Source organism: Streptomyces sp. NPDC052109 (assembly GCF_040680195.1).
Classification (GTDB): domain Bacteria; phylum Actinomycetota; class Actinomycetes; order Streptomycetales; family Streptomycetaceae; genus Streptomyces.
Map to the genome: position 1 here is coordinate 111,559 of NZ_JBFAWF010000008.1, position 197,166 is coordinate 308,724.

General features: G+C 72.1%; 173 protein-coding genes and 9 pseudogenes (1 of these 182 only partly in view). 77 read left to right on the forward strand and 105 right to left on the reverse strand.

Translation table 11 applies throughout. The annotated features are described in order from the left end of the window. Window positions 1-2,593, forward strand: the 3' portion of a protein-coding gene (locus AB0L59_RS18725; RefSeq protein ID WP_365584636.1) for a sugar-binding domain-containing protein. It extends 185 nt beyond the left edge of the window; the window shows 2,593 of its 2,778 coding nt (coding positions 186-2,778); the start codon falls outside the window, past its left edge; it ends in the stop codon at window positions 2,591-2,593. Here AB0L59_RS18725 and AB0L59_RS18730 read toward each other — a convergent pair. After that, window positions 2,580-4,040: a hydrolase gene (locus AB0L59_RS18730; RefSeq protein ID WP_365584639.1), complete on the reverse strand. Its 1,461-nt coding sequence runs from the start codon at window positions 4,038-4,040 to the stop codon at window positions 2,580-2,582. The genes AB0L59_RS18725 and AB0L59_RS18730 overlap by 14 nt on opposite strands. Window positions 4,041-4,250: 210 nt before the next feature. Between AB0L59_RS18730 and AB0L59_RS18735 the strand changes: the two genes are divergently transcribed. Further along, window positions 4,251-4,514, forward strand: coding sequence for a GlsB/YeaQ/YmgE family stress response membrane protein (locus tag AB0L59_RS18735; RefSeq protein WP_365584642.1), 264 nt, complete (start codon window positions 4,251-4,253; stop codon window positions 4,512-4,514). Between the two features lie 7 nt (window positions 4,515-4,521). On the opposite strand, the gene AB0L59_RS18740 is transcribed toward AB0L59_RS18735, so the two are convergent. Beyond that, complete coding sequence (locus AB0L59_RS18740) at window positions 4,522-5,298, reverse strand: GNAT family N-acetyltransferase (RefSeq protein ID WP_365584644.1); 777 nt, start codon at window positions 5,296-5,298, stop codon at window positions 4,522-4,524. A 261-nt stretch (window positions 5,299-5,559) separates the two neighbouring features. Here AB0L59_RS18740 and AB0L59_RS18745 point away from each other — a divergent pair. Beyond that, window positions 5,560-5,949: pseudogene (locus tag AB0L59_RS18745) on the forward strand (nucleoside deaminase); the annotation flags it as partial. Window positions 5,950-5,973: 24 nt separating this feature from the next. Here the strand turns inward: AB0L59_RS18745 and AB0L59_RS18750 are convergent. The 3 genes from AB0L59_RS18750 to AB0L59_RS18760 all read right to left on the reverse strand — a co-directional run bounded on the left by AB0L59_RS18750 (window position 5,974) and on the right by AB0L59_RS18760 (window position 8,120). After that, a complete protein-coding gene (locus AB0L59_RS18750; RefSeq protein WP_365584645.1) occupies window positions 5,974-6,828 on the reverse strand; it encodes a GNAT family N-acetyltransferase in 855 nt (284 codons plus the stop codon). Further along, the gene (locus tag AB0L59_RS18755) at window positions 6,825-7,346 is read right to left on the reverse strand and encodes a hypothetical protein (RefSeq protein ID WP_365584647.1); all 522 of its coding nucleotides are present in this window, start codon (window positions 7,344-7,346) and stop codon (window positions 6,825-6,827) included. The genes AB0L59_RS18750 and AB0L59_RS18755 overlap by 4 nt, the downstream gene beginning before the upstream one ends. Before the next feature lie 93 nt (window positions 7,347-7,439). Beyond that, on the reverse strand, window positions 7,440-8,120 hold the full coding sequence (locus AB0L59_RS18760) for a chaplin family protein (protein ID WP_365584650.1): 681 nt from the start codon (window positions 8,118-8,120) through the stop codon (window positions 7,440-7,442). A gap of 274 nt (window positions 8,121-8,394) precedes the next feature. Between AB0L59_RS18760 and AB0L59_RS18765 the strand changes: the two genes are divergently transcribed. Both AB0L59_RS18765 and AB0L59_RS18770 read left to right on the forward strand, forming a co-directional pair. Next, window positions 8,395-9,999, forward strand: coding sequence for an alpha/beta hydrolase (locus AB0L59_RS18765; RefSeq protein ID WP_365584652.1), 1,605 nt, complete (start codon window positions 8,395-8,397; stop codon window positions 9,997-9,999). A 130-nt stretch (window positions 10,000-10,129) separates the two neighbouring features. Further along, on the forward strand, window positions 10,130-10,654 hold the full coding sequence (locus AB0L59_RS18770; protein ID WP_365584654.1) for a DUF4232 domain-containing protein: 525 nt from the start codon (window positions 10,130-10,132) through the stop codon (window positions 10,652-10,654). On the opposite strand, the gene asnB is transcribed toward AB0L59_RS18770, so the two are convergent. Next, entirely contained in the window at window positions 10,647-12,488 is a 1,842-nt protein-coding gene (gene asnB / locus AB0L59_RS18775; RefSeq protein WP_365584657.1) for an asparagine synthase (glutamine-hydrolyzing), read from the reverse strand. The genes AB0L59_RS18770 and asnB overlap by 8 nt on opposite strands. 279 nt (window positions 12,489-12,767) lie before the next feature. Then, a complete protein-coding gene (locus tag AB0L59_RS18780) occupies window positions 12,768-13,547 on the reverse strand; it encodes an alpha/beta fold hydrolase (protein WP_365584659.1) in 780 nt (259 codons plus the stop codon). A gap of 157 nt (window positions 13,548-13,704) precedes the next feature. Here AB0L59_RS18780 and AB0L59_RS18785 point away from each other — a divergent pair, with 157 nt between their 5' ends. Further along, window positions 13,705-14,799: a chemotaxis protein gene (locus AB0L59_RS18785; RefSeq protein WP_365584662.1), complete on the forward strand. Its 1,095-nt coding sequence runs from the start codon at window positions 13,705-13,707 to the stop codon at window positions 14,797-14,799. 96 nt (window positions 14,800-14,895) lie between these two features. Then, window positions 14,896-15,921, forward strand: a complete 1,026-nt coding sequence (locus AB0L59_RS18790) for a Gfo/Idh/MocA family oxidoreductase (RefSeq protein WP_365584664.1) — start codon at window positions 14,896-14,898, stop codon at window positions 15,919-15,921. Here the strand turns inward: AB0L59_RS18790 and AB0L59_RS18795 are convergent. Both AB0L59_RS18795 and AB0L59_RS18800 read right to left on the reverse strand, forming a co-directional pair. Then, entirely contained in the window at window positions 15,911-17,935 is a 2,025-nt protein-coding gene (locus tag AB0L59_RS18795) for a phosphocholine-specific phospholipase C (RefSeq protein ID WP_365584666.1), read from the reverse strand. The genes AB0L59_RS18790 and AB0L59_RS18795 overlap by 11 nt on opposite strands. A gap of 130 nt (window positions 17,936-18,065) precedes the next feature. Beyond that, entirely contained in the window at window positions 18,066-18,482 is a 417-nt protein-coding gene (locus AB0L59_RS18800) for an SsgA family sporulation/cell division regulator (RefSeq protein ID WP_365584669.1), read from the reverse strand. Window positions 18,483-18,829: 347 nt separating this feature from the next. On the opposite strand from AB0L59_RS18800, the gene AB0L59_RS18805 reads away from it, so the two are divergent. Beyond that, on the forward strand, window positions 18,830-20,260 hold the full coding sequence (locus tag AB0L59_RS18805; RefSeq protein WP_365584671.1) for a SpoIIE family protein phosphatase: 1,431 nt from the start codon (window positions 18,830-18,832) through the stop codon (window positions 20,258-20,260). 48 nt (window positions 20,261-20,308) lie between these two features. Here AB0L59_RS18805 and AB0L59_RS18810 read toward each other — a convergent pair whose 3' ends face one another. Further along, on the reverse strand, window positions 20,309-21,802 hold the full coding sequence (locus tag AB0L59_RS18810) for a hypothetical protein (protein ID WP_365584674.1): 1,494 nt from the start codon (window positions 21,800-21,802) through the stop codon (window positions 20,309-20,311). 334 nt (window positions 21,803-22,136) lie between these two features. Here AB0L59_RS18810 and AB0L59_RS18815 point away from each other — a divergent pair, with 334 nt between their 5' ends. Both AB0L59_RS18815 and AB0L59_RS18820 read left to right on the forward strand, forming a co-directional pair. Next, entirely contained in the window at window positions 22,137-23,282 is a 1,146-nt protein-coding gene (locus AB0L59_RS18815) for an aminoglycoside phosphotransferase family protein (RefSeq protein WP_365584677.1), read from the forward strand. Window positions 23,283-23,541: 259 nt separating this feature from the next. Further along, window positions 23,542-25,512: a peptidoglycan recognition family protein gene (locus tag AB0L59_RS18820; protein ID WP_365584679.1), complete on the forward strand. Its 1,971-nt coding sequence runs from the start codon at window positions 23,542-23,544 to the stop codon at window positions 25,510-25,512. 14 nt (window positions 25,513-25,526) lie between these two features. Here the strand turns inward: AB0L59_RS18820 and AB0L59_RS18825 are convergent, their stop codons facing one another. From AB0L59_RS18825 to AB0L59_RS18865, 9 genes are all read right to left on the reverse strand, one after another. Next, entirely contained in the window at window positions 25,527-26,024 is a 498-nt protein-coding gene (locus tag AB0L59_RS18825; protein ID WP_351249089.1) for a hypothetical protein, read from the reverse strand. A 160-nt stretch (window positions 26,025-26,184) separates the two neighbouring features. Continuing rightward, window positions 26,185-27,600 (reverse strand): 3-hydroxybutyrate oligomer hydrolase family protein, encoded by a 1,416-nt coding sequence (locus AB0L59_RS18830; RefSeq protein ID WP_365584682.1) that lies wholly within the window; start codon window positions 27,598-27,600, stop codon window positions 26,185-26,187. A 136-nt stretch (window positions 27,601-27,736) separates the two neighbouring features. After that, on the reverse strand, window positions 27,737-28,978 hold the full coding sequence (locus AB0L59_RS18835; protein ID WP_365584686.1) for a PHB depolymerase family esterase: 1,242 nt from the start codon (window positions 28,976-28,978) through the stop codon (window positions 27,737-27,739). Between the two features lie 197 nt (window positions 28,979-29,175). Beyond that, a complete protein-coding gene (locus tag AB0L59_RS18840; RefSeq protein ID WP_365584688.1) occupies window positions 29,176-30,078 on the reverse strand; it encodes a universal stress protein in 903 nt (300 codons plus the stop codon). A 140-nt stretch (window positions 30,079-30,218) separates the two neighbouring features. Further along, a complete protein-coding gene (locus AB0L59_RS18845) occupies window positions 30,219-30,461 on the reverse strand; it encodes a DUF397 domain-containing protein (protein ID WP_365584691.1) in 243 nt (80 codons plus the stop codon). Window positions 30,462-30,544: 83 nt separating this feature from the next. Then, window positions 30,545-31,711, reverse strand: coding sequence for a thiolase domain-containing protein (locus tag AB0L59_RS18850; protein ID WP_365584693.1), 1,167 nt, complete (start codon window positions 31,709-31,711; stop codon window positions 30,545-30,547). After that, window positions 31,708-32,757: a thiolase domain-containing protein gene (locus AB0L59_RS18855; RefSeq protein WP_365584695.1), complete on the reverse strand. Its 1,050-nt coding sequence runs from the start codon at window positions 32,755-32,757 to the stop codon at window positions 31,708-31,710. The genes AB0L59_RS18850 and AB0L59_RS18855 overlap by 4 nt, the downstream gene beginning before the upstream one ends. Further along, on the reverse strand, window positions 32,754-33,695 hold the full coding sequence (locus AB0L59_RS18860; protein WP_365584698.1) for an OB-fold domain-containing protein: 942 nt from the start codon (window positions 33,693-33,695) through the stop codon (window positions 32,754-32,756). The genes AB0L59_RS18855 and AB0L59_RS18860 overlap by 4 nt, the downstream gene beginning before the upstream one ends. Window positions 33,696-33,715: 20 nt before the next feature. After that, on the reverse strand, window positions 33,716-34,516 hold the full coding sequence (locus tag AB0L59_RS18865; protein WP_365584700.1) for a crotonase/enoyl-CoA hydratase family protein: 801 nt from the start codon (window positions 34,514-34,516) through the stop codon (window positions 33,716-33,718). Window positions 34,517-34,699: 183 nt separating this feature from the next. Here AB0L59_RS18865 and AB0L59_RS18870 point away from each other — a divergent pair, with 183 nt between their 5' ends. Both AB0L59_RS18870 and AB0L59_RS18875 read left to right on the forward strand, forming a co-directional pair. Next, window positions 34,700-36,340 (forward strand): acyl-CoA synthetase, encoded by a 1,641-nt coding sequence (locus AB0L59_RS18870; protein WP_365584702.1) that lies wholly within the window; start codon window positions 34,700-34,702, stop codon window positions 36,338-36,340. 157 nt (window positions 36,341-36,497) lie between these two features. After that, window positions 36,498-38,396, forward strand: coding sequence for a sulfatase (locus AB0L59_RS18875; protein ID WP_365584703.1), 1,899 nt, complete (start codon window positions 36,498-36,500; stop codon window positions 38,394-38,396). Between the two features lie 21 nt (window positions 38,397-38,417). On the opposite strand, the gene AB0L59_RS18880 is transcribed toward AB0L59_RS18875, so the two are convergent. The 3 genes and pseudogenes from AB0L59_RS18880 to AB0L59_RS18890 form a co-directional block, all read right to left on the reverse strand. Next, window positions 38,418-38,960, reverse strand: coding sequence for an alpha/beta hydrolase (locus AB0L59_RS18880; RefSeq protein ID WP_365584706.1), 543 nt, complete (start codon window positions 38,958-38,960; stop codon window positions 38,418-38,420). A 211-nt stretch (window positions 38,961-39,171) separates the two neighbouring features. Further along, on the reverse strand, window positions 39,172-40,038 hold the full coding sequence (locus AB0L59_RS18885) for an alpha/beta hydrolase (protein WP_365584709.1): 867 nt from the start codon (window positions 40,036-40,038) through the stop codon (window positions 39,172-39,174). Between the two features lie 383 nt (window positions 40,039-40,421). Next, window positions 40,422-41,655 (reverse strand): annotated as a pseudogene (locus AB0L59_RS18890) (MFS transporter). Window positions 41,656-41,733: 78 nt separating this feature from the next. Between AB0L59_RS18890 and AB0L59_RS18895 the strand changes: the two are divergent. From AB0L59_RS18895 to AB0L59_RS18905, 3 genes are all read left to right on the forward strand, one after another. Beyond that, a complete protein-coding gene (locus AB0L59_RS18895; protein WP_365584711.1) occupies window positions 41,734-42,297 on the forward strand; it encodes an ABATE domain-containing protein in 564 nt (187 codons plus the stop codon). Between the two features lie 54 nt (window positions 42,298-42,351). Continuing rightward, window positions 42,352-42,684, forward strand: coding sequence for a metalloregulator ArsR/SmtB family transcription factor (locus AB0L59_RS18900; RefSeq protein ID WP_365584713.1), 333 nt, complete (start codon window positions 42,352-42,354; stop codon window positions 42,682-42,684). Between the two features lie 127 nt (window positions 42,685-42,811). Continuing rightward, a complete protein-coding gene (locus AB0L59_RS18905; protein WP_365584716.1) occupies window positions 42,812-43,696 on the forward strand; it encodes a TIGR03620 family F420-dependent LLM class oxidoreductase in 885 nt (294 codons plus the stop codon). Here AB0L59_RS18905 and AB0L59_RS18910 read toward each other — a convergent pair. Then, entirely contained in the window at window positions 43,693-45,189 is a 1,497-nt protein-coding gene (locus AB0L59_RS18910; RefSeq protein WP_365584719.1) for an acyl-CoA synthetase, read from the reverse strand. The two genes, AB0L59_RS18905 and AB0L59_RS18910, sit on opposite strands and share 4 nt — an antisense overlap. A 258-nt stretch (window positions 45,190-45,447) precedes the next feature. Between AB0L59_RS18910 and AB0L59_RS18915 the strand changes: the two genes are divergently transcribed. The 3 genes from AB0L59_RS18915 (at window position 45,448) to AB0L59_RS18925 (ending at window position 50,969) form a co-directional block, all read left to right on the forward strand. Next, window positions 45,448-46,881, forward strand: a complete 1,434-nt coding sequence (locus tag AB0L59_RS18915; RefSeq protein WP_365584722.1) for a cytochrome P450 — start codon at window positions 45,448-45,450, stop codon at window positions 46,879-46,881. Further along, window positions 46,856-47,872, forward strand: a complete 1,017-nt coding sequence (locus AB0L59_RS18920) for a (-)-alpha-amorphene synthase (RefSeq protein ID WP_365584725.1) — start codon at window positions 46,856-46,858, stop codon at window positions 47,870-47,872. Before AB0L59_RS18915 ends, AB0L59_RS18920 begins: the two co-directional genes overlap by 26 nt. A gap of 187 nt (window positions 47,873-48,059) precedes the next feature. Beyond that, entirely contained in the window at window positions 48,060-50,969 is a 2,910-nt protein-coding gene (locus tag AB0L59_RS18925; RefSeq protein WP_365584728.1) for an AAA family ATPase, read from the forward strand. A 51-nt stretch (window positions 50,970-51,020) separates the two neighbouring features. Here AB0L59_RS18925 and AB0L59_RS18930 read toward each other — a convergent pair whose 3' ends face one another. The 6 genes from AB0L59_RS18930 to AB0L59_RS18955 form a co-directional block, all read right to left on the reverse strand. Continuing rightward, on the reverse strand, window positions 51,021-52,571 hold the full coding sequence (locus AB0L59_RS18930) for an acyl-CoA synthetase (RefSeq protein WP_365584730.1): 1,551 nt from the start codon (window positions 52,569-52,571) through the stop codon (window positions 51,021-51,023). Continuing rightward, window positions 52,568-53,680: a nitronate monooxygenase family protein gene (locus tag AB0L59_RS18935; protein WP_365584732.1), complete on the reverse strand. Its 1,113-nt coding sequence runs from the start codon at window positions 53,678-53,680 to the stop codon at window positions 52,568-52,570. The genes AB0L59_RS18930 and AB0L59_RS18935 overlap by 4 nt, the downstream gene beginning before the upstream one ends. A gap of 78 nt (window positions 53,681-53,758) precedes the next feature. After that, window positions 53,759-55,324 carry an NAD(P)/FAD-dependent oxidoreductase gene (locus AB0L59_RS18940; RefSeq protein ID WP_365584735.1) on the reverse strand — a complete coding sequence of 522 codons (1,566 nt, stop codon included), beginning with the start codon at window positions 55,322-55,324 and terminating at the stop codon, window positions 53,759-53,761. A 55-nt stretch (window positions 55,325-55,379) separates the two neighbouring features. Further along, a complete protein-coding gene (locus AB0L59_RS18945; protein WP_365584737.1) occupies window positions 55,380-57,647 on the reverse strand; it encodes a serine/threonine-protein kinase in 2,268 nt (755 codons plus the stop codon). A 120-nt stretch (window positions 57,648-57,767) separates the two neighbouring features. After that, on the reverse strand, window positions 57,768-58,634 hold the full coding sequence (locus tag AB0L59_RS18950; RefSeq protein ID WP_365584739.1) for an oxygenase MpaB family protein: 867 nt from the start codon (window positions 58,632-58,634) through the stop codon (window positions 57,768-57,770). 193 nt (window positions 58,635-58,827) lie between these two features. Further along, window positions 58,828-59,358 (reverse strand): hypothetical protein, encoded by a 531-nt coding sequence (locus tag AB0L59_RS18955; protein ID WP_365584741.1) that lies wholly within the window; start codon window positions 59,356-59,358, stop codon window positions 58,828-58,830. A 136-nt stretch (window positions 59,359-59,494) separates the two neighbouring features. On the opposite strand from AB0L59_RS18955, the gene AB0L59_RS18960 reads away from it, so the two are divergent. Further along, a complete protein-coding gene (locus tag AB0L59_RS18960) occupies window positions 59,495-60,739 on the forward strand; it encodes a low temperature requirement protein A (RefSeq protein WP_365584744.1) in 1,245 nt (414 codons plus the stop codon). 591 nt (window positions 60,740-61,330) lie between these two features. On the opposite strand, the gene AB0L59_RS18965 is transcribed toward AB0L59_RS18960, so the two are convergent. After that, window positions 61,331-61,897 (reverse strand): TetR/AcrR family transcriptional regulator, encoded by a 567-nt coding sequence (locus AB0L59_RS18965; RefSeq protein WP_365584747.1) that lies wholly within the window; start codon window positions 61,895-61,897, stop codon window positions 61,331-61,333. Window positions 61,898-61,983: 86 nt separating this feature from the next. Here AB0L59_RS18965 and AB0L59_RS18970 point away from each other — a divergent pair, with 86 nt between their 5' ends. Continuing rightward, a complete protein-coding gene (locus AB0L59_RS18970) occupies window positions 61,984-62,745 on the forward strand; it encodes an SDR family NAD(P)-dependent oxidoreductase (RefSeq protein WP_365584750.1) in 762 nt (253 codons plus the stop codon). A 690-nt stretch (window positions 62,746-63,435) separates the two neighbouring features. Here the strand turns inward: AB0L59_RS18970 and AB0L59_RS18975 are convergent. Continuing rightward, on the reverse strand, window positions 63,436-64,614 hold the full coding sequence (locus AB0L59_RS18975) for an acyl-CoA dehydrogenase family protein (RefSeq protein ID WP_365584752.1): 1,179 nt from the start codon (window positions 64,612-64,614) through the stop codon (window positions 63,436-63,438). A 176-nt stretch (window positions 64,615-64,790) separates the two neighbouring features. Further along, the gene (locus tag AB0L59_RS18980; protein ID WP_365584753.1) at window positions 64,791-65,162 is read right to left on the reverse strand and encodes a ferredoxin; all 372 of its coding nucleotides are present in this window, start codon (window positions 65,160-65,162) and stop codon (window positions 64,791-64,793) included. 166 nt (window positions 65,163-65,328) lie between these two features. Between AB0L59_RS18980 and AB0L59_RS18985 the strand changes: the two genes are divergently transcribed. Next, window positions 65,329-65,694, forward strand: coding sequence for a DUF6479 family protein (locus tag AB0L59_RS18985; protein WP_365584756.1), 366 nt, complete (start codon window positions 65,329-65,331; stop codon window positions 65,692-65,694). A 57-nt stretch (window positions 65,695-65,751) separates the two neighbouring features. Here AB0L59_RS18985 and AB0L59_RS18990 read toward each other — a convergent pair whose 3' ends face one another. The 3 genes from AB0L59_RS18990 to AB0L59_RS19000 form a co-directional block, all read right to left on the reverse strand. Further along, window positions 65,752-66,207, reverse strand: coding sequence for an RpiB/LacA/LacB family sugar-phosphate isomerase (locus AB0L59_RS18990; RefSeq protein WP_365584759.1), 456 nt, complete (start codon window positions 66,205-66,207; stop codon window positions 65,752-65,754). 97 nt (window positions 66,208-66,304) lie between these two features. Beyond that, entirely contained in the window at window positions 66,305-67,798 is a 1,494-nt protein-coding gene (locus AB0L59_RS18995) for an ANTAR domain-containing protein (protein ID WP_365584761.1), read from the reverse strand. A gap of 121 nt (window positions 67,799-67,919) precedes the next feature. Beyond that, entirely contained in the window at window positions 67,920-68,372 is a 453-nt protein-coding gene (locus AB0L59_RS19000) for an STAS domain-containing protein (protein WP_365584764.1), read from the reverse strand. Window positions 68,373-68,709: 337 nt separating this feature from the next. Here AB0L59_RS19000 and AB0L59_RS19005 point away from each other — a divergent pair, with 337 nt between their 5' ends. Continuing rightward, a complete protein-coding gene (locus AB0L59_RS19005) occupies window positions 68,710-69,273 on the forward strand; it encodes a hemerythrin domain-containing protein (protein WP_365584767.1) in 564 nt (187 codons plus the stop codon). A 168-nt stretch (window positions 69,274-69,441) separates the two neighbouring features. Here the strand turns inward: AB0L59_RS19005 and AB0L59_RS19010 are convergent, their stop codons facing one another. Next, on the reverse strand, window positions 69,442-69,780 hold the full coding sequence (locus AB0L59_RS19010; RefSeq protein ID WP_365584768.1) for a DUF3040 domain-containing protein: 339 nt from the start codon (window positions 69,778-69,780) through the stop codon (window positions 69,442-69,444). Between the two features lie 486 nt (window positions 69,781-70,266). Between AB0L59_RS19010 and AB0L59_RS19015 the strand changes: the two genes are divergently transcribed. Continuing rightward, window positions 70,267-71,367 carry a PP2C family protein-serine/threonine phosphatase gene (locus AB0L59_RS19015; protein WP_365584770.1) on the forward strand — a complete coding sequence of 367 codons (1,101 nt, stop codon included), beginning with the start codon at window positions 70,267-70,269 and terminating at the stop codon, window positions 71,365-71,367. A gap of 193 nt (window positions 71,368-71,560) precedes the next feature. On the opposite strand, the gene AB0L59_RS19020 is transcribed toward AB0L59_RS19015, so the two are convergent. From AB0L59_RS19020 to AB0L59_RS19055, 8 genes are all read right to left on the reverse strand, one after another. Further along, window positions 71,561-72,208, reverse strand: a complete 648-nt coding sequence (locus AB0L59_RS19020; protein WP_365584773.1) for a hypothetical protein — start codon at window positions 72,206-72,208, stop codon at window positions 71,561-71,563. Window positions 72,209-72,315: 107 nt separating this feature from the next. Then, window positions 72,316-72,558 (reverse strand): ferredoxin, encoded by a 243-nt coding sequence (locus AB0L59_RS19025; protein WP_365584774.1) that lies wholly within the window; start codon window positions 72,556-72,558, stop codon window positions 72,316-72,318. A gap of 5 nt (window positions 72,559-72,563) precedes the next feature. Then, on the reverse strand, window positions 72,564-73,907 hold the full coding sequence (locus AB0L59_RS19030; protein ID WP_365584777.1) for an NADH-ubiquinone oxidoreductase-F iron-sulfur binding region domain-containing protein: 1,344 nt from the start codon (window positions 73,905-73,907) through the stop codon (window positions 72,564-72,566). Continuing rightward, window positions 73,904-74,641: a ferric reductase-like transmembrane domain-containing protein gene (locus AB0L59_RS19035; RefSeq protein WP_365584780.1), complete on the reverse strand. Its 738-nt coding sequence runs from the start codon at window positions 74,639-74,641 to the stop codon at window positions 73,904-73,906. The genes AB0L59_RS19030 and AB0L59_RS19035 overlap by 4 nt, the downstream gene beginning before the upstream one ends. Continuing rightward, entirely contained in the window at window positions 74,638-75,582 is a 945-nt protein-coding gene (locus AB0L59_RS19040; protein ID WP_365584782.1) for an FAD:protein FMN transferase, read from the reverse strand. Before AB0L59_RS19040 ends, AB0L59_RS19035 begins: the two co-directional genes overlap by 4 nt. Next, the gene (locus AB0L59_RS19045; RefSeq protein WP_365584784.1) at window positions 75,579-75,956 is read right to left on the reverse strand and encodes a hypothetical protein; all 378 of its coding nucleotides are present in this window, start codon (window positions 75,954-75,956) and stop codon (window positions 75,579-75,581) included. Before AB0L59_RS19045 ends, AB0L59_RS19040 begins: the two co-directional genes overlap by 4 nt. Before the next feature lie 220 nt (window positions 75,957-76,176). Then, window positions 76,177-77,574 carry a HAMP domain-containing sensor histidine kinase gene (locus AB0L59_RS19050; RefSeq protein ID WP_365584787.1) on the reverse strand — a complete coding sequence of 466 codons (1,398 nt, stop codon included), beginning with the start codon at window positions 77,572-77,574 and terminating at the stop codon, window positions 76,177-76,179. A 6-nt stretch (window positions 77,575-77,580) separates the two neighbouring features. Next, window positions 77,581-78,276 (reverse strand): response regulator transcription factor, encoded by a 696-nt coding sequence (locus AB0L59_RS19055; protein WP_365584790.1) that lies wholly within the window; start codon window positions 78,274-78,276, stop codon window positions 77,581-77,583. Between the two features lie 213 nt (window positions 78,277-78,489). On the opposite strand from AB0L59_RS19055, the gene AB0L59_RS19060 reads away from it, so the two are divergent. Then, complete coding sequence (locus AB0L59_RS19060) at window positions 78,490-78,753, forward strand: hypothetical protein (protein ID WP_365584792.1); 264 nt, start codon at window positions 78,490-78,492, stop codon at window positions 78,751-78,753. 318 nt (window positions 78,754-79,071) lie between these two features. Here AB0L59_RS19060 and AB0L59_RS19065 read toward each other — a convergent pair whose 3' ends face one another. After that, complete coding sequence (locus AB0L59_RS19065) at window positions 79,072-79,530, reverse strand: DoxX family protein (protein WP_365584794.1); 459 nt, start codon at window positions 79,528-79,530, stop codon at window positions 79,072-79,074. A 615-nt stretch (window positions 79,531-80,145) separates the two neighbouring features. Between AB0L59_RS19065 and dhaK the strand changes: the two genes are divergently transcribed. The 3 genes from dhaK (at window position 80,146) to AB0L59_RS19080 (ending at window position 82,227) form a co-directional block, all read left to right on the forward strand. Beyond that, window positions 80,146-81,138 carry a dihydroxyacetone kinase subunit DhaK gene (dhaK, locus tag AB0L59_RS19070; RefSeq protein ID WP_365584796.1) on the forward strand — a complete coding sequence of 331 codons (993 nt, stop codon included), beginning with the start codon at window positions 80,146-80,148 and terminating at the stop codon, window positions 81,136-81,138. Window positions 81,139-81,205: 67 nt separating this feature from the next. Then, the gene (dhaL, locus tag AB0L59_RS19075) at window positions 81,206-81,814 is read left to right on the forward strand and encodes a dihydroxyacetone kinase subunit DhaL (protein WP_365584799.1); all 609 of its coding nucleotides are present in this window, start codon (window positions 81,206-81,208) and stop codon (window positions 81,812-81,814) included. Window positions 81,815-81,816: 2 nt separating this feature from the next. Next, window positions 81,817-82,227, forward strand: coding sequence for a PTS fructose transporter subunit IIA (locus tag AB0L59_RS19080; protein ID WP_365584801.1), 411 nt, complete (start codon window positions 81,817-81,819; stop codon window positions 82,225-82,227). A 21-nt stretch (window positions 82,228-82,248) separates the two neighbouring features. On the opposite strand, the gene AB0L59_RS19085 is transcribed toward AB0L59_RS19080, so the two are convergent. Further along, window positions 82,249-82,950 (reverse strand): glycoside hydrolase family 75 protein, encoded by a 702-nt coding sequence (locus tag AB0L59_RS19085; protein ID WP_365585068.1) that lies wholly within the window; start codon window positions 82,948-82,950, stop codon window positions 82,249-82,251. Window positions 82,951-83,425: 475 nt separating this feature from the next. Here AB0L59_RS19085 and AB0L59_RS19090 point away from each other — a divergent pair, with 475 nt between their 5' ends. Both AB0L59_RS19090 and AB0L59_RS19095 read left to right on the forward strand, forming a co-directional pair. Further along, a complete protein-coding gene (locus tag AB0L59_RS19090) occupies window positions 83,426-84,403 on the forward strand; it encodes a fibronectin type III domain-containing protein (protein WP_365584804.1) in 978 nt (325 codons plus the stop codon). 171 nt (window positions 84,404-84,574) lie between these two features. Continuing rightward, window positions 84,575-85,165: a hypothetical protein gene (locus AB0L59_RS19095; protein ID WP_365584806.1), complete on the forward strand. Its 591-nt coding sequence runs from the start codon at window positions 84,575-84,577 to the stop codon at window positions 85,163-85,165. Between the two features lie 64 nt (window positions 85,166-85,229). Here the strand turns inward: AB0L59_RS19095 and AB0L59_RS19100 are convergent, their stop codons facing one another. Both AB0L59_RS19100 and AB0L59_RS19105 read right to left on the reverse strand, forming a co-directional pair. Continuing rightward, window positions 85,230-85,775 (reverse strand): PadR family transcriptional regulator, encoded by a 546-nt coding sequence (locus AB0L59_RS19100; protein WP_365584807.1) that lies wholly within the window; start codon window positions 85,773-85,775, stop codon window positions 85,230-85,232. A 31-nt stretch (window positions 85,776-85,806) separates the two neighbouring features. Beyond that, window positions 85,807-87,822, reverse strand: coding sequence for an NADPH-dependent 2,4-dienoyl-CoA reductase (locus tag AB0L59_RS19105; RefSeq protein WP_365584809.1), 2,016 nt, complete (start codon window positions 87,820-87,822; stop codon window positions 85,807-85,809). 156 nt (window positions 87,823-87,978) lie between these two features. Here AB0L59_RS19105 and AB0L59_RS19110 point away from each other — a divergent pair, with 156 nt between their 5' ends. Beyond that, complete coding sequence (locus AB0L59_RS19110) at window positions 87,979-88,392, forward strand: tautomerase family protein (RefSeq protein WP_365584812.1); 414 nt, start codon at window positions 87,979-87,981, stop codon at window positions 88,390-88,392. Between the two features lie 12 nt (window positions 88,393-88,404). Here AB0L59_RS19110 and AB0L59_RS19115 read toward each other — a convergent pair whose 3' ends face one another. Beyond that, on the reverse strand, window positions 88,405-88,776 hold the full coding sequence (locus AB0L59_RS19115; protein WP_365584813.1) for a hypothetical protein: 372 nt from the start codon (window positions 88,774-88,776) through the stop codon (window positions 88,405-88,407). A 95-nt stretch (window positions 88,777-88,871) separates the two neighbouring features. Then, entirely contained in the window at window positions 88,872-89,753 is an 882-nt protein-coding gene (locus AB0L59_RS19120; RefSeq protein WP_365584816.1) for a hypothetical protein, read from the reverse strand. A gap of 310 nt (window positions 89,754-90,063) precedes the next feature. On the opposite strand from AB0L59_RS19120, the gene AB0L59_RS19125 reads away from it, so the two are divergent. Further along, complete coding sequence (locus tag AB0L59_RS19125) at window positions 90,064-92,142, forward strand: SpoIIE family protein phosphatase (RefSeq protein ID WP_365584819.1); 2,079 nt, start codon at window positions 90,064-90,066, stop codon at window positions 92,140-92,142. Between the two features lie 12 nt (window positions 92,143-92,154). Here AB0L59_RS19125 and AB0L59_RS19130 read toward each other — a convergent pair whose 3' ends face one another. Then, entirely contained in the window at window positions 92,155-92,934 is a 780-nt protein-coding gene (locus AB0L59_RS19130) for a putative protein N(5)-glutamine methyltransferase (protein WP_365584821.1), read from the reverse strand. A 321-nt stretch (window positions 92,935-93,255) separates the two neighbouring features. On the opposite strand from AB0L59_RS19130, the pseudogene AB0L59_RS19135 reads away from it, so the two are divergent. Then, window positions 93,256-93,651: pseudogene (locus AB0L59_RS19135) on the forward strand (hypothetical protein); the annotation flags it as partial. 33 nt (window positions 93,652-93,684) lie between these two features. Here the strand turns inward: AB0L59_RS19135 and AB0L59_RS19140 are convergent. Continuing rightward, complete coding sequence (locus AB0L59_RS19140) at window positions 93,685-94,785, reverse strand: hypothetical protein (protein WP_365584823.1); 1,101 nt, start codon at window positions 94,783-94,785, stop codon at window positions 93,685-93,687. 83 nt (window positions 94,786-94,868) lie between these two features. Between AB0L59_RS19140 and AB0L59_RS19145 the strand changes: the two genes are divergently transcribed. Next, window positions 94,869-95,309 (forward strand): MarR family winged helix-turn-helix transcriptional regulator, encoded by a 441-nt coding sequence (locus tag AB0L59_RS19145; protein WP_365584825.1) that lies wholly within the window; start codon window positions 94,869-94,871, stop codon window positions 95,307-95,309. Window positions 95,310-95,332: 23 nt separating this feature from the next. Here AB0L59_RS19145 and AB0L59_RS19150 read toward each other — a convergent pair whose 3' ends face one another. Both AB0L59_RS19150 and AB0L59_RS19155 read right to left on the reverse strand, forming a co-directional pair. Further along, the gene (locus AB0L59_RS19150) at window positions 95,333-96,058 is read right to left on the reverse strand and encodes a GNAT family N-acetyltransferase (protein WP_365585071.1); all 726 of its coding nucleotides are present in this window, start codon (window positions 96,056-96,058) and stop codon (window positions 95,333-95,335) included. A 32-nt stretch (window positions 96,059-96,090) separates the two neighbouring features. Beyond that, window positions 96,091-97,014 carry an NADP-dependent oxidoreductase gene (locus tag AB0L59_RS19155; protein ID WP_365584828.1) on the reverse strand — a complete coding sequence of 308 codons (924 nt, stop codon included), beginning with the start codon at window positions 97,012-97,014 and terminating at the stop codon, window positions 96,091-96,093. Between the two features lie 170 nt (window positions 97,015-97,184). Between AB0L59_RS19155 and AB0L59_RS19160 the strand changes: the two genes are divergently transcribed. The 6 genes from AB0L59_RS19160 (at window position 97,185) to AB0L59_RS19185 (ending at window position 102,751) form a co-directional block, all read left to right on the forward strand. Continuing rightward, window positions 97,185-97,790, forward strand: a complete 606-nt coding sequence (locus AB0L59_RS19160) for a sulfite oxidase-like oxidoreductase (RefSeq protein ID WP_365584831.1) — start codon at window positions 97,185-97,187, stop codon at window positions 97,788-97,790. Window positions 97,791-97,827: 37 nt separating this feature from the next. After that, window positions 97,828-98,592 (forward strand): ferredoxin reductase, encoded by a 765-nt coding sequence (locus AB0L59_RS19165; protein WP_365585074.1) that lies wholly within the window; start codon window positions 97,828-97,830, stop codon window positions 98,590-98,592. Window positions 98,593-98,811: 219 nt separating this feature from the next. Then, window positions 98,812-99,396 carry a DUF3592 domain-containing protein gene (locus tag AB0L59_RS19170; protein ID WP_365584833.1) on the forward strand — a complete coding sequence of 195 codons (585 nt, stop codon included), beginning with the start codon at window positions 98,812-98,814 and terminating at the stop codon, window positions 99,394-99,396. 237 nt (window positions 99,397-99,633) lie between these two features. Next, a complete protein-coding gene (locus AB0L59_RS19175) occupies window positions 99,634-100,602 on the forward strand; it encodes an acetylxylan esterase (RefSeq protein WP_365584834.1) in 969 nt (322 codons plus the stop codon). A 108-nt stretch (window positions 100,603-100,710) separates the two neighbouring features. Then, on the forward strand, window positions 100,711-101,877 hold the full coding sequence (locus AB0L59_RS19180) for a serine hydrolase domain-containing protein (RefSeq protein ID WP_365584837.1): 1,167 nt from the start codon (window positions 100,711-100,713) through the stop codon (window positions 101,875-101,877). Between the two features lie 130 nt (window positions 101,878-102,007). Next, window positions 102,008-102,751: a GntR family transcriptional regulator gene (locus AB0L59_RS19185; protein WP_365584839.1), complete on the forward strand. Its 744-nt coding sequence runs from the start codon at window positions 102,008-102,010 to the stop codon at window positions 102,749-102,751. Here AB0L59_RS19185 and AB0L59_RS19190 read toward each other — a convergent pair. Together AB0L59_RS19190 and AB0L59_RS19195 are read right to left on the reverse strand one after the other, a co-directional pair. Further along, window positions 102,721-103,473, reverse strand: a complete 753-nt coding sequence (locus AB0L59_RS19190; protein ID WP_365584842.1) for a class I SAM-dependent methyltransferase — start codon at window positions 103,471-103,473, stop codon at window positions 102,721-102,723. The genes AB0L59_RS19185 and AB0L59_RS19190 overlap by 31 nt on opposite strands. A 4-nt stretch (window positions 103,474-103,477) precedes the next feature. Next, window positions 103,478-104,041, reverse strand: coding sequence for a PadR family transcriptional regulator (locus AB0L59_RS19195; protein WP_365584844.1), 564 nt, complete (start codon window positions 104,039-104,041; stop codon window positions 103,478-103,480). A 72-nt stretch (window positions 104,042-104,113) separates the two neighbouring features. Between AB0L59_RS19195 and AB0L59_RS19200 the strand changes: the two genes are divergently transcribed. Beyond that, window positions 104,114-104,512, forward strand: coding sequence for a nuclear transport factor 2 family protein (locus AB0L59_RS19200; RefSeq protein ID WP_365584847.1), 399 nt, complete (start codon window positions 104,114-104,116; stop codon window positions 104,510-104,512). Here AB0L59_RS19200 and AB0L59_RS19205 read toward each other — a convergent pair. The 4 genes from AB0L59_RS19205 to AB0L59_RS19220 all read right to left on the reverse strand — a co-directional run bounded on the left by AB0L59_RS19205 (window position 104,415) and on the right by AB0L59_RS19220 (window position 107,689). Then, window positions 104,415-104,861, reverse strand: a complete 447-nt coding sequence (locus AB0L59_RS19205) for a hypothetical protein (protein WP_365584850.1) — start codon at window positions 104,859-104,861, stop codon at window positions 104,415-104,417. The genes AB0L59_RS19200 and AB0L59_RS19205 overlap by 98 nt on opposite strands. Before the next feature lie 63 nt (window positions 104,862-104,924). Further along, a complete protein-coding gene (locus tag AB0L59_RS19210) occupies window positions 104,925-105,839 on the reverse strand; it encodes a hypothetical protein (protein WP_365584853.1) in 915 nt (304 codons plus the stop codon). A 52-nt stretch (window positions 105,840-105,891) separates the two neighbouring features. Next, window positions 105,892-106,341, reverse strand: coding sequence for a hypothetical protein (locus tag AB0L59_RS19215; RefSeq protein ID WP_365584856.1), 450 nt, complete (start codon window positions 106,339-106,341; stop codon window positions 105,892-105,894). A gap of 82 nt (window positions 106,342-106,423) precedes the next feature. Beyond that, complete coding sequence (locus AB0L59_RS19220) at window positions 106,424-107,689, reverse strand: cytochrome P450 (RefSeq protein ID WP_365584859.1); 1,266 nt, start codon at window positions 107,687-107,689, stop codon at window positions 106,424-106,426. A gap of 339 nt (window positions 107,690-108,028) precedes the next feature. Between AB0L59_RS19220 and rho the strand changes: the two genes are divergently transcribed. Then, window positions 108,029-109,177, forward strand: a complete 1,149-nt coding sequence (rho, locus tag AB0L59_RS19225; protein ID WP_365584861.1) for a transcription termination factor Rho — start codon at window positions 108,029-108,031, stop codon at window positions 109,175-109,177. Between the two features lie 101 nt (window positions 109,178-109,278). Further along, a pseudogene (locus tag AB0L59_RS19230) lies at window positions 109,279-110,112 on the forward strand (D-alanyl-D-alanine carboxypeptidase); the annotation flags it as partial. A gap of 59 nt (window positions 110,113-110,171) precedes the next feature. Here the strand turns inward: AB0L59_RS19230 and AB0L59_RS19235 are convergent. The 14 genes and pseudogenes from AB0L59_RS19235 to AB0L59_RS19300 form a co-directional block, all read right to left on the reverse strand. Further along, complete coding sequence (locus tag AB0L59_RS19235; protein ID WP_365585077.1) at window positions 110,172-111,551, reverse strand: glycosyltransferase 87 family protein; 1,380 nt, start codon at window positions 111,549-111,551, stop codon at window positions 110,172-110,174. An 8-nt stretch (window positions 111,552-111,559) separates the two neighbouring features. Beyond that, complete coding sequence (gene mptB, locus AB0L59_RS19240) at window positions 111,560-112,963, reverse strand: polyprenol phosphomannose-dependent alpha 1,6 mannosyltransferase MptB (RefSeq protein ID WP_365584864.1); 1,404 nt, start codon at window positions 112,961-112,963, stop codon at window positions 111,560-111,562. A 321-nt stretch (window positions 112,964-113,284) separates the two neighbouring features. Continuing rightward, a complete protein-coding gene (locus AB0L59_RS19245) occupies window positions 113,285-114,223 on the reverse strand; it encodes a glutaminase (protein ID WP_365584867.1) in 939 nt (312 codons plus the stop codon). Window positions 114,224-114,273: 50 nt separating this feature from the next. After that, window positions 114,274-115,683, reverse strand: a complete 1,410-nt coding sequence (gene aspA / locus AB0L59_RS19250; protein ID WP_365584870.1) for an aspartate ammonia-lyase — start codon at window positions 115,681-115,683, stop codon at window positions 114,274-114,276. A 130-nt stretch (window positions 115,684-115,813) separates the two neighbouring features. Then, window positions 115,814-116,830 carry an asparaginase gene (locus AB0L59_RS19255; protein ID WP_365584873.1) on the reverse strand — a complete coding sequence of 339 codons (1,017 nt, stop codon included), beginning with the start codon at window positions 116,828-116,830 and terminating at the stop codon, window positions 115,814-115,816. 41 nt (window positions 116,831-116,871) lie between these two features. After that, window positions 116,872-118,311 carry an amino acid permease gene (locus AB0L59_RS19260; protein ID WP_365584876.1) on the reverse strand — a complete coding sequence of 480 codons (1,440 nt, stop codon included), beginning with the start codon at window positions 118,309-118,311 and terminating at the stop codon, window positions 116,872-116,874. Next, on the reverse strand, window positions 118,308-119,042 hold the full coding sequence (locus AB0L59_RS19265; RefSeq protein WP_365584879.1) for a FadR/GntR family transcriptional regulator: 735 nt from the start codon (window positions 119,040-119,042) through the stop codon (window positions 118,308-118,310). The genes AB0L59_RS19260 and AB0L59_RS19265 overlap by 4 nt, the downstream gene beginning before the upstream one ends. Window positions 119,043-119,160: 118 nt before the next feature. Continuing rightward, entirely contained in the window at window positions 119,161-119,997 is an 837-nt protein-coding gene (locus AB0L59_RS19270; protein ID WP_365584882.1) for an undecaprenyl-diphosphate phosphatase, read from the reverse strand. 74 nt (window positions 119,998-120,071) lie between these two features. Beyond that, window positions 120,072-120,446: a fluoride efflux transporter CrcB gene (gene crcB / locus AB0L59_RS19275; RefSeq protein WP_365584884.1), complete on the reverse strand. Its 375-nt coding sequence runs from the start codon at window positions 120,444-120,446 to the stop codon at window positions 120,072-120,074. Next, window positions 120,443-120,823 carry a DUF190 domain-containing protein gene (locus AB0L59_RS19280; protein WP_365584886.1) on the reverse strand — a complete coding sequence of 127 codons (381 nt, stop codon included), beginning with the start codon at window positions 120,821-120,823 and terminating at the stop codon, window positions 120,443-120,445. Before AB0L59_RS19280 ends, crcB (AB0L59_RS19275) begins: the two co-directional genes overlap by 4 nt. Continuing rightward, the gene (gene crcB / locus AB0L59_RS19285; protein WP_365584889.1) at window positions 120,820-121,281 is read right to left on the reverse strand and encodes a fluoride efflux transporter CrcB; all 462 of its coding nucleotides are present in this window, start codon (window positions 121,279-121,281) and stop codon (window positions 120,820-120,822) included. The genes AB0L59_RS19280 and crcB (AB0L59_RS19285) overlap by 4 nt, the downstream gene beginning before the upstream one ends. Before the next feature lie 89 nt (window positions 121,282-121,370). Further along, window positions 121,371-122,339, reverse strand: coding sequence for an SMP-30/gluconolactonase/LRE family protein (locus AB0L59_RS19290; RefSeq protein WP_365584892.1), 969 nt, complete (start codon window positions 122,337-122,339; stop codon window positions 121,371-121,373). A 67-nt stretch (window positions 122,340-122,406) separates the two neighbouring features. After that, complete coding sequence (locus tag AB0L59_RS19295; protein WP_365584894.1) at window positions 122,407-122,694, reverse strand: ArsR family transcriptional regulator; 288 nt, start codon at window positions 122,692-122,694, stop codon at window positions 122,407-122,409. Window positions 122,695-122,957: 263 nt separating this feature from the next. Continuing rightward, window positions 122,958-123,172: pseudogene (locus AB0L59_RS19300) on the reverse strand (glycosyl hydrolase 53 family protein); the annotation flags it as partial. A gap of 233 nt (window positions 123,173-123,405) precedes the next feature. Between AB0L59_RS19300 and AB0L59_RS19305 the strand changes: the two are divergent. Next, a complete protein-coding gene (locus AB0L59_RS19305) occupies window positions 123,406-123,756 on the forward strand; it encodes a VOC family protein (RefSeq protein WP_365584897.1) in 351 nt (116 codons plus the stop codon). Window positions 123,757-123,832: 76 nt separating this feature from the next. Beyond that, complete coding sequence (locus AB0L59_RS19310; protein WP_365584899.1) at window positions 123,833-124,231, forward strand: MarR family transcriptional regulator; 399 nt, start codon at window positions 123,833-123,835, stop codon at window positions 124,229-124,231. Here AB0L59_RS19310 and pqqB read toward each other — a convergent pair. The 8 genes from pqqB to AB0L59_RS19350 form a co-directional block, all read right to left on the reverse strand. Beyond that, complete coding sequence (pqqB, locus tag AB0L59_RS19315; RefSeq protein WP_365584901.1) at window positions 124,228-125,124, reverse strand: pyrroloquinoline quinone biosynthesis protein PqqB; 897 nt, start codon at window positions 125,122-125,124, stop codon at window positions 124,228-124,230. The two genes, AB0L59_RS19310 and pqqB, sit on opposite strands and share 4 nt — an antisense overlap. A 61-nt stretch (window positions 125,125-125,185) precedes the next feature. Continuing rightward, the gene (locus AB0L59_RS19320; RefSeq protein WP_365584903.1) at window positions 125,186-126,298 is read right to left on the reverse strand and encodes a hypothetical protein; all 1,113 of its coding nucleotides are present in this window, start codon (window positions 126,296-126,298) and stop codon (window positions 125,186-125,188) included. Window positions 126,299-126,443: 145 nt separating this feature from the next. Continuing rightward, window positions 126,444-126,842 carry an SseB family protein gene (locus AB0L59_RS19325; RefSeq protein ID WP_365584905.1) on the reverse strand — a complete coding sequence of 133 codons (399 nt, stop codon included), beginning with the start codon at window positions 126,840-126,842 and terminating at the stop codon, window positions 126,444-126,446. A gap of 288 nt (window positions 126,843-127,130) precedes the next feature. Continuing rightward, entirely contained in the window at window positions 127,131-127,838 is a 708-nt protein-coding gene (locus AB0L59_RS19330; RefSeq protein ID WP_365584908.1) for a GntR family transcriptional regulator, read from the reverse strand. Continuing rightward, the gene (locus tag AB0L59_RS19335) at window positions 127,835-128,386 is read right to left on the reverse strand and encodes a cysteine hydrolase (RefSeq protein ID WP_365584910.1); all 552 of its coding nucleotides are present in this window, start codon (window positions 128,384-128,386) and stop codon (window positions 127,835-127,837) included. Before AB0L59_RS19335 ends, AB0L59_RS19330 begins: the two co-directional genes overlap by 4 nt. After that, window positions 128,383-129,897, reverse strand: coding sequence for a cytosine permease (locus AB0L59_RS19340; protein ID WP_365584912.1), 1,515 nt, complete (start codon window positions 129,895-129,897; stop codon window positions 128,383-128,385). Before AB0L59_RS19340 ends, AB0L59_RS19335 begins: the two co-directional genes overlap by 4 nt. Before the next feature lie 115 nt (window positions 129,898-130,012). Next, on the reverse strand, window positions 130,013-130,336 hold the full coding sequence (locus AB0L59_RS19345; protein WP_365584914.1) for a DUF2795 domain-containing protein: 324 nt from the start codon (window positions 130,334-130,336) through the stop codon (window positions 130,013-130,015). Window positions 130,337-130,345: 9 nt separating this feature from the next. Next, on the reverse strand, window positions 130,346-130,486 hold the full coding sequence (locus AB0L59_RS19350) for a hypothetical protein (protein ID WP_365584917.1): 141 nt from the start codon (window positions 130,484-130,486) through the stop codon (window positions 130,346-130,348). 176 nt (window positions 130,487-130,662) lie between these two features. On the opposite strand from AB0L59_RS19350, the gene AB0L59_RS19355 reads away from it, so the two are divergent. Both AB0L59_RS19355 and AB0L59_RS19360 read left to right on the forward strand, forming a co-directional pair. Continuing rightward, entirely contained in the window at window positions 130,663-130,857 is a 195-nt protein-coding gene (locus tag AB0L59_RS19355; RefSeq protein ID WP_365584919.1) for a DUF2795 domain-containing protein, read from the forward strand. Window positions 130,858-131,108: 251 nt separating this feature from the next. Further along, window positions 131,109-132,182: an NAD(+)/NADH kinase gene (locus tag AB0L59_RS19360; protein WP_365584922.1), complete on the forward strand. Its 1,074-nt coding sequence runs from the start codon at window positions 131,109-131,111 to the stop codon at window positions 132,180-132,182. 625 nt (window positions 132,183-132,807) lie between these two features. Here the strand turns inward: AB0L59_RS19360 and msrA are convergent. Beyond that, complete coding sequence (gene msrA / locus AB0L59_RS19365) at window positions 132,808-133,329, reverse strand: peptide-methionine (S)-S-oxide reductase MsrA (RefSeq protein WP_365584924.1); 522 nt, start codon at window positions 133,327-133,329, stop codon at window positions 132,808-132,810. A 464-nt stretch (window positions 133,330-133,793) separates the two neighbouring features. On the opposite strand from msrA, the gene AB0L59_RS19370 reads away from it, so the two are divergent. Next, window positions 133,794-135,506: a carbohydrate binding domain-containing protein gene (locus tag AB0L59_RS19370; protein WP_365584927.1), complete on the forward strand. Its 1,713-nt coding sequence runs from the start codon at window positions 133,794-133,796 to the stop codon at window positions 135,504-135,506. A gap of 357 nt (window positions 135,507-135,863) precedes the next feature. On the opposite strand, the gene AB0L59_RS19375 is transcribed toward AB0L59_RS19370, so the two are convergent. From AB0L59_RS19375 to betA, 9 genes and pseudogenes are all read right to left on the reverse strand, one after another. Continuing rightward, window positions 135,864-137,066: a permease gene (locus AB0L59_RS19375; RefSeq protein WP_365584929.1), complete on the reverse strand. Its 1,203-nt coding sequence runs from the start codon at window positions 137,064-137,066 to the stop codon at window positions 135,864-135,866. A 325-nt stretch (window positions 137,067-137,391) separates the two neighbouring features. Next, on the reverse strand, window positions 137,392-138,162 hold the full coding sequence (locus AB0L59_RS19380) for an isoprenyl transferase (protein ID WP_365585080.1): 771 nt from the start codon (window positions 138,160-138,162) through the stop codon (window positions 137,392-137,394). 307 nt (window positions 138,163-138,469) lie between these two features. Beyond that, window positions 138,470-140,908 carry an FAD-dependent oxidoreductase gene (locus tag AB0L59_RS19385; RefSeq protein WP_365584930.1) on the reverse strand — a complete coding sequence of 813 codons (2,439 nt, stop codon included), beginning with the start codon at window positions 140,906-140,908 and terminating at the stop codon, window positions 138,470-138,472. A 211-nt stretch (window positions 140,909-141,119) separates the two neighbouring features. Beyond that, a complete protein-coding gene (locus AB0L59_RS19390) occupies window positions 141,120-142,085 on the reverse strand; it encodes an ABC transporter substrate-binding protein (protein ID WP_365584933.1) in 966 nt (321 codons plus the stop codon). A 13-nt stretch (window positions 142,086-142,098) separates the two neighbouring features. Continuing rightward, entirely contained in the window at window positions 142,099-144,075 is a 1,977-nt protein-coding gene (locus AB0L59_RS19395) for an ABC transporter permease subunit (RefSeq protein WP_365584935.1), read from the reverse strand. Next, a complete protein-coding gene (locus AB0L59_RS19400) occupies window positions 144,075-145,166 on the reverse strand; it encodes a glycine betaine/L-proline ABC transporter ATP-binding protein (protein WP_365584938.1) in 1,092 nt (363 codons plus the stop codon). The genes AB0L59_RS19395 and AB0L59_RS19400 overlap by 1 nt, the downstream gene beginning before the upstream one ends. Window positions 145,167-145,187: 21 nt before the next feature. Beyond that, window positions 145,188-146,657, reverse strand: a complete 1,470-nt coding sequence (locus AB0L59_RS19405) for an aldehyde dehydrogenase family protein (RefSeq protein ID WP_365585082.1) — start codon at window positions 146,655-146,657, stop codon at window positions 145,188-145,190. Window positions 146,658-146,943: 286 nt separating this feature from the next. Beyond that, window positions 146,944-147,096: pseudogene (locus AB0L59_RS19410) on the reverse strand (5,10-methylenetetrahydrofolate reductase); the annotation flags it as partial. A gap of 4 nt (window positions 147,097-147,100) precedes the next feature. Next, complete coding sequence (gene betA, locus AB0L59_RS19415; protein WP_365584939.1) at window positions 147,101-148,771, reverse strand: choline dehydrogenase; 1,671 nt, start codon at window positions 148,769-148,771, stop codon at window positions 147,101-147,103. A 151-nt stretch (window positions 148,772-148,922) separates the two neighbouring features. Here betA and AB0L59_RS19420 point away from each other — a divergent pair, with 151 nt between their 5' ends. Then, window positions 148,923-149,720, forward strand: a complete 798-nt coding sequence (locus AB0L59_RS19420) for an IclR family transcriptional regulator (RefSeq protein WP_365584941.1) — start codon at window positions 148,923-148,925, stop codon at window positions 149,718-149,720. A 70-nt stretch (window positions 149,721-149,790) separates the two neighbouring features. Here AB0L59_RS19420 and AB0L59_RS19425 read toward each other — a convergent pair whose 3' ends face one another. The 7 genes and pseudogenes from AB0L59_RS19425 to AB0L59_RS19455 all read right to left on the reverse strand — a co-directional run. After that, window positions 149,791-150,924, reverse strand: coding sequence for an aromatic ring-hydroxylating dioxygenase subunit alpha (locus AB0L59_RS19425; protein ID WP_365584944.1), 1,134 nt, complete (start codon window positions 150,922-150,924; stop codon window positions 149,791-149,793). Between the two features lie 128 nt (window positions 150,925-151,052). After that, on the reverse strand, window positions 151,053-152,219 hold the full coding sequence (locus AB0L59_RS19430) for an FAD-dependent oxidoreductase (protein WP_365584947.1): 1,167 nt from the start codon (window positions 152,217-152,219) through the stop codon (window positions 151,053-151,055). Next, window positions 152,216-152,578, reverse strand: coding sequence for a bifunctional 3-phenylpropionate/cinnamic acid dioxygenase ferredoxin subunit (locus tag AB0L59_RS19435; protein ID WP_365584950.1), 363 nt, complete (start codon window positions 152,576-152,578; stop codon window positions 152,216-152,218). The genes AB0L59_RS19430 and AB0L59_RS19435 overlap by 4 nt, the downstream gene beginning before the upstream one ends. A gap of 255 nt (window positions 152,579-152,833) precedes the next feature. Next, a complete protein-coding gene (locus AB0L59_RS19440; protein WP_365584953.1) occupies window positions 152,834-153,469 on the reverse strand; it encodes an MBL fold metallo-hydrolase in 636 nt (211 codons plus the stop codon). Further along, on the reverse strand, window positions 153,466-154,551 hold the full coding sequence (locus tag AB0L59_RS19445; RefSeq protein WP_365584956.1) for an S-(hydroxymethyl)mycothiol dehydrogenase: 1,086 nt from the start codon (window positions 154,549-154,551) through the stop codon (window positions 153,466-153,468). Before AB0L59_RS19445 ends, AB0L59_RS19440 begins: the two co-directional genes overlap by 4 nt. Window positions 154,552-154,701: 150 nt before the next feature. Beyond that, a complete protein-coding gene (locus tag AB0L59_RS19450; RefSeq protein WP_365585088.1) occupies window positions 154,702-155,073 on the reverse strand; it encodes a hypothetical protein in 372 nt (123 codons plus the stop codon). Between the two features lie 61 nt (window positions 155,074-155,134). After that, a pseudogene (locus tag AB0L59_RS19455) lies at window positions 155,135-155,791 on the reverse strand (substrate-binding domain-containing protein); the annotation flags it as partial. A gap of 50 nt (window positions 155,792-155,841) precedes the next feature. Here AB0L59_RS19455 and AB0L59_RS19460 point away from each other — a divergent pair. The 5 genes and pseudogenes from AB0L59_RS19460 to AB0L59_RS19480 all read left to right on the forward strand — a co-directional run. Continuing rightward, window positions 155,842-155,979 (forward strand): annotated as a pseudogene (locus AB0L59_RS19460) (transcriptional regulator); the annotation flags it as partial. A 291-nt stretch (window positions 155,980-156,270) separates the two neighbouring features. Beyond that, window positions 156,271-156,498, forward strand: coding sequence for a ferredoxin (locus AB0L59_RS19465; protein ID WP_365584959.1), 228 nt, complete (start codon window positions 156,271-156,273; stop codon window positions 156,496-156,498). Continuing rightward, the gene (locus AB0L59_RS19470) at window positions 156,488-157,882 is read left to right on the forward strand and encodes an FAD-dependent oxidoreductase (protein WP_365584962.1); all 1,395 of its coding nucleotides are present in this window, start codon (window positions 156,488-156,490) and stop codon (window positions 157,880-157,882) included. The genes AB0L59_RS19465 and AB0L59_RS19470 overlap by 11 nt, the downstream gene beginning before the upstream one ends. Window positions 157,883-157,922: 40 nt before the next feature. Beyond that, window positions 157,923-159,125 carry a cytochrome P450 gene (locus AB0L59_RS19475; RefSeq protein ID WP_365584965.1) on the forward strand — a complete coding sequence of 401 codons (1,203 nt, stop codon included), beginning with the start codon at window positions 157,923-157,925 and terminating at the stop codon, window positions 159,123-159,125. 681 nt (window positions 159,126-159,806) lie between these two features. Beyond that, window positions 159,807-159,911, forward strand: a pseudogene (locus tag AB0L59_RS19480) (GntR family transcriptional regulator); the annotation flags it as partial. A 412-nt stretch (window positions 159,912-160,323) separates the two neighbouring features. On the opposite strand, the gene AB0L59_RS19485 reads toward AB0L59_RS19480, so the two are convergent. Continuing rightward, complete coding sequence (locus AB0L59_RS19485; protein ID WP_365584968.1) at window positions 160,324-160,989, reverse strand: GntR family transcriptional regulator; 666 nt, start codon at window positions 160,987-160,989, stop codon at window positions 160,324-160,326. Window positions 160,990-161,083: 94 nt separating this feature from the next. On the opposite strand from AB0L59_RS19485, the gene glyA reads away from it, so the two are divergent. The 10 genes from glyA (at window position 161,084) to AB0L59_RS19535 (ending at window position 173,894) form a co-directional block, all read left to right on the forward strand. After that, the gene (gene glyA, locus AB0L59_RS19490; protein WP_365584970.1) at window positions 161,084-162,400 is read left to right on the forward strand and encodes a serine hydroxymethyltransferase; all 1,317 of its coding nucleotides are present in this window, start codon (window positions 161,084-161,086) and stop codon (window positions 162,398-162,400) included. Continuing rightward, complete coding sequence (locus AB0L59_RS19495) at window positions 162,397-163,617, forward strand: sarcosine oxidase subunit beta family protein (protein WP_365584973.1); 1,221 nt, start codon at window positions 162,397-162,399, stop codon at window positions 163,615-163,617. Before glyA ends, AB0L59_RS19495 begins: the two co-directional genes overlap by 4 nt. 10 nt (window positions 163,618-163,627) lie before the next feature. Then, complete coding sequence (locus tag AB0L59_RS19500) at window positions 163,628-163,924, forward strand: sarcosine oxidase subunit delta (protein WP_365584975.1); 297 nt, start codon at window positions 163,628-163,630, stop codon at window positions 163,922-163,924. After that, window positions 163,921-166,794, forward strand: coding sequence for a sarcosine oxidase subunit alpha family protein (locus tag AB0L59_RS19505; RefSeq protein WP_365584976.1), 2,874 nt, complete (start codon window positions 163,921-163,923; stop codon window positions 166,792-166,794). Before AB0L59_RS19500 ends, AB0L59_RS19505 begins: the two co-directional genes overlap by 4 nt. After that, window positions 166,787-167,407, forward strand: coding sequence for a sarcosine oxidase subunit gamma family protein (locus AB0L59_RS19510; protein WP_365584977.1), 621 nt, complete (start codon window positions 166,787-166,789; stop codon window positions 167,405-167,407). The genes AB0L59_RS19505 and AB0L59_RS19510 overlap by 8 nt, the downstream gene beginning before the upstream one ends. Before the next feature lie 169 nt (window positions 167,408-167,576). Further along, window positions 167,577-169,505, forward strand: a complete 1,929-nt coding sequence (locus AB0L59_RS19515; protein WP_365584980.1) for a maleylacetate reductase and hydroxyquinol 1,2-dioxygenase domain-containing protein — start codon at window positions 167,577-167,579, stop codon at window positions 169,503-169,505. A 17-nt stretch (window positions 169,506-169,522) separates the two neighbouring features. Further along, window positions 169,523-171,295 (forward strand): FAD-dependent monooxygenase, encoded by a 1,773-nt coding sequence (locus AB0L59_RS19520; RefSeq protein WP_365584982.1) that lies wholly within the window; start codon window positions 169,523-169,525, stop codon window positions 171,293-171,295. 12 nt (window positions 171,296-171,307) lie between these two features. Beyond that, window positions 171,308-172,066: a CoA transferase subunit A gene (locus AB0L59_RS19525; RefSeq protein ID WP_365584985.1), complete on the forward strand. Its 759-nt coding sequence runs from the start codon at window positions 171,308-171,310 to the stop codon at window positions 172,064-172,066. Next, on the forward strand, window positions 172,063-172,707 hold the full coding sequence (locus AB0L59_RS19530; protein ID WP_365584987.1) for a CoA transferase subunit B: 645 nt from the start codon (window positions 172,063-172,065) through the stop codon (window positions 172,705-172,707). Before AB0L59_RS19525 ends, AB0L59_RS19530 begins: the two co-directional genes overlap by 4 nt. Then, entirely contained in the window at window positions 172,704-173,894 is a 1,191-nt protein-coding gene (locus tag AB0L59_RS19535) for an acetyl-CoA C-acyltransferase (RefSeq protein ID WP_365584990.1), read from the forward strand. Before AB0L59_RS19530 ends, AB0L59_RS19535 begins: the two co-directional genes overlap by 4 nt. Window positions 173,895-173,986: 92 nt before the next feature. Here AB0L59_RS19535 and AB0L59_RS19540 read toward each other — a convergent pair whose 3' ends face one another. Together AB0L59_RS19540 and AB0L59_RS19545 are read right to left on the reverse strand one after the other, a co-directional pair. Next, on the reverse strand, window positions 173,987-174,856 hold the full coding sequence (locus AB0L59_RS19540; RefSeq protein ID WP_365584993.1) for a helix-turn-helix domain-containing protein: 870 nt from the start codon (window positions 174,854-174,856) through the stop codon (window positions 173,987-173,989). Window positions 174,857-175,224: 368 nt separating this feature from the next. Then, complete coding sequence (locus tag AB0L59_RS19545) at window positions 175,225-177,609, reverse strand: phosphoketolase family protein (protein ID WP_365584996.1); 2,385 nt, start codon at window positions 177,607-177,609, stop codon at window positions 175,225-175,227. 803 nt (window positions 177,610-178,412) lie between these two features. On the opposite strand from AB0L59_RS19545, the gene AB0L59_RS19550 reads away from it, so the two are divergent. The 13 genes from AB0L59_RS19550 to AB0L59_RS19610 all read left to right on the forward strand — a co-directional run bounded on the left by AB0L59_RS19550 (window position 178,413) and on the right by AB0L59_RS19610 (window position 192,313). Then, on the forward strand, window positions 178,413-179,951 hold the full coding sequence (locus AB0L59_RS19550; protein WP_365584998.1) for a hypothetical protein: 1,539 nt from the start codon (window positions 178,413-178,415) through the stop codon (window positions 179,949-179,951). 135 nt (window positions 179,952-180,086) lie between these two features. Next, window positions 180,087-181,154: a glucose-1-phosphate thymidylyltransferase gene (locus tag AB0L59_RS19555; protein WP_365585000.1), complete on the forward strand. Its 1,068-nt coding sequence runs from the start codon at window positions 180,087-180,089 to the stop codon at window positions 181,152-181,154. After that, window positions 181,151-182,140 carry a dTDP-glucose 4,6-dehydratase gene (rfbB, locus tag AB0L59_RS19560; protein ID WP_365585002.1) on the forward strand — a complete coding sequence of 330 codons (990 nt, stop codon included), beginning with the start codon at window positions 181,151-181,153 and terminating at the stop codon, window positions 182,138-182,140. The genes AB0L59_RS19555 and rfbB overlap by 4 nt, the downstream gene beginning before the upstream one ends. A 32-nt stretch (window positions 182,141-182,172) precedes the next feature. Further along, window positions 182,173-183,030, forward strand: a complete 858-nt coding sequence (gene rfbD / locus AB0L59_RS19565; RefSeq protein ID WP_365585085.1) for a dTDP-4-dehydrorhamnose reductase — start codon at window positions 182,173-182,175, stop codon at window positions 183,028-183,030. Beyond that, entirely contained in the window at window positions 183,027-183,626 is a 600-nt protein-coding gene (locus tag AB0L59_RS19570) for an acyltransferase (protein ID WP_365585005.1), read from the forward strand. Before rfbD ends, AB0L59_RS19570 begins: the two co-directional genes overlap by 4 nt. A gap of 262 nt (window positions 183,627-183,888) precedes the next feature. Further along, window positions 183,889-185,061: a hypothetical protein gene (locus AB0L59_RS19575; RefSeq protein ID WP_365585008.1), complete on the forward strand. Its 1,173-nt coding sequence runs from the start codon at window positions 183,889-183,891 to the stop codon at window positions 185,059-185,061. Then, on the forward strand, window positions 185,058-185,828 hold the full coding sequence (locus tag AB0L59_RS19580) for a WecB/TagA/CpsF family glycosyltransferase (protein ID WP_365585011.1): 771 nt from the start codon (window positions 185,058-185,060) through the stop codon (window positions 185,826-185,828). The genes AB0L59_RS19575 and AB0L59_RS19580 overlap by 4 nt, the downstream gene beginning before the upstream one ends. After that, window positions 185,828-187,087: a nucleotide sugar dehydrogenase gene (locus tag AB0L59_RS19585; protein ID WP_365585014.1), complete on the forward strand. Its 1,260-nt coding sequence runs from the start codon at window positions 185,828-185,830 to the stop codon at window positions 187,085-187,087. The genes AB0L59_RS19580 and AB0L59_RS19585 overlap by 1 nt, the downstream gene beginning before the upstream one ends. A 3-nt stretch (window positions 187,088-187,090) precedes the next feature. Continuing rightward, window positions 187,091-188,206, forward strand: a complete 1,116-nt coding sequence (gene wecB, locus AB0L59_RS19590) for a UDP-N-acetylglucosamine 2-epimerase (non-hydrolyzing) (protein ID WP_365585017.1) — start codon at window positions 187,091-187,093, stop codon at window positions 188,204-188,206. A 49-nt stretch (window positions 188,207-188,255) separates the two neighbouring features. Then, complete coding sequence (locus AB0L59_RS19595; RefSeq protein ID WP_365585020.1) at window positions 188,256-189,101, forward strand: Wzz/FepE/Etk N-terminal domain-containing protein; 846 nt, start codon at window positions 188,256-188,258, stop codon at window positions 189,099-189,101. Next, complete coding sequence (locus AB0L59_RS19600; protein ID WP_365585023.1) at window positions 189,064-190,551, forward strand: oligosaccharide flippase family protein; 1,488 nt, start codon at window positions 189,064-189,066, stop codon at window positions 190,549-190,551. The genes AB0L59_RS19595 and AB0L59_RS19600 overlap by 38 nt, the downstream gene beginning before the upstream one ends. After that, a complete protein-coding gene (locus tag AB0L59_RS19605; RefSeq protein WP_365585026.1) occupies window positions 190,548-191,510 on the forward strand; it encodes a hypothetical protein in 963 nt (320 codons plus the stop codon). Before AB0L59_RS19600 ends, AB0L59_RS19605 begins: the two co-directional genes overlap by 4 nt. A gap of 11 nt (window positions 191,511-191,521) precedes the next feature. Continuing rightward, entirely contained in the window at window positions 191,522-192,313 is a 792-nt protein-coding gene (locus tag AB0L59_RS19610; protein WP_365585029.1) for a glycosyltransferase family 2 protein, read from the forward strand. Window positions 192,314-192,331: 18 nt separating this feature from the next. Here the strand turns inward: AB0L59_RS19610 and AB0L59_RS19615 are convergent, their stop codons facing one another. Together AB0L59_RS19615 and AB0L59_RS19620 are read right to left on the reverse strand one after the other, a co-directional pair. Then, window positions 192,332-193,243, reverse strand: coding sequence for a glycosyltransferase family 2 protein (locus tag AB0L59_RS19615; RefSeq protein ID WP_365585031.1), 912 nt, complete (start codon window positions 193,241-193,243; stop codon window positions 192,332-192,334). Continuing rightward, window positions 193,240-195,216, reverse strand: coding sequence for an O-antigen ligase family protein (locus AB0L59_RS19620; protein ID WP_365585033.1), 1,977 nt, complete (start codon window positions 195,214-195,216; stop codon window positions 193,240-193,242). Before AB0L59_RS19620 ends, AB0L59_RS19615 begins: the two co-directional genes overlap by 4 nt. Window positions 195,217-195,335: 119 nt before the next feature. On the opposite strand from AB0L59_RS19620, the gene AB0L59_RS19625 reads away from it, so the two are divergent. Beyond that, on the forward strand, window positions 195,336-195,998 hold the full coding sequence (locus AB0L59_RS19625; protein ID WP_365585036.1) for a hypothetical protein: 663 nt from the start codon (window positions 195,336-195,338) through the stop codon (window positions 195,996-195,998). A gap of 17 nt (window positions 195,999-196,015) precedes the next feature. Here AB0L59_RS19625 and AB0L59_RS19630 read toward each other — a convergent pair. Continuing rightward, the coding region (locus AB0L59_RS19630; RefSeq protein ID WP_365585039.1) for a glycosyltransferase at window positions 196,016-197,166 on the reverse strand (1,151 nt) is incomplete at its 5' end.

Below are 197,166 nucleotides of genomic sequence, written 5' to 3' on the forward strand. Positions count from 1 at the left end.
CCAGTCCTCCGCGAAGGTGAGCGACTCCCCGGCGGCCGTCTCCTCCCCCGGCTATCCGGCGAAGGGCTGGTATCCGACGGGACCTCGGTCCACGGTCCTGGCCGCCCTGCTCGCCGACGGGGTGTACGCCGATCCGTTCTTCTCCGCCAACCAGCGGAAGATCCCGTCGGCCGACTTCCAGGTGCCCTGGTGGTACCGCTCCGACTTCACCGTCGAGGACACCGCGCGGCGCACCTCCCTCGACTTCAGCGGAGTGATCTCGGCGGCCGACGTCTATGTGAACGGCCACCAGGTGGCGCGGGCCGCCGACGTCACGGGCGCCTACACGCACCACGAGCTGGACGTCACCTCGCTCGTCAGGCCCGGCACCAACACGGTCGCCTTCCGCGTCCGGCCCAACGACCCGAACAAGGACCTCACCATGGGCTGGATCGACTGGCTCCAGCCGCCGCCCGACCGGAACATGGGCCTCGTCCGGGACGTCCTGGTGCGCAGGGGCGGCCCGGTGGCGCTGCGCGACACCCATGTCGTCACCAAGCCGGCCGTGCCGTCGCTCGCCTCCGCCGACCTGACAGTGAAGGCCGAGGCCCGCAACGACACCGGCAGCCCGGTCACCGCCGAGGTCACCGGGCGCATCGGCGCGACCATCTTCACCCGGCGGGTGCGGCTCGCCGCCCATGAGAAGAGGACCGTCGCCTTCTCCCCCGCCGACACGCCGGGCCTGCACCTCACCTCGCCGAGGGTGTGGTGGCCCGCGGGGATGGGCGGACAGCCGCTGTACGACCTGGATCTGACCGCGTCCGTCGCCCGTACGACGTCCGACACCGCGCACGAGACCTTCGGCATCCGCGATGTGCGGGCCCCGCTGAACGCGGACGGGGCGCGCCAGTACCGGATCAACGGCCGCCGTCTGCTGATCAAGGGCGGCGGCTGGTCGCCCGACGAGTTCCTGCGCTGGGACCGCACCTATGTCGAGGACCGGCTGACGTACGCCCGCGACCTGGGTCTGAACACGATCCGCCTGGAGGGGCACCTGGAGCCGGACGAGTTCTTCGACCTGGCCGACCGGTACGGCATCCTCACCCTGCCGGGCTGGGAGTGCTGCGACAAGTGGGAGGGCAACGTCAACGGTGCCGGCGAGCCCGGCGAGCCGTGGACCGGCGCCGACTATCCGGTGGCCAAGGCCTCCATGGCCGCCGAGGCCGCCCGGCTGCGCGACCACCCGAGCGTGATCTCCTTCCTGATCGGCAGCGACTTCGCCCCCGACGCCACGATCGAGAAGACGTACCTGGACGCACTGAAGTCCGCCGACTGGCCCGATCCGGTCGTCTCCGCCGCCTCGGACAACTCCTCCGCGCGGCTGGGCGGTTCGGGCCTGAAGATGACCGGGCCGTACGACTGGGTGCCGCCCGGCTACTGGTACGCCAAACGGGAGGGCGGGGCCACCGGCTTCAATTCCGAGACCAGCGCGGGCCCGAGCATCCCCACGCTCGACACCCTGCGCCGGATGCTGGCCCCGGCCGAACTGGACACCCTCTGGAGGGACCCGGAGGCGAAGCAGTACCACCGCTCGCCGTCCCCGGTCTTCGGCACGCTCAAGATCTACGACGCCGCCCTCACCGGCCGCTACGGCGCCCCCACCGGTCTCGCCGACTACGTGCGCAAGGCCCAGCTGGCGCAGTACGAGAACGTACGCGCCCAGTTCGAGGCCTACGGGCGCAACGCCACGGACTCCGCCGCACCCTCCACCGGAGTGATCCACTGGATGTTCAACAGCGGCTGGACGTCCCTGCACTGGCAGCTGACGGACCGGTACCTCGACCAGGGCGGCGCCTACTTCGGCGCCAAGAAGGCGAACGAGCCGCTGCACGTCCAGTACTCGTACGACAACCGCTCGGTCGTCGTCGTCAACCACCGGCACGCCCAGGTGAGCGGACTCACCGCCCGCGCCACGCTCTTCGACCCCGACGGCACGCAGAAGTACGACAAGAGGGTGAGCGGGGTGTCGGTGGACGGCGACGGCGCGCACACCACCGCCCTCACCCTGCCGTCCGCGGTGAGCGGACTGTCGTCGACGTATCTGCTCCGCCTGGACCTGACGGACGCGCACGGCAAGCAGGTGAGCCGGAACGTGTACTGGCTCTCCACCCGGCCCGACACCCTCGACTGGTCCGGTACCACCTGGTACTACACGCCGACGACCGGCTACGCCGATCTCAAGGGGCTGACCTCGATGGCACGGGTGCCGGTGTCGGCGACGGCGAGCACGGAGTCGTCGGACGGCACGTCGACCACGACCGTCACCCTGCGCAACACCGGCCGCGGCAGGACCCCTGCGCTGCTGACGGACGTCCACCTCGTGGGGGCGCAGGGGTCGCCGGTGCTGCCGGTGCACTGGTCGGACGACGAGGTGAGCCTGTGGCCGGGCGAGTCGGTGACGCTGACCGCGACCTGCCGGACGGACGATCTGCACGGCTCGGTTCCGGCTGTGCGGGTCTCCGGCTGGAACACCCCGGAACGGACGGTGCCGGCGACCCGACTCGGCGGGGGTGGGCCGCTCGGGCCCACCCCCGGCCGGTTCAGCCGACGTTGAGCGCGGTGTCGTCCACGACGAACGACGTCTGGTACTGGGCGCCCTCGGTGCCGGTGAACTTCAGCGTGACGGTCTGCCCGGCGTAGCTGCTGAGGTCGAAGCTGCGCTGGGTGTATCCGGAGGCCGCGTTGAGGTTCGAGTAGGTGGCCAGGGTGCCGAGGACCGTGCCGGAGCTGCCCAGCACCTGGACCTTCAGGGTGTCGTAGGCCGTGCTGGTCGAGGTCTCGGCCGTGTCTACGTGCAGGTAGAAGCTGAGCGTCGCCTTCGAGCAGCCGGACGGGATGCTCACCGACTGGGAGAGGGTGTCGGTGGTGGCGGTGCCGTAGCCGTCGAGCCAGGCGTAGTACGAGCCCGCATGGGCCGGCTCACCGGTCGAGTTGGTGATGACCCCGCTGGACGCGCTCCAGGTGCTGTTGCCGGACTCGAAGCCGTTGTTGCCGAGGAGCTGGGCGGCGGTGCAGGTGCCGGTGCCGCCGCCCCCGCCTCCTCCGCCGCCGCCGCTGGTGCCCGAACCGGCCAGCCAGGCGGTGGCGTTGAGGGCGAGGGCCGCGTTGGTGGCGCCGGAGTCGTTCCAGCCGTCGTACAGGGTGTTGCCGGACTGGCCGGTGCCGTCGTCGATCGGGGAGCTGTCGCCCCAGAAGGCGACGCGGCCGCTGCCGAAGGTGCTGGTGAGGAAGAAGGCGCCGGTGTTGCCGGAGTAGCCGCTGCGGTAGACCAGGCCCTTGACGGACGAGTTGTCGGACGGCTTGAGGGTGGCCGTGGTGCCGTCGGCGATCAGGCTCTTGGTGACGGTGCCGAACGAGCCGTGCAACACCGGATCGGTGCTGTCGCTGATCGCGGCCGGGTAGCCGGAGCTGATGTCCAGCGAGTCGATGGAGAAGCCGAACGGGTCGGTGGAGTCGACGCTGTTGTTGGTCATCAGGTCGTTGAGGATCTGGACCGCGTCGTAGCCGTCGTTGTTGCGGTCGGCCCCGGTGTGGTCTGAGATCATGAACAGACCGCCGCCGTTCTTGACGAAGTTCATGATCGCCGTCTTCTCGGCGGTGGTGAACTTCGTGTTGGGTTCCGGCAGGACGAGCGTGTCGAAGTTCGACAGGTCGGTCGAGGACGAGCCGCCGTAGCTGAGGCTGGAACCCGACGGCAGCGTCTTCAGGCTGTAGTCGCCGGTCTTCTGCAGCGCCACCCCCCAGGAGGAGAGGGCGCCGGTCCAGTCGGTCTCCGAGGAGGGCGAGGAGTCCTGACCGAGCGGGTCGGGCTGGCTGGTGGAGATGATCCAGTCGGCGTTCCCGGCCGTCTCGGCGTGGGCGTTGTCGAACAGGATGCGGTGCGGGGTCGCCGCGTGGGCGGCGGTGCCGCTGCCGACCTGGACGGCGGCCCCGGTGAGGAGCAGCCCGAATCCGGCCAGGGCGGTGGTGAGTCTGCGGCGGGATCTCCTGGATCCAAGCATCCGACGAACCTCCATGAGGGGTGGGGAGAGGCGGTGCGGCGCCAAGTCTGCGCGCGTAGAGCCCGCTTGAGGGTTCTACACGCGTCAAATGCTTGAAAGGTACATGGCATGAAGGTCCGATGAACAGAGAACTGCCGCGACAACCGAAGTGGAGTGCCTCCGCTTACAGCGGGCAGATGGTGGACGGGAGGCAAGACCAAAGGGGTGGACATGGAGATCTCGGGCATCATCAGCGCCATTGTCATCGGGCTCGTCATCGGCGTCCTGGGACGCCTGGTCGTCCCAGGACGACAGCACGTCGGCATCCTGTGGACCATCGTCGTCGGCATCGTGGCCGCGCTGCTGGGCTCGGCCATCGCCGCCGGGTTCGGCGTCGCCGACACCAAGGGGCCCGACTGGATCGAGTGGTTCATCCAGATCGCCCTGGCCGCCGTGGGCATCGCGGCGCTGGACCGGGCGCGGGTGCGCCGCTGACCCGGGCTCACGTCCCGTAGAGGTAGGGGGTCGTGGTGCTCAGCGCGTGGAAGCCGAGGCCCTCGAGGATCGGGCGGCTCATCGGCGAGGCGTCGATCTGGAGGTAGCGGTAGCCGCAGGCGGCGGCGACGCGGGCGCGGTGGGCGACCAGGGCGCGGTAGACGCCCCGGCCCCGCCAGGCCTCGACGGTGCCGCCGCCCCAGAGCCCGGCGAACCCGGTGCCGGGCACCAGCTCCGTCCGGGCCGCACCGACGGGTTCGTCCCCGGCGAGCGCGACCACGGCGACGACCGTCCCCGGGTCGGCGGCGAGCCGGGCGAGCAGCCGGTGCCGCAGCCGGGTGCCGTCGGTGCCGAACGCCTTCTCGTGCACGTCCACGACCAGGTCGACGCCGGCCGGGTCGGTGGCCCGCACGAGACGGACGCCCGCGGGCGGTTCGGTGTGTGAGGCGAGCCGATCGGTCTCGGCGATCAGCAGCGTCTCGTCGGGCTCGGCCCGGAATCCGGCGGCGCGCAGCCGCGCCCCGAGGTCGTCCGGCCGGTCGTGGCCGTAGAGCTTCCATTCGAAGTCACGCCCGAGACCGGTGAAGTAGGCGATCTGCTCCTGGATCGCGCGGTCCGCGCCCGCCGGTTCCAGACCGGACCAGAGCACACCGTTCCAGCCCTGCGCGTCCGCGACCTGACGCACCACCGCGCCGGCCCGTTCGATCCGGGCACCGGGGCCGTCGGGACGCGCGTGTTCGCGCATCTCCCGGTCGTAGCGGGCCAGCATCGTCGTGTGATCCATGCCCGCCACTCGACCATGAGAGTTCGGCCCGGTCAACGGGATCAGCCTTCCCGGACCGCCGGCCGTACGGCGGCCAGGCAGGCGCTGAGCCGGGCTCGGTGGTGGGCCGTGCAGTCGACGCTGGACTGGATGTGCGCGATGTGCCCCTGGACGAGGGCGGCGGTCTCGGGCCACGCACTCGGCGGGCGGAGGGAGCCTGCCGGGGGCGGAGAAGCACGGCAGGCTGGCGCGGATCATCTCGGTGGTCGGTCCGGAGTCCGGCAGGCCGCGGATCCGCCGGCCTTCGGGTCCGTGCTCGTGGCCGCGGACGGCCGGGGACCGCAACCCGGTGGCCGGCGGCGATCACACCCGCCTTCCGGAGTTCGAGCCGGCCCGCCGGCCGGCCTCCCGCCCGGCACCGAAGAGCGTGCGGCGGCCACCGTCTGCACGTCCGGCGAGCACTGCCCGATGTGCGCGGCCGCGCACGCCTGGACGAGGCTCGGCCGCATCGTGTACGCCGCTTCGTCCGCCCAGTCGACGAAGTGGCCGGCCGAGTCGGGCGCGCCGGAGGCGCCGGTGCCGCCGCTGCCCGGCCACGAGGTCGCGCCCGGCGTCGCCGTCGAGGGCCCCGTGCCGGCGCCGGCGCCTGCGGTGCGGGAGCTGCACCGCCGCTTGCAGGGGCAACGCTCCCGAGAATCAGCCGAGTTCGAGCGTGGTGACGCCGAACACGCGGTGCCGGGCGTACTCGCGGACCGCCCCGGTGTACATGCGGGCGGTCTCGAACGAGGCCCGCAATCCGGCCCCTTCGGCGAGCGCGACCCCGGCCGCGTTCGGCTCGGGCACGTCGATGGCGACCTCGCGTCCGTCGGCGTCGGCCGTGAGCGCCGCGAACAGGGCGCGGGCGTCGTCGGCGGTGTCCGCGAAGAGCGGGCCGATGCGCAGGCTGTCGTGGCCGGGGCGCAGCACGCCGTATCCGGTGACGCGGGTGCCGTCGTGGCGGACGAAGGCGTGGTGGCCGGGGCCGGTGAGCCACTCGGCGAGGAAGCGCGGACGGTCGGCCGGGGAGCAGGCGCTGTCGTAGGCCGTGATCGCGGCGAGGTCGGCGGAACCGGCCGGACGGACGCCCGCGGGCTTCCCGGACCGCGAGGCGGTGCCGGTGAACCGGATGGTGCGGTGGGCGAGTTCGAAGCCGGACTGGCGGTAGTTGTCCTGCTGGGCGACCACGCCGTCCAGGCCGACGGTGCGTTCGCCGGCATGGGCGAGGGCGGTCTTCCACGTGGTGAGGCCGTGGCCGTGACCGCGCAGGTCGGCGCGGACGAGGTAGCAGCCCAGGAAGGCGTAGTCCGAGCCGTGGTTCACCACGGAGATGGCCGACACCGGCTCCCCGTCGATCCGGCCGAGGAAGAACCCGTCGGGATCCTGGGCGAAGAAGGCGGGCCCGTCGGACAGTCCGGGATTCCAGCCCTCCGCCGCCGCCCATCCGGCGATCACGGGCCAGTCGTCGAGGGTGGCCTGTGTGACGACGAGGTCGTGGGGGGCCGCAGAGGTCATAGGTGCGCTCCATTTCCGTCGGGACCGGACTGCCGTGCCGCATCCTTCCGGATCAACGGGGGCCGCGCCACGGCAGGATCAGCCGTCGCGCGCCGCGCGCCCCGGCCGTTCAGGGCACGCAGCAGCGGCAACAGCGAGGCGACGACGAACATCCCGAAGAGGGTGATGGGCAGCAGCCCTACCGGGCGCAGCAGGCCCGCCGGATCCGCTTTCACCCAGGGCCAGTTGACGTACCAGTTGGCGAGGGCGTCCAGCGGCGCCACGACACCCGCCAGCCGGGCGCCCCCGGACCCCGCCCGGAGCGCCAGGACGACGATCAGTGGGTCGAGGAGGACCAGGGCGAGGAAGAAGACCTGCAACGGAAGCGGGCCGAAGGCCGCATAGGCGTGGAGCCCGCCCCGCGCCAGGTCGAGGACGTGGGAGCAGGTTCCCTCCAGGAAACCGCCGGCGTAGACCACGAGGGTCCAGCGCGCCCGGCGTGGCAGCGCCCGCCATCGTCCCCGTATGCCGTCCGTCACCGGGTCAACGTACTGCATCCCGCCGCGCCGCCGGCTCGCACCCGCGCGAAGCCCCACCGGGCCGGCGTCCGGTGGGGCTGGGGAGGGGACGGGTCAGCGGGTGCGGCCCGGGCGGAACCGCCGGTAGAGGACCGAGCCCGTGAGGAGGAGCGCCGCGCTGCCGGCGACGGCCGGTGCGGTGACGTCCGTGCCGGTGTGGGCCAGCGTGGCCATCGGCGGCTGCGGGGCCGGCCGCGGGTGGGAGCGGTGCCTCGGGGCCGGCGGCTTCGGGGCCGGACTCTGGGGGTGGCGCGGGGTGCGGGGGTGGCGCGGGGTCTGCGGCTGGTCACCCGGGCCGTTGACCGACTGGTTGCCCAGGGCCGGGTTGAGCAGGCCGACCACGTTGACGCTGTTGCCGCTGACGTTCACCGGCAGGTCGACGGGGAGTTGGATGCCGTTGCCGGAGAGCACGCCGGGCGAGTCCTTCGCGCCGCCGTGTGCCGAGGCACCGCCGGACGCCGCGGACCCGGCCTTTCCGGCACCGCGGTTCGCGCACGCGTTGCCGGCGGCCGGGTTGAGCAGCCCGACCACGTTCACGGTGTTGCCGCACACGTTCACCGGCACGTGCACCGGGAGCTGGATGCCGTTGCCGGAGATCAGCCCCGGCGAGTCGGCCGCGGAGCCGTCGGCGGTGGCGCCGTCGGCCGCGAAGGCGGCGGACACCGGCAGCGCCACGGCCATCGCGCCGGTGGCGGCGACGACGGCGATCACACCGTTACGGGTAGCCCGTCTCATAGGTTCCCTGCCTTCCAGACTTCGTCGCGGGCACTCACCCGCCCCCCTTAAAACGCATGAGAACCATCCGAGTTATGGCTTATCGGCATTTCACTCGCACGAGTGACGCAGTTATCGAACTGCTCGTAAAGCCGAACAACGACCACGAAAAGGAGCGAAGCCTACGGCACCGGGTGCCACCCCGGCTCGCCGGGAGGCGGGCCGGCCGGGCCCCGCTTATGGTGAACCGAGGGCGCCGTCCCCGGTCCGCGACAGGCGTCCCGGGAGGCGATCGATGCAGGCCAAGCCGTCCACACGGCCCGCCGTGCGGCGCTGCGCGGCTACCGGAGCCCTCGCCCTGGCACTGCTCGGGGCGGGACTGCCCGCGGCCGCGGGCGACCGGCCGCAGCCCGACCTGTCCCACTTCTACCGGCAGAAGGTGACCTGGGCGGCCTGCAAGGGCCCCGACATGCCGAAGGACCTCCAGTGCGCGAAGGTCACCGTCCCGCTCGACTACGCCCGGCCCGGCGCGGGCACGCTCGACGTGGCGCTGGCCCGCTACCAGGCCACCGGCAAGAAGCAGGGCTCGGTACTGCTGAACTTCGGCGGCCCCGGTGGCGCCGGCATATCCGGACTGGCCACCGACAGCAAGGAGTTCATGGACCTGACCAACGGCTATGACGTGGTCACCTTCGATCCGCGCGGCGTCGGCCGGTCCTCCCCCGTCAGCTGCGGCGAGGGCGGCGCGGACGCCTCGGCCGCGACGGGCGGCGACGACGGCCTCGCGCACCCGCAGGCGCTGCTCGCGAACTTGCGGAAGGCCGCCGTCGAGTGCGCCCGGCACTCCGGCCCGGTGCTGGCCCACATAGGCACCGTGAACGCCTCCCGCGACCTGGACGTCATCCGCCAGGCGCTGGGCGACAAGAAGCTCAACTACCTCGGTTTCTCGTATGGAACGCGGCTCGGCGCGGTGTACGCGGCGCAGTTCCCGCACAAGGTCGGCCGGCTCGCCCTCGACGGGGTGGACACCCTGACCGAGCCCCTGACCGAGCAGGGGCTGGCCGGAGCCGAGGGCCAGCAGACCGCGCTGGACGACTTCCTGGACTGGTGTACGACGGACGTCGCCTGCCCGTTCGGTCAGGACCGGCGTGCGGCCGGGGACCAGGTGGTCCGGCTCGTGCACTCCCTGGACGGGAAACCGGTCCCGACGGACTTCGGCGGCTCGTTCTCCGGACAGGACCTGGTGGGCACCATCGGGCAGGGCCTCTACAGCAAGCAGCTGTGGCCCTCGCTGGAGCGCGCCCTCTCCTCGCTGGTCCAGGACGGCGACACGCGCGGCGTACTGGCCTTCGCCTCCGGGGGCTCCGGCCTGCCCCTCGGCGGAGACCGCGAGAACAGGCGTCTGGTCGACCCGCAGGACGTCCCGGTGGACAACCTCGACGCCGCGCTGATGGCGATCGACTGCGCCGACGACCCCGACCGGCCCGACGCGGCCCAGCTCACCAAAGAGCTCAGGGCCATGCAGGCCGAGTACGAGCAGGCCTCGCCGGTCTTCGGCCGCTACCGGCTCACCCAGCTGCTCATGTGCTACGGCCGCCCCAAGGGCACTGACTTCATCCGCGAGCGGGTGAAGAACGTCGACTCGGCGAAGATGCTGCTCGTGGGCACGCGCGGCGACCCGGCGACGCCGTACCGGTGGACGGTGGAGACGGCCGCACGGCTCGGCTCGTCGGCGGTGGTGCTCGACAACAAGGGCGATGGCCACACCGGCTACTCGTCCTCCTCGTGCGTGCACCAGAAGATCAACGACTTCCTGCTCTACGACACCCTGCCGCCGAACGGCAGCTCCTGCCCGGCGGACGGCGCTGACTGGAGCGCCACCACGAACACCACCTCCTGACGAGGGCTGGGGACGCAAGCGGGTGACAGCCGCGGATGCGGCGCAACCCTCCGCTCCGTCCGGCCGTCACACCGAGCAGGCGTGCTCCGGCCGCCGCAGCCCGTACGTGCCCACGACAGGGGGGACGCCCATGCGCATCCGCGCCGCCATCGCCGTACCCGCCGCCTCGGCCGCCACGGCGGTCCTGCTGCTGACCGCGCCGCAGAGTCGGGCCGCCGCGGCCCATGCCCAGCCCGTCCGCTGTGCCGAGAAGTCGCTGACGGTCCGGGCGAAGGCCGCGGCCGGCGAGCCCACCGTGCTGCGCGTCGGTGTCACCAACCAGGGCGCCCGCGCGTGCGTCGTCGACCGCGTGCCCACGGTGACCTTCGGGAACCTGGACGGCGCCGCGCTGCCGACACCGCACGGCGGCGCCGGAAGCCACCGGCTCGCCCCCGGCCGCACCGCCTACGCCGACGTCCGCACCATCGCCGACCCGGCGGACCCCGAGGCCCGCCGGGTGGGCGCTGTGACCGTGGCCGCCTCGGCCGCCCACCGGGGCCGCTCCTTCACCGCCGCGCAGCTCGGCACCGGGAGGCGGGTCCTGGTGTGGGAGCCGGTGACGACGTGGTGGCAGCCCACGCGAGCGGCCGCGGACCGGGCCGTCGGCCTCAGCTGAGGACCACCTCGGGGTCGTACACGTCCAGCCACCGCGCGAGGTCCAGGGTGCGCTCCAGGCCGCGCCGGGCCGCCTGGGTGCTGACCGGCGCCTCGCGTTCGGCGGCCTGCCGGAGCCGCTCGCGGTCGACGAGGTCGAAGACCCGGTGGGAGGGCCGCGAGAGCAGCTCCTTGGCCTGCTCCTGGAGGGCCCGGGCGTACCGCGGGTCCTGCGTGGACGGGTAGGGGCTCTTGACCCGCTCGTACACCGAGCGTGGCAGGACGTCCGCGGCCGCCTCCCGCAGCAGGCTCTTCTCCCGGCCGTCGAAGGACTTCAGCGCCCAGGGGGCGTTGTAGACGTACTCGACGAGCCGGTGGTCGCAGAACGGCACCCGGACCTCCAGGCCGACGGCCATGCTCATCCGGTCCTTGCGGTCGAGCAGGGCGCGTACGAAGCGGGTCAGGTGCAGGTGGCTCATCCGCCGCATCCGGTACTCGAAGTCGCTCTCGCCGTCCAGCCGCTCGATGCCGGCGACGGCGGTGCGGTACCCGTCGGCGACGTAGCCCTCCAGGTCCAGGGACTTGGTGAGGTCGGCGCGCAGCACCTCGGCGTCGTCGCCCATGAGCCGGCCCATGCTGACCAGCCACGGAAAGGTGTCGGCGCGGCGCGCCTGCTCGTCGAAGAACTGCAGGTAGCCGCCGAAGACCTCGTCGGCGGACTCGCCGGACAGGGCCACCGTCGACTTCTCGCGGATGGCGCGGAAGAGCAGCAGCAGAGAGGCGTCCATGTCGCCGAAGCCGGCCGGCAGGTCGCGGGCACGGATCACCTGCTCGCGCACGGCGGGATCGGCGAGGGACTGCGCGTCGAGGACGATGTCCTGGTGATCGGTGCCGGCGAGCTTGGCCACGTCGTGCACGAACGGCGTGTCGGGGGTGCCGCGCAGTTCGTCCGCGACGAAGTTGTCGGCCTGGCCGACGAAGTCGACGGCGAAGCTGCGCACCTGCTCGCCCTGCTCGGCGAGTTGCCGCGCCGCGATGGCGGTCATCGCGGAGGAGTCGAGGCCACCGGAGAGCAGGGTGCAGCGGGGCACGTCGGCGACCAGCTGCCGGCGCACGATGTCGTCGAGGAGCGAGCGCACGGTGGCGATGGTGGTGTCGCGGTCGTCGGTGTGCGGACGGGTCTCGAGGCGCCAGTAGACGCGCGTGGACAGGCCGGAGCGGTCGACGGTGACGACCGTGCCGGGCTCGACCTCTCGCATGCCGTCCCAGATGCCGTGTCCGGGTGTCTTGATCATGACGAGCAGCTCCCGCAGCCCGTCCAGCGCGACCCGGCGGCGGGCCAGCGGATTGGCGAGGATCGCCTTGGGCTCGGAACCGAACAGGACGCCGTCGGAGGTGGGGTGGTAGTAGAACGGCTTGATGCCCATGCGGTCGCGGATCATCACGAGCTTGTCGTGACGGCCGTCCCACACGGCGAACGCGTACATCCCGTTGAGCCGTTCGGCGACCGCGTCACCCCATTCGAGGTAGCCGTGCAGCACGACCTCGGTGTCGGAGTCGGTGGTGAACCGGTGACCGCGGCCCTCCAGTTCACGGCGCAGTTCGGTGAAGTTGTACGCCTCCCCGGAGTACACCATCGCCAGGGTTCCCTCGGGGGTGTCGAGGGACATCGGCTGACGGCCGCCGGGAAGGTCGATGATCGCGAGCCGGCGGTGGCCCAAGGCGGCCGGGCCCTCGCTCCAGGTGCCGCGGTCGTCCGGGCCGCGACAGGCCATCGTCTCGGTCATCGCATGCAGTGTGGGGGCCTCCGTGGCCAGGTCACGGTCGAAGGAGACCCATCCGGTGATGCCGCACATGCGCTGCCTCCTGCCTCCGGCTCGCCGCCGCATCCCGCGCTCACCTGGGCGTTCCCGGGTGAACCAGGGACCGGGCGGCAAACCAGTTGTATCGAGCACCTATACGACGAGCCTCCGTCGGTTGCCTCAGGCAGTCAACTCGGGGGTAACACGGACGACCCACAGCCCTCATGGTTTCAGCCGTGTTTTGCTCGCGCGAAATCCCGCGAAACCCGTGCCGCCGGACCCATGCCGCCACGAACAGGCCACAGGCAAAAACTTGTCCAAGCTGCGCGTGTGTCAGGGCTTCTCGCTCACGAACCGGTCCAGTACGGCGGTCAGCTCGGCCGGCTTCTCCAGCGGCAGCTCATGGCCCGCGTCGAGGATGCGGACGACCGCGTCCGGATAGGCCTTGGCCATCCGGAGCATCTGCCGCACGGGCAGCTGCACGTCGTGGTAGCCGTGCACCATCAGGGTGGGCGTGCGGATCTCGGCGGCCCGGTCGAGGACGTCGAAGGCGCGCATCGCCCCGTACAGCGTCATCACGACCTCGCGCGGCGTCGCGGCGGAGGCGCGGATGTGCGCGCGGATCTCCTCGCGCGGATGACCGGGCGCGAAGGCGCGCTGGATGTTCGCGGCCACGAACAGGCGATACGGCACCAGGGTGGAGGCGGCCATGAGCAGGCCCCGGCCACGGCTGTACGTCATCCGCCCGATGGAGCCCACCAGCACCATGCGCTCCACCCGCTCGGGGTGGGCCAGCGCGATGGTCTGCGCGATCATCCCGCCCATCGAGTGGCCGACCGGCACGAACCGTTCGACGTCCAGGTGGTCGAGCAGGGCCAGGACGTCCTGCGCCAGCTCCGCGATGGTGCGCACCCCGGCCCCGGTGCTCTCCCCGTGGCCGCGCAGGTCCAGCCGGATCACCCGGCGTCTTTCGGAGAAGTGCGCGATCTGGTGGTCCCATCGGTGCCGGTCGGCGGTCCAGCCGTGGACGAACACCAGGGGCACCTCCCGTGCGTCACGGGGACCCTCGTCGTCGTACGTCAGGGCCGCTCCGTCGACTTCGAGCTGTGGCATTGAGGCCTCCTGGGGTGCGCCGCGGTCCGGTTACTGGCCGGTACGGTAGCCGCCCGCAGGGCACCGCGTCACCGTTGTCGGGCACGGGATTCCGTGACCCCTTCCGGCGCGGATCACCCCGAATGCCGGACCCGTCGCGAGGACCTATCGTGCTGTCATGGAGCACGCACTGAGTCCCGCGACCCTCGCCGAACTGCGGCGACCGCGTCCGTATCCGGCGGTGTCCGTGCTGACCCCCACGCACCGCCGCGAACCCCAGAACGGGCAGGATCCCGTCCGGCTGCGCAATGTGGTCACCGAGGCGCGCAGGCGCCTGGAGTCCGATCCCGCCGTCACCCGCGAGCGGCGCAACGACGTCGTGGCGCAGCTCGACCGGGCATTGGCGGAGGTGGATCTGGCGCATGCCGAGGACGGCCTGGTGATCTTCGCCGCCCCGGGCGAGCACCAGGTGTGGTCCCTGGCCCGTCCCGTCCCCGAGCGGGTGGTGCTCTCGGACACCTTCCTCACCCGCAACCTGGTCGCCGCACAGGCCGCCGAGCGCCCGTTCTGGGTGCTGTCCGTCTCCGCTGACCGCGTCACCCTGTGGAGCGGCGGCGAGGATCGTGTGGTGGAGGACCGCTCGGGCGGCTTCCCGCTCGAGCGCAGGCAGGAGAACTTCGACCCCGAGCGCCAGATGCGCACGGGTGGCCTGCCGAGCACCTTCAGCGACGAGGGCACCCGGCAGTTCCTGCGCGAGGCGGACACCGCCATGAGCACGGTCCTGCGCGAGCAGCCACGGCCGCTCTACGTCACCGGCGAGCAGGCGGCGCTGTCCCTGCTGGACGAGGTCGGCAGCGCCGCCAAGGTGGCCGTCCACGTCCCGCACGGCGGCCTCGCGCACGCCGGTCCCGACGCGGTGTGGCAGGCGCTGCGGCCGGTGCTGGAGGCCGAGGCCCGCAAAGGCACCACGGCCGTGGTCCGGGAGCTGACCTCGGCACGCGGTCACCGCACCTTCGCCGCCGGTCTCGACGAGCTGTGGCAGAGCGCCCGGGAAGGCCGGGTGCGGCTGCTCGCCGTGGAGGAGAACTACCGCGCGACCGTCAGTGACCTCGGTGAACACCTGGTGCCGGCCGAGCGCGGCGATCTGGACGCCCGCGAGGACATCGTGGACGAGATCGTCGAGCAGTGCCTGGAGACCGGCGCCGAGGTCCGCTTCGTGCCCGACGGCACACTGGGCGACGCCAACGGGATGGCGGGCGTACTGAGGTACTGAGGCCCGGGCGGTCCCCCGCGCTCCCCGGCGCCCCGAAGCAGCGCTCCCTGCGCGGCGTACGCTACGGCGTGATCGTCGGGGTTAGGGAGCGCACGCATGGGTGACCTGCTGGGAGTGGCGGTACTGGGAGCCGGACACATGGGAGCCGACCACATACGTCGTCTCGACCAAGTGGTCAGCGGAGCCAGGGTCGCGGCGGTGGCCGACCCCGATGTCGAGCGGGCCGGGGATGCGGTGGCCGGCCTCGAGGGAGTGACCGTGCACGCCGACCCGGCGGCCGCGCTCGACGCGCCCGGGGTCGGGGCCGTGCTGATCGCCTCCCCCGGCCCCGCCCACGAGGAGGCCCTGCTCGCCTCGTTCGCCCGCGGGCTGCCGGTGCTGTGCGAGAAGCCCATGGTGCCGGACTCCAGCGGTGCGCTGCGGGTCGTGGAGGCCGAGGCACGGCTGGGCCGCCGGCTGGCGCAGATCGGGTTCATGCGCCGCTACGACGCCGAGTACCGGCGGCTGAAGGCGCTGCTGGACGGCGGCGGTCTGGGCCGGCCCCTGATGCTGCACTGCACCCACCGGAATGTCTCCTCCCCCGGCCACTTCACCAGCGCCATGCTGATCAACAGCTCCGTCTCGCACGAAATCGACGCGGCCCGCTGGCTGCTCGGGCAGGAGCTGACGGCGGTGACCGTGCTGCGTCCCGCGCCGTCCGCGGAGGCCCCCGAGGGCCTGCTCGATCCGCAGTTCGTGCTGTTCGAGACCGCAGGCGGCGCTCTGGTCGACGTCGAGGTCTTCGTGAACTGCGGTTTCGGCTACCAGGTGCGCTGCGAGGCCGTGTGCGAGAAGGGCAGCGCGCGGATCGGCGACGCGCACACCATGGTGGTCACGACGGCGGACGGCGCCCGCGAGGAGGTGGCGCAGGACTATCTCGTCCGCTTCGCCGACGCCTACGACCGCGAGGTGCAGGCCTGGGTCGACGCCACCCGGCGGGGCGAGGTCACCGGCCCGAGCGCCTGGGACGGATACGCGGCATCCGCCGTCGCCGAGGCGGGGGTCCGGGCGCTGGAGACCGGCGGCCGTACTGCCGTCCACCTGGCCCCGCGCCCGGACCTGTACGCCGAGGTCAGCCGCTGACGCTCGTGGCACCCGTCTCCAGGTGTCCGGTGAAGCGTCGCGACCAGGTCGCGTCGGAGTCGACGGTCACCGTGAAGTCGTACCAGCCGTTCTGATAGGCGACCGCGTTGAAGTAGTCCTCCGTCGAGGCACCGGCGGCGACGGTGTAGGTCCAGGGCCCGTCGCCGCGGTAGTGGTTGGAGGTGATGGTGAACTTCACCGACGACGAGCCGGAGTTGGCCATCTTGAAGTAGACGGCCAGTCTGCCCGTGCCCGGTTCGACCGCGTACCGGGTGCTCACCTCGGCCGTCTTGCCCGCCCTGGTCGCGTCGCCCTGGAAGCGACGCAGGAAGCGGTTCGGACCGACCATGGTCAGGTCGTACTTGCCGCCGCCGAAGCCGGTGCCGATGTTGAAGTAGTCCGAGGCGGTGCCGCCCGCGTCGACCGTGTACTGGTAGGGCGTGGTGTCTCGGTAGGCGTTCGGATGGATGGAGAAGTGGGCCGCCCGGGACGCCGGCGCGCCCTGGTTGGTCATGGTGAACCAGGCCAGGATCTTGCCGGCCGCGCCGAACTCCAGGTGGTCCAGGTAGCCGCCCGGCTGGTACGGCAGCGCGCGGGCCGGGCGGGTGCCGGGCTCCTGGGCGGGCAGGGCGTTGTCGGTCGGCACCGGGTTGGGCAGCGGGCCGCAGGTGCTGAGGCCGATGACGCTGGTGGCGGGCAGGGAGACCGGGCCGTGGACCGGGTTGGCGAAGTCGAAGACCCCGGTGAGGTCACCGCTGACCTTGCGGCGCCAGTCGCTGATGTTGGCGCACTTGGCCGGCTTGCCCAGGGCCGCCGTCCAGGTCTCCAGGAAGCGGAGCACCGAGGTGTGCTCGAAGACCTCCGAGGAGACCCAGCCGCCGCGCGTCCAGGGCGAGATGACGAGCAGGGGGACGCGGAAGCCGAAGCCGTACGGCACACCGTTGAGGAACTCGCCGGCCGTTCCGGCGGGCGGCGCGGGCGGGGGCACGTGGTCGAAGAAGCCGTCGTTCTCGTCGTAGTTGAGGAACAGGACGGTCGAGTCGAAGACGTCCTGGTCGGCGGCAAGGGCCTGGTAGACGAGGTTCACGAAGTGGGCGCCGTCGCCGGGCGGGGCGTAGGGGTGCTCGGAGAAGGCCTGGTTGGGGACGACCCAGGAGACCTGCGGCAGCGTGCCCGCCAGCACGTCGGCCTTGATGGCGGCGGCGATGTCGTCGGGGGTCGAGCCGGTCGCCTTGGGCACCGAGGACATGCCCCGGTCGTACAGCGGGTCGCCCGCCTTGGCGTTCGCGAAGTTCCTGAAGTAGGCGCAGCCGTTGTCGCCGTAGTTGTCGGCGGCGTTCTGGTAGACCTTCCAGCTCACGCCCGCGGCCTGCAGCGCCTCGGCGTAGTTCTGCCAGGTCAGGCCGGACTCGTCGCCGCCGTCGTAGCTGGAGGAGTCGACCTTGCCGCTCCACAGATAGGTGCGGTTGGGGCCGGTGGCGCTGAGTGTGGAGCAGAAGTAGGCGTCGCAGATGGTGTAGTTGTCGGCGAGCGCGTAGTGGAAGGGGATGTCGGAGCGGTCGAGGTAGCCGAGCGAGCGGACGTTGCCGACGCCCGCGACCCAGTTGTCCATGCGGCCCTTGTTCCAGGCGGAGTGCTGCGAGGACCAGGAGTGGGGCAGGTCGCCGTCGCACTGCGCCAGGGTCTCGCCGTCCTTGCCGCCCGCGGACGGGGTCGCGCTGAGCTTCCACGGGTACTGGCGGCCCGTGCCGTTCGGCTGGTTGAAGACCGGGTAGCCGCCGCTGAGGGTGATGCCGCTGCGGTCGTCGAAGCCGCGCACGCCCTTCAGCCGGCCGAAGTAGTGGTCGAAGCTTCGGTTCTCCTGCATGAGGATCACCACGTGTTCGACGTCCTGGATCGTGCCCGTCGCCGCGGTCGCTGCCGCTGCCGTGCGGGTGCCGGCGCCGCCCAGAGCGACACCCGCCGCCACGGATGCGCCGAGCCCCACGAAGCCTCTTCGGCTGATCGGTGTCATTCGCCCCGTCCTCGTCGTCGTCGGTGCCCCTGCGGCACACCGCGCGCCAGCGTGCCCGCGGTGATCGTCAGGGTCCATACCGATGCGGTGAGGCGAAGGTGAACAGGAGTCAAAGTCGGCAGGGCCCCCGTCACACCCCGCCGAACAGGGCGCTCAGTCCCTGTTCCACCACCCCGCCCACGTCCTCCTGTCCCGCCGCCACCACCGCGTAGGTGCGCAGCAGGAAGCGGCGCAGCGCCGACGCGGGGAACTGCAGCAGGGCGAGTCCGTGCGGGGAGTGGAACTCCAGGACCGTGCGGGTGCGGCCGTACGGCCATATCTGCACGTCCCCGTGGCCGGCCGGAGCGCGCAGCCCCTGGTCGAGCAGGGACCGCGCGAAGACCCAGGTGACCTCCTCGCCGTCGAGGGCGGCCTCGGCGGGGAAGTCGACGAAGACGGCCAGGGGGTCCCCCGTGGTGTAGCGCAGCGTGGCCGGCACGGGGAGCTCCTGGTCCTCGGCGGTGATGAGCCGCGCCTGGGCGGACTGTTCGACAGTGATGGCATCCATGCCCTAATGGACTCCGCGGGGCGGCCTCACATGCCGCCAAATCCGGTCAGAATTCGGCAGGTACAAGACGACCGCGGTATATGGGAACACTGGAGTGACGAACATATGAGTGAGCACCGGGCAGACGCGACCCGCTTGCAGCAACTCCCGTAGCGTCGCTACGACTTGGACTGCCGAGCGGGTACGTCATTCGTGCGTCGGGATCACTCCGGGAAGACTCTGGCATATGCCGGAAGCACCACCGTATCGTGTGTTGCCAAATCCCTTACGGGGCGTCGCGGGCTGTGCGACAGTCGTAACGGTCCCCCGCCCCTCCCTGGCCGTATCGTCCCCCAACGGAGTGCGTCATGCCGTCCCCAGTCTCCGCGGACCGACCAGCCGCCCAGCCCCCCGGACGCGGCTCGGTCGAGGCGTTGATCACGCAGGCGAGGCGGCTCAGGGGCGACGTGGATGCCGTGCGGCGGGACACCCGGAACGACGGTTCGGACCCGGAGGAACGCTGGCAGCGGGCCCTGTACGACCTCGCGCTGCACCAACTGGAGGATCTGGACGCCCACTTGGCCCAGCTCCGGGACGGCCCGGACGACGCGCCGGCCGAGCCCGCCGGGGCGCCCGCCGCCCGTCCGGTACCGGACGCCGGCCCGGGCGGGTCGCTGCTCAGCCGCGTCGGCAGCGCCGACTGGAACCTGCTGACCGACGAGGCGACCTGGTCCGGGGAGCTGTACCAGATCCTCGGGCTCGATTCGGCCTCCCCGGCCCTCACCCTGGACGAACTGCCCTCGGTGGTCTTCGAGGACGACCGGCCGGGACTCACCGCGATGGTGACGGACTGCCTGGTCGACGGCAAGCCCATCGACGGGGAGTTCCGTGTCGTACGGCCCGACGGCTCGGTACGGGCGGTGCACATGATGGGCGAACCGGTGCTCGGCGCCGACGGCGGCACGGCCTCGATGTGGGCCGTGCTGCGGGACGTCAGCGAACTGCGCCGCTGCCGGCGCACCGTGCGCGAGACCCGTGACTCGCTGCAGCACCATCGCCGGCAGGAGCAGACCGAACACCGGATCGCGGCCGAGCTGCAGGAAGCCGTGCTACCGCCCTGGCGCGGCTCCCTGCGGCTCCCGCACCAGGGACCGCGGACCCTCGACCTCTCCGCCCGCCGCCTCACCGCGGCGACCACCGCAGCGCTCGGCGGCGACTGGTACGACGTGCTGGAACTGTCCGACGGCGAGACCCTGCTCAGCGTCGGTGATCTCACCGGGCACGGGGTGGCCGTCGCCTCCGGCATGGCGATGCTGCTCGGCGCCGTACGCGGCATGGCCGTGGCCGGGACCCGGCCGGGCGAACTCCTCGGCATGCTCAACCAGTTGCTGGACGCCACCGTTGAGCCCGCCCTCGGCAGCGCCGTCTGCTGCCGCTACCGGCCCGAGACCCACACACTCGTCTGGGCGCAGGCAGGACACCCCGCCCCGCTGCTGTACCGCGACGGGACGGGGCGCATGCTGAAGGCACCCGACGGCGTCCTGCTCGGCGCCACCTCCGGAGCCGTCTACGGACAGGCCGTCGAGACCCTGCGACCGGGCGACCTCCTGCTGCTGTACACCGACGGGCTGGTGCCGGGGCACAGCCCGACCGCGGCCGTGGACCGCCTGCTCGACCTCGCCCCACGGTTCGGCGCGACACGCACCGCTCAGGACTGCGTGCGCACGGTGGCCGAGGAGTTCGGCGGAGCCGGACGCGAGGACGACGCCTGTGTGCTCGTCGCCAGGGTCACCGCATGAGGTGACGTCACCGATGCGGTCCGGCGCACAGGCCCGGTGCCTGTGCGCTCAGGCCTGTGCGCTGCCCGTGCCCTTGGTCCTCGGCTTGGGCAGGGCGAGCCGGATCTGCTCCCGCAGTTCGTGGATCTTCGGATAGCCGGCGTACTCCGCGGTCAGCCGGTACATCTGGCGCAGCCGGTCCCAGGTGCGACGCGAGGAGTTCGAACCCATCGACATCAGGGCCAGCCGTGCGTAGCGGTCGGCCTGTTCGGGGTCGTCGGCGATGAAGCAGGCCGACGCCATGGACAGATGGTCGAAGATCTTCGACCGCTCTCGCCCGTCGATCCGCAGGGCCAGGGCCTTCTCCGCGTAGTGCTGGGCGTGCGCGGCCGCGCTCGGGTCGAACTCGGCCAGCGTGCGGTAGGCGAGGGCCTGCATGCCGTACAGGTCCTCGTCCTTGAAGGTCTGCATCCAGTCCGGCGGTTCGGCGTCCTGCCGGTCGGAGACGAAGAGGTCCTCCGCCTGCCCCAGAGTGCGGCGCATCGCCTGGCCCTTGCCCATCGACGCCTGCGCCCAGGCCTCGATGGTGTGGAACATCGCCTTCGTGCGCGACTGCAGGCGGTCGCCGGCGCCGGACTGGGCGAGCTTCATCAGGTCCAGGGCGTCGTCCGGCCGGCCGAGGTGCACCATCTGCCGGGCCGCCCGCGACAGGGCCTCGCCGGCGCGCGGCCGGTCTCCGCCCTCTCTCGCGGCATGGGCGGCGATGACGAAGTACTTCTGCGCCGTGGGCTCCAGGCCGACGTCGTGCGACATCCAGCCCGCGAGGACGGCGAGGTTGGCGGCGACGCCCCACAGGCGCCGCTGGAGATGGGGAGGATGGTGGTAGGCGAGCATGCCGCCCACCTCGTTGAGCTGGCCCACGACCGCCTTGCGCTGGAGCCCGCCGCCGCGGGCCGCGTCCCAGGCGCGGAACACCTCGACCGAGCGCTCCAGTTCCTCGATCTCCTGCGACCCGATGGGGGCGGCCTCATAACGGTCGAACCCAGCGGGGTCGGCGTGCAGGGGGTCGTCGAGGACGGGGGCGTCGGCCTTCAGTGTCGGGTCGGTGTGCAACCAGTCGTACATGGCGCTGCTGAGTGTGGATCCCGCGGCGAGCGCGGCACCCGCGCCCACCAAGCCGCGTCGGTTGAGCATGAGGTCCATTCCCGTGAATTCGGTGAGGACCGCGGCGGTCCGTTCGGGCGCCCACGGCACACCGTCGGGATGTTCTTCGATCCCGTCGCCCTGCCGCTTTCCCGTACGCCCGTGCCGCACCAGACCGAGGTCCTCGATGGTCACGACACGGCCGAGACGCTCGGTGAACAGAGCCGCCAGCACCCGCGGTACGGGATCGCGCGGGATCTCTCCCGTGTCGATCCACCGCCGAACCCGGGAGGTGTCGGTCGACAACTGGGGGTGGCCCATGGCCGCCGCCTGCTTGTTGACCAGCCTCGCGAGTTCCCCTTTGGACCAGCCGGCCAGGCCGAACAGGTCCGCAAGGCGGGTGTTGGGTTGTCCGCTCACGTCAAGCCCCCAGGTTCTCGGCTGAGTTGACAGTAGCCCGGTGGAGGTTGCCGGGCGACTATTCGCCAGGGTTCGCCAGGGTGCGCCAGATGGTGTGCCACTGGGCATCGGGTGTCGAGTAGGAACGCGCCACCCCGACCCGGTCGCCGCTCGCCTCTTGTGGAGCCTGCGGGTGCATTCCCCAGGGTGCACCCCTGCGGCCGGGCCGGGCAGGCGCACGCTCGCGGTACATGCGATCGGAGTACGGGCTCCCCGGAGCACCGGCCCCGCGCATGTGCGCCGAGCAGGCAACACAGGCAGGCACCGCAGGCACACGAAGGGATCTGTATCTCCCATGTACGCAGCATCGTCCTCCGTGTCCGCCCCGCCCCGGCCGCTGCGTCCCCGCCCCGCGGGTGGCGGGCCGTACCTCGACCCGGTGGCGCGTCCGGGTGGACCCGTCCCGGTCGCGGGCCGGCCCCGGCGCGTCCCGGGCCAGCCCGGCAGCCAACCGCTCAGCGGAAGACTCGACCTGTCCGGCCCCCAGGGCGCGCAGCTGCGCACCGCGATCGCCTCGGTGCACCGGATCTGTCCGGAGTTCGCTCCGGTGCAGGTGCTGCGGCGCAGCGGACGGTCCGTCCTCCTCGTCGGGACGACAGGGCGCAGCACGGCCGTGGCCAAGTGTCTGTTGGACCACTCGCCCGCCTGGGCCGAGCGGTTCCGTCATGAAATAGCCGCATACCGCTCGTTCGTCCGGCACCGGCCCCCGGTCCGTGCGCCGAGGCTGATCGCGGCGGATCCGGACAACTGCACGCTGGTGATCGAGCGGATGCCGGGCCGCGTGGCGGCACTGCAACGGCATCCGGCGGAGGCGCCGCCGCGCGCGGACATCCGGGCCGCGCTGGGCGCGATCTGCCGGGTCAACGCGTGGCGGCCGCCCGCGGGCATCTTCGACAGGCCGCTGGACTACGGCGCCCGGATCTCCCGGTACCACGAGCTGGGTCTGCTCACCGACCGGGACCTCGGCGACCTCCAGAAGCTGCTGCTCGGCATCGCCCACGAGGTGGGCCGCCAGGGGATGCTGCAGTTCTGCCACGGCGACGCCCTGCTGTCGAACATCCTTCTGTCACCGGCCGGTCCAGTGCTGGTGGACTGGGAGCACGCGGGCTGGTATCTGCCGGGGTACGACCTGGCGACGCTGTGGCTGGTCCTCGGGGACGCGCCGGGCGCCCGGCGCCAGATCAGCCAGATCGCCCAGGCGGCGGGCCCAGCCTCCCGGGACGCCTTCCTGGTGAACCTGATGCTGGTGCTGACCCGGGAGATCCGTACCTACGAAACGGCCGTGCAGCGTTCGATGCACGAAGTGGCCCCGGCGGCACCGGGCATGGCCCACCCGGGTGCTGCGCCGTCCGGCGAGGAACAGCGGCTGCTGCTCAGGCGGCTGCACGACGACTGCCAGATGGCCCGCAAGGCCGTCCGAGCGGCGGTCGGCACTCGCTGACGGGGACGACGGCTCCGCGGTGCGCCAGAGCGGCGGCGCACCGCGGACCTTCGTACGTCCGGGCCGGCTGTGACCAGTGGTGTACGCCAGTGACGCCCCGCAGGCCCGCGCACCACCACGGCGAAACTCGCCGCATACCTCCGTGACGTGGGAAATCGCCTTCAGCAAGGCATCATTGACGGATCGTCGGCAAGCCGGTACCACTGACCCAGCTCGCGCCCGCACGCCCCGCCACGCCCGCCCGTCACAGGAGGCCGCATTGCGAGGTTCCGCCACCGATCCCACGTCCACCCCCGGCCACAGACAACTGCGACGGGCCGCCGGCCCCCTGGCCTCGGCGGCCCTGCTGCTGCCGCTGCTCGGCGCGGCCCCCGCCCACGGCGCCGCGGACTCCTCCGCGGGCCGGCTGCAGCGCGCCTTCGCCACCGCCGCGGCCGAGTACCACGTGCCGCAGAGCGTCCTCCTGGCCGTCTCCTACCTCCAGTCCCGCTGGGACTGGCACGCCGGCGCGCCCAGCGTGTCCGGCGGCTACGGCCCGATGCACCTCACGGACGCACGGACCGCGATCGCCACCACGGAGCACCTCGCCGAGGGTGCCGAGGACGCCCGTGGCGACAGCGCCCGCGCCGCCGTGCACCCCGACATCAAGGTGCCGGCCGAGTCCACGCTCCCGGCCCGCCTGAAGACCCTTCCGAAGGCGGCGGAACTGACCGGCCTGACCGCCGAGCGGCTGCGCACCGACCCGGCGGCGAACGTGGCCGGCGGCGCCGCCCTGCTCGCCGACGCCCAGAAGCGGCTGGGCGAGCCGCTGAGCGCCGACCCGGCCGACTGGTACGGCGCGGTGGCCCGCTTCTCCGGCGCCGACGACTCGGCGACCGCGGCGGCGTACGCGAACGACGTGTACGACGTCCTGCGCACCGGAGAGGAGCGCACCACGGACGACGGCCAGCTGGTCGCACTCACGGCCGAGCCGGGGCTGACCGCCGACACCGCCCAGCTGGACCGGGCCGGCCTGCACACGCTGCCCACGGACGACGTCGAGTGCCCGAGGTCGGTGTCCTGCGAGGCGGTCTGGGCGCCGTACGCGCAGTTCGGGAACGACGACTACGGCAACCACGACCTGGGCGACCGACCGGTGTCGCAGAGCATCAAGTACATCGTCATCCATGACACGGAGGGCGCCTGGGACGGTGTGCTGAACCTGATCCAGGACCCCACCTATGTGTCGTGGAACTACACCATCCGCTCCACGGACGGTCTGATCGCCCAGCACGTCAAGGCGAAGGACGTGGCGTGGCACGCGGGCAACTGGGACATCAACGCCCGGTCCGTCGGCATCGAGCACGAGGGCTTCCTCGCTGCTCCGGACGCCTGGTACACGGAGGCGATGTACCGCTCCTCGGCCCGGCTGGTGAAGTACCTGAGCCGGAAGTACGACATCCCGCTGGACCGGCAGCACATCCTGGGTCACGACAACGTGCCCGGTCCGACCGCGTCCACGATCCCCGGTATGCACACGGACCCGGGCCCGTACTGGGACTGGCGGCACTACTTCCAGTTGCTGGGCCACCCCTTCGAGCGCACCGCGGGCAAGCACGCGGGACTGGTCACGATCCTGCCGGACTACGCCTCGAACCAGCCGGCCTACACGGGCTGCACCACCGGCGGCGAGCCGTGCACGGCGCACGGCTCCGGCGAGGTGCGGCTGTACTCGGACCACGACGTGAACGCGCCGCTGATCAAGGACATCGGGCTGAAGAAGGACCCGACCATCGACGTGAACGACCTGTCCTCCCGGGCCTCCACCGGTCAGCAGTACGCGGTGGCGGACCACTGGGGCGACTGGACCGCGATCTGGTACCTGGGCCAGAAGGCCTGGTTCGAGAATCCGCGCAAGGCGCCGACGGCGGTGCCCGCCAAGGGGCTGGTGATCACCCCGAAGGACGGCCTGGCGAGCATCCCGGTGTACGGCAGGGCCTACCCGGAGAAGGAGGCCTATCCGGCGGGAGTCCCCGTGCAGTCGGTCGTCCCGCTGCCGTACACGATCCCGGCGGGACAGAAGTACGTGGTCGGTGACGAGGTACCGGGCGAGTACTACTACTCGGTCACCTTCACCACCGACTCGCACCGGGTCGTGGTGGGCAAGGACCTGTACTACGAGATCCAGTACGGCCACCGGGTCGGCTTCGTCCGCGCCGCGGACGTGACCCTCGAGGGCGCGGCCCGCTAACCGCGCTAGGCGGCCTAGCCCTGCTGGAAAAGCTCCGCCGGGAGCGGCTTCAGCAGGGCGTACAGGTCGTCGGTGATGGGGCGGTCCCAGGCGGCGATGGTGACGAGGACGCCGTCGCTGCGGTCGAACTGCACGCAGGAGATCCGGGACTCGGACAGCTTCAGCCGCCGCACGATGAGGAGGTTGTCGCCCTGCAGGACCGGGGTGTCCTCGACGCCCACGACGGTGACGTCCTCGTCGTTCTCCAGCGCGAGCAGCAGCTGGCCCACCTCGAAGGGGATCTCGCCCTCGGCGACCTCGCGGGCCGGGGAGCCCTCGGGGAGGTTGCCGATGATCATGGCGGGGCCGCGGCCGCCGAAGAGGTCGTAGCGCAGGAAGACACCCTGGCAGGTGCCGTCGGGGGCGGGCAGCAGGCCCGCGCCGAGGTTGCCCGGCCAGTCGCCCGGGTCCATGGCCAGCACGTCGAAGTCGGGTCCCGCAGGGGTGGCGCTGCGGCGGCGGAGGAACGACATGCGGCCATGGTACGTGGGCTCCGCCGGATGTGCGGAACGGCTCCCCCGCAGCGCCGAGATGGCCGGTCGGTCGTCCGCTGCCGCGTTGTGGCTGGTCGCGCCGCGCGGCGGTGCCGAACGTCGGACGCGGCCCGCGCCCCCTCGGGGCGCGGGCCGCGGCTCAGCTCAGGGGGCAGCTGGTCAGGAGCGTGGCCGGCGCTGCGCCGGGCGGGCGTGGGACCGTGCGGTCGGCGGGTGGGAGGGCGGTGCCGGAGAGCCAGCGTTCCAGAGCCTCGAAGGCCGCGTGGTGGCAGGGCACCATCGGGCGCAGCTTGTCGGGGAAGGCGTCGACGAGTGAGTCGGTGTGGGTGCCGTCCTGGATGCGGTAGTAGCGCAGCAGGGAGCCGCGTCCGGCCGCGTGGACCATGCGCGCGTAGACGTCGGAGTCCTGGCTGATGGGCAGCAGCACGTCGAGGGTGCCCTGGATGGTGATCAGGGGCTTTCCGATGCGGCCGGTGAGGGCGATCCGGTCGACGGCGCGGTGGACGGCAGCGGGGCGGGCCGCGTAGTCGTAGTCGGCGTCGCAGGCGGGTGTGCCGGAGGCGCAGAAGGGGGTGCCGGCCTCGGTTGCGCCGTCGTAGCCGGGGTCGAGTTCCTCCCGGTAGATGCGCTGGGTGAGGTCCCAGTAGACCTGGTAGTGGTACGGCCACAGGAATTCCGAGCCGGCCGGGAAGCCGGCCCGGTGCAGGGCGTCCGCGGCCTCGGCGGCTCCGGGGCCCCCGGCGGCGTAGGCGGGGTAGTGGCGCAGGGCCTGCGGCAGGAAGGTGAGCAGGTTGGGGCCGTCGGTGCGCCATAGGGTGCCTTCCCAGTCGACTCCGCCGTCGTAGAGCTCGGGGTGGTTCTCCAATTGCCAGCGGACGAGGTAGCCGCCGTTGGAGAGCCCCGTGGCGAGGGTGCGGACGGGCGGGCGCTGGTAGCGCTGGGTGACCACCGCCCGGGCGGCGCGGGTGAGCTGGGTGAGGCGGGCGTTCCATTCGGCGATGGCGTCGCCGGGGCGCCGGCCGTCGCGGTAGAAGGCGGTGCCGGTGTTGCCCTTGTCGGTCGCGGCGTAGGCGTAGCCGCGGGCGAGCACCCAGTCGGAGATGGCCTTGTCGTTCGCGTACTGCTCCCGGTTGCCCGGCGTCCCGGCGACGACCAGGCCGCCGTTCCAGTGGTCGGGCAGGCGCATGACGAACTGGGAGTCGTGGTTCCAGCCGTGGTTCGTGTTGGTGGTGGAGGTGTCCGGGAAGTAGCCGTCGATCTGGATGCCGGGGACGCCGCTGGGCGTGGGGAGGTCCTTGGGGGTGAGACCGGCGTAGTCGGCGGGGTCGGTGTGGCCGGAGGCCACGGTGCCGGCGGTGGTCAGCTCGTCCAGGCAGTCGGCCTGCTGGCGGGCGGCGCCGGGCACCCGGAGGTGGGTGCGGCCGGCGCAGTGGCCGTCGGCCGTGCCGGTGGGTGCCGCCGTGGCCGGCGTGGTCAGGAGCAGACAGGCCGCGGTGAGGGCCAGGGTGGGGAGGACGGCTCGTCGGGTGGGTCGTCTGTGCGGTGTGGTGGGCATAGGGGTTCCCTCCGGCTGCGGGTGGACGCGCTGGAGGCTAAGGGCGCGGTAGGCGCGCCGGACATGTGTGGGGCCGCCATGAAGGCGGCCCCAGAAGCGTCGTCGGCCACCATGACCGAGGCCGGCTGACGGCGTGTCAGGGGCAGCCGTTATCGGCGATGGTGTAGTAGCCCGTGGGCGACTCCTTCAGGGTGTGGGTGACGAACGTGTTGTACAGGCCCATGTTCTGCTGGGATCCCTTGGCGTAGGTGTAGCCGCCGCTGGTGGTGGCTCGTCCGGCCTGTACCTGTGCGTAGTTGCTCGCCGTCCAGCAGGCGGCGTCGCTGCCACCGCCTCCGCTGCCGCCGCCCGGATCGGAGGTGTCCAGTCCGAAGAACCGGGCGATCCAGTAGCTGGAGCAGATCGAGGCGGGGAAGTAGGGCGCGCCGGTGCTGCCGCACTGGTCGGTGCCGGTGCCGGGGTCCACGGGGGTCCCATGGCCGATGCCGGGGACCCGGTCGACCTCGACGGCGACCGTGCCGTCGGCGGCGAGGTACTGGTCCTGTCGAGTGGCGTCGGGGCCGATGTTCGTGGACCGGCTCGGGGTCTGGGAGAGGCCGTGCAGGGCCGTCCACTGGTCGCGCAGCTCCGTGGCGTTGCGCGGGGCGACGGTGGTGTCCTGGTCGCCGTACCAGATGGCCGTGCGCGGCCACGGCCCGTTGTACGACGGGTAGGCGTCCCGCACCCGCTGGGCCCATGCGTCGGGGCTCAGGTCGACGCCCGGGTTCATGCAGGTGTAGGGGCTGTTGTCCTTGGTGCAGTCGTAGGGCAGGCCCGCGACGACCGCGCCGGCGGAGAAGACGTCGGGGTAGGTGGCGAGCATGACAGCGGTCATGGCGCCGCCCGCGGACAGACCGGTGACGTAGACCCTCTCGGGGTCGGCGCCGTAGGCGCTCACGGCCTGGCTCACCATCTGCCGGACCGAGAGGGCCTCGCCCTGGCCGCGCCGGTTGTCCGTGGTCTGGAACCAGTTGAAGCACTGGCTCGGGTTGTTGGCGGAACTGGTCTCGGCGAACACCAGCAGGAAGCCGTCCCGGTCGGCGAGCCGGGGCAGGCCTGAGTTGTCGGCGTAGACCTGGGCGTTCTGGGTGCAGCCGTGCAGGGCCACGACGACCGGTGGGTGCGCGGGCAGGGACGCGGGCCGGTACACGTACATGGTGAGCGCGCCCGGGTTGGATCCGAAGTCGCTCACCCTGGTGAGCGCCACGGAGGCCTGGGCGGCGGGCGCCGGACCGGCCAGCGCGGTGCCGAGGACGACGGCCAGGACGGCGAGCAGGCGGCACAGCAGGCGGGCGCGGGGCGGCTCGCCGGGCGCCTTCGTGAACGGGGGCAGTGGCATGGGCGGCTCCTTCGCAGGACACGGGTCCCGGCCGCTCGTGCGCGGGGACGGCGCACTCAGCGCCGGGCGTGGCGGAACCGTACGTGCGGGTGCGGGCCGTCGCCATGGGGCGGGACACCACAGCCGGGTCCGTGCCGCTCGGCACCGGACGGGTTGCGGGGGCCGGCGCGGTCTGGTACGCCGACCGGCCGCCCGGCTCAGTCCTCCGGCGGCCCCGGGGGCACCACCGCGATCGGGCTCGCCGCGTGCAGCAGGACGGCCTGGGTGACCGAGCCCATCATGCGGGAAGGTGCGAGCAAGCGCCGCCGGTGCCGGCCGACGACGACCAGTTCCGCGCCCTTGGAGGCGGCGACGAGGTGGCCGGCCGCGTCGCCGGGCAGCGCCTCCGCGTCGGCGCGGACCTCGGGGTGCCGCTTGCGGTGGGGGGCGAGAAAGCCCTCGGCCAGGGCGCGGGTCTCGTTCTCGACGGCGGCCTGGTCGATCTGGGGCGGCAGCATCTGGCCGGGCGCGGACCAGGTCTGCACCGGCCACGGGTAGGCCGCGACGACCTGGACGCGGGCGCCGCGCAGGGCGGCCTCGGCGAAGGCCAGGTCGAGCGTGTCCTCGTCGGGGCTGTCGACGTGCAGGCCGACGACCACCCTGGGCCCGGGCTCGGCCGGTCCGTCCCCGTGCACCTGACGGCCGGGGCGGGGTACGACGACCACCGGGCACTGGGCGTCCCGGGCGGCGGCGAGCCCGTTGGAGCCGAGCAGCAGGCTGGCGAAGCCGCCGCGGCCCCGGGAGCCGAGAACCAACAGCTGGGCGTCCGCGCCCAGTTCCGGCAGCACGGCGCCCGGTACGCCCTCCAGGGCGACGTACTCCACGACGGGCTGCTCGCCACGGCCCGCGAGCCGTGCGTGCACGTCGTCCAGCACGGGATCGCCCTCCGCGTCGGGCGGCCCGGCGACCAGCACGTCGGCCTGGCCCCAGGCGGCGTACTGCCGTACGTGCACCACCCGTAGCGGCGCGGCGCGCCGGCGGGCGGCGTCGAAGGCCCACTCCAGTGCGCGCAGGCTGTCGTCCGAACCGTCGACCGCGGCGATGACCGGCGCAGTGCTCATCGTCCCTCACCTTCCGGAACACGACCGTCTCCCCTTGCTGGGGCCAGCCTGACGCAGGCACCGGTCCCAGCGCGGTCCTGCCGGTCGCGTGTCCGGAAATCGGCTCGGAACACCCCCGGTTCAGGTCAGGTGGTCCCTGTTCAGGTGAGGTCGAACTCCCCTTCCCGGGCTCCGGAGACGAAGGCACCCCATTCCGCCGGCGTGAAGATCAGGGATGGGCTCTCCGGACGGTCGCCGTTGCGCATCGCGATGAAGCCCTCGACAAAGGCGATCTGGACATCGCCCAGCCCTCGGCTGCTGGACTGCCACTCGGCCTCGCTGAGGTCCAGCTCCGGCTTGTCCCAGCCCACGAGCGGCTGCTGCTGGGTCGTGCTCTCGGCCACGTCCGTGCTCCTCCCGGTCACATCGTCCGCGGGTCAGCCTAGCGACCGCTCACGATGCCCAACAGGCCACGTGGGGAGGACTTTCAGCGGTCCGGGGGCTCCGCTCCCACGAGCCACATGGAGAAGAACTGGGAGCCACCGCCATAGGCGTGCCCGAGCACCTTCCGGGCCCCGTCCACCTGGTGTTCTCCGGCCTGACCGCGCACCTGGAGGGCGGCCTCGGCGAAGCGGATCATGCCGGAGGCGCCGATGGGGTTGGTGGACAGCACACCGCCGGACATGTTGACGGGCAGGTCGCCGTCGAGTTCGGTCACCCCGGACTCGGTGAGCTTCCAGCCCTCGCCCTCGGTGGCGAAGCCCAGGTTCTCCAGCCACATGGGCTCGTACCAGGAGAACGGCACGTACATCTCGACGGCGTCGATGTCACGGCGCGGGTCGGCGATGCCGGCCTGGCGGTAGACGTCGGCGGCGCAGTCCTTGCCGGCCCGCGGGGAGACGAAGTCCTTGCCCGCGAACAGGGTGGGCTCGCTGCGCATCGCGCCGCCGAGCATCCAGGCGGGCGGCCGTGGCGCGCGGGCGGCTCCGGCGCGGTCGGTGAGGATCATGGCGCAGGCGCCGTCGGAGGAGGGGCAGGTCTCGGAGTAGCGGATGGGGTCCCACAGCATGGGTGAGGCCTGGACCTTCTCCAGGCTGATGTCGTGCTCGTGGAGATGGGCGTAGGGGTTCTTCAGGGCGTTGCGCCGGTCCTTGTAGGCGACGAGGGAGCCGATGGCGTCGGGGGCCCCGCTGCGCCTCATGTACGCGCGGACGTGCGGGGCGAAGAACCCGCCGGCGCCGGCGAGCAGGGGCTGCTGGAAGGGGATCGGAAGGGACAGGCCCCACATGGCGTTCGACTCGGACTGTTTCTCGAAGGCGGCGGTGAGGACTGTGCCGTGGACGCGGGCGGCGACCAGGTTCGCGGCCACCAGCGCGGTGGACCCGCCGACGGATCCGGCGGTGTGCACCCGCAGCATGGGCTTGCCGACGGCACCGAGCGCGTCGGCCAGGTACAGCTCCGGCATCATCACGCCCTCGAAGAAGTCGGGCGCCTTGCCGATGACCACGGCATCGATGTCGGCCCACGTCAACTCGGCGTCGGCGAGGGCACGTCGGGCCGCCTCGCGGACGAGTCCGGCGATCGACACGTCCCGGCGGGCGGCCACGTGCTTGGTCTGGCCGATGCCTACGACGGCCACGGGCTCCTTGCTCATCGTGGATCCCCTTCGAGTACGGCGACCAGGTTCTGCTGCAGGCAGGGGCCGGAGGTGGCGTGGGCGAGGGCGCGGTCGGAGTCGCCCCGGTGGATGCGGGCGGCGGCCTCGCCGATGCGGATCAGGCCGGCGGCCATGACGGGGTTGGCGGCCAGCGCCCCGCCGGAGGGGTTGACGCGCACGTCGTCGCCGAGGTGGAGCGCCTTGCGCAGGACCACCTCCTGGGCGGTGAACGGCGCGTGCAACTCGGCCGTGTCCACGGGCCGTTCGAAGGCCCCGGCCTTCTCGGCGGCGAGCCGGGCGGACGGCGAGTCGGTGAGGTCGCGGACGCCGAGTCCGTGCGCCTCGATCCGGTGGTCGATGCCCCGGATCCAGGCGGGCCGCGCGCACAGCTCCCGAGCCCGCTCCCCCGCCGCGAGGATCACCGCGGCGGCGCCGTCGGAGACGGGTGGGCAGTCGCCGGTGCGCAGCGGCCGTACGGCGTAGTCGCCGTGCGGCAGCCGGCCCTTGAGCTGGGCGTGCGGGTTGGCCTCCGCGTCCGTCCTGCTGCGGGCGCCGACGGCGGCGAGCGCCGGTTCGTCGGTGTCGCCCGCGTCGATGAGGGCCTGCGCCTGGAGGGCGGCGAGGGCGATGGCGTCGGGCCACAGGGGGGCGACGTAGTACGGGTCGAGCTGGCGCGTGAGCACGTCCCGGACCGAGCCGGGCGAGCACTTGCCGTAGGAGTAGACGAGCGCGGTGTCGGCGTCACCGGTGAGCAGCTTGGTCCAGGCCTCGTACAGCGCCCAGGCGCCGTCCATCTCGACGTGCGACTCGGAGATCGGGGGCCAGGCGCCGACGCCGTCGAGGGCGAGGGTGAAGGAGAAGGCGCGGCCGGCGAGGTAGTCGCTGGAGCCGGAGCAGGTGAAGCCGATGTCGGCGGTCCTGAGGCCGGTCCGGGCCAGGACCTCGTGGAGGACCGGCATGAGCATCTCGACCTCGGAGGACTCCTCGGTGGAGCGCCGGTGGTCGGTCTGGGCGAAGGCGACGACCGCGATCTCCCGGGTCACAGCAGCTCCTTGTAGGTGTCGTAGTCGGCGTCGGGCTCGCCGGTGGGCCGGTAGTGGTCGGGGTAGCGGGCGCCCTCGGTCCACACGGGCTCGACGCGCATGCCCATGCGCACCCGGTCGTAGGGGATGCCGCCGATCCGGGCGTGCAGGGCGAGGTCGGCGCCGTCGAGGGCGATGTGCGCGTAGACGTAGGGGACCTCGATGTCGAGGTTCTTCGCCTTGATGTTGACGATGCAGAAGGTGGTGACTGTGCCGCGGGGACCCACTTCGACCTGTTCCGCCGTGGCCACGCCACATGTGGGGCACGCACCCCTCGGCGGGACGTACACCTTGTGGCAGGAGGGGCAGCGTTCGCCGACGGTCCGCTGTGCGGAGAGGGCGTGGATGTAGGCGGACTGGGCGCGGCCGGGCGAGTAGGTGTAGTCGAGGCGGGCCGGGGCGACGATGCCGGTCAGCGGGTTCTCGAACTCGCCCGCGTGGCCGGAGGGTGGGGCCGGTTCGCCGTCGTACGGCTCGAAGCAGGCGATGTCGGTGATGGCGCCGGTGCGCTCCTCGGCCCAGCGGACGCGCACCCGCATGCCGGTGCGGACGGCCTCGGGGCCGTGGGCGTCGAGGGCGTGCAGCAGGCCGGTCTCGGCTCCGTCGAGCCGGACCAGGACCCAGGCGAAGGGGGTGGCGAGGGGCTGGCCCCGGCGCGGCCGGTGGTTCCACGCCCAGGTGGTGACCGTGCCCGTGGCGGAGACCTCCACCAGGTCGCGGATCTCCTCGGCTGTGACGGGGTCGTACTCGACGGGCGGCACGAGGGTGCGTCCGTCGGTGGTCCGCACGCCCAGGACGACGCGTTCGCGCAGGCCGGTGAGGAAGGCGCTCTGGACGGGGCCGAGGGAACGGGTGAAGGGGAACTCGACGACGAGGGGTGCGTGGAGGACTTCGGACATCCTGAGGCTCCTTCGGCGGTTCAGGCGCGCTTGTAGACGGGGGGCCGTTTCTCCGCGAAGGCGCGGGCGCCTTCCTTGGCATCGGCGGTGTCGAAGACCGGCCAGCCGCGGGTGAGTTCGGCAGCCAGCCCGTCGGTCTCCGTCATCTCGGCGGTCTCGTACACCGACGCCTTGACGGCCTCGACCGCGAGCGGGCCGCAGGCGTTGATCTGCTCGGCGATCTCCAGGGCCGCCTCGAGCGCGGTGCCGTCGGGGACGACATGGCCGATCAGGCCGATGTCCGCGGCCTCCCGGGCGCTGTACGGCCGTCCGGTGAGCAGCATCTCCAGGGCGTGGGTGCGCGGGATCTGGCGTTGCAGCCGGACGGTGGAGCCGCCGATCGGGAACAGTCCGCGTGCGACCTCGAAGAGGCCGAAGGTCGCGGACTCGCCCGCGACCCGGATGTCGGTGCCCTGCAGGATCTCGGTGCCGCCTGCGACGCAGTAACCCTCGACGGCGGCGATCACGGGTTTGCGGGGGCGATGGTGGCGCAGCATCGCCTTCCAGTGCAGGTCGCGATCGGCCTCGAGCCGGTCGCGGTACTGCTCGCCCTGCATGCCGTTCCCGGCCAGCGCCTTCAGGTCCATTCCGGCGCAGAAGGAGCCGCCCGCCCCGGTGAGCACGATCGAGCGGATCTCGTCGTCCGCGTCGGCCTCGAGCCAGCCGTCGTAGAGGCCGACGAGCATCGCGAGCGAGAGCGCGTTCCTGGCGTCGGGCCTGTTGAGCGTGAGCACCAGTGTGGCGCCCGCACGCCGCACGGTGAGGTGTTCCGTCCCGCCCATGGGCTTTCTCCCCTCGGTGAGAACGAGAACAGGTTGCAGTAGCCGGGAAGCCACTTCAAGGGTTTTCTGACAGTCAGTCAGATTTATTCGCGTGGGGCCTTCACAGTTGCGGCGCCCTTTGCTCTGATGACCGGCGAACCGACCGATGCGCCTTCACCAGGACTGCCGGGGTCAGGAGGAACGGTGGAGTACAACCTTGCCGACCTGTTCGAGTCGGTCGTCGACGTGGTGCCCGACCGCGAGGCGCTCGTCTACGTCGACCACCCCGGCACCGGCACCGAGCGCCGGCTGACCTACGCGGAACTGGACGCGGCCGCCAACCGCATCGCCCACCACCTCTCCGACAGCGGCATCCGGCCCGGTGAACACCTCGGTCTCCACCTGTACAACGGCGTCGAGTACCTCCAGACCGTACTGGCCTGCCTGAAGGCACGTGTCGTCCCGGTGAACGTCAACTACCGGTACGTCGAAGAGGAGTTGGTCTACCTCTATCGGGACGCCGACCTGGTCGCGCTCGTCTTCGACACCGAGTTCGCGGACCGGGTGGCGGCGGCGCTGCCGCGTGCGCCGCAGCTGCGGCATCTGTTGCGGGTCGGCCCGGAGACGGCCGCGGGGCCCGGGGCGGTGCCGGTCGCCGTGCCGGGGGCGGTGCCGTTCGCCGACGCGGAGGCCGCCGGGTCGCCCGGGCGGGGCTTTCCGGCCCGCTCCGGGGACGACCAGTTCATCATCTACACCGGCGGCACGACCGGTATGCCCAAGGGGGTGATGTGGCGCCAGGAAGACCTCTTCTTCGCGGGGCTGGGCGGCGGTGCGCCGACCGGGGAGCCGGTGAAGACCCCGGAGGAGCTGGCCGAGCGAGTCGCGGCCGGGGGTTCCGGGATCACCTTCTTCCCCACTCCCCCGCTGATGCACGGCACCTCCACCCTCACCGCCTTCATCGGCTTCAACTTCGGCCAACGCGTGGTCCTGCACCGCAGGTTCGTGCCGGAGGAGGTGCTGCGGACGGTCGAGAGAGAGAAGGTCACCAGCATGTCGCTGGTCGGCGACGCGATGCTGCGGCCGCTGATCGACGCGCTGAGCGGGCCGCTCAAGGGCACGGACTGCTCGGCCCTGTTCAGCGTGTCCTCGTCGGGCGCGATCATGTCGGAGACGGTGCGCCGGCAGTTCCGGGAACTGGTCCCGAACGCCCTGCTGCTCAACAACTTCGGCTCCTCCGAGTCCGGCTTCAACGGCACCGCGACGGAGGACTCCGGCCCCGAGCGGGGTTTCCGCCTGCGAGTCAACTCCCGTACGCGCGTGGTGGATCCGGCGACGTACGAACCAGTCGGCGCGGGCGAGATCGGCCGGGTCGCCCAGTGCGGCCATGTGCCGCTCGGCTACTACAACGACCCGGCGAAAACCGCCGAGACCTTCTTCGTGAAGGACGGCCGGCGCTGGGTCCTGCTCGGCGACATGGCGACGGTCGACGAGGACGGCGTGGTAACCGTGCTCGGCCGGGGCTCGCAGTGCATCAACACCGGCGGCGAGAAAGTCTATCCGGAGGAGGTCGAGCAGGCACTCAAGGCACATCCGGACGTCTACGACGCGCTGGTCGCCGGGGTGCCGGACGCCACCTGGGGCAACCACGTGGCGGCCGTGGTGCAGCTGCGCCAGGGAGCGGCGCACCCCTCGCTGACCGACATCCAGACCCACTGCCGTGCCCGGCTGGCCGGCTACAAGATCCCCCGGCAGCTGGTGATCACGGACTCCATCCGGCGGTCCCCGAGCGGCAAAGCCGACTACCGCTGGGCCCGGGAGGTGGCGGTGGCGGCCGACCGGCGATAGCGCCTGGGGTGTGCCTGCCACACCCCACCAGCCCGTAGGACTACTCTGTGCGCACGATCGACCCCACACGACTACTTTGGGTGATCACCGGTCGGACGGGGGGTGCCGGTCCCGCCGTTCCGGACCGGCACCGGGCCACGCACGGAAGGATCTCCGGGTGTCTCACCACACGCCACGTCACCTGCCCGGGAGCGCGGACGACACGGACAGCCCTCCGGCGAAGGCCTGGGGCCCCGTGGCCGGGGAGGCGCAGGCGCCCGCAGTGCCCGTCCGGACCGGTCGGCGCGCCCGGACCGGTCGGCGCGTCCGTGCCGGGCGGGGGCTGGTCGCGAAGGCGGCGCGGCTCGGCCGGGGCGGCGGTGCGGGGGCCGGAAGGGTCGACGGGCGTGGCGTACAGGAGGCGGCCGCGCCGACCGGGCCGCCCGGCAGGCGGGCCCGCATCGGCCGGGGCCTGACCGTGGGCTCCGGCGTCCTCGCCGTCGTCCTTCTGCTGGCCGCGCTGTCGCTGCCGGACCAGCCCGACCGTCTCACCCCGGTGGCGTTCGTGCGTCTGCCGGCCGAGGGCATCCTGCTGGCCGTGGTGCTGCTGGTGCTGCCGCCCCGGGCGAGGCGTGCCGGAGCGGCGGCCGCCGGCGTGCTGATCGGGCTGGTCACCCTCCTCAAATGCCTCGACATCGGCTTCTATTCGGTGCTGTACCGCCCCTTCGACCTGGTGCTGGACTGGGGCCTGCTGGGCAACGCGGCGGACTATCTGCGCGAGACCTCCGGCCGCACCGGCGAGTGGGTCGCCATCGCCGGTGCCCTGCTCCTCGCGGTCGCCGTCCCCGTCCTGACCGCGGGCGCGACGGTCCGGCTGGCCACGCTGACGGCCCGCCACCGCGCCCGGTCCGTCCGCGCCGTCCTGGTACTGACCACCGCCTGGATCACCTGTGTCGTAGTAGGCCTGCAGACGGGTGGCGCACCCGTCGCCTCGACGCTCGACGCCGCGCTCCTCGGCGACCGTGCCAGACAGGTCCGCGTCTCCCTCGCCGATGCGCGGCTGTTCCGGCGCCAGGCCTCCGTCGACGCCTTCGCCCACACGCCGTCGAACCAGCTGCTGACCGGCCTGCGCGGCAAGGACGTCCTGTTCACGTTCGTCGAGAGCTACGGCCGCTCGGCGATCGAGGACCCGGCGATGGCGCCGCGGATCGGCGCGGTCCTCGAGAAGAGCGACGACTCCCTACGGGCCGCCGGGTTCCGGGCCCGCAGCGGCTGGCTGCGCTCGCCGGTGACCGGTGGCGGGAGCTGGCTGGCGCACTCGACCTTCCTGTCCGGCCTGTGGATCAGCAACCAGCAGCGGTTCCGCAGCCTCACCTCCAGTGACCGGACCACCCTCACCGGCGCCTTCCGCAGGACCGGCGCCTGGCGCACGGTCGGCGTGGTGCCGGGAGTGCTGGTGGCCTGGCCGGAGGGCCGGTTCTTCGGCCTGGACCACATCTACGACGGCCATCATCTCGGCTACCGCGGCCCGGACTTCGGTTGGTCGCAGGTACCGGACCAGTTCACCCTGCAGACGTTCCAGCGGCGGGAGTTCGGCAAGCGCGGCCGCGGCCCGATCATGGCGGAGATCATCCTCACCTCCAGCCACTATCCCTGGGCGCCCGTGCCCCGCATGGTCGACTGGGCGAAGCTGGGCGACGGCTCGGTCTTCCAGCGGATCAGGAGCGAGGGCAAGTCCCAGGAGGAGGTCTGGAGGAACCCGGCGAGCGTGCGCGCCGAATACCGCACCTCGATCGAGTACTCCCTGGACAGCCTCGTCGGATTCCTGCGGCGCTACGGCAACGAGCACACGGTCCTGGTCTTCCTGGGTGACCACCAGCCCGTGCCGACCGTCACCGGGAACAGCCCCCGTCAGGACGTGCCGGTCACCATCGTGGCCCGCGATCCCGGGGTGCTGGACCGGATCTCCGGCTGGGGCTGGACGGCGGGCCTCAAGCCCGCCGCCGACACCCCCGTCTGGGCGATGAACAGCTTCCGCGACCGGTTCCTGAAGGCGTTCGGTCCGCAACCTGGCTGACCCGGCCGACGGCGGCGGCTCTCACCGGTCGGGCCGGTCGAGGAACTCCCGGACCAGGGCGAGAAACTCCTCCGGACGGGACGCGTGCACCAGGTGCCCGGCGTCCACGGTCACGAGCGAGGCGCCCGGGATCAGGCCGGTGAGCTGCGCCACCTGGTCCTGCGGGATGTGGCTGGTGGGGCCACCCCCGATGAGGAGCGTCGGCATGCTCTTCCGGTCCATGTGGTCCCACCACACTGGATCGGGTGTGTTGCGCTGCTCGTCGGTCGCCCGCACCATCGCCCAGTCGAACGGCAGGTCTCCCGCGGGCCGTTCGGCGGGCGGCCGGGGCGGGTCGAGGGGCACGGGTGCGCAGACGCCCTCCAGCACCAGGCGCCGTACGAGCCGGTGGTGGCGCTGGGCCAGGAGGTAGGCGACGATGCCGCCCGGCGAGTGGCCCACGACATCGACGCTGTCCAGGCCGAGGGCGGCCGGCAGAGCCTGGACGTCCTCGCTCGTCGCCTCGGCCCGATAGTCCCCCGGCCGGTGGCTGCGCCCGTGGCCGCGCAGGTCGGGGGCGTACACCCGGCGTGGACGCGGGGGGCGCCGCGAGCCGTTCGGCGATGTGCGTCCAGTCCGTGCCGCCGGCGCCCCGGCAGTGCAGCAGCACGACGAGGGGGGGCGCCGGTGCGGCCCCAGGTCCGGCAGGCCAGGGTGATGCCGTTCGCCTCGATGGTGTGCAGCGTGGCGGTGTCCATGCGGGGCACGGTAGCCGGGCCGTACCGGGCCTGGCCGTCTACTCTGCCGAGGGCGGAGCGGCGCCGGCCGGGCCGTCGAGGAAGGCCAGGACGCGGTTCAGGAACCACTCCGGGTCGTCCAGCCAGGGGTAGTGACCGGCACCGGGCTGGACGGCCACCTCTGCCTTCGGGAAGGCCCCGGCGGCACGGCGGGCAAGGTCGGGGCGGGGGCCGCCGTCGAGTTCCCCGGCGTGCACGAGCACCGGAGCGGTAAGCGCGGCGAGGGCGGTCCGGGTCACGTCCGGCGTGAACGCGCCGTCGCCGAAGTAGCGCTCCGCCGCCTCGTCGTTGGTCTGCTGCGGTTCGGCGTCCGTGTGCGCCCGGGCGACGCCGTCCCAGCGGCCGTAGAAGAACGGCAGGAACACCTCGTCGAAGTCCGCCTCGCCCGCCAGCCAGGCCCGGAACGCGGGGAAGGCCTCCGCGAACCACGGCTCGCCGGCGCGCAGCCGGGCCGCGGCCAGCCGGTCCTCGGAGGTCGCCCGAATGCCCAGGGGGGACGGGTTGGGCGTGATCAGCAGCAGCCGTCGTATCCGCTCGGGGTGGCGGGCCGCGTAGAGCACGGCCAGGGCCGCGCCCGCCGAGTGGCCGAGGAGATCCATGTGTTCCAGACCCATATGTGCGCGCCACGCCTCCACGTCCTCGACCATCCGGTCGCACCGGTAGGTGGCCGGGTCCGCCGGCAGCGCGGAGTCCCCGGTGCCGCGCAGGTCCAGCAGGGCCAGGCGACGGTGCGCGGTCAGCCCGCCGAGGTCTCCGAGGTAGGCGGAGGCACGCATGGGGCCGCCGGGCAGGACGACGAGGGGTTCGCCCTCGCCCCGCAGGTGGTAGGCGAGCCGGGTGCCGTCGGGCGCGGTGAAGGTCGACATGAGCATGATCATGCCGGTCCGTCCCGGAACGGTGCAAGCGCCGGCGCTCCCCCGGGAGTAGCGCGGCGGGCGGTCAGTCGTCCGCTGGTGCGTCGCGCCTGGTCGCGCGGTTCCCCCGCCCCTTCGAGGCGCGCTTCGCCCCCCCCGAAGCGGCGTTCAGCTCCCGGCTCCGGCCGGCCAGGGGGCCGGCTCGACCGGCTCACCGTCCCGGCCCGGGGGCACGCGCGGACGCCGGCCCGGAGTCGCTGGAGCCTTCGTCGGCGAGCACCGCCGAAACGTGGAGCTGCGGGCCGGGCCGGAGAACCGGGCGGCCCAGGCCGTACAGCGGGACGACGGCACGACGACGTCGCAGCACACCCGACGGGGGCGCCTGACGGCCTTCGTCACGGCACCCGGCTCGGCGTCACGGCCTCCCCGGCCGCAACGGCCGCCCCGCGCCCCCTGGTCAGATGCCGGGTCAGTGCGATCAGCGCGGTCAGGGCCACCAACCCCGCCACCCCGGGCCAGCCGAGCCCGTCGTACGCCCGCACCCCGAGCCATGACCCGGCGCTGCCGCCGAGGAACGCGCACGTCATGTAGGCGGTGTTGATCCGGGCCCGCGCATCGGGACGGAGCGCGAAGTTGCGGGCTTGGTTGGCGACTTGGCCACTCTGCACGGCGACGTCGAGCAGCAGCATGCCGGCTGCCAGCGCGACGAGACCGGCGGGGCCGCCGATGCCGCCGAGAACCAGCACCCCGGCCGAGCCGATCACCCCGAGCAGGCACCACAGGGTCACGGTGTCGGGCCCCAGGCGGTCGGCGGCGCGGCCGGCGAGCGGTGTGCAGAACATGCTCGCGGCGCCGACCAGCCCGAGCACGCCGACGGCCTGGGCGCCCATCCCGTACGTGGGCCCGGTCACCAGCAGGGTGAGCGCCGTCCAGGCGGCGCTGAAGCCGGCGAAGACGGTGGCCTGGTAGAGGCAGGAACGGCGCAGGTCGGGTTCCTCGCGCAGGAGGCGCAGCGGGGCGGCCGTCAGGCCGGGGTACCGGTGTCCGGACGAGGGTGTGGTGTCCGGCACCACACGGGCGAGTGTGACCGCGAGGGCGAGCACGAGCGCCACCGCGACGAAGTAGGGGGCGCGCCAGCCCAGCCACTCGCCCAGGGAGCCGCTGAAGGTCCGGGCCAGGAGGATTCCGCCGATGAGACCGCTGAGCAAGGTGTCGGTGACGGCTCCGCGCCGATCGGCGGGGACGAGGCCCGCCGTCATCGGGATGATGATCTGCGGGACGACCGTGGTGACGCCCGTGACCGCGCTCGCCGCGACGAGGACGGGCAGCGTCGGAGCGGCACCGGCGACGAGCAGACCGGCGCCGGTCAGCGCGAGCAGGGTGACGATCAGCCGGCGGGACGGTAGCCGGTCGCCGAGCGGGAACGAGCAGGAAGATGCCGGCCGCGTATCCGAACTGGGCCGCGGTCACGACGAGGGCCGCCGAGCCCGCCGGGATGTGCAGGTCGGCCGCGATCAGCGAACTGATCGCCTGCGGGAAGTAGATGGTCGAGACACCCACTCCGCAGGCGAGCGCCAGGAGGAGGATCACCCGGCGGGGCAGGGTCGGTAACGCGGGGGACGCGGACATGGGGACACCTCTCGGAGAACCGTTCAGAACGGTTCACGCACGGTACCAGTCAAACCGGTTCTCCCGTAGAGTGAACGCGTGCCGACGACCATCCGCTTCCGCCAGGGCGCGGGCCGCCCGTGCCTGGACTTCGTCCGGACCCTGCGTCACCGGGGCACGGCCGACGCCGTGGAGGAACTCCCCGACGAGGAGGCCCTGGCCGCCTGGGTACGGCAGTGCGGCCCCTGCCCCGCCCGGACCCGCGACGCGACGGCCGGTCTGATGCGCACGGCACAGGAGTTGCGCGAGGCGATCCACCGGCTGATCAGCGCGGCCCGGGCCGGCCGGGCACCCGACGCCGAGACGCGGACGCAGGTCAACGAGGCCGCGGCCCACGCCGTTCCGGTCCCCGCCCTCACCACCTCCGGGCACCTGAGCTGGCATGCCGAGGACCCGGTGCGCGCCACCCTCGCCCTCGTCGCCCGGGACGCGCTGGACCTGGTCACCGGCCCGGACCTGGGCCGGGTCCGCGACTGCGCGGGAACCGGGTGCGGGGCACTCTTCCTGGACACCTCGCGCCCGGGCACCCGGCGCTGGTGCTCGATGGACACCTGCGGCAACCGCGCCAAGAAGGAGGCGCTGCGCCGCAGGGCCCGCACCTGAGCAGGGTCGTATCGACGTACCCCGAAACGTCGTCGCGCCCTATACTCCGAAGCCATGACGGACACCGCCCTCACCCCGGAACCGGACCTGGTCAACGCGCTGCGGGCGCTGTCCAATCCGATGCGGCTGCAGATGCTGCGCTGGCTGCGCGAGCCCGAGCGGCACTTCCCGATGGAGACGGCCATCGCCGATCCGGCCGAGGTCGGCGTGTGCGTGAGCCACATCCAGGCCAAGGCGGGTCTGGCCCAGTCGACCGTGTCGGCCTATATGGCCGAGCTCCAGCGCGCCGGCCTGGTCCGGGCCACCCGTGTGGGCAAGTGGACCCACTACAAACGGGACGAGCGGCGCATCGCCGAACTGGTCACGGAGCTGGGGCGGACACTCTAGGGCACCACGCCCGGGCGCCTCCCGGGTGAGCGACCGCGCGTTTCCCCCGGGGCACCCCCTTGCGGTTCATATCGAGATTCTGCGATATTCCGATTGAACGATCGGAATATCTGCGAGGAGTACGCCCATGGACCTCGGCACGTTCGGGATCTACACCTTCGACTTCGAGCACCAGCCGGCCGCTCTGATCCGGGACTCGGTCCAGGAACTGGAGGACCTGGGCTGGCGGGCGGTCTGGATCCCGGAGCTGCTCGGGCGGGACGCGTTCACGCACGCGGCCGTGCTGCTCGCTTCCACACGGCGGCTCAACGTCGTGAACGGCATCGCCCGGATCTGGTCCCGGGAAGCCCGCTGGACGCACGGGGCCGCCCTGCTGCTCGCGGACGCCCATCCCGGACGGCACGTGCTCGGCCTGGGCTTCGGCGGGCAGCCGCGCCCCGGGGTCAAGCCGCTCGCCGCGATGACCGCGTACCTCGACGAGCTGGACGCCATGGAGACGCCCAGCCCCCGCCCGGCACAGCCCGTCCGGCGCCTGCTGGCCGCGTACGGCCCCAGGATGCTGGAGCTGGCCCGCGACCGTGCCGACGGGGCACAGACGTACCACGTGAACACGGCGCACACCGCGCAGGCGCGGGAGATCCTCGGACCGGACGCCTTCCTGGGCGTCGAGCACGCCGTGCTGTTCGAGACCGACCCGGACCGGGCCCGCGCCCTCGCGCGCGATCACCTGCACGGCTACCTCGAAACCCCTTACAACGTCGCCAAGTTCCGCCGCCTGGGATACACGGACGACGAACTCGCCGACGGCGGCAGCGACCGGTTCGTGGACGACCTGGTGTTCTGGGGCGACGCCGACACGATCACGCGGAAGCTGCACGGGCACGTGGAGGCGGGCGCCGATCATGTCGCCGTGCAGGTGATCGGAGTGGAGCCGGGCACGTCGGCCCTGCCGCGGTGGCGTTCGCTGGCCGACGCCCTGCTGCCGTCGAAGGCCGCCGACGGCCTCGGCTAACCGCTGAAGCGGTCCCGCAGTTCACGTTTGAGGATCTTGCCGCTGGCGTTGCGCGGCAACTCGGCCACGAACAGCACCCGTTTGGGCGCCTTGAAGGGCGCCAGCTTCTCCTTCACATGGGCGATGAGCTGATCCTCCGACACCTCGCAGCGCGCCACCACCACCGCCGTGACGGCCTCGATCCACCGCTCGTCGGGCAGGCCGATCACGGCGGCCTCGGCCACGGCCTCGTGGGTGTACAGGGCGTCCTCGACCTGGCGTGAAGCCACCAGGACACCGCCGGAGTTGATGACGTCCTTCACCCGGTCCACGATCGTGAAGTAGCCGTCGGGGTCACGCACCGCGAGGTCGCCGGAGTGGAACCAGCCGTCCCGGAAGGCCTCGGCGGTCTCCTCCGGCTTGTCCCAGTAGCCCTCGCACAACTGCGGCGAGCGGTAGACGATCTCGCCGGGCGTCCCGTCGGGCACGTCCTCGCCCTTGTCGTCCACGACGCGCGCGTCCACGAACAGCACGGGCCGGCCACAGGAATCGAGCCGGCCCTCGTGCTCGTCGGGGCCGAGCACCGTGGCCAGCGGGCCGATCTCGCTCTGCCCGAAGCAGTTGTGGAAGGCGAGCCTCGGCAGGCGTTCCCGCAGCCGCTCCAGCACCGGGACGGGCATGATCGACGCGCCGTAGTAGGCCTTGCGCAGGCCGTCGAGGTCACGGGTGGCGAAGTCGGGCCGGCCCGCCAGAGCGATCCACACGGTGGGCGGCGCGAACAGGCTGTCCACGCGGCCCTCCTCGATCAGGTCGAAGAGGCGGTCCCCGTCGGGGGCGTCCAGGATGATGTTGGTCGCGCCGACCGCGAGGTAGGGCAGCAGGAAGACGTGCATCTGCGCCGAGTGGTACAGCGGCAGCGCGTGCACCGGCCGGTCACCCGCGCTCAGATCCAGGGCGGTGATCGCGCTGAGGTACTCGTGCACGAGGGCCCGGTGGGTCATCATCGCGCCCTTGGGCAGGGCGGTCGTACCGGAGGTGTACAGCAACTGCACCAGGTCCTCGGCGCGGGGCTCGGGCCCGGCGTATCGGGGCGCGTCCGCCAGCCGGGCGAGGAGCGAACCCTCGGCGTCCCTGAGCGGCAGCACCCGAACGTCGTGCGGGAGCCGGTCCGCGAGGTCGGGGTCGGCGAGGACGAGGGTGCTGCCGGACTGGCCGACCAGGTACGCCAGGTCGTCCCCGGTCAGGCTCTGGTTGACGGGCACGTGGACCAGTCCGGCGCGGGCGCAGGCGAGGAAGGCGATCAGGTAGGCGTCGGAGTTGTGGCCGAAAGCGCCGACCCGGTCGCCGGGGGTGAGGCCCTCCGCGAGCAGCACCGAGGCCGCGCGGGAGACGGCGTCGTCGAGTTCCTCGTACGTCCAGCGGCGCTCGCCGTACTCCACCGCGAGGCGCGCCGGGGTGCGCCGGGCACTGCGCCGCAGCACCCCGTCGACCGTGCTGCCGTGTCCCTGCGTCATGGCTCCTGATCCTCGGCCCGTCGCAGAGCCAGGTCAAGCACCCCGTGGTCGGCGGAAAAGCGGACATCGCGTTCGATGCACACACCATCAACGATCGTCCACCGAAAGCGACTTTTTGCTTCTGCGTGCTCCCGTGCGCCCCTTTGGAGAAAGGATTCCGGAAACCGGCCACCGTTGAACCTGGGCAGGACATGTCTCAAGCGCCAAGTCCGTAGCGGCTTCACCCATTTCGCGTGTCACGTTGGGCAGGAGGTATCCATGAGCTCTGCTGTGCCGGAACGAAAACGAACGTGGAGGACAGGTACTGCTCCCGGCATATTCCCGCTCCTCGGCCACGGTATCGCCCTATACCGGCGGCCGTTGGCGTTTCTGAATTCTTTACCGGCGCACGGGGATCTGGTCGAGATACGGCTGGGCCCCCAGCGCGCCTGGATGGTGTGCCACCCGGAGCTGACCCACGAGGTGCTCACGGACCCGCACACCTTCGACAAGGGGGGCCCGCTGTACGACAGGCTCGGGAAGCTGATGGGGGACGGTCTCGTCACCTGCCGTCAGCCGACGCACCGGGACAAGCGCAGGCTGCTGCAGCCCGGATTCCGTCCCTCCCACGTGGCCGCCTACACGGATCTCGTCACCGAAGAGGCCGAGTCGGTGTGCGACGCCTGGCCGACGGCTCGGGCGGTTCCCGTCACCGAGGCGATGATGACCCTGACGACGCGCGTGATCAGCCGGGTCCTCCTCTCCGACTCGCTCGACGACTCGACGACCGCCGAGGTGCGGGACTGCCTCAGCGACGTCGTCCGCGGCCTCTTCGTCCGCACGGTCGTACCGATCGATGCCCTGTTCCGTCTTCCCACCCCCGCCAACCGCCGCTACCGGCACGCGCTCGCCCGCCTGCACGCGATCATCGACTCCGCGATCGCACAGCGCCGCCGGGGCACCGACCGCGACGACGTGCTGGGCACTCTGCTGGCGGCCACGCACCGCGACGGGGAAGCGGCGCCCATCACCGACCAGGACGTCCACGATCACCTGATCACGCTGCTGCTCACGGGCGTCGAGGCGCCGGCACTGTGCCTGGCCGACGCCTTCAGCCTGCTGGCCCGCCATCCGGAGGCGGAGCGCCGCCTGCACGCCGAGCTCGACGCCGTCCTCCCCGGAGGCCGCCGGCCCGGCCCCGACGATCTCCCACACCTCGTCCAGACCCGGTGCGTCGTCTCCGAGACGCTGCGCCACTCGTCGCCCGGCTGGCTCTTCACGCGCGTCGCCACCAGGGAGACGGAACTCGCCGGGTGCCGGCTGCCCCAGGGAGCCACCGTTCTCTACAGCCCCTACCTGCTGCACCACGATCCCGCGTCGTTCCCCGAGCCCGAGCGTTTCGAACCCGGCCGCTGGTTGCCGGGGAAGCCCACCGCGGCGCAGCGCCGCGCGATGATGCCGTTCTCCGCGGGCAACCGCAAATGCCTCGGCGACGAGTTCGCCATGGTGGAGGCCACGCTGGCACTCGCGACGATCGCCGGGCGGCGGCGGCTGCGGCATGGGCCCGGGCACGTCGAACGGACACCGCGCCCCGGAATCACGCTGGGCGAGCGTGCTCTGGTCATGGTCTGCGAGGCCCGTTCCCAGGCAGTGACCGCCCCTCGTGCATCGGATTCCCGAACGGCAGGTGACCACGTTGTCGGCAACGCATGAGGACATCACGGTCGGCGTACCGGAAGCACTTCCGGTCTCCACCCTCAGGGACCTGATCGACGCCCACCTCCACATGCCCTTCCCGTTCCTGCGCCACCGGCACGAATCCGAAGCCGCGGCCGGCGTCGACACATGGCTCGGTGCATGGGGCCTCATCGACGAACCAGGTGTGGCGGCGATGATCGCCCGCACTCGGCCCGCCGAGCTCGCGTCCTTCACCAGCCCGACTGTGGATGCCGGCCTCCTCCAGGTGATCGCCCATCAGATCGCCTATCAGTTCGTCTTCGACGACCGCGCGGAGGACGTCGGCCGGCGCTCGCCAGGCGGGCTGCTGCCCATGCTGGGCGAGAGCGTCGCGATCCTGCGGGACGGCCGGCCGCCCAGCACGCCCCTCGGGGCGGCCCTGGCCGATCTCCACCGGCAGGTCCGGGAGCGGTGCACTCCCGCACAGGCCGCGCGGTGGGCCTGGAAGAGCCGTGAATACGTGCACGGCCTGTTGTACGAAGCGGTGGCCCAGGCCCATCCGCTCACCGTGCGGACCGGAGACTGCACCTCCATACGGTCGCTGACCGCCGGCGTGGAGCCCTTCTACCCGTTGTACGAGGCCGCCCAGCCAGACGAAGTGCCCCCTGCCGAACTCCATCATCCCGTCGTACGACGGCTCAGCCGGCTGTCCGCCGACGCCGCGGTCTGGACGGCCGACCTGTTCTCCGCGGTGAAGGAGCAGCGCTCGGGTGAAATGATCAATCTGGCCCTGGCCCATCAGCGCGCGCACGGGTGCTCCCTGCAGGCCGCCGTGCTCCTGGCCATCGAGGAGATCAACGGCGCGATCGAGGAGTTCCAGAAGCTCTACGAGGGGGTCCAACCGCTCTTGAGCCCAGCGGGCAACGGCTACGTGGACGGCATGATCGGCTGGATCCGCGGGTGTTACCACTGGTCCCGCACGGTGCCCCGCTACGCGGACACGGCGTCCGTGCCCGCGGTGCCGTAGCCGCGCCGGTCACGACCCTGGCGACAATGCCACCGGGAGGTGTCCATCTACGTCCCATACCCCTCGGGCGGACATCATCCCACCGGCGGCCAATGATTCACCTCATGGAGTCCAATCCGGCCGGCCGCGCCTTCGCGAGGCGTAACCTCGGCTCTCCCGGGCCGAATGACAGAAGGCGGTACGGCACATGGCGACGGCGCCTCGGCAACCGATCATCGAGCAGCGGACGTTGATCGAACGCCGACGGGAGATCCAGGCTCTCGATGCCGCGTTCCGGGAACTGCGGCGCACCGCGGACGGCGTGCCGCGAGCCAGGCGCAGGGGGCTGCTCGCCTACACCGGACCGGCCGGACTGGGCAAGACGGCGCTCATCACGGAAGCACGCGCCCGGGCCCTGGCACTCGGATTCACCGTGCTGTCGGGCCGGGGCGGGGAGACGGAGCAGGGCTCGGCGTTCCGTGTCGTGCGCCAGTTGCTGCAGCCCTCTCTGGCGCGGCTGGACGAGGCGGAACTGCGCGCCTTCCTGGGAAGCTGGTACGACATCGTCGCCGCCGTGCTCGGTCTCGAGGCGAGTGGTCCCGGTCCCGCTCCGGACAGGACCGGGGTCCGCGAGGGTCTCGACTGGGTGATGACGCGCCTCGCGGTGCGGAAGGCGCCCGTCGTCCTGCTCCTGGACGATCTTCACTGGGCGGACGCCGAGTCTCTGAGCTGGCTCGACTCCTTCGCGTCACGGGTCGAGGATCTTCCGCTGCTCATCGTGGTCGCCTACCGCCCCGACGAGCTGCCGTCCGAGGCGGGCGAACTCCGTACGCTCGTGGGGCACCACGCAGACCATCCCCATGACCTGGCGCTGCTCACGGCCGACGGTGTGGCGCGGATCGTCAGGAACGAACTCGGGGAGGAGGCCGAGGACCGGTTCTGCAAGGAATGCTGGTCGGCCACCGGCGGGAGCCCCTTCGAAGCGGTGGAGCTCGCCATCGGGCTCGGCAAGCGGAGACTGGGCGGGACCGAGGACGATCTGCCCGCGATGCGTGAGCTCGCCGCGGCGATCAAGGGCCCGGGACTGATCGAGCGTCTGGAAGGGCTCGACACGGCGACCGTCCGCTTCGCGCACACCGCTGCCGTTCTGGGTTCGCCCTTCTCACCGCAGCTCGCCGCGACCATCGCGGTGCTCGGCGAGGAGGCGGCGGCCGAGGCGACCCTGAAGCTGCGCACGGCGCGGATCCTGGCCGACGGCCATGGCCCCGAGGGCGAGCTGGAGTTCATTCACCCTCTGATCGCCACGACGATCTACCGGTCCATCCGCACGGGGTTCCGGGCCGGACTGCACAACGCCGCCGCGCAAGCCGTCCTGGCCGCGGGATACGGGCCCACCGCGGCAGCCCGGCATCTGCTGGAGGTCCCCTGCGAGGGCAGTCCCGAGGCGGTCGAGTGTCTGCGCGAGGCCGCTCGCGCATACCTTCGCGCAGGGGCGACCGAGGCCGCCCGGCGGCTGCTGACCCGCGCTCTGCAGGAGCCTCCCCTGCCCGAGGACCGTGCCGCGGTCCTTCACGAACTCGCCTGTGCCACGTTCCTGATCGAGCCAACGGCCACGGTGAGGTATCTGCACCAGGCCCTGGCGGAGCCGGACGTCGATCCCGACCTGCGCGCCTCCATCGTCTATCGGCTGACGACTGCTCTGGCACACACCGATCAGCTGGCCGAGGCCGTGACGGTGGCCGCCGAGGAGGCGAAGCAGGCCGCGAATCCCCGCGTCAGACTGCGCATGCAGGCCGATCAGTTCGTCTGGAGCATGGTCCGCACCGACGACCCCGACTCACCCGCCCGCTCACGGACCCTGGCACGGCTGGCCGAGCAGCTCCCCGGTCGCAGCCCGGAGGAGCGCTACATCCTGGGACTGCGCGCCTGGGATGCGGCCAAGCGGGGTGAACCCCGGGAGATCGCCCTCGCGCATGCCGAGCGGGCCCTGGACGGCGGCATGAGCTGGACCGACGAAGTCCGAGGGTTCGAGGTGCCCCTGTCGGTCGCCCTGGTGTTCATGTACGGCGATCAGCCGCGACGGGCCGAGGAGTTGTTCAGCAAGGGCATCGCCGAATGTGTGGCCAAGGGCTGGCACGGCTCTCATCTGGCCTTCGGCCAGACCATCGCCGGTTACGTCCGCTATCGCCGCGGCTGCCTGGCCGAAGCCGAGGACCTCGTACGGGAGGGTCTGCGCATCGCCTCCAAGGTGGAGGGGGTCGTGGCCGCCCAGTTGTTCGGCGTCAGCATCCTCATCGAGACACTGCTCGGCCGGGGGCGCGTCAGCGAGGCGCGCGCACTGGCCGACGAGCACCACTTCGCCGACATGACTCCGAACGCCGTCATCTATCCCGACCCCCGTACCGTGTACGCGGAGCTGCTCCTGGCGGAGGGACGCCACGCCGAGGCGGCCTCGCTGCTGTCCTCGGTGGGTGACTGGCTGGACCAACGTGCCTGGCGGAACCCGGCCTGGTGTCCGTGGCAGCTGCGGCTCGCCTCCGCGCTCGCCCCCACCGCGCCGGACGAGGCGGTCGGCCACGCCCGGGACGCCGTGCGGCGCGCCCGGAAGTTCGGTGCCGCCTCCACCATCGGCCAGGCCCTGCACACCCTCGCCGAGGTGACCGGCGGGCCGGCGGCACTCGACCTGTACGCCGAGGCGGCCGATCATCTGGAGCAGTCGCCCGCCGCCTACGAGCTCGCCCGCGCCCAGGTCGGCCATGGCGCCGCACTGTCCCGCAACGGGCGGCTGCAGGAGGCCGCCGACCGGCTCTACCAAGGTCTGGAAGGCGCCGTCCACTGCGGGGCCGAGGCACTCGCGGCCCGGGCCAGGGCGGAACTCTCGGCGGCCGGACTGCGCCCACTGCCCCTGCGTTACGCGCAGGCGGACACGCTGACCGCGCAGGAGCGCCGCACCGCCGAACTGACCGTGCGAGGGCACTCCGTGGAAGTGGTCGCCAAGGAACTGCGACTCACCGGGCAGGGCGTGCGTCAGCTGCTCTCCAGCGTCTACCGCAAGATCGGCACCGACGCCGCGGGCCTCGCCAGGTCCCTGGAGCGCCTTCCCCGCCTTCGCCCGTGACACCGTTGAAGCCGTGCGGCCGTCGATCGCCGACTCCCCGGCCCGCCGCGATCACACCGCCCGCCCACGTCCCTCCCAGTACGGATCACGCAGCCGCCGTTTGTAGAGCTTCCCGTTGGGATCCCGTGGCATCTCGGTGATGAAGTCGACGCTCTTGGGCCGCTTGTAGCCGGCGAGCCGCTCCGCGCAGTGGTCGAGCAGGGCGGCGGCGAGGGCCGGGCCCTGCTCGTGGCCGGGGGCCGGTTCGACCACGGCCTTGACCTCCTCGCCCCAGTCGTCGTGCGGGATGCCGAAGGCGGCCGCGTCGGCGACGGCCGGGTGGGAGAGGAGGACGGACTCGATCTCGGCCGGGTAGATGTTGACCCCGCCGGAGATGATCATGTCGATCTTGCGGTCGCGCAGGAAGAGGTAGCCGTCCTCGTCCAGGAAGCCGAGGTCGCCGACGGTGAAGAAGTCGCCGATGCGGTTCTTGCGGGTCTTGGCCTCGTCCTTGTGGTACGAGAATCCGCCGGTGGTCATCTTCATGTAGACGGTGCCGAGGTGACCGGGCGGGAGGCGGATGCCGTCGTCGTCGAACACCGCCAGCTCGCTGATCGGCCAGGCCCTGCCGACCGTGCCGGGCTTCTTCAGCCAGTCCTCGGCGGTGGCGAAGGCGCCGCCGCCCTCGCTGGCCGCGTAGTACTCCTCCACACAGTGCCCCCACCAGTCGATCATGGCCCGCTTGACGTGGTCAGGGCACGGGGCGGCACCGTGGATGGCGTGCCGCATGGACGAGACGTCGTAGCGGGCCTTGACCTCGTCCGGGAGGGCCAGCAGGCGATGGAACTGGGTGGGGACCATGTGGGTGTGCGTGCACCGGTGGGTGTCGATGCGGCGGAGCATCTCCTCGGGGGTCCATCTGTCCATCAGGACCAGGCGGTGGCCCAGGTGCAGGGACGCGCCCGCGAACTGCAGGACGGCCGTGTGGTAGAGCGGTGAGCAGACCAGGTGGACGTTCTCGTCGAACGGCTTGATGCCGAAGATCCCGAGGAAGCCGCCCAGGTAGGACTCCTCCGGCGCCTTGCCGGGCAGCGGGCGGCGGATGCCGCGCGGGCGTCCGGTCGTACCGGAGGTGTAGTTCATGACCCAGCCGAGCTCCCGGCCCTCGGGCGCCGACTCAGGCTGCCCGTCGAGGAGGTGGTCGTACGGCCGGAAGCCGTCGGCCTCACCGGCCGCGTATCGGTGGCTCGTCGGCAGCCCCGCCTCGTCGGCGGCGGCGCGTGCGGCCTCGGCGAACCGCTCGTGGGCGATGAGGACCTTGGCGCCGGAGTCGGCGACGATCCAGGCGATCTCGGGGCCGACGAGGTGGTGGTTGACCGGGACGAGATAGAGGCCGGCCTGGGTGGCGGCCAGGTAGGCGGTGATGAACTCGACGCCGTTGGGCAGGACGACGGCGAAGGCGTCGCCGCGTTCCAGGCCGGCCGCGCGCAGCCCGTGCACGAGCCGGTTGGCGGCGCTGTGCAGACGGCCGGCGGTCCACACCTCGCCGTCGGGTGCGACGAGGACCGGGCGGTCGGGGTGCTGGGCGGCTTCGGCCCAGAAACCGGCGGGGGGTGTGCTCACGACTGGCCGCTCCTTCCGGCGATGCGGTTGATGCGGTCCGCGGCCTTCTCGAAGCCGCGGGTGAGGTCGTCGAAGACGGCCTGGACGCTGCGTTCGCCGCTCATCCGGCCGACGATCTGCCCGACCGGCGTGCCGAGCAGCGGTTCGACCTCGTACTTCTGGATCCGGGAGACCGCCTCGGCCACCAGCAGGCCCTGCAGCGGCATGGGCAGGGTGCCGGGCCCGGCCGGGTCGTCCCAGGCGTCGGTCCACTCGGTACGGAGCTGGCGTGCGGGCTTGCCCGTGAGGGAGCGGGAGCGGACGGTGTCGCCGGATCCGGCGGCGAGGAGCTTGCGGGTCAGGGCGGGTGCGTGCAGATCGGCCTCTGTGGTGGTCAGCCATAGGGAGCCCAGCCACACGCCTTGGGCGCCGAGCGCCAGGGCGGCGGCCACCTGCTGTCCGCTGCCGATCCCGCCGGCGGCCAGGACGGGCAGGGGGTCGACGGCCTCCACGACCTCGGGCGTGAGCACCATCGTGGCGATCTCGCCGGTGTGGCCGCCGGCCTCGTAGCCCTGGGCGACGACGATGTCGATGCCGGCCTGCTGGTGCTTGCGGGCGTGCCGGGCGCTGCCGGCGAGCGCGGCGACCTGCACGCCCCGGTCGTGGGCGCGGGCGACGACATCGGCGGGCGGGGAGCCGAGGGCGTTGGCGAGCAGCTTGATCGGGTACTCGAAGGCGACGTCGAGCTGGGTTCGGGCGACCTGTTCCATCCAGCCGGTGATGCGCCACCCTGACACCTCGCCGTCCGCCAGCTCGGGGACGCCGTACTTGGCGAGGGTCTCCCGCACGAACTGCCGGTGCGCCTCGGGGATCATCGCCTCGACGTCCGCCTCGGTCACCCCCTCGACCTTCTTCGCGGGCATGACGACGTCCAGCCCGTAGGGCCGGGTGCCGACGTGTGCGTCGAGCCAGTCGAGGTCGCGTCTGAGGTCGTCGGGGGCGGTGTAACGGACCGCGCCGAGCACACCGAATCCGCCGGCCCGGCTGATGGCCGCGGCGACGGCCGGGAACGGCGTGAAGCCGAAGACGGCGTGCTCGACTCCCAGTTTCCTGCTCAGCTCCGTCTGCATGGGCGCAGGATGCCGCAGCCGACCGGACGACGGAAGAGACTTTCTGACGTTCCATCAGATCTTTTTGGGCAGGCGGTGTCAGGCGGTGGTTTCCAGCACCGCCATCGCCGCGTTGTGCCCCGGCACCCCGCTCACCCCTCCCCCGCGCACCGCGCCCGCCCCGCACAGCAGGACGTTCGGGTGGCGGGTCTCCACTCCCCAAGGGCCCGTCTCCTCCTGGGCGTAGGGCCAGGACAGGGCGCGGTGGAAGATGTTGCCGCCGGGCAGCCGCAGGTCCCTCTCCAGGTCGAGCGGCGTCTTCGCCTCGATGCAGGGGCGGCCGTCGGCGTCGGTCGCCAGGCAGTCGGTGAGGGGTTCGGCGAGGTGGGCGTCGAGCTGGGCCAGGGTGGCCTTCAGCAGTTCCTCGCGCACCGCGTCGTTGTCCCGGTCGAAGAGCCGCGCCGGGGTGTGCAGGCCGAACAGGGTCAGGGTCTGGTAGCCCCGCTCGGCGAGATCGGGGCCGAGGATGGTGGGGTCGGTCAGGGAGTGGCAGTAGATCTCCGAGGGCGGGACGACGGGGAGTTCACCTGCGGCGGCCTGGGTGTGGGCGGTGGCGAGCTGCCGGTAGCCCTCGGCGATGTGGAAGGTGCCGGCGAAGGCCTCGCGCGGGTCGACGGCCGGGTCTCGGAGCTTGGGCAGCCGGGTGAGGAGCATGTTGACCTTGAGCTGGGCGCCCTCGGCCGGCTCGGGTGCCGGGTCCCCCGTCAGCGAGGCCAGCTCGTGCGGGGAGGCGTTCACCAGGACGTGCCGGGCGGCGGCGACGCCCTCGCCGTCGGCCGTGCGGTAGGTGACCTCGGCAGTGTGTCCGTCGGTGTCGATCCGGACCGCCTCGTGCCCGGTCGCGACGACCGCGCCCGCCGAGCTTGCCGCCGTGGCCAGGGCGTCGGTGAGCGCGCCCATGCCACCGACGGGCACGTCCCAGGCGCCGGTTCCGCCGCCGATGACGTGGTAGAGGAAGCAGCGGTTCTGTACCAGGGACGGGTCGTGGGCGTCGGCGAAGGTGCCGATCAGGGCGTCGGTGAGGACCACGCCGCGGACCAGGTCGTCCGTGAAGTTCTCCTCGACGGCGGCGCCGATCGGGTCCTCGAACAGCGCCCGCCAGGCGGTCTCGTCGTCGATGCGGCGGCGCAGTTCGTCGCGGGTGGGCAGGGGCTCGGTGAGGGTGGGGAAGACGCGTTCGGCGACGCGCGTGGTCATGCCGTAGAAGCGCTGCCAGGCCGCGTACTCGCGCTCGCCGCCGGTCAGCCGGGCGAACGCCTCCCGGGTGCGCTGCTCGCCACCGCCGACGAGGAGGCCGGTGGGCCGGCCGTCCCGCTCGGCCGGGGTGTACGAGGAGATGGTGCGCGAGCGGACGCGGAAGTCCAGGGCGAGGTCGCGCACGATCTTCCGCGGCAGCAGGCTGACCAGGTAGGAGTAGCGCGACAGCCGGGCGTCGACGCCGGCGAAGGGGCGGGTCGAGACGGCGGCGCCGCCGGTGTGGTCCAGCCGTTCCAGCACCAGCACCGAACGGCCGGCCCGGGCCAGGTAGGCGGCGGCGACGAGGCCGTTGTGTCCACCGCCGACGATGACGGCGTCGTATGTGCGGGTGTGCTCGTTGGCAGGCATGGTTCTTCGTAACACGTGATGATCCACGGCGGCCAGAGGTGTGCCCCGACCGGGGTCAGGCTCCGCCGGCCGCCTGCCGGCGCACCACCGCGAGCCTGCGGTACAGCTCGCCGGCCTCGGTGCCCCGGCCGAGCCGCTCCAGACAGTGGGCCTCGTCGCTGCGGGCGGCGAGGGTGTCGGGATGGTCCGGGCCGAGGATCTGCTCGCGGGTGGCGGCGACCCGCCGGTACTCCGTGAGGGCCTCCGCCCAGCGGCCCAGCCAGCCCAGGGCGACGGCGACCTCCCGGCGGCTGACGAGCGTGTCGGGGTGCGCGGGCCCCAGGGTCTGCTCGCGGAGCAGGCAGACCTCCCGGGCCTCGCCCAGGGCGTCCCCCCAGCGCCCCAGCCGGCCGAGGTTGACCCCGAGGCCGTGCCGGGCGCGCAGGGTCTCGGGATGCGCGGGGCCCTGGACGCGGGTGCGGTCCACTATCAGCTCCCGGTACCGGCGCAGGGCGTCCGCGCTGCGCCCCAGCCGGCCGAGGCTGAGGGCGGTCTCGTAGCGGGCGGCGAGGGTGTCGGGATGGTCGGCGCCGAGGACCCGCGCTCTGGCCTCGGCGACCTCACCGTAGACGCGCAGCGCCTCCTCCCAGCGGCCCGACTGGCCCTGGGTGTAGGCGACTTCGCAGCGCGAGACCAGGGTCTCGGGGTGGTCGGGGCCGAGGACCCGGGCCCGGGCCGCGGCCACCTCCAGAGCCGTACGGCGGGCATCGTCCAGGCGGCCGAGCCGGCCGAGGGTGCGGGCGAGGTTGTGCCGGCAGCGCAGGGTGTCGGGGTGCTCTGCGCCCATGACGCGCACCCGCGCGGCGAGTACCTCCGCGTACATCTGGTGGGCCTCGAAGTGGCGGCCGAGCCGACCGAGCGCATAGGCCGTCTCCTGGCGGGCGGCAAGGGTGTCGGGGTGATCGGGGCCGAGGACCCGCGCTCTGGCCTCGGCGAGCTCCGTGTAGGCGTCCAGTGCCTCGGCGAGCCGGCCGGCGCGGACCAGGGCGAAGGCTGCCTCGTAGCGGGCGGCAAAGGTCTCGGGGTGGTCGGGGCCGAGGAGGGCGGCACGCTCGGCGGCCTCCGCCCGGTGCGCCTCGCCCGCCTCGGCCCACCGGCCGAGCCCGGCCAGGCGGACACCCTCGCGGTGCCGTGCGGTGCGCTCCGCGGGTGGTGCCGCGCGCTCCGCGGGTGGCGCCGGTACGGGCCGTCGAGCGTGCGCGGGGGCGTCGTGGCCGGGTGCGTCCGCGCGGCGGTAGCCGCATGCCTGATACGGCTCCGCGCCGCTTCGGGGCGCGTCCCAACGGGACGACAGCGCCGCCCCCGGGTCCGGGGGCGGCATGCCGGGCCCGGTGCCCATCGCCTTGTGGCCGGTGGTCATGCCCCAGGTCCAGGACGGCAGCCGGGCCGCGCCTGTCGCCTCCGGGATCTGAAGGGCCGCGACCGAGGCGGCCGCCCCGTGTTCGCGCCGGAGCCGGCGGACCAACTCGCCCGCGTCATGGGGTCGTTCCTCGGGCCGCTTGGCCAGCAGGTCGAGGATGACGGCCTCGAGGCGGCCGGGCAGCTCCGGGCGCAGCTCGCGCGGAGGCCGGGGCGGGGTGTCCCGGTGGCCGATCAGGATCGCCCAGGCGTCCTCCAGGTCGAACGGCGGTGCGCCGGTGGCGATTTCGTACAGCACGCAGCCCAGCGAGTAGAGGTCGCTGCGCTGGTCCACCTCGCCGCCGCCGATCTGTTCGGGGGACATGTAGTGCGGGGTGCCCAGTGCGACGCCGGTGCCGGTCAGCCGGGCGGTGAAGCCGATGTCGTGGCCGAGACGGGCGATGCCGAAGTCGCAGATCTTGACCGTGCCGTCGGTCAGTCGCACGATGTTGCCCGGTTTCAAGTCGCGGTGGACCACGCCCTGTCGATGGGTGTACACGAGGGCGGCGGCTACCTGGGCGGCGATGTCCGCCACGTCGTCCACGGGCAGCGGATGGCCCTTGTTGTCCTCCAGCAGCCGACTCAGGTCACGCCCCTCCAGCAGCTCCATCACCAGGTACGGAACCCCGTCGGACTCCCCGAAGTCGTGGACGACGGTCACCCCGCGGTGCGAGAGGGCGGCGGCCACCCGGGCCTCACGCCGGAACCGTTCCCGCAGGACGCCGGCGAGGGAGGGATCGTGGTACGGGCCGAGCGGCTTGAGGCACTTCACCGCGACCTGCCGGCCCAGGGACTCGTCCCGGGCCCGCCACACCTCGCCCATCCCGCCCCGCCCGATCAGGTCGAGCAGTCGGTACCGGCCCTGAACCAGCTCGTGTTCCCCCATAGCGATCCGCCGCCCCCGTCGCCGTCCGCCCCGCCGCCGGGAGGCCGCCACCGGAGCGCGCCCGGCCGCGTCGCGCCGGCCCGATCCACGCCAGACCCCCTGCTCGTCCAGTATGGCGGCCTATCGCCCGACTTTGTATGGTGCCGGACGTGCTTGCGGGCCGAGCCTCGCCATGGCGCGCAGGATGTGTTTGGGCGGCAGCTGCCAGCGCACACGTGCGGGAACGCGCCGGAGCAGCGCGCCCGTGGCCCGCAGCCGACGGGTGACGACGGCGGGTGTGGGGGCCGGTCTGCCGTACAACTCGTGGGCGTACGGCGGCAGAGCGGCGTACGCCAGCTGCGCCACGCGCCGCCACAGCACCTCCCGCGCCGGTACGAGAAGGGGATGCGTCGGCGGACGGAGCAGGAAGTCGTCCACCTCGCGCGCCTCGGGTCCCGCCGCCAGCGTCGGCCGCACCCGGCCGAAGTACCCCGCGAGTTCCGCCCGGTTCCCCGGTACGGTCGCCGGGTCGAGGCCCACCAGGCGTGCGCTGACCCGGTGTTCGGCTATGTACCGGTCGGCCTGGGCGTCGGTGAGCGGGAATCCGGAGCGGCGCAGCACGTGCAGATAGGAGTCGATCTCCGCGCAGTGCACCCAGAGCAGCAGCCCGGGTTCGTCGACGCCGTACCGCTCGCCGGTCTCCGGGTCGGTCGCCGTCAGCATGCTGTGGATCTTCCGTACGCGGGCGCCGGCGCGCTCGGCGGCCTCGGACGTGCCGTACGTCGTCGTACCGACGAAGTTCGCGGTGCGCATCAACCGGCCCCACGCGTCGCGCCGGAAGTCGGAGTTCTGCATGACTCCCCGGACCGCGCGCGGGTGCAGCGCCTGAAGGTACAGCGCGCGGACGCCGGCGACCCACATCATGGGGTCGCCGTGCATCTGCCAGGTCACGGAGTTCGGGGTGAACAGTCCGGGGTCGCCCATGCCCGCAGGTGTGACCACAGTCATTGGTTGTCACCTCGCATCGCCGCTGACCTGTGCTTTCGCAACCAGCGGCGGCATCCGGCCGCGTCGGCTGCCGACTTTTCCCGGCACATCGGTGCACACCGGCTCCCGCGCACGGCGTCCTCCGCACCGACGGCCCCCGCCGCGCGCACGAGGCGCCGCTCCGTGGTGAGTGCCTGCCCAGATCATCAGTGGATCATTCACTCGACAGGGTAGTCGTCCCTCTAGTACGCCGTGCGTCGCACAGACGGGCGGAGCACAGGATCGGTTCTCCTGGGCAGCGAGTGCCGGGGGACGACGCCTGACCCCACACACGGGGCTGGGCGACGACGGCTTGCGCGAGTGCTCGCTGCGGGCTACGCGCCGCACACGACGACCACGGGCCACACATGACGACAGCGTGACGGTGCAGGGCGCGTCTCTCCGGCGTCCAGGACGTGCCGACCTCACTCGGGTCATAGTCCTCGGCGGCCAGGAACCATGCCTGGGCCCCGGCGAGGACCATGGTCAGAAGATCGTCCGGCCGCATCCCGGAAGCGAGGTCTCCGCGCTGCTGAGCTTCGGCCACGTCGGCGGCCCTGCGCTGGGAGGCACCCGGTTCGAGCGCCGTGGCAGTGGGTCGCTCCAGAAGCTTCCACAGGCGCAGCCGCACGATGTCCGGCCGGGCGACGAGGTGGTCGAACATCGCACCCGCGTATCCGGGCAGGTCGTCGACGTCGAACGGCACCGACTCGGCGCCCTCCGACGGTAGATCACCGGGCCGCGATCCGCAGCCGGACACTGGGGTTGATCACGGAGGCCGGGCCAGACGGTCCCCGATCTCCGCCGCTCGTGACCGACCGGGGCCTCATTAGGCTTCCGGCATGGTCTCGCAAGACGAACGCCGGGCCCGGCTGCGTCGGCTGCTGTGGCAGCCACCGCGTGCGCACGGCGAACAACCCCTCGAACGAGTCGTGGGCCCTCTCGAGCTTTTCTACGACCTGGTCGTGGTCGTGCTGGTGGCCCAGGCGTCCCACCATTTCGCCGGGCACCTCACCTGGGGCGGCCTGGCCGAGTTCGCCGCGGTGTTCGCCCTGGTGTGGATCGCGTGGTTCAACGGCACCCTCCATCACGAACTGCACGGCTACGACGACGCCCGGGGCCGGGTCATGTTCCTGCTCCAGATCCTGGTCCTCGTGCCCCTGGCCGCGTACATCCCCGGGGCCGGCGGCGCACGCGGAGCCGCATTCGCTGTCGACGCGAGCGTGCTGTTCGCGGTCTTGGCGGTGCTCTGGCGGCTCGCCGCACGCGGCGACAGCCCCGATTTCCGGCGCCCGAGTCGGCTGTTCGTGACCGGCACAGCCGTGTTCGCGGTTCTCCTGGCCGTGACCGCTGCCCTGGCTGCCGAGGACCGTGTGCTTGCCTGGGGGCTCATGGCCTTGGCGTATCTGGCAGGGTTCGCCACGATGATCGCTACGGCCACCCCGTCCCAGGCGACCGTACTCTCCGTCACCGCGGCACTCACGGAGCGGTTCGGGCTGCTCATCATCATCGTGCTCGGCGAAACCGTGACCGGGGTTGTCGACGGACTCGCTGCCGGGCCGAACACCGCGCTGACCCTCGCGGTGGCGCTGCTTGCCGTCGTCGTCGGTTTCGGTGCCTGGTGGACGTACTTCGACTTCGCGGGGCACCGCAGTCCGAGACGCACGAGGGCGGCCACCGTTCAGTGGATGCTCACGCACCTGCCGCTCACAGCCGCGGTGGCCGCCATGGGGGCCGCGATGGTCGGACTTGTCGAGCATGCGCAAGACGGACGCACTCCAGCCACCACGGCCTGGGTGCTCTGCGCCGGTTCCGCCGTCGTCCTGTGCACGACCATGGGGGTCGCGGCCTCGCCGGAGGCCTGGCGCCGCGAGCGGGGCCTCTACCGGCTGCTCGCCCCCGCCTGTGCCGGTGCGGGTCTCGCGTGCCTGGGTGTCGGCGCGGCGCGCCCAGCCCCCCTCGTCCTCGGCCTGGCGCTCGTCCTCCTGCTCGGCGTCCCCTGGATGCTCGCCGTGGCCTACCGCCTGATCCACGACGACGAAGCCGCCACGGAACCCGTGCCCGGCACGGAAGGGCCGACCACGTGAGCGGGGCGGCGCTTGTGCCGCTGCCGGACTGTTCGAGCCCGGCAGCAGGCATGTGACGCTTCGATGCCGTCCACGCCGCAGAACCGGCTACCGCACACCGCAGATCTTCCAGGCCCGTACGCCGGACCAGAAGGGCGGCGTCGCGGAAGGCCGGCAGCCAGCCCTTGCGGCCCCTCCAACTCGGGCTTGGTGAACGCCCGGCCTTCCGGCTCCCCCTCGGTCTCGTCCGCAAGCACCGCCGCGTTCCAGTCGTGGACCACCTGGACCGGGGGCGTGCCGAACAGGCGCAGGCACTCCTCCGCCCAGCCGTAGGCCGGGTTGGTCAGGAAGTCGCAGAACTGCCGCACCGCACCTGGGTAGTTGCGCAGGGTGGAGCGGACGCAGCCGCGGACCGAGCGGAGATCCGCCGACCACCCGTCGACGTGCTGCGGCGTGCTCTCCGCCGACCGCAGCCGGCCCTGCACCGGCTTCGCGTCCCGTCCTGCTCATCGGCCTTGCGTCGCATCAGAGCCCGTGGCCCCTGCCGGCCTCCCGGACCAACCGGCCTGTGCGCCGGAGATCGTTCTTGGGGCGGCTGACGGGTCGCAACGCCTATTGCGACGGCAATACGACTTCGACGGCCAGGTTGAGCTTGTTCACGAAGTCCGGACGGTTGGTGATGCGGTGCTTCCATCCCTCCCCGGCGGCCGCCAGGACCTCGGCGATCTGCCGCGGTGTGGAGGTACCGGTCCGCAGGCCGGAGGCGGCGATGGCCTCGGCGAGCGCGTCCTGGAAAGCGCCGCGGTAGTCGTCGTACATGCTGTCGAGCTTTGACGTGCCCTGCTCGAGTAGATCGTCGACGCCCTCGCTCAGGTGCGTGCCGACATAGCGGCCCAGATTTGCGTCGAGTGCGGCCACCAGACGTGCCCGGAGGTCTACGTCGGTTGCGGCCAGGGCCGCGCGAACGTCGTCCAGGGCCCTGTCCAGCTCCTGCCGCATGGTCGCACGGAACAGGTCCTCCTTGTTGGAGAAGAGGAAATACAGACCTGGGCGGGAAATGTCCGCGGCTCGGGCCACTGCGTCCATGGACGTCTTGCGGTAGCCGAACGTGGCGAAAACGGTCAGCGCCGCTGCGAGCACCTGTTCACGGCGCTGGGCGTCTCCTCGGGGTGTTGACATAGGCGCACTGTACAGACTATGCATGCTATACAGCATTTGTTGTTTCTGTTTAGTGCGCGGTGTCGCGCCACCCGAGAGAGAGCATCATGAGCAAGACTGTCCTGATCACCGGCGCTTCGACCGGCATGGGCGAGGCGCTCGTCTTCCAGTACGCCGAGCGCGGCTGGAATGTCGTGGCCACCATGCGCGACACGGCCAAGGCCAACGCCGCCTTCGCCGACCTCCCCGCCGTCGTGGTCACCACCCTCGATGTCACCGATCCCGCCGGCATCGAGCTGGCCGTCAAGGAGACACTCGATCGCTTCGGCGCCCTCGACGCCGTGGTCAACGCCGCTGGATACGGACAGGTCGGCGCGGTCGAGGAGGTCACCCCCGAGCAGCTGCGCGACCAGTTCGAGACCAACGTGGTGGGCGTCGTCCAGGTGGTCCAGGCTGTTCTCCCGCACATGCGGGAGCGCGGCTCCGGCCACATCCTCAACATCGGCTCCATGGGCGGCCATGTCAGCCTGCCCGAGGGACTGGCCGCGGAGGTCGGTCCGCTGGGCATCCACGTCACCCTCGTCGAGCCGGCCGGCTTCAACACCCGGTTCGCGACCAACTCCAAGTTGCCTGCGACGTCGATCCCTGACTACGAGCCCGCCTACGCCGCCATGGCCGAGTTCGACAGGCAGGCGGTCAGGGGTGACCTCGTCAAGTCGATGGCGGCCGTTGCCGATGTCACGGGCATCGACGAGCCCCCGCTTCACCTGGCCGTGGCCACCGCCGGCCTGGACATGGTGCGAGGCCGCTTCCAGGAACTGATGGACGAGTACGCCCGTTGGGAGCGGGTCACCGCCGGCACCGACTGACGGCATCCCACGCCGGCGGCATCCAGTGGTCCGACGCCACCGGACCGCCTTCGTCCGGGAGCGTCGGCCCAGGCATGCGCATCGGACGCCGCCGCCGAGGGCCGAGGCCTGACTGACCCTTCGGCCTCTACCTGTAGCGGGTGCCGTCGGCCCGTACGGTGATCGGATGGGCCCACCAGGCCTGACCGCTCGCCCGCCCCCTCACGGACCGCGGGCCGCCTGGCCTCGGTCTGCGGCCCCTTCGCCGACGAAAGGCTTCTCGGCAAGGCGCCGACCGGTCGCCGGGAGTCGGTCGTCAGCCGCTCGACCTCAACGGTCGCCCTGAACACGTGCGCCGCGCCCTCGATCGCTCGCCGCGTCACCCGGGCACCGATCATGTCGACCTGTACCACCGGCACGGCATCGCCCCAAGGTGCCGATCGAGACCGTCGGCGCGCCGGCCGAGCCGGTCGCCGAGGGCAGGGCCCACCGCATCGGCGTGTGCGAGGCGTCCGCGCAATCCGTCCGGCGCGCCCCCGCCGGACGCTGCACCCCTGGTGAGGTTCACGCAGTCGTCGAAACGGGGCGACTGAGGCGGGAGCGCGGAGTCCTTCGCGCGGCGCAGTAATACCTTGCCCCAGGAGGACAACCGGTGATCTTGGTGCCAACCGCCCCTGTCCTGTGCCGGCTGGAGACGGTGGTCGCAGCAGGCTAGCGCCGCACCCTGGGCATCCCCAGGCCGATCCAGGAGATGATCTCGCGCTGGATCTCGTTGTTGCCGCCGCCGAAGGTGAAGATGACCGCCGAGCGATAGCCGCGCTCCAGCTCGCCGTGCAGGACGGCGCCCGCCGAGCCCTCCTTCAGGGGGCCGGCGGCTCCGACGATCTCCATGAGCCAGGCGTAGGCGTCGCGGCGGGCCTCGGAGCCGTAGACCTTGACGGCGGAGGCGTCCTGCGGGCTGAGGGTGCCGTTCTCGACGGCGCTGACCATCTGCCAGTTGAGGAGCTTCATCGCGTCGAGCCGGGTGTGGGTGCGGGCGAGCAGCCGGCGCACCCAGGGCAGGTCGGCGACCCGGCGGCCGTCGGCGAGCTTGGTCTCCATGGCCCAGCGCTGCACGTCGTACAGGGCGCGGATGGCCATGGTGCCGTGCGCGGCGAGGGTGACACGTTCGTGGTTGAGCTGGTTGGTGATCAGCCGCCAGCCCTGGTTCTCCTCGCCGACACGGCGGGAGACGGGGACCCGGATGTTCTCGTAGTAGCTGGCGGTGGTGTCGTGTGAGGCGAGGGTGTTGATGACCGTGCAGGAGTAGCCGGGGTCGGAGGTCGGCACCAGCAGCATGGTGATGCCCTTGTGCGGCGGGGCGGCGGGGTCGGTGCGGGTGGCCAGCCAGACCCAGTCGGCGGTGTCGCCGTTGGTCGTCCAGATCTTCTGCCCGTTGACGACGTAGTCCTCCCCGTCCCGTACGGCCCTGGTCTTCAGGGCGGCCAGGTCGGTGCCGGCGTCGGGCTCGCTGTAGCCGATCGCGAAGTCGATCTCGCCGGAGAGGACGCGCGGCAGGAAGTACGCCTTCTGTTCCTCGGTGCCGTAGCGCATGAGCGTCGGGCCGACCGTGTTCAGCGCCATCAGCGGCAGCGGTACGCCGGCCTGCGCCGCCTCGTCGAAGAAGATGAACTGCTCCATCGCCGTCAGGCCCCGCCCGCCGTACTCCTCGGGCCAGCCGACGCCGAGCCAGCCGTCCGCGCCGAGACGGCGGATGGTCTCGCGGTAGAACCGCTTCTGCGCGGCGGAGTCGGCATACCGGGTGTAGGCGTGGTCCGGGACCAGCTGTGCGAAGTAGGCGCGCAGTTCGGCGCGCAGTCGCTGCTGCTCGGGCGTGTGGTCGAGATGCACGGCGGCGCCTCCAGGCTCCCCAAGGGCGGTCCTGACGGCGCACACCGTAGAACGTGTTTCAGAAATAGGGAATGACAGGCCCCGGGGGAATTCCGCGGGAGCGCGCGGTGCGTTCGGCGGGCGCCGCCGTCACCCCCGAGTCCGCCGGGAGGCTCCGGCTCGCCCCCGCGGGAATGTCATGCGAGAGTCCGCAGGAACTCGGAGCAGGCGTCGGCGCAGGTCCGGCAGGTGGCCGCGGCCGACTCGGCACCGGGCTGGGCGTCGAAGGCGCGGGCGCACTCCAGGCAGACGGAACGGCACCACTCCAGCCGGACGCGGATCTCCCCCTCGTCCTGCCGGCACTCCTCACCCAGCACACGGCACGTGGCGTCACACACCTCCGCGCACATGATGCCCAGCCTGCGCACCCGCTCGTGGCATTCGGTGCCGTCCGGGTCGGTCAGACTCGCGCGCACCGCACAGGCCCGGGCGCACTCGGTGCACGCCTGAGCACACGCGAAGCGGTCCTCCAGGAACCGGTAGAGCTGTTGCGAAGTCGGCGTTGTCACCCCGTGCGGGTAGCCGGGCCACGGGGCCGCAAACCAGTGAGCGGGCGGATCCGGGCGCCCGGACCGGGCAGGGACGCGCCGTCGGCGGAGGAAGGTCGCCGCGGGCGAAGGCCCCACCGCCTATTATGTCCGGTTCGTACCATTCTGGACGGGGTATGCCTGTCCTATGAATACCGCATCGATGCAGCTGGCCGCGGCGAGCGGCCTGATGAGCCTCGTCCTGTTCATCGTGGCCATCGGCCTCCTGGCGATGCTCGCCGGCGGCTTCTGGTTGACTTCCCGCGTCAAATACCGCGAGTCCCCTCGGCCGCGGCCCGAAGAACAGCCCAAGCTGCCGCCGGGGGGTCCGGTGGGCGAAGTCCGGCAGAACAGGGAATCGCAGGAGGTCCCCCAGGTCCACAAGGGCGAACGTCCGCTCACCCCGTACGAACTGACCAACATGGACTCCAAGCCGAGCGCGTCGAAGGACCGCCCGCGCTGGAGCCGTGGTTCCAGCGGCTCCTTCGGCGGCGGCGGACTCGGCGCCCACTGAGGCCCGGACCAGCGGCTCCCCCACCGGCTCCGGCCCGCGCCGGACCGTCGTACGCGCTCAGGGATCCGTCCGGACGGCGTCCAGGCGGTCGACGCGGGCCACGTTCCGCCGGTCCTCGGGATCCTGGCTGGGTTCGGCGGCGAACCAGGCGTCGAGGATCTCCCTCAGCAGCGGCTCCGAGGTCAGGCGCAGACTCAGGGCGAGGACGTTGGCGTCGTTCCAGCGGCGCGCGCCGTCCGCGGTGACGGCGTCCGTGCACAGCGCCGCGCGTACGCCTGGCACCTTGTTGGCCGCGATGGAGGCACCCGTGCCGGTCCAGCAGCACACCACCGCCTGATCCGCGGACCCCTCGGCCACATCCCGGGCGGCCGCCTCGGAGCAGGCCGCCCACTGCGCGTCGGCGCCGGGCCGCAGCGCGCCGTAGGCCCGTATCCCGTGGCCGCGGCGTTGCAACTCGGCGAGGAGGAACCGGGCCACGGGTTCGTCCATGTCGGAGGAGACGGAGATCCGCATACCCGGGAGCGTAGTGCCTGCGGTGCGCCGAGGCGTGAGGCGGACTGCCGCCCCGGGGCGCCTCGTGCCCCGGGCGGGTGGCGTGGGCCGGGCCGGGTCAGGGGTGGTCGGGGCGCTGCGCCGGGGGGACGCCGCCGCCCTCGCCGCCGCCCTTCTCTCCCTTGTCCGAGCCGTGCGCGCGGTCGTCGGCGCGACGGGCGGCCGCCTGGCGGGCCTTGAGCTCGCCGCTGTCCTGCGGGGTGGCGCCTCCCTTGTCACTGCGCCGCTGTTCGGGCTGCTGCGGATTCGACATGCGCCGGACTCCCTCCGGGTGGTGCATGGTGCGTGCGGGGTTCGGGTTCCCAGCGACCGCCCCGGTCAGCGTCCGGTGCACGTGTTCGAGGGCGTCGAGCAGCACCGAGCGGTGGTACCAGCTGAGCCAGGCCGCCGTCTCGGAGGCAAGCAGACCGAGGGCCTCGGCCTGGCCTGCCGTGGGGCGGTACCCGGCGTCGGGCCAGTGCAGGGTGATCACGCCGGTGCAGGCGCCGGCCTGGGACAGCACCGGGATGCTCTGCAGAGCGCGGGTGCCCGTGGTGAGCAGGACGCGCCGCGCCTCCTCCGAGAGCAGGGCGTCCGAGGCCACGTCGGGCAGGCTCACCCGGCGGCCGCGCAGCCGGGCCACCGCGTCGGCCGTTCCCTCGTCGCGGCCGCGCACGAGATGGTCGACCAGCACGTCCGCGCAGCCGTAGTGGGTCTCCGGCACCAGGGCGTTCATGGCGGGGTCGACGAACAGCACGTACCCGGCCTCCGCCCGCGCGACGGCCAGCGCCTCGTGCAGCACGGCGTCGACCATCTGCCGCCGGTAGCGGGGGTCGCGGCCCTCGCGGGCCAGGATCCGCAACGGGGGCAGGGGCAGGGGACGACGGCCCGGGAACCACACCTCGCCGTCCGGGGGCCGGGCCACCACGACGGCGGAGACGAGGACCCGCAACGGCACGTTGTAGCGCTGCGAGGCCTCGCGCAACGCCCGGAAGGCGCTGCCGGAGTCCGACAGGCCGTAGCGGACCATGAGGACGCCCTGTGCCATGCCGATCACCGGGGCCGTCCGCACCCGGGCGCGCAGCGCGCGGACCTCCTTGCGCAGATCCTCGTAACTGGGCCGCAGCGGATCCGCCATCTGCGACCGCCAGGCGGGCAGGTCCTCCACGCGGGAGGCGGCGCGGGCCAGCTCCCGCAGCGCCTCGTCGAGGGTGGCGTAGAGCTGGACGCCGTCCAGGCGGGCCAGGTGCACCGCCTCGCGCACTCCGGGCCGGGCGCGGACGATGATCAGGTCCGGGCGGCCGGTGCGCGAGCGGCTGGTCTCGCTGAGCGTGTGCAGCACGGCGGCGCCGCCGAGCTGCACATGGGCCATGTCGAGAACCGGCCGCAGGCCCGCACGGTCCGCCTGTTCGAGGTGGCCGCGCAGCTCCGCCGACCAGGCCTGGGCTCCGGCGGCGTCGAGGCTGCCGGAGATACGCAGCAGCAGCGCTCCCTCGGCGGGCAGGCCCTCGACGACGGACGACTCGATGACGAGCGGGGCCGTGGCGGCGGACGGGTCGGAGGAGGGATTCATGGCATCACCCGGACAGGACGTCGCGACGGACTCGGGCGGCCTCTTCCCGACCACCGTGCACGGTAGGCGCCCGACCCCCGGCCGCGCCATCCACCGCGCCGGGCGGGGCGGGCCCACCGGCTCACCAACCGCGGCCGCCGGGCCGTGGGCTCACCGGTCTGCGGGGCTCCAGGGAGCTCAAAGCGGATGCCATGGTGGCGTGCACCCGGACACCCGGCAGTCCCGCCGCGCGCAGCGCCTCCCGCACATGCGGCCGCGGCTGTACGACGGGCAGGGCGCGGCCGGAGAAAGCGAGGATCCCGGTCGCCCGGTCCACGGAGCGCACCGCCGCCGCGCAGGCGAGATACACCTCGGTCATGTCCAGCACGGGGTGTTCGCCGAGCTGGTCGGCCCGCGCGATGTGCTGGGCGAGCGCCTCGGAGAACTCCAGGGCATTGGAGGCGTCGACCGTGCCCCGCGCCTTCAGGACGCTGACGGCGCCGGCCTCGGGGCGGTGCTCGGGCACGGTCTGCAGGAGCAGCGGGGTCGGACCACCGGGGCGGGGGCGGGCACGGAACAGCTGATCGTTTTCCATGAGGATCGGACTTCCTGAGTGGGGAAGGATCAGCCAGCCGCGTCTTGACCGGGAGTTCACTGTGCCTCCGGCCCCGCGCCGAAGCAACGATTCTGCCCGGGCGTGTCGCACCTCGGCCGGTTCAGCCGTGCGAGTGAGCTTCGGCGGACTCGTCGCGGCGCCGCGACCGGGCCTTCGGGCCATCGGGTGCGGGGCCGGACGTCCGCGGCCTGTGCCTGCCGTGCGGGCGCTCACCCGGCGGAGTGAGCCGCCGTGTAGCGCGCCGCGCGCGGGGCACTCGGCGCGGCGACGGCAGGCCGTTCATGGGCCGCCGCGATGTCTTGCAGGAGGTGACGACATGGGTCACGGCGGAAACGTCATTCAGGAGCTGACGACCGATCACCGTGAGGTCGAGGAGATCTTCGGCCGTATCGAGGCACTGCCGCCCGGCTCGGGGAACCGCAAGGACCTCGCCGACCAGGCCACCATCGAGCTGGTACGGCACTCGGTCGCGGAGGAGGCCTATCTGTATCCGGCGGTGCGCGAGCACCTGACGGGCGGGGACGCCCTGGCGGACAAGGAGATCGAGGATCACGCCAAGGCCGAGCGGATCATGAAGGATCTGGAGAGCTGCCAGGCGGACGATCCGCAGTTCGACATGCTCATGGCACAGCTGATGAGCGAGATCCGGTCGCATGTGGCCGACGAGGAGCAGAACCTCTTCCCGCAACTGGAGGCCGCCTGTCCCGCGGACATGCTGATGGAACTCGGTGACAAGGTGCGCCGCGCGAAGAAGATGGCCCCCACCCGGCCGCACCCGTCCGCCCCGGACACTCCGCCGGCGAACAAGCTGCTGGCACCGGGCGCGGGTCTGGTCGACCGGATGCGCGACGCGCTGTCGGGACGGGGCAAGGAAAGCTGAGGTGCAGGACTGAGGACCGGACCGCGGCCCGGGCGGGCCGCGGTCCGGCTCGGGCGGGCGCTCACGCCGGTGACCGGGCGCCACCAGGGCGGCCCGGGCGCCGGCGTTCGGCGGCACCCGGCGTTCACATCACCGGCGCCCCTTCGTTCACATCACCGGCAGGCCCCCTCAGAGCCACGACCGCACCTGCGCCCCGGAACCGGACCGGCGCCGGACCGCGCGGCACAGAAGGCGGAACGCCTGGAAGAGGGTCACAGGCCACAGGAGGGCGAAGCACCACAGCAGCGCGGGGTCCGAGGTGCGGACCCCCATGACGGCGACGAACGCCGAGGCGATCCCGAGCAGCAGCACCGCCACCGGCAGCCAGAACCTGCCGTGCCCGTCGCCCATGCGGCGCGCGAACCGGCGGTCCTGCCGCAGGCCCGTCTCGATCCGCAGCAGCTCGAGCCGTTCGCGGGGCGACAGCCGTACCTCGTCGTGCATCTCCCACATCTCTCCGTCGTCCACGGCAACGGCACCTCCTCCGCCGCTCGGCGGTCTCCGTCTCCCGGCACCCCGAGTTCCCCGGACGACCCGGCCGATGCGAAGTCACGGCCCCCTTCAGAGCCGCTTCGAGCACCGTCGGCGCAGGGAGCGCCACGCACCGTGAGGGCAGGTGGTCGCGGGTGAGCTTCGCCCGGGGCAAGGCCGATACCGCAGCCAGCCGGTCCGGACGGTGCCCTGGTCCGGCGGCCGCCGGAACCTGACGCTCCGTCACCGAGCCCGCACCGCCTTGGTCCGGCGCGGCCGCGGCTCCCGGCTCAGCGTTGTCGAGCGACTACGCAGCTGCGCCTCCCCCGCACGACGGACGCCGAACAGCGCGGAGGCGTGGAAGAGCTGCTGGAGGGGGCGACGGTGGCGCCGGGGGCGTCGCGGGTTTCCGCCGTCCTTTCAGGCGCCCGGCTCTGATCCACCGGAGCGCCGTGCCGCATATGCGTAGATATTCTGTGAAGTGTGATCGAGTCTGGACGGCTGCGGCTCCGGCGTCGCCACGGCCGGGGCAGGCTGGTGCGGCTGTCGCCGGTCATCCTGACCGTCGTCATCGCCGGCCTGGCATACGCCACTCCCCCCAACATGGCCTTCAGCCGTCTCCTGCCCGCGGCGCCGGCCCTCGCCGCCGCCATGTGGCCGGTGCTCCCGACCGTCCTGCTGGGGACGGTCTGCCTGTTTCTGATGATCGGCCTCAGCCTCGTGTTCCCCGGTCTGGGGACCTGGTGGACGGCTGCGGGGATCATCGCGGTCACCGTCGCAGCCGCGTACGGCAGCCATGTCCGGCTCCAGCGGGAGCGGACCCTCTTCCAGGTGCGGCTCGTCGCCGACGCGGCCCAGCAGGTGGTGCTGAGCCCTATGCCGCGCCGCTTCGCAAGGGTCGAGATCGAGTCGCTGTATCTCGCGGCGGCGGCGGAGGCCCGTATCGGCGGGGACTTCTACGAGGTGGTCGACACGCCGTACGGGGTCAGGCTGCTCATCGGTGACGTGCGGGGCAAGGGCCTGCCGGCGGTGGGGGCGGCCGCGGCGATCGTCAACGCCTTCCGGGAGGCGGCCTACGGCGAGGCCGACATCGTCAGCGTCGCGCGCCGGCTGGACGCCAGCAGCACCCGGTACAACGCCGCCTTCCCCCCCGAGGGGCCGATGGAACGCTTCGCCACCGCACTCCTGGTCGAGATCCCGCATGAGGGCAGGAGCATCCAGATCCTCAACTGCGGACATCCCCCGCCGCTGCTCCTGAACCACGGGGAACTCCGTACCCTCGAGCCCACCACCCCCTCGCCACTGCTCAACCTCGCGGACCTGATCGGTGATCAATACAGCGTCGACACCTTCGACTTCACCCCCGGCGCCCTACTGCTTCTCTATACCGACGGGGTGGCCGAGACCCGCGCCGGCGACGGCGAGTTCTTCCCGCTGACGGCCTGGATGCGACGACAGCCCCCGACGCCACCCCACGAGCTGCTCACGGCTCTTCACCGCGACCTCCTCCACTACAGCAGAGGCCACCTCGACGACGACATCGCCGCCCTCGCCGTGCGTCTGCGCGAACCCTCGGACGGCTGACACTCCCGCCGCAGGTGCGCTGCGCAGCGCACGCATGGCCGACGGGGTGCCCGGGCTGGGCCTGCGCCGCGCCGGCGACGGCAGGGACCCGGTACCCACCCCGGCCGACACCGGCTTCCTGACCCTGACCCGTCGCAGGCCACCGGTGCAGCGATCGGCCGGGTGCTCTGCGACGGCCCGACGACCGCCTCCATCAGCGCTGTCCGCCCCAGCCGGAGACCAGGTGGAAGCCGGCGAGCGCGACGGCCAGTCCCCCGCCGAGCGCGAGCACGAGCAGCGACCAGCGTGCGGTGCGCCGCGGTGCGGCGATGCCGTGGCGTGCCGGGCGGCGGCGCAGGTCGGCGCCGATGAGGCGGGGCAACCGCCACAGGTAGGCGAGGACGTGCACGGTCATCACGGCGGCCCAGCAGACGAAGCTGGCCTTGTGCAGCAGCAGTACCGGAACCGGACCGGCGGTGCCGCGTCCGAGCAGCGCCAGCGTCACTCCCGTACCGAGGACCGCGACGGTCGTGGCGACGACCAGCGGGCCGAGCAGGCGCAGCAGCGGTGCCGGCGGGCCCTTGCGGCGGTACGCGGGCGATCCGGTGTAGTAGCGGTAGAAGCGGTAGCCGGTCGATCCGATCTTGAGGCAGACCGGGCCCGTGAGCAGCAGTCCGATGAAGAAGTGCAGGGTGAGCAGTCGTCCGAGGAAGAGGATGGTGACGCCCTCGACGGCGAACAGGACCAGCAGCACCGCACCTGTCACGGCGGTAAGCCGCTCGTTGCCCTCCGGCCCGCCGGCCGGCGCACCGGGCCGCTCGGGCCCGGTGGCTGCCGGTGTCCTGCCGCCGATCATGGTCACTCGCCCGTCCTCCTGGTGATCCAGCCCCGCCCGGCACGGGTGACAGTGCTCCCACGCCGTGCGCTGGAGCGGGCTGCAGTATGCCTGACGTGGGGTTAAGAACTCGTTCACGTCCGCTGAGGCGGCTGCCGGCCCGCTGCCCGGTCGAGGCGCAGCGCCAACGCAGGGCATCCGGCGACCGCGCGCCGCGCGTGCCCGAGGGCTTCGTCCGAGAGCGTGGACGATCCCACGATCGGATAGCCCCACTCGTCGAGCTCGATGAGTTCGGGCAACAGCTCGGCGCACAGTCCGTAGCCGTCGCAGGCAATGCGGTCGATGCCGAGGGAGTGTGCCCGGTTCGTGCCGTTCACGCTGTTCACCTCCATTCCCGCTCCCCTGGCACCAAAGTCGGAGGAAGCGGCAGTACGGGCTCGTGTCCGGCCGCAGCGCACGGCCCGAGGTCCAGGTGGTGGCGTACGTCGTCGGCGAAGACGCTCAGGGCGGTCGCCGCGAAGCGTGACGCGCCGTCAGGGTGCCGGCACGCGCCGCGCCCGGTGAGCAGGCCCACACGGCCCTCCAACCGCCGTAGCAAGGGAATGTCGGGACGGCCCCAGGCGAGGTCGGCGAAGTCCGCGGCCACGGCCGGGAGCCCGAGTCGGCAGGGTCCGCACTGCCGTGCGCTCTGCGCCGCGAGGTAGCCGAGCACCCTGGCCGCCTCGGCCAGACCGCAGGCGCGGTCGGGAAGAGCCACGAGCACTCCGGCACCGGGTCCCGCGCCGAGGGCCGCCAGGTCCTGCTTGGCGAACGGGACGCGCAGTGCCTGACCCACCGGGAGCCAGCTGCCGAAGAAGCCGCCGAGCAGGAGGGCGCCGAGCGGTTCCGCGGGCCCCCCGGCGGCGTCCAGTACCTCACCAAGCCGTAGACCCATCGGCACTTCGTAGACGCCTGGGGTGCGCAGCGCGCCGGAGAGGGTCACCAGTGTGGTGCCCGGGGCGTCGGGGAGTCCCGCACTGCGGAACCAACCGGGGCCGTAGCGCGCGATGAGTGCGACGTTGGCGAGCGTCTCGACGTTGTCGATCAAGGTCGGGCGCCCGCCGGCTCCCTTCTCGAAGGGGCGCGGCGGGGTCGCCATCGGGCGGGCGTCACCGCCGTTCAGCCAACGCACCAGCGACGTCTCCTCGCTGGAGACATAGTGGTGGGGCAGTTCGTGCACCTCCACCGGGACCGATTCGAGGCCGCGCCGCCGGCGTTCCCCGACGGCTTCGCGGAGGGCGTCCGCCTGGTCCTGCCTGGTCCGTGGCAGGCACAGGTGTGCCACGTCTGCGCCCACCGCGGCGGCGGCCAGTACGGCGCCGTCCAGCACCAGGTGCGGGGCGAGGTCCAGCAGCGTCTCGTCCTTACGGCTGGCCGGTTCGCTCTCCATGCCGTTGGCGACCACCACGGCGGTGCCCTTGCCACCGGCGACGGTGCGCAGCTTGCGGCCGGTGGGAAAGGCGGCGCCGCCCCTGCCGGTCAGCCCCGCGTCCTCCACCGCGCGCACCAGCCGTTCGGCCGCGTCCGCCGAGCGGGGATACGGGGGTGGGCCGTATCGGCCGAGGTGCTCGTCCAGGTCGGACGCGCCACCGGTGGCGTACCAGCCGTGCAGCAGCCGGGAGCCGTACGGGCCCATCATGCCGTCAAGCCCGCCGCTGTTCAGCAGGGTTGTGTGTCCCTCGGTCACTCGGTTCCTCCCTCGTCGTCAGCCGGCGCGGGCGCCTGGTCTACGGCGACCTCGGCCGTGGGTGCGGCGCCGCCCGCGCGGTGCGCCCAACCCGGTTGCAGCGGACCGGAGCCGAGGAACGCGGTCAGCATCACGGGCACCGCGGCCGCGGTGCCCCCCGCCCAGAGGCGCGCCGCGATCCGGCCCGGGCCCGCCCGGTACAACCGCCACCAGACAGCGGCGACGACGAGGGCGAGGCATGCGCCGTACAGGGCGAGTTGCGGCGTGAGCCGTGTGTCGGTGCCGGTCCCGGCGGCGTGGAAGAGCGCGACGGGCCAGGACGCGTACGCCAGCCAGTGCACGGCCTTCCACCGACGCTGTCCCAGGCGCAGCCGCACCGCGCTGGTGGCCGCGACCGCGAGCAGCAGGTCGAACGCGACCGTGCCAAGGCCCAGCCACAAAGGCCGGTACGAGGCGGTGAACGGCACCACCGTCACCCACCAGCTCAGGTGGACGAAGGTGTCGAGGACGGCGGTGACGATGTGCAGGGCCAGGAAGGCCAGGGTCAGCACCGACAGGTTGCGGTGGAGCGCGCTCACCTCGAAGCGCGCGAGTCGCCGTGGCCTGTACCGGCCGCCCACGGCGATGCCGAGCGCGACGGTCGCGGTGAGCAGCACCAGGGCGACGGTGCCGCCGGCCCGGGTCGCGTACCACAGCGGGCTGGGACCGGCCGCGAGGGGGACGAGCCCGGTCACCGGGCACCTCCCGCGGTGTCCTCGGGCCAGCCGCAGACCCGCTCGACGGTCCCGTCCACGCGGACCAGCCGCGCGGGCAGTCCCGCCCGGCGCAGTCGGCCCAGGGCGTGTTCGCCGAGGACGACGGCCTCGGTGCCGGCGGTGTTGGCGGCCACGCAACTGACGGCGGCGACGCTGACGGTCCGCCAGACCGGAGCGGGCACGTCGCCGGTGGCGGGATCGACGATGTGGTGCAGTCGCCGTCCCCCGCGGCACCAGCTCCGCACGGTGGTGCCGGAGGTGGCGAGTCCGCCCTCGGTGATGCTCACCGTGGGCTGGCCCGCAGCGCCGGGCGCCGCGTGGTCGTCGGCGATGGCGACCCGCCAGCCTCCCGGCGGCGCCTCACCCGCGACGGAGAGATCCCCGCCGAGGTTGACCAGGACGCCGCAGCCCGCCACCTCGGCGGCGCGACGAGCGGCCCGGTCCGCCGCGAGAGCCTTCGCGGTCGCGCCGAGGTCGAGTGCCATGCCCGACGGCAGCCGCAGCCGCCGGGCGGCTCGGTCCCACTGCACCGCCCGCCAGCCCGGGGACGGCCCGGCGGGACGCACGGGGCGCGCGTCCTGCGGTCGCACCGCGGCGAAGGTGACGTCGTAGCCGAGTGCGGTCACGGCGGTTCCGACGGTGGGGTCGACGACGCCGCCGGTCGCGTCCGCCGCGTGCAGCGCCACCTCCAGCGCCTCGGCGAACAGCGCGGTCACGTGGAAGACGGCGCCTCCGGCCGCGTTGACACGCGACAGTTCCGAGTCGGGCCGGAAGCGGCTGCACGCCACGTCGATGGCGGCGAGTTCGGCGTCGAGCACGTGCCGTGCCGCGTCCATCGCGCCCGGGTCGGCGACGAGCAGCGAGGCCGTGGTGCCCAGGGCGGGGAAGGAGACCGCCGCCGGGTGGGTGACGGCGGTCATGACGCACCCGAGGTGGTGTGCGACGCCTGCGGAGTCGCTGCCGGGGGCTTCGTGGCGCTGGGTGCGGGGGTGGCCGTGTGTGTGGCGGGCGGCACGACCGGAGCCTTGCGTTGCTTCGGCACGGTCGCGTGCGGCGCCGAGGGGACGGTGGGGGTGGAGGTCCTGGACGGGGCCGCCGGGTGCGACGGAATCTTCGCAGTGGCGGGCTCGGGCGAGGACTTCCCGGGCAGAGCGTTGGCGTATCCGGCGGCGAGCGCCACGGAACCGGCTGCAGCCGTGGCGGCCAGCCAGCGGGTCGTGCGTCCGACCCGGCGCAGGCCGCGCTCTCGTCGACGCACGGCACCGGCCGGCATGGGCTGGTCGGGGTGGGACATGGTTCCTCCTCGGCCGTCGGTGTGCCGTCGCGAAGCGGTCGGCACCTCGCGGCCACACCTGCGGGTATCCATCCACCAGCCTGCGCAGGCGACTGTCGGGATCCGGTTCAGGAATCCTTCAGAACCCGCAAAGATGGGCGAACATGCTGGTCAGAGCGGGAAAAGAGGTCTCCGGGACGTGCCGGGCGGATGGCCGGGACGGCCGAGCGCGGTAACGGGCTCAGGCATCGCCCGTCCGCGTAGCGCCGGACTCGCTCTCTGCTCCGCGTTCGCGTCTGCGGCGGGACGCTGACAGCGACAGCGCCACGGTCAGGCCGCCTCCCGGCGAGTCCAGCAGCTCGGCGGTGCCACCGTTGGCGGTGACCAGCCGATGGACGATGGCCAGGCCCAGACCGGTGCCACTCGCCTCGGGGTTGCCGAATCTGCGGAACGCGCTGTCCTTCGCGGCCTGGGACATTCCGGGGCCGTTGTCGACGATCCGCAGCTGAACCGTTCCGCCCTGCCGCCTGCCCCTGATCAGCACGCGGCCGTCTTCCTGGACCGCGTCGAGGGCGTTGGCGATCAGGTTGTCGAGCACCTGCTCCAGGTCGCCCTCGCCGAGGAAGGCGGTGAGCCCGGGGCGGCAGTCAGCGGTGAGCCTGACGTGTCCCGCGTTCGCGACGGGCTCCCAGGCGGCGGCCCTTTCGGCCACGACGTGGTCCACCCGGACCGGCACCGGCCGGGGCACCACGTTCTCGGCGCGGGCCACCGCGAGCAAGCCGTCCACCAGCCGGGACAGGCGGGCGATCTCGTCCTGCGCGTCGGCCAGTTCCTCCGCGGTCTCCCCTTCGGCGTCGACGGCGAGCAGGTCGAGCCGCAGCCGGAGCGCCGCGAGCGGGGTGCGCAGCTGGTGCGAGACATCGGCGACCACGGCACGGTGCCCGTGCACCAGGGCCTCGGTGCGCCCGGCCATCGTGTTGAACGTCGCCGCGAGGCGGCGCACCTCCGGTGGTCCCGCCCCGGCCGGCGCCCGTGCTTCCAGCGCCCCTGCGCCCAGCCGCTGCGCCGCCTCGTCCAGCGTTCTGAGCGGACGACCGACCCAGCGGGCCAGCAGCATCGACATCAGCACGGCGGCGCCGAGGCCGCCGACGCCGATCAACGCGAGCCAGCCCCACATCACCAGGATCCGGTCGTGCAGCGGATCGGCGGACCGGCTCAGGACCGCGACCCCGACGGGGTCCGTGGCGTCCCCGATCGGTACGGCGGTGGTCAGCCACTGATCGTCCTGGCGCACCCGGGCGCCGGGGTGGGCGAGCACGGAGGAGACCAATCGCGCGGAGTCGTCCCCGGCCACATCGGTACACGGAGTCGACAGCAGCACATGGCCCGTCCTGTCGTAGACGGTCGCGCAGTCACCTCTCTCGTGGGCCTCCGCGACAAGGCTTCGGGCCGGTGCGTCCGGCTTGTGGTCGGAGAGGTACTCCTCGGCCGCGGAGGCGAGCGACCTCACCTTCGCGGCCGCCTCGTCCCGGAACGAGGTCTCCTCGCGCTGCGTCATGAGCAGCCCGAGCGGCACCACCGCCAGCACCAGGACGGCGGTGATCAGGGCGAGGACGCTGAGGGCGATGCGGCGGGTCATGGCGCGTCAGCCGCCTTCACCGAGGCGGAAGCCGCGCCCGTAGACCGTTTCGACCAGTCCGGGCACACCCAGCTTGCGCCGCAGCGCGGCCATATGGACGTCCAGCACCTTCGTGGGCCCGTACCAGTGGGCGTCCCAGGCGCGTTCCAGGATCTCCTGGCGCGTCACGACCCGGCCGGGATCGGCGGCCAGGCACTCGAGGATGTCGAACTCCTTCGGAGTCAGCGCGATTTCCCGTCCCCGGACCGTCACCTTGCGGGTGCGCGGGTCCACGACGAGCGGGCCGTGGCTCAGAAGTTCAGGCCCGGACGGGCGGATGCGGCGCAGCACGGCCCTGATCCGCGCCAGCAGCTCAGCAAGCCCGAAGGGCTTGACCAGGTAGTCGTCGGCGCCTTCGTCGAGGGCGGCGACCCGGTCGCCCTCCTCGCCGCGTGCGGTCACCACGATGATCGCCAGGTCCGACTGGCGGCGCAGCTTGCGGCAGACATCGATACCGTCCATGTCCGGCAGGCCGAGGTCGAGCAGGACGACGTCCGGCGCCGGGACGCGGGTGAGCGCACCGCGTCCGGTGTCGACGCTGGTCGCCCGGTACCCCGCTCGGTCCAGTCCGCGCACCAGTGAACCGGCGAGCCCCGGGTCGTCCTCGACGACCAGCACAGTCAGCGCGTCGGGATCGTCCCCTCGACCGTTTTTCTGTTCCACGGCACCCAGCGTAGGACGACGGGGACGGCTCTCCGGTCGGCGGCGGAGGGGGAGGCACGCACGGCAGCCGCTGCCGCGTTCGCCCGGCTTTGCCACATCTGAAACTTTCCTGAACGGCCTTCCGACGCGACGCGACGCACGCTGATGACATGGCGTCCGCGAGCCGACCTGGTCGCCTCGCGGCACCGCGTTCGCCCGAAGGAGGACTTGCCCATGCCCGACCCCATAGAAGACGCCGACCCGGTACGGCGGCGCGAACGCGGCCTTCGACGGGTGGGCACCGCGACCCGCCGGACCGCCGGTGCCGCGACGGCCGCAGCCCTTCTGCTCGGAGCGGGCTACGCCTACATGCTGCCGGGCGTCTCCGGACCGTCTTCCGACACAGCCGGGCACCCCGCCCCCAATCGCCCGCATGCCCCGGTCAACGCTCCGGCCTCCACCACTCAGCCGGCACAGACAACGACCGGAGCGTCGTGATCCTTGATCCGGCGGACGGGGGCGGGTGGGCAGCGCGGCCTCGTAGGGCGTCGGCTCCCAGTCCCGCGAGCAGGCTCCGCCTCAGCCCGCTTCGGTCCCGTGCGGCTCGTGCGGCTCGTGCGGCTCGTGCGCGGGCAGCGTGCAGCGGGCAGCGCGCCCTCGCTCGCCCGATCCCCGAACCGATGACGGCACCTGTCCTCCTCGAAACCCCAGCAAGCGCCCTGACCTGCGACAACGCCCGCAACAGACGCACAACGGCCCCTCGGGGCACCAAGGGGCCGTTGGCCTGTCAACCGCCGCGTCGGCGGCAGGGACGAGCTACGAAGTGGGCACGGGGGCCGCACCTTCGCCTGCGGTCAGGGTCCTCCCTCCCTTCAAGAGCGTCCCCAGGGCGTAGGTCCCGGGGCCGAAGCAGGCGATCAGCAGGAACGCCCAGCAGAACATGACAGCCGGCTCGCCACCGTTGTCGATCGGGAACAGCGCGTGCGACTGATGCACGCTGAAGTACGCGTAGGCCATGGACCCGGAGCAGAGGAGGGCCGCCGTCCGCGTGAACAGGCCGAGTGCCACCAGGGTCCCGCCTGCCAGCTCGATGACTGCGGCCCACCATCCGGGCCACTGCAGGGCGGGGACCGTACCGCCACCGTGGGCGCCGCCCAGAACCCCGAACAGGGACGCGGCGCCGTGACAGGCGAAGAGGAAACCGGTCAACAGGCGGAAGACCGCCTGCACGACGGGCCGCATGCTGCGTAACGTCGGGGCTGGTGAGAAGTTCATGGGGGTTACTCCTCGGTCTCGGAAACCTGGCGGCGGCAGATTTCAGACATGAACATGTCATAGCCGGTCTAGCGCAGGACACAAGCTCGCACCAGTCGCCCAACGCTCTGCGTTTCCTCTGAGTCTGCGGCCCGGCCCCTGAGTTCTTCCGGAGCCCTCGGCGGCGGATCACCGTCGGCTTGCGCTCGTAGCGGCGGTGGAGACGCCGGCAGCCCCACAACCAGGACCCGGTTCGTTCCAGTAGCGCACCACGGAACGGTTCACCGACCGGGGGCATCCGTTCACCGACAAGGGCGGCCGCACGGGGCATCCGTCCCGCACCACAGCAGCGAGGACCGTCGGCCGACCGGACACTACGAATCGCAAAGCCACCGTCGCAGGTGACCTTCGCTGCCGCAAGGTCGATACTGCCAAGTGACGGGCGGGCGGCCACCTCCGCCTGGGGGCCGCCGGCTCCTGACGCCCCGTCACCGAAGTCGGCATTGAGTCGGCGACAGACCCGCCACAACCGCCTCGGACCGCAACGCACCGCAAGATCAAATACCGCTCCCACCGCCGGTGACCTGCGGAAACGCAGATCCTGAGCCCTAGTGTTAAGCTCGCGAGGAGACGCCCATGAAGATGTTGATCAATGTGCCGGAGACCGTGGTGGCGGACGCGCTGCGGGGGATGGCGGCCGCGTATCCCGACCTCACCGTGGACGTGGAGAACCGGGTGATCGTGCGCCGGGACGCTCCGGTGGCGGGGCAGGTCGCGCTGGTCTCCGGCGGCGGGTCGGGGCACGAGCCGCTGCACGGTGGGTTCGTGGGGCCCGGCATGCTGTCCGCCGCGTGCCCCGGAGAGGTGTTCACCTCCCCGGTGCCGGACCAGATGGCGCGTGCCGCGGCCGCCGTGGACAGCGGGGCCGGAGTGCTGTTCATCGTGAAGAACTACACCGGTGACGTGCTCAACTTCGACATGGCGGCCGAACTGGCCGAGGACGAGGGCATCCAGGTCGCCAAGGTGCTGGTGAACGACGACGTGGCGGTCACCGACAGCCTCTACACGGCGGGCCGGCGCGGCACCGGCGCGACCCTGTTCGTGGAGAAGATCGCCGGCGCGGCGGCGGCCGAGGGGCAGCCTCTGGAGCGGGTGGAGTCCATCGGTCGCCAGGTCAACGAGAACTCCCGCAGTTTCGGCGTGGCCCTCGGCGCCTGCACGACCCCGGCCAAGGGCAGCCCCACCTTCGACCTGCCCGACGGGGAACTGGAGTTGGGCGTCGGCATCCACGGCGAGCCGGGCCGGGAGCGGCGGCCGATGATGACCTCCGGGGAGATCGCCGACTTCGCGGTGAACGCGGTCCTGGAGGACATGCCGCCGCACAACCCCGTGCTGGTGCTGGTCAACGGCATGGGCGCCACGCCGCTGCTGGAGCTGTTCGGTTTCAACGCCGAGGTGCAGCGGGTGCTGCGCGAGCGCGGAGTGGCCGTGGCCCGCACGCTCGTCGGCAACTACGTCACCTCCCTGGACATGGCGGGTGCCTCGGTGACGCTCTGCCAGGTCGACGAGGAGTTGCTGCGGCTGTGGGACGCGCCGGTGAAGACCCCCGCGCTGCGCTGGGGGATGTGATACGGCGGACGAGGCGACCATCACCCGTACCGCGCCGGTCATCACCCCTCTCACACAAGGAGATCCAGTGCTCGACGCCGACTTCTTCCGCCGCTGGATGGCGGCGGCCGCCGCGTCCGTCCACCGCGAGGCGGAGCGGCTCACCGCCCTCGACTCGGCCATCGGGGACGCCGACCACGGCAGCAATCTGCAGCGCGGCTTCACGGCCGTGACGGCCGCCCTGGAGAAGGAGGCACCCGACACCCCGGGCGCGATCATGGTCCTCGCCGGGCGGCAGCTCATCTCGACGGTGGGCGGCGCGTCCGGGCCGCTGTACGGCACGCTGCTGCGCCGCACCGGCAAGGCCCTCGGCGACGCAGCCGAGGTCGGCGAGGACCAACTGGCCGAGGCGCTGCGCGCGGGAGTGGACGGGGTGATGGCGCTCGGCGGGGCGGCCCCTGGGGACAAGACCATGATCGATGCCCTGGTGCCGGCCGTGGACGCGCTCGGCGACGGCTTCGCCGCCGCACGGGCCGCCGCCGAGGAGGGTGCGGTGGCCACCACCCCGCTGCAGGCCCGCAAGGGCCGGGCGAGTTATCTCGGTGAGCGCAGCATCGGCCACCAGGATCCCGGGGCGACCTCGTCGGCGCTGCTGATCGCCGCGCTGGAAGAAGCGGCCGCGGCGGCGGAGGGCTGACGGTGAGCGACGAGAAGGTGGTCGGGATCGTGCTGGTGTCGCACAGCGCGGCGGTGGCCGCCTCGGTCGCCGAGCTGGCGAAGGGCCTGGCGGGCGGGGCCCCGGCCGTGCCGGTGGCCCCGGCTGGCGGCACCGAGGGCGGCGGGCTCGGCACCAGCGCCGAGCTGATCCGCGCCGCCGCGGCCTCGGTGGACCGCGGCTTCGGGGTCGCGGTGCTCACCGACCTCGGCAGTGCCGTACTCACCGTGAAGGCACTGATCGCCGAGGGCGACGAACTGCCGGACGGCACGCGGCTGGTGGACGCGCCGTTCGTCGAGGGGGCGGTGGCCGCCGTGGTCACCGCCGCCGCGGGGGCCGGCCTGGACGCGGTGGAGGCCGCGGCGGCGGAGGCGTACGGCTACCGCAAGGTGTGACACGGCCCGGGGCGCGGCCGGTCATCTGGTCACGGAGAACAGCCTGGCCAGCCGCTGCCCCGCGGCCACCGCGGCCGCGTGGTTCTCGATGGGGTCCACGCTGGAGTTCCTGAAGACGATGTAGGTGACACCGGAGGGCACTCCGCCGCGCCTCGGGTCGGCCCGGATGCCGAGGCCGCGGGCGGTCGCCCAGGAGGCCTCGCCGATGATGTCGCGCGGACCGGTGTCGCCGACCACGGCGTACTGCACACGGCCCCGGTAGACGACGGCGGCCACGGATCCGCCCTGCACGCCGTACTTGCGGGGGTTCCAGAGGTGGCTCGCGGCCGGGATCACGATGTAGGGCAGGGCCGCCGCGTTCAGATGGCGGCCGTCCGACTGCTGGAAGGCGGTCATGGCGGCGAACTGCGGGTCGGTGCGGCGATTGCAGCGGGCGGTGGACTGCCCGTCGCAGTCGATGTCCAGGTCGGCCTTCCAGTACACCGCGTGGCGCGTGGCACAGACGGGCACCGTCGCGCGGCGACCGGCGTCGGTTCGGTACCGGCCGCGGGAGATCTGGTGGCACTTGCCCAGGCCGGCCAGCAGGTGCGCGGCGGCCACGGCGCCCTCGCCGCGGGCCACGGGCTGCTCCCGGGGCGGGTCGGCGGCTGCCGGGACGGGCAGCGCGGCCGGGGCGAGCAGGGCGGCGCCGGCCGCAGCCAGCGTCAGCGACGGGACACGCACGATCAGGGACCCTCTCGTCGGGGACGGGGCTGACATCCAGCCCACTGTGGTGCGGGTCCGCGCCCCCGGCCGTCCCGACCGCTCCGAAGGGGCCGGATGGAGCACGCTTCTGACACCTCGTGAGGGACAACGGGTGCAGCAGCGGTACGAGGAAGAATGCGGAAACGGTGACAACAGGGGCCGGGGATCCGGCCCGAAACCGGTCCGGATCCCCAGGCCGCCCGCGTCGGCGCGGGTTCGGCGACGACAGCGTGTCCGCGCCACAGGCCTGAACTTCCCTGCTCTCTCGGGCAGTTCAGCCGTAGGGAGCCCCAGCATACGTAACTTCCCCGGATGGTCACCAACGCGGGCCACGCTGCGGTCACTCACCTGGCCGCTCGTCGGTCACCCGGGTGGCCCCCTTGCCGCGGCCGCGCCCACCGCGTCATATTGGTCCGGACCTTTGCGATGCCGCCGACCCCGGGGAGGCAGAGCCGTGCGACGCGTTCCCTGGCCGCTCGTCCTGGTCTGTGGAGGCCTGCTGCTGGGCGTGTCCTGCGACTGGAGCCAGGCCGACGAGAGCGACGAGGGCCGGGCACCCGGAGCTCCGACCGGGGTCACCGCGCAGGCGGGCAGCGCCACCAGCGTGCACGTGATGTGGAACGCGGTGCCGGACGAGCCGGGGATCCGCACCTACGAGGTATACCGCGGCACCACGAAGGTCGAGGACGTCCCCGGTTCACAGCACATGGTGGACGTCACCAGGCTCAAGCCGTCCACCGTGTATGCCTTCTCCGTGCGGGCCCGGGACACCGAGGGGCGGCTGGGACCGCCGAGCCGGGCGGTACGGGCGCGGACACCGGCCGCGGTGGCGGCGGACCACTCGGCGCCGACCCGGCCGTCGCATCCCGCCGGGCGGGCCGTCGGCAGCCGGGAGGTCCAGCTGTCGTGGGGCGCGTCGCGGGACGACCGCGGTGTGGTGTCGTACGACGTGTACCAGGGCGACGCGAAGATCCACAGCGTCGGCGGGAGCCAGACCGCCACGGTGGTCACCGGACTGCGCCCCGCCACCGGCTACGTCTTCACGGTGCGGGCCCGCGACGCCGCCGACAACCTCTCCCCCGCGAGCGCCCCGGTCCGCCTCACCACTCCGGGCACCGACGACGGCCGCAGCACCGCGCCCACCGGCTTCACCGCGTCGAGCCACCGGTCCGGCGGGGCGTACTACCTCGACCTCGCCTGGGACCCGCCGCGCGTGGACGGAGTGATCACCGAGTACCGGATCGGACTCGACGGCAGCGCGGCCACCTCGCTGGTGTGGGGCGGCACTCCCCCGCGCGGGCGGGCGAGCTACAGCTTCTACGTCGGCCGGACCGCGGGCGAGGAACACCGGGTGCGGCTGCGGGCGCGACTGCCGGACGGCACCTGGGGCGGCTGGTCGGCGGAGCGGACGGTGACGACGGGCATGTCCTGACGCCGGCCACGACCGCTCTCCGCCGCACGGAGGAAACCGTCACCTGATCGGCTGCCTCCCGGGTGCGGGCGCACCGGAGGCCACGTTGGCTGCTGCCAGACAGCACGGACGTTTTCCGACCCCCGGCGGCGCATGGGACGTACCGCCGACCGTGCCGCCGGAGGCCAGCCCATGCACACCTCGCGACTCCTCGTCCGTTCCGGTCTGGCCCTGGGGGCCGCCGCGACCCTCCCCACCGCCCTCGCCGGACCGTCCGCCGCGGCCTCGGGCGTCTCCGTCAGCACCAGCGGGTCCACCGTCTCGGTGGTCACCAGCGCGTGCTCCGAGATCAACGGCAGCTGGGGCAACGCGGCCCTGCTCACCAGCAATCAGGCGAACTTCGCCCAGGGCCGGCAGTCGGCCCTGTCGGGCACGTCCGTCAGCCAGTCCGCGGCCTGGCGGGGAGTGAGCCCGGGGACGTACACCGTGGTCGTGGTCTGCTCCAGCGGCAGCACGGCGGGCACCCAGTCGGTGGCCGTCTCGTCCGGTTCGGGACCGACGACCTCGTCGACGGCCTCCTCGCCGGCCTCGTCGACGGCGTCCTCGGCAGCCGCCGCGTCGACGGCCTCGCCGGCGCCCTCCCGGGGTGTGCTGGGCGGCCTTGGCGGAGCGGCCCGGGACTACGGCCCGCTGACGCTCGGCGTGGGCGCGGCCCTGGTGGGCACCGGGGCCATCGCCACGGGCTGGTATCTGCGCCGCCGCTCGAAGCCGTACCGACTCTGAGCGGCCGCACCGGCTCTGAGCGAACACACCGGCTCGGAGCGGCCGCACCGGTTCCGAGGGCGGGTCAGTCGGCGTCGGGCAGGTCGGCGAACTCCGTCAGGGCGTGGCCGAGCCACTGGGTCCAGAAGGTCTCCAGGTCGATGCCGGCCCGCAGCACGAGGTGGCGCAGCCGGTCCTCGGGGGCGTCCCGGCCCGGCGGGAAGTCGCGCTCCTCGATCTCCCGGTACTCGGCCAACTGCCGCTCATGCAGCTCCAGATGGCGGCGCAGATCCGCCTCCAGGCCCGCCCTGCCGACCACCGCCGCGGCCCGCAGCCGCAGCAGGAGCACGTCCCGCTGGGGCTTGGGGTCCTGTGCGGCGGCGGTCCAGCGGGCCAGTTCGGCGCGGCCCGCGGGCAGGACCTCGTAGCTCTTCTTCTGCCCGCGGGCGGGCTGCTCGGCCGGCAGCGCGCGGATGAGTCCCTCGGCCTCCAGCTTCCCCAGCTCGCGATAGATCTGCTGGTGCGTCGCGGACCAGAAGTAGCCGATCGACTTGTCGAACCGGCGGGTCAGCTCCAGTCCCGACGACGGCTTTTCCAGCAGGGCGGTGAGGATCGCGTGCGGGAGTGACATGGGCTCATCCTAGGGAGGTGCGCCAGGCGCCCTACAGGGCCGCCGCCAGCTCCGTGCCCTGCTTGACGGCCCGCTTGGCGTCCAGCTCGGCCGCGACGTCCGCGCCGCCGATCAGATGGACGCTGCGCCCGGCGGCGGCCAGCTCCTCGTACAGGTCGCGGCGCGGCTCCTGCCCGGTGCACAGGACGACCGTGTCGACCTCCAGGACCGTGCTCTCCTCGCCGACGGTGATGTGCAGGCCGGCGTCGTCGATCCGGTCGTAGCGCACGCCGGGGACCATGGTCACGCCGCGGTGCTTGAGCTCGGTGCGGTGGATCCAGCCGGTGGTCTTGCCGAGGCCGGCGCCGACCTTGGTGGGCTTGCGCTGCAGCAGGTGGACCTGGCGCGGCGGGGCGGGCCGCGCGGGCACGGCGAGACCGCCCGGCACCCGGTAGGCCATGTCGACGCCCCAGCTCCGGAAGTACGTCTCCGGGTCCTCGCTCGCCTTGTCGCCGCCGTCCGTCAGGTACTCGGCGACGTCGAATCCGATGCCGCCGGCACCGAGGATCGCGACCCGGTCACCGACGGGCGCCCCGTCGCGCAGCACGTCCAGATAGCCCACGACGCGGGGGTGGTCCACGCCGGGGATGTCGGGGGTGCGCGGGGTGACACCGGTGGCGACGACGACCTCGTCGTAGCCGGCCACGGTCTCGGCGGTGACCCAGGTGTCGAGGCGTACGTCGACGCCGTGCGCGTCGAGCTGGTGGCGGAAGTAGCGCAGGGTCTCGTCGAACTCCTGCTTGCCGGGGACCTTGCGGGCGACGTTGAGCTGGCCGCCGATCTCGCTCGCGGCGTCGAAGAGCGTGACCTCGTGGCCGCGTTCGGCGGCGCTCACCGCGCAGGCCAGACCCGCCGGTCCGGCGCCGACGACGGCGACGCGCTTCTTCAGTCGGGTCGGGGAGAGCACCAGCTCGGTCTCGTGGCAGGCGCGCGGGTTGACCAGACAGGAGGTGATCTTCCCGCTGAAGGTGTGGTCGAGGCAGGCCTGGTTGCAGCCGATGCAGGTGTTGATGGCCTCCGGCGTGCCGGCGGCCGCCTTGGCGACGAAGTCGGGGTCGGCGAGCATCGGGCGGGCCATCGAGACCATGTCCGCGAAGCCGCCGGCCAGCAACTCCTCGGCGAGTTCGGGGGTGTTGATGCGGTTGGTGGTCACCAGCGGCACCGAGACCTGACCCATGAGCTTCTTGGTGACCCAGGTGTAGGCGCCGCGCGGGACGGAGGTGGCGATGGTCGGGATGCGGGCCTCGTGCCAGCCGATGCCGGTGTTGATGATCGTGGCCCCGGCGGCCTCGACCGCCTTGCCGAGGGTGATCACCTCGTCCAGGGAGGAGCCCCCCGGGACCAGGTCCAGCATGGACAGCCGGTAGACGACGATGAAGTCCTCGCCGACGGCCTCGCGCACCCGCTTGACGATCTCGACCGGGAAACGCATCCGGTTCTCGTACGACCCGCCCCAGCGGTCGGTGCGCTGGTTGGTCTGCGCGGCGGTGAACTCGTTGATGAGGTAGCCCTCGGAGCCCATGATCTCCACGCCGTCGTAGCCGGCCTGCCGGGCGAGGCGGGCAGCGCGGGCGTAGTCGTCGATGGTCCGCTCGACGTCGGCGTCGGTCAGTTCGCGGGGCACGAAGGGGCTGATGGGGGCCTGCAGCGCGCTGGGCGCGACGAGGTCACGGTGGTAGGCGTACCTCCCGAAGTGCAGGATCTGCATGGCGATCCGGCCGCCCTCGCGGTGCACGGCCTCGGTGACGACCTTGTGCCGCTCGGCCTCCTCGTCGGTGGTGAGCCTGGCGCCGCCCTCGTACGGCCGGCCCTCGTCGTTGGGGGCGATGCCGCCGGTGACGATGAGGCCGACTCCACCGCGGGCGCGGGCCGCGTAGAACGCAGCCATCCGCTCGAAGCCGCGCTCGGCCTCCTCCAGGCCGACGTGCATGGAGCCCATGAGCACGCGGTTGGGCAGCGTGGTGAAGCCCAGGTCGAGCGGGGTCATCAGATGCGGGTAACGGCTCATCGGGGCCCTCCGTGCGCGGTGTCGTCGCCTCCTGTTGTAGAGGAGGCCCGCCCCATTATGCAACTAGTTGCACAACCACCTTGGAGTGACACCAGCCACTCTGTAACTACTAGTATGTACAGTCGACGCGGACCCACTCCGAAAGGACCTCTCACCATGCCCTTCGTCCGGATCGACACCCTCGGCACCGACCCCGGCCGGCTCGACGCGCTCGGCCAGGCCGTCCAGGACGCCCTGGTGGAGACGCTCGGCGTCCCGCCTGAGGACCGCTTCCAGGTGCTGACCGGTCACGACGGCACCACCGGCACCCTGCGGTACGGCGACCATCTCGGCCTGCGCAAGGACGACTCGGTGGTGTTCGTGGCGATCACCATGCGCGCGGGACGCACCCCGGAGCTGAAGCGCGCGCTGTACCGACGGATCGCCGGGTTGGTGCACGAGCGCACCGGCACCGAGCCGCGCAACGTCGTCGTCACCGTCACCGAGAACACGCTCGTCGACTGGTCCTTCGGCGACGGCGAGGCGCAGTACGCCCCGGCCGGCGCGGAGCCGGCCGGGGCGCTGCCGTAGTGCGGGAGAGGGTCAGCGGCTCTGCAGCCGCAGATGGAGGTCCCTCTCCTGGTCTCCGGAGGCCGTGCAGGTCTCCTCGACGGTGAACATCGCGTCCAGGGTGTGCCGGAACCGGTCCACGGCCCAGTAGCCGCCCTGGACGTCCGCCTGGACGGACGCGGCGAGGTGGACCGGCGGGCAGCCCGTCCCCCGGGGGTCCGCCACGTCGTACGTGCCGAGCCACACCATCGGCCGGACCTCGTGGAGCTGCTGCGGGATCTCGTCCGCGCCCCGGTCGGACGCGAAGCAGGAGCTCAGCGCGTCGAAGACGAGGCGGGCGTCCTCCTTGGTACCGCTGATCTCCACCGTGACGGTTTCCGGATGCGACCGCTCCGTGTGTGCCATTGATCGCCCCTTTCGTGGCCGTGCTGCGGTGGAAGGGGGTACCCCGCCGAACCGCGTCCACCCCCAGGAAAGCACCACCCGTCGGCCGGCACACCTCAGCCGCGGGAGAACTTGTACGTCTTGCTGTCGGTCAGGATGCAGATGCCGGGCGACATCACGATCACGCGCAGGGTGCCGGTGCGGCGGTCGTAGTCGATGCCCTCCACCTCGAAGGTGCCGGAGCAGGAGCTGCGCAGGGGCAGCTGGCGCAGGGCGGTGACATGGCCGGTGACGTCTCCGGAGCCGGTCGGCGGGGCCGACAGGTCGATCTGGAGCAGCGGCTTGGTCATGCCGAAGAGGCTGCCGTCCGGGTCGTCGGAGGAGCACAGCAGGGTGGTGGGGCCGGAGAAGTCGCAGCCCTGGACGTCGCGGACGGGGTGGTCCAGGTTGACGTCGGCGACCCGCGGCAGGTCGGCCGAGGGCGAGGTGGACGGGTTGACGCCCGGGGTGGGGAAGACCAGCAGGCGGTTCATCGTGCCCCACTCGCCCGAGAGCATCCACTGGCCGTCGGGTGAGATCGCGTCCCAGGAGTTGTTCAGGGCCTCGCCGGGGCTCAGCGTGTGCACGTACTCCGACCAGGTGCCGTCGGGCGCCTGGACGCGGTACATCTTCGAGTTGCCGGAGTCCTGCTGATAGGGCTCGATGTAGTAGCCGTTGTAGGAGGCGTCGGGGTCGCCGACGTGGTTCCAGCCGCGACTGGAGACGCTGATGGGAATGGTGCCGATACCGGTGTACCGGTTGGGGCTGTTCGCCGGGACCTCGACGGAGGTGAGCCCCTGGCTCTCGTCCAGCGGACGGGCGCGGTCGGACCCCGTCTCGGTCCAGGTGTCGGCCGCGGAGGCGGGCGCCGGTGCGGCGAGGGACACGACGGCGGCGGTGGCGAGGGTGATGAGTCCGGCGAGAACAGGGTGACAACGTTGCCGGGCGGACGCGGGCATGGCCGACTCCTCGGGCGGGGGGTGGGGACACTCGAACGGCGGACAGTCTGGCGTGGCGAGAAAGTCATGTACAGACCAAAACAGCAACATGAGCGTGAACTCTCCCGGTCCGCCGATGAGGAGTGCAGGATGTCCGGGAAAGGAGTCAGGCCCCGGCGTGGGACGGCTTCGGCGGACGTGCACCGCTGTGGTGAGAGATGGTGGAGGTGACCGGCGAAGGCGTCGGAGAGTCGAGTGTGAGAGCGGTGGACCAAGGGGAGTCGGCACGGGGGACGGTGTGCCGTGCGGACGGGCGAAGGCGGTGCGTGGCATGAGTCCAGCCGAGGCTCCGGTGACGGACGGCGGCGAGCCCGTCCGTGGGCCGGTGCGGCCCGGTGGGCTGCTCGACGTGCTGGGCGTGGCGTCGGTGGTGCTGGACACCACCGGCCGGATCGTGCTGTGGAGCCCGCAGGCGGAGGAGCTGTTCGGATACAGCGCGCGGGAGGCGCTCGGCCAGTACGCCGCCCGGCTCATGGTCCACGAGCGGCACTTCGAGCTGGTCGGCAAGCTCTTCGCCGATGTGATGCGCACCGGGCAGAGCTGGGCGGGCGGCTTCCCGGTCCGGCACAAGGACGGCAGCACCCGTGTGGTGGAGTTCCGCAACATGCGGCTCCTGGACGACCGCGGTGACGTGTACGCGCTCGGTCTCGCCGCCGACCAGTCGACCGTACGGCGGCTGGAGCAGGACGTGGCGCTGTCCGAGCGCATGGTGAAGCAGTCGCCGATCGGATACGCCGTGCTGGACACCCGCCTGCGGTTCGTCTCGGTCAACCCGGCCCTGGAGAAGATCAACGGTGTGCCGGCCGCCCAGCACCTGGGCCGGACGCTGCGCGAAGTCCTTCCCCTGCTGGACTCCGAGGGCATGCTGGCCGACGCCCGGCGGGTGCTGGACACCGGCGTACCGGTGATCGACAACACCATCGTCGGCCGGACCCCCGCCGACCCGGACGCGGACCACACCTGGGCGCACTCGCTGTACCGGCTCGAGGACGCCATGGGCAATGTGCTCGGTGTGGCGGTGACGGTGGTCGACATCACCGAGCAGCACCGGGCCTCCCTGGAGGCGGAGGCCGCCCGGCGCCGGCTCGCGGTCATCGCCGACGCCTCCGCCCGGATCGGTACGACGCTCGAACTGGACCGCACCGCCTGCGAGCTGGCCGAGGTCGCCGTGCCGGAACTCGCCGACGTGGCCGCGGTCGATCTGCTGGACGCGGTGGTCGAGGGCCGGCCCAGCACACTGGGCCCGTCGGAGTGCGCGCTGATCCGGGCCCTCGCGGTGCGCCCGGCGGACGGCTCGGACGCCGTGCGGGCCGCCGATCCCCCCGGCCGGGTCGCCCGGTACGAACCCGACCGTCTGGTCACCGAGTGCGTGCGCACGGGCGAGGCGGTCCTGGTGCCGCGGGTGAAGGACGAGGACCTGCCGCGCATCGCCCGCTGCCCCGAGGCGGCCGAACTGCTGGGCCGGGCCGGGCTGCACTCGTATCTCGCGGTGCCGCTGATCGCGCGCGGCGAGGTGCTCGGCGCCCTGGACCTCAAGCGCACGCGCAATCCTGCGCCCTTCGACGAGGACGACGTGCTCCTCGCCCGGGAACTGGCCGCCCGCGCGGCCGTGCAGATCGACAACGCGCGCTGGTACCAGAACGCCCGCAACACCGCCCTGACCCTGCAGCGCAGCCTGCTGCCCGGTCACCCGCCGGTCATGACCGGCCTGGAGGTGGCCTCCCGCTATCAGCCGGCCGGGGCCACCAGCGAGGTGGGCGGCGACTGGTTCGACGTCATCCCGCTGGGCGGCGGCAAGACCGCGCTCGTGGTGGGCGATGTGATGGGCAGCGGCATCAGCGCCGCCGCGACCATGGGCCGGCTGCGCACGGCGACCACCACCCTGGCAGCCCTCGACCTCGATCCGGCGATGCTGCTGCAGCACCTGGACAAGACGACCTCGGCCCTGGACCACTCCATCGCGACCTGCGTGTACGCCGTGCACGATCCGCACCAGCGGCAGTGCCGGATCGCCAACGCCGGCCATCTGCCGCCGGCGCATCTGCGCCCGGGCCGGCCACCGGTCCTGCTCGACCTGCCGACCGGCGTGCCGCTGGGGGTGGGCGGCGTCGAGTTCTCCACCGTCACCGTCGACTTCGAGCCCGGCGACGAGCTGGTGTTCTACACCGACGGGCTGGTGGAGACCCGCTCCCACTCACTGGACGAACGCCTGGACTTCCTGCTGTCCCTGCTCGACGACCCCGCCCGCCCGTTGGAGGAGACCTGCGACCTCCTCCTGTGGACCCTGCACCACCCGGACAACCACGACGACGTCGCGCTGCTCATCGCCCGGGCGCGGGAACTGCCGTAGACGCGACCCGGCTCAGGGACGCACACCGATCACCACGTGCGCGGCGAGCTCCGCCGACTCCGCCAGAGTGGTCGTCAGACCCCCGTCGGCGAAGGCCCGTACGGCCTCCGGTGCCTGGCGTGCGCTGGTCTCGGTCAGCAGGCAGCCGCCCGGTGCCAGCCACTCGGGCGCCCCCGCGGCCACCCGGCGCAGCACGTCCAGGCCGTCCGCGCCGCCGTCCAGGGCTACGCGCGGCTCGTGGTCGCGGGCCTCCGCGGGCAGCAGGGGCAGTTCGGCGGTGGGGACGTAGGGCACGTTGGCGGTGAGGATGCCGACGCGGCCCCGCAGGGCGGCGGGCAGCGCGTCGTACAGGTCGCCCTCGTGGGCCCGGCCGCCGAACGCGGCGAGATTGCGGCGGGCACACCGGACGGCGGCCGGGTCGATGTCGGCGGCGTGCACCTCGACGCCGTCCAACGCCGCGGCGAGGGCCGCGCCCAGTGCGCCGGTGCCGCAGCACAGGTCCACGACCACGGTCGCGTGCGGCACCCGGGCCAGCGCCTGGTCGACCAGGAACTCGGTACGTCGGCGGGGGACGAACACCCCCGGTTCCACCACGACGCGCAGTCCGTGGAACCGGGCCCAGCCGAGGACCTGTTCGAGCGGGAGCCCGGCGACGCGCCGGTCCACCATCGAGGACACTTCCGCCTCGGTGCGGGCGGTGGCGAGGATCAACTCCGCCTCGTCCTCGGCGAAGACGCACCCGGCGGCGCGCAGCGCGGAGACGACGGCTGAAGGGACGGAAGAAGCAGGCATGGAGGCCGAAAGCCTTTCGGAGCGCGGGACTTGAGGGCGCTCCGCGGTCACCGCTGCCGGTGCACCGCGCCGTCCTGGGGAGGGAGCACCCCGGCTGACACAGCGGTGATGGGTCCCACCTCCTCGGCACTCGGGGCCGCGACGTCCGCGACCGGAGGGCCACCATACCCCACGGGGCGTGCGCGGTTGCGAGCGGGAAGAAGCCTGGCACGGTGGCGGTCGGACGGGGACGACCGCCGCGATGACGGCTCACGCTCTCAGAGACCGGGGGTCCCGTCCGCACAAGGTGAGCGCCGATTCTCCCGTCCACCGCGCACGGGGATTCCCGTGGCTGGGGACCGGACCGACGCCTGTGCCGCCGCCCGGGTCGACGGCGACCTCGATCCGCGTTCCGCCGCCCGCGCCCACGGCCGGGAGATCGCGGCCCGGCTCCGCGCCGGCCTCCGCCATCTCGCCCCCGGCCTGCTGCGCCGTGCCGAGGATCGCGCCCGACGGGCTGATGCGCCCGGGCCTGGCCCTCGAGCCGGCCCGGTACGAACGGCCCGGCCGGGCCGGCCCGTTGCACCTCGTGGCCCGCACCCCGGCCGCCTGGGAGGACTCCGGCCGGCGGATCGTCATCGCCCCGTGGGATCCGTCCGCGCCCACCGGCCGTCATCCGCACCCGCGCCCCACCGCCGCTACCGGCTCGGTCTGCACCGGCATCTACGGGACGCGCGGGACCGGCGAACGCCGCGGCCGACGCCGGGTCGGTCAGACGCCGACCGTCTCCTGGACCTCTTCCTCGGCCTCCGCATCGGCGACGGCCCGCTCCTCGGCGGGCCACTCGGCCCGGGCCGGAGCGGGTACGGCCGCCCCCTCGGTCGCCGTCCCGGTGTGGCCGGCCGCGTGCCGGGCCCGCCGGGGCCGCTCGTACAGGGCCGCGATCCCGGTCACCACCAGGCCCACCAGCAACCACACCACGAGAGTCCATACGTTCCGGGCCAGACCGTCGTCGCCGAAGTAGAGCAGGCTGCGGACGCCCTCGACGAAGCCGGCGCCGTTCCAGAAGGCGTGCAGGGCGCCGAAGAAGCCGTTCTGCAGCTCGGGCCGGAACAACCCCCCGGAGCTGGTGAAGTTGAGCATGACGAACAGCACCATCATGGTGAGCGTGGTCCACCGCTTGAGGAAGGTGTGCAGGCCGACGCCGACGAAGAGGATGCCGGCCGAGTACAGCCAGGCCATGCCCCACACGCCCGCGAGGTCGTGGTGCGCGAGGTGGAACACCGGCCCGGCGAGCAGCGTTCCGATGCCGCCGACCACGGCGGAGACCCCGAGCGTGAGCAGGGCGCGTACCCGCATCGACAGGGCGGCGCCCGCCGCACCGAGGGCGGCGACCGAGGCGTAGGAGCCGATGCTGAGGGCGATCAGCAGGAAGAACAGGCCCTGGCCGGTGGGGTCGTCGGCGACCGGCTCGGCCACGTCGGTGACCTTCAGCGGGACGCCCTCCTTGGCGGCGACCGGCGTGAAGACCTTCTCGACGGCCGTCGCGCCCATGTCGGAGGCGGCGCTCGCCACCAGGAGCTCCGGCGCCTTGGCACTTGGCACATAGGCGCCGGTCACCTCGCGGGACTTGAGCAGGTCGACGGCGTCGGCGCGAGTGGCGACCGTGCGGACGTCGAGCTTGTCCCCGGCGGTGTCCTTGACCGTCTGCGCGAAGACCTTGGCCTGCGGGGCGCTGCCGACGACGGCGACGGGCAGGTGGTGCGGTTCGGGGGTGACGAAGGCACCCATGTACGCGAGCCCCATGCCCAGGCACATCAGCAGCGGGGTGATCAGGTGCGTGAGCACATGGCGCAGCGCCGGTGACCTCATCGCGGGCGACCTCCAAAGGTTGGGTTATACAACTCTATGGCCAAGTTGTACTATACAACTAGAACGCCGGAGGAGGTATTCCCGTGAGCGCAGCGGAGTCGGCCGTGGAGACGATCCAGCGCGAAATGACGATCTTCGCCCGCCGGGCCCGCGCCTCGGCGGGCCGCATGCACCCCGAGCTGTCGCTGGTGTCGTACACCCTGCTCGGCCATCTGGAGGAGCAGGGCGGCTGCCGGGCGACGGACCTGGCGGCGCATTACGCGCTGGACAAGTCCACGGTCAGTCGCCAGGTCGCCGCGCTGGAGCGGGCCGGGCTCATCGAGCGCCGCCTGGACCCGGAGGACCACCGGGTCCAGGTGCTGGACCTGACCGAGGCCGGCCGGGAGATCCTCGCCCAGGTCACCCGCAACCGCCGGGCCGCCTTCCGCGAGCGGCTCGCGGACTGGCCGGAGGAGGACCTGGTGCGGTTCGCGGCCTACCTGGAGCGGTACAACGCGGGTCCGGGCGAGACCGGATCCGACTGACCGGCGTCCGGGGGCGGCGGAGGTCAGACCACCGGCACGGCCGCGCGGTCGTCCGCCGACCGCTCCGGGACGCGGGCCGCGAGGAACGCGGTGCGGCGACGCAGCCGGAAGCCCAGGGACTCGTAGAGGCGGATCGCGTCGGTGTTCTGGGCGCCCGTGTGCAGGAACGGCGTCTCACCGCGCTCGCGGATGCCGTGCGCGACCGCGAGGATCAGCCGGGTGGCGAGGCCCTCGCCGCGGAAGGCGGGGTCGGTGCACACCGCGCTGATCTCGGTCCAGCCCGGCGGGTGCAGCCGCTCCCCCGCCATCGCGATCAGCGCGCCGTCGCGCCGGATGCCGAGGTAGGTGCCGAGTTCGATGGTCCGCGGCAGGAAGGGGCCCGGCTGGGTGCGGGCCACGAGGTCGAGCATCTCGGGTACGTCCGCCGGGCCGAGGCGGACGGCCTCCGCGTCCGGCGCCGCGGCGAGGCCGTCGTCCACGAACTGGACACCGTCGACCTGGAAGGTGATCTCCCAGTCCTCCGGCACCTCGCCACGGTAGCCCAGCAGGGGGACCTCCGTGCCGGGACCGGCCAGCGCGGCCAGGTCCGCCCAGTCCCGTGCGTCCGGTTCGTCGGGCAGCGCCAGCCACGGGGAGACGTCGACGGGGTAGCGCAGCACCCGGCCGCGCCGCTCGGCGAAATGGGAGTGCGGGCCGGTCAGCGCGGCGAAGGCGGGGTGGTCGAGGACGTGCGGGGCGTCGGCGGGGATCGTTTCACCGACGCCCGCACCGGCTATGAGGCTCACGCGGCCACCTCGATCACGATCTTGCCGAGGGTGTGGCCCTCCTCGACGGCACGCAGCGCCTGACCCGCCTCCTCCAGCGGGAAGGTGCGGGTGACGCGCGGGCTCAGGGCACCGCGTACGACGAGGTCGGCCACCGCCTCGAAGACCGCGGCGGTGCGGACCCGCTCGACCGGGGCGCCGCCGAGGGCAGCGACGGCCACCTGCGGCGAGCCCGCGGTGACCAGCTTGCTCCGGTCCTTGAGCAGTTCCGCGGCCTCCGCGAGCACCGGGCCTCCCACCAGGTCGTACACGCCGTCGATCCCGTCCGGCGCGGCGGCCCGCACCCGCTCCGCCAGGTCGGGCCCGGAGGCCACGTGCGTGGCGCCCAGCGACTCCACGAAGTCCCTCTTGCCCGCGCTCGCCACGCCCACGACCCGCAGCTCGAAGGCGCGCGCGATCTGCACGGCCGCGCTGCCGACCCCGCCACCGGCGCCCGTCACCAGCAGCGTCGACCCGCCGGGCAGGTCGAGCTGGCGGATGCCGTCGTAGGCGGTGGCGGCGGCGACCGGAAGGGTGGCGGCGTCGCGGAAGGAGAGCGCTGCCGGCTTGTGGGCGGTCACGTCGGCGGTCAGCAGGGCGTACTCGGCGTATCCGCCGTGGGCAGTACTGCCGAAGACCTCGTCACCGACGGCGAAACCGGTGACCCCCGGCCCGACCTCCTCGACCACGCCGGCCGCTTCGCTGCCGAAGACCGTGGGAAAGGCGCTCTCGCTCTCGCCGGGCCGCCGGAAGCCCTGGCGCAGCTTCCAGTCCACGGGATTGACCCCCGCCGCGCGGACCGTGACCAGGATCTCGCCGCGCCCCGGGGTCGGGCGGTCCAGGTCGATCAGCGCCTCGGTCTCCGGTCCTCCGTGCCGCGTGTACACATACGCCTTGGGCATGCACTTTCCTCACTTCTCTCGCGCTGTCACCGGTGTACCGGTGCCGGCATCGAGCGCAAAGGAGAAGCGCCGCAGAGCTATTCCCCTGGCTCGAAAGAGTTCACACCGCCGCAATCATCCGGCGGTGACCAGGGGACGGAGCACCCACGACGACCACGTACGGTTGAAGGATGAACGTTACGCGAGGCTTCACGGGCCGCCCGCGCGCGCACAACCCGGGCCTGCCACCCGGGCAGTACGACGCCGGTGAGGACTGGCCCGTCCTGTCCGCCGAGGTCACCCCCGACCTCGCTCCGGCCCACTGGTCCTTCCGCGTCGACGGTCTCGTGGAACGGCCGCACACCTGGGACTGGGACGCCGCACACGCCCTGCCGGCATCGGCCTACGACGGCGACATCCACTGTGTCACCGGCTGGTCGAAGTTCGGCGTGCGTTTCGGTGGCGTCTCCCTGGACGCGTTCTTCGACGTGGTGCGGCCCCATCGGTCCGCCACCCATGTGCTCGCCCGCTCCCACACGGGCTACACCGCCAACCTGCCGCTCGCCGACCTCAGCGGCGGCCGGGCCTGGATCGCCTGGGAGTACGGGGGCGAGCCGCTGCCGGCCGAGCACGGCGGCCCGGCGCGACTCCTCGTGCCCCACCTCTACTTCTGGAAGAGCGCCAAGTGGATCGCGGGTCTCACGCTCCTGGACCACGACGAGCCGGGCTTCTGGGAGGCCAACGGCTACCACGAACGCGGCAACCCCTGGGAGGAGCAGCGGTACTCCGGTGACTGAGACGGTGACGACGGCCGACACGGCGGCGACGGATCCGATGGCCCCTGCCTCCGGCTCGGGCGCACCCGCGCCACGGTTCGCGGTGCCCGGACGCATCGCGGTGGGCAACCAGGTGGCGGCCCTGTGGCAGACCGCCACACTGACGGAGATCCGGCGCGAGACGCCGTACGCGGCCACCTTCCGGCTGGCGGTGCCGCGGTGGGCGGGGCATCTGCCTGGCCAGCACCTGATGCTCCGGCTGACCGCCCCGGACGGTTATGCCGCCCAGCGCCACTACTCGATCGCCTCGGCGCCGGACGACTCCGGGCACATCGAGCTGACCCTGGACCGGGTGCCCGACGGCGAGGTCTCCGGCTGGTTCCACACCGTCGCCCGGCCCGGTGACACCGTCGAGGTGCGCGGGCCACTGAGCGGTTTCTTCGCGTGGCCGGGCGACCGGCCCGCGCTGCTGCTCGGCGCGGGCTCCGGGATCGTCCCGCTGATGTCGATGGTGCGGCACCACCGCAGGCACGGTCTCACCGTGCCGCTGCGCATGCTCGTGTCCGCGCGCAGCCCCGAGGAGCTGATCTACGCGTCGGAGCTGGGCGCGGAGACGACGCCGGTCTTCACCCGCAGCGCCCCACAAGGGGCGCCTGTGGGACGTATGGCGGCCGCACATGTGGGGCCCCTCCTGGCCGCCCAGCCCTCCGGTGGGTGGGAGGCCTATGTGTGCGGGTCCAACGGGTTCGCCGAGCACGCCTCCCGGCTGCTGGTGGCGGCGGGCCAGCCGGTGGACCGGATCCGTATCGAGCGCTTCGGCTGACCCCGCGGGTCGCACGCCGGGGCCGGTCGCGCGATCGTGGGGCGCATGGCGTGTTTCCGCGCTCCAGGTGGGCTGGAACTCGCGGTTCGCGGAATGAGCGAGGTGCTCCGTACGGGGTACGAGACGTGTGTGGGCGCTCTTGTGCGTGAGCGGCGGGGGTGACGGGCCTCGTGGACGGGCCCGTCGGCTCTGCGGCTCCGACGGTGCGAGGAGGTGGACATGCGTACCGGGGTGCGGAGCTGGCGCTGGCGGCGCAATCCGCTGCGGCGCCGCTCGGACGTCGTGGAGGCCTGGACGCTGCTGGTCGTCGCCGTCCTGCTGTTCCTCGTCACGCCTCTGGTCGGCGTCGCCGCGGGACTGCGCGCGCATGAGCAGGCCCGGACCCTCGCGGCCGCACAGCGGGCCGAGCGCCATCAGGTCCGCGCGAAGGTGGTCGGAGACCGGCCCGAGCAGTTGTCCTCCGTGGAGGGCGACCGGGCACACCCGTACCGCGCCGAGGTCCGCTGGACCGAGCCCGGCCAGAGGGCCCGCACGGCGTGGGCCCGGGTGCCGGCGGGGACCCGGACCGGCGACGTGGTCTCCGTGTGGTTCGACGCCCGGGGCCGCAGCGTGGCGCCGCCGCCGGACGCGGCGGCAGTCCTGCAGCACGCGGTGACCGTGGGGCTGTGCGCGGCGGGCGGTACGGCGGCCGTGGTGTGCCTCGGGCACGCCGTCGAGCGCCGGATCGCGCTGCGCCACCGGCTGGCCGAGTGGGAACGGGAGTGGGCGCGGACGGGACCGAGGTGGACCCAGCCACTGACCTGAGGGCGCGCAATCGGTGACGGCGACCACTGCTCCGCGGGCGACCGCTGCTCCGCCGGGCGACCCGATCACTGCGGCGAGACGGCCCGGCTCGGAGCAGCGGGGAGCAAGGGCTTGCTCATCCCTGACCAGTGGGGAATCCGCCGGGACGGGCCGCGAGTCACCGTCTGGGCCTGGCCGGTCCTCCGATCACCCACGTACCGTGAGCTGACGCTGTTTCCTTCACAAAGGCGGTTGTTGATGGCCCTGTTCGACCTTCCCCTCGACGAGCTCCGCGCACACCGCAGCGAGTCGGCCGAGCCCGAGGACTTCGACGCCTTCTGGGACAAGACCCTCGAAGAGGCACGCGAGCACGAGCTGGACGCCCGCTTCGAACCGGTGGACACCGGGCTGTCCACGGTCCGGGTGTACGACGTCACGTTCGCGGGGTTCGGCGGCCACCCGGTCAAGGGCTGGCTGCGGCTGCCGGCCGACGCGACCGAACCCCTGCCGCTGGTGGTGGAGTTCATCGGCTACGGAGGCGGGCGGGGGCTGCCGCACGAGAACCTCCTGTGGGCGTCGACCGGCCGGGCGCACTTCGTGATGGACACCCGGGGCCAGGGCAGCGCCTGGGGAGCCGGTGGCGGCACGGCGGACCCCGTCGGCGCGGCACCGGCGTACCCCGGCTTCATGACCCGGGGCATCGACGCGCCCGAGAACTACTACTACCGCCGGGTTTTCACGGACGCCGTGCGCGCCGTCGAGGCGGCCCGCTCCCACCCGCTGACCGACGCGGCGCGGACAGTGGCGGTCGGCGCCAGCCAGGGCGGCGGCATCAGCCTGGCCGTCGGGGGTCTGGTCCCCGACCTGGTCGCGGTGGCCCCGGACGTGCCGTTCCTGTGCGACTTCCCGCGCGCCACGACCCTGACGGACCGCCATCCCTACCGGGAGATAGGTCTGTTCCTCAAGACCCACCGGGGTCGCTCGGCGGAGGTGCGGCGCACGCTCTCCTACTTCGACGGGGTGCACTTCGCGAGCCGGGGGCGGGCGCCGGCGTTGTTCTCGGCGGCGCTGGAGGACCAGACCTGCCCCCCGTCGACGGTGTTCGCCGCGTTCAACGCCTGGGCGCACGAGGACAAGGCGATCGAGGTCTACGACTTCAACGACCACGAGGGCGGCGGTCCCTTCCACGAGGCGGAGAAGCTGCGCTGGCTGCGGTCGTACGCCTGACTCGAGGGACGGCCGCGAGGACACTTCCCTCCAGTCCGACCAGTCGGTACGTTCGGGAGCCCGGGCCGCGCCGTCGCGGCCCGGGTTTCCGGCGGCGACGGAGGCCCCATGCCCGCGCACGAGACTCAGATCCATGGCCACTGCGACCCCCGCTTCACGGCGGTGCGCGAGGCGTTCGAGGAGAACTTCCGGACGGGGGGCGAGCTGGGCGCCGCCGTGGCGGTGACCGTCGACGGCACCACGGTGGTGGACCTGTGGGGCGGCTGGGCGGACGCGGCCGGCACCCGGCCGTGGGAGCGGGACACGCTGGTCAACGTGTGGTCGACCACCAAGGGCCCGGTGGCACTGTGCGCGCATCTGCTCGCCGACCGGGGACTGCTCGACCTCGACGCCCCCGTGGCCGTCTACTGGCCCGAGTTCGCGGCGGCCGGCAAGGAGAAGGTGCTCGTACGCCATCTGCTGTCGCACCGCGCCGGGCTGTCCGGGCTGCGGGAGCCGCACTCCCTGGCGGAGCTGTACGACTGGGAGCTGACGACCGCCCGGCTGGCGGCGACCGAGCCGTGGTGGGAGCCGGGCACCCGGTCCGGGTACCACGCGCTGACGTACGGCTTCCTGGTCGGCGAGGTCGTGCGGCGGATCTCCGGGCTGCGGCCGGGGGCCTTCCTGGAGCGGGAGGTGACCGGGCCCCTCGGGGCCGACTTCGCGGTCGGGCTGCCGGCGAAGGAGGCGGGCCGGGTTGCCGAGCTGGTGCCGCCGGCAGCGGTGGCCGGCAGCGAAAGGGCGGCGATCTTCAGCCAGTTGACGCCCGCCGCGCTTGCGGCGCTGACGAATCCGGTGGTCGGCGCGGCCGAGGCGAACACGCCCGAGTGGCGGGCGGCGGAGATCCCGGCGGCGAACGGGCACGGCACGGCCCGCGCGGTCGCGGCGCTGTACGGCATCTTCTCCGGGCGGGGTGCACACGGCGGGCGGCGCTTTCTGTCGCCGGAGGCGGCGGAGCGGGTGCGCGAGGGGCAGGGCAGCTGCCGCGATCTGGTGCTGGGCGCGGGCCTCGAGGCGAAGACCGAGGCGGGGCTCGGTCTGTGGCTGAGCGGCCCGCAGGGATCGTACGGCCCCAATCCCCGGGCTTTCGGTCATGACGGCTTCGGCGGTTCGTGCGGGCTCGCCGACCCGGAGGCGAGTGTGTCGCTGGGGTACGTCATGAACCGGATGGGGCCGCGCATCGCCGACGACCCACGGAAGATGGCGCTGATCGGCGCCCTGTACAGCGCCCTGTGACAGTAGGGGTCGAGCGGGTGTGTTTCGGCCGAACCGGCAGGCCGGTCTTCCCTTGTGGTTTAGACCAATGCTAATTGTGGTCGCGCAATGAGCCCGCACGGCTACGTCTTGTCACAACAGGAGGCGCGGCATGGCCCGCACCACCCCGCACGAACCCGCACAGAGCGACGACCGGCCCCTGTACGGGCGGATCGCGGCGCTGCTGCTCGACGAACTGCGCGACGGCACCATTCCACCGGGTGAGCGGCTGCCGGGGGAACGGCACTTGGCCGCACACTTCCAGGTCAGCCGGGAGACCGTCCGGCAGGCGCTGGAGGTGCTGCGGCGCGGCGGCCTGGTCGCCACCGACCGGCGGGGCAGCCACGCCACGCTGCCCGCCCGCCCGGTCGAGGCCCCGGGGACGCCGGCCTTCCCGCTGGGTGCCCGCTCGGCGGACCCGTGCGCGGTCGACCGGGCCACGGTGACCTGGGAGGCGCCGCCACCGGAGCATGCGCGGGCGCTGGGACTGGCCCCGCAGCGACCGACGCTGGTCCACCGCTATCGGTGTGCCACGCCGGACGGCCGGTCACTGCGAAGGGCGGTGACCTCGTTCTCGGCGGTGGCACTGGCGGAGGTCGCGGAGCTGGCCCGGTACCGGGGCCGGGCGGACGGCGCCACCCCCGCGCAGTTGCGGCGCGCCTACGACTGGATGCGCAAGGCGGGGCTGTCGCTGCACCACCGTGACTCCATCACCCAGGTCGGCGGCGCCTCCTCGGTGCGGGTGACCCGGCGGGTGCACGACCAGTACGCCCGGCCGCTGGAGATCACCGACCTGGTGGTGGACGCGGAAGGGGACACCTTGGTCTACGAGTTCACGCTGCCCGCCGCCGGCTGAGCCCGCCGGGCGACCACCAGCCGGGCCCGCGGACTGCCGTCGGCGCGCCGTCCGAAAGCGGGCAGGGCCAGCAGCGAGACGGTGAACCCGGTGTGCTCCAGCTCCCGGAGCACACCGCCCAGCCGGAAGGCGCGGTAGTACATGACGAACGGTGGCCGCCACAGCGCGTTGCGCGCACGCATCACCGCGTCGAACCCGAGAAGCATCCAGAACCCGGCCTCGGTCGGACGGGGCGGGGCGAGCACCGGGAAGGCGAACCGGCCGCCCGGCCGCAGGACGGAGTGGACCTGGGCGAACAGCCCCGGCAGTTCACGCGGCAGAAAGTGACCGAACGCCCCGAAGGACACGACGAGATCGAAGGCGGCCCGCAGTGGCAGGGCACGAGCGTCGCCACGCACCCAGGCGACCTCGGGCCCGCCGGCGGGCCGACCCCGGTGCCGGGCGACGTTCAGCATGCCGGCGCTGAAGTCGACCCCGGTCACGCGCCGCCGGCACAGCCCGGTCAGCGTCTCCACGCCCGCGCCCGTGCCGCAGCACAGGTCGAGCCCGTCGTCGAACGGGCCGAGCGGGGCGAGCGCCTTCGCCACGGACTCCAGCACCGCGTCGGGCGTACGGAAGGGCGTGTGGTCGAACTTGGGGGCGAGCAGGTCGTAGCCGTGCTCGACGGACGACAGCGCCTGTACGGCGAGTTCACGCACGCTGGGGCCTTGGGGACCGAACATCTCCTCAGCCTAGGGCCACCCGCTCGGCCAGCGCCGCGAGGGCCCGCTCGCACCAGCGCAGGTTCTCCTCCTCGAAGCCGATCCCGGCCATGAGGGTGAGGTAGGGGCCGACGCGGTCGGCGTCGCGGAGGTACTCGTCCTCGGTGCGGCCGTCGAGGAGGCGGGCCTGCACCCGCCGGTAGCGGTCCAGCTTTCCGCGCGCCCAGCCCCTTCGCTCCTCTATCAGCGCACGGGTGACCTCCGGGTCGCCGCCGTCCATCGCCTGGATCTTGATGAGGAGTTCGTCGCGGACGGCGGTGGGCCGCTTCGGCGGCTCGGCGGCGAAGGCGCCCAGCTCGGCCCGGCCGGCCTCGGTGAGCGTGAACATCCGCTTGTTGGGCCGCCGTTCCTGCTCCACCGTCCGGGCCTTGACGAGTCCGTCCTGCGCGAGGCGCTCCAGTTCCCGGTAGAGCTGCTGCGGGGTGGCGGGCCAGAAGTTCGCGAGCGAGACGTCGAACGACTTCGACAGCTCGTAGCCCGAGGCCTCGCCCTCCAGCAGGGCGGCCAGGACGGCGTACTTGAGCGACATATGGACAGGCTAGCAGTCGTTGATTAATCTCATCCGCACCTATTCAATTAATTGACTATGCGAGGTGATCCGATGCAGGCGTTCCGCGCGGCGGTCGAGGCCGGCGACATCGATGCGGTGGAGGCGCTGCTGGCCGAGGACGTCGTCTTCACCAGCCCGGTCGTCTTCAAGCCCTATCCGGGCAAGGCGATCACCGCGGCGATCCTGCGCGCGGTCTCCCAGGTCTTCGAGGACTTCCGGTACGTCCGCGAGATCGGCCACGCGGGTGCCTCCGACACCGCACTGGTCTTCACGGCCCGGGTGGGTGAGCGCGAACTGACCGGCTGCGACTTCCTGCATGTGAACGCGGACGGCCTGATCGACGAGCTCATGGTCATGGTCCGGCCGCTGTCCGGGGCGCACGCCCTCGCCGAGGCCATGGGCGCGCGGTTCGACGCGATCGTGAGGGAGGCGGAGGCGCGGTCGGCGTGATCGGTCCGCCGCAGGTCCTGCGGGGCGTGACGTCGGTCGCGCTGCCGTCGACGGTCATCGTCACGGACGTGCCGATGGCGCCGTTGTTCCCGGCCGCCGGCGCGGTGCCGGTCACGGTGCCCGGCTCGCAGAAGGTGGACGAGTCGACGCTGGACACACGGTGCCGGGCCTTCGTCGCCGAGAACCATGCCACGGAGCAGCCACAGGCGGTGGGCGCAGGCGAGAGGGAGTTGACGGCGACGCCGCACGGGCCGACCTCCGCGGCGAGGGTCCGCAAGGTCAGCCCGATCAGCGCCATCTTCGAGCCGGTGTACGGGGTGCGGTTCAGCAGGGGACGTTCACCGCTCACGGCGGCTACCCGGCACGCAGCGGGGTCAGGGTCCTCACCAAGGCTCTGGACCAGGTCTGACGATCAGCCCCTGAGCTGCCCCAGCGTGGCCTTGGCGTCCTTCTTCAGCCAGTCGTCCACGTCGCTGAGCGCGGGCGGGTTCTTGTCCTGGTCGTACGAGGTGAAGTAGGCGCTGTAGGTCATCGTGTAGGTCACCCAGCCGTCGCGGACGGCGAGGGTGGCGTAGCGGGAACCGCTGCTGGAGGAGCCGCTGGTGGTGTCCTGGCCGACGAGGTAGGCCTCGTCGCCGATGCCGCTGACCGGGGAGACGTCGTAACCGGTGTGGCTGTCGCCGTAGTTCCTCCACGTGGCGGTGAACTCGGGCCCCGGGTCGGTCTTCCTGTGCAGGTCCAGCTGCATGGACAGATACGCGTCGGCGTACGACGAGCCGGTCTTCTTCAGGCCGAGGCTGCAGTAACTCTCGTCCAGTGCAACGTTCTTGAGCGAGGTCTTGGTCGGTGTGGAGTCGTCCTCGGGATACTCGGTCCTGAACGACGAGTAGTCGGCGCTGGAGCACATGTTGGAGGGCGCCGAGTAGCCCCGCAGGTCCGCGCTGTCGTTCTTGCCGCCGACGAGGAAGACACCGCCCGCCCAGGCGGCGGAGGCGACGACCGCGCCGACCGCGGCCCACAGCACCGCCCTGCCGGCCCCGCCGCCACGGGACGGGGGCGCGGGCATCGCGGGCCCGAACTGGGGAGCCTGGGCATAGGGGTTCCCCGGCTCGGGCCGGCCGAACTGGCCCGGCTGTCCCGGCTGGGGCTGGGCGGCGGCCGGGCCGACCAGCGTGGGCTGGGCGTAGAAGGTGCCCGGCGGCGGGGACTGCGGGTTCGGGTAGGGATAGGCCGTCGGCTGCGGCGGGACGGCCGGCGCCTGCGCGGGCTGCTGGGGCGGCGGAGCCGGCTGGTCGCCCGGCTGCGGGGGCTGCGATGGCGTGGACATGTCTTGAACATAGTCCTCGGTTGAGGGTCAAGTCCCCTGACGTCCGGGATCGTTATGGTCTGGGGACGTCTGCTGCGGTTCCCTGACGTGACGGCACCACGGGAATCGGGCGGCCCCGCGGCGAAGGGCCCCGGCCCTGACTCCGCCCCGGTGGCTCACGCGGACACGCCGGGCACCGCCGGGCCGGGTTCCCGCGCACCAGCAGCAGGACCGGGCCGATGAAGGCCTCGAGCGCGAGCAGCAGTGGGACGAGCCGGCGGATGACGAACGGCATGCCGGCTCGCAGCGCGCTCAGGGGCATGGCGTCGAGCCGGACGGAGACGCAGTAGGCGGTGCCGATGAACCCGAACATACCGGTGAGAGCGGCCACGGCGGCCGCGGCGATCAGGTGCGGCCACGCGGCGCGGGTGCAGAAGTAGGGGATGTCCAGCCCGTCGCCGAGCGTGAGATACCGGTCGTCGGCGGGCTGTGACGCGAAAGGGCCATCGCGGGGCCGAGGCATTGGACACCGCGCATCTCGGCCGCGAACACCTGTGCGACGGCCCGCCCCATTTCCGGCTCCCGTGCCACTGATGAAAACGATCTCAGGCGCCGCGGGAAGGCGCGGGTGCGAGCCGCACCGGCAGGGTGCGCACGCTGTTGCCGACGAAACCGGAGTGCGGCGCCAGTTCGGCTTCGGGCGCGGCGAGCTCGAGGGCGGGGAAGCGGGTGAAGAGCCGCTCCAGCGCGATACCGGCCTCCAGCCGGGCGAGCGGCGCACCGAGGCAGTAGTGCGCACCGTGGCCGAGCGAGAGATGGCGTACGGCGTCGGGCCGGGCCGGGCGGGTGACGTCGAAGCGGTCGGCGTCCGGACCGTGTGCGGACGGGTCGCGCCCGGCGGCGGAGTAGCCGGCGAGCACAGGAGTGCCAGCGGGGATGGAGGTGCCGTCGACGGTCAGGTCGCACACCGGATACCGGAAGGGGAAGTAGCTGACCGGCGCGTCCCAGCGCAGGGTCTCCTCCACCACGTCGGCCCAGCTCGCCCCGCCCGCGTGCACCAGGTCGAGCTGGTCGCGGTGGGCGCACAGCGCGCGGACGGCGTTGGTGATCAGGTTGAGGGTGGTCTCGTGCCCGGCGATGATCATCAACAGGAGGGTGCCGATCAGCTCCTGGTCGCTGAGCCGGTCGCCGCCCTCGTCCCGGGCGGCGATGAGCGCGCCGGTGAGGTCGTCGGCGGGCGCCGCCGCCTTGGCCGCGGCGATCTCGCCCAGGACCGCGACGAGTTCGCGGTTGGCGGCGATGGCCTCGGCCGGCTCGATGTCGGTGGCGACGACCTGGTTGCTGAGATGGTGCAGGCGGTCACGGAACCGGGCTTCGACACCGAGCAGTTCGCAGATGACCCCCATCGGGAGGGGCAGGGCGAAGTGCCGCCGCAGATCGGCGACGCCTCCCGCGGCCTCTGCGGCGCGGGCCAGGTCGTTGAGCAGATCTTCGGTCAACTGCTCGATGCGCGGCCGCAGTCGTGCCACCCGGCGTGGTGTGAAGCAGCGGCCGACCAGGGATCGCAGCCGCCGGTGGTCCTCGCCGTCGGCCGTGGTCATGCCCTGCACGGTGGCGAAGGTGAGCAACGGCCAGCCCGCGGGGATCCGGCCCTCCCGCAGGGCCGTGAAGTGCCGTGCGTTCTTGGCGACTTCGGGATGCTGCAGGAAATCCTTCAGCGCCTCGTGCCCGAGTACGGCCATCCCCTCGATCCCGCCGGGCAGTTCCACCCGGGCGACGGCACCGTCGGCCAGCAGCCGCGCATTGACGGTGTGCGGGAAGCCGCCGGAGGGGTCCAGACGGTGCGGGGGCCGGGCGGGCGGGGTCTCCACGGGTTCTTCTCCTGACGGCCGGCGGAAGGGGGCGGGACTCGGGACGGGAATACACGCGGACGGCATCATGTTGACCTAAGCAGGCGCACGGGTATAGTGCGATCAGCGCATGTGCGTGTTCCGTCGTACGGACACCGGTGCCGCTCTCCTCTCCATCAGCCCCTCGCCGAGGTTTCCGACCGGCCCGGGCTTCTTCTCTGCACCACCTCGTGACCAGGGCGTTCGCGCCGTACCCGAGGTGCCGTTCCCGCCGCGCGCCAGGCAGCAGTCAAGCCCTCCCGCCCGCGGCCCCTCCCCCCTTCCCTCTCTCTTCTTCCGTCCGCGAAAGGACCTCCCCCCATGACCACCACACTCGAACCCCCTGCAGTGGCCCAGCAGGCCCCGGCCACCCGGCTCGTCACCGGTGTCCTCGACATCGACGCGCACGGGAAGGGGCACCTGCGGTCCGCGAGCCTCCTGCCCTCCCCCGCCGATCCGCAGGTCCCGGCGGCCCTGATCCGGCGCCTCGGGCTGCGCAAGGGCGACCTCGTCGAAGGCGTCCGGGGCGCCCAGCGCGCCCTGACCGACGTCACGCGCGTCGAGGGGCGCGACCCGGCGGACATCCCCGCCCGGCGCCACTTCCGCGACCTCACCCCCCTCCACCCGCACGAGCGCATCCGCCTCGAACACCCCGCGTCCGGGGCGGCCGGGCGCGTCACCGATCTCTTCGCACCGGTCGGCAAGGGCCAGCGCGGGCTCGTCGTGGCCCCGCCGAAGACCGGCAAGACGGTCCTGCTCCAGCAGTTCGCCGCCGCCGTGGCCGGTAACCACCCCGAGTGCCGGCTGATGGTCCTGCTGCTGGACGAGCGTCCGGAGGAGGTCACCGAGATGCGCCGCTCGGTGCGCGGTGAGGTGTACGCCTCCACCTTCGACCGGGCGGCCAAGGAGCACATCGCCCTCGCCGAGCTGGTCGTGGAGCGGGCCAAGCGCCTGGTGGAGGCCGGCGAGGACGTGGTGATCCTGCTGGACTCGCTGACCCGGCTGTGCCGGGCGCACAACAACGCCTCCGCCGCCGGCGGCCGCACCCTGAGCGGCGGTGTCGACGCCGGCGCGCTGCTCGGCCCCAAGCGCTTCTTCGGCGCCGCCCGCCAGGCCGAGGAAGGCGGTTCGCTGACCATCCTCGCCACCGCCCTGGTGGACACCGGCTCGCGCGCCGACGGCTACTACTTCGAGGAGCTCAAGAGCACGGGCAACATGGAGCTGCGCCTGGACCGGGAGTCCGCCGCCCGGCGCCTCTTCCCCGCCGTGGACCTCGACGCCTCCGGCACCCGCCGCGAGGAACTCCTGCTCGGTCCCGCGGAGTTGGCGGCCGTGGTCGGCCTGCGCCGCGTCCTGCGCTCCCGGGATGGCGGCCCGTCCGGCCTCGAGACCCTGCTGGAGCGGCTGCGCTCCACCCCCGGCAACGCCGCGTTCCTGCGGCAGATCCGGCCCACCCTGCCCACCGGCTGACCGGGCTGCCAGGAGGCCGGGGTACGGCATCGGGGTTGCTCATGTGGGCCGAACGGCCGCCACGGCGTGAGGGACAGCCGACCCCTTCGTACGTTGACCATATGATCAACGGATTTGCTCATCGGGCTGCCTTGTCGGCCTGTTCCCTGTCCGTGGCGGGTGTACTGGCGCTCATCCCGGCCACCGCCTCCGCCGGGCCCCGTGCCGCGGACCCCGCCTCGCCCGGACCTCGGACGACGACGCCCGGGCCGTCCCTGCTCTACCGCTCCGGCACCCAGGTCCGGCCGCGCCAGGGCGCGCCCGCGGTGCCGCCGGTCTCGGCGCTGTCCTGGCTGGTGGCCGACGCCGGCAGCGGGGAGGTGCTGGCCGCGAGCGACGCGCACCGCAAGCTGCCACCCGCCAGCACCCTGAAGACCCTGTTCGCCCTCACCCTGCTGCCGTCCCTGCCGGCCAGGATGGAGCACACCGTGCGCTACGAGGAGCTGGCGCACATCGGTCCCGGCAGCAGCCTGGTCGGCGTCAAGGAGGGCCACTCCTACCAGGTGGCCGACCTGTGGCGCGGGGTCTTCCTCAGCTCCGGCAGCGACGCCGTGCACGTGCTCGCCTCCATGGCCGGCGGCTGGGAGGCGACGGCCAAGCGGATGCAGGACAAGGCACGCTCGATCGGTGCCCTGGACACCCATGTCGTCTCCCCCGACGGCTACGACACCGACGGCCAGGTCTCCTCCGCCTACGACCTGGCGGTCTTCGGCCGGGACGGGCTGCGCAATCCCGACTTCGCCCACTACTGCTCCACCGCCGAGGCGTACTTCCCCGGCGACGGATCGTCGTTCGGCATCCGGAACACCAACCGGCTGCTGACCGGTGCGGACGGGGTGGCGCCGTATCCCGGGCTGATCGGCATCAAGAACGGCTACACCACCCACGCGGGCAACACCCTGGTGGCCGCGGCCCGGCGTGGCGGGCGCACGCTGGTGGTGACCGTGATGAACCCTCAGGCCGGTGGCGGGTTCACCGTGTACCAGGAGGCCCGCGAGCTGCTCGACTGGGGCTTCGAGGCGGCCGGACACGTGGATCCGGTCGGTTCGCTGGACGGGTTGCGCGTCAAGTCGCGGCAGCCGTCGGTGACGACGGCACCGGTGGTGGCCGCCGCCACGTCCACGCGCGCCGCCTCGGCCTGGCCGGGAACCGCCGTCGTCGCGGGGCTCTCGGGACTCGGCGCCGCGGCCATGGTGCTGGTGCTGCGGGCCGTGGGCAGGCGGATCAAACGCGGCTGACCCGCCGGCAGGCCGAGCAGCAGGCCCAGCGTGATCCAGGTATAGGTGTTGCTGCCCAGGAAGCCGCCGATGCCGGAGGCGCCGTCGAACCACAGCCAGACCACGCTCGTGCACAGCACCGCGTACAGGGCTCCCGCGATCCGCGGGTGCCCGGTGCGCAGCAGCACGGCGAAGGAGGGCAGCAGCCACACCAGGTGGTGCACCCAGGTGATGGGGCTGACCAGGCAGGCCGCCGCGCCGGTGAGCGCGAAGGCCGCCGTCCAGTCGCCCGCCCGCACCGCCCTGCGGGAACGCCACGCCCAGACGCACAGGGTCAGCAGGACCGCCGACGCCCACAGCGCCCGGCCCGGCTCGCCGAGACGGGCCAGCACCCCCTGGAGCGACTGGTTCGACACGTAGTCGAGCCGTCCCACCCGGCCGGTGTCCCACAGGGCCTCGGTCCAGTAGAAGCGGGACGCCCGCGGGTCCGCCCACGCGGCCAGCGCGGTCGCGGCGACGGCCACGGCCGTGGCGACGCCGGCCGCCCGGCGCCGCCCCGCGAGCAGCAGCAGGCCGATGAAGAGGGCGGGCGTGAGCTTCACCGCGGCGGCCAGCCCGATCCCGGCACCCGCCCAGCGCTCCCGGCCGGTCGCCAGCAGCCGGCAGTCCGCGAGGACGAGGGCCAGCAGCACCAGATTGACCTGGCCGAAGCTGAAGGTGTCCCGCAGCGGCTCGAACAGCGCCAGCAGACACAGGCACAGCGACCACCGGTACCAGCCGTGCCGCCGCCAGCCGGGCCCGGCCAGTATCCGCAGGATCACCGCCAGCGCGGCCAGGTTGACCAGCAGGGACGCCACGATGGCCGAGGTTCGGCCGAGCAGGGCCAGCGGCAGCATCGCGACCGCCGCGAACGGCGGGTAGGTGAAGCCGTACATCGTGCCCGGCACCCGGTAGTCGTAGATCCGGCCCCCGTGGTGCGCCCAGGTGTGCACGGTGCCGTAGTAGACGCGCAGGTCGAAGAAGCCGCGCAGCAGCGGCACCGTGGCGGTGAACACGGTCACGGCCAGGGCGAGGGCGAGGACGAGCAGCACCCGGCCGCGGTCCGTACGGGGTCGCAGCGGCCCGTTCACGCGATCCGTCCCGGTGCCGGGGCCTGGGCCGCCTGGTGGGCCTGCCACAGCACGACCACGCCGAGCACCCCGCCCGACACGGCGAGCACCAGTTGTCCGAGGTCGGCGGGGCCACCGCTGGGCAGGACGGCGAGCGCGAGGACACCCGCCAAAGCCGCGACCCGGTGCCGTACCGAGGTGCTGGGCGCGGCGGCGGCGATGAGGAAGAGGCCCCACAGCACGTACCAGGGGCGGATCGCCGGGCCGAACACGGCGACCGTCAGCAGGCTGAGTCCGAGGGCGTAGACCGGTCTGAGGCGCAACCGGAGCCATATCAGTGCCACGGCGACGGCGGTGGCCGCGATGCCGAGCAGATGCCAGGCCGGCACGGCCAGCGGGGCGAGGCCGCTGCCGAGGTGTTCCAGCAGGGCGCCGGTGGCACGGCCGAGCAGGCTGGTCAGGGCCCAGTTGTGCGGGGAGACCGGGGTGTCCAGGGCGCCGATCCAGCCGTAGCCGGTGCCGGCGACGGCGGTGGCGGCGACCGTCGTGACGGCGGAGGCCACCGCAGTGCTCAGCACGGTCGGCAGCGGGCGCCCGCCGGCGCGGACCCGGAGGGCCACGACCGCCAGCAGACCGAGCGCGGCCGGCGCCTTGACCAGGGCGGCGAGGGTGACGAGGACGGCTCCGAGGACACCGCCGGCCGGCCGGTCCCCGCGTGCGGCGACCAGGCCGAGCCCCAGCAGGCCGAGCATCAGGGCGTCGTTGTGGGCGCCGGCGACCAGGTGCAGCAGGACGAGGGGATTGAGGGCGCCGAGCCATAGCGCGGCGGCCGGGTCGGCGCCGCTGTGCCGGGCGAGGCGGGGCAGCGCCACCGCCATCAGGGCCACGCCGAGCAGGGCGACCAGGCGCATGCCCAGCAGGCCGGCCGGCAGCTGGCCGCGGGTCAGGCCGGACAGCGCGGAGGCCAGGGCCAGGAAGGCGGGGCCGTAGGGCGCGCCGGTGTGCTGCCACATCGGGGCCACCTCGTCGGCGAGCGGGCCGCCGAGCTGGGCGGGGCCGTGGGCGTAGACGTCCATGTGGGCGTCGACCATGGCGCCCTGCGCCAAGTAGCTGTAGACGTCCCGGCTGAACAACGGCGGCGCGAGCAGCAGGGGTGCCGTCCACACGGCGAGCGCCAGCAGCAGGGCGCGCGGGGTGGGCGGCTGGGGACCGCGCACCAGGCGGCCGAGCAGCACCCAGGCCGCTATCAGCAGGACGACACCGAAGTACACGCCGACGAGTCCGAGCGCGACCTGCACCGAGGCAGGGGCCAGGAGATCCTGCACGGGCAGGGCACCGGCCGTCTCACCGCCCAGCGCGAGAAAGGCGGTGCCGGCCAGCCCGAGCACCTGGCAGCGGCGGAGATCGACGGGGAATGCCATGGCCAACACTGGTTCAGCGTGTCAACGCCGGGTGGCCGGAAGGCGACGCTCTACTCACCTGCGGGCGGCCTGCATGTAACGGGCGGGTGAGAAACGACGACTTCCGGGCGTCCACGGGAGGACGTGCACGGCGCGGCGTCCGCAGGACGGCCCCTGGCGCCGCTGCACGGTGGCGTGCGCACGGCCGGTGTCGACGGGCCGATCAAGGTCTCCGCGCCGGCGTCGGCCGTGGTGGCATGCCGGACGGGCTCGGCATCGGGCAGGCGGAACGTCAACGGCTTCTCTCACGGCTCCTGAGACGACCGGCCGTACGGCGTCCCGTCAGAACACCGAGAGTCCGGTCAGCGTGGTGAACCTGTCCAGGGCCGCCACGCCGGCCACCGAGTTGCCGCGCTCGTCCAGGCCCGGACTCCATACGCACAGCGTGCACCGGCCCGGCACGACCGCGATGATCCCGCCACCGACCCCGCTCTTGCCGGGCAGCCCCACGCGGTAGGCGAAGTCCCCGGCCGCGTCGTACGTCCCGCAGGTCAGCATCACCGCGTTGACCTGCTTGGCCTGGCTGCGGGTGAGCAGCCGGCCGCCGTCGGCGCGGATGCCGTGCCGGGCGAGGAAGCCGGTGGCGAGGGCCAGGTCGGCGCAGGAGGCGGTGACGGAGCACTGCCGGAAGTACTGGTCGAGCAGGACCGGCACGTCGTTGTCGATGTTGCCGTAGGACGCCATGAAATGGGCGAGGGCGGCGTTGCGGTCGCCGTGCGCGGTCTCGGAGGCCGCGACCTCCTTGTCGAAGTCCAGGGAGGCGTTGCCGCTCTCGGCGCGCAGAAAGGCCAGCAGTTCCCCGGCCGCGTCTCCGGTACGGGTCAGGAGGCGGTCGGTGACGACGAGGGCGCCCGCGTTGATGAAAGGGTTCCGCGGGATGCCGTTCTCGTACTCCAGCTGTACCAGGGAGTTGAAGGGGTTGCCGGAGGGCTCGCGGCCCACGTGCTCCCAGAGTTCGTCGCCCTCACGGGCCAGGTCCAGGGCGAGGGTGAAGACCTTGGTGATGGACTGCGTGGAGAACGGCTCGCGCCAGTCACCCACCCCGTACACGGTCCCGTCCAGCTCGGCCACGGCCATGCCGAAGCGGCGGGGATCGCAGGCGGCGAGGGCCGGGATGTAATCGGCCGCCCGACCGCGGCCGGGCGTGCGTTCCATCTCCTCGGCGATGCGCTCCAGGACCGGCAGGAAGGTGAGGGACGACGTCGTTGTCATGATCACCATTGTGCCTCCCGCTCGGTCCCGGAGCGTAATGGAGTCCGCGTCACCGCAGGTCAGGCGGCAGGTGCCCCGCTGCCGGCGACGACCTCGGGGCGCAGCAGCTCGGCGAGCCGCCCGGCCGGCAGCAGGCCCTTCTCCAGGACGAGTTCGGCCACCCCGCGGCCGGTGACGAGGGCCTCCTTGGCGATCTCGGTGGCGGCCGTGTACCCGATGTGCGGGTTGAGGGCGGTGACCAGGCCGATGGAGTTCTCCACGTTGGCGCGCAGCCGTTCGGTGTTGGCGGTGATTCCGGACACGCAGCGCCCGGCCAGGGTGAGGCAGGCGCTCTGGAGGTGGGTGATGGACTCCGACAGGGAGTGCAGGATGATCGGCTCGAAGGCGTTGAGCTGGAGCTGCCCGGCCTCGGCCGCCATGGTGATGGCGACGTCGTTGCCGATCACCTCGAAGGCGACCTGGTTGACCACCTCGGGGATCACCGGATTGACCTTGCCCGGCATGATGGACGAACCGGCCTGCACCGGCGGCAGGTTGATCTCACCGAGACCCGCGCGCGGGCCGGAGGACAGCAGCCGCAGGTCGTTGCAGCTCTTGGAGAGCTTGACCGCGATCCGCTTGAGCACGCCCGACATCTGGACGAAGGCACCGCAGTCCTGGGTGGCTTCGACGAGGTTGGCGGCGGTGACCAGGGGCAGCCCGGTGATCGCGGACAGGTGCCGGCGGGCGGCCTCGGCGTAGCCGGCAGGGGCGTTGAGCCCCGTACCGATCGCCGTGGCGCCGAGGTTGATCTCATGGATCAACTCGACGGCCTCGGCGAGGCGGCTGCGGTCCTCCTCGATCATGACGGCGTAGGCCGAGAACTCCTGCCCGAGCGTCATCGGCACGGCGTCCTGCAACTGGGTACGGCCCATCTTGAGCACGTCGCGGAACTCGACGGCCTTGCGGGCGAAGGCGTCCTGGAGGACGGCCATCGCCTTGAGCAGCCCACGGACCGCGAAGACCGTCGCCACCTTCACGGCGGTCGGGTAGACGTCGTTGGTCGACTGACCGAGGTTGACGTCCTCGTTGGGGTGCAGGTACCCGTACTCCCCCTTGGCGTGGCCGAGGAGTTCCAGCGCGCGGTTCGCCACGACCTCGTTGGCGTTCATGTTGGTGGACGTGCCGGCGCCGCCCTGGATGACGTCGACGACGAACTGGTCGTGCAGCTCGCCCGCCCGGATCTCCTGGCAGGCGGCGACGATCGCGCGCGCCTTCTCCGGCGCCAGCAGGCCGAGTTCCTCGTTGGCGAGGGCGGCGGCCTCCTTGACGGCGGCCAGGGCGTCGATCAGATGCGGGTAGGCGGAGATCGGGGTCCCGGTGATGGGGAAGTTCTCCGTCGCGCGCAGGGTGTGCACACCCCAGTACGCGTCGACGGGTACGTCACTGTCGCCGAGCAGATCGTGTTCGCTGCGGGTGACGGCGGTCATGAGGGTTCAGGTCCTCTTTCTGAGGGTTGAGGGTCGGTGCGCCCGCAGTGAGGCGCGGGGAACTGCGCGACCAGCCACGCACGGCCGTCGGACCGGCGTCGGCCCGCAGTCCCCATCGGTGTTCGGCGGACTACGCGCAGGCGGTGAACGGAACCGGATCGAGCGCACGCACGGCCCGCACACGACCCACCGGCTCGCCACCCCCGAGCAGCGGCTCCCCGGCGAACTCGGTCAGCAGCTCGGGTTCCACGCCGGCGCGGGCAAGGGCAGCGGCGGCCACCGGAATCCGTGCCCGGTTCGCACCGTCGGCGATCTTCACGGCGATGGCCCGGCCATCGGGCAGCGCAGCGACCTGCACTCCCTCGAAGCCGTCCTTGGCGAGCAGCCCGGGCACGGCCCGCATCAGCGCGGCGACATCGCGGCCGGAGCCGGAGGCCATCTCGGCGTGCTCGCGCATCGCGTCGGCGACCTTGGCCTCGGGCGTGCCGGGGGCGGCCGAGGTGATCCGGGACAGGGCACGGGCGAGGCCGTGCAGGGAGATGGAGAACAGCGGCGCGCCGCAGCCGTCCACGGTGACCCGGGCGACCCGCTGGCCGGTCAGGTCCTCGACGATCTCCTGTATCGCCTGCTGGAGCGGGTGCTCGGGGTCGAGGTAGTCCCGAAGGGACCAGCCGTTCAGCTTGGCGGTCCACAGCATGGCCGCGTGCTTGCCGGAACAGTTCTGGGCGAGCCGGGAGGGCATGCGGCCCTCGCGCACCCAGGTGTCCCGGACGACCGGGTCGAAGGGCATGTCGGGGACGTTGCGCAGGTCGTCCTCGGTGAGCCCACCGAGTTCGAGGATGCGCCGGGTGCCGGCGAGATGCCGCTCCTCGCCGGAGTGGCTCGCCGCGGCCAGCGAGAGCAGTCCGCCGTCGAGGGGCAGTCCGGCCCGCAGCATGGCCACGGCCTGGAGGGGCTTGACGGCCGATCGCGGGTGGAAGGCGGCCTCGATGTCGCCGAGCTGGAACTGCACCCGGCCGTCGGCGCCGAGGACGACGACCGAGCCGTAGTGGATGCCCTCGACGACCCCGCCGCGGATGAGGTGGGCGACGGGGGCGTGGAGGGGCTCGCGGACGATGGGTGCGTCTGCGGGGGAACTGCTGTACATCACTGCCTGCATCGATGAGTCGGGGTGGGCCGGGGTGCGGGTCACGCGTCGGCGCCGGTGGATGTGCGGGACACGCGGCCGCGGATGCCGTACCAGCCCGCGACCAGCGCTGCGACGATCAACGGCAGACAGAGCACGGTGGTGCGTCCGGCGCCGCCGTCGGCGTACATGAGGACCAGGACGGAGGCGAGGAACGCCAGCGTCACCACTTCGGTCCAGGGGGAACCCGGCAGCCGGTACGGCGGCCGGATCAGCTCGCCCTTCCGGGTCTTGCGCCAGAAGAGCAGGTGACAGAGCATGATCATGCCCCAGGTCGCGAGGATGCCGATCGCCGCGAAGTTGAGGACGATCTCGAACGCGTCGGCGGGGACGACGTAGTTGAGGCCCACGCCGAGGACACAGATACCGCTGGTGAGCAGGATTCCGCCGTACGGGACCTGGCTGCGGCTCATCCGCGCGGTGAACTTCGGAGCGGACCCGCTCATGGCCATGGAGCGCAGGATGCGGCCGGTGGAGTACAGGCCGGAGTTCAGCGAGGACATGGCGGCGGTGAGCACGACCAGGTTCATCACGTCGCCGGCGGCGGGCACGCCGATGTGCGCCAGGACGGTCACGAAGGGGCTCTCGCCCGCGCTGTACTTGTTCCAGGGCATGAGCATGGACAGCAGGACGACGGAGCCGACGTAGAACAGACCCACGCGCCACATGATCGAGTTGATCGCCTTCGGCATGATCTTCTCGGGGTTCTCGGTCTCGCCGGCGGCGACGCCGACCAGCTCGACGGAGGCGTAGGCGAAGACGACGCCCTGGATGATCAGCAGCATGGGCAGCAGGCCGTTGGGGAAGACGCCGCCGTTGTCCGTGATCAGGGACGGGCCGGGGTGGTGGCCGGCGACCGGGTGCTGCGTGACCAGCAGGAAGATGCCTATGCACATGAAGACGACCAGGGCGGAGACCTTGACGATCGCGAACCAGAACTCCAGTTCGCCGAAGATCTTCACCGAGATCAGGTTCACGGTCAGCACGACACCGAGGGCCGTGAGCGCGATCACCCACTGCGGGATGTCGGAGAACATGCCCCAGTAGTGGGTGTAGGTGGCGACCGCCGTGATGTCGGCGATGCCGGTGGTCGCCCAGTTCAGGAAGTACATCCAGCCCGCGGTGTAGGCGCCCTTCTCGCCCAGGAACTCACGGGCGTACGACACGAAGGCACCGGACGACGGGCGGTACAGGACGAGTTCGCCGAGGGCGCGTACGACCAGGAAGGCGAAGACGCCGCAGACGGCGTACGCGATGAACAGGGAGGGCCCGGCGTCGGCGAGCCGGCCGCCCGCGCCGAGGAACAGGCCGGTGCCGATGGCTCCGCCGATGGCGATCATGTTGACGTGCCGGTGCTTCAGGCCTTTGCTGTAGCCGGCGTCTCCGGCGTCGACATGGCCGGACGAGGGGCGCGTCTCGTCTTTGAGGTGCTGCTCGCTCACGCCTCGGGTCCGCCTTCCGTGGGCAGGTCGTCCGTCCGCTGGGGACGCACGATGTCGGTGAGGGTCGTCTCGACGCGGTCCAGATGGTGGCTCATGGCCTGCACCGCGTCGTGTTCGGAACCGTCGATCAGCGCCTCGACGATGGCCCGGTGCTCGCGGTTGGACTGCTCGCGGCGGCCGCCCAGCTCGTTGAGGAAGGCCGACTGACGCGCCAGTGCGTCGCGGATCTCCTCGATGACCCGGCGGAAGACCGGGTTCTGGGCGGCCTCGGCCACGGCGAGGTGGAAGAGGGTGTCCATCGCGACCCAGGCCGTGGTGTCGGTCTCCCGCTCCATGCGGTCGAGCAGGTGAGCCAGGTGGTCCAGGTTCTCCGGGCCGCGACGCAGGGCCGCGTAGCCCGCGACCGGGATCTCGATGTGCCGGCGCACCTCGAGCAGGTCGCTGGCCGCGTAGTCACCGAAGGTGGGGTCCTCGACGGCGTTCGCGACGACGAAGGTGCCCTTGCCCGTCCGGGAGACGGTCAGGCCCATCGTCTGCAGCGCGCGCAGTGCCTCGCGGAGCACGGGCCGGGACACCTCGAGGGTGCGGCACAGCTCGGCCTCGGAGGGGAGCTTGTCGCCGATGGCGTACTCGCCGCGCTCGATGGCGCTGCGGAGGTGGGCGAGGACCGCTTCCATGGCGCTCACGCGCCGGGGGCCCCGACCACCTGTCTGGCTGTCTGACAGGTTCACGGGAGCGATCCTGCGGGTTGCGTGCCGGCACTGTCAAGGTGCTACGTAAGGAAACATTCACGGGGTGCGGCGCCTGAATGCAGGCATCCGCACCCCGTGGGTGATCAGCAGAGTTCGGTCAGGCGCTGAGGACGCCCGTGGCGAGCAGGCCGATCAGGCCCACGCCGATGACGATGCGGTAGATCACGAAGGCGTTGAAGGAGTGCTTGGCGACGAACTTCAGCAGCCAGGCGATGGAGGCGTAGGCGACCACGAAGGAGATGATGGTGCCGACGGCCAGCGGAGCCGCCCCCACGCCCGCGCCGAGGGCGTCCTTGAGCTCGTAGACGCCTGCGCCGGTGAGGGCCGGGATGCCGAGGAAGAACGACAGGCGGGTGGCGGCGACACGGTCGAGGTCCCGGATGAGCGCGGTGGACATGGTCGCGCCGGAGCGGGAGAAGCCGGGAAAGAGCAGGGCCAGGATCTGGGAGCAGCCGACCCACATCGCGTCCTTGAAGGACGTGTCGTCCTCCCCGCGCTTGTGCCGGCCCATCTGGTCGGCCGCCCACATCACACCGGAGCCGACGATCAGCGAGCCGGCGACCACCCACAGGGAGCCGAGCGGGCCGTCGATCAGCGGCTTGGCGGCAAGACCCACGATGACGATCGGAATGGTGGCGGCGATCACCCACCAGGCGAACTTGTAGTCGTGGTGGTAGCGCTCCTCGCGGTTGGTCAGACCGCGGAACCACGCGGAGACGATCCGCTTGATGTCCTTGAAGAAGTACACGAGCACGGCGGCGATGGCGCCGACCTGGATGACGGCGGAGAACCCGACGACGGAATTGTCGTCGACCGGGATGTTCATGAGTCCTTCGGCGATCTTCAGGTGACCCGTGGAGGACACCGGGAGGAACTCGGTCACCCCCTCGACGATGCCGAGGACGACGGCTTGACCGACGGAGATGGCGCTCATGGGATCCAGTTCTGAGGAGAGTTGGTCGACAGTGCTGTAGACAGTACTTGTTGCGCCCGGCGCGGTGGCAAGCGCTAGGCCCACAGGGCGTGAGCGAGTGAGACACCGGTGAAGGCCGCGGCGAGTCCCGCCACGACGCTCGTGGCGACGTTGACGGCAGCGTAGAGGCCGGAGCCCGCCTCGGTCAGCCGCAGGGTCTCGTAGGAGAAGGTCGAATACGTCGTCAGCGCCCCGCAGAGCCCGGTGCCGACCAGAAGCTGCAGATGGGGACCGGCGGCCCCGGCGGAAACCGCGCCCGTGAGCAGCCCGAGGACCAGGGAACCGGTGACGTTCACCACGAAGGTGCCCCAGGGGAAGACCGAGTCGTGGCGGCCCTGCACGGCACGGTCGGTGAGATAGCGCAGCGGTGCGCCGAGCGCGGCTCCCGCGATGACGAGCAGCCAGTTCACAACGACTTCTTACCCTTCGGATCCGTGTCCCCCTGGCCGCTCGCGCGACCCACGTACCGCACGACCTCGCACTCCTCCAGGGTCACGAGCCCCTCGTCGACGAGCTCGTCGAGTTCCGGCAGGAACGCCCGTACGCGCTCCTCGGTGTCCACCACGACGACCGCCACCGGCAGGTCCTCGCTCAGGGACAGCAGGCGGGAGGTGTGGATGCGGGAGGAGGCGCCGAAGCCCTCGATGCCCCGGAAGACGCTCGCCCCGGCGAGTCCGGCCGCGTGCGCGCGGTGGACGATCTCGGAGTAGAGGGGCTTGTGGTGCCAGGTGTCGTCCTCGCCGACGTAGACGGTCAGCCTCAGGGCCCGGCCGGTGAGTGACGTCATCGCTGCCTCCCGGTCAGCACCCGGCGGGCGGCCACCGAGGCGAGCCACACCGCGGCGAGGGCCGCGCACAGTGTCGCGGCGAGATAGACGAGGCCCAGGCCGGGGCGGCCGGCGTCGACCAGTCGGCGGATGTCGACGGCGTAGGTGGAGAAGGTGGTGAAGCCGCCGAGCACGCCGGTGCCGAAGAAGGGGCGCACGAGGCGGTGGGCGGCCCACACGTCGGTGATGAGCACCATGAAGACACCGATCACTGCGCAGCCGATCACATTGGTCCAGAAGGTCGCCCAGGGGAAACCGCCGGGCGGCGTGGGCCAGGCGAGGGTGAGCCCGTAACGGGCGCACGCGCCGAGGGCACCGCCGACGGCGACCACCGCGACGACGGGTGCCTGAGCGCGCCACTCCGACCGCCGACGGGGGGTGGGGCGGGCACGGAGGCTCTCGGCTTCCGGGGCTGTCATGCGCTTGCGTCTCCTGTTCGGCCTGCCCCGACGGGTCTTCCGGCCTGCCCCGACGGGTGATCACGGCCGGGCACCAGCCTACCGCCGTGTCAGCGGGCCACGGGCCGGGCGCAGACCGCGACGCCGGGCTCCCGGAGGCTGCCGAGGACGAGATGGTCCCCGGCCGCGCAGACGCTCGTGACCATGCGGAAGCCGGAGCGCCGGCGCACCAGGTGGCGGACGGTCCGTCCGGTGTCGTCGAGGGCCATCACCCCGATCGTCCCGCTCGGGCGGTACGGCGCGTGTACGGCGGCCCGCGCGGCGGCGGCGCGCACGGCGGGCGGGGTGCGGTGCAGGAGGTTCAGCGGTGGGACCCGGGGACTCGCGAGGGCCACCCAGATCGGGCCGCCGGGGCCTTCGCGCCAGAGGTTGTCCGGCATGCCGGGAAGCGTGGCGAAGAGATCGGCGTGGCCGGCGAGCGGACCGGAGAGGTGGTAGCGGGTGAGGCGGCAGGCGCCGGTCTCGGCGATCACCAGGAACGAGCCACCGCCGCCGACCGCCAGGCCGTTGGCGAACTGCAGCCCGTCCAGCAGGACTTCGGGCTCACCGCCCTCGGGCGGCAGGCGCAACAGCCGTCCGGTGCCGGTGTGTTCGACGATGTCGCCGATCCACTGCTCGAGCGGATAGCGGCGGCTGGAGACGGTGAAGCACACGGAGCCGTCCGGCAGGGCGACGACGTTGCTGCAGAAGCGGAGCCGCTCCCCCGCCGCCGAGTCCGCGAGGACACGGACCGTGCCGGCGGCGCCTTCGACGGGATCGACACGCAGCAGGCCGCGTTCCGCGTCGCACACCAACAGGCCGCCGTCCGGCAGCGGTTCGAGTCCGAGCGGACGGCCGCCGGTCTCGGCCAGCAGCTCCACACGGGCCGTGCGCGGGTCCCCGACGTCGTGGACACGCAGGATGCGGCCGTCCTCAGCTCCGGTCAGCACGCGCCCGTGCGCGTCGGCCACCACGTCCTCGGGGCCACGGGCGCCGAGCGAGACGTGGTGCTGCGGGACGAGTGCCGTGGGTCGGTCCATGTGCGGTGCCCTTCGCCGTCGGTCGGCCCATCCTGCCAGCCTGGGACTGCCCCGCTCCGCCGTCCCCTCACCACCCCTTCTCGAACACCCGGGCCACCTCGGCGATGCGGATCTCGTCGCGCCGGTAGTAGGTGCGGCAGCGGATGCGGCGGGTGCGCAGCAGGCCGAGCCGGGTGAGGAGGTCCAGGTGGGCGACGGCGGTCCGGTGGGGCACGCCCAGCTTGGCGGCCATCGCCCGCGCGGTTACTCCCCTCTCGGCGAGGTCACGGCCGCGGTGTGCCGGGAAATGAGCAGCGGGGTCCTTGAGCCATTCCAGGATCGTCTGCCGCATCCGGCCCGAGGGGGTTCCCATCATCCGTCCGCCTCCGTCCCCGAGCTCCTCGTACGCAGTCTTCCCACTGTCGCGCGGGCGACTCCGTCGCGTCCGGGACCCGGCGGTCGTTGTCCGGTACCGAACGGCCGTGCGACCGGGGGAGGTGCATATGACCCCGGAAAATCGGCGAAGGCCCGGCCGCCCCTCACGGCCGGGCCCGTCACCGGCGGTCCAGCGGTGGCTGAACCACGTCACGGTGGAGAGCGCCCTGTCGTCGTAGCCGAACAGGGCCTGGACTCCCGGCCGTTGGAGAGCGGGCCGTGCCAGTAGCCGTAGCAGGACAGGCCGATCGCGTCGGACTTCACGCCGTCCGCGACCGCGTTGCCGAACCACCACTCGGTGGTGCCTTGAGCGCTCAAGGCGTTCAACACGTCGTACGTGTGGTGTACACGTCCGTCTTCAGATGACTGTACGTGTGGCTCGACCATGCGGCCGGCTCGGTCTGCGCGCCGGGGCGGGCCCGCACGGCGAGGGCCGGCCCCGGCGGTGGGCGCGTCGGTCCGGGAAAGCACCGGTGCCCGCCCTCCCCTTCCGGCCGGCGCAGTCTCATGGGCCGGGTCGCGGTCCTCCCGCCGATGGCGACGGGGCCGGCAACCGGTCAGGATCGAAGAAGCCGGGGCGGGCTGCCCGGCCCTAGCGTGAAGTACACCGGCGGAGACCCCGTCGGGCCACGCACCTGAGAAGGAGAGTCCCATGACCGCCGGCCTGCAGACGATCATCTACCCCGTCAAGGACAAGGACCGCGCCAAGGCCCTGTTCACCGTCCTGCTGGGTGTCGAGCCGTACGCGGACGAGCCCTACTACGTCGGTTTCAAGGCCGAGGGTCAGGACATCGGCCTCGACCCGAACGGTCATGCCCAGGGCATGACCGGACCGGTGCCGTTCTGGCACGTCACCGATCTCCGGGAGCGCCTCGCGGCCCTGCTGGCGGCGGGTGCCGAGGTGCTTCAGGACGTGCGGGACGTCGGCAACGGCCGGCTGATCGCGTCGGTGAAGGACCCCGACGGCAACCTCATCGGTCTGCTCCAGGACCCGGCGGCCTGAGCACCGGCTCTCCACCGCTTGCACCGGCACTAGTTGCACACTCAACAACTGGCTGGATCGGTGCTACGGTGCGGGTATGGCAGTCAAGACGGCCGACGCCCGGCTCGAGGAACGGTGGCGGGACATCCTCGCCGTGCACGCCCGCACGATGTGCGAGATCGACCGGGCCCTGCACCCGCACGGGCTGGGCGCCAGCGACTTCGAGGTGCTGGACCTCCTGGCGACCGAGTCACCCGCACAGGGCGAACACTGCCGGGTGCAGAACCTGGTCGGCCGGGTCCATCTCAGCCAGAGCGCGCTGTCCCGGCTGATCGGCCGGCTGGAGAAGGACGGGCTGGTGGAGCGCTCCGTGTGCGCGGAGGACCGGCGCGGGGTGTGGGTGGCGCTCACCCCCAAGGGCCGCGCGCTGTACACCGAGGTGCTGCCGCTGCAGCGGGCCGCGCTGGAGCGCATGCTCAGCGAGCAGGACCTCTAGAGCACCAGCTCGGCCCCGTCGGGCAGCACCTCGACGCCCTCCTCGGCGACACGCGCGCGTGCCGGCGACGCGGGGTCGAGCAGCGGGTTGGTGTTGTTGAGGTGGGTGTAGATCCGGCGGGCGCCGGCATGCCGGGACAGTGCCGCGAGGGTGCCGTCCGGACCCGTGACCGGCAGGTGGCCCATGGCGGCCTGCCCGGCACCGGACCGCACCGCCCTGCCCATCTCGTCGGCCGCGAAGAAGGTGCCGTCCAGCAGGACGCAGTCGGCCTCGGCGCACAGCTCCTCCAGCGCCGGGCTCCAGGCGCCCACACAGGGTGCGTACACCAGCACTCCCCCGCTGGCCAGGGACTCCACGCGGTACGCCGTCACCCACGGGCCGGCGGGGTCCGGCGCCTGCGCCGGTACGTACTTCGGAAGCTTCGCGCCCACCGGATGGGCCGTCACCACCAGCCCCCCGGCCAGCACGAAGCCGCCGTCGGCCAGGCTGTCCGCCCACTCCCAGGGACCGTAGCGGTCCAGGGCGGCACGGGCGGGGGTCAGGACGGCACGGACCGGTGGGGCGGCGTAGACCTTGAGTCCCACCGCTCCCCGCAGCTCGGCGAGGCCGCTGACGTGGTCCGCCTCTGCGTCGGTGAGCAGTACGCCACGCAGCGGCGTCTCCCGTGGGCCGGGGCCGGGCCACAGCGCCGGTGTGGCGGTGAGCTGGGTGCGCAGGTCAGGCGAGGCGTTCAGCAGCCACCAGTCGCGGCCGTTGCCGGTGACCGCGGCGCACTCCTGGGTGCGGGAGGGCAGCTTGCCGTCCCTGGCGGCCGTGCACAGCGAGCAGGCGCAGTTCCACTGCGGGAAGCCGCCCCCGGCGGCGGTGCCCAGCAGGACGACCCTCACGACCATCGGCTCCTTCGCACGCGTCCGGACCCCTCTCCGCTGGGATCTTCCCGCCTCGGGCCGGGGACTACCCGGCGGCGGGGGGCAGTTCCGGCCGTCCTGCGCCCGGTCTGCGGTCCATCGGGCGCTCCGGCGGGATCGGGCCGCCGGGGAAGTCGCGGGGACCTGTCCACAGCGCGGGTACGGCGTCGCAGCGGCGGCACAGCTCGTAGGCGATCGCCTCGTAGTTGACCCGCCAGCCCTGGAATTGCGGCCACGCCTCCTTCGGTGGGCGCTCGCCCTGGAACCCGGCCGACTCCAGCATGGCCGCGGCCGCGTCGAACTCGGCGAAGGTGAGCCGGATGGAGGCGTCCGGCGACGGGTCGGCGTCGAAGGGGATGCGCAGCGCGCGGGCGATGTCGCGCAGCGCGGTGAAGCCGGCCCGCAGCACCAGCCGGGCCTCGGGCGGGGCGAGCCGCGGGGCCAGGGCCAGCTGCATCGCGGCCGCGTCCATCACCGCGACGAGTCCGACCAACCAGCTGCGGTGCGGGCGCGGGGAACGGAAGGCCAGCAGGATGGGGTAGGTGGAGTGGCTCTCGCCCATGTCCGAGGCGAGGCGTTCCCAGGCGCGGTACAGCGCCGGCAGCGCGGTCTCGGTGTCGACCAGCCACTGCCGGGCGAGGATCTCCGGCCCCCAGGCGGGCTCGCCGGCCCGTGCCTGGAGCATGGTGACCTCGAGTTCGCGGCGGTTGTAGGCGGCGTACAGGGTGGGCAGATAGGCGATCTGCAGGGCGATCAGGATCGGTCCGGTGGCGGCGGCGACGAAGTCGAGCACCGACAGCTTCAGCCGGGCGCCGCTGGCGAATCCCAGCGTGAACAGGCTGGACCCGGCCTCCCGGAACGCGGTGGTCCAGGACAGCGGGGACAGCGAGTACAGCAGGAGGCCGAAGCCCAGCAGCGCGCCGGCGAGCCAGCTGGCGAGCATGCCGATGAGCATGAGCGGGGCGAGCCAGGTCTGGGCGCGGTCCATCGCGGGGTAGCCGCCGCGGAGGGCGGTGAGCCGCAGAAGTCTGCGCAGGGCCCACCAGAGGCGGAACACCAGCGCGGAATAAAGGCCTCTGGGCACCACGAGTGTGCGGATGATGCTGCTCAGGACCAGCACCAGGACCAGTACCCCTGCCGCGCCGGCGATGTATTCCATAGGCTCATTTTCGCGCCCAAGGAAGCGGGGGTGATCGCCGGGTGTGCGAGTGCGGGTGCGGTGTGGCTCGTCGCGCGCGTGGCGGAGCCACACCTCCGTGCGGCCCTGCGCCCCGTCCGCTCGCGGCCCCGTCAGGGGCGCTCGCTCATCGGGCCAGCAGGGTGCGCACGCCCTGTGACGTGAGCGTCAGGGCGTGGGTGGAGTTGCCGTCGATGGCCAAGGACAGGTCCTCCTCGGGCCACTGGGACGCCAGGGCGCCGAGCGGTATGAGGCGGTAGCGGGAGATGAACGGCAGCAGGTCGGCCATCTCGCCCTCCGTGGTGAACACGGGGACCACCGGGTCGCCTCCGGGTTGTTCGAGGACGGGCAGGGCCACGCTCGTGGCGTCGGCGCCCTCTCCGTCGACCGCGTCGTCCGGCACGGGGACGAGTACGTCACTGTGGGCGAGGACGTCCAGCGCGGACTGGTCCTCGGCGTTCACGGCCAGCGTGTCCAGCGCCTGCTGGGCCGGCGTCGGCAGGTCGTTGTGTGCGGGTGTCTCCATGGCAGATCCCCAGGTAGCGACAGTCGTACGGGCCTTCCGGGGCGGATTCGCGCCCCGGGCGTGCTCGCGCCTCGCGTACCCGGTGGGATGCCGGGCATGCGTGACGATCGGCGGGAGATCCGGTGCGGCCGGGTCTCGGTGGGGGCCGGGGACGGTGAGAACCGGCCACGGGCCCGTCCGGGTGGGCCCTGATGCGGGCGTATGCCGACGCAGCCCTGGTTCCGCGACGCCGAGCCGGGCGTCTTCGTCCACTGGGGCGTCCACGCGGTGGACGGCAGCCGTGGCCCGTCAGCCGCAGGCGAGGGTCAGCTGGAAGTGCTCGGGGTCGAGCAGGCTGACGACGTGCTCGACCAAGGAGCCGTCGGCCGCGCGGCTGGTCCGCCGCGTCTCGAGGAACCAGTCCCCCGGCGCGCGCCGCAGCAGCTCCGCCTCCCGGACGTCGACCGGTCGCCCCCCGATCCGCTGCTCCCCGTGGTCGGGCCGCAGTCCGGCGCGCAGCAGCAGCTCGGTGAGCGACTCCGGCCCGACGCCGCAGACGGGCAACTCGCGGAGCACGGGCAGGGGCGGCAGGGAGCTGCGCTCGTACGACACCACGGTGCCGTCCGAGACCAGCTCCCGGATCCGCTCCACCCGCACGAACGCGTCCCGCGCCAGGCCGAGTTCGGCGGCCAGCGCACCGTCGTGCGTCTCGCGTACGGCGAGGGTCCGCACGGTGGTGGCGGCGCCCCGCACGGCCGAGGCGCGGGCCCAGCCGAGCCGGTCGTCCGGCGGGCGGCCGTCGAAGAGGACGTAGGAGCCCTTGCCGGTGCGGGTGGTGATCAGGCCCTGTTCGGACAGTTCGGCGAGGGCCGCGCGGACGGTCGTACGGCTGACGCCGAACCGCTGGGCGAGCAGGTGTTCGCCGGGCAGCCGCTCGCCGGACCGGTGGCTGCCGTCTTGGATCTCCCGGGCCAGGATCCGGCTGATCCGCTCGTGCTTGAGCGGGACCCCGATCACGGCCCGGCCTCCGCGAGCAGGTCGTCGACGTTCGTGACCCGGACCAGCGGCCGGTACAGCTCCATGATCTGCAGGGCCTTGAGGTGGGAGTCGTCGTCGACGCCCGCGCAGGCGTCCGCGACCACGAGCACCTCGGTGCCGGCGTCGGCGGCGGCCAGGGCGGTGGAGAGCACGCAGCAGTCGGTGCTGACACCGGCCAGGACCAGGCGTGCGGCCGGGCCGACGCGGGCGGCGAGTCGCCGGGTCCACTTGCCGAAGGTGGGGGCGTCCACGACATGCGCGGCCAGGTGCGCGAACTCCTCGGACAGCTGCCAGAGTTCGGCGTCCGGGGGCTGGAGGGCGAAGGGCCACTCGCCGTAGTAGGCGCGCCAGGCCCCGGCCGGTTCCGCGGGGGCCAGGAAGCGGGTGAAGGTGACGCGGTCACCGAAGGCCGGCAGCAGGCTGCGGACGCCCGCCGCCGCGTCGGCGTACCGCGGGGTGGCCCACGGGCTCGCCGGGTCGGCGAAGACACGCTGCATGTCGACGACGGCGAGGTGCCCGGCGGTCATGCGTTCAGCACCCCCTCGTCGGTCGCCGGATTCGCCACCTGGGCCTCCTGGGCGCGGATCCGGCTCCGGCCCGGCAGCAGGGTGCCGAGGAAGGCGAGGGCCAGCGCGACCAGGACGCCGAGGTTGGCGTAGGCCCAGGCGCCGGACTTGCCGCCGAGGCCCAGCGGACCGAGGAGGTAACCCTGCCAGGTGAGCCAGTCGGCCGCGGTGTTGGTGACCAGGCCCCAGCCGACGGCCGTCGCCGCGAGCGTGAGCAGCAGCGATGGCAGGGAGATGTCGCCGTAGCGGCCGTGCGGGCGGTAGAGGTCGGCGTCGTCGTAGTCGCGACGGCGCAGGGCGAGGTCGGCGAGCATGATGCCGCACCAGGCGGCGATGGGGACGCCGAGCGTGGTGAGGAAGCCCATGAACTGTCCGAGGAAGTCGCCGGCGAAGAACACGATGTAGACCGAGCCTGCGATCATCAGGACGCCGTCGACGAGCGCGGCCAGGTAGCGGGGCACCGGAAGGCCGGCGGAGAGCAGGGCGAGACCGGAGGAGTAGATGTCGAGGACGGCACCGCCGACCAGGCCCAGGACGGCGACCACGGCGAACGGCACCAGGAACCAGGTGGGCAGGATCGTGGTGAGCGCGCCGATCGGGTCGGCCGCGATGGCCGTGCTCAGCCTCCGGGAGGAGCCGGCCAGCAGCAGGCCGAAGACCAGCAGGAGCAGCGGAGCGACCGAGGCGCCGAAGGTGGTCCAGCCGATCACGCCGCGGCTGGAGGAACCGCGGGGCAGATACCGGGAGTAGTCGGCGGCGGCGTTGACCCAGCCGAGGCCGAAGCCGGTCATCATGAACACCAGGGCGCCGATGAACTCCTGGGTGGAACCGGCCGGAAGGGCGCTGACGGTGCTCCAGTGGACGTGGTCGGCGACCAGCCCGACGTAGACGAGCGTGAGCACGCCCGTGATCAGCGTGATGGCGGTCTGCAGCCGCATGATCAGATCGAAGCCCATGACGCCGCCCACGACGGTCAGCACGGCCACGATGACGAGGGCGACGACCTTGGTCTCGGTGCCGCCGCCCCAGCCGAGGCGGCCGAACACGGTCGCGGTGGCCATCGTCGCGAGCGCCGTGAGGACGGTCTCCCAGCCGACGGTGAGAACCCACGAGATCACCGATGGCAGCTTGTTGCCACGCACTCCGTACGCCGCCCGGCTGAGCACCATCGTGGGCGCCGAGCCCCGCTTTCCGGCGACCGCGACGAAACCGCACAGCAGGAAGGAGGCGACGATGCCGAGCGCGCCGGCGACGAGGGCCTGCCAGAAGGAGATGCCGAAGCCGAACGCGAAGGCGCCGTAGCTCAGGCCGAGGACGGACACGTTCGCGCCGAACCAGGGCCAGAACAGCGTGCGGGGGGTGCCCTTGCGCTCCGCGTCCCCGATCACGTCGAGTCCGTGCGTCTCCACCTGCGTCGGGCGGCCGGAGGATCCTCCGCCGGTGAGGCCGAGGGGGTCCCGCGGGTGCGTCATCGCCGAGCCACCTACCCTACCTGTCCAGACCTGTCCAGTGACGGCTCACACTAGGGCGGGCGCACCGGGCCGTCAAGGTCGGGTACTGCCCAACGGCCCGGCAGCGGGCGGCCGTTCAGCGGTCGAACTCCTCCTGGATCGGTGTCCTCGGCTCCTCCCGCAGGTGCTGGGAGAGGCCGGGTTTGCCTCCCCGGCGGGCCTGTTCCGCCCGCTGTGCGGAGGTATGGCCGAGGTCCGAGTCCGGGTCCACCCGTACCGACCTCGCCACGTCCTCGCGGCCGGCGTACTGCTCGGCGGGGATGCCGCGCAGGGCCTTGACGACCTCGGCCGGCGCGCCCGCCTCACGCGCGGCGGTGACCAGGCGGTCCTTGTCGGCCGGGTACGACACGTCCTTCAACGCGGCCAGTACCTCGGGGACACTGGTGTGTGCGGTGCTCATGGCGCCTCCTCACTCGTCGCCTTCCTCGGCGTTCTCGTCTGCGTCGTCCTCACCCTCCGCCTGGGAGGGAGTCGTACGGGGCGGCTGCTCCGCCTGCGCGGGGGCGGTCTCCCGCTCGCCCTCCGCCTGCGTGGGGGTGTCCTCGCGCATGGGTCCTCCCCGGCGCGTACGTGCCTGTTCCGAGGCCCCCGGGTACCCGTCCGTCACCCGTCCCATGACCGGGGGGAACGCGTGGATCGCGGGCTTCCCATGGGTACCCGGCCAGTCCGGCGCAGCACGCGGCGCCGAGTCACGGACCGAGCACCGTCTCACCGCCAGGAGGAGCCATGGCGGGTGTCAGCCCCACCGATCTGCAGAAAGCCCTGTCCGGCGCGGACTACCCGGCCGACCGGGAGCAGCTGAAGAAGGTCGCCGAGGACAACCACGCCTCCAAGGAGATCACCGACCGGATCTCCCACCTCGGGAAGAAGGAATTCCAGAATCCCGCCGAGGTGAGCAGAGCCGTCTTCCGGGACGAGTGACCGACCATCCGCACGCGGCGGCCGGGGCACGGGCCCCGGCCGCCACACGTTCGGTGCGCGTGCGAACACGAGGCGGCGGAGCGCCGCCGGTCACCGGCGGCGGGCTCGCTCAGGGTGCGCAGCAGCAGCCAGCTCAGTGCCCGCATCAGGACGAGCGGGGCGAGGGCGAGTCCCCGGCGGCGTGGCGGAGGCCGCACCGGCACTGTCCGCGGTGAGGATGGCCCACGGGAACAGCCGGCTGGGAGGCGGACATGACGGTGAACCGTATCGGCCTGGTGGTGCACGGTGGACGCACCGAGGCCGTGGCCGCCGCGCGTGCGGTGCGCGAGTGGTGCGAGGAGCACGCCGTGGGGTGCTCCGACATCGACGTGTGGCGGCAGGGGGAGCGGCACAGTGCCCGGGAGGAGGTCGACGCGGCCGGCGACCCGGATCTGATCGTCACCCTCGGCGGCGACGGCACCTTTCTGCGTGGCGCCCGGCTGGCGGCCGAGAACGACGCCCTGGTACTCGGCGTCGACCTCGGCCGGGTCGGCTTCCTCACCGAGGTCCCGGTCTCGTCGGTGCGGGCGGCGCTGGACGCCGTCCGGGACGGGCGGATCACCGTGGAGAGCCGGATGCTGCTCACCATGCGGGCCTCGTGCCGGCTGGAGGTGCCCGCGCAGATGGAAGCGCTGCTGCGGTACGGCCGCGGGCCGATGCTGCCGCCGCCCCGGGTGCGCAGCGAGTGCGAGGCGGGTGACAACTGGGGCGTCGCCCTGAACGTCACCGCGCTGAACGACATCGTCGTGGAGAAGCTCGCCCGGGACCGGCAGGTGTCGGTCGGGGTCTATCTGTCCGGCCGGCTGCTGGCCTCCTACTCCGCCGACGCACTGCTGGTGGCGACGCCCACCGGCTCCACCGCGTACAGCTTCGCCGCGGGCGGCCCGGTCGTCTCGCCGCGCGCGGAGGGCCTGGTCTTCACGCCGGTGGCGCCGCACATGGTGTTCAACCGCTCGGTCGTGGCCGCTCCCGACGAGCCGATCGCGCTGCGGATCCTGGACCGCTCGGGCCAGGCCGCCGTCAGCATCGACGGGCAGTTGCGCGGCGTGCTGAGCGCCGGCGACTGGATCGGTGTGTACGCCGCGCCACGCCGGCTGAAGGCGGTCCGGCTGGGCCCGATGGACTTCTACGGCCGGCTGCGCGAGCGTATGAACCTCACCGACGCGCCGGCCGCGCTCGCCGACGGCGAGGCCGCTCCCCTGTGGCCGGTGACCACACCCCGGCCGGCCGACCTGGCCCACCTGGCACTGCCGCCGGCTCCCGACGAGGGGCAACCGCCGTCCTGAACTCGCCCATGCCGGCCGGGGTTTGCGCCGGGGGTGCCGGGTGCCGTGGCGCATCCGCCGGGTCGGAGGGGCGCCGGCAGCATGAGCGCGCCCGCGGCCACCGCGGCGGTGTGCGGTACGGCCGCGACGGCCAGGTTCTCCGGCAGGGACGTACCGGCGGGGTGAGTCTCCGCCACGTACGGCACGAACAGCGGCTTCCAGCCGCTCCGGGCGTGGAGCGACCCGGCCCCGACCGAGCCCGGCGTCAACGGGATCCGGCGCGGCAGGCGGGCGGGGCGGCCGCAGCCCACCGTCCGGGTGGCCGCGGAGGCGATGAGCGCCCACAGCCCCCACACACCGGTCAACAGCCGCTCGGCGGCGCCCCGTTCCGCCGGATGGGCGACACCGGCCCTACCGCCGAGTGCGCAGTAGATCCACACCGCCCCGAGCACCGCTCCGGCGCCCGCGCCCCACCGGACCCGGCGCCGCCGGAGATGGGCCGGGAGCCTCCACAGGTCATGGCGCCCCGAGGACGCGGCCGAAGTACACGCTGTTCCACAGCACCGGGCGATCGCGAAACGCAGGGCCGGGCCGGGCCGGGCCGGCGTCTGGAGAACCGGGCGGCCGGCAGGTGCCGGCCCGGGGCTCAGTTCGCGGCGGCCGACCCTCGCCGCGGCAGCTTCCAGTTCGGCCTCGGGAAGTGGCACGTGTAGCCGTTGGGGTAGCGCTCCAAGTAGTCCTGGTGCTCGGGCTCCGCCTCCCAGAAGTCGCCGACGGGCTCCACCTCGGTGACCACCTTCCCCGGCCACAGCCCGCTCGCCTCGACGTCCGCGATCGTGTCCACCGCGACGCGGTGCTGCTCCTCGTCGCCGTAGAAGATCGCGGAGCGGTAGCTGCGCCCGATGTCGTTGCCCTGGCGGTCCCTGGTGGTCGGGTCGTGGATCTGGAAGAAGAACTCCAGGATGTCGCGGTAGCTAGTCACCGAGGGGTCGAAGACGATCTCGATGGCCTCGGCGTGGTCGCCGTGGTCGCGGTAGGTGGCGTTCGGCGTGTCACCACCGCTGTAGCCGACGCGCGTGGACACCACGCCCGGCTGCTTGCGGATCAAGTCCTGCATGCCCCAGAAACAACCGCCTGCCAGTACGGCCCGCTCGGTTCCCACGGTCATCGGTCACTCCCTGAAGCTCGAGCCCGACACGGTCACGGATGCGCCGGTCACACGATCACCCAGCCTAATACCGCCGCCGAGCATCCCACGAACGGCGACCGTGGGGATGCGGTACGGCTGGACCCCGCGAGCCCGCCCCATGCCCGCCGGACGCCGGCGCTCCGCCGATCGAGCGGCACCCGCACCGCCCCGGGCCGACCGACGCCGGGAGATACGGCGGGACCGGCCCGGCCTTCCAACCCCCGTGTCCCGGCGTCGGATCGACCTGGCCGGCATCCGTTTCGAGCGGCGCCCCGATCACGTCGCCAAGGCGTGAACGGGCATCGGGAATCCGGATGGACGCAGTTGGTCTAGTCCTCTTGACGGAGCGACGCGCGAGCTGTTTGGTATGTACCAACGTCGGCCCTGTACGGCATCACCCCACCACTCCATGCCCTAGGGGCACCCCCGAAAGGGGCACTGTCATGCACCTGGCAAGATCAGCCGCGTCCGCATGCGCGCTGGCACTCGCGGCCACCGGCGCCGCCGTGGCTCTGGCACCCGCCAGCAGCGCGGCGGCGAGCAGCGTCTACTCCGTGGCCCCCTATGTCGACATGTCGAACAGCCAGGAAGGACTGCTCGACACCGCCATCACCGGGCACCACCTCAAGGCCTACACCGCGGCGTTCGTCCTCGGTGAGGGCTGCAACCAGATCTGGGGCGACACCCTCCCCCTCGGCAACGACTCCTACACAGACCCCGAGATCGCCAGGGCGAAGTCCGAGGGCGCCTCCGTCATCATCTCCTCCGGCGGGGCGAGCGGTGAGCCGCTCGCCTGGACCTGCTCCACCCAGAGCAGCATCGACGCCGGTTACCAGGCCATCATCAACGACTACGGCGTCACGCAGCTCGACTTCGACGTCGAGGGCGCGGCCGTCGCGGACACCGCGGCAGCGGCCCGCCAGATGCAGGCGATGAAGGACCTCAAGGCGTCCAATCCCAACCTGAAGTTCTCCATGACCCTGCCGGTGCTCACCAGCGGCCTGACCAACGACGGCGTCAACATCCTCAAGGCCGCCAAGAACGCGGGCATCAGGATCGACGTGGTCAACGTCATGGCCATGGACTACTACGCCGGCACGGGCACCGAGATGGGCCAGGGCGCGGTCGCCGCGGCCAAGGCCACGCTGGCACAGATGCAGTCCGTCGACTCCGGTTACACCTACGCCAATCTCGGGATCACCCCGATGATCGGCAAGAACGACGACGGCTCCACCTTCACCCTGGCGGACGCCCAGACGGTGGAGAGCTTCGCCGAGCAGAACGGTGTCGGGCGGCTGTCGTTCTGGTCGGCCAACCGGGACCAGCCGTGCAGCGGCAGCGCCAACTCGCTGCCCACATGCAGCGAGATCAGCCAGAACGCCCTGGCCTTCACGGACACGTTCGTGCCCTACGAGGGCAGCTCCGGTGGCGGGGGCGGAGGCACCACCACCGACTTCTCCCTGTCCCTGTCGCCGGGCTCCGCCTCGGTCACCCAGGGCGGTTCCGCGACCGCGACCGTCGCCACGGCCGTCACCTCCGGCAGCGCCGAATCCGTCAGCCTCTCCGCCTCCGGCGCCCCCTCCGGTGTCAGTGTCTCGTTCAGCCCCGCTTCCGTGACGTCCGGCGGCAGCTCGACGCTGACGGCGACGGTCGGCTCGTCCGTTGCCGCGGGCAGCTACCCGATCACCGTCACCGGCACAGCCGCCAGTGGCAGCCACAGCGCCACCTACACGCTCACCGTCACCACCAGCGGCGGCGGGGGCGGAGGCGGCGGGGGCTCGCTGACCAACGCCGGCTTCGAGACCGGCAGCGCGAGCCCCTGGACCTGCACGGGCGGCAGTACGGTGGTCTCCAGCCCCGTCCACACCGGCAGCCACGCCCTCCAGGTCACCCCGAGCTCCAGCGCCACCGGAGAGTGCGACCAGACCGTCACCCTCTCCCCCAACCACAGCTACAAGCTCACCGGTTGGGTACAAGGCCCCTACGCGTACATCGGGGTCAGCGGAGGCGCCACCGCCAGCACCTGGTCGAGCGGCACGAGCTGGAACCAACTGACGGTCAACTTCACCACCGGCGGCAGCGGAACCGTCACCGTCTACGTCCACGGCTGGTACGGCCAGGGCGACGTCTACGCGGACGACTTCACCCTGAGCTAGGCCGCACCCACCGCACCGCGCGTGCGGCACACCCCCTGCGCGGGGACGGTGTGCCGCACGCGCGACCGTTTGCGCCGCGAGGCGCGGCCGGGGGGCATCCCTCGGGATGTGGAAGTGAGCTCGTTCGGCCTGAGGCCGATGCGGGGACGGACGGGCTCGTGCGCCCGGGTAGACATGCGCCCGGTTCTTTCACCGCCCGGACCCGAGGGGCCCGGCCCGGCCGTCGTCCGGCGGCAATCCGTACGCGCGCGCCGAGGTCGGCATACGCCCGCAGGTGTTCGGTGCAGCGCACCTACGGCCGGGCGATCACCCCGAGTTCCCGGCAGGACCGGAGCTGTCGGAGTGCCGGCGGTGCGCTCAGTGGTCTGCGCCGTGGGCTCCCCCCTCATGGTGGCCGTGCCGCATGGGTGCGTCGTGGTCGTGGGCGCTGTCGGGTGCGCCGCCCATCATGCGCAGCATGGTGATCCCGCCGGTCCGGAGAAACCGCGTCAGGAGCACGGCGGAGAGGACGAGGAAGGCGATGTCGAGCCAGGTGGTGTAGTTCCAGCTGACGCCCCCCATGGGGACCTTGGCGTCGGCCTGATCGGGCATCAGGCCGAGGCTGCCGAAGGCGAACTCCACGAGGTATCCCGCGACGACCATCGCGAGGTAGAAGGTGCCGAGCAGGAAGGCGGCCGTCCTGGGGCCGTAGTACTTCCGGTAGATGTTGAGGATGGGCAGGATCAGCAGGTCGGCGAAGATGAACGCGACCACACCGCCGAAGCTGATCCCTCCCTTCCAGAGCACCACCGCCAGCGGCACGTTGCCGATGGAGCACACGAAGGAGGCGATCGCGACCAGTGGGCCGACGACGGGTCCCCACAGCTTGGCGGCGAGCGGATGGCCGCCGAAGAAGAAGGCGCGCCAGAACGAGTCCGGGACCCAGGCGGCGATGGCGCCGGCGATGAGCAGTCCGACGACCAGGTCGCGCAGGATCGCCGCCCATTCCATGACGAACACGTGGCTGGTCGCGGTGAAACCCTCGCGGGAGAACAGACGGCGGCCGAACGATCCCTCACGCCGCACGGACATGTCCATCGCCGCGTGGCCCTCCATCGCCCCGGAAAGCCCGCGTTCCGCCTGCTCGCGGGCCTCGCGCAGCAGCCCCTCGCGCAGGAACAGCCGGAACAGGACGGCCAGCACAATGATCATGACCGGCCCGCCGACGAACTCGGCCGCGGTGAACTGCCAGCCCATCAGCAGCGCCAGGATGACGCCAAGTTCGATGACGAGGTTCGTGGAGGCGATCTCGAAGGCCATCGCCGCGGTGAAGTTCGCGCCCTTGCGGAACAGCGAGCGGGCCAGCGCCACAGCGGCGTAGGAGCAGGAAGAGGACGCCACGCCCAGGGCCGCGGAGACGGCGAGGGTGCGGGGGCGGTCGTCACCGAGCAGGGACACAACCGTGGACTTGCGTACGACGGCCTGGACGACGGCGGACAGGGTGAAGCCCAGGATCAGGGCCCAGGTGATGTCCCAGGTCATGGACCCGGTGATCGACAGTGCGTGCAGTACGGCGTGCATGTGTGAAGCCTCCCCGGCCACGGAACCAGCGGGACCTGCGGCAACGGCGTCGCGCTCGATCGTACCGGAGGCCTGCGGTGGGTCCCGGAGCCGCTGCCCGCGGGTACGGAGTGGATCAGCGGGCGATGGGGCGGCGGCAGCCTGGACGATGCCGAGTTCGAAGCAGGCGTGGAGGTTCATGAACCGCGTCGGTCGGGCCGTGTGCTCGCGCATCGCGTCGGTGGCACGGGACTTCGACTCGCTCCGCGACCTCGTACCACCGCGCTGTCCCCCGCCGAAGCCGAAGGGGAAGCGTCACGCGGTCGCCTGCGCGTCCGGCGTCATGTCACCTGCCGTAACGCCGTTCCCGGGCGGCGTACGAGCGCAGGGCGCGCAGGAGGTCTATCTGGCGGAAGGCGGGCCACAGGACTTCGACGAAGTGCACTTCCGCATAGGCGGACTGCCAGAGCAGGAAGCCGGACAGCCGCTGCTCCCCCGAGGTGCGGATGATGAAGTCGGTGTCATGGCCCGCCGGGGAGTAGAGGTTGTCCGTGATGTGCTGGAGGTCGAAGTTCTCGGCCAGTTCGCGCGGGTCGCCTCCCGCGGAGATGTGCTTGTCGAAGGCGGACCTGACCGCGTCGATGATCTCGCGGCGGCCGCCGTAGCCGACCGCCACGTCGACCTTGAGGCCCGAACGGCCGTCGGTGCGCGCGACGGCGTCCTTCAGCTTCCGCGCCGTCTCCCCCGGCAGCAGATCCAAGGCGCCGATGACCTCGATCTGCCAGTCCTCGTCGGCCGCGCAGATGCTCGCCACGGTCTCCTCGATGATGGCGAGCAGCGGATCGAGCTGGGCGGGAGGCCGGTGGAGGTTGTCGTCGGACAGCATCCACAACGTGACGTGCTCGATGTCCGCCGCGTCGCACCAGCGCAGGAAGTCGCCGACCTTCGCACCGCCGACGCGGTAGCCCTCACGAACGTCGTCGTGCCCGGCTCCGCGGGCCCAGCGGCGGTTGCCGTCCAGCATGATGGCGACGTGCCGTGGACGCGGCTTGCCTTCCAGCTTGCGCGTGAGGCGCCTTACGTACAGGGCTTCCAATGCCGAGCGAAGCGCCCTCAGTGCCACGTGCCATGTCCCTTCGTCCCCACCAACGGCTAGCGAGGGTCACCGTATCGCCCGGTACGGAGCTTCAGCCATCGACGCCGGTCAGCCCGGCTCAGGCGGTGCCGGCGATGTGCTGTTCGACGTCGCTCTGGGACGTCGACGTGTGGCGGCCGCCGGCCACCGGGCCGGCCGGGACGAGCACATGCGCCGGCAGCGATGCGGCGCGGCGGACAGGACGGATACGGCGGTGCTCACGACGTCCGCGACCGCGCCGGCCCGACTGGGCCACCGACAGCACGTCCCGGCACTCGCCTCGGAACACTCAGCCGCGGAGACGGGACATCGTCGGGTCGAACAACGGTTCCTCCGCCACGACCGCCTCGACGCGCTGGTCGAAGTACCCGATGCGCACGGTGGTCCCGGGGACGCTGAGCTCCGCCGGCAGCCACGCATAGGCGATCCCCTTGCCGACGGTGTAGCCGTACGCGGCGCTGGTGACGTAGCCGACGGCACGGTCGCCGTGGTACACCGGCTCCTTGCCCATGACGACGGCCCGCGGGTCGTCGACGGTGAGGCAGGTCAGCCTGCGTCGCACCTCGGCCCTGCGCCGCTCCAGCGCCGCCTTGCCGACGAAGTCGCCCTTGTCGAGCTTGACGGCGAAGCCGACGCCGGCCTCGTAGGGGTCGTGCTCGTAGGTCATGTCGGTACCGAAGGACCGGTAGCCCTTCTCCAGGCGGAGGCTGTTGAAGGCACCCCGGCCGGCGATGACGCCGCCCAGCGGCTCGGCCGCCCGCCACAGGGTGTCCCAGAGCTTCAGGCCCTGGTCGGCGGTGGTGTACAGCTCCCAGCCGAGCTCACCGACGTACGACAGGCGCATCGCGGTGACCGGCACCGAGCCGATGTAGGCGCGCCTGGCGCGGAAGTACTTGAGACCCTCGTCGGAGAAGTCCTCGTCGGTGAGCGGCTGGAGGACCTCGCGGGCCAGTGGGCCCCACAGGCCGACGCAGCAGGTGCCGGGGGTGATGTCGCGGACCTGGACCGTGCCGGCGGCCGGGAGGTGGCGGGTGAACCAGTCGAGGTCCGGATTGCCGTTGGCGCCGACCTGGAAGAGGTCGTGCCCGAGGCGGGCGACGGTGATGTCGCTGCGGATGCCGCCGTCGTGGTCGAGGAGCAGGGTGTACGTCACCGAGCCGACGGACTTGGCGACCTTGCCGGTGACCAGGCCCTCCAGGAAGTCGGCGGCACCGGGGCCGCTGACCTCCAGGCGCTTGAGGGCCGTCATGTCGTACAGGGCGACCTTCTCGCGGGTGACCTGGGCCTCGGCGCCGACGATGGGCGACCAGTAGCGGGCGGCCCAGTCGTTGGGCGTGGGGAGCGAACGGCCTTCGACCAGGCCCGCGTTGGCCTCGTACCACTGCGGGCGCTCCCAGCCGTTCGCCTCCAGGAAGAACGCGCCGTGTTCCTGCTGGCGGGCGTAGAAGGGGCTGGTGCGGATCGGGCGTGGCGTCCCGGACGGCTGCAGGGGGTGGAGGATGTCGTAGACCTCGGCGAAGTTCTGGCAGTCGCGGGCCAGGACGTACTCCGGCGAGAGCTGGTGCGGCTCGAAGCGGTTGACGTCGCACTCGTGCAGGTCGAAGGAGGAGCAGTAGCCGTCGACGAGCCATTCGGCGACGGCCCGCCCGACGCCGGCGGAGTGGGTGACCCACACGGCCTCGGCGACCCAGAAGCCCCTGACGTCCGGGGACTCGCCGAGCAGCGGGTAGCCGTCGGTGGTGAAGGAGAACAGGCCGTTGATGCCCTCCTCCACCTTGGCCTCGCGGGTGGCGGGAAGCAGGGACCGGGTCTCCGTCCAGGCGTCCTCGAAGTCCTCCTCGGTGAACTTCAGGACCGAGGGCATCTCCTCGGCCTCGTCCACGGAGAGGATGTCGTCGGCGGAGATGGGCATGGGACGGTGGCCGTAGGAGCCGATGCCGAGGCCGTCGTAACGGTCGCGGTAGTAGAGGTCGGCGTCCTGGTGGCGCAGGATCGGCCGGACGGCCTCCTCGGTCTGGCCGGCGAGGGCGGGGACCGGGCCGGTCCAGGCGAGCTGGTGGGCCAGCGGGGTGAGCGGCAGGTTCATGCCGACCATGCGGGCGATTCTCGGGCCCCAGATGCCGGCGCAGCACACGACGATGTCGGCGGGGATCTCGCCCTGGTCGGTCAGCACGCCGGTGACGCGGCCCTCGCTCTGCAGGACGTCGAGGACCTCGTGGCGGGCGAGCGAGCGCACGCCGCGCTCGGTGGCCCGGCGGATCTGCGCCTCGACGGCGAGGACGGCCCTGGCGAGGCCGTCGGTGGGGACCAGGAGGCCGCCCAGGACCTTGTCGCGGTCGAGCAGCGGGTGCTTGTCCACGCACTCGTCGGGGGTCAGCAGGCGCGCCTCGATGCCCCAGGCGGTGATCCAGCCGTGGCGGCGGTGCAGCTCGGCGAGGCGCTCCGGGCTGGTCGCCACTTCGAGGCCGCCGACCTGCAGGAAGCAGGGCTTGCCGTCGACGTCCAGGGAGCTGAACTTCTCGACGGTGTACCGGGCCAGTTCGGTCATCGTCTTGGAGGGGTTCGTCTGGAAGACCAGGCCCGGGGCGTGCGAGGAGGATCCCCCGGTGGCCGGCAGGGGGCCCTGGTCGACCACGGTCACCTCGGTCCAGCCGCGTGCGGAGATCTCGTCCGCGAGGGCCGCTCCCACGACGCCCGCTCCGATGATGACCACTCGGGGTCCCGCCATCGCCCAACCTCCGAACTCTGAGACCGGTCAAGTTGCTTTGTGCGCAACATGATGCAGGTTGCGCAACTCAATGTGCCTGTCGTGGTGAGGGGTGTCAAGGGGGCGGTGACGTCGGAGAACGGCCCGGAACAGGGCAATGCCCGGCGGGCGGTGCGCACCCCCTGCGCACCGCCCGCCGGGCATCTCCGACCGTCCTGTTGCCGACCCCGTGCTACTTCAGCCAGGCGTCGACCTTGTCGCGGTTGGCGTCGACCCATTTCCTGGCCGCCGCGTCGTCCGACATCTTGTCCACGGCGATGTACTTGGCCACGGTGTTCTGATCGTCGTTCGTCCAGTGGAAGTTCTTCACCAGCTTGTACGCCGGGCTCCCCGACCCGGCGAACCGCGTGCTGACGATCTTGTCCAGGTCATAGACGGGATAGTCGCAGGCGACCTTCGCCGCGTCGGCGTCGCAGCCCTTCGTGTACGTCGGCAGGTTGACCTTCACGAGCGGCACCTCGGACAGGAACCACTGCGGTTCGTAGAAGTAGCCGATCACCCACTGCTTGTTCTTCTCCGCGGTGCGGTACGCCTGGATGAGCGCCGTCTCGCTCCCCGCGTACACCACCTTGAAGTTCAGCTTCAGGTTCTTGACCAGAGCGGCGTCATTGGTGACGTACGACGGGTCGCCGTCGAGCAGTTGCCCCTTGCCGCCCGACTCGGACGTCCTGAAGTCGTCGGCGTACTTGTCGAGGTTCTTCCAGTCGGTGATGTCCGGGTGGGCCTTGGCCAGCCACGGCGGCACGAACCAGCCGATGACTCCCTTGTTGCCGGTCGAGCCTGCCTCGACGGCCGACTTCTGCTCGGTGATGTACTTCTTCTTCAGATCGTCGTGGCCCCAGTTCTCCAGGACGGCGTCGACCTCGCCGGTGCCGAAGCCCTGCCAGGCGATCTCCTCCTTGAGGTCCTTCTTGTTCACCTTGCAGCCCAGGTCGTGCTGGGCCACGTACGCGACGACCGCCGCGTCCGCCTCGTAGCCGACCCACGGGTTGACGGCCAGGTTGAAGGTGCCGCACGCGCCCCCGGAGGACTTCGAGCCCGCCGGGGTGCTGTCGCCGACCTTCGCCCCTGCGCACGCCGTGAGGGTGAGGCCGAGGACGGCCAGGCCGGCCGCGCCGGCTCGCCAGTGTCTTGCCATGGTGTCGTGCTCCTTATGCCCTGGTGCGTCGCGCCGCAGCCTGAGTGATCCGGTCGAACATGACTCCGAGCAGTACGATGGCCAGTCCCGCCGCCAGCCCCTTGCCGTACAGCTCTCCCTGCGAGAATCCGGCCACGACGTCGTAGCCGAGGGCTCCGGCCCCTACCAGGCCGCCCACCACAACCATCGACAGCACATAGATGAGCCCCTGGTTCGTCGCGAGGGTCAGGGCGCTGCGCGCCATCGGCAGTTGGACCTTGGTGATGATCTGCCAGGTGTTGCACCCGGCGGAGGCCGCCGCCTCCACGGTGGACTCGGGCACGTTCCGCACACCGTCCGCGATGATCTTGATCGCGACGGGGGCGGCGTAGACGACGGCCGCGACGATCGCGGTGAACCGGGTGGCGCCGAAGAGCGCCAGGAACGGCACGAGATAGACGAACGGCGGCATGACCTGTGCGGCGTCCAGGGTGGGCCGCACCAGTCGGTCCACCAGGGCGCTGCGGCCCATCCACACGCCGAGGACGACGCCGAGCAGCATCACCAGGACGGTGGCCACGGCGGTCGAGGCGAGGGTGGTCATGCTGTCCGACCACACGCCCGTGCCGACCAGGAGCCCGACGCACACCGCGGCGGTCACCGCGGCGCGCCATCCGCCGAGCACCGCGCCGAGCGCGACCAGGGTGGCCCCCACCAGCCACCAGGGGGAGTCGGTGAGCAGTGTCTGGAACGGGTTCAGCAGCCCGTTGGTGATGATGTCCCGCAGGCCGTTGGTGAGGCCCGAGAGGTGGTCCTGCAGCCAGGTGGTCGTCGTGTCGGCCGCGCTCGCCATGTGGTTGCCGGTGCTGCCGTTGCCGGGGAACTCGGCCGCCCAGACGTAGGTGTGCGACAGGTAGACCAGGACGGCGACCGCTGTTCCGCCCGCTGCGAGCAGCGGCCGCCGCCACCTGCGCAGGCGGCCGCCCGTCCGGCGGGTCGCCTCGGTGCGGCCGGCCGCCGCCGTGGTGACCCGGTCGAGCACGATGGCCATGACGACGATGGCGAGGCCCGCGTTGAAGGCGGTGCCGACGTCGAGGGACTGCAGGGCCTGGACGACGGTCTTGCCGAGGCCGGGCGCGTCGATGAGGGCGGCGATGGTGACCATGGCCAGGGCGGCCATGATGGTCTGGTTGACGCCCAGGACCACCGTCCGTCTCGACATCGGCAGCAGCACCTTCAGCAGCTGCTGCGTCCGTGTCGTGCCGAGGGAGTCCGCGGCCTCGACGGTGGTCTCGGGCACCGAGCGGATGGCGTGCGCGGTGATGCGGATGGCGGGCGGTGCCGCGTAGATCACCGTGGTGATCACCGCGGAGGCCCCGCCGATCAGGAAGATCAGGGTCAGCGGGGCGAGGTAGACGAAGGTCGGCATCGTCTGCATGAAGTCCAGGAAGGGCGTCATGATCCGGTCGAACCGGTCGGACAGGCCGGCCCACACCCCGAGCGGGATGCCGATGAGCAGCGCCACGAGGACTGCCGACAGGGTCAGCGCCAGGGTGTCCATGCTCTCCTGCCACAGGCCCTGCAGCCCGAAGAAGGTGAAGCCGGCGACGGCCAGCAGGGCGACCCGCCAGTTGCCCACGGCCCAGGAGACATAGCCCGCGATTCCGACGACGCCGAGCCAGCCGATCTGCGGGACCGGCCGTCCGCCGGTGGGCTGGGAGATCAGGGACTGGACGAAGGTCACCAGGTTGTCGATGACCAGCCGGATCTCGTTGAAGAAGTACAGGAAGAGCGGGTTGGAGTTGCGGTTGGCCCCGATGGTGTCGTTGACGTCGTTGAGCCAGCGGTGCAGGCCGGTGAGATCGGCCGCCGCGAGCGTCAGGGTCTGCCGGCCGCGCAGCACGGCGAAGAGCACCAGCCAGCCGATCAGGATCGCCGCCACCACCATGGGACGGCCGACCTTTCTGCGCAGGGCGGCGACCGGCACGGTCGCGTCGGCGGCGACGGCCATCACGCACCGCCTCCCTGCCCTGCGACGACGGAGAGGATCTCCTCGTCACCGACGATGCCGAGCAGCTTGCCGTCCTCGACGACCTTGACCGGCTTCTCGGCGGCCAGCACCGCCCGGGTGGCCTCGCGCACCACGACGTCCGGCCCCAACTCCGGCCCGTCCAGGGAGTCTTCGGACTCCACCGGCCGCATGATCCAGCGCAGGGTGAGGACGTCGCCGCGCGGCACGTCCCCGACGAAGTCCCGCACGTAGTCGTCCGCCGGGGCGCCGACGAGTTCGTCGCCGGTGCCGCACTGGACCATCTTTCCGTCCCGCATGATGAGGATGCGGTCGCCCAGCTTCAGCGCCTCGGACAGGTCGTGGGTGATGAACACCATGGTCTTGCTGACCTCGTGGTGCAGCCGGATGACCTCGCTCTGCATGTCCCGGCGGATCAGCGGGTCGAGGGCCGAGAACGGCTCGTCGAAGAAGAGGACGTCGGGGTCGCCGGCGAGGGCCCGGGCGAGGCCGACGCGTTGCTGCATACCGCCGGAGAGCTGGTCGGGGTAGGAGTTCTCGTAGCCGGCGAGGCCCACCAGTTCGACGACCTCCAGGGCCTTCTTGGTGCGCTCAGCCCTGCCCATGCCCCGTATCTCCAGGCCGAACGCCACGTTGTCGACCACCTTGCGGTGCGGCAGCAGCCCGAAGTGCTGGAAGACCATGGAGAACTTGCTGCGCCGCAGCTCGCGCAGGCGTCGGGCGTCGGCGCCCCGGATGTCCTCGCCCTCGAAGACGACCTCCCCGGCCGTGGGTTCGATCAGCCGGGTCAGACATCGCACCAGCGTGGACTTGCCGGACCCGGACAGCCCCATGACGACGAAGACCTCGCCGGGCGACACCTCGAAGCTCACGTCCCGTACGGCGGCGGTGCAGCCGGTGCGGTCCATGAGCTCGCGGCGGGTGAGCCCGCACAGCTCCGCGGAACCCGGCACCTCGTCGGCCTTGGGCCCGAACACCTTCCACAGCCGGCGCACGGAGATGACCGGGGTGCGCGCACGGTGGTCCTGGGAGGTGTCGCGCCGCTGCGACACCTCGCTCTGGGCTGGGGTCATGATCGGGCCTCTTTTCGGCGGTCAGCCGCGGAACCAGTGCTGCGGCCGGGGTTGGATGTTCTGCCAGACGTGCTTGGGCTCTCGGTACTCGTCCAGGCCGGTCGGCCCCAGCTCGCGGCCCACGCCCGAGCGCCCGAAACCACCCCATTCCGCTTGCGGCACATAGGGGTGGTAGTCGTTGATCCACACGGTGCCGTGGCGCAGCCTGCGGGCCACCCGCTGAGCCCTGCCCGCGTCCTGCGTCCAGACGGCCCCGGCGAGGCCGTACTCCGTGTCGTTGGCGATGCGGACGGCGTCGTCCTCGCCGTGGAAACGCTCGACGGTGAGCACCGGCCCGAAGGACTCCTCGTGCACCACGCGCATGTCCTGCCGGCACTCGTCGAGGACGGTGGGCGGGTAGTAGAAGCCGTCCGCCAGCGCGGGGTCGGCGGGGCGCGCGCCGCCGCAGCGCAGTACGGCACCCTCGGCGAGGCCGGCGGCGACGTACGCCTCGACCTTCTCCCGGTGCTGGGCGGAGATCAGCGGCCCGGTCTCCGCCTCGGGGTCGAAGGGGCCGCCGAGGCGGATGCGTTCGGCACGGCGTACGACCTCGTCGACGAAGGCGTCGTGGATCGAGTCCTCTACGATCAGGCGCGCACCCGCCGAGCAGACCTGCCCGGAGTGCAGGAAGACGGCGGTGAGCGCGAAGTCGACGGCGGTGGCGAAGTCGGCGTCGGCGAAGACGACGTTGGGGTTCTTGCCGCCGAGTTCCAGCGCGACCTTCTTGACCGTCTGCGCCGCGGTGGCCATGATGCGCCGCCCGGTCTCCAGGCCTCCGGTGAACGACACCATGTCGACGGCCGGGTGCTCGGCCAGCGGCGCGCCCGCCTCGGCTCCCGCACCCAGCACGAGTTGGGCGACGCCGGCCGGGAGCCCGGCCTCCTCAAGGGCCTTCATCAGCAGGATCGAGCTGGAGGGCGTCAGCTCGCTGGGCTTGAGGACGACGGTGTTGCCCGCGAGAAGGGCCGGGGCGACCTTCCAACTCGCCTGCAGCAGAGGGTAGTTCCACGGGGTGATCAGCCCGCAGACGCCGACCGGCTCGTAGCTGACCCGGCTGAGTGCGTCGTCGCGGCCGGTGTCGACCACGCGGCCGGCGCTGGTGCCGGCGATGCCGCCGTAGTAGCGGAGGCAGGAGACGACGTCGGCGATGTCGTACTCGCTCTCCACCAGGCGCTTGCCGGTGTCCAGTGACTCGGCGCGGGCGAACTCCTTGGCGTCGCGCTCGACGAGGCCGGCGGTGCGCAGCAGCAACGCGCCGCGCTCCCGCTCGGGGGTGTGCGGCCAGGGACCGTCGTCGAAGGCGCGCCGCGCCGCGGCGATCGCCGCCTCGGTGTCGGGGCGGGTCGCCTCCGAGACCGTCGCCACCAGCGTGCCGTCCGCCGGGCAGCGGATCTCCCGGAGGCCGCCGGCCACCGCGGCGCGCCATTCTCCGTCCACATACAGCTCTGCCACCGCCGCGCCCTTCGAACCGAATTCGTTGCGCATTGTGCACTGGATTGCTTGTGGTGGAACACCCTGGCCGACCGGACTGACACCCGTCAAGGGGTCGGCCGTTCCCTGTTTCAGGCGCCCAGCCGGTCCGGCAGGGCACGGCGCCGGCGCTCCGTCTCGGCGGTCCGGTCGAAGGTGAACGGGTGCGGGCCGGCCACGCCCGCCGCCGGCCCGGTGACGGTTTGCGCGCCTGGGGCGAGCAGTCGGGTCGGCGTCGCCCGCCGGTGCGAAGACGCTCGGTGCGGGCGAGCGTCGGATCCAGTCCCCTGACCGGTGACGCCGTGACCGTGACCACGACGTCGCGCGGCCCATGCGCGAGGACCTTCTCCTCGGTCCCTTTCTCCGGCGGCACCTCGTAGCGGACGCGGGCGAGCGGCTCGCGCGGCCCGTCGGCGGCCACGGCCCTAGCCGACCTGTTTCCGGGCGTCGCGGTGACGGTAGTAGACGGCCTTCGAGGCGGGCAGTGGTTCCTTGCCGAGGATCAGGTCGGCCGCCTTCTCGGCGATCATCATCACCGGCGCGTAGATGTTGCCGTTGGTGACGTACGGCATCACCGACGCGTCCACCACGCGCAGCCCGTCCAGACCGTGCACCCGCATGCTCAGCGGGTCGACGACGGACATCTCGTCGGTGCCCATCTTGCAGGTGCACGACGGGTGCAGGGCCGTCTCCCCTTCCTCGGCGACCCAGGCGAGGATCTCCTCGTCGGTCTGGACCGAGGGTCCGGGCGAGATCTCGCCGCCGTTGTAGGGGGCGAGCGCGGGCTGGCCGAGGATCCTGCGGGCGACACGGATCGCCTCCACCCACTCCCGGCGGTCCTGCTCCGTGGAGAGGTAGTTGAAGCGCAGCGCGGGCTTCTGGCGCGGGTCCCTGCTCCTGATCTTCACCGAGCCGAGGGCGTCCGAGTACATGGGTCCCACGTGCACCTGGTAGCCGTGACCGCCGGCCGGCGAGGAACCGTCGTAGCGGACCGCGACCGGCAGGAAGTGGAACATCAGGTTGGGGTAGTCCACGTCCTCGTTGCTGCGGGCGAAGCCGCCCGCCTCGAAGTGGTTGGTGGCCGCCGGGCCCTTCCGGAACAGCCACTGCAGGCCGATGAGGGGTGCGCGCCACTTCGCCATGTACGGCTGCACGGAGACGGGCTGTTTGCAGGCGTACTGGACGTAGACCTCCAGATGGTCCTGCAGGTTCTCGCCGACGCCGGGCAGGTCGTGGACGACGTCGATGCCGAGGGCGGACAGCTCGGCGGCGTTGCCGACGCCGGAGAGCTGGAGGAGTTGCGGCGAGTTGACCGCGCCGCCGCAGAGGATGACTTCACCGGCCCTGACCTGGCGCGGGGCACCCCGCCCCGCTCGGTACTCGACACCGACGGCGCGTTTGCCCTCGAAGAGGACCCGGGTGACGAGGGCGCGGGTGCGGACGGTGAGGTTGGGCCGCTTCCGTGCGGGCCTGAGGTACGCCCTGGAGGCCGACAGGCGGCGTCCGCGGTGGACGTTGCGGTCGAACTTGGCGAAGCCTTCCTGTCGGTAGCCGTTGACGTCGTCCGTGGGTGCGTAGCCCGCCTGCCGGGTGGCATGCAGGAAGGCGCCGAAGAGCGGGTTGGTGGCCGGGCCGCGTTCCAGCACGAGGGGTCCGTCGTGGCCGCGGAACTCGTCGTCCGGGTCGGCCGCGAGGCAGTTCTCCATCCGGCGGAAGTACGGCAGGCAGTGGGCGTAGTCCCAGGTCTCCATCCCCGGGTCGGCCGCCCAGCGCTCGTAGTCCATGGGGTTGCCGCGCTGGAAGATCATGCCGTTGATGCTGCTGGAGCCGCCGAGCACCTTGCCGCGGGCGTGGTAGATACGACGGCCGCCCATGTGGGGCTCGGGCTCGGACTCGTACTTCCAGTCGTAGAAGCGGCTGCCGATGGGGTAGGTCAGCGCAGCGGGCATGTGGATGAACACGTCCCACGGGTAGTCGGGGCGGCCCGCCTCCAGCACGAGCACCCGGTTTCCGGGGTCGGCCGAGAGCCGGTTCGCCAGTGCGCTGCCGGCCGATCCACCGCCGACGATGACGAAGTCGTAGTGCAGGAGAGCCATGGTGCCTCGTCTCGCTCGCGCCGTTGATGTGCGCGGCATGCTAGTACGGGTATCGCTATGCGCACCAGGTTGCGAACCACGCAACTTGTAAGACCTTTGTTGACACCGCGTTGCTTGCAAGTGCGTTGTTTACTGCGCGTATAGTTCCGTCATGAGCAACTACAATCCGGACACCGAAACGAGCGGGTCACCGTCCGGCGGCGTGCAGTCCGTCGACCGCGCCATCAGCGTCCTCGAGATCCTCGCCCAGCGGGGCGAGGCGGGAGTGAGCGAGGTGGCCGGTGAGATCGACGTGCACAAGTCGACCGCGTTCCGTCTGCTCGGCGCCCTCGAGGCGCGCGGTCTCGTCGAGCAGTCGGGCGAGCGGGGCAAGTACCGGCTCGGATTCGGCATCGTACGCCTGGCGGGTGCCGTCACGGGACGCATCGACATCACCCAGCAGGGCCGGCCGGTGTGCGAGCGCCTGGCCGAGGAGATCGGCGAGACGGTCAACATCGCCGTGATGCAGGAGCACTATGCGATCAACCTCTACCAGGTGCGCGGCACGGCCGCCGTCACCGCGCACAACTGGGTCGGCCAGCTGACCCCCCTGCACGCCACCTCCAGCGGCAAGATCATGCTGGCCCACCTGCCCGCGAAAGACCGCGCGGCGCTGCTCGCGGAGGCCGGCCTGAAGAAGCTGACCCCGCACACGATCTCCGCGAAGTCGAAGCTGGAGAAGAACCTCGCCGAGGCCCGGGAGCGTGGTTACGCCTGGACGCTGGAGGAGCTGGAGATCGGGCTGCACGCCATGGCCGCGCCGATCCGTGACCGGGAAGGCCGGGTCATCGCGTCGATCAGCGCCTCCGGGCCCTCCTACCGGTTCACCGAGGAGCGCATGCACGAGCTCGCTCCGGTGCTGGTCAAGGGGGCCGAGGAGATCAGCCACCGCATGGGATACCTGGGCTGAGCGCGCACGGCAGGAGCGCCGTACGGCCCGCGTTCGCCCCCCGCGCGGGCCGCGCGCACTCCCCCTCGCCTCACTCCGGCTGCCGGGTGCCGAGACGCTCGTGCACCCAGTCGTGGAAGGCCCCGATGTGATGCTCGCTGGGCACGAGCACCCCGCCCTTGGCGTACAGCCGTGAGCTCATCCCCGGCTGGGTGCGCTCGCAGGCGTCGAAGTCCTGGCGGTTGACCCGGTCGAAGAGCTCCACGGACCGGCTGACGTCCTTGCCGCTCTCCACGACGTGCGGGAGATAGAGCCAGTCGCACTCGACGGTCGTGCGGTCGACGGCGACCGGGTACATCCGGTGGAAGATCACGTGGTCGGGCACCAGGTTGATGAACACCTGCGGCTTGACCGTGATCGCGTAGTACCGCCGGTCCTGGTCCTCGGCGACGCCGGGAATGCGGTCCAGGCCCTCGGATCCGTCGACGGTGAAGCCCTGGATGCCCGCGCCGAACTCGGCGCCGTGGCCGACGTAGTACTGGGCGGCGTAGCCGTCCGCGAACTCCGGGAGCACTTCGGTGAGTTCGGGGTGGATCGTGGCGCAGTGGTAGCACTCCATGAAGTTCTCGACGATGAGCTTCCAGTTCGCCCTGACGTCGTAGACCATCTGCCGGCCCACCGACAGGCTGTCAATGGCGTAGCGCTCGATCGACTCGACGTCTCCGAGCCGGGTGACCACCGCCCCGATGACGTCCTCCTCGAAGGAGGGCGGGTTCTCCGCCAGGCACACCCAGACGTAGCCGAGCCATTCGCGGACGGCCACGCCCACCAGGCCGTACTCGGTGCGGCCGACGTCCGGCATCCTGGTCAGGTTGGGGGCCGCGACCAGCTTGCCGTCGAGGTCGTAGGTCCAGGCGTGGTACGGGCACTGGAAGGCGCGCCTGACCTCGCCGGTCCCGTCGGTGCACAGCCGGGCTCCGCGATGCCGGCAGACGTTGAAGTAGGCGCGGATCGAGTGGTCCCGGGCCCGGGTGACGAGGATGCTCTCGCGGCCCACGTCGACGGTGCGGAACGCGCCGGGCTTCGGCAGGTCCGCCGCGCGGGCGACGCAGAACCACATCGTCTCGAAGATGCGCTCCTGTTCCTGGGCGAAGATCGCGGGATCCGTGTAGGCGGAGCCGGCAAGGGTGGCGATCAGGCTGTCCGGCAGGCTGGTCGAGGTCACGGTGCACTCCTCGGGAAACGTCGTGGTTCGGTAGGTCACGCGCCGGGAAGAGCGACTTCGGACGGCGTTGTCTCTGGAGCGGCGTTGCGTGTCGTGCGCAATGCCCCGGGGGTGCGGCAAGCGCCGCGTCAGCACGCCGCGGCGGTGGTGAACTGCTTGCGCCGGCGGGTGAACAGCCGTGGCTGGTTCATCCCGAGCACGGCGACCGGCCGGCCGGCCCGCCGGTAGACGGCGAGGAAGCTCCGGTCGTCGGTCGAGCCCTCCTCGACCGTGACCGTGTCGGCCCCGGCGGCGTGACCGACGAACTGGATCTTCACGCCGTACTGGTCGGACCAGAAGTACGCGGGCCGCGGCACACTCGGTTCCGTCGCACCGTGCGCGAGCAACGCGGCGACGGCGGCATCCGGCCGTTCCAGCGCGCCGGTCCAGTGCTCGATCCGGCGGTGAGTGCCGGTATGTGGGTCGTACCAGTTGGCGCAGTCGCCCACGGCGACCACCCCGGCGACACTGGTACGCCCGTCGGCGCCGCACTTCACGCCGTTGTCGAGCGCGATGCCCGACCCCTGGAGCCACTCGACGCAGGGACGCGCGCCGACGCCGACGACGACGGTGTCGGCCGGAATGCTGCGGCCGTCCTCCAGCAGTACGGCGTCCACCCGGCGCTCTCCGCCGAGGCCCTTGACGCCCACCCCGCACAGCAGCCGTACCCCGTGGTCGGTGTGGAGGGCGGAGACGATGCCGCCCATGGTCTCGCCGAGTGGTCCGGACAGGGGTGTGGGCGCCACCTCGATCACGGTGACGTCGAGACCGAGGGCGTACGCGGTGGAGGCGACCTCGGCGCCGACGAATCCGGCGCCGATCACCACCAGCCGTCCGCCCCGGGCGAGGTCGTCCCGCAGGGCGCGGGCGTCGTCGAGGGTGCGCAGCACGTGGACCCCGGCGAGGCCTTCGGTGCCGGGCAGGGTGCGGGCCGTGGCTCCGGTGGCGATGACCACGCCGTCGGCCCGTATCCGCCGACCGTCGGCGAGCAGGATCGCCCGCTCGGCCCGGTCGAGCCCGGTGGCGCGGGCCGCGAGCAGCCACTCCGCCCGGAGTTCCTCGTCGTCGCGCTCCAGGGCCAGTTCCGCCTCGCCGATGGACCCGGCCAGGAACTCCTTGGACAGCGGCGGCCTGTCGTACGGTCGGTGGGGCTCGTCGCCGATGACGACCAGCCGGCCGTCGTAGCCCCGCTGCCGCAGCGAGCGCGCGGCCGACAGACCGGCCAGCGAGGCGCCCACGACGGCCACGGTCCTCACGCGGGACCTCCGGCGAGCCGGGCGGCGACGCTCGGCGGCAGGTTGGGCGCGTCGGTGGACAGCCTGACGTGGACCGTCCCGTCCTCGACGACGACCTCGTGGGTGCGGACCGGGAGCTTGGCCGGGGGCGCGTCCACCGCTCCGGTCCGCAGGTCGAACTTCGAGGCGTGCAGGGGGCATTCCACCTCGCAGCCCTCCAGCCAGCCATCGGCGAGCGAGGCGTCCTGGTGGGTGCAGGTGTCGTCGATGGCGAAGAGCTCGCCGTCGTCGGTGTGGAACACCGACACGGGCGGGTCGATGTCGAGCCGATGGGCCTCGCCTCGCGGCAGATCCGCGAGACGGCACGCGGGAATCATCATGACACCTCGGTGCGTATAGCGAAACGGATTGCGATTAGCGCAACGCCAGTCTGGGGGCGGCTCTGAAGCGTTGTCAAGGCGTGCGAAGGCCGGTTTGCGCGGGCCGCCACGGCGGTTTCCCGGGCACGCCGAAGCGACCTCGAAAGCCCAGGTGAACAGGGGGAACGGGAGTCCCGCAGATGCGGCGACGGCCCTGCCGCCGGTGCCGTCCACGGGGTCCGTCACCGGGGCAGGGCCGCTTCGTCGCCGAGGCGGTCAGAAACCGCGGTCGATCCACTCCTTCAGATGCGGAGCCTCGGCGCCGACGGTGGTCGTCCCGCCGTGCCCGGTGTGCACGACGGTGCCCTCCGGTAGGACGAGGAGGCGGTCCCGGACCGAGGCGATGACGGTGGTGAAGTCGCTGTACGACCGCCCCGTCGCCCCCGGCCCGCCGGCGAACAGCGTGTCGCCGCTGAACAGCGCGGACAGGTCCGGGGCGTGCAGACACACGGCGCCGGGGGCATGGCCCGGCGTGTGCAGCACGGTCAGCTCGGTGCCCGCCACCGGGATGCGCTGCCCGTCGCTCAGTTCACCGTCGGGTAGCCGGTCGGGATGGGTCTGCTTCCACAGCGGCAGATCGTCGGCGTGCAGCAGGATCGGGGCGCCGGTCCGGGCTGCGAGGTCGGGCGCGGCGTCGATGTGGTCGTCGTGCGCGTGGGTGCACACGATCGCGTGCAGGGTGCGCCTGCCGAGGGCTCCCAGGATCGCGTCGGCGTCATGGGCGGCGTCGATGACGACCGCCTCCTCGTCGTTCCCCACGATCCACACGTTGTTGTCGACGTCCCAGGTGCCGCCGTCCAGCGAGAACGTCCCCGACGTGACGAGGTGGTCGATACGGGCGGCGCTCGTCACAGGACCACCACCGAGCGCAGGACGTCACCGTGGTGCATGCGCTCGAAAGCCTTCTCCACCTCGTCGAGGGCGATGGTCTCGGTGACGAAGGCGTCCAGGTCGAGGCGCCCCTGCAGATAGAGGTCGATGAGCATCGGGAAGTCGCGGGAGGGCAGGCAGTCCCCGTACCAGGACGACTTCAGCGCCCCGCCCCGGCCGAAGACGTCCAGCAGCGGCAGTTCCAGCTTCATCTCGGGGGTGGGCACGCCGACCAGCACCACGGTCCCGGCGAGATCCCGGGCGTAGAAGGCCTGCCGGTAGGTCTCCGGACGCCCCACCGCCTCGATGACGACGTCGGCGCCGAACCCTCCGGTCAGCTCGCGCACCGCGTCGACCGCGTCGGTCTCCTTGGAGTTGACCGTGTGGGTGGCACCGAGCTTCCTGGCCGTGTCCAGCTTGCGGTCGTCGATGTCCACGGCGATGATCTTCGCCGCGCCGGCCAGGTTCGCCCCGACGATCGCGGCGTCCCCGACGCCGCCGCAGCCGATCACGGCGACGCTGTCACCGCGGCCCACCTGGCCGGTGTTGATGGCGGCACCGATGCCCGCCATCACCCCGCAGCCCAGCAGTCCGGCGGCGGCCGCCGACGCCTGCCGGTCCACCTTGGTGCACTGACCGGCCGCGACCAGCGTCTTCTCGGCGAAGGCACCGATCCCGAGGGCCGGCGACAGTTCGGTGCCGTCGGTCAGAGTCATCTTCTGTTTCGCGTTGTGCGTGTTGAAGCAGTACCACGGCCGTCCCCGCAGACACGCCCGGCACTGGCCGCACACGGCACGCCAGTTGAGGATCACGAAGTCACCCGGCGCCACGTCGGTGACCCCCTCACCGACCGCCTCGACCACGCCCGCCGCCTCGTGTCCCAGCAGGAACGGGAAGTCGTCGCTGATGCCGCCCTCGCGATAGTGCAGATCGGTGTGGCAGACGCCGCAGGCCTCGATCTTGACCAACGCCTCACCCGGGCCGGGGTCGGGCACGACGATCGTTTCCAGGCCGACAGGGGCGCCCTTGCTCCGCGCGACGACGGCACGAACCTGCTGAGACATGGCCACTCCTCGGCTGAAAGCGGGGCGAGACGTTGTCCATTGCGGCACGCATCTCGCGTTACGCAACACAGGATCGCGGAGGCCGAAGCAGCGGTCAACCGGTTGACAGGAGGGATGAGGACAGCCGGTGTTCCGTGCGACAGCGCCCGGCTAGGAGAGGCTGTCGATCCTGCTGCGGACCTTGTCCACGATCGTGGCCGGGAGCGTCGCGCAGCCCTCGAAGCTCAGCTCCTCCTGGCCCGTCGCGCCGGCGATGTACATCAGGAAGGCCTTGGCGGCGGGCCACGTCGCAGGCTTGTTGCCCTTGTCGCGGACGATCTCGTACGTGACCGTGTCGATCGGGTAGGCGCCCGCGGCCTTGGTCGCGTGGTCGAGCTTCAGCACGAGGTCGCCGCCGGTGCCCGTGACGGTGGAAGCGGCGATCGCCTTGGAGGCCGTGATCACACTGGGGTCGACCGGAGCGGAGGACGTCGAGCTGTCGTATGCGCTTGCCCGCGACGTTCCCACGGTCTCGATCGCCACCGGAGGTGAAGTTGTCCGTCGTGCCGGAGGAGTCGGAACGGTGCGACGGCCGGATCGGCGTCGCGGGCAGCCCGGCTCCGGGGTTGAGCCTCACGATCGCCGGATCGTTCCACATCGTGATCCGCGAGTCGAAGATCTCGGCCAGGGTGGGGGCGTCCAGGGTCAGTCTGCTGACTCCGGGCAGACGGAAGGCGAGCGCGATCGGGCCGCCGACCGTCGGCAGGTGGACGGCCTGACCCCCTTGGGAGCAGAGGGTCTTGGACTGGGCGATCTGCGCGGCGCTCAGTGCGGAGTCGGAACCCGCGAAGGCGGTTCTGCCCCTGAGGAAGTCGGTCTGGCCGGCACCGGAACCGTTGCCGTCGTAGCTGAGCCGGGTGCCGGGGCAGGCCCGCATGTAGTTCCCGATCCAGACCTTCATCGCGAACTCCTGCGCCGTCGAGCCGGAAGCCGACACAGTCGCCGCCTTGCCGCATGCGACCGCGCCACCGCCGGTGGCGGCTGCCGAGGCGGCCATCGACGGTCTGCCGGCGGACCGGGAGCCGCCGTTGGAGCCGCAGGCCGCCAGGAACAGGGCACTCGAGACAACCGCACCGACCGCCAGGCTGCGCAGCCCACTCCTTGGCTGAAGCATCACTCTTCGGCTCTCCCTCCTGGGACCGCCAGGGTCGGCCCAGTACCAAGGGGTTGCTGGGGCGGCATGAAGCCGTAGCGACTCCATGCGGTCAATTGATGACTTTCCGTGACTCCGCCCTGGCTTTTCGTGGGCCCTCCTACGGTGTCGATCGCATCGCAGACGCGGGGACTCTGCCCGGCTCGTTCGAAGCGCCCGGCGGTCCCGGTCCGGCACCACGCGTGTCGTCGGGATTCGCCACGGCTGAGCACCGGCATGAGGTGACCTCGCGGATCCACGACCGAGCGGCAGAGCGCCGGCTGGAACCGATGTCATGGGATGGCACGCCTAGAGGTCGAGGACGACTTCGGAGGCCGGACGCGCAAAGCACTGGGATGCCGGGGAGTTGGGGCGACGCGCGGTCGAGATGCGCCGCGGGCGGCCCGCCCGCCCCGTAGTGCCCTCGCCTTGCGAGCCCCCTGCGGAGGGTTGATCCTGACTGTGAGGCATGCCTGCCGAACACATGGACCGAACGCAGACGGCCGCGGGGTTCGGCCAACGCGGCCCGTGCAGGGAGCGGGTTCCGCATGAGGCTTGTCGTCGATCTCAACCGGTGCCAGGGATTCGCGCAGTGCGTCTTCCTCGCCCCGGACGTCTTCTCCCTGCACGGGGACGAAGCACTGCTGTTCTCCCCTCGCTTCGACGAGGCACTCCGCGACCGGGTGCACGAGGCTGCTGCCGCCTGTCCGGTGCAGGCCATCCTGGTCGACTACTCCGATGAGCCGACGAAGGGTGTGCAATCCCATGTCGGCTGACACGGACGTCGAGTTCCTTCGGCGCCAGGGCCGCATTGTCGTCGTCGGCGCCTCGCTGGCCGGTCTGCGCGCGGCGGAGACCCTGCGCGAGAAGGGCTTCACCGGATCACTGACCATGATCGGCGACGAGGTGTACGAACCGTACGACCGGCCACCGCTGTCCAAGCAGGCGCTGCTCGGGCGGGCACGGCCCGAGGACACCGCGCTGCCGCGGCGGCGCGACATCGACGCCGAATGGCGGCTGGGCGTCGCCGCCGACGGGCTGGACCGGGACGCCAAGCAGGTACGCCTGGCGAACGGCGACACCGTCCCCTACGACCGCCTGCTGATCACCACCGGGACCAGAGCGCGGCCCTGGTTCCACCCGGAAGAGGCCACGCTGGACGGGGTGTTCGGGCTGCGTACCCGTGACGACTCCGCGCGCCTGCACCGGAAGCTGACCGGGGGCGTGAACCGGGTGCTGGTGATCGGCGCCGGCTTCACGGGCTCCGAGGTCGCCTCCGCCTGCCGGGAGCTGGGCCTCGAGGTCACGGTCGCCGAACGCGGACCGGCACCGCTGGTGGGCGCACTCGGCGGGGTGATCGGCGCGGTCGCGGACCGGCTGCAGCGCAAGAAGGGAGTCGACCTGCGCTGCGGCATCAGCGTCACCGCCCTCGAGGGCGACGATGTGGGACGACTCAGACGCGCCCATCTGTCCGACGGTTCGGTGATCGACGTGGAGGTGGCGGTCGTCTCGCTCGGTGCCATGCGGAACACGGAATGGCTCGCCGGGTCGGGGGTGGCCGCGGGTCCCCGGGGGATCGCCTGCGACGCCGGGTGCCGTGTGTTCGACGTCAACGGCATCGTCACCGACGACATCTACGCCGCCGGTGACGTCGCACGCAGCCCCCACCCGCTGTTCGACTACCAGTTCCTGGCGCTGGAACACTGGGGCAACGCGGTCGAGCAGGCCGAGATCGCCGCCCACAACATGATCTGCGCGGGTCCGGAGCGCCGTCCGCACCTGTGGCTGCCGATGTTCTGGTCCTCCCAGTTCGGGGTCAACATCAAGTCGGTGGGTGTTCCCTCGCTGGGCGACCAGCTGGTCGTCGCCCAGGGGACGCTCGCCGAGGAACGGTTCGTAGCGGTGTACGGGTACCGCGGCCGCGTCATCGCCGCGGCGTCCTTCGACGGAGCCAAGTGGCTGGGGTTCTACGAGCAGCAGATCGCGACCGGCGCGCCGTTCCCGCCGGAGTACGGCACGGTCGACCGCCGAACCGAGACGCTGCATCCGGTCGACCCGGCCTTCCCCGACCCCCACCTGCCCACCCACGGTGCCACGGTCACGCTGACGGGTTACTCACCGAGCGAACGGCGTGTCCGGTTCGTTCCGGCGCATGCCTGATCACCGGCCCTGTGCCGCCCGGAGCCCCTCAGGAGACACCATGACGCCCGACGCCATCTCCGCGCAGATCACCGACTACGCCAATCGGGCCGACCCCTACCCGCTGTACGCGGAACTGCGCAAGACACCGGTCAGGCGGGAGGACGACGGCACCTACCTGGTCAGCACCTACTACGAGGTCCGCAGCCTGGCCAACGACCCGCGGCTGAGCAACGACACACGCAACCGTCCGTCCGGCCACGCCCGCACGGCGGAGGCGGAGGACACCGGCCTGCCGCCGAGCTTCATCTTCACGGACCCGCCGGTACACGACCGGCTGCGCGACACCATCAACCGGCCGTTCGGCCCCCCGCACAGCCCCAGGTTCCTCGACGGCCTGCGCGGAGACCTGACCAAGGTCGTCACCGAGCTGCTCGACGCCTTCGAGGGCAAGGACCAGGTCGACATCGTCGAGGACTTCTCCTATCCCCTTCCCGTCACCGCCATCTGCAAGGTCCTGGGCGTGCCGCGCGAGGACGAACCGCGCTTCCATGGCTGGGCCGATGCCCTGGCGTCGTCGCTCGACCCCCAATCCGGCGAGGACGGCCAGGAAAAGGGACAGCGGGCACGCCAGGATCTGGGCGCCTACCTGGCAGACCTGATCGAGACCAAGCGCCGCCACCCCGGCCCCGGGATCCTCAGCGCGCTCGCACCCGTGATGACGCCGGCGGACCTGGAGGCCACCGCGGTGCTGCTCCTGGTCGCCGGCCACGAAACAACCGTCAACGCGATCACGAACACGACTCTCACCCTGCTGCGCCACCCCGACGTCCTGGAGCGGTTCCAGAAGGACCCGGACCTGGCCGTCCCGCTCATCGAGGAGGTACTGAGGTACGAGCCCCCGGTCCAGTTCGTCCCGTGGACCACCGCCCTGGCCGACATCGACGTGGCCGGCACCACGATCCCCAGGGGCTCACCGGTCTGGCTCATGCTGGCCGCGGCCAACCGCGACCCCATACGCTTCAAGGACCCCGACCGGTTCGATCCCGACCGCCAGGACAACGAGCACCTGGGTTTCTACACGGGCATCCATTACTGCTTCGGCGCCCCGCTCGCCCGCATAGAACTCCATGCGGCTGTGCCCGAACTGTTCCGCCGGGTCAAGTTCTCCGGGCTGCTCGAGGACCCGCCGCCGTACCGCGCCAACGCCGTGCTGCGCGGCCCGCGCCACCTTCCTGTGGCGATCGAGGGCCTGACGGCCTGAGCGGCGCCCGGGCGACTACACGGTCGGCGGCCGGCATTCCCCGATCACGTCATGGAGCACGAACAGATCACCTGGGTCGGCAACGCCACACCCCATCGTGTTGCTGATCGGCAAGGAGGCTGCTCCCGGCGGCCGTGTGCCTGTTCCTGGCGCCACCGGTGTGCGTGCTCGCCGGGACGGCTCCGGCGGGAAGCGGCGGGCCCGTACGCGTTCCCCGCGGCGGGCCGGCTGTCGGCCAGGACCGGGACGCGGCGCACGTACCGGCCGTGGCCTGCGCCTGCGCCGCGCCGCGGGGCCGGCGGACGGAGGACGTGCGGCGCCTTCGGCGCACCGGCGGAAGGCTGCGCTGCCCCGTCCGACCGGACACGTCACCGCGTCCGCTGCTGCGCTGACACCGCTCCCCCGGCCCGGATGCGTGGATCGAGGAGGCCCACCGCTTCCCCGCCGCCGATGCCCGCCGGCCTCGTGAAGCGGCATCCGACCTGTCCCGCCTCCGCGACACGCCGGCTGACCTGGTCCACCACCTGGACGCCCTCCGCGGCCCCCTCTCCCGCATCGCCGCCCCGTCCGCGTCGTACGGCAGCCCTGCCTCTGCGGCGCTGACAATGACTCGAACGCCCGGCAGACGCGCGCACCGGGCCACACCGGCCTGCACGGGGCGGCACAGCTCACAGCGCGGTCCGGGAGGCACCGCTCGCGACCCGCCTCGGTGTCTCACGCCGGACGGTGCGCGCGGGCCTGCATGAACTGGCCGATGAGGGGATGCTCGACGTGCTCCCCGGCGGTGCGACCGCGATCCCCGCCGTCACGGCGAAGGACGCGATGGATCTCCCCGGCCTCGGCGGCGCCGGCGGAGGTCCGCGTCGCCGCCCGGGGACAACGATCATCTCCGCATACGTGAAGTCGACCCGAGGTACCAGCACGCCCTCGCCCGCGTCGCGGATGTGCCGCAGGCCGCGGCCCGCCTTCGAACGCCTCGCGGGCCGCCCGCGCCGGCTGAAGATCGAGCGCTGCGTCCGCCGCGTGATCGCCCAGCTCTCCGAGGACGACGTCGCGCCGTATGTGTGGACCGCCTTGGCGGGCCGGCCGCGCATGCGCCCGGGAGAGTCGCGGGGCACGGTGCACCGGCGCGGACCCTGCCGGCCCCGCCGCGAACTCACGTCGGCCCGAGGCGGGTTCCCGCCCGCACCGCGCCGTCTCAGATGGCAGCGCGGACGGCGCGCTCGAAGCTCTCGACGTGACTGCGGGCGAGTCGTGCCGCCGTGTCGGGCTCACCGGCGACGATCGCCTCGATCAAGGGTCCGTGCTCGCCGACATGGCCGGCCATGTCCGACAGACGGTCGATGAACAGGCACCAGATGCGGGTCGCCAGGTTGTCGTACCGGACGAGGGTGTCGTCCAGATACGGGTTGTGCGTGGCGGCGTAGATGGCGCGATGCACCTGCAGGTCCAGGTGCAGAAGCTCGGTGGCGTCCGGCCGGCGGGCATCCGCGCTCGCCAGCTCCTGCCGTAGGGCCGTCAGGGCCGACCGGTCCGTGGCCGTGGCGCGCCGCGCGGCCTGGGCGGCGGCCAGGGGCTCCAGTTCCTGGCGCACCTCGGAGATGTGGGCCAGGTCGGTGATGTTGACCTCGGTGGCGAAGGTGCCGCGCCGGGGGTAGGTCGTGATCAGGCGCTCGTACTGGAGCCGCTTGAGGGCCTCGCGCACCGGCGTCCGTCCCACATCGAGGGACTGTGCCAACTGATCCTCGTTGATCGGCGCGCCCGGCCGGATCTCGAGCATGACGAGCCGGTCACGGATGGCGCGGTAGGCGCGCTCGGCGAGGGACAGCTCCTCGCCCCTGGGCTCGGTCGCCACCTGCTGCATGAAGTCCCCTTGACCTGTCCGGCGAGCTCCCATACCTTACCGCAGAGGCTAACATATCAGTTGTGCTTTAGTCGTCTCTCAGGATGGTGCGCAGATGGCAACGACCCCGTCGATCACCACGGTCGCCTCCTCCCTCTCCCTCCCGCTCGCCGAGCTCGACCCGGATGTCGCCGCCGCGGTGCACGCCGAGCTCCGACGTCAGCAGTCGACGCTCGAGATGATCGCTTCGGAGAACTTCGCCCCGGCCGCCGTCATGGAGGCCCAGGGCTCCGTGCTGACCAACAAGTACGCCGAGGGCTACCCCGGCCGCCGCTACTACGGCGGCTGCGAACACGTCGACGTCGTCGAGCAGTTGGCCATCGCCCGGGTGAAGGACCTGTTCGGCGCCGAGGCCGCGAACGTGCAGCCGCACTCGGGCGCCCAGGCCAACGCAGCCGCGATGTTCGCGCTGCTCGAGCCCGGCGACACGATCCTCGGTCTCGACCTGGCGCACGGCGGGCATCTCACCCACGGCATGCGCATCAACTACTCCGGCAGGCTGTACGACGTCGTGCCGTACCACGTGCGCGAGTCCGACATGCGCATCGACATGGACGAGGTCGAACAGCTCGCCCTCGCTCACCGGCCCAAGATGATCGTCGCGGGCTGGTCGGCCCATCCCCGACGGCTGGACTTCGCCGCGTTCCGGCGGATCGCCGACGAGGTGGGCGCCTACCTGATGGTGGACATGGCGCACTTCGCCGGTCTGGTGGCCGCGGGCCTCCACCCGAGCCCGGTGCCGTACGCCGACGTCGTCACGACCACCACGCACAAGACCCTCGGCGGGCCGCGCGGGGGCGTGATCCTCAGCCGGGCCGGCTTGGCCAAGAAGATCGACTCGGCGGTGTTCCCGGGCCAGCAGGGCGGCCCCCTGGAGCACGTCGTCGCGGCGAAGGCGGTGGCCTTCAGGGTGGCGGCGAGCGAGGAGTTCAGGGAGCGCCAGCAGCGCACCCTGGACGGCGCCCGCATCCTCGCCGGCCGGCTGCTGGCCGACGACGTCGCCGAGGCCGGGATCACCGTGCTGACCGGCGGCACCGAGGTCCATCTGGTCCTGGTCGACCTGCGCGCGTCCGCGCTCGACGGGCGGCAGGCCGAGGACCGGCTGCACCGCATCGGCATCACCGTCAACCGCAACGCGGTGCCCTTCGACCCCCGTCCGCCGATGGTGTCATCGGGGCTGCGGATCGGAACCCCGGCGCTGGCCACCCGGGGCTTCGGCGAGACGGAGTTCCGGGAGGCAGCCGACATCATCGCCGAGGCTCTGAAGGACGAGCAGCTCGGCGACGGGCGCGCCGGCCTGCTGCGCGACCGGGTGGAAAAGCTCGCCTCCGCGTTCCCCCTCTACCCCCGTCTGAACGGAGACGCGGCATGACGACCAAGCCGCTGCCGGAGCATCCGGACTTCCTCTGGCGCAACCCCGAGCCGCGCTCCTCGTACGAGGTCGTCATCGTCGGCGCCGGAGGCCACGGCCTGGCCACCGCCTACTACCTCGCAAAGAACCACGGCATCACCGACGTCGCCGTCCTCGAAAAGGGCTGGCTGGCCGGCGGCAACATGGCCCGCAACACCACGATCATCCGCTCGAACTACCTCTGGGACGAGAGCGCGGCGATCTACGAACACGCCCTCAAGCTGTGGGAAGACCTCCCGGCGGAGCTGGACTACGACTTCCTGTTCAGCCAGCGCGGCGTCCTCAACCTCGCGCACACCCCGCAGGACGTTCGCGAGGGCGTGCGCCGCGTGAATGCCAACCGTCTCAACGGCGTGGACGCCGAATGGCTGGAGCCGGACGAGGTCGCCAAGGTCTGCCCCATCCTCAACGTCTCGCCCCGCACCCGGTATCCGGTCCTCGGCGGCACCTTCCAGCCGCGGGCCGGCATCGCCAAGCACGACCACGTCGCCTGGGCGCTGGCCCGCCGCGCCGACGAGATGGGCGTGGACCTGATCCAGGGCTGCGAGGTCACCGGCTTCCTCAAGGACGGCGACCGGGTCGTGGGCGTCGAGACCAACCGTGGCCGCATCCTCGCCGGCCGGGTCGGACTCGCGGCCGCCGGGCACAGCAGCGTGCTGGCGCGGCTGGCCGGCTTCCGGCTGCCGGTGCAGTCCCATCCGCTCCAGGCGCTGGTCTCCGAGCTGCACGAGCCGGTGCACCCCACCGTGGTGATGTCGAACCACGTACACGTGTACGTCTCCCAGGCGCACAAGGGCGAACTGGTGATGGGCGCGGGCGTCGACACCTACAACGGCTACGGGCAGCGCGGTTCCTTCCACGTGATCGAGCAGCAGATGGCCGCCGCCGTGGAGCTGTTCCCGATCTTCGCCCGTGCACACGTGCTACGGACGTGGGGCGGCATCGTCGACGTCACCCCCGACGCCTCCCCCGTCATCGGCACCACGCCCGTCGAGAACCTCTACGTCAACTGCGGCTGGGGCACCGGCGGTTTCAAGGCGACACCGGCCGCCGGCTGGACCTTCGCCCACACCATCGCCACGGGCGAACCCCATCCGCTGAACGCCCCCTTCGCCCTCGAACGCTTCACGACGGGCGCGCTGATCGACGAACACGGCGCCGCAGCCGTGGCCCACTGAGGAGGACAGGGTGCTGCTGATCACCTGCCCATGGTGCGGTCCCCGGGACGAGACCGAGTACCACTACGGGGGGCAGGCCCACGTCCCCTACCCCGAGAACCCCGCGGAACTCTCCGACCGACAGTGGGCCGAGTACGTCTTCTACCGCGACAACCCCAAGGGCCCCTTCGCCGAACGGTGGATGCACAGCATCGGCTGCCGACGTTGGTTCAACGCCCTGCGCGACACCGTCACCTACGAGGTGCTCGCCACCTACCGGCTGGACGAGCGCCGCCCCGAACTGCCCCAGGCCGGAGGGAACCGATGACCGACCAGCACTTCCGGCTCCGGCGAGGCGGCCGCATCGACCGCGGCGGCCTGCTGCGGTTCACGGTCGACGGCCGTGAGATGACCGGGCACCCCGGAGACACCGTCGCCTCGGCGATGCTGGCGCACGGGGTCGTCGAGGTCGCCCCGTCGCTCTACCGGGGCCGAGCACGCGGCATCGTCTCCGCGGGAGTGGAGGAACCGAGCGCCCTGGTGCAGATCGAGGGCCCGTGCTCGGAGGGCATGCTTCCGGCGACCACGGTGGAGCTGTACGACGGCCTGTCCGCCATCACGCTGTCCGGCATGGGCCGGCTCGACCCGGCCCCCGACCCCGCCGTCTACGACAAGAAGTACGTCCACACCGACGTCCTGGTCGTCGGCGCCGGACCCGCTGGACTCGCGGCCGCCACCTCCGCCGCCGGCTCCGGCGCCCGCGTGATCCTCGTCGACGACCAGCCCGAGCCCGGCGGTTCACTGCTCTCCGGCCGCACCGAGAGGGTCGGCTCGCAGGCCGCGCTCGAGTGGGTCGCCGAGGTACGCGCGGCACTCGACGCCGCCCCTGAGGTGGTCGTACTGCACCGCACGACGGCCTTCGGCTCGTACGACGACAACTACGTGCTGGCCCTGCAACGGCGCACCGACCACCTCGCAACCGCCCCTCCCGAGGGCGTCTCACGTCAGCGGCTGTGGCACATCCGGGCCCGTCAGGTGGTCCTGGCGACCGGTGCGCACGAACGCCCGCTGGTCTTCGCCGGCAACGACCGCCCCGGGGTGATGCTCGCCGGGGCCGTGCGCTCGTACCTCAACCGGTACGCCGTGGCTCCGGGTTCGCGAGCCGTGGTGAGCACGACCAACGACAGCGCCTACGACACGGTCGCCGATCTCCACGCCGCCGGCATCGACATCGCCGCCGTCGTGGACGCGCGCCCCGAGCCGTCCGCCCGGGCCGCCGAGGTCGCCGCGGCGACCGGGGCGCGGGTGCTGACGGGCAGTGCGGTGGTCGACACCACGGGCGGCGGCCGGATCACCGGCGTCACCGTCCGGGCTCTCGACGCCGGCGGTCGGCTCACCGGCGATCCGGAGCCGTTCGCCTGTGACCTGCTCGCGGTCTCGGGCGGCTGGAGTCCGGTGGTGCACCTGCACAGCCAGCGCCAGGGCCGGCTGCGCTGGGACGAGGACCTGGTCGCCTTCGTCCCCGACGGCACCGTGCGGGACCAGCAGATCGTCGGTGCGGCGCGGGGGACGTACGGCCTGGACGGCTGTCTGGCCGAAGGGGCGCGGGCCGGTGCGCGGGCCGCGACGGAGGCCGGGTTCCCGGTGCCTGTGCCGTCGGCCGCCGACGCGCGCCCCGCAGGCGGCCCGATGCGCGCACTGTGGCTGGTGCCCGCCCCCGACGGGGAGCCCGCCGGCTGGGACACCCACTTCGTCGATCTGCAGCGCGACGTCACGGTCGCCGACGTATGGCGCTCCACCGGAGCCGGCATGCGCGGTGTCGAGCACGTCAAGCGCTACACCTCGCTCGGGACGGCGAACGACCAGGGCAAGACGTCCGGCGTCAACGCGATCGGCGTGATCGCCGAGGCTCTGGGCGGTTCTCCGGGAGAGATCGGCACCACGGCCTACCGGGCGCCGTACGCGCCGGTGGCCTTCGCCGCCCTCGCCGGCCGCGAGCGCGGCGAGCTGTTCGACCCGGAGCGCACGACCTCCATCCACAGCTGGCACGTGGCGCACGGGGCGGCGTTCGAGGACGTCGGGCAGTGGAAGCGCCCCTGGTACTACCCGCGCGCCGGCGAGGACATGGACGCGGCCGTGGCCCGTGAGTGTCGCGCGGCCCGGGAGGGCGTGGCGTTCATGGACGCCTCCACCCTCGGCAAGATCGAGATCTGGGGCGCGGACGCGGGCGAGTTCCTCGACCGCGTCTACACCAACGCCTTCAAGAAGCTCAAGCCGGGCATGGCCCGATACGGCGTGATGTGCAGGCCCGACGGCATGATCTTCGACGACGGCGTGACCCTGCGTCTCGACGACGACCGCTACTTCATGACCACCACGACGGGCGGCGCGGCCGGGGTGTTGGACTGGCTGGAGGAGTGGCTGCAGACCGAGTGGCCCGAACTCGACGTCCACTGCACCTCGGTGACCGAACAGTGGTCGACGATCGCCGTCGTCGGCCCGCAGTCGCGCCGGGTCGTGTCCCGACTCGCGCCCCACGTCGACCTGTCCCCCGAGGCGTTCCCCTTCATGGCCTTCCGCGAGACCACCCTGGCCTCCGGCATCCCGGCCCGCATCTGCCGGATCTCCTTCTCCGGTGAACTCGCCTACGAGATCAACGTCTCCTCCTGGTACGGCCTGGCCGTCTGGGAGCAGGTGTACGAGAGCGGGGAGCCGTACGGCATCACCCCGTACGGCACGGAGACCATGCACGTGCTGCGGGCCGAGAAGGGCTACATCATCGTCGGCCAGGACACCGACGGCACCGTCACCCCCCAGGACGCCGGGATGTCCTGGGTGGTCTCGAAGCGGAAGGACTTCGTCGGCAAGCGGTCCTACTCCCGCGCCGACACCTCGCGCCCCGACCGCAAGCAGCTGGTCGGCCTGCTGCCGAGCGACCGCACGACCCGGCTGCCCGAAGGCACCCAGCTGGTCGCGCCGGACGTCTCGCTCGAGGAGGTGCCCGTCCCGATGCTCGGCCACGTCACCTCCAGCTACCACAGCCCGGCCCTGGGCCGCCCCTTCGCCCTCGCCCTCGTCGCCGGCGGACGGGCGAGGATCGGCCAGACCCTGCTCGCCCCGGTGGGCGAGAACCTGGTGCCCGTCGAAGTGACCGACTTCGTCCTCTACGACCCCGAAGGGACCAAGCGAGATGGCTGAGCTGACCGCGGCGGGCCCCGCGACCCTGCGCACCAGCCCCCTGGCGCACCTGGAGGAGCGGATGCGCGCCGCGACGGTCACCGGTGCCCGCGGTGTCGCGCTGACCGAGCGGCCGTTCGTCACCATGGTGAACCTGCGCGTCGACCCCGTCTCCGAGGCGGCCGACCGCATCGAGAAGGCCCTGGGAACGCCGCTCCCGCGAGAGTGCGGCCGCACCACCGCTTCCGGCCCCCACACGGTCGCCTGGCTCGGACCCGACGAGTGGCTCGTGCTCTCCCAGGCCGAAGCGGTCGCCGTGGCCGCGGAGTTGCGGGAGGCACTCGAGGGGCGCCCGGGTTCGGTCGTGGACGTCTCGGCGAACCGCACCACGCTGGAGCTCAGCGGCCCGGCCGCCCGGCAGGTGATGGAGAAGGGCTGCCCGCTGGACCTGCATCCCCGTGCCTTCGGGCCGGGACATGCGGTGTCGACCACGGTGGGGCCCGTCCCCGTGCTGCTCTGGCAGGTCGACGGCGCGCCCACGTACCGGCTCTTCCCACGTTCCTCGTTCGCCGACTACCTGGCCCGCTGGCTCATCGACGCGATGGGCGAATACCGCGGCCCGGAGGTCCCCTGACAGCCTTGGGGTGTTCGTCCAGGACGGCACGGCGACGACCGGGTGGTGCGGGCGCGTGTTTCGTGCAGGGGAGCGCGCGGATCGTGCAGGAGTTCCCGCGGACGTCATTCGCATACTCGGTGGCTCAAGGGACCGACGCGAACCTGATGACACGCGGAGGCAGAGTTCCATGCGGACGTTCGTCTACACATCCCACCCCGCCCGGGTGGTCTTCGGTTCCGGCACGGTCGGCCGCCTCGGCGAGGAGGTCGAGCGGCTGGGCTGCTCCCGGGTGCTGCTGCTGTCCAGCGGGCCGCTCGCGGCAGCCGCCGGACACGTGCGCGAAGCGCTCGGCGGCCTCCTGGCCGCGGAGTTCGACGGCGCTGCCATGCACACCCCGGTGGAGGTGACCGAGCAGGCTCTGGAGGCGCTCAGGGACGCCGCTGTGGACGGCATCGTCGCCGTCGGGGGCGGCTCGACCACGGGCCTGTCGAAGGCGCTGGCGCTGCGCACAGGGCTGCCGCAGGTGATCCTGCCGACCACGTACGCCGGCTCCGAGGTGACCCCCGTCCTCGGCGAGACCCGGGACGGGCGCAAGGTCACCCGGTCGTCACCGGAGATCCTGCCCGAGACCGTCGTCTACGACGTCGACTTCACGCTCACCCTGCCGCTGTCCCTCACGGTCACGAGCGGCGTGAACGCGCTCGCCCACGCCGTCGAGGCCCTGTACTCCGCCGAGGCGAACCCGGTCACCGACAGCCAGGCCCTCGACGCGATCTCCCGCATCGCCCGGGCCCTGCCCCGCCTCGCCGAGGACCCGGCCGACGTGGAGGCACGGGCGGACCTGCTGCACGCGGCCTGGCTCGCCGGGACCTGTCTCGCCACGGTGGGGATGGGCCTGCACCACAAGCTGTGCCACACCCTCGGCGGCACCTTCGGTCTCCCGCACGCCGAGACGCACACGGTCGTCCTGCCGCACGCCATGGCCTACAACGCGCCGGCGGTGCCCGACGTGATGCGCCGTATCGCCGACGCCCTGGGCGTGCCCGACGCCCCCAGCGGCGTCCACGACCTGGTCACCTCCCTGGGCGCCCCCACCTCGCTGCGCGATCTCGGCATGCCCGGGTCCGGCCTGGCCCGCGCGGCGGAGCTGGCCACCTCGACGCCGTACCCGAACCCGCGTGAGCTGACCACCGACGGCATCGCGGAGCTGCTGGCCGGCGCCTGGCACGGACGCCGCCCCGAGGGTCCCCCGTCCACGGAGGCCAAGCTGGCCCGCCTCACCGAACAGGTCGTGGCCAGCTTCGCGCAGGCACCCGACCCGCGCGTCCGCACCCTGCTCGGCGACCTGGTCCGGCATCTGCACACCTTCGTCGCCACCAACGACGTCACCGACGCCGAATGGCAGTACGCCATCGACTTCCTCACCCGCACCGGAGAGATCTGCAGCCCGGCCCGGCAGGAGTTCGTGCTGCTGTCGGACACGCTCGGGGTCTCCAGCGCGGTGGATCTGCTCACCAACTCCCGTACTCCGCACACCACTCCGTCCGCGGTGCTCGGTCCCTTCTACGTGGAGGGCCCGCCGGACACCCCCCACGGCGGCGACATCTCCAAAGACCTGCCCGGCACCTCGCTCTGGGTCGACGTACGGATCACGGACACCGGCGGCGCGCCCGTCGAGGACGCGGTCGTGGACGTCTGGCAGTCCAACGAGGACGGTTTCTACGACGTCCAGCTCCCGGACCTGGAAGGACCGGTGCTGCGTGGGCGGCTGCGCACCGACGCCGAGGGGCGGATCACGTTCTGGTCCATCCTGCCCTCGGAGTACCCGATCCCCGGGGACGGGCCGGTCGGCCGGCTGCTCAAGGCGACCGGACGCCATCCCTTCCGGGCGCCGCACCTGCACTTCATGGTCGACGCGCCCGGCCACCGCCGGCTCGTCACCCAGCTGTTCGTGTCGGGCGGCGCCTACCTGGACAGCGACACCGTCTTCGGCGTCAAGGACGAACTCGTCGTCGACTTCGCGCCGCAGTCCGGCCCCACCCCCGACGGCCGCCGGGTCGACGGCGAGTGGCGCCGGCTCGACTACACCTTCCGTCTCGCCCCCCTGGCCGAATGACCGAGGAAGCGCCACCCATGACCCTCACCGATGCGCAACGCCCGTACGACACCGACGTCATCGTCGTCGGCAGCGGCCCCGCCGGCGGTTCCGCCGCGCTGCTGCTGGCCACCTACGGCGTCCGCACCCTGCTGGTGACGAAGTACGGCTGGCTGGCCAACACACCGCGGGCGCACATCACCAACCAGCGCACCATGGAGGTACTGCGCGACCTGGGGGTGGAGTCCGAGGCGCTGGCCGTCGGCAGCCCGTCCCACCTGATGGGCGACACGGTGCTGTGCACCGCGCTGACCGGGCACGAGATCGGCCGCATCCGCAGCTGGGGCACCGGGCCCGCGTCGGCCACCGAGTACGCCTCGAAGAGCCCCTGCGAGATGATCGACCTGCCGCAGACCTACCTGGAGCCGATCCTGGTGAACAACGCGGCGGCCCGGGGTGCCAAGGTCCGCTTCGACACCGAGTTCCTCAGCCTCACCCAGGACGAGGACGGGGTCACCGCGCTGCTGCGCGACCGGGTACGCGGCGACGAGTTCACCGTACGGGCCCGCTACCTGATCGGCGCGGACGGCGGACGAAGCACGATCGCCGAGCAGCTCGGCCTTCCCTTCGACGGCCGTATGGCCAAGGCCGGGAGCATGAACATCGTCTTCAAGGCCGACCTCACCCGCTACTGCGCCCACCGGCCGAGCGTCCTGTACTGGGTGCTGCAGCCCGGGGCGGAGACCGGCGGCATCGGCATGGGCCTGGTCCGCATGGTCCGTCCGTGGAACGAGTGGCTGCTGGTGTGGGGCTACGACATCGACCAGCCGCCGCCGGAGGTGGACGAGGAGGCGGCGCGGCGGATCGTGCGTGACCTGATCGGTGACCCCGACCTGCCGGTGGAGATCACGTCCACCTCTCTGTGGACGGTCAACCACGCTTACGCGTCGGCCTATTCGTCGGGGAGGGTGTTCTGCGCCGGCGACGCGGTGCACCGTCATCCGCCGTCCAACGGGCTCGGCTCCAACACCTCCGTCCAGGACTCGTACAACCTCGCCTGGAAGCTCGCGATGGTGATCCGCGGTGAGGCCGGCCCCGAGCTGCTCGACACCTACTCCGCCGAACGGGCCCCGGTCGGGCGGCAGATCGTCGAGCGGGCCAACCTCAGCCGCGACCAGTTCGGCCCGATCTTCGAGGTGCTGGGCATCGGCGGTGGCGGCGACCACGAGGCCATCGCCGAGGGCCTCACGGCGATCGGCGCGCCGACGCCCGAGGGGGCCAAGAAGCGCCGCCTGCTCGAAGAGGCGATCCAGCTGAAGAACTACGAGTTCAACGCGCACGGCGTCGAGATGAACCAGCGCTATCTCTCGTCCGCGGTGCTTCCCGACGACGCGCCCGCCGAAGTCTGGCCGCAGGACCGGGAGTTGGTGGCACGGCCCACCACCCGCCCCGGCGCGAAGCTGCCGCACGCGTGGCTCGTCGACGCCCGGGGAGAGCGTCTGTCCACGCTGGACGTGGTCGGCGGCGGCACCTTCACCGTGCTGACCGGTGTTTCGGGCGGCGTCTGGGACACGGCCGCGACGGCGTGCCGGGAGGATCTCGGCGTACCGCTGCGGGTGGTGCGCATCGGCGACGACAACCGCCGTGACGCGTACGGGGAATGGAGCCGGATCAGCGAGGTCTCCGAGGACGGCGTGTTGCTCGTGCGCCCGGACGGATACATCGCGTGGCGCCGTGCCACCGCCCCCGAGAGCGCGCGGTCGGCCCAGGACGAACTGCTCGGCGCACTGCGCCGGGTACTGGCCCGGTAGGAGAGACGGACCATGGACAAGGTGACGGCCACGGCCCGGGAGGCCCTGGCGGACGTGACCGACGGACGGTCGTTCGCCGTCGGCGGCTTCGGACTGAGCGGCGTCCCCGAGGTCCTCATCGGCGCCCTGTACGACAGCGGGGCGAGCGGTCTGACGGTCGTGTCGAACAACTGCGGCGTCGACGGCCGTGGTCTCGGCATCCTGCTGGCCGCGGGCCGCATCGCCCGGGTCACGGGCTCGTACATCGGCGAGAACAAGGAGTTCGCCCGCCAGTACCTCGCGGGCGAGCTGGAGGTCGAACTGACGCCGCAGGGCACGCTGGCCGAGCGGCTGCGGGCGGGCGGTGCGGGGATCCCGGCCTTCTACACCACGGCCGGGGTCGGCACGCAGGTCGCCGAGGGCGGACTGCCGTGGCGCTACGCCCCGGACGGCTCCGTGGCCGTGGCCTCGCCGCCGAAGGAGGTGCGGACCTTCGGCGGCGTGGACCACATCCTGGAGCACGCCATCACCACGGACTACGCCCTGGTCAGGGCGGCGCGCGGGGACCGCCACGGCAACCTCGTCTTCCACCGCGCGGCACGCAACTTCAACCCGCCGGCCGCCATGGCCGGGCGCGTCACGATCGCCGAGGTGGAGGAGCTGGTCGAGCCGGGCGTACTGGACCCCGACGAGATCCATCTGCCTGGGGTGTTCGTGCAGCGCGTGGTGGCGCTGACCCCCGAGCAGGCGGCCGACAAGGGAATCGAGAAGAGGACGGTGCGCGAGCGATGAGCTGGAGCCGGGACGAGATGGCGGCGCGCGCCGCGAGCGAGCTGAGGGACGGCGACTACGTCAACCTGGGCATCGGGCTGCCCACCCGGGTGGCCGACTTCCTGCCGCCGGGCGTCGATGTCGTCCTGCACTCGGAGAACGGGCTGCTCGGCGTCGGGCCGTACCCCTCGCCCGACGAGGTCGACGCCGACCTCATCAACGCGGGCAAGGAGACCGTGACCGTACGGCCGGGAGCGTCCTTCTTCGACTCCGCGCTCTCCTTCGGCATGATCCGCGGCGGCCACATCGACACCGCCATCCTGGGCGCGCTCCAGGTGTCGGTGCGCGGGGACCTCGCCAACTGGGCGGTCCCCGGACAAATGATCAAGGGGATGGGCGGTGCCATGGACCTGGTCCACGGCGCCGGACGGGTCGTCGTACTCATGGAGCACCTGACGAAGGCCGGCAACTCCAAGATCGTCCAGGAGTGCACGCTGCCGCTCACGGGCCGTGGCTGCGTGGACCGGATCATCACCGACCTGTGCGTCCTCGACGTCGCGCCCGGCGGACTGGAACTCGTCGAGACCGCGCCGGGCGTGACGGCCGACCAGATCGCCGTCCAGACACCCTTCCTCGTCCTTCCCGCCGGGAGCCACCGATGATCGAGCGACCGCGTGACGTGTACGTCGTCGACGCCGTCCGTACCCCCTTCGGCCGCTACGGCGGCGCCCTGGCCGGCGTACGACCGGACGACCTGGCCGCCGGCGTGCTGCGTGCCCTGGTCGAGCGCAGCCCCGGCCTGGACCCCGCGCGCATCGACGACGTCCTGCTCGGCAACGCCAACGGCGCCGGCGAGGACAACCGCGACGTGGCCCGCATGGCCGTGCTGCTCGCCGGGCTCCCGGTCACCGTGCCCGGCGCCACGGTCAACCGGCTGTGCGGATCCGGCATGGAGGCCGTCATCCAGGCCGCCCGCGCCGTCGCGCTCGGCGACGCGTCCATCGCGGTGGCGGGCGGTGTCGAGTCCATGAGCCGCGCGCCCTGGGTCCTGCCGAAGCCGGAGCGGGCCTTCCCGGCGAAGGACCAGCAGCTGTACTCGACGACACTCGGCTGGCGGATGGTGAACCCGCGGATGCCCGCGGAATGGACGATCCCGCTAGGCGAGAGCGCGGAGCTCGTCGGCGCCAAGTACGCCGTCACCCGCGCCGCACAGGACGCGTTCGCGCTGGCCAGTCACCGCAACGCCGCCCGCGCCTGGGAGGAGGGCAGGTACGCCGGAGAGATCGTCCCCGTCGAGGGGGTGGACCTGCCCCGCGACGAGGGCATCCGGGACAACACCTCCCTGGAGGCCCTGGCACGGCTGAAGCCGGCGTTCACCGCGGACGGCACGGTCACGGCCGGCAACGCCTCGCCGCTCAACGACGGAGCCGCCGCGCTGCTGCTCGCCGACGAGGACGGGCTCGCGGCGATCGGGCGCGAGCCTCTGGCCCGGGTCCGGGCGGCCGCGGTGACGGGCATCGAGCCGCAGTACTTCGGACTCGGCCCGGTCGACGCCATCCGCAAGGTGCTCGCCAAGGCGGCGGTCTCCCCCGGCGATCTGCACACGATCGAGCTGAACGAGGCCTACGCGGCCCAGGCGCTGGCCTGCCTGGACGCGCTGCCGGAGCTCGACCCCGAGGTGGTCAACCCGCGTGGCGGCGCCATCGCCATCGGCCACCCCCTGGGTGCGTCGGGCGCCCGCATCACCGGAGCGGTCGCCCACCAGCTGGCCGCCGCGGGCACCGGCACGGGCCTGGCGGCGCTGTGCATCGGGGTGGGCCAGGGTCTGGCGCTGGTACTGGAGCGCTGAGGACTGCCGTGCGGGCTCCTCGGCCGGACCACCGGGCGGAAGGCCGAAAGGACTCGGCGGCCGGACCGCGCGGGAGGCCGTGAAGGGTCTCTTCAGCCGGAGCGGCGCAGCGCGGCCGGGGTGGTGCCCAGCCGGGCACGCATCACCCGGGTGAGATGTTCCTGGTGGGAGAATCCGCAGGTGACGGCCACCTCGGCGATGGGGGCGGAGCCGGTGCGCAGCAGCCGGCACGCGGCGTCCAGTCGCAGCCTGAGCAGGAACTGGTGGGGCGACTGGCCGGTGCTGGCCCGGAACCTCCGCGTGAACTGGCTCGGGCTCAGCGAGGCCGAGGCGGCTAGGTCCGCGATCGGCAGCGGTTCGGCGAGGCGCTGGTCCATGAGGTCACGGACGGCGGCGAGCTGCCGGTCGGACAGCCCGGACCGGTCGGGCGCGGGTGCCGCGGCGTGGACCCCGTGGCGGCGTACGAGCTGCGCGGCGAGCATCCCGGTCAGCTGGTCGGAGTACGTGCGGGCCGACGGCTCCCAGGAGCGGACCGTGCTCTCCAGCGCGAGAACGAGCTGCTCGGCGAGGGGATCGCTGGCGCCGAGTTCCTCGGTCAGCTGGACGGGCCGGCCACCGTTCGCCTCGCGGAGGGCGTCGTCCGTGAGGTAGGTGTGGATCGTGTCCAGCCGGCCGCCCAGCTCGACCGCGAGACTCCGGTCGGCCGGCTGCAGGAAGAGCCCACCTGCCGGGACCGTCCGCGACCGCCGGTCCGCGCCCTGCCCCCGTCGTACCGTGACGGGGCCGCTGAGGTGCAGGATCAGCAGGTGGGTAGGGGCCGGATCGAACGCCGCGCGGTAGGGCTGCTCCACCTGTGCGGAGAGATACAGCCGGTCCCATCCGAGCCCTGAGCTGCTGTGTCGCGTCCGGACGCCGGGTTGCCGCAGGATACCGACCGTGTCGGCCAGGCCGAGTTCCGACATGTGCACCTCCTCACGGCGGCCATTTGATTGAATAGTAAAGTAGACCTCGGTCATCGAGAAGTGCCCGGATCACGCGGGTGAGACACAGCACCCATGTCGTGATGCGCCCCGTGCCCGCGCCCGTCGTCCGCGCCGTCCCGTGGATTCACCTCTCCGGCCGGCGAGCCCCCGGCCCGGGCTCGGTGACCGCCGCCGCGGCGGCGGCCGATGCACCGCCTCGGGAGGGCAGGGCGAGGCGGTCCGTGGACGGTCCTGCCCGCGACGGTCCAAGCGTCCGGGGAGACGATCACCAGCGGGACCGGCGTGCGGCCGGGCCCCCGGCTGCCCTGCCGGGCGTCGCCGGGCGGCCGGGACGGGATGCGGCCGACTCAGCCGTCCCACGTCCAGTCGGCGACCTCGGGCAGGTCCATGCCGTGCTCCCTGATCCACAAGTGGTGGCGCTGCCGGGCGTCCGCCATCTGCTGGCGTACGGCCGCCGCGCGGACCGCGAGACCCGGAACGCGGTCGACGACGTCGATCACGAGGCGGTAGCGGTCGAGGTCGTTGCGGACCACCATGTCGAAGGGCGTGGTCGTGGTGCCGATCTCCTTGTAGCCGCGCACGTGCAGGTTGCGGTGTCCGGTGCGGCGGTAGGCCAGGCGGTGGATCAGCCAAGGGTAGCCGTGGTAGGCGAAGATGACCGGCTTGTCGGCGGTGAAGAGGCCGTCGTACTCGAAGTCGCTCATCCCGTGCGGGTGTTCCTCGCCCGGCAGCAGCCGGGCGATGTCGACGACGTTGACCACGCGCACGGCCAGCTCGGGCAGGTGCCGGCGCAGCAGCTGGGCGGCGGCCAGCACCTCCTGGGTGGGTACGTCGCCGGCGCAGGCCAGCACCACGTCGGGTTCGCGCGTGCCGTCCTCGGTGCCGGCCCACTCCCAGATCCCCGCGCCTCGTGCGCAGTGCACCTTCGCCTCGTCCATCGACAGCCAGTCGAAGCAGGGTTGCTTGCCGGCCACGATCACGTTGACGTAGTCGCGGCTGCTCAGCGCGTGGTCGGCCACCGACAGCAGGGTGTTGGCGTCCGGCGGGAAGTAGACCCGTACCGCCTCGGGGCTCTTGTTGAGGATGTGGTCGACGAACCCGGGATCCTGGTGGGAGAAGCCGTTGTGGTCCTGCCGCCATACGTGCGAGGTGAGCAGGTAGTTGAAGGAGGCGATGGGGGCGCGCCAGGGCAGGCGGCGGGTGGTGCGCAGCCACTTGATGTGCTGGTTGACCATCGAGTCGACGATGTGCACGAACGCCTCGTAGCAGGAGAAGAGGCCGTGCCGTCCGGTGAGGAGGTAGCCCTCCAGCCAGCCCTGACAGGTGTGTTCGGAGAGGATCTCCATCACGCGGCCGTGCCGGTCGAGGTGTTCGTCCACGTCGAGCATGCCGGCCTGCCAGGCCTTGCCGCTGGCCGCGTAGACGGCCTGGAGCCGGTTGGAGGCGGTCTCGTCGGGGCCGACCAGGCGGAAGTCACGACGGTCGGCGGTGGCCGCCATGACGTCCTGGAGCATGTCGCCGAGGACGCGGGTCGGCTCGTGCAGGGTGGCGCCCGGCTTGTCCACCTCGACGGCGTAGCGTTCCAGTGGGGGCAGGGGCAGTTCGCGCAGCAGGAGCCCGCCGTTGGCGTGTGGATTCGCGCCCAGACGGCGGGTGCCGTCCGGAATGCAGGCCAGCACCTCGGCGCGCGGGACCCCGTGCTCGTCGAACAGTTCCTCCGGCCGGTACGAGCGCAGCCACTGCTCCAGCTGCCGCAAGTGCTCCGGGTTGTCCCGGACAGCGGCGAGCGGAACCTGGTGGGAGCGCCAAGTGCCCTCCACCGGCAGGCCGTCGACCTCCACCGGGCCCGTCCACCCCTTCGGAGTGCGCAGCACGAGGACCGGCCAGCGGGGCCGCTCGGCGCCCCCGTTCTCACGGGCGGTGCGCTGGATCGCGGCGATGCGGTCCAGCGCGGTGTCCAGGGCCTGCGCCATCGCCCGGTGCACGACCACCGGATCCTCGCCGGTGACATAGAGGGGGTCGTGCCCGTAGCCGCGCAGGAGCTCGTCGAGTTCCGTCTCGGGCATCCGGGCCAGCACCGTCGGATTGGCGATCTTGTAGCCGTTGAGGTGCAGGATCGGCAGCACAGCGCCGTCGTGGACCGGGTCGAGGAACTTGTTGGAGTGCCAGGAGGCGGCCAGCGGACCGGTCTCCGCCTCGCCGTCGCCGATCACACAGGCGACCAGCAGACCGGGGTTGTCCAGTGCCGCGCCGTAGGCGTGGGAGAGCGAGTAGCCGAGTTCGCCGCCCTCGTGGATCGAGCCCGGCGTCTCGGGCGCGACGTGGCTGGGTACGCCGCCGGGGAAGGAGAACTGCCTGAAGAGCCTCGCCATACCGGCCGCGTCGCGCGTGATGTCCGGGTAGGTCCGGGTGTACGAGCCCTCCAGCCAGGAGTTGGCGAGCACGGCGGGCCCGCCGTGGCCCGGGCCCCAGATGCACAGGGCGTCCAGGTCGCGGGCCTTGATGACGCGGTTGAGGTGGGTGTGCACCAGGTTCAGGCCGGGAGAGGTGCCCCAGTGGCCCAGGAGCCGGGGCTTCACGTGCTCGGGGCGGAGCGGTTCGGTCAGCAGGGGGTTGGCCATGAGGTAGATCTGGCCGACGGCGAGATAGTTCGCGGCGCGCCAGTGGGCATCCAGCGACCTCAGCTCGTCCTCCGCCGGCTGAGTGGGCGCCTGCTGCGTGTCGACGGACATCCGGGTTCCCTTCCGAGTCGGGGCAGCGGCCGGTACGTCGTACGCGCCGGTCTCTGTACGCCCCACCCTCCGCCGACCCGCCGGGTACCCGACAGGGCCGTTCGGGCCACACCCGCCGGGGGCCATCCGAACGGAGCAATGCACTGCCTCACCGGTTGAGGAGCGCCGGCCGGCGGCAACCGACACACCCGGGGGCCCGCCGAGCAGTCTCCCAGCGACGAACGGGGTACCGCGGCGCCCCCCGCCCCGCCGAACCCCGCGGGGCGGGCGGTCCTCCTCTGGTCCGCCCGGAAGATCCACGCACAACTGCCTGTGTGTGTTTCCGCGCGTCTGCGGAGAGGTCTCCTTCGCCGTCGTGCTCGGTGCGCTCGTCGTCGCCGTTCGGCGAAGGCGCCAACAGGCCGAGCAGGTACCGCAGTTCGGTCATCGGGCCGGGTGCGCGCCCAGGAGCGGGCCTCGCAGGCCGGCGCCGACCGGGTTCCGGAGACCACGGCCACCGGCTTCCGCCTGTCACGTCCGCCGGATCTCACGGTACTTCCCTCGCGCCCACCTCGTCCGCCCGTTCGCCGGGCGGAGGGGCCGTCCGGGTGAAAACCTCCGGCCGAGGTGAGCGGGCCGAAAGTGTCCGTTAGATTCCTTTATGCGTCGGCGACGACTCCTCCCCGGCGGCCCCTGCCGAGCGCAGTGACCAGCCCCTGCCGCACTCTCCCTCCCGCCACGGCGGCACGGTCCCCTCAGGCCCGAGCGCCGCCGGCACGTGAAACGCGGGGTCCTGCGCCGGCACATGACCACAAGGAGTGAACATGGGTATAAGACCCAGTCTGACCCCCGCGTTCGTGGCGGCGCTCGTGTGCGCGTCGATCGCCGCCTGCGTGACGCCCTGGACGCAGGAAGCCGCGGTCTCCGTGGGTGCCGTGCCGAGCTCCTCGGCGGCGTCGAGCGCCGGCCCCTCCGTGCCGGGAGCACCGGTCCAGCCTCCGGCGCTGCCCGGGGCGCAACGGATCTCGGGGAACGACCGGGTGTACACCGCCGACCAGGCCTCCAACACGATCAGTGTCATCAACCCGGCGACGAATTCGGTGCTGGGCACGATCGCCCTGGGCAAGCCGCGGTTGAGCCCCAGCGCGGACGTGCTGGGGGCCATGTACGACGGGCAGATCGACGTGCACGGCCTGGGCTTCTCCCGGGACGGGAAGTGGCTCGACGTGATCGACGTGACCACCAACGCCGTCCATGTCATTGACACCGCAACCAACAAAGTAGTGCGCACCATGTACGTCGGCCGGGCGCCGCACGAGGGATTCTTCTCGCCGGACGGCACGCGGCTGTGGGTGGCGGTGCGCGGCCAGGACTACATCTCGGTGCTCGACTGGCGGGCCGGCAGGGAGGTCGACCGGATCTACAGCGAAGACGGGCCGTCGAAGGTGGTCTTCAGCCCCGACGGCACACTCGCCTACGTCAACCACCTGCGCGCCTCGAGGCTGGACATGATCGATGTGGCCTCGCGCCGGATCATCAAGCGCCTGCCGGTCCCCGAACAGGCGGGTGGGTCCTCCGACGAGGCCATCTCACCCGACGGCCGGGACATCTGGCTGGGCATGCCCACCAACGGCCGGACCACCGCGGTGGTCAATGCCCGCACCTTGCGTGTGGAGGCGGTGCTGAACACGGGACCGCGCACCAACCACCCCAACTTCGTCACCGTCGGCGGCGTCGACTACGCCTACCAGACGGTGGGCGGACTGAACGAGACCCTGGTGTACCGCCGATCGAGAACCGGGGCGCCGCCCACGCTGGTGAAGACCATTCACAACAACGGTCACGGTTCCCACGGCATCTGGCCGAGCCCCGACAACACCAGGATCTACGTCGCCCTGCAGAACTCCGACGCGGTCGACGTCATCGACACACACACGATGTCGGTGATCAAAACTCTGCACGTCGGCCAGTCGCCCATGGCGCTCGTGTACGTGGCCCGCAGCACTCCGGCCACCACCACGAACAACCTGGGCCGGCAAGGTCTGGACATGCGCACGCAGAACCTCACCCTGCGCGTCCCTGCCGGCTCCGGCCGGGGCACGGCCCTGGTCCGGGCCCTCCCGGGCATCGACGAAGTCACCATAGGCGCCACCGGGTTGCCGCCGAACCACCGGTTCACCGCCTACGCCGGCAACGGCTCCCGCACGACGGCGCTGATGTCCATGATGAGCAACCAGCTCGGCAACATCGACGAAGCCCTGTCCTACTCGTACTTCTTCGCCAACCACTACACCTCCGTCACCCTCAAGCCGGGAACCCCGCCCGGCGAGCGGCAGCCGGAACCGGCGGCCTCCCAGCAATGACGGACCAAGGGGGCGAGGAGGCGGCCGCAGGACGGTTCCCCGCGTGACATCCGGTGGGCCCCGCCCGTTGCGGGCGGGCCCCCTGGTGTGCGGAATCCCCCCGTCAGCGAGTCCGGCGTGCGTAGGGTGACACGCATGAAGGCACTTTTGTTGTCCGGTGGCTCAGGTACCCGTTTGCGCCCCATCACGCATACGTCGGCGAAGCAACTCGTACCGGTCGCGAACAAACCGGTGCTGTTCTACGGTCTGGAGGCGATCGCCGAGGCGGGCATCACCGACGTCGGGATCGTCGTCGGGGACACCGCCGGGGAGATCCGCGAGGCGGTCGGTGACGGTTCCGCGTTCGGCGTCGAGGTCACCTACATCCCGCAGGCGGCGCCGCTGGGGCTCGCTCACGCGGTACTGATCGCCCGTGAGTTCCTCGGCGAGGACGACTTCGTGATGTACCTCGGCGACAACTTCGTCGTCGGCGGCATCACCGATCTCGTGGACGCCTTCCGCACCGAGCGGCCGGCGGCGCAGATCCTGTTGACGAAGGTGCCGAACCCGACCGCGTTCGGCGTGGCCGAACTGGACGCGGCGGGCCAGGTGATCGGCCTGGAGGAGAAGCCGAAGCAGCCCAAGAGCGAGCTGGCGCTGGTGGGCGTGTACATGTTCTCCCCGGCGATCCATGAGGCCGTACGCTCCATTCGGCCGTCCTGGCGTGGCGAGCTGGAGATCACGCACGCCATCCAGTGGCTGATCGACGCCGGATGCGACGTGCGCAGCACGACGATCTCCGGGTACTGGAAGGACACCGGGAACGTCACCGACATGCTCGAGGTCAACCGCTCGGTGCTGGAGACCCTGGAACACCGGATCGACGGGACGGTCGACGACGAGAGCGAGATCATCGGCCGGGTCCGGATCGAGGCCGGGGCGAAGGTGACCGGCAGCCGGATCGTGGGCCCGGTGGCCGTGGGCGCGAACACCGTGATCAGCGACTCCTACGTCGGCCCCTTCACCTCGATATCCGACGGCTGCCGGATCGAGGACAGCGAGATCGAGTACTCGATCGTGCTGCGTGACTCCTCGGTGAGCGGCGTCCGTCGGGTGGAGGCCTCGCTCATCGGCCGCAGCGTCGAGGTCACTCCCGCGGCCCGCAAGCCCGCCGCCCACCGTTTCGTCCTCGGCGACCACAGCAAGGTGCAGATCTCGTCATGACGACCAGAATCCTGGTGACCGGCGGTGCCGGTTTCATCGGCTCGCACTACGTCCGTACGCTGCTCGGTCCGGTCGGCCCGGGCGGTGTGGCGGTCACGGTGCTGGACAAGCTGACCTACGCGGCCAGCCCGGCCAATCTCGACGCGGTCCGCGATCACCCCGGATTCGCCTTCGTCAAGGGCGACATCTGCGACGCCGAGCTGGTCGACGAGCTCCTCGCCGAGCACGACGAGGTCGTCCATTTCGCCGCCGAGTCGCACGTGGACCGCTCCATCCGGGGCGCCGGCGAGTTCGTCCGGACCAACGTCCTGGGCACCCAGACCCTGCTGGACGCGGCGCTGCGCCACCGAAGACCGAGGACCTTCGTGCACATCTCCACGGACGAGGTGTACGGCTCCATCGACTCCGGTTCCTGGCCGGAGACGGACCCCCTGAGCCCCAACTCCCCCTACGCGGCCTCCAAGGCGTCCAGTGACCTGATCGCCCTCGCCCACCACCGCACCCACGGCCTCGACGTGCGCGTGACCCGCTGCTCCAACAACTACGGACACCACCAGTTCCCCGAGAAGGTCATCCCCCTTTTCATCACGAACCTGCTGGACGGCAAGAAGGTCCCGTTGTACGGCGACGGCGGAAACGTCCGGGACTGGCTCCACATCGACGACCACGTCCAGGCGATCGAGCTCGTACGTACCGGGGGGCGCCCCGGTGAGGTCTACAACATCGGCGGCGGCACCGAGCTGTCGAACAGGGAGCTGACCGCTCTGCTGCTGGACGCCTGCGGCGCCGACTGGGACGCCAGTGTCGAGTACGTCGCCGACCGCAAGGGCCACGACCGCCGCTACTCGGTGGATTGCGGCAAGTTGCGTACGGAGCTGGGCTACGAGCCCCGCAAGGACTTCGCCGTCGGCCTTGCGGAGACGGTCACCTGGTACCGCGAGAACCGCGCCTGGTGGGAGCCGCTCAAGGAGCGCGCGGCGCTGTGACCACCACGTGGCTGATCACCGGCGCGGCCGGAATGCTCGGGCAGGAACTTCTGGCGCGGCTTCACCGGGACGGCGAGGACGCCGTCGGCCTGGCCCGTGGCAGTCTCGACATCACGGACGCCGACACCGTGCACGGCGCGGTCGACGCACTCCGTCCCCGGATCGTGGTCAACTGCGCCGCCTGGACGGCCGTCGACGACGCTGAGGCACGCGAGGCGGACGCCCTGCGGGTCAACGGCGACGGGCCCCGGCACCTCGCCGAGGCGTGCGCGAAGACCGGTGCCCGGCTGGTCCAGATCTCGACGGACTACGTGTTCGCGGGCGACGGGACCAGCCCCTACGCCGAGGACGCCCCGACGGCACCGCGCAGCGCGTACGGCCGTACCAAACTGGTGGGGGAACGGGCCGTGCTGGACGCGCTCCCCGCCGCGGGGTACGTCGTGCGCACGGCCTGGCTGTACGGGGCGGGGGGCGGGAACTTCGTCGACACGATGATCGGGCTCGAGTCGGCCAGGGACACCGTCGACGTCGTCGACGACCAGCGCGGACAGCCCACCTGGACGGTGGACCTGGCGGACCGGCTGGTACGGCTCGGGCGGGCCGCCCTCGCCGGTGGCGCGCCCGCCGGGATCTACCACGGCACCAGCGGCGGGGACACGACCTGGTTCGGCCTCGCCCGGGAGGTCTTCCGGCTGCTCGGCGCGGACCCCGGACGCGTCCGGCCGACCACCAGCGCCTCCTTCGCCCGGCCCGCTCCCCGCCCCGCGTACGGCGTTCTGGGACACACCGGCTGGCGCCGGGCAGGGATCGAACCGATCCGTCCCTGGCGCGAGGCCCTGCACGAGGCGCTTCCGGCCCTGCTCGACGAGAAGAAAGGTTCAGCCAGGTGAGCTTCAGGATTCAGCCGACCGCCCAGGTCGACGAGACGGCCACGGTCGGCGACGGAACGACGGTCTGGGACCTGGCGCAGATACGGGAGGACGCCCGGCTGGGCCGCGGGTGCATCGTGGGCCGGGGAGCGTATGTCGGCCCGGGCGTGCGGATCGGCGACAACGTGAAGCTCCAGAATCACGCGCTGGTCTACGAACCCGCGGTGCTCGGTGACGGCGTGTTCGTCGGTCCGGCGGCGGTGCTCACCAACGACCACTCCCCGCGTTCGGTGGACCCGCGGGGCCGGCTCAAGCGCGGCGGAGACTGGGAGGCCGTGGCGGTGGTGGTGGCCGAGGGGGCCTCGCTGGGGGCCCGTTCGGTGTGCGTGGCACCGGTACGCATCGGCCGTTGGGCCCTGATCGCGGCGGGCGCCGTGGTGACCCGGGACGTGCCGGACTTCGCCCTCGTGGCGGGCGTTCCGGCGCGCCGGACCGGCTGGGTCGGCAGGGCCGGCGTTCGCCTGGTCGAACGGGAAGGCGAGCCGGGCGGATGGAAGTGCCCCGAGACAGGCGCGCTCTACGACGAGAAGGACGGCGGACTCGTCGAACGCGCGTGACTCCGGTTTCCCGCAAAACGCAAATGCTCGAACATCTACCGGCATAACATGTGTGCGAACTGTGCTGACCGAGCACAATGAGCACACGAACCAGTAGTGCCCAGGGGGGGTTACCGGTGGGGACAGCTGTGCCTGAAGCGAGGAGTGGCAGCCGCTCCGACGTCTGACGCCGGCCTCGCCTTTACGCCGCCCGGCCGTCCGGCCGCGGCGAACACAAGCCTGCGCACATGAGGACCCACAGGGGGGTCGGTGTGTCCGAACGATGACCAACACACGTCTGACGGCGCTCGGGCGTGTGGAGCCGCCGCTGCTCGCCCTCGCCCAACGACTGCTCGCTGTCGCCGAGTCGGGACTTCCGTCGATGCTGCTCCCCGGCGGTGAGGCCTTCGCCTTCACCATGGCGGGACGGCAGGCGCCCGATGGTTCCTGGGCCCTGGAGCGCCGCGGGACGAGCACCCGGTACGCGGCCATCACCGCGCTGGGGGTCCGTTTCCTGCCCGAGGAACGCCAGCGGGCGGTGCTCGGCGGGCGTACCGCCCAGGAGTTCACGGGCCTGCTGATCGAGTCGCTGCCCGCGGTGACGAACCTCGGTGACGCCGCGCTCATCGCCTGGGCCGCCGCCGAGACCGGGCACCCCAAACTGTCCGACGCCGTCGCGCGGGTGGACGCCCTGGACGAGGACGGCCGGCCGCAGTACACCGTCGAGGCGGCGTGGGTGCTGTCCGCTCTCGCGGCGGCGCGCGACACGATCGATGTGGAGAGACGTTTCACCGAAGCTCGCGACCGACTGCTGCGGGCCCGGATCGGGGCCAGCCCGCTGTTCCCGCACGCGACCGGGCCCGGCCTGCTGCCCTGGTACCGGGCGCACGTGAGCTGCTTCGCCGACCAGACGTACCCGCTCCAGGCGCTGGCGCGCGCCCACGCAAGCGGGGACGGGGACGGCGATCCCGAGGCGCTGGCCGCGGCCGAGGCGTGCGCGGCGCGCATCTGTGAGCTGCAGGGCGACGGCGGGCAGTGGTGGTGGCACTACGACGCCCGAACCGGCGGTGTCGTGGAGGGCTACCCGGTCTACAGCGTCCACCAGCACGCGATGGCACCGACCGCCCTGTTCGATCTCACCGACGCCGGGGGCACCGACTTCGGCGCGTCGATCCGCAAGGGTCTGCGCTGGATGACGGACGTGCCCGAGCTGGCCGAACGCCCCGAGACCCGGCAGCCGTTGATCCTCGACGAGCTCGGCGCCACCTGGCGCAAGGTCTACCGGGGCGATCCGAGGAAGGCCGTACGCGCCGCCCGGGGACTGGGCACCCGGGTCGCTCCGAACCTGCGGCTGAAGTCCCTGGACCGGGTGTACCGCCCGGTGTCCGTGGACCGCGAATGCCGGCCGTACGAATTCGGCTGGATGCTCTACGCCTGGCAGGGGGGCCGGATATGAGCGAGCGCCGGACCCTGTTCGGGGTCGAGCTGGACCCGCTGACCATGGACGAGACCGTGCAGCGCTGCCTGGACGCGGTGCGGGAGGGCAGACAGCTCGAGATCGGGGTGGTCAACGCCGCGAAGCTGGTGAACATGCGGCGGGACGAACGGCTCGCCCGGGCCGTGGCCGGCTGCGATCTGGTCCTCGCCGACGGACAGGCCGTCGTCTGGGCCGGCCGGGTGTTACGCGCGCCGCTGCCGGAGCGTGTGGCCGGTATCGACCTGTTCCTGCGGCTGCTGGCCGAGGCCGAATCGGCAGGCGTGCCGGTGTACTTCCTCGGCGCCCGGCAGGAGGTCCTGGAGCAGATGCTGTGCCGGGTGGCCGACCGCTTCCCCGGCCTGAAGGTGGCCGGCAGCCGCAACGGCTACTTCGACGACTTCCAGCAGGAGGCCGTCGCGGACGCGATCGCCCGCAGCGGCGCCCGGATGCTGTTCCTCGGCATGACCTCGCCGAAGAAGGAGATCTTCACCGCCGCCTACGGCGCGCGCACCGGCGCCCGCGTCGTGCACGGCGTCGGTGGCTCCTTCGACATCCTCGCCGGGGTCACCAAGCGGGCCCCTGGATCCTGGCAGCGGTGGGGACTCGAGTGGCTCTACCGCGCCCTGCAGGAGCCGCGCCGCCTCGGCAGGCGCTACCTCACCACCAATGTCGCATTCCTCCTCATGACGGCACGGGAGTTCATCCGGCTCACCCCGTCACCCGCTTCCGCGAACAGGAGTCACTGATGCGCGTCGTCGTGGTTGGACAGGGTTACGTCGGCCTGCCGCTGGCCATCCGGGCCGCCGAGGTCGGCCACGAGGTGATCGGCTACGACGTCGACTCCCGGCGGGTGAAGAGCCTCGCCTCCGGTGAGTCCTTCGTCGAGGACGTCTCCTCCGAGCGGATCCGCGCGGCCCTGGACGCCGGCACCTACCGCCCGAGCGAATCGGCGCGGGACTGCGGCGGTTTCGACGTCGCCGTCGTGACCGTCCCGACCCCGCTGCACGAGGGCACTCCCGACCTGCGCTACATCAAGGAATCGGCGGTCACCCTCGCCCGCTATCTGCGTCCCGGAGCCACGGTCGTCCTGGAGTCGACCACCTACCCCGGTACCACCCAGGAACTGTTCGCCCCGATCCTGGAGGACGGCTCGGGCCTGACCGCCGGCACCGACTTCCACCTCGGCTACAGTCCCGAGCGGATCGACCCGGGAAACACCGTGTGGGGCTTCAAGGAGACCCCCAAGGTCGTGTCCGGCGTCGACGCCGCGTCACTCAAGGCCGTTCAGGACTTCTACGGGCAACTCGTCGACACCACCGTGCCGGTGAGCTCGCCCAAGGAGGCCGAACTCGCCAAACTGCTGGAGAACACCTTCCGTCACGTGAACATCGCGCTGGTCAACGAGATCGCGATGTTCGCCCATCATCTGGACATCGACGTCTGGCAGGCCATCGACGCCGCCTCCAGCAAGCCGTTCGGCTTCATGAAGTTCACGCCCGGACCGGGCGTGGGCGGCCACTGCCTGCCGATCGACCCCTCGTACCTGTCCTGGCGGGTGCAGCGCGAACTCGGCCAGAGCTTCCGCTTCGTGGAACTGGCCAACGACATCAACAGCCACATGCCCGAGTACGTGGCACGCCGCATCAGCGACCTGTTCAACCGAAGACGCCGGTCCGTGAACGGCTCGCGCATCCTGCTGCTCGGCCTGGCGTACAAGAAGAACACCGGCGACGCACGCGAGTCGCCCGCCCTGCGCATCTCCCAACTCCTTCTCGACATGGGGGCCCACGTCAAGGCGGCGGACCCGCACGTCGTCGAGAGCCTTCCCGTGGACGCCCGGCTGGTGCGGGTCGAGCTGACGCCGAAAGAGCTGGCGGACGCCGATGTGGTGGTGCTGCTGACCGACCACGACGGCTTCGACTACGAACTCGTCGCCGAGCACGCCCCGTTCGTCCTCGACTGCCGTCGACGGCTGCCGTCCGGACCCACGATCGAGGTGCTCTGAGCCATGCCGCGCATCGTCTGCGTCGCCGGGGCGCGCCCCAACTACATGAAGATCAAACCGGTGATGGACGCCCTGGAACGCCGGGGCGCCGAAGTGGTCCTCGTGCACACCGGCCAGCACTACGACCCGGCCATGAACGACGTGTTCTTCGCCGACCTCGGCATCCGGCCGCCCGACCGCTTCCTCGGCGTCGGCTCCGGCAGCCACGCCGAGCAGACCGGACGCGTGATGACCGCGTTCGAACCGCTCCTCGACGAGGTCCGGCCGGACCTCGTCGTCGTGGTCGGCGACATCAACTCCACCCTGGCCTGCGCCCTGGTGACGGCCAAGGCCGGACCGTTGCTGGCCCATGTCGAGGCCGGCCTGCGCAGCCGCGACTGGAGCATGCCGGAGGAGGTCAACCGCGTCGTCACCGACCGCGTCAGCGACTACCTGCTGGCCCCCTCGCCCGACGCCGCCGAGAACCTGCGCTCGGAAGGGTACCGGGACGACCAGATCCACCTCGTCGGCAACGTCATGATCGACACACTGCTGGCCAACCTGGAACGGGCCAGGGCCTCGGACGTCCTCGCCCGACACGCCCTGGCCGGGGGCGAGTACGGGCTGGTCACCCTGCACCGGCCCGCCAACGTGGACGACCCGGAGGTCCTCGCCGGGCTCCTCAAGGCCCTGGGCGAGATCGCCGGCCGCTGCCCGCTCCTGCTGCCCGTGCACCCGCGGGCGGCCGAACGGCTGGCCGAGATCGGTGTCCCCGCGGGTATCCGGCTGGTGCCGCCCGCCGGATACCTGGACTTCATCGCCCTGCAGGACTCCGCCCGCCTCGTGCTGACCGATTCGGGCGGCATCCAGGAGGAGACCACCGCGCTGGGCGTCCCGTGCGTGACCCTGCGCGACAACACCGAGCGGCCCATCACCGTGGAGCAGGGCACCAATGTGCTGGCCGGCCGGGATCCGGCCCGGATCGTGTCCGTCGTGAACCGGGTGCTGGACGATCCGCCCGCACGGCGCCGGCCGGACCTGTGGGACGGCCGTGCGAGCGACCGCATCGCGGAGGTGCTGCTGCGGGGAGGCACCGCGCGCACCCGGCCGAGGCCCACCGACCGAACGTCCCCCATATGATCCGCTCGTCCTATGCTCGTCGAACGTCAGGTCGCTAGGGGGGACCACCATGGATCTCGCGGAGATCGTCCGGGTCATGCGCAGGCGCTGGTACGTGCTGCTGCCCGGACTACTGCTGACCGCCGCCGTGACGGCGGCCGTCGCCCTGGTGGTTCCGGTCACCTACCAGTCACAGAGCACGGTGGTCCTGCTGAACTCCCAGAAGGCCACCCTGGCCTACGACGGGAACCCCTTCCTCAGCACCCAGACCTCGCTCACCGGCATGGCCGACAGCCTGGCCCGCAACCTCAACTCCGACGCGTCCGTCCGTGAGTTGAAGTCGCGCGGCCTCACCGGCACCTTCGAGGCCAAACTCGCCGACAACGCCCAGGGCCCGCTCATGTGGCTGACGGTGACCGGCACCGACAAGGCCGCCGTGCTGGCCTCGGACCGCATCCTGACCGCTTACGCCCAGGAACGGCTCGACCAGTTCCAGCGACAGCAGTCGGTCGCCCCGAAGGCCATGATCCGCATGACGACCATCGTGCCTCCGCAGGACCCGGCGGCGCAGACCAAGACCCGGCTCGAGTACCTGGTCATGGCCGGGTGCCTGGGCCTGGTGCTGAGCCTGGTCGCCGTCTTCTACGCGGAGGCGCGCCGCAGGTCGCGCGCACCGGTGCGACCGGACGAGCCGACGCAGCCGGTCACCGCCCCCGAGCCGGGGGCCGGGGAACCGGTCGCGGAACAGACGATGGCCCTCCGGCCGCCGCCCGCCTGGTCGCGGTCCGCCGAGAGCGGGCCCGCCACGGAGCCGAGGGCCACACGGGCCGCCATGGCCGTGGCGCCCGCCGCCGAGCCGCTCGACGAGGAGTCGACTCATGGACAGCGTTCGCACACCGGACAGCGAGACCGCTGAACCGAGCGACACCCCCGCTCCCGCCTCTCTCGGCCGGAAGGTCCGCAACGCGGCCCGCTGGAGCCTGATCAACACCGTGGTCATGCGCCTCGGCAACTTCGCCACCGGCATCCTGCTGGCGCGCTTCGCCCTCGGACCGGCTCAGTGGGGCGTCTACGGCATCGCCCAGACCGTGCTCCTGGTCCTGCTCTCCGCCAACGAACTCGGTGTCGGCCTGGCCGTCATCCGCTGGGACGGCGACCCCCGCCGCTTCGCACCGACCGTGCTCACCCTGAGCGCGGCGTCCAGCGGGCTGCTGTACGCCGCCCTGTTCGTCTCGGCACCGGCCGTCGCCGGGCTGCTCGGCTCGCCCGAGGCCTCGGGCGTGCTGCGGGTGATGTGCCTGTGCGTGGTGACGGACGGGGTGGCCCAGGTGCCCGCCGGCTTCCTGACCCGGGAGTTCGCCCAGGGCAGGCGCATGCTCATCGACGCGGCCAACTTCGTCCTCAGCACCGCTGTGACCCTGGTGCTGGCCTTCGCCGGCTGGGGCGCGATGAGCTTCGCCTGGGGCGCGGTCGCCGGCAACGTCGCCGCCCTCGTCGGCTGCGCCCTGGCCGCCCCCGGCACCCTGCGGTTCGGCTGGGATCCCGAACAGGCCCGCGCGCTACTGAAGTTCGGGCTACCCCTGGCCGGCGCGAGCCTGCTCGCCCTCGCCGTCGTCAACGTGGACACCATGGTCGTCGGCTCCTCGCTGGGCCAGGTCTCGCTCGGCTTCTACGTCCTGGCGTTCAACATGTCCGGCTGGCCGGTCCGCATCATCTCCGAGGCGGCCCGACGCGTCTCGTTCGCCGGCTTCTCCCGGCTCGCCGACTCCCCGCAGGCGCTGGCCCAGGGCTTCAGCCGCGCCCTGGGAGTACTGGTCGCCGGCACCGTCCCGCTGTGCGTGCTGCTCGGCGGACTCGCCGCCCCGGTGGTGCACCTCGTGTACGGCAGCCGGTGGCTGCCCGCCGCCACCGCGCTGCCCTGGCTGATGGCCCTCGGCCTGGTCCGCATCGGCTGTGAACTCGCCTACGACTGCCTCGTCGCCACCGAGCAGCGCCGTGCCCTCCTGCTCGTCCAGGGCCTCTGGGTCGTGGCCCTCGTCCCCGTGCTCCTCGTCGGCGCACGCCTGGGAGGCATCGTCGGCGTCTCCCAGGGCCATGTCCTGGTCGCCGCCGGTCTCGTCGTACCCGCCTTCCTCCACGCTCTCAACCGGGCCGGGATCGGTCTCGTCCCCATCGCCCGTGCCTGCGCCTGGCCCCTGCTCGGGGGAGTCGCGATGGCCCTGGTGCTTCTTGCCGCGAAGCGGCTCCTCGGCGAGAGCACCCCCGCGCTCTGCGCCGTCGCCGTCGCCGCCCTGGTCTGCTACGCGGTATGTGTCCTGCCCGGCCGCCGCATCCTGCTCGGCTCCCGCACCGTGGAGACCGCGTGACCGGGCTCCGCCGCCTGCTCGCCGTCCTGACGCTCGCGCTGGCCACCGCCTGCGCCGGCGGTACTCCCCCCTCCCCCGGTGCCGACGGCAAGGACACGGCCCGCCCCGGTGCCGGGGGCGAGGCCACGCCCCCCACCGGCCGCGCGGCACCCGGGGAAGCAGGTTTCCCCGACGCCCGCAGCACCGGCCCCCGTGTCCCCCTCACGCCGCACTCCACCGGCAACATGACCGTCAGGACCGACGGGACCGTCATCAAAGGGTGGGACATCACCGGCTCCCTCGACATCTACGCGAACCACGTGACCGTCGTCGACACCAGGATCACCTCCGCCAACTGGTGGGGCGTCAACCTGCGCCCCGGCTACAGCGGCCTGCGGATCCTCCACACCACCATCACCGCCGTCCCCGGCAAGGGCCCCGACAACGGCGGCGTGGACTACGCCGTCTCCAACATGGGCACCAGCTCCGTCGAGGTCGGCTGGTGCGACGTCTCCGTCTTCGGCAACGCCCTGTCGATGGGGCAGGGGCACATCCACGACAACTACGTCCACGACCTGGTCCCCTTCCGCAACGCCGGCGGCGAGTGGCAGCACACCGACGCGGTGATCAGCGGCGGCGGCGGCAAGGGCAAGTTGATCATCCGGCACAACAGCCTGCTCAACCCCGTCGCCGTCGACCGGGGGGCGTCCGCGAGCATCGGCCTGTTCGCCGACACCGGCCACGTCTCCGACACGGTCGTCGACGGCAACCTGCTGGCCGGTGGGGCGTACGCCCTGTACGGCGGTGGCGCCGGCGCCACCGGGATCACGGTGACGAACAACGTCTTCTCCACCCGGTACCACCGCAACGCCGGCGTCTACGGCGCCGTCACCGCCTGGAACCCCGGCGGCTCCGGCAACGTCTGGCGCGGCAACCGGTTCTCCGACGGCACCCCTGTCCGTCCCGAGCCGGCCGACTGAGGAAGAGGATCATGCGACGCGTCGTCCGCGCCCCCTGGGAACTGCTCAAACGCACCTTCGGCTGGCTCGTCCTCTTCGAGCTCCGCAACAAGGTCCTCCTCGCGCCCTCCGCGCTGCGGCTGCGCCGCTTCGAAGCCACGGAGGCCCGCCGCCTCGCGGCCGCGGCCGCCCCCCTTCCCGCCGCCCTCTTCGCCACGGTCATCGCCACCCACCGCCGCCCCCACGAACTGCGGGCGGCCGTCCGCTCGGCCCTGGCCCAGACCGTTCGGGACCAGATCGTGATCGTGGTCGACGACGGCGCCGGCCTGCCCGAACTCCCCGACGATCCGCGGCTGTTCGCCGTCTCGCTGGCACGCAACACGGGTGTGGCGGGCGTGGTGCGCAACGTCGGCATCCGCCTCACCCGCTCGCGGTATGTGGCGTTCCTGGACGACGACAACCTGTGGGAACCCGACCATCTGGAACGCGCGTTGGCGGTACTGCAGTCTCCCGGCGGGCCCGACGGCGTCTACACCGCGCTGCGCCGCGTCCTGCCGGACGGGACCGAGCGGGACATCCTGTCCGTGCCGTTCGACCGGCGCCGGGCCGCGCGGGAGTCCTTCCTGGACACCAACGCCTTCGTCGCCCGGCGCGACAGGTCGTTGCACTTCAGCCGGGTCAGGCGTACGCCGGAGGTGCTTCCGCGTGAGGACTGGGAGCTCGTCTACCGGTACGGCCGCAGCCACAGCGTGCGGCACCTGCCGTTCCCCACCGTGCGGTACCTGGTGAATCCCGGGAGTTTCTATACGACGTGGTCCGGCTGAGCCTGCTCGGCCCGGCCGTCACGGTCCCGGCGTGGCCCGAAGCGCGCCCGGCCTGAGCAGCGCGCCGGCCGCGGCACGGCTGGCCCTGCGGCCGAGGAGCGCCCGCGAGGCTTCGCGCAGGAACACGGCACCGCGGAAGCAGGCCGTGGCGGCGGCCCCGTGGCGTCGCCCGTACAGGCGTACGCGGTTGAGCGTGAGCAGGGTCCACAGCCGGGACGAGACCTGGGACTCGCCCCCCAGGTGGACGGCCTCGGCCGTCGGCTCCAGTCGCGTGGCGTGTCCCAGGTCCCGCGCCCGCAGGCAGTACTCGGTCTCCTCCGAGTAGAGGAAGAAGGACTCGTCCCACGATCCGCAGTCGGCCAGGCAACCCGCCGAGACGGCCATGAGCGCGCCGGTCGCCCAGTCCGCGCGCGTGGGCCGCCGGTACGCGGCGGGATCGGTGACGATTTCACTCAGGTGGGGGAAGCGCCCGGCCCTGCGGTTGCCGATGAGGGCCTCACCGAGCGCCCGGGACACGCTCGACTCGCGGCGCAGCGAGTAGTGGGGGGTGTCCCGGCCCTCTTCGTACAGGAGGGGGACGGTGATCCCCACTCCGTCGGCGAGCCCGTTGACGAGACGCCTGGCGCAGCCCTGGCGCATACGGGTGTCGGCATTGCAGATCAGCACGGCCTCGTATCCGCCGTCCCACGCGTCGGCGGCGCCCAGCGCCGCGTTGACGCCGGCGGCATACCCGGCGTTGCGGCCGGTCTGGACGAGCGTGGCCTCGGGGGCCAGCGCACGCAGCAGCTCGACGGTGTCGTCGGCGGAGTCGTTGTCGGCGACGAAGAGCCGCCAGTCGAGGCCGGCCATGCCGTGCGGAAGCGCGGCGAGGAACCCCGGGAGCACCGAAGCGCTGTTCCAGGTGACGACGATGACGGCGACGCGGCTCAACGGGTCTCCAGGAGTTCGGGAAGCCGGGCTTCGGAGGTGTTTCGGGCGGCGGGCACGGCGGCGGCCGCCTCGCGCCGGGCGAAGCCCAGGTAGCTGCTCCCCGCGCCCAGTATCAGGAAGAACATGCCGGCGAACATCGGGAAGCTCAGGGAGTCGAAGGTGGCGCTGATGACCAGGGCGACCGCCGACGAGGCGAAGAAGGCCTGCCCCAGTTCGCGGTCGGACTCGGTGCGGGCCAGCCGCCGTACTGCACCGCCGTGGTGGATGCCGGTGACGAACAGCACGAGCAGGGCGACGAACCCGAGCACGCCCATCTCGGCGAGGGTCAGCATGTACTGGTTGTCCGTGAAGAAGTACAGGTCGGGTGTGAACGTCCCGAAGCCCCGCCCGAACAGCGGATGCTCCTTCAGATAGGGCACGATCGCGCTGTACTTGACCGTGCGGGCCTGTGTGCTGCTGTCGGAGTTGGACAGAAACGAGGCGAACAGGCCGGTGATCGTGCCGATCAGCCCCGGAATGAGCACCTTGAAGACGGCCACGGAGGCCGTCATCACGCCGATCGCGGTCCAGCGCCGGGCCGGCTTCCAGCGCGGCACCATCACCAGGGCGACCAGCAGCAGGCCGATGATCGAGGTGCGTGACACCGTCAGGGGCAGCGCGCCGGCCATGAGCGCCACCGGTCCCCAGCGGCGCGGCACCGGCAGGTGACGCCGTACGGGATCCAGGGCCTGCTGGACGGCGAAGGGCAGCAGGATCGCCAGCATGCCGGCGAACTCCAGCGGCTGGGCCGTGGTGGCCCGGGGCCGGGTGAAGGCGCCGCGGTCCATGACGCTCACCTGGGCCACACTGGTCTGCAGGCCCGGGATGTGGAGGGAGTCGGCGATGTTGGTGGCCGCGAAGAAGTCGTAGAAGCCGATCGCGGCGACCACGGACCCCAGCACCACCACCCGGCGCATCAGGACGTCCAGCCGGCCGCGGTCCTGTACTCCCGCCGAGGTCAGGACGACCAGCGACACCCACACCAGGAAGCCGATCAGCCCGCGGTCGGCCCCGAGGACCTCCTCGTGCGAGCTGTCGCGCAACGCGTCCGCGACGTACGCCGCCAGGACGGCCAGGCCGAGCACGCACATCGCGATCCGCACGGGCCTGGTCCCCGGCGCCGGAAGGATGCGGCCGCCGAGCCAGGTCGCGAGGTACCACAACAGTCCGAGCAGGGCGAAGACGTTGGCGGGGGTGCCGACGCCGCCGAGCGCCGGCAGGGCCAGGTTCGACGGGATGAAGAAGGCCAGCACCAGGTAGACGGTGAGGATCGCGGTGGCGTCGACCCGGCGGTTCGGCCAGGCCACTCGTGTGCGGTGGGGGGCGGGGTCCTGCCCGGGTCGCGGGGCGGCGCTCCTGGCGGCGTGCCGCCGGCGGCGCACCACCGCGACGCCCTCCATCAGGATGGACAGCAGGAACGCGCTGACGACGCCCAGGATGACAACGGCCGCGATGTCCTGGTAGCGGCTCTTCGACTTCGCCACCGGGGTCTGCGGCAGGACGACGCTCGCCGTCTGCACCGTGTAGGCCGGAGGGACCTTGGAGGCAGCCTGCAGGACGTTCAGTTGCTCGCCCGCGAAGGCGGTCAGGGTGTCGGTCTCCTTCAGCACCTTCGCGCGGTCGGTGCCGGTGACGCTGAGCAGGAGCAACGGGCTGTCGCTGTCCGGCGCGAATCCGGCGGTGTAGGGGTCCGTGACCCCCCGGCTGTGCAACTCCCTGGCGGCGTCGTCCGATTCCAGCGCCCTGATCAGCACGTCGGCCGTGACGATGAGCGAACCGCCCGCGTTGGACAGGGGGTTGCCGAAGGTGGGGGCCAGCCGAGCGACGGCCGAGGAGTCCAGCAGCGCGACCGAGCTCTGCGACTGGTAGGAGACGGGGACGGTCGCGTAGAGGTACGCGCCACCGAGCAGGCTGAGCAGGGTGAAGGGCACCATGAAATACCAACGTCTGCGGAGAATGGCCCATATCTCACCAAGGCTCATGAACCATCCCTCCATTCGGTGGCATCCCGCCGCGCGTCCTGCCAGTATCGGGGGCGACGGAAGGATCTCGTATGTCGCCCGGGAACGTCGCCGACGCACTGCTCCGCCGCTGGTACGTCCTGGTGGCCGCGCTGCTGCTGACGGCCGTCGGGGCGTACCACGTGGTGCGCCCCGCTCCCCAGTACGTCGGCTCCACGGTCGTCGTCCTCAAGCCGCCCGTGACGCAGAACCAGCCCAACCAGCTCACCAATCTGCAGCCACCGCTCGCCGTGGTCTCCTACGCGGTCGTCCAGCAGCTGCGATCCCCTTCCGGTGCGAGGGAGCTGAGTGCGGCGGGTGTCCACGGCACCTACCGCCTCGTCCCCCGCAACAGCGGCACCAGCGCGACACCGCGCTATCTGATCCCGTCGCTGCAGGTGCAGTCGCAGGCGTCCGACCCCGGCACCGCCGTGGCGACGGTGCGCCGCATCGTCGACGTCTACATCAGGCATGTCGACGCGCTGCAGACGGCCCAGGGGGTGCCGGCGGGGTCGCGGATCACCGCCTCCGCCCTGACCTCCCCGAGCGCCGCCCAGGTGCTGGGCGACAAGAGCAGGGGCCTGGCGGGTACGGCGCTGCTGGGCGTGGCCGGCGGTGTTCTCGGCGCGTTGTGGCTGGACCGGTACGCCATGGGCCGCCGGAAGCTGCTCCCGGGCCACCGCCGGAGCCCCGGCGCGGTCCCCGTGACGGGCTGACGTCATCTGTCGGACCATCAGATGCCGCGGCGCTTCCACGACTCCCACCACAGCCACTCCCGCCCCCGCTCGGCCACGGCCGACCACACCAGCGGCTGCAGATACGGCATCGCCGCCGGACCGATCCGCCGCCGCAGCCGCAGCGCCCGGTACTCGGGCAGCGCCGCGTATCCCGGCAGGCACTCCTCGGCGAACGCCACGCAGGCGTCGACCGGAACGACCCCGGTGCGCCCCCGGTCAAAGGCCCGGTACGCCCGGCGCAGCGCGAAGCGGGCCAGCCGGGTGTGGACCTCCTCGGCCAGTCGCTCGGCGTGGGGCAGCCGGTCGGCGCACTTGGCGAGCACCGAGTCGAATGCCACGAGACGCTGACGCAGGTCGTCCAGCTGGCCGCCGAAGTCGGTGGTGGACATGTTCTTGCCGTGGACGCGGTAGAAGGCCTGGTCGGCGCCGCGTACGTAGCCGACGTCGGCGTGTGCGGCGAGCCGCATCCACATCTCGATGTCGCCGGCGTGGGGAAGGGCCGGATCGTAGCCGCCGACCGTGCGCTGGAGGCTGGTGCGGACGACGACCTCCGGCGAGGTGATGCAGCCCGTGCCCTCGCGGAACCGCCGTTCCAGCCACCACTGGCCGGGGTAGACGATCGACCCGGTGCTCTGGGTGCGGGCCCTGGGCAGCGGGCCGCCGTGCTGGAAGCGCAGGGGGCGCCCGTAGGCGAACCCGACCTCGGGATGGGCGTCCAGCAGCGCGGCGGCCCGCGCCAGCGCGCCCGGGACCAGCCTGTCGTCGGCGGAGAGGAGGGCGACGTAGTCGCCGTCGGCCCAGTCCAGGAGGCCCTCGTTGTAGGTGGCGATGTGGCCCTTGTTGGTCTCGTGGACGCGGACTTCGATCCGCGGATCGGCGGCGGCGAGCTTGTGGGCGATCTCCGCCGAGTCATCGGGTGAGGCGTCGTCGATGACGAGGACCCGGACGTCGACGCCGTCCTGCTCGTCCAGGACGCTGCTCACGCAGTCGGCGAGGAAATGGCCGTACTTGTAGCAGGGGATCACAACGCTGACGGTGCTCATCGATGCGGGAAGCCAATCCCCGGTGGTGGTCTCGCGCCGGGTTCGGCAGCGGTCAAGAACTTCGTCGAGCTCGCCCAGGGTGAGCGCGAGTGGACGCACCCCGG

Bases quoted from the DNA above. Each gene is read 5' to 3' on its own strand.
- AB0L59_RS18730 (WP_365584639.1), bottom strand. From the start codon at position 4,040: ATGCTTGGATCCAGGAGATCCCGCCGCAGACTCACCACCGCCCTGGCC.
- AB0L59_RS18735 (WP_365584642.1), top strand. From the start codon at position 4,251: ATGGAGATCTCGGGCATCATCAGCGCCATTGTCATCGGGCTCGTCATC.
- AB0L59_RS18740 (WP_365584644.1), bottom strand. From the start codon at position 5,298: ATGGATCACACGACGATGCTGGCCCGCTACGACCGGGAGATGCGCGAA.
- AB0L59_RS18750 (WP_365584645.1), bottom strand. From the start codon at position 6,828: ATGACCTCTGCGGCCCCCCACGACCTCGTCGTCACACAGGCCACCCTC.
- AB0L59_RS18760 (WP_365584650.1), bottom strand. From the start codon at position 8,120: ATGAGACGGGCTACCCGTAACGGTGTGATCGCCGTCGTCGCCGCCACC.
- AB0L59_RS18765 (WP_365584652.1), top strand. From the start codon at position 8,395: ATGCAGGCCAAGCCGTCCACACGGCCCGCCGTGCGGCGCTGCGCGGCT.
- AB0L59_RS18770 (WP_365584654.1), top strand. From the start codon at position 10,130: ATGCGCATCCGCGCCGCCATCGCCGTACCCGCCGCCTCGGCCGCCACG.
- asnB (WP_365584657.1), bottom strand. From the start codon at position 12,488: ATGTGCGGCATCACCGGATGGGTCTCCTTCGACCGTGACCTGGCCACG.
- AB0L59_RS18780 (WP_365584659.1), bottom strand. From the start codon at position 13,547: ATGCCACAGCTCGAAGTCGACGGAGCGGCCCTGACGTACGACGACGAG.
- AB0L59_RS18785 (WP_365584662.1), top strand. From the start codon at position 13,705: ATGGAGCACGCACTGAGTCCCGCGACCCTCGCCGAACTGCGGCGACCG.
- AB0L59_RS18790 (WP_365584664.1), top strand. From the start codon at position 14,896: ATGGGTGACCTGCTGGGAGTGGCGGTACTGGGAGCCGGACACATGGGA.
- AB0L59_RS18795 (WP_365584666.1), bottom strand. From the start codon at position 17,935: ATGACACCGATCAGCCGAAGAGGCTTCGTGGGGCTCGGCGCATCCGTG.
- AB0L59_RS18800 (WP_365584669.1), bottom strand. From the start codon at position 18,482: ATGGATGCCATCACTGTCGAACAGTCCGCCCAGGCGCGGCTCATCACC.
- AB0L59_RS18805 (WP_365584671.1), top strand. From the start codon at position 18,830: ATGCCGTCCCCAGTCTCCGCGGACCGACCAGCCGCCCAGCCCCCCGGA.
- AB0L59_RS18815 (WP_365584677.1), top strand. From the start codon at position 22,137: ATGTACGCAGCATCGTCCTCCGTGTCCGCCCCGCCCCGGCCGCTGCGT.
- AB0L59_RS18825 (WP_351249089.1), bottom strand. From the start codon at position 26,024: ATGTCGTTCCTCCGCCGCCGCAGCGCCACCCCTGCGGGACCCGACTTC.
- AB0L59_RS18830 (WP_365584682.1), bottom strand. From the start codon at position 27,600: ATGCCCACCACACCGCACAGACGACCCACCCGACGAGCCGTCCTCCCC.
- AB0L59_RS18835 (WP_365584686.1), bottom strand. From the start codon at position 28,978: ATGCCACTGCCCCCGTTCACGAAGGCGCCCGGCGAGCCGCCCCGCGCC.
- AB0L59_RS18840 (WP_365584688.1), bottom strand. From the start codon at position 30,078: ATGAGCACTGCGCCGGTCATCGCCGCGGTCGACGGTTCGGACGACAGC.
- AB0L59_RS18850 (WP_365584693.1), bottom strand. From the start codon at position 31,711: ATGAGCAAGGAGCCCGTGGCCGTCGTAGGCATCGGCCAGACCAAGCAC.
- AB0L59_RS18860 (WP_365584698.1), bottom strand. From the start codon at position 33,695: ATGTCCGAAGTCCTCCACGCACCCCTCGTCGTCGAGTTCCCCTTCACC.
- AB0L59_RS18865 (WP_365584700.1), bottom strand. From the start codon at position 34,516: ATGGGCGGGACGGAACACCTCACCGTGCGGCGTGCGGGCGCCACACTG.
- AB0L59_RS18885 (WP_365584709.1), bottom strand. From the start codon at position 40,038: ATGTCGACCTTCACCGCGCCCGACGGCACCCGGCTCGCCTACCACCTG.
- AB0L59_RS18900 (WP_365584713.1), top strand. From the start codon at position 42,352: ATGACGGACACCGCCCTCACCCCGGAACCGGACCTGGTCAACGCGCTG.
- AB0L59_RS18905 (WP_365584716.1), top strand. From the start codon at position 42,812: ATGGACCTCGGCACGTTCGGGATCTACACCTTCGACTTCGAGCACCAG.
- AB0L59_RS18910 (WP_365584719.1), bottom strand. From the start codon at position 45,189: ATGACGCAGGGACACGGCAGCACGGTCGACGGGGTGCTGCGGCGCAGT.
- AB0L59_RS18915 (WP_365584722.1), top strand. From the start codon at position 45,448: ATGAGCTCTGCTGTGCCGGAACGAAAACGAACGTGGAGGACAGGTACT.
- AB0L59_RS18925 (WP_365584728.1), top strand. From the start codon at position 48,060: ATGGCGACGGCGCCTCGGCAACCGATCATCGAGCAGCGGACGTTGATC.
- AB0L59_RS18935 (WP_365584732.1), bottom strand. From the start codon at position 53,680: ATGCAGACGGAGCTGAGCAGGAAACTGGGAGTCGAGCACGCCGTCTTC.
- AB0L59_RS18940 (WP_365584735.1), bottom strand. From the start codon at position 55,324: ATGCCTGCCAACGAGCACACCCGCACATACGACGCCGTCATCGTCGGC.
- AB0L59_RS18945 (WP_365584737.1), bottom strand. From the start codon at position 57,647: ATGGGGGAACACGAGCTGGTTCAGGGCCGGTACCGACTGCTCGACCTG.
- AB0L59_RS18950 (WP_365584739.1), bottom strand. From the start codon at position 58,634: ATGACTGTGGTCACACCTGCGGGCATGGGCGACCCCGGACTGTTCACC.
- AB0L59_RS18960 (WP_365584744.1), top strand. From the start codon at position 59,495: ATGGTCTCGCAAGACGAACGCCGGGCCCGGCTGCGTCGGCTGCTGTGG.
- AB0L59_RS18965 (WP_365584747.1), bottom strand. From the start codon at position 61,897: ATGTCAACACCCCGAGGAGACGCCCAGCGCCGTGAACAGGTGCTCGCA.
- AB0L59_RS18970 (WP_365584750.1), top strand. From the start codon at position 61,984: ATGAGCAAGACTGTCCTGATCACCGGCGCTTCGACCGGCATGGGCGAG.
- AB0L59_RS18985 (WP_365584756.1), top strand. From the start codon at position 65,329: ATGAATACCGCATCGATGCAGCTGGCCGCGGCGAGCGGCCTGATGAGC.
- AB0L59_RS18990 (WP_365584759.1), bottom strand. From the start codon at position 66,207: ATGCGGATCTCCGTCTCCTCCGACATGGACGAACCCGTGGCCCGGTTC.
- AB0L59_RS18995 (WP_365584761.1), bottom strand. From the start codon at position 67,798: ATGAATCCCTCCTCCGACCCGTCCGCCGCCACGGCCCCGCTCGTCATC.
- AB0L59_RS19000 (WP_365584764.1), bottom strand. From the start codon at position 68,372: ATGGAAAACGATCAGCTGTTCCGTGCCCGCCCCCGCCCCGGTGGTCCG.
- AB0L59_RS19005 (WP_365584767.1), top strand. From the start codon at position 68,710: ATGGGTCACGGCGGAAACGTCATTCAGGAGCTGACGACCGATCACCGT.
- AB0L59_RS19040 (WP_365584782.1), bottom strand. From the start codon at position 75,582: ATGACCGCCGTCACCCACCCGGCGGCGGTCTCCTTCCCCGCCCTGGGC.
- AB0L59_RS19045 (WP_365584784.1), bottom strand. From the start codon at position 75,956: ATGTCCCACCCCGACCAGCCCATGCCGGCCGGTGCCGTGCGTCGACGA.
- AB0L59_RS19050 (WP_365584787.1), bottom strand. From the start codon at position 77,574: ATGACCCGCCGCATCGCCCTCAGCGTCCTCGCCCTGATCACCGCCGTC.
- AB0L59_RS19060 (WP_365584792.1), top strand. From the start codon at position 78,490: ATGCCCGACCCCATAGAAGACGCCGACCCGGTACGGCGGCGCGAACGC.
- AB0L59_RS19065 (WP_365584794.1), bottom strand. From the start codon at position 79,530: ATGAACTTCTCACCAGCCCCGACGTTACGCAGCATGCGGCCCGTCGTG.
- dhaK (WP_365584796.1), top strand. From the start codon at position 80,146: ATGAAGATGTTGATCAATGTGCCGGAGACCGTGGTGGCGGACGCGCTG.
- AB0L59_RS19095 (WP_365584806.1), top strand. From the start codon at position 84,575: ATGCACACCTCGCGACTCCTCGTCCGTTCCGGTCTGGCCCTGGGGGCC.
- AB0L59_RS19100 (WP_365584807.1), bottom strand. From the start codon at position 85,775: ATGTCACTCCCGCACGCGATCCTCACCGCCCTGCTGGAAAAGCCGTCG.
- AB0L59_RS19105 (WP_365584809.1), bottom strand. From the start codon at position 87,822: ATGAGCCGTTACCCGCATCTGATGACCCCGCTCGACCTGGGCTTCACC.
- AB0L59_RS19110 (WP_365584812.1), top strand. From the start codon at position 87,979: ATGCCCTTCGTCCGGATCGACACCCTCGGCACCGACCCCGGCCGGCTC.
- AB0L59_RS19115 (WP_365584813.1), bottom strand. From the start codon at position 88,776: ATGGCACACACGGAGCGGTCGCATCCGGAAACCGTCACGGTGGAGATC.
- AB0L59_RS19120 (WP_365584816.1), bottom strand. From the start codon at position 89,753: ATGCCCGCGTCCGCCCGGCAACGTTGTCACCCTGTTCTCGCCGGACTC.
- AB0L59_RS19125 (WP_365584819.1), top strand. From the start codon at position 90,064: ATGAGTCCAGCCGAGGCTCCGGTGACGGACGGCGGCGAGCCCGTCCGT.
- AB0L59_RS19130 (WP_365584821.1), bottom strand. From the start codon at position 92,934: ATGCCTGCTTCTTCCGTCCCTTCAGCCGTCGTCTCCGCGCTGCGCGCC.
- AB0L59_RS19140 (WP_365584823.1), bottom strand. From the start codon at position 94,785: ATGAGGTCACCGGCGCTGCGCCATGTGCTCACGCACCTGATCACCCCG.
- AB0L59_RS19155 (WP_365584828.1), bottom strand. From the start codon at position 97,014: ATGCCCAAGGCGTATGTGTACACGCGGCACGGAGGACCGGAGACCGAG.
- AB0L59_RS19160 (WP_365584831.1), top strand. From the start codon at position 97,185: ATGAACGTTACGCGAGGCTTCACGGGCCGCCCGCGCGCGCACAACCCG.
- AB0L59_RS19165 (WP_365585074.1), top strand. From the start codon at position 97,828: ATGGCCCCTGCCTCCGGCTCGGGCGCACCCGCGCCACGGTTCGCGGTG.
- AB0L59_RS19170 (WP_365584833.1), top strand. From the start codon at position 98,812: ATGCGTACCGGGGTGCGGAGCTGGCGCTGGCGGCGCAATCCGCTGCGG.
- AB0L59_RS19175 (WP_365584834.1), top strand. From the start codon at position 99,634: ATGGCCCTGTTCGACCTTCCCCTCGACGAGCTCCGCGCACACCGCAGC.
- AB0L59_RS19180 (WP_365584837.1), top strand. From the start codon at position 100,711: ATGCCCGCGCACGAGACTCAGATCCATGGCCACTGCGACCCCCGCTTC.
- AB0L59_RS19185 (WP_365584839.1), top strand. From the start codon at position 102,008: ATGGCCCGCACCACCCCGCACGAACCCGCACAGAGCGACGACCGGCCC.
- AB0L59_RS19190 (WP_365584842.1), bottom strand. From the start codon at position 103,473: ATGTTCGGTCCCCAAGGCCCCAGCGTGCGTGAACTCGCCGTACAGGCG.
- AB0L59_RS19195 (WP_365584844.1), bottom strand. From the start codon at position 104,041: ATGTCGCTCAAGTACGCCGTCCTGGCCGCCCTGCTGGAGGGCGAGGCC.
- AB0L59_RS19200 (WP_365584847.1), top strand. From the start codon at position 104,114: ATGCAGGCGTTCCGCGCGGCGGTCGAGGCCGGCGACATCGATGCGGTG.
- AB0L59_RS19210 (WP_365584853.1), bottom strand. From the start codon at position 105,839: ATGTCCACGCCATCGCAGCCCCCGCAGCCGGGCGACCAGCCGGCTCCG.
- AB0L59_RS19215 (WP_365584856.1), bottom strand. From the start codon at position 106,341: ATGCCTCGGCCCCGCGATGGCCCTTTCGCGTCACAGCCCGCCGACGAC.
- rho (WP_365584861.1), top strand. From the start codon at position 108,029: ATGACCACCACACTCGAACCCCCTGCAGTGGCCCAGCAGGCCCCGGCC.
- mptB (WP_365584864.1), bottom strand. From the start codon at position 112,963: ATGGCATTCCCCGTCGATCTCCGCCGCTGCCAGGTGCTCGGGCTGGCC.
- AB0L59_RS19245 (WP_365584867.1), bottom strand. From the start codon at position 114,223: ATGGTGATCATGACAACGACGTCGTCCCTCACCTTCCTGCCGGTCCTG.
- aspA (WP_365584870.1), bottom strand. From the start codon at position 115,683: ATGACCGCCGTCACCCGCAGCGAACACGATCTGCTCGGCGACAGTGAC.
- AB0L59_RS19255 (WP_365584873.1), bottom strand. From the start codon at position 116,830: ATGTACAGCAGTTCCCCCGCAGACGCACCCATCGTCCGCGAGCCCCTC.
- AB0L59_RS19270 (WP_365584882.1), bottom strand. From the start codon at position 119,997: ATGAGCGCCATCTCCGTCGGTCAAGCCGTCGTCCTCGGCATCGTCGAG.
- AB0L59_RS19280 (WP_365584886.1), bottom strand. From the start codon at position 120,823: ATGACGTCACTCACCGGCCGGGCCCTGAGGCTGACCGTCTACGTCGGC.
- crcB (WP_365584889.1), bottom strand. From the start codon at position 121,281: ATGACAGCCCCGGAAGCCGAGAGCCTCCGTGCCCGCCCCACCCCCCGT.
- AB0L59_RS19290 (WP_365584892.1), bottom strand. From the start codon at position 122,339: ATGGACCGACCCACGGCACTCGTCCCGCAGCACCACGTCTCGCTCGGC.
- AB0L59_RS19295 (WP_365584894.1), bottom strand. From the start codon at position 122,694: ATGATGGGAACCCCCTCGGGCCGGATGCGGCAGACGATCCTGGAATGG.
- AB0L59_RS19305 (WP_365584897.1), top strand. From the start codon at position 123,406: ATGACCGCCGGCCTGCAGACGATCATCTACCCCGTCAAGGACAAGGAC.
- AB0L59_RS19310 (WP_365584899.1), top strand. From the start codon at position 123,833: ATGGCAGTCAAGACGGCCGACGCCCGGCTCGAGGAACGGTGGCGGGAC.
- pqqB (WP_365584901.1), bottom strand. From the start codon at position 125,124: ATGGTCGTGAGGGTCGTCCTGCTGGGCACCGCCGCCGGGGGCGGCTTC.
- AB0L59_RS19320 (WP_365584903.1), bottom strand. From the start codon at position 126,298: ATGGAATACATCGCCGGCGCGGCAGGGGTACTGGTCCTGGTGCTGGTC.
- AB0L59_RS19325 (WP_365584905.1), bottom strand. From the start codon at position 126,842: ATGGAGACACCCGCACACAACGACCTGCCGACGCCGGCCCAGCAGGCG.
- AB0L59_RS19335 (WP_365584910.1), bottom strand. From the start codon at position 128,386: ATGACCGCCGGGCACCTCGCCGTCGTCGACATGCAGCGTGTCTTCGCC.
- AB0L59_RS19340 (WP_365584912.1), bottom strand. From the start codon at position 129,897: ATGACGCACCCGCGGGACCCCCTCGGCCTCACCGGCGGAGGATCCTCC.
- AB0L59_RS19345 (WP_365584914.1), bottom strand. From the start codon at position 130,336: ATGAGCACCGCACACACCAGTGTCCCCGAGGTACTGGCCGCGTTGAAG.
- AB0L59_RS19350 (WP_365584917.1), bottom strand. From the start codon at position 130,486: ATGCGCGAGGACACCCCCACGCAGGCGGAGGGCGAGCGGGAGACCGCC.
- AB0L59_RS19355 (WP_365584919.1), top strand. From the start codon at position 130,663: ATGGCGGGTGTCAGCCCCACCGATCTGCAGAAAGCCCTGTCCGGCGCG.
- AB0L59_RS19360 (WP_365584922.1), top strand. From the start codon at position 131,109: ATGACGGTGAACCGTATCGGCCTGGTGGTGCACGGTGGACGCACCGAG.
- msrA (WP_365584924.1), bottom strand. From the start codon at position 133,329: ATGACCGTGGGAACCGAGCGGGCCGTACTGGCAGGCGGTTGTTTCTGG.
- AB0L59_RS19370 (WP_365584927.1), top strand. From the start codon at position 133,794: ATGCACCTGGCAAGATCAGCCGCGTCCGCATGCGCGCTGGCACTCGCG.
- AB0L59_RS19375 (WP_365584929.1), bottom strand. From the start codon at position 137,066: ATGCACGCCGTACTGCACGCACTGTCGATCACCGGGTCCATGACCTGG.
- AB0L59_RS19385 (WP_365584930.1), bottom strand. From the start codon at position 140,908: ATGGCGGGACCCCGAGTGGTCATCATCGGAGCGGGCGTCGTGGGAGCG.
- AB0L59_RS19390 (WP_365584933.1), bottom strand. From the start codon at position 142,085: ATGGCAAGACACTGGCGAGCCGGCGCGGCCGGCCTGGCCGTCCTCGGC.
- AB0L59_RS19395 (WP_365584935.1), bottom strand. From the start codon at position 144,075: ATGGCCGTCGCCGCCGACGCGACCGTGCCGGTCGCCGCCCTGCGCAGA.
- AB0L59_RS19400 (WP_365584938.1), bottom strand. From the start codon at position 145,166: ATGACCCCAGCCCAGAGCGAGGTGTCGCAGCGGCGCGACACCTCCCAG.
- betA (WP_365584939.1), bottom strand. From the start codon at position 148,771: ATGGCTCTCCTGCACTACGACTTCGTCATCGTCGGCGGTGGATCGGCC.
- AB0L59_RS19420 (WP_365584941.1), top strand. From the start codon at position 148,923: ATGAGCAACTACAATCCGGACACCGAAACGAGCGGGTCACCGTCCGGC.
- AB0L59_RS19435 (WP_365584950.1), bottom strand. From the start codon at position 152,578: ATGATGATTCCCGCGTGCCGTCTCGCGGATCTGCCGCGAGGCGAGGCC.
- AB0L59_RS19445 (WP_365584956.1), bottom strand. From the start codon at position 154,551: ATGTCTCAGCAGGTTCGTGCCGTCGTCGCGCGGAGCAAGGGCGCCCCT.
- AB0L59_RS19465 (WP_365584959.1), top strand. From the start codon at position 156,271: ATGAGGCTTGTCGTCGATCTCAACCGGTGCCAGGGATTCGCGCAGTGC.
- AB0L59_RS19470 (WP_365584962.1), top strand. From the start codon at position 156,488: ATGTCGGCTGACACGGACGTCGAGTTCCTTCGGCGCCAGGGCCGCATT.
- AB0L59_RS19475 (WP_365584965.1), top strand. From the start codon at position 157,923: ATGACGCCCGACGCCATCTCCGCGCAGATCACCGACTACGCCAATCGG.
- AB0L59_RS19485 (WP_365584968.1), bottom strand. From the start codon at position 160,989: ATGCAGCAGGTGGCGACCGAGCCCAGGGGCGAGGAGCTGTCCCTCGCC.
- glyA (WP_365584970.1), top strand. From the start codon at position 161,084: ATGGCAACGACCCCGTCGATCACCACGGTCGCCTCCTCCCTCTCCCTC.
- AB0L59_RS19495 (WP_365584973.1), top strand. From the start codon at position 162,397: ATGACGACCAAGCCGCTGCCGGAGCATCCGGACTTCCTCTGGCGCAAC.
- AB0L59_RS19505 (WP_365584976.1), top strand. From the start codon at position 163,921: ATGACCGACCAGCACTTCCGGCTCCGGCGAGGCGGCCGCATCGACCGC.
- AB0L59_RS19510 (WP_365584977.1), top strand. From the start codon at position 166,787: ATGGCTGAGCTGACCGCGGCGGGCCCCGCGACCCTGCGCACCAGCCCC.
- AB0L59_RS19515 (WP_365584980.1), top strand. From the start codon at position 167,577: ATGCGGACGTTCGTCTACACATCCCACCCCGCCCGGGTGGTCTTCGGT.
- AB0L59_RS19520 (WP_365584982.1), top strand. From the start codon at position 169,523: ATGACCCTCACCGATGCGCAACGCCCGTACGACACCGACGTCATCGTC.
- AB0L59_RS19525 (WP_365584985.1), top strand. From the start codon at position 171,308: ATGGACAAGGTGACGGCCACGGCCCGGGAGGCCCTGGCGGACGTGACC.
- AB0L59_RS19530 (WP_365584987.1), top strand. From the start codon at position 172,063: ATGAGCTGGAGCCGGGACGAGATGGCGGCGCGCGCCGCGAGCGAGCTG.
- AB0L59_RS19535 (WP_365584990.1), top strand. From the start codon at position 172,704: ATGATCGAGCGACCGCGTGACGTGTACGTCGTCGACGCCGTCCGTACC.
- AB0L59_RS19540 (WP_365584993.1), bottom strand. From the start codon at position 174,856: ATGTCGGAACTCGGCCTGGCCGACACGGTCGGTATCCTGCGGCAACCC.
- AB0L59_RS19545 (WP_365584996.1), bottom strand. From the start codon at position 177,609: ATGTCCGTCGACACGCAGCAGGCGCCCACTCAGCCGGCGGAGGACGAG.
- AB0L59_RS19550 (WP_365584998.1), top strand. From the start codon at position 178,413: ATGGGTATAAGACCCAGTCTGACCCCCGCGTTCGTGGCGGCGCTCGTG.
- AB0L59_RS19555 (WP_365585000.1), top strand. From the start codon at position 180,087: ATGAAGGCACTTTTGTTGTCCGGTGGCTCAGGTACCCGTTTGCGCCCC.
- rfbB (WP_365585002.1), top strand. From the start codon at position 181,151: ATGACGACCAGAATCCTGGTGACCGGCGGTGCCGGTTTCATCGGCTCG.
- rfbD (WP_365585085.1), top strand. From the start codon at position 182,173: ATGCTCGGGCAGGAACTTCTGGCGCGGCTTCACCGGGACGGCGAGGAC.
- AB0L59_RS19575 (WP_365585008.1), top strand. From the start codon at position 183,889: ATGACCAACACACGTCTGACGGCGCTCGGGCGTGTGGAGCCGCCGCTG.
- AB0L59_RS19580 (WP_365585011.1), top strand. From the start codon at position 185,058: ATGAGCGAGCGCCGGACCCTGTTCGGGGTCGAGCTGGACCCGCTGACC.
- AB0L59_RS19585 (WP_365585014.1), top strand. From the start codon at position 185,828: ATGCGCGTCGTCGTGGTTGGACAGGGTTACGTCGGCCTGCCGCTGGCC.
- wecB (WP_365585017.1), top strand. From the start codon at position 187,091: ATGCCGCGCATCGTCTGCGTCGCCGGGGCGCGCCCCAACTACATGAAG.
- AB0L59_RS19595 (WP_365585020.1), top strand. From the start codon at position 188,256: ATGGATCTCGCGGAGATCGTCCGGGTCATGCGCAGGCGCTGGTACGTG.
- AB0L59_RS19600 (WP_365585023.1), top strand. From the start codon at position 189,064: ATGGACAGCGTTCGCACACCGGACAGCGAGACCGCTGAACCGAGCGAC.
- AB0L59_RS19610 (WP_365585029.1), top strand. From the start codon at position 191,522: ATGCGACGCGTCGTCCGCGCCCCCTGGGAACTGCTCAAACGCACCTTC.
- AB0L59_RS19620 (WP_365585033.1), bottom strand. From the start codon at position 195,216: ATGGTGCCCTTCACCCTGCTCAGCCTGCTCGGTGGCGCGTACCTCTAC.
- AB0L59_RS19625 (WP_365585036.1), top strand. From the start codon at position 195,336: ATGTCGCCCGGGAACGTCGCCGACGCACTGCTCCGCCGCTGGTACGTC.